The sequence below is a fragment of the Phenylobacterium sp. GW821-FHT12F10 genome (assembly GCF_058806695.1).
In genome coordinates, this window is record NZ_JBXAPY010000002.1 from 440,689 (window position 1) to 665,514 (window position 224,826).

General features: G+C 70.0%; 200 protein-coding genes, 3 tRNA genes and 1 riboswitch (2 of these 204 cut by a window edge). Of the genes, 113 read left to right on the forward strand and 90 right to left on the reverse strand.

Annotated elements, in window-relative coordinates; genetic code table 11:
• Window positions 1-1,941 carry the 5' portion of a TonB-dependent receptor gene (locus AC1RN5_RS14610; RefSeq protein ID WP_493041876.1) on the reverse strand. The gene continues 321 nt to the left of window position 1, outside the view, so the window shows 1,941 of its 2,262 coding nt (coding positions 1-1,941); it begins with the start codon at window positions 1,939-1,941; its stop codon lies off the left edge, out of view.
• A 245-nt stretch (window positions 1,942-2,186) separates the two neighbouring features.
• On the opposite strand from AC1RN5_RS14610, the gene AC1RN5_RS14615 reads away from it, so the two are divergent.
• Together AC1RN5_RS14615 and AC1RN5_RS14620 are read left to right on the forward strand one after the other, a co-directional pair.
• Window positions 2,187-4,196, forward strand: coding sequence for an alpha-glucosidase (locus tag AC1RN5_RS14615; RefSeq protein WP_493041877.1), 2,010 nt, complete (start codon window positions 2,187-2,189; stop codon window positions 4,194-4,196).
• A 3-nt stretch (window positions 4,197-4,199) separates the two neighbouring features.
• On the forward strand, window positions 4,200-5,105 hold the full coding sequence (locus AC1RN5_RS14620) for an alpha/beta hydrolase (RefSeq protein WP_493041878.1): 906 nt from the start codon (window positions 4,200-4,202) through the stop codon (window positions 5,103-5,105).
• A 17-nt stretch (window positions 5,106-5,122) separates the two neighbouring features.
• On the opposite strand, the gene AC1RN5_RS14625 is transcribed toward AC1RN5_RS14620, so the two are convergent.
• Window positions 5,123-6,859 carry an N-acyl-D-amino-acid deacylase family protein gene (locus AC1RN5_RS14625; RefSeq protein WP_493041879.1) on the reverse strand — a complete coding sequence of 579 codons (1,737 nt, stop codon included), beginning with the start codon at window positions 6,857-6,859 and terminating at the stop codon, window positions 5,123-5,125.
• A gap of 109 nt (window positions 6,860-6,968) precedes the next feature.
• Window positions 6,969-7,364, reverse strand: coding sequence for an SRPBCC family protein (locus AC1RN5_RS14630; protein WP_493041880.1), 396 nt, complete (start codon window positions 7,362-7,364; stop codon window positions 6,969-6,971).
• 167 nt (window positions 7,365-7,531) lie between these two features.
• On the opposite strand from AC1RN5_RS14630, the gene AC1RN5_RS14635 reads away from it, so the two are divergent.
• Window positions 7,532-7,894, forward strand: a complete 363-nt coding sequence (locus AC1RN5_RS14635; RefSeq protein WP_493041881.1) for a hypothetical protein — start codon at window positions 7,532-7,534, stop codon at window positions 7,892-7,894.
• A 1-nt stretch (window position 7,895) separates the two neighbouring features.
• On the opposite strand, the gene trhA is transcribed toward AC1RN5_RS14635, so the two are convergent.
• Entirely contained in the window at window positions 7,896-8,582 is a 687-nt protein-coding gene (gene trhA / locus AC1RN5_RS14640; protein WP_421934838.1) for a PAQR family membrane homeostasis protein TrhA, read from the reverse strand.
• A 135-nt stretch (window positions 8,583-8,717) separates the two neighbouring features.
• On the opposite strand from trhA, the gene AC1RN5_RS14645 reads away from it, so the two are divergent.
• The 6 genes from AC1RN5_RS14645 to ypfJ all read left to right on the forward strand — a co-directional run bounded on the left by AC1RN5_RS14645 (window position 8,718) and on the right by ypfJ (window position 14,695).
• Complete coding sequence (locus tag AC1RN5_RS14645) at window positions 8,718-9,677, forward strand: hypothetical protein (RefSeq protein ID WP_493041882.1); 960 nt, start codon at window positions 8,718-8,720, stop codon at window positions 9,675-9,677.
• 72 nt (window positions 9,678-9,749) lie between these two features.
• Window positions 9,750-10,652, forward strand: coding sequence for a DMT family transporter (locus AC1RN5_RS14650; protein ID WP_493041883.1), 903 nt, complete (start codon window positions 9,750-9,752; stop codon window positions 10,650-10,652).
• A 122-nt stretch (window positions 10,653-10,774) separates the two neighbouring features.
• Window positions 10,775-11,329, forward strand: a complete 555-nt coding sequence (locus tag AC1RN5_RS14655; RefSeq protein ID WP_493041884.1) for a tetratricopeptide repeat protein — start codon at window positions 10,775-10,777, stop codon at window positions 11,327-11,329.
• A 40-nt stretch (window positions 11,330-11,369) separates the two neighbouring features.
• On the forward strand, window positions 11,370-11,714 hold the full coding sequence (locus AC1RN5_RS14660; protein WP_493041885.1) for a hypothetical protein: 345 nt from the start codon (window positions 11,370-11,372) through the stop codon (window positions 11,712-11,714).
• A 106-nt stretch (window positions 11,715-11,820) separates the two neighbouring features.
• The gene (locus AC1RN5_RS14665) at window positions 11,821-13,767 is read left to right on the forward strand and encodes an alpha/beta hydrolase family protein (protein WP_493041886.1); all 1,947 of its coding nucleotides are present in this window, start codon (window positions 11,821-11,823) and stop codon (window positions 13,765-13,767) included.
• 76 nt (window positions 13,768-13,843) lie between these two features.
• The gene (ypfJ, locus tag AC1RN5_RS14670) at window positions 13,844-14,695 is read left to right on the forward strand and encodes a KPN_02809 family neutral zinc metallopeptidase (RefSeq protein WP_493041887.1); all 852 of its coding nucleotides are present in this window, start codon (window positions 13,844-13,846) and stop codon (window positions 14,693-14,695) included.
• Here ypfJ and cuyB read toward each other — a convergent pair.
• Genes cuyB through AC1RN5_RS14685 form a run of 3 tightly spaced genes read right to left on the reverse strand, consistent with a single transcriptional unit; the run spans window position 14,684 to window position 16,818 of the window.
• Entirely contained in the window at window positions 14,684-15,379 is a 696-nt protein-coding gene (gene cuyB / locus AC1RN5_RS14675) for a cysteate racemase (protein ID WP_493041888.1), read from the reverse strand. The genes ypfJ and cuyB overlap by 12 nt on opposite strands.
• Window positions 15,376-16,380 carry a D-cysteate sulfo-lyase gene (cuyA, locus tag AC1RN5_RS14680; RefSeq protein WP_493041889.1) on the reverse strand — a complete coding sequence of 335 codons (1,005 nt, stop codon included), beginning with the start codon at window positions 16,378-16,380 and terminating at the stop codon, window positions 15,376-15,378. The genes cuyB and cuyA overlap by 4 nt, the downstream gene beginning before the upstream one ends.
• 54 nt (window positions 16,381-16,434) lie before the next feature.
• Window positions 16,435-16,818 (reverse strand): DUF6491 family protein, encoded by a 384-nt coding sequence (locus tag AC1RN5_RS14685; RefSeq protein ID WP_493041890.1) that lies wholly within the window; start codon window positions 16,816-16,818, stop codon window positions 16,435-16,437.
• 72 nt (window positions 16,819-16,890) lie between these two features.
• Window positions 16,891-16,998: riboswitch (TPP riboswitch) on the forward strand.
• A gap of 55 nt (window positions 16,999-17,053) precedes the next feature.
• Here AC1RN5_RS14685 and thiC point away from each other — a divergent pair.
• The gene (gene thiC, locus AC1RN5_RS14690) at window positions 17,054-18,877 is read left to right on the forward strand and encodes a phosphomethylpyrimidine synthase ThiC (RefSeq protein WP_493041891.1); all 1,824 of its coding nucleotides are present in this window, start codon (window positions 17,054-17,056) and stop codon (window positions 18,875-18,877) included.
• Between the two features lie 30 nt (window positions 18,878-18,907).
• Complete coding sequence (locus tag AC1RN5_RS14695; protein ID WP_493041892.1) at window positions 18,908-19,633, forward strand: pentapeptide repeat-containing protein; 726 nt, start codon at window positions 18,908-18,910, stop codon at window positions 19,631-19,633.
• Here AC1RN5_RS14695 and AC1RN5_RS14700 read toward each other — a convergent pair.
• The 4 genes from AC1RN5_RS14700 to coaD form a co-directional block, all read right to left on the reverse strand.
• Window positions 19,630-19,860, reverse strand: a complete 231-nt coding sequence (locus AC1RN5_RS14700; protein ID WP_493041893.1) for a hypothetical protein — start codon at window positions 19,858-19,860, stop codon at window positions 19,630-19,632. The two genes, AC1RN5_RS14695 and AC1RN5_RS14700, sit on opposite strands and share 4 nt — an antisense overlap.
• A gap of 130 nt (window positions 19,861-19,990) precedes the next feature.
• Complete coding sequence (locus AC1RN5_RS14705) at window positions 19,991-20,245, reverse strand: hypothetical protein (protein WP_493041894.1); 255 nt, start codon at window positions 20,243-20,245, stop codon at window positions 19,991-19,993.
• 92 nt (window positions 20,246-20,337) lie between these two features.
• Window positions 20,338-20,814, reverse strand: a complete 477-nt coding sequence (locus AC1RN5_RS14710) for an HtaA domain-containing protein (RefSeq protein ID WP_493041895.1) — start codon at window positions 20,812-20,814, stop codon at window positions 20,338-20,340.
• An 11-nt stretch (window positions 20,815-20,825) separates the two neighbouring features.
• A complete protein-coding gene (coaD, locus tag AC1RN5_RS14715; protein WP_493041896.1) occupies window positions 20,826-21,368 on the reverse strand; it encodes a pantetheine-phosphate adenylyltransferase in 543 nt (180 codons plus the stop codon).
• Between the two features lie 101 nt (window positions 21,369-21,469).
• Here coaD and AC1RN5_RS14720 point away from each other — a divergent pair, with 101 nt between their 5' ends.
• From AC1RN5_RS14720 to AC1RN5_RS14735, 4 genes are all read left to right on the forward strand, one after another.
• Window positions 21,470-21,997 (forward strand): phosphoglycerate mutase family protein, encoded by a 528-nt coding sequence (locus AC1RN5_RS14720; protein ID WP_493041897.1) that lies wholly within the window; start codon window positions 21,470-21,472, stop codon window positions 21,995-21,997.
• Between the two features lie 259 nt (window positions 21,998-22,256).
• The gene (locus tag AC1RN5_RS14725; protein WP_493041899.1) at window positions 22,257-23,462 is read left to right on the forward strand and encodes a saccharopine dehydrogenase family protein; all 1,206 of its coding nucleotides are present in this window, start codon (window positions 22,257-22,259) and stop codon (window positions 23,460-23,462) included.
• 5 nt (window positions 23,463-23,467) lie between these two features.
• Window positions 23,468-24,640: a carboxynorspermidine decarboxylase gene (locus tag AC1RN5_RS14730; RefSeq protein WP_493041900.1), complete on the forward strand. Its 1,173-nt coding sequence runs from the start codon at window positions 23,468-23,470 to the stop codon at window positions 24,638-24,640.
• A 76-nt stretch (window positions 24,641-24,716) separates the two neighbouring features.
• Window positions 24,717-24,866 (forward strand): lmo0937 family membrane protein, encoded by a 150-nt coding sequence (locus AC1RN5_RS14735; RefSeq protein WP_493041901.1) that lies wholly within the window; start codon window positions 24,717-24,719, stop codon window positions 24,864-24,866.
• A gap of 16 nt (window positions 24,867-24,882) precedes the next feature.
• Here the strand turns inward: AC1RN5_RS14735 and AC1RN5_RS14740 are convergent, their stop codons facing one another.
• The 7 genes from AC1RN5_RS14740 to AC1RN5_RS14770 all read right to left on the reverse strand — a co-directional run bounded on the left by AC1RN5_RS14740 (window position 24,883) and on the right by AC1RN5_RS14770 (window position 32,884).
• Window positions 24,883-26,781, reverse strand: a complete 1,899-nt coding sequence (locus tag AC1RN5_RS14740; protein ID WP_493041902.1) for a methyl-accepting chemotaxis protein — start codon at window positions 26,779-26,781, stop codon at window positions 24,883-24,885.
• Window positions 26,782-26,920: 139 nt separating this feature from the next.
• Window positions 26,921-28,597, reverse strand: coding sequence for a patatin-like phospholipase family protein (locus tag AC1RN5_RS14745; RefSeq protein WP_493041903.1), 1,677 nt, complete (start codon window positions 28,595-28,597; stop codon window positions 26,921-26,923).
• A 92-nt stretch (window positions 28,598-28,689) separates the two neighbouring features.
• Window positions 28,690-30,516, reverse strand: coding sequence for a DUF885 domain-containing protein (locus AC1RN5_RS14750; RefSeq protein WP_493041904.1), 1,827 nt, complete (start codon window positions 30,514-30,516; stop codon window positions 28,690-28,692).
• A 95-nt stretch (window positions 30,517-30,611) separates the two neighbouring features.
• A complete protein-coding gene (locus AC1RN5_RS14755) occupies window positions 30,612-30,827 on the reverse strand; it encodes a hypothetical protein (RefSeq protein ID WP_493041906.1) in 216 nt (71 codons plus the stop codon).
• A gap of 147 nt (window positions 30,828-30,974) precedes the next feature.
• Window positions 30,975-31,136: a hypothetical protein gene (locus AC1RN5_RS14760; protein WP_421934865.1), complete on the reverse strand. Its 162-nt coding sequence runs from the start codon at window positions 31,134-31,136 to the stop codon at window positions 30,975-30,977.
• Window positions 31,137-31,260: 124 nt separating this feature from the next.
• Window positions 31,261-31,908 (reverse strand): hypothetical protein, encoded by a 648-nt coding sequence (locus AC1RN5_RS14765; RefSeq protein WP_493041907.1) that lies wholly within the window; start codon window positions 31,906-31,908, stop codon window positions 31,261-31,263.
• A 244-nt stretch (window positions 31,909-32,152) separates the two neighbouring features.
• Window positions 32,153-32,884, reverse strand: coding sequence for an HAD family hydrolase (locus AC1RN5_RS14770; RefSeq protein ID WP_493041908.1), 732 nt, complete (start codon window positions 32,882-32,884; stop codon window positions 32,153-32,155).
• A gap of 154 nt (window positions 32,885-33,038) precedes the next feature.
• Between AC1RN5_RS14770 and AC1RN5_RS14775 the strand changes: the two genes are divergently transcribed.
• Both AC1RN5_RS14775 and AC1RN5_RS14780 read left to right on the forward strand, forming a co-directional pair.
• Window positions 33,039-34,829 carry a long-chain-acyl-CoA synthetase gene (locus AC1RN5_RS14775; RefSeq protein ID WP_493041909.1) on the forward strand — a complete coding sequence of 597 codons (1,791 nt, stop codon included), beginning with the start codon at window positions 33,039-33,041 and terminating at the stop codon, window positions 34,827-34,829.
• Between the two features lie 410 nt (window positions 34,830-35,239).
• A complete protein-coding gene (locus tag AC1RN5_RS14780) occupies window positions 35,240-36,112 on the forward strand; it encodes an NAD-dependent epimerase/dehydratase family protein (protein WP_493041910.1) in 873 nt (290 codons plus the stop codon).
• On the opposite strand, the gene AC1RN5_RS14785 is transcribed toward AC1RN5_RS14780, so the two are convergent.
• A complete protein-coding gene (locus AC1RN5_RS14785) occupies window positions 36,109-37,605 on the reverse strand; it encodes a sensor histidine kinase (RefSeq protein ID WP_493041911.1) in 1,497 nt (498 codons plus the stop codon). The two genes, AC1RN5_RS14780 and AC1RN5_RS14785, sit on opposite strands and share 4 nt — an antisense overlap.
• Before the next feature lie 113 nt (window positions 37,606-37,718).
• On the opposite strand from AC1RN5_RS14785, the gene uvrC reads away from it, so the two are divergent.
• Window positions 37,719-39,587 carry an excinuclease ABC subunit UvrC gene (uvrC, locus tag AC1RN5_RS14790; RefSeq protein WP_493041913.1) on the forward strand — a complete coding sequence of 623 codons (1,869 nt, stop codon included), beginning with the start codon at window positions 37,719-37,721 and terminating at the stop codon, window positions 39,585-39,587.
• 35 nt (window positions 39,588-39,622) lie between these two features.
• The gene (pgsA, locus tag AC1RN5_RS14795; RefSeq protein ID WP_493042144.1) at window positions 39,623-40,243 is read left to right on the forward strand and encodes a CDP-diacylglycerol--glycerol-3-phosphate 3-phosphatidyltransferase; all 621 of its coding nucleotides are present in this window, start codon (window positions 39,623-39,625) and stop codon (window positions 40,241-40,243) included.
• Here the strand turns inward: pgsA and AC1RN5_RS14800 are convergent.
• A complete protein-coding gene (locus AC1RN5_RS14800) occupies window positions 40,240-41,130 on the reverse strand; it encodes a pirin family protein (protein ID WP_493041914.1) in 891 nt (296 codons plus the stop codon). The two genes, pgsA and AC1RN5_RS14800, sit on opposite strands and share 4 nt — an antisense overlap.
• 10 nt (window positions 41,131-41,140) lie before the next feature.
• Entirely contained in the window at window positions 41,141-41,638 is a 498-nt protein-coding gene (locus tag AC1RN5_RS14805) for an Lrp/AsnC family transcriptional regulator (RefSeq protein WP_421934876.1), read from the reverse strand.
• Window positions 41,639-41,779: 141 nt separating this feature from the next.
• Between AC1RN5_RS14805 and AC1RN5_RS14810 the strand changes: the two genes are divergently transcribed.
• Window positions 41,780-45,190: an indolepyruvate ferredoxin oxidoreductase family protein gene (locus tag AC1RN5_RS14810; protein ID WP_493041915.1), complete on the forward strand. Its 3,411-nt coding sequence runs from the start codon at window positions 41,780-41,782 to the stop codon at window positions 45,188-45,190.
• 37 nt (window positions 45,191-45,227) lie between these two features.
• Here AC1RN5_RS14810 and AC1RN5_RS14815 read toward each other — a convergent pair whose 3' ends face one another.
• Entirely contained in the window at window positions 45,228-46,538 is a 1,311-nt protein-coding gene (locus AC1RN5_RS14815; protein ID WP_493041917.1) for a tetratricopeptide repeat protein, read from the reverse strand.
• A 143-nt stretch (window positions 46,539-46,681) separates the two neighbouring features.
• Here AC1RN5_RS14815 and AC1RN5_RS14820 point away from each other — a divergent pair, with 143 nt between their 5' ends.
• The 3 genes from AC1RN5_RS14820 to AC1RN5_RS14830 all read left to right on the forward strand — a co-directional run bounded on the left by AC1RN5_RS14820 (window position 46,682) and on the right by AC1RN5_RS14830 (window position 49,566).
• On the forward strand, window positions 46,682-47,344 hold the full coding sequence (locus AC1RN5_RS14820) for a TetR/AcrR family transcriptional regulator (protein ID WP_493041919.1): 663 nt from the start codon (window positions 46,682-46,684) through the stop codon (window positions 47,342-47,344).
• A 76-nt stretch (window positions 47,345-47,420) separates the two neighbouring features.
• Window positions 47,421-48,533 carry an NAD(P)/FAD-dependent oxidoreductase gene (locus AC1RN5_RS14825; protein WP_493041921.1) on the forward strand — a complete coding sequence of 371 codons (1,113 nt, stop codon included), beginning with the start codon at window positions 47,421-47,423 and terminating at the stop codon, window positions 48,531-48,533.
• A gap of 31 nt (window positions 48,534-48,564) precedes the next feature.
• Window positions 48,565-49,566, forward strand: coding sequence for an LLM class flavin-dependent oxidoreductase (locus AC1RN5_RS14830; RefSeq protein WP_493041922.1), 1,002 nt, complete (start codon window positions 48,565-48,567; stop codon window positions 49,564-49,566).
• A gap of 151 nt (window positions 49,567-49,717) precedes the next feature.
• Here the strand turns inward: AC1RN5_RS14830 and AC1RN5_RS14835 are convergent, their stop codons facing one another.
• From AC1RN5_RS14835 to AC1RN5_RS14845, 3 genes are read right to left on the reverse strand one after another with little or no spacing between them, the layout of a single operon-like run.
• The gene (locus tag AC1RN5_RS14835) at window positions 49,718-50,932 is read right to left on the reverse strand and encodes a PQQ-dependent sugar dehydrogenase (protein ID WP_493041923.1); all 1,215 of its coding nucleotides are present in this window, start codon (window positions 50,930-50,932) and stop codon (window positions 49,718-49,720) included.
• Window positions 50,933-50,955: 23 nt separating this feature from the next.
• Complete coding sequence (gene asnB, locus AC1RN5_RS14840) at window positions 50,956-52,644, reverse strand: asparagine synthase (glutamine-hydrolyzing) (RefSeq protein ID WP_493041924.1); 1,689 nt, start codon at window positions 52,642-52,644, stop codon at window positions 50,956-50,958.
• Window positions 52,644-53,672 carry a glycosyltransferase gene (locus tag AC1RN5_RS14845; protein ID WP_493041926.1) on the reverse strand — a complete coding sequence of 343 codons (1,029 nt, stop codon included), beginning with the start codon at window positions 53,670-53,672 and terminating at the stop codon, window positions 52,644-52,646. The genes asnB and AC1RN5_RS14845 overlap by 1 nt, the downstream gene beginning before the upstream one ends.
• Window positions 53,673-53,768: 96 nt before the next feature.
• Between AC1RN5_RS14845 and AC1RN5_RS14850 the strand changes: the two genes are divergently transcribed.
• From AC1RN5_RS14850 to AC1RN5_RS14860, 3 genes are all read left to right on the forward strand, one after another.
• Window positions 53,769-53,845: transfer RNA gene (locus AC1RN5_RS14850), tRNA-Met, on the forward strand.
• Window positions 53,846-53,975: 130 nt separating this feature from the next.
• Window positions 53,976-54,419 (forward strand): hypothetical protein, encoded by a 444-nt coding sequence (locus tag AC1RN5_RS14855; protein ID WP_421934886.1) that lies wholly within the window; start codon window positions 53,976-53,978, stop codon window positions 54,417-54,419.
• Window positions 54,420-54,501: 82 nt separating this feature from the next.
• Window positions 54,502-54,996: a hypothetical protein gene (locus AC1RN5_RS14860; protein WP_493041927.1), complete on the forward strand. Its 495-nt coding sequence runs from the start codon at window positions 54,502-54,504 to the stop codon at window positions 54,994-54,996.
• Here AC1RN5_RS14860 and AC1RN5_RS14865 read toward each other — a convergent pair.
• The 4 genes from AC1RN5_RS14865 to AC1RN5_RS14880 all read right to left on the reverse strand — a co-directional run bounded on the left by AC1RN5_RS14865 (window position 54,963) and on the right by AC1RN5_RS14880 (window position 59,400).
• A complete protein-coding gene (locus AC1RN5_RS14865; RefSeq protein WP_493041928.1) occupies window positions 54,963-55,475 on the reverse strand; it encodes a GNAT family N-acetyltransferase in 513 nt (170 codons plus the stop codon). The genes AC1RN5_RS14860 and AC1RN5_RS14865 overlap by 34 nt on opposite strands.
• Complete coding sequence (locus tag AC1RN5_RS14870) at window positions 55,475-57,067, reverse strand: matrixin family metalloprotease (protein ID WP_493041930.1); 1,593 nt, start codon at window positions 57,065-57,067, stop codon at window positions 55,475-55,477. Before AC1RN5_RS14870 ends, AC1RN5_RS14865 begins: the two co-directional genes overlap by 1 nt.
• 88 nt (window positions 57,068-57,155) lie before the next feature.
• A complete protein-coding gene (locus AC1RN5_RS14875; RefSeq protein ID WP_493041931.1) occupies window positions 57,156-57,779 on the reverse strand; it encodes a class I SAM-dependent methyltransferase in 624 nt (207 codons plus the stop codon).
• A 52-nt stretch (window positions 57,780-57,831) separates the two neighbouring features.
• Window positions 57,832-59,400, reverse strand: a complete 1,569-nt coding sequence (locus tag AC1RN5_RS14880) for a DHA2 family efflux MFS transporter permease subunit (protein WP_493041932.1) — start codon at window positions 59,398-59,400, stop codon at window positions 57,832-57,834.
• Between the two features lie 64 nt (window positions 59,401-59,464).
• On the opposite strand from AC1RN5_RS14880, the gene AC1RN5_RS14885 reads away from it, so the two are divergent.
• From AC1RN5_RS14885 to AC1RN5_RS14895, 3 genes are read left to right on the forward strand one after another with little or no spacing between them, the layout of a single operon-like run.
• On the forward strand, window positions 59,465-60,079 hold the full coding sequence (locus AC1RN5_RS14885; protein ID WP_493041935.1) for a TetR/AcrR family transcriptional regulator: 615 nt from the start codon (window positions 59,465-59,467) through the stop codon (window positions 60,077-60,079).
• Entirely contained in the window at window positions 60,076-60,528 is a 453-nt protein-coding gene (locus AC1RN5_RS14890; RefSeq protein ID WP_493041936.1) for a PaaI family thioesterase, read from the forward strand. Before AC1RN5_RS14885 ends, AC1RN5_RS14890 begins: the two co-directional genes overlap by 4 nt.
• Window positions 60,525-61,643, forward strand: coding sequence for an HlyD family secretion protein (locus AC1RN5_RS14895; protein ID WP_493041937.1), 1,119 nt, complete (start codon window positions 60,525-60,527; stop codon window positions 61,641-61,643). Before AC1RN5_RS14890 ends, AC1RN5_RS14895 begins: the two co-directional genes overlap by 4 nt.
• A 3-nt stretch (window positions 61,644-61,646) precedes the next feature.
• On the opposite strand, the gene AC1RN5_RS14900 is transcribed toward AC1RN5_RS14895, so the two are convergent.
• From AC1RN5_RS14900 to AC1RN5_RS14910, 3 genes are all read right to left on the reverse strand, one after another.
• Entirely contained in the window at window positions 61,647-62,765 is a 1,119-nt protein-coding gene (locus AC1RN5_RS14900; RefSeq protein WP_493041939.1) for a response regulator, read from the reverse strand.
• A gap of 199 nt (window positions 62,766-62,964) precedes the next feature.
• Window positions 62,965-65,460, reverse strand: a complete 2,496-nt coding sequence (locus tag AC1RN5_RS14905) for a TonB-dependent receptor (RefSeq protein WP_493041941.1) — start codon at window positions 65,458-65,460, stop codon at window positions 62,965-62,967.
• 403 nt (window positions 65,461-65,863) lie between these two features.
• On the reverse strand, window positions 65,864-68,698 hold the full coding sequence (locus AC1RN5_RS14910; protein WP_493041942.1) for a TonB-dependent receptor: 2,835 nt from the start codon (window positions 68,696-68,698) through the stop codon (window positions 65,864-65,866).
• Between the two features lie 413 nt (window positions 68,699-69,111).
• On the opposite strand from AC1RN5_RS14910, the gene queC reads away from it, so the two are divergent.
• From queC to AC1RN5_RS14930, 4 genes are all read left to right on the forward strand, one after another.
• On the forward strand, window positions 69,112-69,834 hold the full coding sequence (gene queC, locus AC1RN5_RS14915; RefSeq protein ID WP_493041943.1) for a 7-cyano-7-deazaguanine synthase QueC: 723 nt from the start codon (window positions 69,112-69,114) through the stop codon (window positions 69,832-69,834).
• A complete protein-coding gene (gene queE, locus AC1RN5_RS14920) occupies window positions 69,831-70,463 on the forward strand; it encodes a 7-carboxy-7-deazaguanine synthase (protein WP_493041944.1) in 633 nt (210 codons plus the stop codon). The genes queC and queE overlap by 4 nt, the downstream gene beginning before the upstream one ends.
• Before the next feature lie 35 nt (window positions 70,464-70,498).
• Window positions 70,499-70,870 (forward strand): 6-carboxytetrahydropterin synthase, encoded by a 372-nt coding sequence (locus AC1RN5_RS14925; protein ID WP_421934900.1) that lies wholly within the window; start codon window positions 70,499-70,501, stop codon window positions 70,868-70,870.
• A 101-nt stretch (window positions 70,871-70,971) separates the two neighbouring features.
• Window positions 70,972-73,356: a TonB-dependent receptor plug domain-containing protein gene (locus AC1RN5_RS14930; protein WP_493041945.1), complete on the forward strand. Its 2,385-nt coding sequence runs from the start codon at window positions 70,972-70,974 to the stop codon at window positions 73,354-73,356.
• A 15-nt stretch (window positions 73,357-73,371) separates the two neighbouring features.
• Here AC1RN5_RS14930 and AC1RN5_RS14935 read toward each other — a convergent pair whose 3' ends face one another.
• The 4 genes from AC1RN5_RS14935 to AC1RN5_RS14950 all read right to left on the reverse strand — a co-directional run bounded on the left by AC1RN5_RS14935 (window position 73,372) and on the right by AC1RN5_RS14950 (window position 76,215).
• Window positions 73,372-73,596, reverse strand: a complete 225-nt coding sequence (locus AC1RN5_RS14935) for a hypothetical protein (RefSeq protein ID WP_493041946.1) — start codon at window positions 73,594-73,596, stop codon at window positions 73,372-73,374.
• A 70-nt stretch (window positions 73,597-73,666) separates the two neighbouring features.
• Window positions 73,667-74,188, reverse strand: a complete 522-nt coding sequence (locus tag AC1RN5_RS14940) for a response regulator (protein WP_493041947.1) — start codon at window positions 74,186-74,188, stop codon at window positions 73,667-73,669.
• A 185-nt stretch (window positions 74,189-74,373) separates the two neighbouring features.
• The gene (aroC, locus tag AC1RN5_RS14945; RefSeq protein ID WP_493041948.1) at window positions 74,374-75,495 is read right to left on the reverse strand and encodes a chorismate synthase; all 1,122 of its coding nucleotides are present in this window, start codon (window positions 75,493-75,495) and stop codon (window positions 74,374-74,376) included.
• A 33-nt stretch (window positions 75,496-75,528) separates the two neighbouring features.
• Window positions 75,529-76,215, reverse strand: coding sequence for a J domain-containing protein (locus AC1RN5_RS14950; RefSeq protein WP_493041949.1), 687 nt, complete (start codon window positions 76,213-76,215; stop codon window positions 75,529-75,531).
• A gap of 103 nt (window positions 76,216-76,318) precedes the next feature.
• On the opposite strand from AC1RN5_RS14950, the gene pdxH reads away from it, so the two are divergent.
• From pdxH to AC1RN5_RS14980, 6 genes are all read left to right on the forward strand, one after another.
• Window positions 76,319-76,984, forward strand: a complete 666-nt coding sequence (pdxH, locus tag AC1RN5_RS14955) for a pyridoxamine 5'-phosphate oxidase (RefSeq protein ID WP_493041950.1) — start codon at window positions 76,319-76,321, stop codon at window positions 76,982-76,984.
• Window positions 76,981-78,471 (forward strand): bifunctional aminoglycoside phosphotransferase/ATP-binding protein, encoded by a 1,491-nt coding sequence (locus AC1RN5_RS14960; protein ID WP_493041951.1) that lies wholly within the window; start codon window positions 76,981-76,983, stop codon window positions 78,469-78,471. The genes pdxH and AC1RN5_RS14960 overlap by 4 nt, the downstream gene beginning before the upstream one ends.
• Before the next feature lie 118 nt (window positions 78,472-78,589).
• Window positions 78,590-78,982 carry a DUF8776 family protein gene (locus tag AC1RN5_RS14965; protein ID WP_493041952.1) on the forward strand — a complete coding sequence of 131 codons (393 nt, stop codon included), beginning with the start codon at window positions 78,590-78,592 and terminating at the stop codon, window positions 78,980-78,982.
• Window positions 78,983-79,024: 42 nt separating this feature from the next.
• Window positions 79,025-79,435 (forward strand): response regulator, encoded by a 411-nt coding sequence (locus AC1RN5_RS14970; RefSeq protein ID WP_493041953.1) that lies wholly within the window; start codon window positions 79,025-79,027, stop codon window positions 79,433-79,435.
• Window positions 79,436-79,475: 40 nt separating this feature from the next.
• Window positions 79,476-80,915 (forward strand): sulfatase-like hydrolase/transferase, encoded by a 1,440-nt coding sequence (locus AC1RN5_RS14975; RefSeq protein ID WP_493041954.1) that lies wholly within the window; start codon window positions 79,476-79,478, stop codon window positions 80,913-80,915.
• A 113-nt stretch (window positions 80,916-81,028) separates the two neighbouring features.
• Window positions 81,029-83,809, forward strand: coding sequence for a long-chain-fatty-acid--CoA ligase (locus tag AC1RN5_RS14980; protein WP_493041955.1), 2,781 nt, complete (start codon window positions 81,029-81,031; stop codon window positions 83,807-83,809).
• On the opposite strand, the gene AC1RN5_RS14985 is transcribed toward AC1RN5_RS14980, so the two are convergent.
• Complete coding sequence (locus tag AC1RN5_RS14985) at window positions 83,806-84,714, reverse strand: MBL fold metallo-hydrolase (RefSeq protein ID WP_493041956.1); 909 nt, start codon at window positions 84,712-84,714, stop codon at window positions 83,806-83,808. The two genes, AC1RN5_RS14980 and AC1RN5_RS14985, sit on opposite strands and share 4 nt — an antisense overlap.
• 281 nt (window positions 84,715-84,995) lie before the next feature.
• Window positions 84,996-85,409 (reverse strand): protein tyrosine phosphatase family protein, encoded by a 414-nt coding sequence (locus tag AC1RN5_RS14990; RefSeq protein ID WP_493041957.1) that lies wholly within the window; start codon window positions 85,407-85,409, stop codon window positions 84,996-84,998.
• A 112-nt stretch (window positions 85,410-85,521) separates the two neighbouring features.
• Between AC1RN5_RS14990 and oppB the strand changes: the two genes are divergently transcribed.
• Together oppB and AC1RN5_RS15000 are read left to right on the forward strand one after the other, a co-directional pair.
• Complete coding sequence (gene oppB, locus AC1RN5_RS14995) at window positions 85,522-86,445, forward strand: oligopeptide ABC transporter permease OppB (RefSeq protein WP_421934914.1); 924 nt, start codon at window positions 85,522-85,524, stop codon at window positions 86,443-86,445.
• Window positions 86,442-87,350, forward strand: coding sequence for an ABC transporter permease (locus tag AC1RN5_RS15000; protein ID WP_493041958.1), 909 nt, complete (start codon window positions 86,442-86,444; stop codon window positions 87,348-87,350). The genes oppB and AC1RN5_RS15000 overlap by 4 nt, the downstream gene beginning before the upstream one ends.
• Before the next feature lie 9 nt (window positions 87,351-87,359).
• Here AC1RN5_RS15000 and AC1RN5_RS15005 read toward each other — a convergent pair whose 3' ends face one another.
• Window positions 87,360-87,899 (reverse strand): hypothetical protein, encoded by a 540-nt coding sequence (locus AC1RN5_RS15005; protein ID WP_493041959.1) that lies wholly within the window; start codon window positions 87,897-87,899, stop codon window positions 87,360-87,362.
• A 10-nt stretch (window positions 87,900-87,909) separates the two neighbouring features.
• Here AC1RN5_RS15005 and AC1RN5_RS15010 point away from each other — a divergent pair, with 10 nt between their 5' ends.
• From AC1RN5_RS15010 to AC1RN5_RS15025, 4 genes are all read left to right on the forward strand, one after another.
• Complete coding sequence (locus AC1RN5_RS15010; protein WP_493041960.1) at window positions 87,910-89,568, forward strand: peptide ABC transporter substrate-binding protein; 1,659 nt, start codon at window positions 87,910-87,912, stop codon at window positions 89,566-89,568.
• Window positions 89,569-89,976: 408 nt separating this feature from the next.
• Complete coding sequence (locus AC1RN5_RS15015; protein ID WP_493041962.1) at window positions 89,977-93,054, forward strand: TonB-dependent receptor domain-containing protein; 3,078 nt, start codon at window positions 89,977-89,979, stop codon at window positions 93,052-93,054.
• 217 nt (window positions 93,055-93,271) lie between these two features.
• Complete coding sequence (locus AC1RN5_RS15020) at window positions 93,272-93,829, forward strand: hypothetical protein (protein ID WP_493041963.1); 558 nt, start codon at window positions 93,272-93,274, stop codon at window positions 93,827-93,829.
• Window positions 93,830-94,240: 411 nt separating this feature from the next.
• A complete protein-coding gene (locus tag AC1RN5_RS15025; RefSeq protein ID WP_493041964.1) occupies window positions 94,241-97,318 on the forward strand; it encodes a TonB-dependent receptor domain-containing protein in 3,078 nt (1,025 codons plus the stop codon).
• A gap of 296 nt (window positions 97,319-97,614) precedes the next feature.
• Here AC1RN5_RS15025 and AC1RN5_RS15030 read toward each other — a convergent pair whose 3' ends face one another.
• Complete coding sequence (locus AC1RN5_RS15030) at window positions 97,615-98,412, reverse strand: hypothetical protein (protein ID WP_493041965.1); 798 nt, start codon at window positions 98,410-98,412, stop codon at window positions 97,615-97,617.
• Window positions 98,413-98,541: 129 nt separating this feature from the next.
• On the opposite strand from AC1RN5_RS15030, the gene AC1RN5_RS15035 reads away from it, so the two are divergent.
• Entirely contained in the window at window positions 98,542-99,609 is a 1,068-nt protein-coding gene (locus AC1RN5_RS15035; RefSeq protein WP_493041966.1) for a retroviral-like aspartic protease family protein, read from the forward strand.
• On the opposite strand, the gene sppA is transcribed toward AC1RN5_RS15035, so the two are convergent.
• From sppA to AC1RN5_RS15055, 4 genes are all read right to left on the reverse strand, one after another.
• Window positions 99,606-101,381, reverse strand: a complete 1,776-nt coding sequence (gene sppA, locus AC1RN5_RS15040) for a signal peptide peptidase SppA (RefSeq protein ID WP_493041967.1) — start codon at window positions 101,379-101,381, stop codon at window positions 99,606-99,608. The genes AC1RN5_RS15035 and sppA overlap by 4 nt on opposite strands.
• 108 nt (window positions 101,382-101,489) lie before the next feature.
• A complete protein-coding gene (locus AC1RN5_RS15045; RefSeq protein ID WP_493041968.1) occupies window positions 101,490-101,954 on the reverse strand; it encodes a chemotaxis protein CheW in 465 nt (154 codons plus the stop codon).
• Between the two features lie 158 nt (window positions 101,955-102,112).
• Entirely contained in the window at window positions 102,113-102,634 is a 522-nt protein-coding gene (locus AC1RN5_RS15050; protein WP_493041969.1) for a protoglobin domain-containing protein, read from the reverse strand.
• A 174-nt stretch (window positions 102,635-102,808) separates the two neighbouring features.
• A tRNA-Pro gene (locus AC1RN5_RS15055) sits at window positions 102,809-102,885 on the reverse strand.
• Between the two features lie 127 nt (window positions 102,886-103,012).
• Between AC1RN5_RS15055 and AC1RN5_RS15060 the strand changes: the two genes are divergently transcribed.
• A tRNA-Gln gene (locus tag AC1RN5_RS15060) sits at window positions 103,013-103,086 on the forward strand.
• Between the two features lie 108 nt (window positions 103,087-103,194).
• Entirely contained in the window at window positions 103,195-103,374 is a 180-nt protein-coding gene (locus AC1RN5_RS15065) for a hypothetical protein (protein WP_493041970.1), read from the forward strand.
• Here AC1RN5_RS15065 and AC1RN5_RS15070 read toward each other — a convergent pair.
• Entirely contained in the window at window positions 103,371-104,084 is a 714-nt protein-coding gene (locus AC1RN5_RS15070) for a 3'-5' exonuclease family protein (protein ID WP_493041971.1), read from the reverse strand. The genes AC1RN5_RS15065 and AC1RN5_RS15070 overlap by 4 nt on opposite strands.
• Here AC1RN5_RS15070 and AC1RN5_RS15075 point away from each other — a divergent pair.
• Window positions 104,083-104,856 carry a hypothetical protein gene (locus AC1RN5_RS15075; protein ID WP_493041972.1) on the forward strand — a complete coding sequence of 258 codons (774 nt, stop codon included), beginning with the start codon at window positions 104,083-104,085 and terminating at the stop codon, window positions 104,854-104,856. The two genes, AC1RN5_RS15070 and AC1RN5_RS15075, sit on opposite strands and share 2 nt — an antisense overlap.
• An 18-nt stretch (window positions 104,857-104,874) precedes the next feature.
• On the opposite strand, the gene AC1RN5_RS15080 is transcribed toward AC1RN5_RS15075, so the two are convergent.
• Complete coding sequence (locus AC1RN5_RS15080; RefSeq protein ID WP_493041974.1) at window positions 104,875-105,399, reverse strand: glycine cleavage system transcriptional repressor; 525 nt, start codon at window positions 105,397-105,399, stop codon at window positions 104,875-104,877.
• Window positions 105,400-105,620: 221 nt separating this feature from the next.
• Here AC1RN5_RS15080 and AC1RN5_RS15085 point away from each other — a divergent pair, with 221 nt between their 5' ends.
• A complete protein-coding gene (locus tag AC1RN5_RS15085) occupies window positions 105,621-106,127 on the forward strand; it encodes an RpiB/LacA/LacB family sugar-phosphate isomerase (RefSeq protein ID WP_493041975.1) in 507 nt (168 codons plus the stop codon).
• 118 nt (window positions 106,128-106,245) lie between these two features.
• Window positions 106,246-107,283 (forward strand): calcium-binding protein, encoded by a 1,038-nt coding sequence (locus tag AC1RN5_RS15090; protein ID WP_493041976.1) that lies wholly within the window; start codon window positions 106,246-106,248, stop codon window positions 107,281-107,283.
• Here the strand turns inward: AC1RN5_RS15090 and AC1RN5_RS15095 are convergent.
• A complete protein-coding gene (locus tag AC1RN5_RS15095; protein WP_493041977.1) occupies window positions 107,270-107,701 on the reverse strand; it encodes a winged helix-turn-helix transcriptional regulator in 432 nt (143 codons plus the stop codon). The genes AC1RN5_RS15090 and AC1RN5_RS15095 overlap by 14 nt on opposite strands.
• A gap of 84 nt (window positions 107,702-107,785) precedes the next feature.
• Between AC1RN5_RS15095 and AC1RN5_RS15100 the strand changes: the two genes are divergently transcribed.
• Complete coding sequence (locus AC1RN5_RS15100; protein WP_493041978.1) at window positions 107,786-108,520, forward strand: SDR family NAD(P)-dependent oxidoreductase; 735 nt, start codon at window positions 107,786-107,788, stop codon at window positions 108,518-108,520.
• A gap of 192 nt (window positions 108,521-108,712) precedes the next feature.
• On the opposite strand, the gene AC1RN5_RS15105 is transcribed toward AC1RN5_RS15100, so the two are convergent.
• Window positions 108,713-109,855: a hypothetical protein gene (locus AC1RN5_RS15105; RefSeq protein WP_493041979.1), complete on the reverse strand. Its 1,143-nt coding sequence runs from the start codon at window positions 109,853-109,855 to the stop codon at window positions 108,713-108,715.
• Between the two features lie 353 nt (window positions 109,856-110,208).
• Between AC1RN5_RS15105 and AC1RN5_RS15110 the strand changes: the two genes are divergently transcribed.
• On the forward strand, window positions 110,209-111,870 hold the full coding sequence (locus tag AC1RN5_RS15110) for a calcium-binding protein (RefSeq protein WP_493041980.1): 1,662 nt from the start codon (window positions 110,209-110,211) through the stop codon (window positions 111,868-111,870).
• Window positions 111,871-112,007: 137 nt separating this feature from the next.
• On the opposite strand, the gene AC1RN5_RS15115 is transcribed toward AC1RN5_RS15110, so the two are convergent.
• Complete coding sequence (locus tag AC1RN5_RS15115) at window positions 112,008-113,414, reverse strand: hypothetical protein (protein WP_493041981.1); 1,407 nt, start codon at window positions 113,412-113,414, stop codon at window positions 112,008-112,010.
• Window positions 113,415-113,431: 17 nt separating this feature from the next.
• Window positions 113,432-113,707: a metal-sensitive transcriptional regulator gene (locus tag AC1RN5_RS15120; protein ID WP_493041982.1), complete on the reverse strand. Its 276-nt coding sequence runs from the start codon at window positions 113,705-113,707 to the stop codon at window positions 113,432-113,434.
• Between the two features lie 92 nt (window positions 113,708-113,799).
• Between AC1RN5_RS15120 and AC1RN5_RS15125 the strand changes: the two genes are divergently transcribed.
• Window positions 113,800-116,091: a heavy metal translocating P-type ATPase gene (locus AC1RN5_RS15125; RefSeq protein WP_493041983.1), complete on the forward strand. Its 2,292-nt coding sequence runs from the start codon at window positions 113,800-113,802 to the stop codon at window positions 116,089-116,091.
• Here the strand turns inward: AC1RN5_RS15125 and AC1RN5_RS15130 are convergent.
• A complete protein-coding gene (locus AC1RN5_RS15130; RefSeq protein WP_493041984.1) occupies window positions 116,088-116,633 on the reverse strand; it encodes a GNAT family N-acetyltransferase in 546 nt (181 codons plus the stop codon). The genes AC1RN5_RS15125 and AC1RN5_RS15130 overlap by 4 nt on opposite strands.
• Window positions 116,630-118,720, reverse strand: a complete 2,091-nt coding sequence (locus AC1RN5_RS15135) for a S9 family peptidase (protein WP_493041985.1) — start codon at window positions 118,718-118,720, stop codon at window positions 116,630-116,632. The genes AC1RN5_RS15130 and AC1RN5_RS15135 overlap by 4 nt, the downstream gene beginning before the upstream one ends.
• Before the next feature lie 225 nt (window positions 118,721-118,945).
• Here AC1RN5_RS15135 and AC1RN5_RS15140 point away from each other — a divergent pair, with 225 nt between their 5' ends.
• Window positions 118,946-119,719 carry a trypsin-like serine peptidase gene (locus AC1RN5_RS15140; RefSeq protein ID WP_493041986.1) on the forward strand — a complete coding sequence of 258 codons (774 nt, stop codon included), beginning with the start codon at window positions 118,946-118,948 and terminating at the stop codon, window positions 119,717-119,719.
• Between the two features lie 34 nt (window positions 119,720-119,753).
• Here the strand turns inward: AC1RN5_RS15140 and AC1RN5_RS15145 are convergent, their stop codons facing one another.
• From AC1RN5_RS15145 to AC1RN5_RS15155, 3 genes are all read right to left on the reverse strand, one after another.
• Window positions 119,754-120,203 (reverse strand): MaoC family dehydratase, encoded by a 450-nt coding sequence (locus tag AC1RN5_RS15145; protein WP_421934941.1) that lies wholly within the window; start codon window positions 120,201-120,203, stop codon window positions 119,754-119,756.
• A 69-nt stretch (window positions 120,204-120,272) separates the two neighbouring features.
• On the reverse strand, window positions 120,273-120,962 hold the full coding sequence (locus AC1RN5_RS15150) for a class I SAM-dependent methyltransferase (protein WP_493041987.1): 690 nt from the start codon (window positions 120,960-120,962) through the stop codon (window positions 120,273-120,275).
• Between the two features lie 193 nt (window positions 120,963-121,155).
• Entirely contained in the window at window positions 121,156-122,694 is a 1,539-nt protein-coding gene (locus AC1RN5_RS15155) for an acyl-CoA synthetase (protein WP_493041988.1), read from the reverse strand.
• Between the two features lie 141 nt (window positions 122,695-122,835).
• On the opposite strand from AC1RN5_RS15155, the gene AC1RN5_RS15160 reads away from it, so the two are divergent.
• The 4 genes from AC1RN5_RS15160 to mopJ all read left to right on the forward strand — a co-directional run bounded on the left by AC1RN5_RS15160 (window position 122,836) and on the right by mopJ (window position 126,362).
• Window positions 122,836-123,720 (forward strand): crotonase/enoyl-CoA hydratase family protein, encoded by an 885-nt coding sequence (locus AC1RN5_RS15160; RefSeq protein ID WP_493041989.1) that lies wholly within the window; start codon window positions 122,836-122,838, stop codon window positions 123,718-123,720.
• Between the two features lie 51 nt (window positions 123,721-123,771).
• Window positions 123,772-124,977 (forward strand): DUF2336 domain-containing protein, encoded by a 1,206-nt coding sequence (locus tag AC1RN5_RS15165; protein WP_493041990.1) that lies wholly within the window; start codon window positions 123,772-123,774, stop codon window positions 124,975-124,977.
• A 289-nt stretch (window positions 124,978-125,266) separates the two neighbouring features.
• The gene (locus AC1RN5_RS15170; RefSeq protein WP_293495336.1) at window positions 125,267-125,686 is read left to right on the forward strand and encodes a Ros/MucR family transcriptional regulator; all 420 of its coding nucleotides are present in this window, start codon (window positions 125,267-125,269) and stop codon (window positions 125,684-125,686) included.
• Window positions 125,687-125,867: 181 nt separating this feature from the next.
• Window positions 125,868-126,362 (forward strand): motility/cell cycle regulatory protein MopJ, encoded by a 495-nt coding sequence (gene mopJ, locus AC1RN5_RS15175; protein ID WP_493041991.1) that lies wholly within the window; start codon window positions 125,868-125,870, stop codon window positions 126,360-126,362.
• A 4-nt stretch (window positions 126,363-126,366) separates the two neighbouring features.
• Here mopJ and AC1RN5_RS15180 read toward each other — a convergent pair whose 3' ends face one another.
• Window positions 126,367-126,786, reverse strand: coding sequence for a SufE family protein (locus AC1RN5_RS15180; RefSeq protein WP_493041992.1), 420 nt, complete (start codon window positions 126,784-126,786; stop codon window positions 126,367-126,369).
• A 61-nt stretch (window positions 126,787-126,847) separates the two neighbouring features.
• Window positions 126,848-127,633: a sensor histidine kinase gene (locus AC1RN5_RS15185; RefSeq protein WP_493041993.1), complete on the reverse strand. Its 786-nt coding sequence runs from the start codon at window positions 127,631-127,633 to the stop codon at window positions 126,848-126,850.
• 194 nt (window positions 127,634-127,827) lie between these two features.
• On the opposite strand from AC1RN5_RS15185, the gene AC1RN5_RS15190 reads away from it, so the two are divergent.
• On the forward strand, window positions 127,828-129,495 hold the full coding sequence (locus AC1RN5_RS15190; RefSeq protein WP_493041994.1) for a sensor histidine kinase: 1,668 nt from the start codon (window positions 127,828-127,830) through the stop codon (window positions 129,493-129,495).
• A 3-nt stretch (window positions 129,496-129,498) separates the two neighbouring features.
• Here AC1RN5_RS15190 and AC1RN5_RS15195 read toward each other — a convergent pair whose 3' ends face one another.
• The gene (locus AC1RN5_RS15195) at window positions 129,499-130,305 is read right to left on the reverse strand and encodes a hypothetical protein (RefSeq protein WP_493041995.1); all 807 of its coding nucleotides are present in this window, start codon (window positions 130,303-130,305) and stop codon (window positions 129,499-129,501) included.
• Window positions 130,306-130,497: 192 nt separating this feature from the next.
• Here AC1RN5_RS15195 and AC1RN5_RS15200 point away from each other — a divergent pair, with 192 nt between their 5' ends.
• From AC1RN5_RS15200 to AC1RN5_RS15230, 7 genes are all read left to right on the forward strand, one after another.
• On the forward strand, window positions 130,498-130,830 hold the full coding sequence (locus AC1RN5_RS15200; protein ID WP_304701944.1) for a DUF1491 family protein: 333 nt from the start codon (window positions 130,498-130,500) through the stop codon (window positions 130,828-130,830).
• A gap of 17 nt (window positions 130,831-130,847) precedes the next feature.
• Entirely contained in the window at window positions 130,848-131,303 is a 456-nt protein-coding gene (locus AC1RN5_RS15205) for a hypothetical protein (protein ID WP_493041996.1), read from the forward strand.
• 43 nt (window positions 131,304-131,346) lie between these two features.
• Window positions 131,347-132,948 carry a peptide chain release factor 3 gene (locus AC1RN5_RS15210; protein WP_493041997.1) on the forward strand — a complete coding sequence of 534 codons (1,602 nt, stop codon included), beginning with the start codon at window positions 131,347-131,349 and terminating at the stop codon, window positions 132,946-132,948.
• Window positions 132,949-132,952: 4 nt separating this feature from the next.
• Entirely contained in the window at window positions 132,953-133,849 is an 897-nt protein-coding gene (locus AC1RN5_RS15215; RefSeq protein WP_493041998.1) for a class I SAM-dependent methyltransferase, read from the forward strand.
• Window positions 133,846-134,580, forward strand: coding sequence for a pseudouridine synthase (locus AC1RN5_RS15220; RefSeq protein WP_493041999.1), 735 nt, complete (start codon window positions 133,846-133,848; stop codon window positions 134,578-134,580). The genes AC1RN5_RS15215 and AC1RN5_RS15220 overlap by 4 nt, the downstream gene beginning before the upstream one ends.
• Before the next feature lie 158 nt (window positions 134,581-134,738).
• On the forward strand, window positions 134,739-136,112 hold the full coding sequence (locus AC1RN5_RS15225) for a hypothetical protein (RefSeq protein WP_493042000.1): 1,374 nt from the start codon (window positions 134,739-134,741) through the stop codon (window positions 136,110-136,112).
• A 73-nt stretch (window positions 136,113-136,185) separates the two neighbouring features.
• Window positions 136,186-137,241: a TonB family protein gene (locus AC1RN5_RS15230; RefSeq protein ID WP_493042001.1), complete on the forward strand. Its 1,056-nt coding sequence runs from the start codon at window positions 136,186-136,188 to the stop codon at window positions 137,239-137,241.
• Here the strand turns inward: AC1RN5_RS15230 and AC1RN5_RS15235 are convergent.
• The 8 genes from AC1RN5_RS15235 to pbpC all read right to left on the reverse strand — a co-directional run bounded on the left by AC1RN5_RS15235 (window position 137,238) and on the right by pbpC (window position 148,690).
• Window positions 137,238-138,335 (reverse strand): DUF2336 domain-containing protein, encoded by a 1,098-nt coding sequence (locus AC1RN5_RS15235; protein WP_493042002.1) that lies wholly within the window; start codon window positions 138,333-138,335, stop codon window positions 137,238-137,240. The genes AC1RN5_RS15230 and AC1RN5_RS15235 overlap by 4 nt on opposite strands.
• A gap of 8 nt (window positions 138,336-138,343) precedes the next feature.
• Complete coding sequence (locus tag AC1RN5_RS15240) at window positions 138,344-139,027, reverse strand: hypothetical protein (RefSeq protein WP_493042003.1); 684 nt, start codon at window positions 139,025-139,027, stop codon at window positions 138,344-138,346.
• A gap of 74 nt (window positions 139,028-139,101) precedes the next feature.
• Complete coding sequence (locus AC1RN5_RS15245; protein WP_493042145.1) at window positions 139,102-139,860, reverse strand: ABC transporter permease; 759 nt, start codon at window positions 139,858-139,860, stop codon at window positions 139,102-139,104.
• Between the two features lie 5 nt (window positions 139,861-139,865).
• Window positions 139,866-140,615 carry an ABC transporter ATP-binding protein gene (locus tag AC1RN5_RS15250; RefSeq protein WP_493042004.1) on the reverse strand — a complete coding sequence of 250 codons (750 nt, stop codon included), beginning with the start codon at window positions 140,613-140,615 and terminating at the stop codon, window positions 139,866-139,868.
• A gap of 10 nt (window positions 140,616-140,625) precedes the next feature.
• Window positions 140,626-141,642, reverse strand: a complete 1,017-nt coding sequence (locus AC1RN5_RS15255) for an ABC transporter substrate-binding protein (protein WP_493042005.1) — start codon at window positions 141,640-141,642, stop codon at window positions 140,626-140,628.
• A 75-nt stretch (window positions 141,643-141,717) separates the two neighbouring features.
• Window positions 141,718-143,787, reverse strand: a complete 2,070-nt coding sequence (locus tag AC1RN5_RS15260) for an ATP-binding protein (protein WP_493042006.1) — start codon at window positions 143,785-143,787, stop codon at window positions 141,718-141,720.
• 716 nt (window positions 143,788-144,503) lie between these two features.
• Window positions 144,504-146,306: an ABC-F family ATP-binding cassette domain-containing protein gene (locus AC1RN5_RS15265; RefSeq protein WP_493042007.1), complete on the reverse strand. Its 1,803-nt coding sequence runs from the start codon at window positions 146,304-146,306 to the stop codon at window positions 144,504-144,506.
• Between the two features lie 179 nt (window positions 146,307-146,485).
• Window positions 146,486-148,690: a multimodular transpeptidase-transglycosylase PbpC gene (gene pbpC / locus AC1RN5_RS15270; RefSeq protein WP_493042008.1), complete on the reverse strand. Its 2,205-nt coding sequence runs from the start codon at window positions 148,688-148,690 to the stop codon at window positions 146,486-146,488.
• A 54-nt stretch (window positions 148,691-148,744) separates the two neighbouring features.
• Here pbpC and AC1RN5_RS15275 point away from each other — a divergent pair, with 54 nt between their 5' ends.
• The gene (locus tag AC1RN5_RS15275; RefSeq protein WP_493042009.1) at window positions 148,745-149,209 is read left to right on the forward strand and encodes a YcgN family cysteine cluster protein; all 465 of its coding nucleotides are present in this window, start codon (window positions 148,745-148,747) and stop codon (window positions 149,207-149,209) included.
• Window positions 149,210-149,212: 3 nt separating this feature from the next.
• On the opposite strand, the gene AC1RN5_RS15280 is transcribed toward AC1RN5_RS15275, so the two are convergent.
• Entirely contained in the window at window positions 149,213-149,623 is a 411-nt protein-coding gene (locus AC1RN5_RS15280; RefSeq protein WP_493042010.1) for a hypothetical protein, read from the reverse strand.
• Window positions 149,624-149,780: 157 nt separating this feature from the next.
• Here AC1RN5_RS15280 and AC1RN5_RS15285 point away from each other — a divergent pair, with 157 nt between their 5' ends.
• The 14 genes from AC1RN5_RS15285 (at window position 149,781) to AC1RN5_RS15350 (ending at window position 163,597) form a co-directional block, all read left to right on the forward strand.
• The gene (locus AC1RN5_RS15285; RefSeq protein ID WP_493042011.1) at window positions 149,781-150,704 is read left to right on the forward strand and encodes a DnaJ C-terminal domain-containing protein; all 924 of its coding nucleotides are present in this window, start codon (window positions 149,781-149,783) and stop codon (window positions 150,702-150,704) included.
• 87 nt (window positions 150,705-150,791) lie between these two features.
• Window positions 150,792-151,163: a VOC family protein gene (locus tag AC1RN5_RS15290; protein ID WP_493042012.1), complete on the forward strand. Its 372-nt coding sequence runs from the start codon at window positions 150,792-150,794 to the stop codon at window positions 151,161-151,163.
• A 10-nt stretch (window positions 151,164-151,173) separates the two neighbouring features.
• Window positions 151,174-151,539 (forward strand): MmcQ/YjbR family DNA-binding protein, encoded by a 366-nt coding sequence (locus tag AC1RN5_RS15295; protein WP_493042013.1) that lies wholly within the window; start codon window positions 151,174-151,176, stop codon window positions 151,537-151,539.
• Between the two features lie 119 nt (window positions 151,540-151,658).
• A complete protein-coding gene (locus AC1RN5_RS15300) occupies window positions 151,659-151,991 on the forward strand; it encodes a PepSY domain-containing protein (RefSeq protein WP_493042014.1) in 333 nt (110 codons plus the stop codon).
• Between the two features lie 10 nt (window positions 151,992-152,001).
• A complete protein-coding gene (locus tag AC1RN5_RS15305) occupies window positions 152,002-152,694 on the forward strand; it encodes a response regulator transcription factor (protein WP_421934974.1) in 693 nt (230 codons plus the stop codon).
• Window positions 152,691-154,076, forward strand: a complete 1,386-nt coding sequence (locus AC1RN5_RS15310; RefSeq protein WP_493042015.1) for an ATP-binding protein — start codon at window positions 152,691-152,693, stop codon at window positions 154,074-154,076. Before AC1RN5_RS15305 ends, AC1RN5_RS15310 begins: the two co-directional genes overlap by 4 nt.
• Before the next feature lie 86 nt (window positions 154,077-154,162).
• Window positions 154,163-155,545, forward strand: a complete 1,383-nt coding sequence (locus AC1RN5_RS15315) for a hypothetical protein (RefSeq protein ID WP_493042016.1) — start codon at window positions 154,163-154,165, stop codon at window positions 155,543-155,545.
• A gap of 49 nt (window positions 155,546-155,594) precedes the next feature.
• A complete protein-coding gene (gene ccmI / locus AC1RN5_RS15320; protein ID WP_493042017.1) occupies window positions 155,595-156,674 on the forward strand; it encodes a c-type cytochrome biogenesis protein CcmI in 1,080 nt (359 codons plus the stop codon).
• On the forward strand, window positions 156,671-157,171 hold the full coding sequence (gene ccmE, locus AC1RN5_RS15325) for a cytochrome c maturation protein CcmE (RefSeq protein WP_493042018.1): 501 nt from the start codon (window positions 156,671-156,673) through the stop codon (window positions 157,169-157,171). The genes ccmI and ccmE overlap by 4 nt, the downstream gene beginning before the upstream one ends.
• Window positions 157,168-159,129 (forward strand): heme lyase CcmF/NrfE family subunit, encoded by a 1,962-nt coding sequence (locus tag AC1RN5_RS15330; protein WP_493042019.1) that lies wholly within the window; start codon window positions 157,168-157,170, stop codon window positions 159,127-159,129. Before ccmE ends, AC1RN5_RS15330 begins: the two co-directional genes overlap by 4 nt.
• Window positions 159,126-159,572: a cytochrome c-type biogenesis protein gene (locus AC1RN5_RS15335; RefSeq protein ID WP_493042020.1), complete on the forward strand. Its 447-nt coding sequence runs from the start codon at window positions 159,126-159,128 to the stop codon at window positions 159,570-159,572. The genes AC1RN5_RS15330 and AC1RN5_RS15335 overlap by 4 nt, the downstream gene beginning before the upstream one ends.
• Window positions 159,573-159,707: 135 nt before the next feature.
• The gene (locus AC1RN5_RS15340) at window positions 159,708-161,264 is read left to right on the forward strand and encodes a Do family serine endopeptidase (RefSeq protein WP_493042021.1); all 1,557 of its coding nucleotides are present in this window, start codon (window positions 159,708-159,710) and stop codon (window positions 161,262-161,264) included.
• A gap of 28 nt (window positions 161,265-161,292) precedes the next feature.
• The gene (locus AC1RN5_RS15345) at window positions 161,293-161,964 is read left to right on the forward strand and encodes a response regulator transcription factor (protein WP_421934982.1); all 672 of its coding nucleotides are present in this window, start codon (window positions 161,293-161,295) and stop codon (window positions 161,962-161,964) included.
• Between the two features lie 229 nt (window positions 161,965-162,193).
• Window positions 162,194-163,597, forward strand: a complete 1,404-nt coding sequence (locus tag AC1RN5_RS15350; RefSeq protein ID WP_493042146.1) for a sensor histidine kinase — start codon at window positions 162,194-162,196, stop codon at window positions 163,595-163,597.
• Window positions 163,598-163,781: 184 nt separating this feature from the next.
• Here the strand turns inward: AC1RN5_RS15350 and AC1RN5_RS15355 are convergent, their stop codons facing one another.
• From AC1RN5_RS15355 to AC1RN5_RS15370, 4 genes are all read right to left on the reverse strand, one after another.
• Window positions 163,782-164,633 (reverse strand): hypothetical protein, encoded by an 852-nt coding sequence (locus AC1RN5_RS15355; protein ID WP_493042022.1) that lies wholly within the window; start codon window positions 164,631-164,633, stop codon window positions 163,782-163,784.
• A 196-nt stretch (window positions 164,634-164,829) separates the two neighbouring features.
• Window positions 164,830-165,084 (reverse strand): hypothetical protein, encoded by a 255-nt coding sequence (locus AC1RN5_RS15360; protein WP_493042023.1) that lies wholly within the window; start codon window positions 165,082-165,084, stop codon window positions 164,830-164,832.
• A gap of 4 nt (window positions 165,085-165,088) precedes the next feature.
• The gene (locus AC1RN5_RS15365; protein WP_493042024.1) at window positions 165,089-165,418 is read right to left on the reverse strand and encodes an ArsR/SmtB family transcription factor; all 330 of its coding nucleotides are present in this window, start codon (window positions 165,416-165,418) and stop codon (window positions 165,089-165,091) included.
• Window positions 165,419-165,525: 107 nt separating this feature from the next.
• A complete protein-coding gene (locus AC1RN5_RS15370) occupies window positions 165,526-166,506 on the reverse strand; it encodes a lysylphosphatidylglycerol synthase transmembrane domain-containing protein (protein ID WP_493042025.1) in 981 nt (326 codons plus the stop codon).
• A 246-nt stretch (window positions 166,507-166,752) separates the two neighbouring features.
• Here AC1RN5_RS15370 and AC1RN5_RS15375 point away from each other — a divergent pair, with 246 nt between their 5' ends.
• From AC1RN5_RS15375 to AC1RN5_RS15405, 7 genes are all read left to right on the forward strand, one after another.
• On the forward strand, window positions 166,753-168,057 hold the full coding sequence (locus tag AC1RN5_RS15375) for a nucleotide disphospho-sugar-binding domain-containing protein (RefSeq protein ID WP_493042026.1): 1,305 nt from the start codon (window positions 166,753-166,755) through the stop codon (window positions 168,055-168,057).
• Complete coding sequence (locus AC1RN5_RS15380) at window positions 168,050-168,808, forward strand: polysaccharide deacetylase family protein (protein ID WP_493042027.1); 759 nt, start codon at window positions 168,050-168,052, stop codon at window positions 168,806-168,808. Before AC1RN5_RS15375 ends, AC1RN5_RS15380 begins: the two co-directional genes overlap by 8 nt.
• A gap of 137 nt (window positions 168,809-168,945) precedes the next feature.
• Window positions 168,946-171,843: a bifunctional [glutamine synthetase] adenylyltransferase/[glutamine synthetase]-adenylyl-L-tyrosine phosphorylase gene (locus tag AC1RN5_RS15385; RefSeq protein WP_493042028.1), complete on the forward strand. Its 2,898-nt coding sequence runs from the start codon at window positions 168,946-168,948 to the stop codon at window positions 171,841-171,843.
• A 74-nt stretch (window positions 171,844-171,917) separates the two neighbouring features.
• Window positions 171,918-172,337, forward strand: a complete 420-nt coding sequence (locus AC1RN5_RS15390; protein WP_493042029.1) for an EF-hand domain-containing protein — start codon at window positions 171,918-171,920, stop codon at window positions 172,335-172,337.
• Between the two features lie 32 nt (window positions 172,338-172,369).
• Entirely contained in the window at window positions 172,370-172,915 is a 546-nt protein-coding gene (locus AC1RN5_RS15395) for an RNA polymerase sigma factor (RefSeq protein WP_493042030.1), read from the forward strand.
• 10 nt (window positions 172,916-172,925) lie between these two features.
• Complete coding sequence (locus tag AC1RN5_RS15400; protein ID WP_493042031.1) at window positions 172,926-173,348, forward strand: hypothetical protein; 423 nt, start codon at window positions 172,926-172,928, stop codon at window positions 173,346-173,348.
• A 1-nt stretch (window position 173,349) separates the two neighbouring features.
• A complete protein-coding gene (locus tag AC1RN5_RS15405) occupies window positions 173,350-173,835 on the forward strand; it encodes a periplasmic heavy metal sensor (protein ID WP_493042032.1) in 486 nt (161 codons plus the stop codon).
• On the opposite strand, the gene AC1RN5_RS15410 is transcribed toward AC1RN5_RS15405, so the two are convergent.
• The 3 genes from AC1RN5_RS15410 to pepN form a co-directional block, all read right to left on the reverse strand.
• Window positions 173,832-176,363 carry a PAS domain-containing sensor histidine kinase gene (locus AC1RN5_RS15410; RefSeq protein WP_493042033.1) on the reverse strand — a complete coding sequence of 844 codons (2,532 nt, stop codon included), beginning with the start codon at window positions 176,361-176,363 and terminating at the stop codon, window positions 173,832-173,834. The genes AC1RN5_RS15405 and AC1RN5_RS15410 overlap by 4 nt on opposite strands.
• 106 nt (window positions 176,364-176,469) lie before the next feature.
• Window positions 176,470-176,988, reverse strand: coding sequence for a response regulator (locus tag AC1RN5_RS15415; protein WP_421934996.1), 519 nt, complete (start codon window positions 176,986-176,988; stop codon window positions 176,470-176,472).
• A gap of 221 nt (window positions 176,989-177,209) precedes the next feature.
• Complete coding sequence (gene pepN, locus AC1RN5_RS15420) at window positions 177,210-179,825, reverse strand: aminopeptidase N (RefSeq protein WP_493042034.1); 2,616 nt, start codon at window positions 179,823-179,825, stop codon at window positions 177,210-177,212.
• A 195-nt stretch (window positions 179,826-180,020) separates the two neighbouring features.
• Here pepN and AC1RN5_RS15425 point away from each other — a divergent pair, with 195 nt between their 5' ends.
• Window positions 180,021-180,668 (forward strand): OmpW/AlkL family protein, encoded by a 648-nt coding sequence (locus AC1RN5_RS15425; RefSeq protein WP_493042035.1) that lies wholly within the window; start codon window positions 180,021-180,023, stop codon window positions 180,666-180,668.
• 6 nt (window positions 180,669-180,674) lie between these two features.
• Here AC1RN5_RS15425 and AC1RN5_RS15430 read toward each other — a convergent pair whose 3' ends face one another.
• Entirely contained in the window at window positions 180,675-181,250 is a 576-nt protein-coding gene (locus AC1RN5_RS15430) for a hypothetical protein (protein ID WP_493042036.1), read from the reverse strand.
• A gap of 141 nt (window positions 181,251-181,391) precedes the next feature.
• On the opposite strand from AC1RN5_RS15430, the gene AC1RN5_RS15435 reads away from it, so the two are divergent.
• Both AC1RN5_RS15435 and AC1RN5_RS15440 read left to right on the forward strand, forming a co-directional pair.
• The gene (locus AC1RN5_RS15435) at window positions 181,392-182,513 is read left to right on the forward strand and encodes an acyl-CoA dehydrogenase family protein (protein ID WP_493042037.1); all 1,122 of its coding nucleotides are present in this window, start codon (window positions 181,392-181,394) and stop codon (window positions 182,511-182,513) included.
• A gap of 12 nt (window positions 182,514-182,525) precedes the next feature.
• Window positions 182,526-183,752 (forward strand): acyl-CoA dehydrogenase family protein, encoded by a 1,227-nt coding sequence (locus AC1RN5_RS15440; RefSeq protein WP_493042038.1) that lies wholly within the window; start codon window positions 182,526-182,528, stop codon window positions 183,750-183,752.
• Between the two features lie 6 nt (window positions 183,753-183,758).
• Here the strand turns inward: AC1RN5_RS15440 and AC1RN5_RS15445 are convergent, their stop codons facing one another.
• Together AC1RN5_RS15445 and AC1RN5_RS15450 are read right to left on the reverse strand one after the other, a co-directional pair.
• Window positions 183,759-184,979, reverse strand: a complete 1,221-nt coding sequence (locus AC1RN5_RS15445) for a glycosyltransferase (protein ID WP_493042039.1) — start codon at window positions 184,977-184,979, stop codon at window positions 183,759-183,761.
• A gap of 105 nt (window positions 184,980-185,084) precedes the next feature.
• Window positions 185,085-186,794: a vWA domain-containing protein gene (locus AC1RN5_RS15450; protein WP_493042040.1), complete on the reverse strand. Its 1,710-nt coding sequence runs from the start codon at window positions 186,792-186,794 to the stop codon at window positions 185,085-185,087.
• A 358-nt stretch (window positions 186,795-187,152) separates the two neighbouring features.
• On the opposite strand from AC1RN5_RS15450, the gene AC1RN5_RS15455 reads away from it, so the two are divergent.
• The gene (locus AC1RN5_RS15455) at window positions 187,153-188,550 is read left to right on the forward strand and encodes a tetratricopeptide repeat protein (protein WP_493042041.1); all 1,398 of its coding nucleotides are present in this window, start codon (window positions 187,153-187,155) and stop codon (window positions 188,548-188,550) included.
• Window positions 188,547-190,022: a right-handed parallel beta-helix repeat-containing protein gene (locus AC1RN5_RS15460; RefSeq protein ID WP_493042042.1), complete on the forward strand. Its 1,476-nt coding sequence runs from the start codon at window positions 188,547-188,549 to the stop codon at window positions 190,020-190,022. Before AC1RN5_RS15455 ends, AC1RN5_RS15460 begins: the two co-directional genes overlap by 4 nt.
• Here the strand turns inward: AC1RN5_RS15460 and AC1RN5_RS15465 are convergent.
• From AC1RN5_RS15465 to AC1RN5_RS15475, 3 genes are all read right to left on the reverse strand, one after another.
• A complete protein-coding gene (locus AC1RN5_RS15465) occupies window positions 190,019-191,596 on the reverse strand; it encodes an amidase (protein WP_493042043.1) in 1,578 nt (525 codons plus the stop codon). The genes AC1RN5_RS15460 and AC1RN5_RS15465 overlap by 4 nt on opposite strands.
• A gap of 156 nt (window positions 191,597-191,752) precedes the next feature.
• The gene (locus AC1RN5_RS15470) at window positions 191,753-191,935 is read right to left on the reverse strand and encodes a CsbD family protein (protein WP_493042044.1); all 183 of its coding nucleotides are present in this window, start codon (window positions 191,933-191,935) and stop codon (window positions 191,753-191,755) included.
• A 79-nt stretch (window positions 191,936-192,014) separates the two neighbouring features.
• Entirely contained in the window at window positions 192,015-192,602 is a 588-nt protein-coding gene (locus tag AC1RN5_RS15475) for a TetR/AcrR family transcriptional regulator (protein ID WP_493042045.1), read from the reverse strand.
• 104 nt (window positions 192,603-192,706) lie between these two features.
• On the opposite strand from AC1RN5_RS15475, the gene AC1RN5_RS15480 reads away from it, so the two are divergent.
• The 3 genes from AC1RN5_RS15480 (at window position 192,707) to AC1RN5_RS15490 (ending at window position 196,730) form a co-directional block, all read left to right on the forward strand.
• A complete protein-coding gene (locus AC1RN5_RS15480; RefSeq protein WP_421935008.1) occupies window positions 192,707-193,030 on the forward strand; it encodes a DUF8200 family protein in 324 nt (107 codons plus the stop codon).
• 175 nt (window positions 193,031-193,205) lie between these two features.
• Window positions 193,206-194,873 carry an energy-dependent translational throttle protein EttA gene (gene ettA, locus AC1RN5_RS15485; RefSeq protein WP_493042046.1) on the forward strand — a complete coding sequence of 556 codons (1,668 nt, stop codon included), beginning with the start codon at window positions 193,206-193,208 and terminating at the stop codon, window positions 194,871-194,873.
• An 87-nt stretch (window positions 194,874-194,960) separates the two neighbouring features.
• Window positions 194,961-196,730, forward strand: coding sequence for a calcium-binding protein (locus tag AC1RN5_RS15490; RefSeq protein ID WP_493042047.1), 1,770 nt, complete (start codon window positions 194,961-194,963; stop codon window positions 196,728-196,730).
• Here AC1RN5_RS15490 and ygiD read toward each other — a convergent pair.
• From ygiD to AC1RN5_RS15505, 3 genes are all read right to left on the reverse strand, one after another.
• Window positions 196,727-197,500, reverse strand: coding sequence for a 4,5-DOPA-extradiol-dioxygenase (gene ygiD / locus AC1RN5_RS15495; protein ID WP_493042048.1), 774 nt, complete (start codon window positions 197,498-197,500; stop codon window positions 196,727-196,729). The two genes, AC1RN5_RS15490 and ygiD, sit on opposite strands and share 4 nt — an antisense overlap.
• Before the next feature lie 75 nt (window positions 197,501-197,575).
• Entirely contained in the window at window positions 197,576-199,099 is a 1,524-nt protein-coding gene (gene amaB, locus AC1RN5_RS15500; protein ID WP_493042049.1) for an L-piperidine-6-carboxylate dehydrogenase, read from the reverse strand.
• Window positions 199,100-199,109: 10 nt separating this feature from the next.
• Entirely contained in the window at window positions 199,110-200,228 is a 1,119-nt protein-coding gene (locus AC1RN5_RS15505; protein WP_493042050.1) for a saccharopine dehydrogenase family protein, read from the reverse strand.
• Window positions 200,229-200,342: 114 nt separating this feature from the next.
• On the opposite strand from AC1RN5_RS15505, the gene AC1RN5_RS15510 reads away from it, so the two are divergent.
• The 4 genes from AC1RN5_RS15510 (at window position 200,343) to AC1RN5_RS15525 (ending at window position 203,623) form a co-directional block, all read left to right on the forward strand.
• Window positions 200,343-200,774, forward strand: coding sequence for an Lrp/AsnC family transcriptional regulator (locus AC1RN5_RS15510; protein ID WP_421935014.1), 432 nt, complete (start codon window positions 200,343-200,345; stop codon window positions 200,772-200,774).
• Between the two features lie 78 nt (window positions 200,775-200,852).
• Window positions 200,853-202,196: a cytochrome P450 gene (locus AC1RN5_RS15515; protein WP_292100075.1), complete on the forward strand. Its 1,344-nt coding sequence runs from the start codon at window positions 200,853-200,855 to the stop codon at window positions 202,194-202,196.
• A 325-nt stretch (window positions 202,197-202,521) separates the two neighbouring features.
• Entirely contained in the window at window positions 202,522-203,139 is a 618-nt protein-coding gene (locus AC1RN5_RS15520; protein ID WP_493042051.1) for a TetR/AcrR family transcriptional regulator, read from the forward strand.
• 10 nt (window positions 203,140-203,149) lie between these two features.
• Window positions 203,150-203,623 (forward strand): hypothetical protein, encoded by a 474-nt coding sequence (locus AC1RN5_RS15525; RefSeq protein WP_493042052.1) that lies wholly within the window; start codon window positions 203,150-203,152, stop codon window positions 203,621-203,623.
• Window positions 203,624-203,802: 179 nt separating this feature from the next.
• Here AC1RN5_RS15525 and AC1RN5_RS15530 read toward each other — a convergent pair whose 3' ends face one another.
• Complete coding sequence (locus AC1RN5_RS15530; RefSeq protein WP_493042053.1) at window positions 203,803-203,979, reverse strand: hypothetical protein; 177 nt, start codon at window positions 203,977-203,979, stop codon at window positions 203,803-203,805.
• A 90-nt stretch (window positions 203,980-204,069) separates the two neighbouring features.
• Between AC1RN5_RS15530 and AC1RN5_RS15535 the strand changes: the two genes are divergently transcribed.
• Both AC1RN5_RS15535 and AC1RN5_RS15540 read left to right on the forward strand, forming a co-directional pair.
• The gene (locus AC1RN5_RS15535) at window positions 204,070-204,342 is read left to right on the forward strand and encodes a hypothetical protein (protein WP_493042054.1); all 273 of its coding nucleotides are present in this window, start codon (window positions 204,070-204,072) and stop codon (window positions 204,340-204,342) included.
• 447 nt (window positions 204,343-204,789) lie between these two features.
• A complete protein-coding gene (locus tag AC1RN5_RS15540) occupies window positions 204,790-207,783 on the forward strand; it encodes a beta strand repeat-containing protein (protein ID WP_493042055.1) in 2,994 nt (997 codons plus the stop codon).
• A 155-nt stretch (window positions 207,784-207,938) separates the two neighbouring features.
• On the opposite strand, the gene AC1RN5_RS15545 is transcribed toward AC1RN5_RS15540, so the two are convergent.
• On the reverse strand, window positions 207,939-209,186 hold the full coding sequence (locus tag AC1RN5_RS15545; RefSeq protein WP_493042056.1) for an MFS transporter: 1,248 nt from the start codon (window positions 209,184-209,186) through the stop codon (window positions 207,939-207,941).
• A gap of 210 nt (window positions 209,187-209,396) precedes the next feature.
• Between AC1RN5_RS15545 and AC1RN5_RS15550 the strand changes: the two genes are divergently transcribed.
• The gene (locus AC1RN5_RS15550) at window positions 209,397-209,933 is read left to right on the forward strand and encodes an AprI/Inh family metalloprotease inhibitor (protein ID WP_493042057.1); all 537 of its coding nucleotides are present in this window, start codon (window positions 209,397-209,399) and stop codon (window positions 209,931-209,933) included.
• Window positions 209,934-210,075: 142 nt separating this feature from the next.
• On the opposite strand, the gene AC1RN5_RS15555 is transcribed toward AC1RN5_RS15550, so the two are convergent.
• From AC1RN5_RS15555 to AC1RN5_RS15570, 4 genes are all read right to left on the reverse strand, one after another.
• A complete protein-coding gene (locus AC1RN5_RS15555; protein WP_493042058.1) occupies window positions 210,076-210,810 on the reverse strand; it encodes a hypothetical protein in 735 nt (244 codons plus the stop codon).
• Window positions 210,811-210,832: 22 nt separating this feature from the next.
• Window positions 210,833-211,222: a hypothetical protein gene (locus tag AC1RN5_RS15560; protein WP_493042059.1), complete on the reverse strand. Its 390-nt coding sequence runs from the start codon at window positions 211,220-211,222 to the stop codon at window positions 210,833-210,835.
• A gap of 102 nt (window positions 211,223-211,324) precedes the next feature.
• Window positions 211,325-212,119: an HAD family hydrolase gene (locus AC1RN5_RS15565; protein ID WP_493042060.1), complete on the reverse strand. Its 795-nt coding sequence runs from the start codon at window positions 212,117-212,119 to the stop codon at window positions 211,325-211,327.
• 30 nt (window positions 212,120-212,149) lie between these two features.
• The gene (locus AC1RN5_RS15570; RefSeq protein WP_493042061.1) at window positions 212,150-212,944 is read right to left on the reverse strand and encodes a class I SAM-dependent methyltransferase; all 795 of its coding nucleotides are present in this window, start codon (window positions 212,942-212,944) and stop codon (window positions 212,150-212,152) included.
• A gap of 192 nt (window positions 212,945-213,136) precedes the next feature.
• On the opposite strand from AC1RN5_RS15570, the gene AC1RN5_RS15575 reads away from it, so the two are divergent.
• Window positions 213,137-214,402 (forward strand): peptidase C69 family protein, encoded by a 1,266-nt coding sequence (locus tag AC1RN5_RS15575; RefSeq protein ID WP_493042062.1) that lies wholly within the window; start codon window positions 213,137-213,139, stop codon window positions 214,400-214,402.
• Window positions 214,403-214,569: 167 nt separating this feature from the next.
• On the opposite strand, the gene AC1RN5_RS15580 is transcribed toward AC1RN5_RS15575, so the two are convergent.
• Complete coding sequence (locus AC1RN5_RS15580) at window positions 214,570-215,586, reverse strand: aldo/keto reductase (protein ID WP_493042063.1); 1,017 nt, start codon at window positions 215,584-215,586, stop codon at window positions 214,570-214,572.
• A 144-nt stretch (window positions 215,587-215,730) separates the two neighbouring features.
• Between AC1RN5_RS15580 and aptA the strand changes: the two genes are divergently transcribed.
• From aptA to AC1RN5_RS15620, 8 genes are all read left to right on the forward strand, one after another.
• On the forward strand, window positions 215,731-217,053 hold the full coding sequence (aptA, locus tag AC1RN5_RS15585) for an omega-aminotransferase AptA (protein WP_493042064.1): 1,323 nt from the start codon (window positions 215,731-215,733) through the stop codon (window positions 217,051-217,053).
• Window positions 217,054-217,089: 36 nt separating this feature from the next.
• Window positions 217,090-218,016 (forward strand): 2-hydroxyacid dehydrogenase, encoded by a 927-nt coding sequence (locus tag AC1RN5_RS15590; protein WP_493042065.1) that lies wholly within the window; start codon window positions 217,090-217,092, stop codon window positions 218,014-218,016.
• An 18-nt stretch (window positions 218,017-218,034) separates the two neighbouring features.
• Window positions 218,035-218,412 carry a VOC family protein gene (locus AC1RN5_RS15595; RefSeq protein ID WP_493042066.1) on the forward strand — a complete coding sequence of 126 codons (378 nt, stop codon included), beginning with the start codon at window positions 218,035-218,037 and terminating at the stop codon, window positions 218,410-218,412.
• Window positions 218,413-218,443: 31 nt separating this feature from the next.
• Window positions 218,444-219,415 (forward strand): ArsR/SmtB family transcription factor, encoded by a 972-nt coding sequence (locus AC1RN5_RS15600; RefSeq protein ID WP_493042147.1) that lies wholly within the window; start codon window positions 218,444-218,446, stop codon window positions 219,413-219,415.
• The gene (metF, locus tag AC1RN5_RS15605; protein WP_493042067.1) at window positions 219,412-220,332 is read left to right on the forward strand and encodes a methylenetetrahydrofolate reductase [NAD(P)H]; all 921 of its coding nucleotides are present in this window, start codon (window positions 219,412-219,414) and stop codon (window positions 220,330-220,332) included. Before AC1RN5_RS15600 ends, metF begins: the two co-directional genes overlap by 4 nt.
• A complete protein-coding gene (locus AC1RN5_RS15610) occupies window positions 220,329-221,393 on the forward strand; it encodes a homocysteine S-methyltransferase family protein (RefSeq protein WP_493042068.1) in 1,065 nt (354 codons plus the stop codon). Before metF ends, AC1RN5_RS15610 begins: the two co-directional genes overlap by 4 nt.
• Entirely contained in the window at window positions 221,393-224,038 is a 2,646-nt protein-coding gene (gene metH / locus AC1RN5_RS15615) for a methionine synthase (RefSeq protein WP_493042069.1), read from the forward strand. The genes AC1RN5_RS15610 and metH overlap by 1 nt, the downstream gene beginning before the upstream one ends.
• Before the next feature lie 148 nt (window positions 224,039-224,186).
• Window positions 224,187-224,826, forward strand: the 5' portion of a protein-coding gene (locus AC1RN5_RS15620; protein ID WP_493042070.1) for a M24 family metallopeptidase. It continues 50 nt past the right edge of the window; only the first 640 of its 690 coding nucleotides appear in the window; it begins with the start codon at window positions 224,187-224,189; its stop codon lies off the right edge, out of view.

Below are 224,826 nucleotides of genomic sequence, written 5' to 3' on the forward strand. Positions count from 1 at the left end.
GCTCCACTTGCCCTTCGGCGCGCCGAGCGGCTGGCCGTTGACCGCCGAGCAGGAGGCCGGCGAGCCGGGCGGGCAGTAGAACTTCTCGATCTTGGCGTCGGTGTAGCTGCCGCCCCCTGACAGGGTCAGGTTGGCGGTGGGCCGGGCCGTGAAGTCGGCCTCGACGCCCTTGGTGGAGACCTCGCCCGCATTCACCAGGCGGCTGACGATGGTGCCGGCGACGGTGTCGAAGTTGGTGGTCTGGAACCCCGAATACTTGGTGTCGAAGGCCGCCAGGTTGAGGATTAGGCGACGGTCGAACAGGGCCGTCTTCAGGCCGATTTCATAGGCGTCCGACGTTTCCGCCTCGAGCGGAATGGTGTCGAAGCTCTGCATGTTGAAGAAGACGTTGATCGCCGGGCCCTTGTAGCCGCGGGCGTAGTTCACATAGCCGGAGATGGCGTCGGTGAAGGCGTACTGCAGGCCGATGCGGCCCGACGTGCCGCGCGTGGTGGTGGAGCCGGTGGCCGCGAAGCTCGGGCGGACCCCGGCAGTGGCGGTCGGGAAGGCCGAGACGCGGGCGAAGTTGAAGTTGATCTCGTCGCGCGACGACCGCAGGCCGACGATGCCGGTCAGCTTGTCGTTGAAGTGCAGGTTGGCCTGGCCGAAGATCGCCGAGTTCTGCAGGCTGGTGGTGAAGTTGGCCGTGCCGTTCGAAGTCACCGCATAGGTCGAGGACCCGGGGGCGCAGGCGCCGCCGGCCAGGGTGGTGGCGGTGCAGCCGACGTTGAAGCGGTTGAAGTAATTGTCCTGGTCGGTCTTGTAGTAGTAGGCGCCGACCACATAGTCGACCAGGCCGCCGATGGGCGAGGCCAGGCGGACTTCCTGGGTGAACTGGTTGAAGTCCAGCACGCCGGTGTCGCGCGAGGACGAGGTGCCGACGCGCCGGCCTTGCACCGCGGTGTAGTCGCCGTCGCGGTACTCGGTGTTGCCCCAGCCGCGCCAGGCGGTGATGGAGGTGAAGGTGTAGTCGCCGAGCCTGTAATCGACCTGGCCGGAATAGCCCCAGCTGCTGTCCTTGGTGACCGGATCCAGGTCGTTGTTGATGTCGCGGTTGGTGGGGCCCACCACCAGCGGAGCTTCCTGGCCGATGATGGGATCGCCCGGGGTCGCGTAGCCGATGACGTCGGCCGAGGCGTTGTCCACCGCGTTGGTCCAGTCGGCGATCAGGTTGACGGTCAGGTCCTCGTTGGGGGTCCATTCCAGCTTGCCGCGGACGCCGAAACGCTCGTAGCCGTTCACGGTCTCGCCATTGAACACGTTCTTGGCGTTGCCGTCATAGTGGCCGTAGACGCCGGTGACGCCGAAGCGCGTGGTGTCGCTGATGGGGCCGGAGTAGCCGGCGCGCAGGCGGTACTCGTTGCCGTCGAAATAGGAGGCCTCCACGAAGCTCTTCGGCGTGGCCGAGGGCTTGCGGGTGATGATGGAGACCACACCGGCTGAGGCGTTCTTGCCAAACAGGGTGCCCTGAGGGCCGCGCAGGACTTCGATGCGCTCGACGTCGAAGAGATCGAAGAAGGCCTGGCCCGAACGGGCGAAGACCACGCCGTCGATCACCGTCGAGACGGCCGGTTCCGAACCGGAGGAGAAGGAGGTGGTGCCGATGCCGCGGATGTTCAGCGACGAGTTCACGTTCGTCGTGCCCTTGCGGAAGGTCAGCGAGGGGACCTGTTCCACCAACTGCTCGGTGCTGAAGGTCTGGCGGGCCTCAAGCTGTTCGCCGCTGACGACGCTGACGGCGACGGGAACCTTTTGCAGGCTCTCCGACCGGCGCTGGGCGGTGACGACGACTTCTTCGACCTGGACGTCGCTGGCCTGGGCGAAGGCGAAGGCCGGGATGGCGGCGGTCGCCATAAGGGCGGCCAGGGCGACGCCGGAGCGCCTTTGAATTGAAATGCTCATGGTGAAATCCCCCGATTCAGCGGCGCGTAATTCACGCTCCTGGCTGTTTCCCAGCCAGGGGCGGCATACCTGCACAAAGGGCTGGCAAAGCCAACACACTTATATGACTATATGATATATTGCTTGACGGGGCTGACCCAAAGATCACAGCCCCCGCCGAGGCCGGGTTCTAGCCGAGACGCCTTGGCCGATCGCATTAGAATTGTACGCGCGCACCCCCAGGGTTTCTGGGCACAGGAGTCTGCATGCAGGTAGTCGAGCGCCCCTCGGGCTTTGACGTCGTCGAGGCCGGGCGGGTGATCCTGCGCCATGACGCCGAAGCGCCCTGCCTCTTCGTCGGGCGCGGGGAGCCGGAGGTCGCCATGCTGCGGGGCAACTTCAAGATCTCCGACTACCTGGTGGAGCGGATCGGCCTGAGGGTGGCGGCCGTCACCCGAGTTGGCGACACGGTGACCATCGCCTTCGCGCCCCACGCCGGCGAGGCGGCCGTGCTGACCATGACGGTGGACGGCGGCGTGATGGCGGTCAGCGCCGCCGATCCCAGCCTGAACCGCTTCTGGATTCGCCTGGCCGCCGAGGCCGGTGAGCACGTCTGGGGCGGGGGCGAGCAGATGTCCTATTTCGATCTGCGCGGCCGACGCTTTCCGCTCTGGACCTCCGAGCCCGGAGTGGGGCGCGACAAGACCCGGATGATCACCCTGCAGGCGGATCTCGCCGGCGCGGGCGGGGACTATTTCAACACCAACTATCCGCAGCCCACCTATGTCTCGTCGCGGCGGTACGCCCTGCACGTTGACACCACGGCCTACAGCGTCTTCGACTTCCGCCACGACGGCTTCCACGAGATCGAGGTCTGGGAGATCCCCGCCAAGATCGAGGTCTGGGCGCGCGACAGCTTCGTCGAGATCGTCGGCGTCCTGTCCGAGCGTTTCGGCCGCCAGCCGCAGCTTCCGGCCTGGGTGCTGGAGGGCGCCATCGTCGGCCTCAAGCAGGGGGCGGAAAGCTTCGACCGCCTGCAGACCTTCCTGGACGCCGGGGTCGCCGTCTCGGGCCTCTGGTGCGAGGACTGGGTGGGCCTGCGCGTCACCTCCTTCGGCAAGCGCCTGTTCTGGGACTGGAAGTGGAACCCCAAGCGCTATCCCAACCTCGACACCCAGATCGGCGAGCTGCGGGCCAAGGGCATCCGGTTCCTGGGCTATGTGAACCCCTATCTGGCGGTGGACGGCAGCTTCTATGAGGTGGCCAAGGCGAAGGGCTATCTCGCGCTCACCCTCGACGGCGCCGGCCCCTACATCGTCGACTTCGGCGAGTTCGACTGCGGCGTGGTGGACTTCACGATCCCCGAGGCCTGCGACTGGTTCGAAGACGAGATCATCGGCCGCCAGATGCTGGACTTCGGCCTCTCGGGCTGGATGGCCGACTTCGGCGAGTACCTGCCCACCGACGTCAAGCTGGCCAACGGCGTCGACGGCATGCTGATGCACAACGCCTGGCCGACCCTGTGGGCGGAGGTCAATGCGCGCGCCGTCGCCAAACGCGGCCAGACCGGCGAGGCCCTGTTCTTCCTGCGGGCCGGCTACACCGGGGTCCAGGCCCATTGTCCCCTGCTGTGGGCCGGCGACCAGTGCGTGGACTTCAGCCGCCATGACGGCCTCGGCACGGTCATCTGCGGGGCCCTGTCCTCGGGCCTGCTGGGCAACGCCTATCACCACAGCGACATCGGCGGTTACACGAGCCTGTTCGGGAATGTGCGGACCGCCGAACTGCTGATGCGCTGGTCGGAGATGGCGGCCTTCACCCCGGTGATGCGCTCCCACGAGGGCAACCGCCCCGACGAGAACCTGCAGCTGGACGGCGATCCCCAGGTCCTGGCCCACTTCGCGCGGATGACCCGGATATATCGTCACCTGGCCCCCTATGTGGCGCGCCTGTCGGCGCAGGCGGCGGCCACCGGCCTGCCGCTGCAACGGCCGATGTTCCTGCACTTCCAGGACGATCCCGCGACCTATGCCGACCAGACCCAGTACCTCTACGGCGCCGACCTGCTGGTGGCGCCGGTGATCGAGGAGGGGAAGACCGAGCGGAGCGTTCACCTGCCGGCCGGCCCCGACTGGGTGAATGTGTGGACCGGCGAGACCCTGGCTGGCGGCGGCGATGTCGCGGTCGCCGCCGAGCTGGGCTATCCGCCGGTCTTCTATCGCGCCGGCTCGGCGGACGCCGCGCTCTTCGCCGGCCTTGGCCAGATCCAGGAGTAATCGATGACCGACACTGATCGACGTGGCCTGCTGGCCGCGGGCCTGCTGACCTCTGCCCTGATGAGCGCCGCCTCGGCCAAGGCCGCCACCAAGCCCAGCGAGGGCCAGATGATCGAGCTGTGGCCGAACGGCGCGCCGGGCGGATCGAAGGTCACTGTGACGGAGAAGGCGACGGAGGTGGTCGACAAGGGCCAGACCGGGCGCGACATCTCCGGGATCACCAGGCCGCGATTCAGCCTGCACCGTCCAAAGACCAAGACCGACACCGCCATGCTGGTGATCGCCGGCGGCGCCTTCAACCGGGTGGTGTTCGACAAGGAGGGCGAGGAGGTCTGCCGCTGGCTGGCCGAAAATGGGATCGCCGCCGGCGCCTTGCTGTACCGCCTGCCGGGCGACGGCTGGGAGGCGGGCCAGGACGCCCCGGTGCAGGACGCCCAGCGCGCCCTGCGCCTGCTGGTCCAGGCGACCGGCGCCAAGCGGGTGGGGATCATGGGCTTCTCGGCCGGCGGCACCATCGCCGCGGCCCTGGCGACCCGGTCGACCGAGGCGCTCTACCCGCCGGTGGACGCCGCCGACAAGCTGGACGCGACCCCCGGCTTCATGTGCCTGGGCTATGCCTACATGAACGTCCCCAAGGGTCCGCGGGAGAACATGTTCAAGGGCCTGACCAAGGCCACCCCGCCGACCTTCTTCTTCCACGCCGCCGATGATCAGCGCGTGCCGATGGCCAACAGTATCGAGCCGTTCCAGGAGCTGCGCGCTTTCGGCGTGCCCGCCGCCCTGCACGTCTTCGAGAGCGGCGCCCATGGTTTCGGCCTGCGGGCGCCCGAGGGGTCATCCGCCGCGCGTTGGCCGGACCTGTTCCTCACCTGGGCCCGGGCCGGAGGCCATCTCGGCGCGAGCCTGTAGGCGGCCCCTCGCCGGGACTACTCCGCGGCCTGGGCCATCGGTGCGTGTTGCGGGCCGCGTATCAGCTTGCCGGGCATCTCGCCGGTGGCCTCGCCGTTCTCGAAGGTGACCACGCCGTCCACGATGGTGGCGACATAGCCCTGGGCCCGCTGGATCAGGCGGCGGCCCTCGGCGGGCAGGTCGAAGGCCATCTCCGGCGCCAGGATCGCCAGCTTCTCGAAATCGATCAGGTTGAGGTCGGCCTTCATGCCGGGCGCGAGCGTGCCGCGGTCGTGCAGGCCGTAGAGCCTCGCGGTGTCGCGGGTCTGCATGGAGACCACCTTCTCCAGGGAGAGACGCTCGCCGCGCGAGCGGTCGCGGACCCAGTGGGTCAGCATGTAGGTGGGGAAGCTGGCGTCGCAGATCACCCCGCAATGGGCGCCGCCGTCCGACAGGCTGAGCACCGTGTTGGGGTGGTTCATCATCTCGTGGATGTGGTCGAAGTTGAACTCAGCATAGTTCAGCAGCGGCAGGTAGATGTAGCCGCGGCCGTCCTTCTCCATGAGCATGTCGTAGACGATGGCGTCGGGCGCCTGGCCGGTGGTCTTGGCCAGGTGGGCGATGGAATCCTCGGCGCGGGGCTCGTAGTCCAGGCCGCTCGCGTGCTCCAGGCGGAACATGCGGTCGAAGCCCTGGGTCAGGATCATGCCGATGGCGCCCATGGGCCGCGACGGCTCGGCCAGGATCCTGGCCCGCACCTCCGGGTCGCGCAGGTGGACGATGCGCTCGGCGAAAGGCAGGGCGGCCAGCTGGCGATAGGTGTCGCGGCCGATGAAGGGATGGACCGTGCTCTGCCAGCCCAGCACCATTCCGGTGGGTCGGCAGGCGATCTGGGCGGTGATCTGGGCGCCCTCGGCGCGGGCCTCTTCCGTCAACTGCAGCAGCCTGCGCCAGCCGTCGGCCTTCACCGGCGACTGCAGCAGGCCGTAGGTGACGGGGACGCCGGTCTCGGCCGAGAGCGACCGCATCCAGTTGAACTCGTCCTCGGCCGGCGCCATGTCCGAGGCCATCTCGAACACCCCGTGGCCGGCCTGGCCCATGGCCCGGCCGATGCCCAGCAGCTCGTCCTCGGCGGCGAAGGTGCCGGGCACCGGTTCGCCGTCCTTGGCCAGGTGCAGCATGGTGCGCGAGGTGGAGAAGCCCAGGGCTCCGGCGGCGACGCCCTCACCGACGATGCGCGACATCTCGGCGATGTCCTCGGCGGTGGCGGGTTCGTTGCGCGCGCCGCGCTCGCCCATGACATAGGCCCGCACCGCGCCGTGCGGCACCTGGGTCGCCACATCGATCACCCGGGGCTGGCCCTCCAGGCTGTTCAGGTATTCGGGGAAGGTCTCCCAGGTCCAGTTGATGCCTTCGGACAGCGCCGCGCCGGGGATGTCCTCGACGCCCTCCATCAGCTCGATCAGCCAGGCGTGGCGGTCGGGTCGGACCGGGGCGAAGCCGACGCCGCAATTGCCCATCACCGCCGTGGTCACCCCGTGCCAGCTGGAAGGCGCGAGATAGGGGTCCCAGGTCACCTGGCCGTCATAGTGGGTGTGGATATCGACCCAGCCCGGCGTGACGATCAGGCCGCCGGCGTCGATCTCCCGACGTCCTGGCTGGGTGATCTTCCCAACGGCGGTGATCCTGCCGTTGTCGATGGCGATGTCGGCCAGGAAGGCCGGGGTCTCGGCGCCGTCCACCACGCGCCCGTTTCGGATCACCAGATCATGCATCGTCCGCCCTCGGTCGAGGTTCTACGCAGACGTCATTCCGGCCGCGCCTGCGGACCCAACTCCAGGGAGCATGAACCCAAGTCTCGCGGCCGGAAAGTGTGACCCGACGTCAGGCCGCCTCCATCGTCCTCTTCAGGATCTCGGCGCCCTGGGCCATCATCGGACCCATGGTGTCGGCCGCCGCATGGGGCAGGACATCGGCGATCCAGACGAAGCGGCAGCGGCCCTCGCCGGCCGGGAACACCTGGTTGGAGGCGCTGTGCTGGGTGAGCCGGGGACTGGCGACGCTGTAGGCGAAGCGGCGCTCGGCATGGTCGATGTCGATGATGGTCTCCTGCGCGGTCATGCCGTTGCCGAAGGTGACGGTGCGGACCTCGCCCTCCAACACGGTGTCCACGACGAAGCCGGGCACCAGGCGCGTGTGCAGGGCGCCGACGTCGGCGATGGCGTCCCAGACCTTGTCGGCGGGGGCGTTGATGATGACTTCCTTGTGGACGGTGGCCATGGCTGGAGCTCTCGATCGGGGTTGAAGACCAGGCCGGACCATGGGACGGGGCGCTCCGCGCGTCTGGCCGATTTCGGACACGGTCGCCTGGGCGGGGGAACCAGCGTCACGGCGGGGTATTTTCCGCTCGCCGCCCTTCCGCCGGCTTTTGCTGTTCAGACGCCCCGATGAAACCCTTGATCGCCCTTACCGCCCTTTGCCTGGTGGCCGCCCCCGCGGCCGCCGTCGCCGCCGAGTCCACGCCCCTTGCGCGGGCCTTCGGCAATACGGTGGTGTCCACCTACCCGGACGGCCGCACGGGTCTGCTGTGGCTCAAGAGGGATGGGACCTACGACGCCAAGGGTCGCCACCGCACGCCGTCCAGCGGCAAGTGGACCCTGAGGGGAGATCGGGTGTGCCTGAAGCAGGCCAAGCCCCGCGCCGTGCCCTTCTCCTACTGCACCGCCCTGCCGTCCGGCGAGAGCTGGCGGGCCAAGGCGGTGACCGGCGAGCCGATCACCGTGCGGATCGTGAAGGGCGTCGCGTCCTAGCCTAGTGCTGGGCCAGGACCACGCCCATCAGCACGGCGACGTACTGCAGCACCGCCCCGCCCACCACGTGGCCGTGCCAGATGGCGCGGCGGAACTTCAGCCGCTCCAGCAGGTAGAAGACCGCGCCGGTGGAATAGATGGCGCCCCCCAGGGCCAGCAGCAGCAGGGCCACCCAGGACAGCCCGTCCACCATCGGCTTGATGGCCACCAGCACCAGCCAGCCGAGCGCCAGGTAGAGCCCGACCCAGAAGCGGCGGCCCAGGCCCGGCAGGAACAGCTTCCCGACGATGCCGAGGGTGGCGAGGCTCCAGACCGCCGTGGTCATGGCGATGGACCAGGCGCCCGTCAGGTTCTGGGTGGTGAAGGGGGTGTAGGAGCCGGCGATCATCAGGAAGATGCCGGCGTGATCGAAGCGGCGCAGCAGGGGCCGCCAGGTGGGCTTGGCGAAGTTGTAGGCCGTGGACAGGGCCAGCATCGCCACCATGGCCAGGCTGTAGACCGCCACCGCGGCCACCTGGCCCAGCGTGCCGATCTTGACCGAGAGTCCCAGCAGGATGCCGCCGCCGATGAGGGCGAAGGTCAGGCCGGCGACGTGCACGACCAGGTCGGCGCACTTGGCGGCGGGCGTGGGATAGTGTCGCGGCGGGAACATGAAAGTCACCATAGCGCCGGCGTGTGGCGGACGCATGACCAATCTTCCCAGGCGGGGCGCCGGTTTATTTCGTTGTCAAAGCGTGGCATTTGCATCTGGTGGCGTAGGTGGTCCGTACCGTGAGGAATGTCGCATCCTTGGTTCGCGGACCAAGGCCCAATCAGGATCTCGATGCCCGAAACGGAGGCCCCCGCCGTTCCCAATGACGTCAGCCGCCACGTGATGCGCCTCGGCGGCGATTTCTTCCTGTCCGCCAGCCAGATCATCACCACCTCCATCGACGCCGATCTGGTGACCGGGGTGATCTTCCTGGCCACCGTGAGGGCCAATGTTCGGCACCTGCTCGGGGAGCCCGACCTGGCCGCGGCCTATTTCGAGCCCGGCGATCTGCCGCCCGACGCGCTGCGACGGCCGGTGAGCGTCTACGCCCTCGCCCGCGAGCTGCACCTGCCCTACGAGACCGCGCGGCGCCACATCGGCAAGCTGTTGGCGGCCGGCCTTTGCGTCCGCGGCGGCGACGGCGGGGTCGTCGTCCCGGCCGAGGTGAACGACCGCGAGAACGTCCGCGCCGCGGTGCGGAAGAATTTCGAGGCGACGGCGCGCTTCGTCCAGGCCCTGGCCGACACGGGCATCACGCCCACCTGCGGACCCGCCCCCGGGGCCGCCGAGAAGACGGCCTACCTTCCGCGTGAGGTGGTGAGGCTGTCGAGCGGCTATTTCCTCGACGCCGTCGAACTGCTGATGACCAACATGGACCTGCAGCTGGTGGAGGGCCTGATGTTCCTGGCCATCGTGCGGGCCAACACCCTGCATGTGACCCTCGACCCGGACCTGGCCGCGACCTTCAGCGGCGTCGACGAGATTCCCCCCGACGAGCTGAGGAAGACCGTCAGCATCAACAACCTGGCGCGCGAGCTGACCCTGCCCTACGAGACCGCCCGCCGCCACGCGCACAAGCTGATCGACGCCGGGATCTGCCGGCGAAGCCCCGACCGCGGCCTGGTGGTGCCCGCCGAGGTCCATGCCCGCGAGGACTTCAAGCGCGGCGTGATCCAGACCTTCGAGATGACCCAGGCCTTCGTGAACGACCTGGCGGCGGCGGGCCTTATCCTTCGCCCCACCGGAAGCTGACATCGCCGCGGACGGGCGTCCTGTCGCCGCACGGGATGGCGCGGCCGGACCGAACCGCCTAAGCCCTCACTCATGACCGCCAGCCCCCCGCCCGCGCACCTGACCGTCCAGCGCAACGGCCTGGGGATCGCCCTGCGGGTGGCGGCCATGGTCTGCATGGCGGGCCTGGCGGCGCTGGTGAAGTGGTGCTCCAGCCGCGGCGTGCCGGTCCTGGAGATCATCTTCTTCCGCAACGCCTTCGCCTTCGTTCCTGTCCTGCTCTACATCTCCCGCACCAGCGGCTTCTCGGTGCTGAGGACCAAGCGGCCGCTGGGCCACCTGATGCGCTCCACCGTCGGCCTGACCGGCATGGTCTGCGGGTTCACCGCCGTCAGCCTGTTGCCGCTGACGGAATCCACCGCGCTCTCCTTTTCCGCCCCCCTGTTCATGACCGCCATGTCGGCGGTGATCCTGAAGGAGGCCGTGGGGCTGCACCGCTGGGGCGCCGTCGTCGTCGGCCTGGTCGGCGTGCTGATCATGATCCATCCCGATCCGGCCCACATGGCGGTGAAGGGCACGATCTTCGCCCTGGTGGCCGCCGTCGGCTCGGCGGGCGCCATGATCGCCATCCGCGAGATCGGCCGCACCGAGCCGGGCGCGACGATCGTCTTCTACTTCACCCTGGCGGGCATGGTTCTGGGGCTGGCGAGCCTGCCCTTCGGCTGGGTGATCCCGGACCTGCCGACCCTGGGCCTGCTGATCCTGGCCGGCCTGCTGGGCGGGGTGGGGCAGCTCTTCCTGACCGAGGCGATCCGGCGGGCGCCGGTGGCCGTGGTGGCGCCCTTCGACTACACCCAGCTGGTCTGGGCCAGCCTCATCGGCTTTCTGGTCTGGGGCGAGACCCCCAGGCTCGCGACCCTGGCCGGCGCCCTGGTGGTGGCCGGCAGCAGCGTCTACATCCTGCTGCGCGAGACCCGCCGCTTCCGTCGCACCTGACCGCCAGCGCTTGCAGAAAGCCTGCGTTGACAGACCCTTGTTACGGGATGAGTCTCGCGTGAAGTCGGGTTCCGCGAGGGCCTCGCGCGCTCCGGGCCGGCTCCAGGCGAGGGAGGCCGGGCATGTTCAGGACAGTATCGATGGCGGGCGCCCTGGCGCTGGCCTGCGCGGCGGGCTCGGCCCAGGCCGCGGTCACCGTGATCGGCGGAGGTCTGGCCCAGGCCTGCTCCCAGGCCGCGGTCGGCGGGGAGAGCGACGTCAAGTTCCAGCAGCTCTGCACCGACGCCCTGGACACCGAGTTCATGAACGCCCGCGACCGGGCCGGGACCCTGGTCAACCGCGGCGTCCTCAAGCTGCGGCGCGGCGCCTATCCCGAGGCCACCCGCGACTTCGACCAGGCGGTGAAGCTCAAGGCCGACATGGGCGAGGCCTATGTGAACCGCGGCGCGGCCGCCATCGGCCAGCGGCGCTACGCCGAGAGCTTGCCCGACCTCAACAAGGGGCTGGAGCTGGGGGTGCAGGAGCCGGCCAAGGCCTATTACAATCGCGCCCTGGCCTATGAGGGGCTGGATGACGCCAAGTCGGCCTATTTCGACTACCAGAAGGCCCTGGAGATGCAGCCCGAATGGGCCGCCCCGCGGGAGCAACTCACCCGCTTCAGCGTCTCACGGCGATAGGGGCGGGGACCTCGCCAGGGCCCCACGCGTTCTGATCGGCATGCGCCTCCTGCTTTCAGCTCTCGCCCTCTTCGCCGCCCTCGCCACGGGCGCGTCGGCGCAGGACACCGGCTGGGCCGCCCGGGACTTCGATCTCTGGCAGCAGCAGCAGCTGGCCAATCAGCGGGCGGTGGCGCTGGAGAACCAGCTCAACGCCCTGGAGGCCCGCCAGCAGACCGAGGCGCGTCTGCGCGAGCTGGAAACCCAGCGCGCCACGATCCGCCTGCCGGCCGACGACGCCCGGCCGGCGCCCGACCCGTCGGCCAGCCTGCTGCCCTCCAACATCGACGCCTGGATGGCCGCCTCCAACGCCCGGGTTCGCGCCGCGGCTGAAAACCGTCGGTAGAGTCCGCAAGCTTCGCAATTGAGACTTGCTCGGTGGGCGTGCGCCGGGAATAAGACATGACCACCTGGGGTCGTTGGTGGCGTTTCGGTTCCGGGGGGAACTCTCAATGTCTCGAATGATCGTGGCCGCGCTGTGTGCGGTCCTGTTCGCCTTGCCCGCCGCCGCGGCCCCGCCGCTGGAGGTCTTTGGCCGCCTCCCCACCCTGGAGCAGGTGGAGGTCTCGCCCGACGGGACGAAGCTCGCCTATGTCCGCCCCGAGGGCGAGAGCCGCAAGATCATGGTGCAGAGCCTGGCGGACGGGAAGATGCTGGCCGGCGTCGGCGTGGGCGCCGAGAAGCTGCGGGACCTGTTCTGGGTCGGGAATGGCCGCATCGCCTTCTCGACCTCCACGACCTCGCGGATTCGCAGCAACAGTTCCTCGGTGGAATTCACCGGCCGCAGCGAGATCTGGCAGACCCGGGTCTACGACCTCGAGGCCAGGACCTTCCAGCTGGTGCTCGACAAGACCCCCGGCGTCGGCAACTTCACCAATGGCGGTGTCGATGTCGGCGTGGCGGACGGCGTGCCCAGCATCTACGCGGTCGGCCTGAGGCTAAGCGGCGTGGACAGCCTTCAGAGCCTCTACCGGGTGGACGTGGCGGGCGGCCCCACGCGCCTGCTGGATTCGGGACCGAGCATTGGGGACATCTCCACCGACTGGGTGCTGGACGGCTCCGGCGCGGCGATCGCCAAGACCGAGTACGACCGCAAGGATGGCGACTGGCGGCTGCTGGTCCGGGTCGGGGCCAAATGGTATCCGGTGCTCGCCGAGACCGCGCCCCTGGATGAGCCCATGGTGGTCGGTCTTGGGCCCGCGCCCGACACCCTGCTGCTGGCCCGCCTCGAGGATGGCCACCAGGTCTTCAAGCCCGTCTCCCTCAAGACCGGGAAGCTCGGGGAGCCCCTGGAGCTGAAGAACGGGGTGCTGGAGTTCCTGTTCGACGGGGTGACCCGACGGATCATCGGCGTGGTGGAGAACGACGACGCCCACACGATGACCTTCTTCGCCCCCGAGGATCAGGCCGGCTGGAACAAGATCAAGCGCGCCTTCCCCGGCGAGCGGGTGACCCTGGAGAGCTGGTCCGACAACCGCAAGCAGGTGGTGGTCAAGGTGCAGGGGCCCAAGACCGGGGCGGCCTACATGTTCGTCGACCTCGCCGCCGGCCGCGCCTCCATGGTGGACGACATCCAGGCCGGCCTGGGGCCGGACGAGATCTCCACCGCCACCATGATCACCTACAAGGCCGCCGACGGATTGGAGATCCCCGCGGTCCTGACCCTGCCCAAGGGGCGGGACCCGAAGGACCTGCCCCTGGTGGTCATGCCGCACGGCGGTCCGGTGTCCTTCGACACCCTCGATTTCGATTGGTGGAGTCAGGCGCTCGCGTCCCGCGGCTACGCGGTGCTGCAGCCCAACTTCCGCGGCTCCGACGGCTACGGCCCGGCCTTCACCGCCGCCGGCTACGGCGAGTGGGGCCGCAAGATGCAGACCGACCTCTCCGACGGGGTGAAGCACCTCGCCGGCCAGGGGATCGTCGATCCGAAGCGGGTCTGCATCGCGGGCGGAAGCTACGGCGGCTACGCGGCCCTCGCGGGAGTCGCCCTGCAGCCGGGGGTCTACCGCTGCGCCGTGGCGGTCTCCGGTATCTCCGACCTCCATCGTTTCCTGATGTGGAAGCGGGGAAATCTCGGCGGCGGCCGGAACGACACCCTGCGCTTCTGGCGCCGCTTCATGGGCGTGGAGGGCGAGGACGAGAGCGGGCTCGGCGCCTACTCTCCCGCGCTCCAGGCCGCGGCGGTCAAGGCGCCGGTCCTGCTGATTCACGGCAAGGACGACCTGGTGGTGCCCTATGAGCAGACCCAGTTGATGGCCGACGCCCTCACCGCGGCCGCCAAGCCGGTCGAGCTGGTGACCCTCAAGGCCGAGGATCACTGGCTGTCGCGCGGCGCGACCCGCACCCAGATGCTGCAAGCGACCGTCGACTTCCTGGAGAAGAACAATCCTCCCCGATAAATGACATCGGCGCGGTTCGGCCGCATCTTCGCGACCGTTGGCGCGTTGAGGTCGCCAGGGCTTTCAGGAGACGGCTATGCGTTGGCAAGGCGGACGGCGCGGCGGGAACATCGAGGATCGCCGGGGCCTCGGCCCTGTGGCGGTCGGCGGGGTCGGGATCGGCGGGTTGGTCCTGGCGGCCATCGGCTATTTCGTCTTTGGCATCGATCCCTCGACGACCCTCAGCGTGGTCAACCAGGCGGGCGGCGAAGCGCAGCAGCAGGAGGGGGTGCGCGGCACGCCCAAGGACGCCGACGCCCAGTTCGTCGACGTCATCGAGACCTCCACCAGCGACGTCTGGGGCCAGGTCTTCAAGGCCTCCAATCGCAGCTACGATCCGCCGGCCGGGGTGGTGATCTATGACCGCGCCACCGGCACCGGCTGCGGCATGGGCCAGTCGGCCATGGGGCCGTTCTATTGTCCGCAGGACCGCAAGGTCTATCTCGACCTGGCCTTCTGGCAGGAGCTTTCGGGCCGCTTCGGCGCCCAGGGCGACGCGGCGCGGGCCTATGTGATCGCCCACGAGATCGGCCACCACGTCCAGAACCTCACCGGCCAGATGGAGCGCTCCAAGCAGTACGGCGCGCGGGGTGAGGACTCCGGCTCGGTGCGGCTGGAATTGCAGGCCGACTGCTATGCCGGGGTCTGGGCGGCGCGGGCCTCCGAGGCCTCCGGCGGCCAGGTGGCCCTCGATCCCAAGGACGTGGAGGATGGCCTGCGCGCCGCCGCCGCCGTGGGGGACGACACCCTGCAGAAGCAATCCCAGGGTCGGGTCATGCCCGACGCCTTCACCCACGGCACCAGCGAGCAGCGGATGCGCTGGTTCCGGGCCGGCGTGCAGAACGGCGACCCGGCGTCCTGCGACACCTTCAGCGCATCACGACTCTAGAAGCGGGACGGGCTCGTAGCCCAGGCAGACCTCCACGCAGCGTTTGGCGAGCAGTTCGCCGGCGTCCAGCAGCGGCTTGCGCACATCCTTGGGGGACAGCACCAGGGGGACCTCGGTGCAGCCGGCGATGACGGCTTCGGCGCCTTCGGCCACCAGGATCTCGGCCAGGTCGGCCATGGCCTGGCGCACTTCCGGACCGAGGTCGCCGGTCTTGATCTTGGCCAGCAGGGTCATGAACCCCTCCTGGGCCTCGGCCGGCAGGGTCACCAGGCCCATGCCCTGGGCGGCGAGATATTCGCGATAGAGCCGGATGGCCTGCTTGGTGCCCAGCACCCCGGCCCGCCGCGCGCCGGTGTCGCGGGCGGCATGCGACGCCGTCTGGATCATGTCGATCAGCGGCAGGCCCGAGGCCCGTGTGATCAGGTCGGCGTGGGCGTGGGCGGTGTTGCAGGCGATGGCCAGAACCTCGGCCCCGGCCCCGTGCAGGGCGCCGGCCATCTCGGCCAGGACCGGTCCGGGCTTGGCGAAGGGATCGTTGCGGTCGGGCACCTGGGGGTTGATGTCGACGATGACCCGGATGTGATCCTTCTCCGACTTCACCGGGGTGAAGGCCTGGAGCTTGGCGAGGAAGTCGAGGGTGGCGGCCGGACCCATGCCGCCGAGGACGCCGAGGACGAGGCTCATTCCAGGTTTCCTTCCAGTTCCGAGGCGTAGCCGAACAGGCCCTGGGCGCCGCCGGTGTGCAGGAAGACCACCGTCTCGTCCCGGAAGGCGCCGGCCTTGCTGAGCGCGATCAGGCCCTTCATGGCCTTGCCGGTATAGACCGGGTCCAGCAGCAGGGCCTCGGTGCGGGCCACCAGCTTCAGGCCCTCGATCACCGCCTCGTCGATCAGGCCGTAGCCTGCGCCGACATAGTCGCAGTTGGCCACCGTCATCTCGCGGGTGACTCGGTCGGGGTGGCCCAGCAGGGTCGCGGTCTCCACGGCCAGCTTGTGGACATTGGCCTCCTGCACGTCCCGGGGGGCGCGGACCCCGACGCCCAGAATCGGAATATCGGCGCCCATCAGGGCCAGGCCCGCCACCAGTCCGGCATGGGTGCCGGCGCTGCCGGTGGCGGTGACTATGCGGTCGATGACGATCCCCTGCTCGTCGGCCTGGCGCACTAGCTCGATGGCGCAGTCCACATAGCCCAGGGCGCCGATGGCGTTGGAGCCGCCGCCCGGGATCACATAGGGGATCCCGCCGCGGGCGCGGACCTCCTCGGCGACCTCGGCCAGGGCGGCGGTCATGTCGGTTCCGGCCGGGACCCTTCGCAACTGGCCCCCCAACAGGCGGTCCAGCAGGACATTGCCCGAGGTGTTGTAGTCGAGGGCCTTCGAGCCGGTGCGTTCCTCCAGGATGATCTCGCAGGCCAGGCCGAAATGGGCGGCGGCGGCCGCGGTCTGGCGCACGTGGTTGGACTGCACGGCGCCCTGGGTCACCAGGGTGTCGCAGCCCTGGTCCAGGGCGTCGCCGAGCAGGAATTCCAGCTTGCGGGTCTTGTTGCCGCCCCCGGCCAGACCCGTGCAGTCGTCGCGCTTGACCCACAGCTCGGGGCCGCCCAGGGCCGCGCTCAGGCGGGGCATGGGCTCCAGCGGCGTGGGCAGGTGCGCGAAACGGGCGCGGGGAAAGCGGGCCAGGTGCATGGAGGTCTCCTCGATCCCCTGCCTAGCACGGCCGGCGCGGGGTTCGCGAGACGCTTAGGGCTTCAGCTTGGGGGGCAGGGCGGCGATCTGGGCCGGGGTCAGCTTGGTGATCTTGTTGACGATGCAGGGCGACAGGCCGATGGCGCCGGCGACCTTCAGGTCCAGGTCGATGGGCTGGCAGATGAAGTCGTTGCCGCGGCTCTCGATCACCAGGGGATCGCCAAAATTGGCCCCGGCCAGGCAGGCCCCGGCCATGTCGATCCGGTAGACGTCCTTGCGGGCCACCCCGACATAGAGGGTCTTGGGGTCGCCGACCGTGTGGCCGTTCATCTGGCTGACGCGGAAGCATTGCCGGGCCGGGGCGGGATCGGCGGCCAGGGCCGGGGCGGCGGCGCTCAGGGTCGCGGCGGCCAGCAGAAGGGGGAGGAGGCGGGTCATGGGGGTGATCCTTGCGGGTGACGGAAGATCAGCGCCCCAGGATGGCATTTGTCGGGCGCCTCAGCTAGCGTGAGGGCTTCTCCGGGGAGTCGCCGCAGCGGCTGAGAGGCGGGTTCGTCCCCGCGACCCGCCGAACCTGATCCGGGTCATGCCGGCGAAGGGAGGGAACGCGGGCGACCGCACGACCACTCTGCGCGACACGTCCGGGTCTCCTTACCAAGGCAGGAGCCCGCGCATGAACATCCAGACCCCCGTCCCCAGCAATGGCGCCATCCCCACCGGGGAGCGGCCCGGTTCGCGCAAGGTCTATCAGGCCGGCGTGCTGTGGCCCGACATCCGGGTCCCCTTCCGCGAGGTGGCGGTCCACCCCAGCGCCAACGAGCCGCCGGTGACAATCTACGACCCGTCCGGGCCCTATACCGACCCGGCCGCCAGCATCGATATCGACAAGGGGCTGCCGAAGACCCGCGAGCCCTGGGTGGTCTCCCGGGGCGACGTGGAGGTGGTGGCCGAGCCACGGGCGGTGAAGCCCGAGGACAATGGCGGCGCGGCGGGCGCCCACCTGGCGCCGGCCTTCACCGCCCCCCGCCGGGTCTACCGCGCCAAGGGCGCCGGCTCCGTCACCCAGATGGACTATGCGCGGCGCGGGATCATCACCCCGGAGATGGAGTACGTGTCCATCCGCGAGAACCTGCGCCGCGGCGAGGGCGACGGCTTCCTCCGCGACGGCGAGGACTTCGGGGCCGAGATTCCGGACGTCTGCACCCCGGAATTCGTGCGCTCCGAGGTCGCTCGAGGCCGGGCGATCATCCCGGCCAACATCAACCATACCGAGCTGGAGCCGATGGCTATCGGCCGCAATTTCCTGGTGAAGATCAACGCCAATATCGGCAACTCCGCGGTGCTCTCCACCGTGGCCGACGAGGTGGACAAGATGGTCTGGGCCATCCGCTGGGGGGCCGACACGGTGATGGACCTGTCCACCGGCCGCAACATCCACAACATCCGCGACTGGATCATCAGGAACAGTCCCGTGCCGATCGGGACGGTGCCGATCTACCAGGCCCTGGAGAAGGTGGACGGCGTCGCCGAGGACCTGACCTGGGAGGTGTTCCGCGACACCCTGATCGAGCAGGCCGAGCAGGGGGTGGACTACTTCACCATCCACGCTGGGGTGCGGCTGGCCTATGTGCCGCTGACCGCCAGGCGGGTGACGGGGATCGTCTCCCGCGGCGGGTCGATCATGGCCAAGTGGTGCCTGGCCCACCACAAGGAGAACTTCCTCTACGAGCACTTCGAGGACATTTGCCAGATCATGCGGGCCTACGACGTGTCCTTCAGCCTGGGCGACGGGCTGCGGCCAGGCTCCATCGCCGACGCCAATGACGCCGCCCAGTTCGCCGAGCTGGAGACCCTGGGCGAGCTGACCCAGGTGGCCTGGAAGCACGGGGTCCAGACCATGATCGAGGGCCCCGGCCATGTGCCGATGCACAAGATCAAGGCCAACATGGACAAGCAGCTGAAGGTCTGCGGCGAGGCGCCCTTCTACACCCTCGGCCCGCTCACCACCGACATCGCGCCGGGCTACGACCACATCACCAGCGGCATCGGGGCGGCCATGATCGGCTGGTTCGGGACGGCCATGCTCTGCTACGTGACCCCCAAGGAGCACCTGGGCCTGCCCGACCGCGAGGACGTCAAGCAAGGCGTGATCACCTACAAGATCGCCGCCCACGCCGCCGACCTGGCCAAGGGCCATCCGACGGCGCGCGCCTGGGACGACGCCCTGTCCCGGGCCCGGTTCGAGTTCCGCTGGGAGGACCAGTTCAACCTGGGCCTCGATCCGGAGACGGCGCGGGAATACCACGACGAAAGCCTGCCCAAGGAGGCCTTCAAGACCGCGCACTTCTGCTCCATGTGCGGGCCCAAGTTCTGCTCCATGAAGATCAGCCAGGAGATCCGCGAGACCGCGGCGCGGCAGAACGACGTGGCGGAGGGCATGGCGGAGATGAGCGCCAAATTCCGGGCGGCGGGGGGCGAGATTCAGGTCAAGCTCTGAACACCTGTCGGTCGTCGCGGATGGAAGAAAATGGCTTTTGCAGGCGGGGCGACCGACGAAGACCTGTCGAACGCCGACTGGACCGACGCGGACTGCACCGATGCGGTGTTCGTGGGCTGCACGATCGAGGGGGCGCAGTTCTCGGGGACAGTGCTGGAAGGCAGTCAATTCAAGGGCTGCCGCATCCTGGGCGCCCGGTTCGCCAGCGCCAACCTGCGCGACGCGCACTTCGAGGCCTGCGTGTTCGCGCAGGGCCAACATGGGCCGACATTTGCCCATTGCGGTCTCGATGAGGTGCGCTTCACGCGGTGTGACCTGTCCTTCGCGCGGTTCGAGAGGTCGAGCCTGTATGGCGCGCAGTTCGAGACCTGCAACCTGCGGGGCGCGGCCTTCGTGGGGGCGGACTTCAGCCGCGCCTTCGGGCGCAAGGTGATCCGCACCCAGGTGTCGTTCTCGGGCTGCAGCCTGGAGCTGGCCGACCTCGCCCAAGCGCGGCTGTCCGGCGCCGACCTGACCAATGTCTCGCTGCGCGAGACCGACCTGCGGGAGGCCGACCTGACCGGGGCGGACATGCGCAACTGCGATCTTTTTCAGGCTTTGACAGGGGGCGCCAGGATGGCCGATGCAGACCTGCGCGGCGCGGAGGTCAGCGGCCTGAACCTGTCAGGCCTGGCCAGCTGCGGGGGCATGAAGATCGATGTGGGCCAGCAATATCGGCTGCTGACCGCCCTCGGCCTGGACGTCTACGCCGACTAGCGGCGGTCGTCGTCCTGACGGGCCTTGACCTTGACCCGCTCGGGCTTGGGCCAGGAGCGGAGCATCACCACCAGCATGGAGGAGCCGAGGATCGCCGCCAGGCCTGACAGGCCCTGGGCCGTGTCCATGCCGATCGCGGCTTGGCGGCCCACCAGGGCGCTGGCCAGGATCACGAAGGCCATGGCGGCGCGTTCGGCGGAAAGGCGGGCGGCGATCGATCTGAGCATGGGTTCTCCTATGCCCTCCAGTTGACGTACGCTGTCAGGGTCGTCCGTCACGGTAAATATGGAATGTGGTCGGCCTGCGGCGAGTGGTCACGCTTGAGGCGGCCGGGAGACCCGATCGCCGGGTTTCGCGTCAGTCGTCCTGACGGGCCGTGACCTTGGCGGCGACCGGGGCGATCCGCACCCAGACGGCCACGGTCACCGAGCCCAGCACCGCCGTGGCCGCGCCGGCCCACTGGATCGCGTCCATGCCCTGGGCGGCGTAGCGGCCGGCCAGCAGGCTGACCACGAAGACCAGGATGGCGGAGCTCCATTCGGCTCCGGTGCGCGAAAACAGCGTGTTCAGCATGGGGGTCCCTTGGCGGCCCGGATGTCGGTAGGCGCTCATAGGGTCATATCTGTAAGGGATTCGCGATGCGGCATGGCCGCGCATCGGCAATCCGCAAAGGGAAGAAGGACAGGGTCGGCGCCGCCGGGGTGCTACCCCCCCACCGTCAGCCGCACCGGATCCAGCGGCGCGCCGGCCGGGTAGTGGTCGCCGAGCCATTGGCTGCCGAACATCATCAGGGCGGCCGGGAGGATGAGGCCGCCGGTGGGATCGAGGGCCGGGGCGGCGAGGTCGAGTTTCGCGGCCTCCAGGCGCCAGGTGCGGGTGGGGTGGTCGGCGACGGTGAGGATGGCCCCGGCCTCGCCGATCTCCAGGATGGGGTCGACCAGGGAAATCTTGAGCATGCCGCCATGGGCGGTGAACTGAACCTCGCCCAGGAAGAGGCCGCGCCCCGCCAAGCGCCCCTCGGGGTCCAGGGTCAGGCTGCTGTCCGGTGCGGCGGCGAAGGTGAAGCCGCCGTCGGCCGCGCGGGCGGCGCCGGCTCCGGCCTCGATGGTCCCGCCCGCGCCCTCGACATAGGCGCGGAAGCTCTGTTTCACGCCCCAGGTCAGGGCCGTCACGGTGCGCATGGCTGGGCTCCTCAACTCAACAATTCGCGCCGCGCGGCGAAGGCCGCTTCGACGCAGGGCATGACCAGCCAGCCGATGCTCTCGCCCACGGAGTCCAGCTCCTTGGCGGTGCTGGAGGAGACGTGGAGGAACTGGGATTCGCAGATGAAGTGAACCATCAGCACCCTGGGGTCGATGCGGCCGGCGACGCCGTGCAGGTTGAACTCGTCGTTGAAGTCGCTGGCCTCGCGCAGGCCGCGCACGATGTGGGTGGCGCCGATCTGGTGGGCGTAGGCGATCAGGCTGCGGTCGGTGTATTCGCTGACCTCCAGGGCGCCGCCGAACAGGTTCCCGGGTCCCGTGGCGGCCTCCGGCCACAGCTCGGTGATGGAATCGACGATCAGGCGCTCGCTCTCCTCGACCCCGAAGGTACGCACCTTCCTGACATTGAAGCCGATGGCGACGTGGACGGCGTCGAAGGTCATCAGGGCCTTGCCGATGATGTCGAGGTGGCCGCGGGTGACGGGGTCGAAGGAGCCCGCATAGAGCGCCTTGGTGGCGCCGGACTTACGCATGTGAGGACCTCGAACCCTTGCCTGAGGCGGGGAGAGTTCCGCGATGCGGACCGATTGCGCAAGCCTGGGCGCGTTCGCGGACTTCACGGTAAGGTCAGGCCATGATTCATCGCCTCCTGCTCGCGGCCCTGGCGGCCGCCGTCGTCGCCCTGCCGGCCCAGGCCCAGACGGTGGTTCTGGTGCGCCATGCGGAGAAGGCCGGCCCCACCGGCGACGTCGATCTGTCGGCGGCGGGCCAGGCCCGGGCCCAGGCCCTGGCGGGCGCCCTGTCCGGCGCCAAGGTCTCCCTGGTGATCGCCACGCCCCTGAAGCGCACGGCCCAGACCGCCCAGCCGGCGGCGCAGGCGGCGGGGGTGGAGATCACCGCCATCGACTTTGCGGGCGGGGACGCCGCGCACGCCCGGCGGGTCGCCGAGCGGGCCCGCCAGGCGCCGGCCGGGGCGACGGTGCTGATCGTGGCCCACAGCAACACCCTGACCGAGATCGCCCGCGCCCTCGGCGACCCGGCGCCCCTGGTGCTCACCGACTGCGACTACGACACCCTGACGGTGCTGGAGCTGGGCGGGGCCGCGACCCGCGCCCTGCACACGCGCTACGGCGCGCCGACCCAGAGCTGTCCCACCCCCTAGGCCGCACCGGGTCCGGCCTGGGCGCGATCCCATGGGGCGGTTCGGGGGAAGGGGCGAGCGGCCCATTCTGAGGAGAGGTGAGCGTATTCCGCCGTCCGCCCGAGCCGGCGAGCGATTCGCGAGGCGGCCCGGGACCCGAAACAGAGCTGGGCCGTTTCAGGTGGTTAGCGGTCGCGTCGCCGTCGTGATACTCCCCCCGCCAACGCCGCCGTCGGGCGGCCAATTTCCACAAGCTTGTTCCGCGTCAGAAGGGGCACAGATGAGTAGGGTGCTTGTTATCGGCGCTGGCGGCGTGGGTTCCGTGGCCGTCCACAAGATGGCCATGAACCCCGATGTGTTCTCGCACATCACCCTGGCCAGCCGCCGCCGCGAGAAGTGCGACGACATCGCCGCCTCGGTGAAGGCGCGCACCGGCGTCGCCATCGAGACCGCGCAGCTGGACGCCGACGACATCGCCGCCACCACGGCGCTGATCAAGGCCGTGAAGCCCGCCGTGGTGGTGAACCTGGCCCTGCCCTATCAGGACCTGGCGATCATGGAGGCCTGCCTGGCGGCGGGGGTGAACTATCTCGACACCGCCAACTACGAGCCGCGCGACGAGGCCAAGTTCGAATACCGCTGGCAGTGGGCCTATCAGGAGCGGTTCAAGGCCGCCGGCCTGATGGCCCTGCTGGGCTGCGGCTTCGATCCGGGCGTGACCTCGGTCTTCACCACCTATGTCGCCAAGCACCTGCTGGACGGGATCGAGACCCTGGACATCCTGGACTGCAACGGCGGCGACCACGGCCACCCGTTCGCCACCAACTTCAATCCCGAGATCAATATCCGCGAGGTCACCGCGCCGTCCCGGCACTGGGAGAACGGGGCCTGGGTGGAGGGGCCGGCGCTGGCCCAGAAGCAGGTCTTCGATTTCGACCAGGTGGGCCCGCGCAACATGTACCTGATGTACCACGAGGAGCTGGAGTCGCTGGCCCGGTTCTATCCGGAGATCAAGCGCATCCGCTTCTGGATGACCTTCGGGGACTCATACCTGAAGCACCTGGAGGTGCTGACCAATATCGGCATGACGCGGATCGACCCGGTGATGTTCGAGGGCCGCGAGATCGTGCCCCTGCAGTTCCTCAAGGCGCTGCTGCCGGAGCCCTCGTCCCTGGGGCCGGTGACCAAGGGCAAGACCAATATCGGGGTCATCGCCACCGGCGCGAAGGATGGGGCGAAGAAGACCGTCTACATCCTCAACATCTGCGACCACGAGGCGGCCTATGCCGAGACCGGCAGCCAGGCGGTGAGCTACACCACCGGGGTTCCGGCCATGATCGGGGCGGCCCTGATGCTGACCGGACAGTGGAAGGGCGAGGGCGTGTTCAACATGGAGCAGCTGGATCCCGACCCCTTCATGGACCTGCTGAACCGGCAGGGGCTGCCCTGGCAGGTCAAGGACCTGCCGGCCCCTCTGGCCTTCTGACCGGCATGGAGACCCAGGCCGGCGGTCCGGGCGCCTTCGCGCGGTTCGATCTTTCCCGCACGCCCTCGCCCTGCTTCGTGGTGGATGAGGCCGCCGTGGCGCGGAACCTGGCGGTCCTGAAGGACGTGGGCGCGCGGGGCGGGGCCAGGGTGCTGCTGGCCCTGAAGGCCTTTTCCATGTGGGCCCTGGCCGACCTGGTGGGGGATTATCTGGACGGGGTCTGCGCCTCGGGCCTGTGGGAGGCGAGGCTGGCCCGTGAGCACTATCGCGGGGAGCTGACCACCTATGCGCCGGCCTACAAGGCGGCCGACCTGCCCGAGATCCTCAAGCTGTCGGACACGGTAATCTTCAATTCGCCCGACCAGATCGCGCGGTTCGCCCCGCTGATCGCCAGCGCGCGGGCTGCCGGCGAGGTGTTCGAGATCGGCCTGAGGCTGAACCCCGAGCACAGCGAGGCCGAGGTGGCGAAGTACGATCCCTGCCAGGCCGGATCACGGTTGGGCTTCCCGGTCTCGCAGCTGCGGCCCGAGCACCTGGAGGGGGTGGACGGTCTGCACCTCCACGCCCTGTGCGAGCAGGGGTTTCCGCCCCTGGCGCGGATCTGGGCGTCCCTGGAGCCGAAGCTGGCGGGGATGCTGCCCGGGCTGAAGTGGCTGAACCTCGGCGGCGGCCACCACGTCACCCGGAGCGACTACGACATCGAGGGGCTGGTCGCCTTCCTGCGCGCGATCACCGCGCGGCACGGGGTGGAGGTCTATCTGGAGCCCGGCGAGGCCATCGCGCTCGACGCCGGCATCCTGGTGGGGGAGGTGCTGGACAGCTTCGACAACGGCATGGCCGTGGCGATCACCGACATCTCCGCCACCTGCCACATGCCCGACGTCATCGAGGCGCCGTACCGGCCGGCCCTGCTGGGGGAGGTCGAGCAGGGCGTGAGCGTGCGGCTGGGCGGGCCGTCGTGCCTGGCCGGCGACATCATCGGCGACTATCTGTTCGCCAACCCGCCCCAGCCGGGAGAGCGGATCGCCTTCCTCGACCAGGCGCACTATTCGATGGTCAAGACCAACACCTTCAACGGGGTGCCCCTGCCGGCCATCGCGCTCTGGAACAGCGACACCGACGCCCTGCGGCTGGTGCGCCAGTTCGACTACGCCGAGTTCCGCGACCGGCTGTCCTGAGGGCTGGAACCTCCGCCCCGGTCAGGCTTTGCCCCCTGGACCTCGCCGGTTATCGGCGACCCAAGGGATCGCCGCCATGCTCGCAACCATCGCCATCGTGCTTCTCGTCCTGTGGCTGCTCGGCTTCTTCGCGTTCCACGTGACGACGGCGGCGATCCACGTCCTGCTGCTGATCGCCCTGGTGATGGTGGTCCTGCACTTCTTCCGCGGCCGCCGATCGCTCTGAGGGCGGCCCCCGAGGCCTAGAACTCTTCCCAGCCCTCGGCCTGCGGACGGCGCACGGCGCCGCCGGCGCGGCTGACGGTCTTCATCGCCATCGCGGCGGGCTTGCGCGCGGGCGCCGTGTCGAGCGCCACACCGGTGTTGAAGCGGCTGATGGAGCCGGCCAGGACGTCGGCCTCGTTGCGCAGGGCGTGGCTGGCCGCCGTGCTCTCCTCCACCATGGCGGCGTTCTGCTGGGTGAGCTGGTCCATCTGGTTCACCGCGGTGCTGACCTGCGCCAGGCCCGTGGCCTGCTCCTGGGCGCCGGCGGCCATCTCGGTGACCAGGCTGTCGATGTCGGCCACTTTCTCGATGATCCGCTGCAGGCTCTCGCCGGTCTGGCCCACCAGGCGCACGCCGGTCTCCACCTGACGCGAGGAGGCGCCGATCAGGGCCTTGATCTCCTTGGCGGCGTCGGCCGAGCGCTGGGCGAGCGCCCGGACCTCGGAGGCGACCACGGCGAAGCCCTTGCCGGACTCCCCGGCCCGGGCGGCCTCGACCCCGGCGTTGAGGGCCAGCAGGTTGGTCTGGAAGGCGATCTCGTCGATGACGCCGATGATGGCGCTGATCTCGCGGGCCGAGCCCTCGATGGCGCTCATGGCCTCGACGGCCTGGCGGACCACGTCGCCGCTGGTCTGGGCGTCGCCGCGGGCGGCCTGGACCACCTGGGCGCAGGAGATGGCGCCGCTGGCCGAGCGCTGGACGGTGGAGGTGATCTGCTCCAGGGCCGCGGCGGTCTCCTCGAGACTGGCGGCCTGCTGCTCGGTGCGGCGCGACAGGTGGTCGGTGGCGACGGTGATCTCGCCCGAGCCGTTGCGGATGCCGCGGACATTGCCCACCACGATGGTCATCGCCTCCTGCAGCTGGCCGATGGCGGCGTTGAAGTCGCTCTTCAGCTTGGCGTAGTCCTCGGGGAAGGCCTCGGCGATGCGGTGGGTGAGGTCGCCGCGGCTGAGGTGCTCCAGGCCGCCGGCCAGGGACGCCACGACGGCGGCCTGCTCGGCGGCGGCGCGGGCCTTGGCCGCCTCGGTGGCGGCGCGCGCCTCCTCGGCGGCGCGGCGCTGCTCGGCGCTCATGCCCTCCAGGCGCAGCTTCTCGACGCCCGCCTCCTTGAAGACGGCCACGGCCTCGGCCATCAGGCCCACCTCGTCGCGGCGGCCCTGGGCGGGGATCTCGACGGTGAAGTCGCCGGAGGCCAGCCGGCGCATGGCGCTGGTCATGGCGGTGACGGGGCCGGCGATGGCGCGGGTGAGCCAGAGGCCCACCGTCACGGCGATCAGCAGGCCGAGGGCCAGACCGGCGGCCAGGCTGAGATAGGCGTTGCGGGTGGTGGCGGCCTGGGAGGTCGCCAGGCCCGCCAGGCGCTGGGTCTCGGCGTCGAAGATGGCCTCGATGCCGTCCTCGGCCGGGGCGATGAGGCCGTCGGCCGCGCCGTCGGGGGAGATCATGTCCACCGCCTGCTGGCGGGTGGCGGGATCGGCGGCCAGGGCCTGGCCGGCCTCGACGATCTCGCTGTGCCAGCGGTCGGCGGCCGCCCCGATGGCGCCCAGGGTCTCAAGCTCCTTGGGGGTGTCGGCCAGCAGGGGCGCGGCGGCGTCCAGGCGCTTCTTGAAGTTGGCTCGGTGCTTGGCGATGCGCTCGACATAGTAGGGGTTCGCCGAGAGCAGGAAGCCGCGATAGCTGTTCTCCTGGCGGGCCAGGTAGAACTTCGCCTCGTTGAGGATCTGGATGGTCTGGCGGCTCTCGTCGGTCTCCCGGCGGGCCGTCTCCAGGGACTGGAAGGACAGGAAGGTGGCCGCGCCCATCCCGGCCATGGTCAGGGTGACGGCGGCGAAGCCTGCGGTGAGCTTGCGGGAAATCTTGAGGTTGTTGAACGACATGGGAGTTCCCGCCTTGCGGCCGGCGTCGCGACGGCCTCGTCCTTGGCAATCTCGCGTTTACCTTGACGAGGCTGACGGAAAGGTTACCCACCGGCGCCTGGGCCGGGCCTGCGACAGCGCGCCACAGGCGGCGCGGGGTTCAGCGCCGCAGGCCTGACAGATGGTCGGCGGCGGCCATGGCGGCGCGGTAGCCGGCGTCCACGGCCAGGTCGTAGGCCTTCCAGTCCTGCAGCCCGACCCCCGTGACCCGGGGGGTGATCCGCACCACGTCGTCGCGCACCAGGGCCGTGGCGGTGACGCTGGGCATGGTGGCCGAGCGGATCAGCACCGAGACGATCGGCGGCCCCCGCAGCCAGGCGCCGGAGGCGAGCCAGCGCCAGCCGGAGGGCTTGAGCAACAGGTCGTCGGGCTTCAGGCCGTCGGCGCTGGAGACGTCGACCCCGATGGTCACCCCGTCGTGCTGCTCGCGCACCAGGTCCACCGGCAGGTTGCGCACCAGGGAGCCGTCCACCAGCACGTGACCGTCCTCCACCACCGGCGGCAGGACCCCCGGCAGGGACAGGGAGGCGCGCAGGGCCCGGCGCAACAGGCCCCGGCGGTGGACCCGCATGCCGCCGACGGTGAGGTCGGTGGAGACGCAGGTGAAGGGCCGCCACAGGTCGCCGATCTGGACCTCGCCGAAGTGGGTCTCCAGGCGGTGGTCCACCATGCGGCCCCGGGTCATGGCCAGGATGGGGAAGGCGATGTCCGACAGGGGGCTGGAGTCCACGAAGGCCTCGTGGATGCGGCGCTCCATCTCCGCGTTCTCCCAGCCCATGGTCAGGCCCGCGCCGATGACCGATCCCATGGAGGTGCCGGCCACGAAGTCGATGGGGACGCCCAGCTCGGCCAGGGCGCGCGCCACCCCCACATGGGCGTAGGCCCGGGCGCCGCCGCCCGAGAGCGCCAGGCCCACCGAGTTGCCGGTGTAGATGCGCGCCAGGCGGGCGAGGTCGGGCCCGTCGCCCTGGCGGATCTGGAACAGGCGCGAGGCCGGGACGGCGTCCAGCCAGGGCTCGGAATCGCGGGGCCGTCCGGTCCCGGCGGGGTGGACGCGGATGACGTCCAGCAGGCGCTGGTTGCGGATCGCCGGGGTGGCGAAGCCGATGGGGCCGGCGGGCGGCGGCGTCCGGGCGTCGGTCACCAGGATCAGGCGGTCGATCTGGCGGCCGCAATAGGTGGCGAAGTCGACCTCCCGGCGCTCGGCGGCCATCAGGACGAAATCGTGCTCCACCTCCAGGGCGTGGAGATAGGCCGGGGAGCTGTCGTCGGCCTCGGCGCCCACCACCGCGACCTCGGCGCCCAGGGCGCGCATGGCGAGCGCCAGGCGTTCCACCAGGTCGCGTAGGGCCAGTCCCTCGCTGATGGCCACGAACCCCAGGATCGCGCTCTTGCGCGGCTGGGCCGAGGGCGTGGCGCTCAGCCGCGCCAGGGCGGCCCGGGCCACGGCGGCCAGCAGGTCGGGGCGCTGCCCCAGCAGGGCGGCGGCGCGGGCGGCGGGGATCGCCTGCAGCTCGGAATCCCGCAGGGCGGTGATGGTGGTGCGGTGCAGGCCATCGCCCAGCAGCTGGGCCCCGCCGATCAGGGCGCCGGGCCGATGCACCGTCAGCAGCCGCCCGCCGCCCTCCACCGCCGGCTCCACCTCGGCCAGGCGTCCGGCGGTCAGCCGGTAGAGGGCCGCGACCGCCTCGCCGGCGTCCGCCAGCAGCGCCCCGCCCGGCAACAGCAGGGGTGAGCCCTCCGCGGCGAAGGCGTCGTCGAGGGCCTGGTTCGGCATGGGCCGGGACATCCGTAGGGTTGAGGCGCGGGCGGCCCGATCATCCCATCATTGCCACGGTGAAGCTATGGCGGCGGTCCTCGGCCCCGGGCCTATTTCTTCCGGGCGATATAGGCGTCGACCTGGGCCTCCAGGACGTCCAGGGGCAGGGCGCCGTTGGAGAGCACCACCTCGTGGTAGTCCTTGAGGTCGAACTTCGGGCCCAGGGCGGCCTCGGCCTTGGCGCGCAGCTGGGAGATCTTCAGCTGGCCGGTCTTGTAGCTGGTGGCCTGGCCGGGATTGGTGAAGTAGCGGTCGACCTCCGAGGCGATGTCGCGCTCGGAGTTCAGGGTGTTGTCGCGCATGTAGGCGATGGTCTGGTCGCGGGTCCAATGCTTGGCGTGGATGCCGGTGTCCACCACCAGGCGGGCGGCGCGCCAAAGCTCCAGGGACAGCCGGCCGAAGTCATTATAGGGGTCCTGGTAGAAGCCGGCCTCCTTGCCGAGCTTCTCGGCGTAGAGGCCCCAGCCCTCGATATAGGCGCCCTGGTAGGCGAAGCGGCGGAACATCGGCAGCTCGGCCTGCTCCATGGAGCGGGCGATCTGGAAGTGGTGGCCCGGCGCGCCCTCGTGATAGGCGATGGCCTCGATCTGGGGCTTCAGCACCTGGGTCATGTCCGACAGGTTGACGTAGAAGATGCCCGGCCGCGAGCCGTCGGGGGTCCCCGGATTGTAGAAGGCCACCGAGGCGGTCTTCTCGCGGAAGGGCTCGACGGCGCGGACCTCCAGGGCCTGCTTGGGCAGGTGGGAGAACTGCCGGGGCGCCACGGCCATGTAGTTGGCGATCAGCGCCTTGGCGTCGGCGAGGTACTGCTGCTTGCCGGCCGGGGTGTTGGGATAGTGGAACCTCGGGTCGGTCTTCACATAGGCGAAGAACTCGGCCAGCGAGCCCTTGAAGCCCACCTTGGTCTTGATGGCCTCCATCTCGCCGCGGATGCGGGCGACCTCCGACAGCCCCGTCTGGTGAATCTGGTCGGGGGTGAGGGTGGTGGTGGTGAAGAAGGCCACCATGTCGGCATAGTAGGCGTCGCCCTGGGGCATGGCCCAGACGCCGTTGACGCTGGTCGCCTTGGCCGACATGGCGCCGAGCGCGGCCAGGTAGCGCCGGTAGCCGCGCCGCCATTGCCCCTTCAGCGCCGCCTCGCCGTCGGCCAGCAGCCGGGCCTTGGTGGCTTCGTCGGTCTTGAGCGCGGCGACCTTGGTCTTGAAGTCGGCCCAGATGGCGTGGTCGGGGCCGGTGTCGAAGGGGGCGCCCTTGATCTGGTTCTGGGCGTCGGGGATGACGCGGCCGAAGACGAAGGCCGGGGGCAGGTAGCCCTTGGCGGTGCGCTCGTCGAGGTCGGCGGAGACCTCGCCGGCCACCCGCTCCACCGCCCGCAGGCGGGCGACATAGGCCTCGGCGTCGGCGACGGTGTCGACCCGGTGGTTGTTGATCAGCATGACCGGCAGGGCGTCCAGGGCGCCGCCGGTGGAGGAGACCGCATAGGTTTGCCAGTACCACTTGGTCAGGGTGGCCTGGGTGGCCACCGACTTGGCGAAGAGGTCGTAGGAGAGCTGGGACTCCGGGCTGAGCCGCGCGCGATCGAAGGTCTTCGTCATGCGGGCGAGCTGGGCCTGCGCCACCGCCAGGGCCTTGTCCTGGCCGGCCTTGGTGTAGTCGCCGAGTTCGCCGTAGCGCTCCTTCATGCCCAGCTGGGTGAGGGTCTCGGGGCTGAGGCGAGCGCTCTCCAGGAAGGCCTCCTGGAAGAAGGCCGCCAGGCGGGCGTCCTCCGAGACGGCCGGCGCCGCCGCGGCCGGCGCGGCGGCGGGCGTCTGGGCGTAGGCGGGCGCGCCGGCCAGGGCCGCGGTCAGGGCGAGGACGGAAAAGGCGGTGCGTAACATGAGGCCCCCAAGGTCACTTTGGCCGTGACCATAGGCGCCGAGGGAGGGACCGGAAGTGAAATTTCGGACAGCTTTCGCGTGTCCGGTCGTCGGATTCAGCCCGGGTCGATATCGGCCGGGGGCGGGGCGTCGCGCGCCAGCAGGGCGGTCCCCTCCGGCGTGATGTCCCAGCCCTCCTGGCTGCGGTGGGCCAGGCCCAGCTCGGTGAGGGCGCGGGCGTCGGCGATGTTGACGAAGCCCACGGCCTCGCCGGTCTTCTTGCGGGCCAGATCACGCAGGGTCTCGACCTGGCCGCTCGTGAGATCGTCCATCGGAAAGCCGTTCACTGACAGGAAAGCGCGCCGACGGGCCGGCACGCTCGGAGCCTAGCGGCGAGCCCCGCCAGGATCAATCGCGCGGACTCGGCTCGACGCGGGGTCGAGCGCCTGAACCGGCGCCCGCCTCATGGGGTCGCGCGTCTAGAACAGGCCGGCGCGTTGGCCGATCACCGCGATGGCGATGACGATCAGCACCACCTGGATGATCCAGTTGAGGGGCGAGGGGATGGGCATCTTCTGGACGGCGAACAGGGCCAGGGCCAGGAGAACCACGACGACGAGGATGACGATCAGGATGGACATGGACCTCTAACCTCCACCGTGCGGGAAGGTTCCGGGTGACGAAAAAGGGCGGCGCCCGGAGGCGCCGCCCAGTTTGTCGGGGCTGGTGAGAGGGGAGGCTCCAACCCCGGAGATCAGTGACCCTTTACGGGGTCGGAACGGTGGCCGCCTCGGGCTGGACCGAGTCCGGGGTGGCTTCGGCCGGGGCCGGATTGACCGGCGCGGGGGCCGCCGTCACCGGCGGAACCACGATGGCGGTCGGGGCTGAGGCCGACGTCTGGGCCGAGCCCGAATAGGTCATCGGGGCCGACGGCAGGGTGGCGCTGGCGTCCTGACCCGCGGCCTCGGCGCTGGGCGCCGCGGCGGGGCGGGCGCGGGCCACGCGGGTGGGCGTGGCGGCGACCCGAGCCGTGGCCCTGGGCGTTTCGATCCGAGCCGGGGCGATGCGCGGCGTCTCCGGAGCCATGGCGGCCGGGGCCTCAAGGGCCGCGGTCTGAGCCGGAGCGGGCGCCAGCATCGGAGCCGGGGCCACGGTGGCCGCGGCGCTCGGAGGCGGAGCCTCGTCACGGGGCGCGCCCATCAACATGACGGCGGCGCCGAGGGCGAGGGCCACGGTGGGCACGGCGATGAGGGCCGCCGGATGGATGCCGCCCTTGGCCTTGCGGCTCTTGGGACGGGCGTAGATCGGGGTCTCGGCGAACATCGGCGTGTCGCCGGCCAGGGCCGGCTCGTCGCGCTCGAAGTCGGCGGCGGTGAAGGTGGGCTTAGCGAAGGGGCTATATTCGACAGTCATGTTTCAGACCTCCCAGTGTTGTTCGGGAGATTAACGAAGCGGCTCCTCACACGTTCCGTGATTTCGAGCCGGAACCCCGGCGCGACGGGGTCCGAAGCGCCGCTATTGCCTATGGAATACCGGTTTGCGGTGATTCAATTTTTCTTCGATAACTTGAGTTTTCGACTGGTTGTTGGTCAATATCCGTCCATCATCATGCCGAATTCTCTCAAATTCGTACCGCAATCGCGCCTTAATTGACGGCTCAGCTCAAATCGGCGGTCAGTTCGGCGATGGAGCGCACGATGCGGTCGGGGATGACGGGGCTGTCCTCGGGCAGGCCCGTCCCCAGGTGGTCGTGCCAGATGGCGTAGATTCCCAGGCGCTGGGGGGCGGCGACCTCCCATTCCAGATTGTCCCCCACCATCCAGGTCTCCGCCGCGGTGACGCCGAGCGTGGCCATGGCGTGGAGGTAGGCCATCTCCTCAGGCTTGCCGAAGCCGGCCTCGCCTTCGATCTGGATATGGTCGAAGCGGTGGGCCAGGTCGAAGCGCTCGATCTTCTGCCGCTGGACGGCGGCCGCGCCGTTGGTCACCAGGGCCAGCTTCACGCCACGGCGCTTCAGCTCGTCGATGGCCTCCAGGGCGCCGGGGAAGAAGCGGATCTGTTCCTCGCGATAGGCGTCGAAGCGCGCGGCGAAGGCCCGGGCGACCTCCGGGGTCAGGCCTGGCGCGTGGGGGCGCAGGTGGGCGAAGGTCTCCTGGACGATGCCCAGGCGGGCGGCGGTCAGATCCATGCGGCCCGCCCGGTGGCGCTCGGGATCGGCCCAGTAGGCGTGGAAGGCGCGCTCCAGAGCCTCGGTCACCTCCGCAGGGCCGGGGGGCGTGAGGTCGGCGGCGAACGCCTCGGCCACCTCGGCCAGCAGTTGCGGGCGGCGGCCCAGGGAGATGAGGGTGTCGTCCAGGTCGAACAGGATGGCGCGGGGCAGGGCTGTCATGGAACCAGACTAACCGAGAGGCCGGGCGCCGGACTGAGTCCTTTGCGCCACGGTCGGGTTCGCCTGACGCGGGTGTGACGTCAGGTATCCAAGGCCCCGCTTGACCCGGCGCGCGCCGCCCCGCCAAGGTGTCTTCGACGTCGGAGGGGTATGCATGAGTTTTAAGGCCCGGCTCGAACGTGAGTGGCGGTTCGTACGCGGCCTTAACCGCACCCTGAAGCGGGTGAAGACCATTGCGCCCACCTCGCCCAACCTGATCTGCGACGATCTGCAGGTCGCCGTCGACCAGTGGCGTGACCGCAGGGCCCTGACCTTCGAGGGCAAGACGCTGACCTATGGCGAGATGGACGCCATCGCCAACCGCTACGCCCACTGGGCCAAGACCAACAACCTGCGGCGCGGCCAGACCGTGGCGCTGTTCATGCCCAACCGGCTGGAATATTTCCCCATCTGGTACGGCCTGACCAAGGTGGGCGTGGTCACCGCCCTGATCAACAACCAGCTCTCGGGCCTGGCCCTGGCCCACTGCCTGAACATCTCCGGCGCCGGCCACGCCATCGTCGACGGCGAAACCTCCCCCGTCTTCGAGCAGGCCCGCGGCCTGCTGGAGCGGCCCATGCAGCAGTGGGTGCTGGGCCACGCCGTCGGCGACCAGCGCGACCTCTCCCAGGCGCTGAAGAGCTGCAGCTCCCTGCCGCCGGACCGGATGGTGCGCGAGGGCATGACGGCGCACGACACCGCGCTCCTGATCTACACCTCCGGCACCACCGGCCTGCCCAAGGCCGCCAGGATCACCCACGTGCGGGCCCAGCTGTTCATGCGCGGCTTCGCCGGTGCGACGGGGGCCACCGAGAAGGACCGGGTCTACAACCCCCTGCCGCTCTATCACTCCACCGGCGGCCTCTGCGGCCTGGGCGCGGCCCTGCTGAACGGCGGGTCGGTGGTGCTGAAGAAGAAGTTCTCCGCCTCCCACTTCTGGTCGGACGTCGCGAGCGAGGAGGCGACCCTGTTCGTCTATATCGGCGAGCTGTGCCGCTACCTGGTGAACCAGCCCCCCGGCGAGGACGACACCCGCCACCGGCTGCGCATGGCCTTCGGCAACGGCCTGCGCCCCGACGTCTGGGCCGAGATGAAGGCGCGCTTCCGCATCCCGGAGATCCTGGAGTTCTACGGCTCCACCGAGGGCAATGTGTCGATGTTCAACTTCGATGGCCGCACCGGCGCCATCGGCCGCGCGCCCAAGTGGCTGCGCAACAAGTTCAACATCCGCCTGGTGCAGTACGACGTGGAGGCCGAGGCGCCGATCCGCGGGACCGACGGCTTCTGCATCGAGTGCGGGGCCGGCCAGGTGGGGGAGTGCATCGGCAAGATCAACGCCGGCGACGCCCGCAGCGAATATACCGGCTATGTCGACAAGGCCGCCTCGGACAAGAAGATCCTGCGCGACGTCTTCGAGAAGGGCGACGCCTGGTTCCGCACCGGCGACCTGATGAAGCAGGACGCCGACGGCTACTTCTATTTCGTCGACCGGATCGGCGACACCTTCCGCTGGAAGGGCGAGAACGTCTCCACCGGCGAGGTGGCCGAGCGGCTGGAGGCCATCCCCGGCGTCACCGAGGCCAATGTCTACGGGGTGCAGGTTCCGGGCGCCGACGGCCGGGCCGGCATGGCGGGCCTGGTGGTGGACGGCAGCTTCGACATCAAGACTTTCGGTGAGCAGGTGGGCCGCGAACTGCCCCCCTACGCCCAGCCCGTCTTCGTGCGCCTGCTGCCGGCCATCGAGGTCACCGGCACCTTCAAGCACCGCAAGGTGGACCTGGTGGCCGAGGGCTTCGACCCCGGCAAGGTGAAGGGGCCGATGTTCTACAAGGACGGCGCCAAGGGCTATGTGAAGCTCACCAAGGCCGGTTTCGCCAAGCTGGAGGCCGGCGGGGTGAAGCTTTAGTCAGATCCTCCCCCAGGCGCGTAACGCCGATGTGGGGGAGGTGGCAGGCGGCGAAGCCGACTGCCGGAGGGGGATGGACGTAGTCCACACTCTGTTGAACAAGAGTCAAAGTCCCCCTCAGGCGCTTCGCGCCAGCTCCCCCAGAGGGGGAGCATCTTGTTGCGCAAGCTCGAGGCGGGTGGGGTGAAGCTCTAGAATTCCATGATCGTCATCCTCGGGCTTGTCCCTAGGATCCATAGACGCCGCGGTGAAGGCGATCCCCGGCGGCGAGGTTCGCGCCCTCTGTGTCGAGGCGGAGATCATGGATCCTCGGGACGAGCCCGAGGATGACGTTCTGAGGGTGGGGTGTTCACCGCCAAAACCGCAGCGGCTAAAGACCGCCTTAAATCCTCCGGGGCCATCCTCTCCCCATGTCCAAGCTCATTCTCGTCACCGGCGGCGCCGGGTTCATCGGTTCGTCGCTGTGCGCGCGCCTGGCGGCCGACGGCCACCGGGTGATCTCGATCGACAACTATTTCGCGGGAACCAAGGACGCCCACGTCGACGGGGTCGACTATCGCGAGGGGCACACCAAGGACATCGCGGCCCTGGTTCCGGAGACGCCGGACCTGGTCTTCCACCTGGGGGAATATTCCCGGGTCGAGAAGAGCCTGAAGGAGCCGGAGGTGGTGTGGGACCTGAACAAGGTCGGCACCTTCGGGGTGCTGGAGTTCTGCCGGGAGAAGGGCTGCAAGCTGCTCTACGCCGGGTCCTCCACCAAGTTCGGGGACGGCGGGCTGGGGCGCGACCAGAGCCCCTATGCCTGGACCAAGGCCACCAACACCGAGCTCGTGCGCAACTATGGCGACTGGTACGGGCTGAACTACGCCATCACCTACTTCTACAACGTCTATGGGCCGGGTGAGCGGGCCGGGGCCTATGGCACCCTGATCGAGATCTTCCGCCAGCGCCGGCTGGCCGGCGAGCCCCTGCGAGTCAACGCCCCGGGCACCCAGAAGCGCAACTTCACCCATATCGACGACATCGTCGAAGGCCTGGTCCTGGTGGGGGAACACGGCGAGGGTGACGACTTCGGCCTGGGCGACAGCCGCGCCTATTCCATCCTGGAGGTGGCCGAGATGTTCGGCGGCGAGATCGTCATGGGGTCGGAAGTGGCCGGCAACCGGATGAGCGCGGACATCGACACCAGCAAGACCCGCCTTCTGGGCTGGGCGCCGAGCCGCGCCCTGATCGACTATATCGGCCAGACGCCGGGCGCCCGGACCCAGCCCCGCCGCGCCTAGCCGGCGCGATCCAGGGGCAAGATGACCTGGCAGTGGAGGCCGTCCTCGCGATAGTCGAGGGTGGCCTCGCCGCCGAGCTCGCCCTTGAGGCTGCGCTCGATCAGGCGTGAGCCGAAGCCCTTGCGGGTGGGGGCGGTGACCTTGGGGCCCTTCTCCTCGGTCCAGCTGATCACCAGGCGCCGGTCGGTCACCGTCCAGCGCACCTTCACGCAGCCCTCAGGACTGGAGAGCGCGCCGTACTTGGCGGCGTTGGTGGCCAGCTCGTGGAACAGCAGGCCGAGCGCCAGGGCCTGGGCCGGAGAGAGGCCGAGGTCGGGACCCTCCAGCTTGTAGCGCTCGACGCCATGGGGCCGGAACTCGGCGCCCAGGATGTCGCGCAGGTCGGCGCCGCGCCAACTGGAGGCGGTGAGCAGGTCGTGGGTGGAGGAGAGCGCCATCAGCCGGGACTCGAAGGCCGCCTTGAAGGCCTGGGGGTCGGGGCTGGTGCGCAGGGTCTGGGCGGCGATGGACTGGACGGTGGCCAGCGTGTTCTTCACCCGGTGGTTCAGCTCGTCCAGCAGCAGCTTCTGCTGCTCCTCGGCGCGCACCCGGTCGGTGACGTCGCTGCCCTCCACGAAGACGCCGGCCGCCTGGCCGTCGGCGCCGAGGATCGGCTGGTAGATGAAGTCCAGGAAGCGTTCCTGGGGCGGCCCGTCGGGGGTGCGCTGCAGAAGGACGCTGATCGAGCGGCCGATGAAGGGCTCGCGGCTGGCCATCACCCCCTCGAGCAGCTGGATGAATCCCTGGCCGCGTACCTCGGGCAAGGCGGCGGCCACCGGCCGGCCGATCACCGGACGATGGCCGATGAGCTGGTTGTAGGCGTCGTTGGCGAGGGTGAAGGTGAGGTCCGGTCCGGTGAGCACGGCCATGAAGCCGGGCGCCTGGCGGAAGATGTCGCGCAGCTCGCCGGTCTCCTGCAGCAGGGAGAGGTTGGCCTCCTGCACCTCCTGCACCCGTTGGAGCAGGCTGGTCTCGCCGGGCCCGGGGGCCAGGGCGCCGGGACCGTGGGCCATCTCCTTCAAGGTCTGGAGCTCGGTGACATCGACGGTGTTCTGGACGATGAAGGCCACCTCGCCGTCGTCTCCCAGCAGGGGGGTATGGACCGCCGACCAGTAGCGCAGCTCCATCCCGCCGCCACGCGCGGCCGGCCGTTCGATGGCGTAGGAGATCAGCGCCATGCTGTCGGCGTGACGGGTCTCGATCACCCGCTCGAAGGAGGCCCGCAGCAGGCGGCCGCTTTCGCCGGGGTCGGGGAACAGGTCGAAGATATTGTGGCCCAGCAGCTCCTCGCGCGACCGCCCGACCACCTGGACATAGGCCTGGTTGGCGGCGACGTACCGCAGCGCCCGGTCCAGGACCATGTAGGGGCTGGGCAGGACGTCGAAGAGGGCCTGGTAGTCGATCTGCTGCAACACGTCGTCCCGCAAAGCCTTGAAGCCCGCGGGGGCGCTCAAGCGAGGTCTCTCTTAGCGAACCTGGTACATAGACGCACCGCGCGGAAAACCGAAGCCTGACGAAAGGTCGCGCCGCCGCTGCGCAATCGCCCGGACTCGCCTATATCTGCGCCATGCCCACGGACGTGACCCTGGCGCCCCTGAAGGGCGCGGCCCTGATCAAGGATGAGGTGCGACGCCTGCCGGATGCGCCGGGGGTCTATCGCATGATGGGGGAGGACGGCGAGGTCCTCTATGTGGGCAAGGCCAAGTCCCTGAAGAAGCGGGTGCTGCAGTACGCGCAAGGGCGCTTCCACACCCAGCGCATCGCCCTGATGGTGGACCTGACGAGGTCCATGGAGTTCGTCACGGTCCGCACCGAGACCGACGCCCTGTTCCTCGAGATCAACCTGATCAAGCAGCTGAAGCCGCGCTTCAACGTGCTGCTGCGGGACGACAAGAGCTTCCCCGAGATCGTCATCCGCCGGGAGCACCCGGCCGCCCAGCTGCGCAAGCATCGCGGGGCGCACACCATCAAGGGCGACTATTTCGGGCCCTTCGCCAGCGCCTGGGCGGTGAATCGCACGCTGAACACCCTGCAGAAGGCCTTCCTGCTGCGGTCATGTTCGGACAGCGTCTATGAGAGCCGCACCCGGCCCTGCATGCTGCACCAGATCAAGCGCTGCGCCGCCCCCTGCACGGGGCTGGTGAGCCTGGAGGACTATGCGGCCCTGGTGGAGCAGGCCGAGGACTTCCTGCGCGGCAAGAGCCGGGCGGTGATCTCCAAGATGTCGGGCGAGATGCAGGCCGCCTCCGACGACATGGAGTTCGAGCGCGCCGCCCGCCTGCGCGACCGCATCCGGGCGCTCGCCTCCGTCGCCCAGGAGCAGCAGATCAATCCGGAGACCCTGGAGGAGGCCGACGTCTTCGCCCTGTTCGCCGAGGGCGGGCAGGCCTGCGTGCAGGTGTTCTTCTTCCGGGCGGGCCAGAATTGGGGGAACCGGGCCTATTTCCCCCGGGTCGACAAGTCCGACGAGGACGTCGACATCATGGGCGCCTTCCTGGGCCAGTTCTATGACGACAAGCCGATCCCGCGCCTGATCCTCACCAATGTGGAGCCCGCCGAGCGCGAGCTGCTGAACGAGGCCTTCACCCTCAAGGCCGGCCGCAAGGTGGAGATCAGCCGGCCGCAGAAGGGCGAGAAGAAGGGGCTGGTGGACCACGCGCTCACCAACGCCCGCGAGGCCCTGGGGCGGAAGATGAGCGAGAGCTCGGCCCAGGGGAAGTTGCTGGCCGGGGTGGCCGAGGCCTTCGGCCTGGAGGCGCCGCCCGAGCGGATCGAGGTCTACGACAACAGCCACATCATGGGCACCAACGCGGTCGGCGGCATGATCGTGGCCGGGCCCGACGGCTTCCAGAAGAACCAGTACCGCAAGTTCAACATCAAGGGGACCGAGCTCACCCCCGGCGACGACTTCGGGATGATGAAGGAGGTCCTGCGCCGGCGCTTCGGCCGCATGGTCAAGGAGGAGGAGTCCGGCGAGGCCTCCAGCCCCCGCCCCGACCTGGTGCTGATCGACGGCGGCGCGGGGCAGATCTCGGCGGTGATGGAGGTGATGGCCGACCTGGGGGTGGACGACATCCCGGTGGTGGGGGTGGCCAAGGGCCCCGACCGCGACGCCGGGCTGGAGCGCTTCCACGTGGCCGGCAAGCCGCAGTTCATGCTCGAGCCGAAGTCGCCGGTTCTCTATTATCTGCAGCGGCTGCGGGACGAGGCCCACCGCTTCGCCATCGGCACCCACCGCATCAAGCGGTCCATCGACATGAAGAAGAATCCCCTCGACGAGATCGAGGGCGTGGGCCCGGGCCGCAAGCGCGCCCTGCTGCACGCCTTCGGCTCGGCCCGCGGGGTCTCCCGGGCCTCGGTGGAGGACATCATGAAGGTGGAGGGGGTCAGCGAACCCCTGGCCCAGCGGATCTTCGACTTCTTCCGCAAGAGCTAGCGACGGAAGCTGGGCTGGAGCGTTAGACTGCCATGATGAAGTCCCTGCCCAATATCCTGTCCGCCGGCCGCCTGGTCCTCACCGTCCTGATGTTCGTGGCCCTGGCCGCGGCGGCGGGGGGGGTGCCCTATGTCAGCGAACGCCTGACGCCCGAGACGCAGTTCGCCCTGCAGCGCTTCGCCTTCTGGGCCTTCGTGATCGCGGCGGTCACCGACTATTTCGACGGCTGGCTGGCCCGCAAGCTGGACGCCGTGACGGTCTGGGGGGCGATCCTCGACCCCATCGGCGACAAGGTGCTGGTGGCCGGCGCGGTGCTGGGCCTGATGGCGCTCGGCGCCCAGCCGGCGGTTGTGCTGCCGGTGGGCCTGATCCTGTTCCGCGAATTCACCGTCAGCGCCCTGCGCGAGGTGGGCGCCGGCAAGGGGATCAAGCTGCCGGTGACCCTGCTGGCCAAGTGGAAGACCACCCTGCAACTGGTGGGCCTGGGCGCCGAACTGCTGGTGGCCTCCTGGGGCGCCTTCCAGCTCCCGGCCGATCCGGCCATCCGTGAGCCGGTGACCCTGTTCGCCCATACGACCCTGTGGGTTGCGGCCCTCGTGACCCTGATCACCGGCTGGCAGTACTGGAACCAGACGCGGAAGGCGCTGGCCGCCTAGCTCATCGGATTCGCCGGCGGGCTCGGCTCGGGCAGGGGGATGAACTCCTGGTCGTCGGCGTCGGGCAGCTTCATGCGGCCGGCGCGCCAGTCGGCCTTGGCCTGCTCGATGCGCGCCTTCGACGAGGAGACGAAGTTCCACTCGATGAAGCGCGGCCCCACCGGCTCGCCCCCCAGCAGCATGACGATCGCCGGCGTCACGGCGGTGAACAGCACCGGCTCGCCGGGCTTGAAGACGATCATCTGGCCTTCGCCGAAGGTCTGGCCCTCCACCTCGACGGAGCCCTGGGCCACATAGGCGGCGCGCTCGGGATATTCGGCGGGCAGCTGCGCCTTGGCCCCGGCCTGCAGGGCCCAGTGGACATAGAACATCGGCGAGTGGGTCTTGACCTTCGCCTCCGCGCCGAAGGCCTTGCCGACGATCAGCCGGGCCCACAGGCCGTCCACCTCATAGGTCGGCAGGTCGGCGGCGTCGTGGTGGTGGAAGGCCGGGTCGATCTCCTCCTGGCCATCGGGCAGGGCGACCCAGGTCTGGATGCCGTGCAGGCGGCCGCCGTGGGCGCGCAGGGTCTCGAAGCGCTCGGAGTGGGTGATGCCGCGGCCGGCGGTCATCCAGTTGACCTCGCCGGGCTTCACCGCCTGGACCGCGCCCACGGAGTCCCGGTGGGTCATCTCGCCCTCGAACAGGTAGCTCACCGTCGAGAGGCCGATATGGGGATGGGGGCGGACGTCGACGTCGCGGGCGAAGCCGGCCGCGAACTGGGCCGGCCCCATGTGGTCGAAGAAGATGAAGGGCCCGACCATCCGGTGCGCGTGGAAGGGCAGGACGCGGCCGACCTCGAACCCACCAAGGTCCTTGCGGCGTTGTTCGATGACCAGATCGATCACGGGAGAACTCTTAGCTGTGGGCGCTCACATAGGGACTGACGAGGCCGAGCGGGGCGGCGGTGGTGTTCTTCACCGAGCGGATGACGATCCGGCTCTCGATATTGGAGACCAATCCCAGGGACAGGATCTTGTCACGCAGGAAGTCGTCGAAGGCGTGCATGTCCCGGGTCACGATGCGCAGTTCGTAGTCGGCCGAGCCGGTGACGGTGGCGCATTGCACCACCTCGGCCAGCTTGGTGATGGCCTGCTCGAAGTCGTTGAGGTTGTCCTTGGTGGGCAGGCTGAGCTTGACGGTGCAGTAGACTTCGAAGCCCAGGCCCAGCAGTTCGCGGTCCAGGATGGTCACCCGGCGCTGGATGATGCCCGAATCCTCCAGGCGCTTGATGCGGCGCCAGCAAGGGCTGGAGGACAATCCGACCCGCTCGGCGATCTCGGCGACGGACAATCCGGCGTCGTGTTGGATGAGATCCAGAATCTTAGCATCGACGGCGTCGAGGGCCTCGGACAAGTTTTCCTCCCACACTTGGCGCTTATGGGCCTCATTCGTGCCCCGGAACCGCTTGCGAGGGGCACGCCTTTAGCAAGCAATTGCGGCGCACTTATATGATCTTCTAACCTGATTAGGGAACCCAAAAGGAAAGAAATTGCGATGCGGCACCAGGATGTGACGCTCGACGACAAATTTCTGCTCAGCCAAGGCCGTGTGTTCATCACCGGCGTGCAGGCCTTGTTGCGAGTCCTGATGGATCAAAGGCGCCTGGACCAGCAGGCGGGCCTCAACACGGCGGGATTCCTGTCGGGCTATCGCGGCTCTCCCCTGGGCGGTCTCGACCAGCAGGCCACGCGGGCGAGGAAACACCTGGAAGCCTGCGAGGTGGTCTTCAAGGAGGGCCTCAATGAGGACCTGGCGGCCACCGCCGTCTGGGGCAGCCAGCAGGCCAACCTGTTCCCCGGCGCCAGGTTCGATGGGGTGTACGGCATGTGGTACGGCAAGGCGCCCGGCGTCGACCGCACCGGCGACGCCTTCAAGCACGCCAATTTCGCCGGCACCTTCCCCAAGGGCGGGGTCCTGGCCGTGGCCGGGGACGACCACACCTGCAAGTCCTCGACCCTGCCGTCGCAGTCGGAGTTCGCCTTCCAGGACTTCGAGATGCCGGTGCTGTCGCCGGCCGATGTGCAGGAGGTGCTGGACTACGGGCTGCTGGGCTACGCCATGTCGCGCTATTCCGGCCTCTGGGTGGGCCTGATCGCGCTCGCCGACACCATGGATAGCGGCGTCACCATCGACGTCGACCTGGCGCGCCACAGGTTCGTCCTGCCCACCAACTTCGCCCTGCCCCCCGGCGGGCTGGGCATCCGGCTGAAGGACCAGCCCCTGGACAAGGAGCGCCGGCTCCGCACCCAGAAGCTCCCCGCCGCCCTGGCCTTCGCCCGCGCCAACAGGATCGACCGCGTGGTGCTGCCGGCCGCCCGGCCGCGCCTGGGCATCGTCTGTTCGGGCCAGGCCTACAAGGACGTCATCGAGGCCTTCGCGGCCATGCGCATCAGCCTCGAGGAGGCCGCGGCCCTCGGCGTCTCCATATACAAGGTCGGCATGCCCTGGCCCCTGGAGCCGCAGGGGCTGAAGGCCTTCGCCGCCGGCCTCGAGACCCTGATGGTCATCGAGCACAAGCGCCCGCTGATCGAGGTCCAGGCCCGCGCCGCCCTCTATGACCTGCCCGCCCACGCCCGGCCCAGGATCATCGGCAAGACCGACGAGGTGGGCCATCCCCTGCTGTCGGAACTGGGATCGCTGTCGGTGGCCGAGGTGGCGCTCGCCATCGCCGACCGCCTGCCGCCGGGGCCGCACATGGACCGGGTGCACGACTATCTCTCCCGGGTGTCGGCCGCCTCCATGGCCGCCGTGACGCTCGCGGCCGAACAGCAGCGCAAGCCGTTCTTCTGCTCGGGCTGCCCGCACAACACCTCGACGCGACTTCCCGAGGGGTCGCGAGCCCTGGCCGGCATCGGCTGCCACTACATGGCCAGCTTCTCCGATCCCCAGACCGACCTGAACAGCCACATGGGCGGGGAGGGGCTGACCTGGGTGGGGGCGTCGCCCTTCACCACCGAGAGCCACGTCTTCGCCAACCTGGGCGATGGGACCTATAACCACTCCGGATCCCTGGCGATCCGCGCCTCGATCGCCGCCAAGTCGCACATCACCTACAAGCTGCTGTTCAACGACGCCGTGGCCATGACGGGCGGGCAGGCCGCCGAGAGTGGCTTCACCCCGGCCCAGATCACCCGGCAGCTGGCCTCCGAAGGCATTTCCAAGACCGTCATCGTGGCCGACGACGTCGATCGCTACGCCAAGGTCACCGACCTGGCGCCGGGGGTGGAGGTCAAGCCGCGCAGCGAGCTGATGGCCGTGCAGCGGATGCTGCGGGAGACGCCCGGCACCACGGTCCTGCTCTACGACCAGGTCTGCGCCACCGAGAAGCGCCGCCGCCGCAAGCGCGGGGCCATGGAGACCGCCACCAAGCGGGTCTTCATCAACCCCCTAGTCTGCGAGGGCTGCGGCGACTGCTCCAAGGTCTCCAACTGCGTGTCCGTCGAACCTCTGAACACCGAGTTCGGCCGCAAGCGGAAGATCAACCAGTCGAGCTGCAACACCGACTATTCCTGCCTCGGAGGCTTCTGCCCCTCCTTCGTCACCATCGAAGGCGGCGAGAACGCCCAGGCCAAGGCCCTGCCGGCGCTGACGGCCGAGTCCACGCCCCTGCCCACCTTCGCGCCCCTGGAGGGGGTGAAGAACATCGTCTTCACCGGCATCGGCGGCACCGGGGTGACCACCGTCGCCTCGATCCTGGCCATGGCCGCCCACGTGGACGGCCGCGCCGCCTCGGTGGTGGACATGACGGGCCTGGCCCAGAAGGGCGGGGCGGTCTTCTCCCATGTCCGCATCGGCGAGCTGGAGGACACCGTGGTCGGCGGCCGCGTGCCCGCCGCCTCGGCCCATGTGCTGATCGCCTGCGACATCCTCTCGGCCGCGGGGCCGGACGCGCTGTCGCTCTACGCCAAGGACCGCACCGTGGCCTGCGGCAACGAGGACTTCGCTCCCACCGCCGACTTCGTCACCGACCGCGACGTGCGCTTCGACGCCGGCAGCATGGCCCGCCGGATCGCGGCGGCCACCCAGTCCTATGACGAGTGCCCGGCCCACCACCTGGCCGAGACCCACTTCGGCGACGCCATCTACGCCAACATGATCATGGTGGGCTTCGCCTGGCAGAAGGGGCTGATCCCGATCTCCAGCCGGGCGGTCTATCGCGCCATCCGGCTGAACGGGGTGCAGGCCGAGGCCAATCTGCAGGCCTTCGAACTGGGCCGCCGGGTGGCCCACGATCCGAGCCAGCGGGGCAAGGCCGAAGCCGATGTGCCGACGCCGGAGACCATGCCGCTGGCCGAGCTGATCGCCCATCGGGCCAAGGAACTGACCGCCTACCAGAACGCCGCCTACGCCAAGCGCTATCTCGACCGCGTGGACCAGGTGGCCAAGGCCGAGGCCATCTTCGGCTCCGAGGTCCTGACCCGCTCGGTGGCGGTGAACCTCTACAAGCTGATGGCCTACAAGGACGAGTACGAGGTGGCCCGCCTCTATTCCGACGGCCGCTTCGAGGCCGAGAAGAACGGGACCTTCAAGGGCGGCAAGGCCAAGGTCTGGCTCGCCCCGCCGATCATCGCGCCGAAGGATTCCGAGGGCCGGCCCAAGAAGATCGCCTTCGGCGGCTGGATGCTGGACTACGGCTTCCCGGTGCTGGCCAGGCTGAAGGGCCTGCGCGGCACCCGCCTGGACCTCTTCGGCTATAGCGAGGAGCGGAAGATGGAGCGCCGGCTGATCGCGGAGTACGAGGCGGGCCTCGACAAGCTGCTCGCCGGCCTGACGGCGGAGAAAGCGCCTCTGGCCGCCCAGATCGCCCAGATCCCGCAGCAGATCCGCGGCTATGGCCACATCAAGGAGGCCTCGGTGACGACGGCCAAGGCGCAGGAAGCGGCGCTGTGGGGGCAGTGGGGCTAGGCCCTCTCCCGGGGGAGGGCGCCTAGCCCCGAGCCTCCTAGGCCGCCCGGCCCAGGGCGCCGGCCTTCTCGCCCGCGGGGAGGGCCACGGCGCGCTCGGCGATCAGGGCGCGCCGAAGGTCGTGGTCCTTGTTGCGGGTGGCCGCCTCGATCAGGGTCAGGTCGATGAGGTCGCGCTGGGCGTGGCTGCCGCCGAACCGCGCCGAGCGGTTGCGGACCTCCCGCAGGCGCTCCACGGCCCGGCCATAGTCCCCGGCCCCGAAGGCGACCAGACCCTCCATCACCGGCAGACCGACCTCGCCGGCGAAGCTGGCGTTGTCGCCGCCGCCCTTGAGGGCCGCCTGCTGAATCGCCAGCAGGTCCCGGGCGGCGTCGGCGCGTCCGGCACCCACGAAGGCCAGCATGGCGTGGGTGTCGTCGAAGGCGTAGGCGCCCAGGCTGCCGGCGCGGGCCTCGTAGACGTCGGCCAGCTCGTCCCAGCGGTTCCCGAGATCGATGCCGCGCAGGGACAGCCGCCACAGCAGGGCCGAGGCGTCCACCATGTCGAAGGACATGTCGGACTTCGCGCCCCAGATCGGGCCGTCATAGAGCTTCAGCACCTCGTCCACCTCGCCCAGGCCCAGGTGGAAGAGGGCCAGGTGCCACCAGTTGTGGACGGCGAAGAAGCTCTCGCGGGTCCAGGCGTCGATGTCGGCGCGCATCCAGATCACCCCGTCGGCGCGGCGGTCCTGCATCTCCAGGACGTGGGCCACGGCGTGCTGGGCCCAGCCGTTGCGGGACTGCAGCGCCACGGCCTGGCGGCCGGCGGCCTCGGCGCGGTCATAGTGGCCGGTCTCCTCCAGGCCGAAGGCGAGCATGCCCAGGACGGCGTGATAGTCGGGCCGGCCCTGGTCCCACTGGGGGGCCGCGCGGCCGATGCGGTCGCGCAGCATCCGAGAGTCGCCGGTGAGGAAGTCCGTCAGCTGGCCCACCTGGAGGCCCAGGGCGTCCTTCGGATGGGCGATGGTCAGGTCCTCGAAGATGCGGCCGGCGGCCCGGTACTCCCCCGTCAGCATCTTGCCCAGACCGGCCAGGTGACCCTGCTCGCGGTCGTTGGCCGGGAGGGCGAGGGCCGTGGTCGCCGCCTCGACGCCGACGGCCACCGCGGCGGCGTTGGAGCCCACCAGGTGCAGGTAGGCCTTCAGCACATGGGCCATGGTGAAGGCCGGGCTGTCGGCGATGGCGGCCTCCAGCAGGCCGCCGGCGTCGCCGGCGAAGCAATGATAGGCCTCGACGGCCGCCAGGTATTTCTCCGCCGCCGCGCTGCTGGCGCCCGACAGGGTCGAGCCGGATAAGTCACGGTGTTGCATATGTTTTCTCCTAACATGTTGGGCGGAGAGGGTTAGTTTTTCCGGTCGCCGGCCTCTAGCGGATGCGCGGTTGGTTTTGCCGGGAGTTGGATTTCCCTGTTATCTGAGCCGGTTATCCGGGGTTTGGCGAGCGGAAGAAGGCCATGAACGCCGAGGTTGGCGGAAAAACTGCACCGACGGTGCAGTCCGGACCGATGTCGAAGGGCGAGCGCACGCGCAATCGCCTGCTGGACGTCGCCTATCAGGCGGTGATCCGGAAGGGATTCGCGGCCACCTCGATCGAGGAACTGGTGGAGGCCGCGGGCATCACCAAGAGCGGGTTCTTCTACCATTTCCGCGACAAGAACGATCTCGCCCGCCAGATCCTGGGGCGCTACCAGGCCGAGAACGACCACTTCCAGGCCGCCCTGGCCGCCCGGGCGCGGGAGTTGTCGGACGACCCGCTGCACGCCTTCCTGATCTTCCTCAAGCTCTTCGCCGAGGCGATGGAAGGGATGCTGGAGGCCCATCCCGGCTGCATCGTCGCCACCATCACCTACCAGGACCAGGCCTTCGACCGGGAGGTTCGGCAGCGCAACACCGACGGGCTGCTGGCCTGGCGCGGCCTGTTCCTGCCCTGGCTGCAGGAGATCGCGGCGGTCTATCCGCCCCATGCCGAGGTGGACCTGACCGCCCTGGCCGACGGGGTGTTCGTCGTCGCCTCATCAGGCCTGATGCTCACCAAGGCCCTGGACGATCCCAAGGCCATCGCCGGCCAGGTCCTGCTCTATCGCGAGAGCATCCGGATGATCTTCGCGCCCCGCTAGGGCAGGGCGTCTTTCATCATATTAATTGCGCCGGGCTTGGCTTGGCCTGGCGCGCGCCATCGGCTACCCACGGCTGATGGCGGATTTCGATTTCGATGCGGTGGTGGTGGGCGCGGGCGCCGTGGGCCTGGCCTGCGGATATGGGCTCTCCAAGCGCGGCCTGACGGTCGCCGTGCTGGAGGCCGGACCGATCATCGGCGAGGGGGTCTCGGCGCGCAATTCCGAGGTCATCCACGGCGGGCTCTATTATCCGACCGGGTCCCTGAAGGCGAAACTCTGCGTCCAGGGCCGGCGGGCGCTCTACGCCTTCTGCGACAGCCACAAGGTCGCCTATGACCGCTGCGGCAAGCTGGTGGTGGCGACGGTTCCCGAGGAGGTCGGCCGGCTGGAGGGCATCCTGGCCCAGGCCCAGGCCAACGACGTCGAGGGCATGGCGCGGCTCTCCAAGGCCCAGGTGGCGGCCCTGGAGCCCGAGCTAAAGTGCGAGGAGGCCCTGGTCTCCCCCCAGAGCGGGGTGTTCGACAGCCACGGCTACATGCTGGCCCTGGAGGGGGAGATCGAGGCGGCCGGCGGGGCGGTGGTGACCTCCACCCCCTTCGAGGGCGCGAGCCCGCTGGCCGGCGGCGGCTGGTCGGTCCGCGCCGGCGGCGCCGAGCCCACGACGCTGACCTGCCGCCTGCTGGTGACCGCCCCGGGCCTGTCGGCCCAGGCGGTGGCGGCGCAGATCGAGGGCTTCCCGAAGGCGACCATCCCCGAGGGCCACTACGGCAAGGGGGTCTATTTCCGGCTGACCGGCAAGGCGCCCTTCGCCCGGCTGATCTATCCGCCGCCGATCCCCGGGGCGCTCGGCACCCACTACCGCCGCGACCTCGGTGGGCAGGCGGTGTTCGGTCCGGACCTGCAGTTCGTCGAGGCCCTGGACTACAGCGTCGATCCGGCCCGGGCCGGCGAATTCTACGCCTATATCCGCAAGTTCTGGCCGGGCCTGCCGGACGGGGCGCTGAGCCCCGACTATGCCGGCATCCGTCCCAAGCTGCACGGCCCCGGCGAGCCGCAGCCGGACTTCCGCATCGACGGGCCGGAAAAGCACGGCATGGCGGGTCTGGTCACCCTGTTCGGCATCGAGAGCCCGGGCCTGACCAGTTCCCTGGCCATCGGCGAAGAGGTGGCCGCGCGCCTGGGCCTCTAACACTGGCGGCCCGCCTTCCCATATGGGCCCCATGACCCCGCTTTCCGTTCTCGACCTTTCGCCGATCCTGCAGGGGAGCGACGCCGGCCAGTCCCTGCGCAACACGCTGGACCTGGCCCGCCACGCCGAGGCCCTGGGCTACAACCGCTATTGGCTGGCCGAGCATCACAACATGCGCGGGGTGGCCAGCGCCGCGACCTCGGTGGTGATCGCCCACGTGGCGGCAGGCACCCAGGCCATCCGGGTCGGGGCCGGCGGCGTCATGCTGCCCAACCACGCGCCCCTGGTGATCGCCGAGCAGTTCGGGACCCTGGCGGCGCTGCATCCCGGGCGCATCGACCTGGGGGTCGGCCGCGCGCCGGGGACCGACCAGCTCACCGCGCGGGCCCTGCGCCGGACGCTCACCGGCGACGTCGACCAGTTCCCGCAGGACGTCCTGGAGCTGCTGCACTATTTCGAGCCGGCCCAGCCCAACCAGGCGGTTCGCGCCGTGCCCGGCGAGGGGACCCGCGTGCCGGTCTGGATCCTGGGGTCGAGCCTGTTCGGCGCCCAGCTGGCCGCGGCGCTGGGCCTGCCCTTCGCCTTCGCCAGCCATTTCGCCCCGGCCCAGATGATGCAGGCGATCAGTCTCTACCGCGCCCAGTTCCGGCCCTCGGCCTATGCCGAGGCGCCCTATGTGATGCTGGGTCTGAACATCGTGGCCGCGCCCACCGACGAAGAGGCGCGGTTCCTGTTCACCTCCCTGCAGCAGGCCTTCGTCAACCTGCGCACCGGCCAGCCCGGCCCCCTGCCGCCGCCGGTGGAGGGCTATGGCGAGCGCCTCGACCCCATGGCCCAGGCGGGCCTCGCCTCGGCCCTGTCCCAGGCCATCATCGGCTCGCCCGACACGGTGCGGATGGGCCTGGCGGAGTTCGTGGGGCGCACCGGGGCCGACGAGCTGATGGTCACCTCGCAGATCTTCGACCATGGCGCCCGCCTGCGCTCCTTCCAGATCGCCGCCGAGGCGCGGGATGATCTGGCGCGGGCGGCTTAGCGACCGCCCACCCCGCTCATCCCGGCGAAGGCCGGGACCCAGGTGAAACCCACTCCCATCTGCGAAGGGGCGCAGGCTCCGTCTCGGATCTTCTTCGCTCACCCCGGATGAATCTGGGTCCCGGCCTTCGCTGGGATGAGCGGCGTTGGGATCAGCCCTTCGGGACCAGCTTCAGGATCCGGCCCTCGGCGTTGTCGGTGGCCAGGTAGAGGGCGCCGTCGGGGCCGACCACCACGTCGCGGATGCGCTCCTTCAGGTCGGTGAGCAGGCGTTCCTCGCCCACCACCTTGTCGCCGTCGAGGGTCAGGCGGGTGACCGAGGTGCTGGCCAGGCCGCCGATGAACAGGCTGCCCTTCCACTTGGGGAACAGGGCGGCGTTGTAGAAGGCCAGGCCCGAGGGGGCGATCACCGGGTCCCAGTAATAGACCGGCTGCTCCAGGCCTTCCTTGGCCGAGATGCCGGCGCCGATGGGGCCACCTTGATACTCGATGCCGTAGGTGATGGTGGGCCAGCCGTAGTCCTTGCCGGCCTGCGGGATGTTCAGCTCATCGCCGCCGCGGGCGCCGTGCTCGATGGTCCAGAGCTTGCCGGTGGCCGGGTTCAGCGCCGCGCCCTGGACGTTGCGGTGGCCGATGGACCAGATCTCGGGCCGGGCGCCGGGGGTCTTCACGAAGGGATTGTCCTTGGGGACGCTGCCGTCGGAATTCAGCCGCACCACCTTGCCCAGCAGGCCGTCCAGCCGCTCGGCCTGGACCCGGCCTGGCAGGATGGAGCGCTCGCCGAGCGTGATGAACAGCTTGCCGTCCGGCGCGAACACCAGACGGCCGCCATAGTGCAGGGTGGATTCCATCGACGGCGCCTGGTGGAAGATCACCTGGGCGTTCTCGATGGCGCCCTGGCCGTCGGCGCCGATGGTGAGCTTGCCGCGCGCCACGGCGGTGTTGGTGAACTTGCCCTCGGGGTTCTCGGCGTAGCTCCAGTAGACTAGGCCGTTCTTGGCGTAGGCCGGGTCGATGGCCAGGCCCAGCAGGCCGCCCTGGCCCTTGGCGTAGACGGCGGGCAGGCCGGTGACCGGCTCGCTCAGCTTGCCGTCGGGGGTGACGATGCGCAGGCGGCCCGGCCGCTCGGTCACCAGCATCTTGCCGTCCGGCAGGAAGGCGATGGCCCAGGGATTGGCGAGGCCTTCGGCGACAGTCTTCACCTCGAACTCGACGCCGGCCTTGACCTCCGGCGCGCGGGTCTGGTTCGGGAAGGCCGGCGTCAGGTTGGGGGCGTTGGGCGGACGGGTCTCCACCGGGGCGGCCTGGGTCGGGCCGCAGGCGGAGGCGAGGACCGCGACGGCGGCGGTGAAGAGAAGGCGGCGCATATGAAGCTCCTTGAAATCCATAATCAAATTGTTCCGGCGACCTGGCGCAGGGCCTCGTCCGGCGCGGCGCCTTCCAGGTGGATCAGCGACCAGACGGCGAAGAACAGCAGCGGCCAGCGCTCGGCGCCGCCCTGCGCGAAGGTCGCGCGCACCTCGTCCGGTGTCCGCACGCGGCGCACGGCCTCCAGCTTGCCGATCCGCTCGGCGAGGTCGGCGGCGCGGGGCGCGATCCAGGCGTCGACCGGAACGGTGAAGCCCTGCTTGCGGGCCCAGGGATCGGCGGCGGGGCAGACGCGCTCCAGCCACTTGCGGACCAGCCACTTGCCGTAGCGCCCGCGCACCTTGAACCGGTCGGGCAGGGGGAAGGCGAAGTCGGCGACGCGCGGGTCGAGGAACGGCGTGCGCCCCTCCAGGCCGTGAGCCATCAGGCAGCGGTCCAGCTTCAGCAGCAGGTCGTTCGGCAGCCAGGTGGCGATGTCGGCCCACTGGGCCTGCTGCAGGCGGGTGAGGCCGGCGGGCGGCTTGGCCTGGGTCCGCCAGCGCGAGAGCGCCTGGGCGTCGTCGGGGCGCGGCTCGGCCGCGCGGCCCCCCAGCCAGGCCGGGCGCAGGGCCTTGCGATAGCGGCCATAGCCGCCGAATAGCTCGTCGCCCCCCTCGCCGGTGAGCACCACGGTGAGCGTCCCCTTGGCGGCCTCGGCCAGCTTGTAGGTGGGCAGGGTGGCGTAGTCGGCGGTGGGATCGTCCAGGGCCCAGGCGACCTGGGGCAGGATCCGCCAGAAGTCGGCCTCGTCGAAGGTGGTCTCGCGCCAGTCCAGGTTCAGGGCTTTCGCCACCCGCTCGGCCTGGGCCCGCTCGTCCTTGGCGCCCGGCGCCTCGAAGCCGCAGGTGAAGGCGGTGACCGGCCGGGCGTTCAGCCGCGACATCAGGGCGCCGATCGCCGCGCTGTCGATGCCGCCCGACAGGAACAGGCCGTAGGGCACGTCGGAGCGCTGATGGACGCGGACGCTGTCCTCCAGCACGGTGTCGAGCTGGCCGATCAGCGCCGCCTCATCGCCCGCGGTGGGGGCGGGTGGGACGGAGAGGAAGGGCCGCCGCGTCGAGGGTTGCAGCTTGCCGTCGATCACCTCGACGATTTCGCCGGGCGCCAGGCGCCTCAGGCCCTTGAAGATGGTCGCCTCGCCGAGGGCGTAGTTGAAGGCCAGGAGTTCGCGGGCGTGGTCCTCGCTGAGCTCCGACGGCAGCAGGCTGGCCAGGGCGCGGGGTTCGGAGGCGAAATAGACCGCCCCGTCCTGCTCGAGCACATAGAGCGGCTTGATGCCGAACGGGTCGCGCACCAGCCAGGTGCGGCCGTCGGCGCCGATCAGGCAGAAGGCGTACATGCCCCGCAGCCGCTGAAAGGCGGCGGGCCCCTCCTGAGCGTAGAGGTGCAGCAGGGGCTCGAAGTCCGAGCCGGTGGCGAGCTCGCCCGCCAGGCCGAACTCGGCGGTCAGTTCCAGATAGTTGTAGATCTCGCCATTGCCGATGACCGTGCAGCCGGCCGCATGCAAGGGCTGCCAGCCACCCTCCAGGTCGATGATGGAGAGGCGGGCATGGGCCACCGAGCCGCCGCGCACCTGCTCGGTGCGCACCCCGTTGGGGCCGCGGTGGGTCAGGGTCTCGATCATGGGACGCGCGGAGGCCGTCCCGTGCAGCACCCCGGCGATGCCGCACATCAGGCGGCTCCGTAGTCGGAAAACAGCGACCGCCACTGGGCGACGACGGCGGCCTCGGAGAACTCGGCCTCCACGCGGTCCGAGCCGTTCTGCACCAGGCGGATGCGCAGCATGGGGTCGGCCAGCAGGCGAGCGACCGCGGCGGCGAGCGCCTCGGCCTCGTCGACGGGGACCAGCAGGCCGTCCTGCCCGTCGGCGATCAGGGCGGCTGGGCCCTGGCTGGCGGCGGCCACCACCGGCAAGCCGTGGGCCCAGGCCTGGATCACCACATTGCCCAGGGGCTCGTAGCGGGAGGGGAAGACGCAGACATCGGCGGCGCGATAGAGGGCCGAGGCGTCGGTGCGCCAGCCCAGGAACCGCACCCGGTCGGCGACGCCCAGGGCCGCGGCCATGGCCTTCAGCTTGGCCTCCTGCGGCCCCACGCCGGCGATCCACAGGAAGGCGTCGGGAATCTCGGTCAGGGCCTGGAGGGTGATGTCGTGGGCCTTGGCCTCGTGCAGCCGGCCCATGGAGAGCAGCAGGGGGGCGTCGGCGGGGGTGGCGAGGCTGGCGCGGTCGGCGGCGGGCGCCTCCGCCGGCGTGGCGGCGAAGTTGGGGATGCAGCGCACCTTGCCCGGCGGCCAGCCCTGGCCGACGATCCATTCGGCGATGTCCTCGGTATTGGCCACCAGCTCGTCGAAGCCGCGATAATATTTGAGATTGTAGTAGCCGCCGAGCCGGCCGATCCGCGCCCAGGGCCCCTTGGGCGTGTGGCGGGCGGCGCGGTTCATCCAGGCGAGCGCCAGCTTGGCGCCCTGCCGCCGGGCGAAGCCGGCGACCTTGGGCTTGGTCAGCAGGTCGATGGGGCCGCCGAATCGGAAGGTCTCGACGGGGACGCCGGCGGCGGCCAGGCGGGCCTGGCGATTGGCGTTGGGACGGATGGCGGCGGCCTGGGCGACGCCCGCGCGGGACAGGCCTGAGACCAGGTCGACGAAGTACGTCTCCGCGCCGCCTTCGCCGGCCGTTCCAAGGAGGTGGAGCACGCTCATATGAGCCGCAACTCTAGCCGGGCTTTGCGCCGCACCCAAGCCGCTTGAAGCGACGAACATCCCACCCTATAACCCGCGCCTCCGCGGGTGGCTCATGGCTGGGTAGCTCAGTTGGTTAGAGCGGTGGATTCATAACCCACAGGTCGGCGGTTCGAGCCCGCCTCCAGCTACCACCCGCGGACAATTCCTCGCCAAGTGGCGCCATCCCGACATCGCACCCTAGGTTTAGTTTGCAACCTATGGCACAGCTTGGCGGAACGCTGTGATCTCAAATGAGACTCGCGACAGCGGCGGGAGGACGACATGACCGACAGACGGGTGCACATCGTGGCCTATGAGACCTCGGGCCAGCCGACCGAGATGGTGGTGGGCGCCACCGACTACACCATCCATCTCGACCAGAGGCCGGTGCTCCGGCCGAAGAACCATCGTGCCGGGACCGTCTTCGTCATGGAGGACGCGCATGACGACGGCGCCTACTATTTCCGCCACGAGGCCAGCGGGTTGTATCTGGCCCACTGGCACCTGCAATTGGCCTTGACCCAGAAGAGCGGCGGCCCGCGCGAGCTGTTGCTGTTCCAGTGCAAGATGGACGGGCTGGATCCCGCGCCCTGGGTGGCGATCAACAACAACGACAAGAAGCAGGTGATCGATATCGACCACGGGGTCATGGAGGACGGCCGCACGATCCTGTCCTTCCCCTGGAACGGCGGCAAGAACCAGTGGTGGCGGCTCGAGGACGCCTGAGCCGCAGGCGCCCGAGCCGAGCGCGATCCCGTCGGGCGTGCAGGACGTCGCCGCGCCGCGCGGCTGTGCTAGGACTGCGGCCATGCGTCTCCTCGCCTCGCTTTCCGTCCTGACCTTGCTGGCCCTGGCCGCCTGCGGCCCCGCCGCGCCGCCGGCCGGACCCCCGGCCGTCCCGTCGCGCTGGTCGACCATTGTCACCGGCGCGGGGATGGCCCTGGCCTACGCGCCGGAAAGCGCGAGCGTCCAGACCCCGCCGATCCGGCTGAGCTGCGCCCGCGATCCGGCCGAGTTCCGGGTGGCGGTGGAGAAGATCATCCCCATCGGCAGCGAGGACCGGCTGTCGGTGGGGTTCGGCGGCGAACCCTTCGCCCTGGTGGTGACGGCGGAGTCGCTGACGGCGCCGGAGGGGGTGGAGGCCACGGGCCCCATCACCCAGGACCTGCTGATCGTCCTGCAGACCGCCACCAAGATTCAGGGCGTCTACGGCGCGAGCCAGTTCGGCCCCTATGACGCGCCGCCGCCGGCGATGCTGTCGGCCTTCGCTCAGGGCTGCCGGGCGGCGGGGGTCAGCCGGTAGAGGTCCTGGACCTGGCCATTGTCTTCGTACTGGCCGGCCGGTTCGAAGCCGAGCTTGGCGAGCACGCCCTTCGACCCGCGGTTTTCCGGACGGGTCCAGGCGACGAGGCTGGGAAGTCCCAGGATCTCCAGGCCGTGCGCCACCAGGCGCGCTCCGGCCTCGGTGGCGATACCGTCGCCCCAGGCTGAGCGCTTCAGACGGTAGGCGATCTGGATCTCGTCGGTCCCCTCCAGGGGGACCAGCCCCACCCAGCCCAGCATCTCGTCGGGCGCGGCCCTGCGGAAGATCGCCCAGTAGCCGAGGCCCGGCCCCCAATCGGTGGAGAACTGGCGGGTCAGGTGAGCTCGCTGCTGGGCTGGCGGCCAGACCGGACCCAGATGGCGCATCACCTCCGGGTCGCTGTTGATGGCGACACAGGCCTCCAGGTGCTCGGGTCCGCGGGGGCGCAGGACTAGGCGCGGAGTCTCGAAGACGCTCATCAGCCGGCGAAGATCCAGTCGCCGCCGAGGCTGGCGATATTGACCCCCACCAGGATCATCCGGGCGCCGCCGGTCATGTCGATGACCACATCGGCGCCCACCTGGCTGGCGGTGGCGGCGGTCCCAGCGTCGAGCTGCACCCGGTCGCCCTGGGCGCGGTTGAAGTCGAGGACCCGGTCGATGCCGGCCGCGCCCCAGGTGTGGAAGATGTCGGCGCCGGCCCCGCCGCTGAGGGTGTCGTCGCCGAGGTCGCCGGACATCCAGTCGTCGCCGGCCCCGCCCGCCAGGCTGTCGTCGCCCTGGCCGCCCCGCACCCAGTCGATCCCGTCGCCACCCTCCTGGGTGTCGGCGCCCAGATTGCCGTAGACCACGTCGCCATCGGCGTCGCCGAACAGCATGTCGGAGCCCTGGCCGCCCACCACCCAGTCGGGGCCGTCGCCGCCGCGGACGGTGTCATTGCCCTGGTTGCCGTGGGTGTCGTCGAAGCCGCTCCCCCCGACGATGCTGTCGTCCCCGAGGAAGCCGCGCAGGAAGTCGTTCCCGCCGCCGCCGTTCAGGTAGTTGCCCGCGTCATTGCCCAGGATGGTGTCGGTGGCCGAGCCCCCCAGCACGTTCTCGATCACCGTCCCGTAGGCGATGCCCAGGTTGTTGGACCAGGTGTAGGTCTCCGGATCGATGATGAAGTCGGAGATGGTGGTCCCGGCGTTGGGATAGAGGCCGTTCCAGTAGTTGGCCTGGGCCTGGGCCGAATAGTAGGCGATCGAGGAATAGGCGCCCGGCGTCAGGTCGACGACGGAGGAGCGCGTATGGCCCGACAGGTCGAAGGTGTCGGTCCCGCCGGCGTCGTAGATGGCCTGCATGAACGGCGTGGCCTGGGACCAGGTGTAGGTGGTGTCCCCGGCCGCCGTGGTCGGATCGGCCCCGTACTTGGCCTGCAGGGCGGCGATGTCGAAGACCATGGGGGTGGAGGGGGCCACCGCCCGGCCCACCAGCCGGTTGACCCCGTCCACCGGCTCGATCGTCACATAGAAGGCGTCCTTGTAGAGATCGTACGCCATCACCGTGTAGCGGATGTTGTCGTACTCGGCGGGCAGGACCGCGCCCGGGCCGAAGGGATGCTGCAGGCCCAGGGCATGCCCCAGCTCGTGCAGGACGGTCTCGAAACCCGGGGAGCCGGCGGCGAAGGTGCTGGTCTGCAGGGTCTCGTCCAGCCAGACGTCGCCCTCCCAGGGCGAGGGCTGGTAGCCCGGCGTGGGCGGCCGGTAGGCGTAGGCCTCGGTCTTGTCGCTGCTGGTGAAGTCGTTGACGTCGGTGAAGGCGATGCGGATCTGGCCCGGCGCCGCCAGGTCGTCGGTCTCCACCAGGCTGATGGCGATGGTCTTGTCCCAGGCCTCGAGGGCGGCGCGGAATCGCACGTCCTGGACGTCCGTCGGGGCGGCGTAGTCGGCGTTGGCCTGTTCGTCGTCCACCGCGTAGCCGGGCCACAGGCTGCCGGCGCGGGGGAAGGAGAAGGTGACCTGGCCGCCCGCCCAGACGTTGCCCTCGTCATAGAGGAGGACGGTGGTGATTTCCGCGAGGCTCGGCGCCGCCATACTAGTCCCCCAACTCAGGACGCCCGTGCGCGCCGCGACTTCTCCACCCTAGCTTGAATCCTGGGGGGCGGCGCAAGCGCAAACACCCTCAGGCGGCGACCGCCGTCCCCCACTCGTTCCAGCCGGCGATGCGCGGGGTTCCGGGGATGTACATGGTCTCGACCCCCTGCAGTTTCAGGCCCGCCGCGGCGATGGCGCTGGCCACCGGGCGGATGAGGTGGCAGCCGCCCGCCATGCGGCTCCAGAGCGGGTCCCAGAACCTTTGCCACTTGGCGACGTCCGCATCGGGGGCCAGGCCGTGCTCGCAGAACAGGAAGCGGCCGCCGGGCTTGAGCACCCGACGCGCCTCGGCCAGCGCCGCGGCCGGATTGCGCACCGAGCAGAGGGTGAAGGTGCAGACCACGGTGTCGAAGCTGCCGGACTCGAAGGGCAGGGCCTCGGCGGTCCCATCGTCCACCTCCACCTTCAGCCCCTCGGGGCGCGGGGCGGCCCGGGCGAGGGCCCTCAGCTCGGGGGAGGGGTCGACGCCCACCACGGCGCTGACCTTGGCGGGATCGTAGAAGGCGAGGTTCAGGCCCATGCCGATCCCCAGCTCCAGCACCTTGCCGCCGGCCTGGGGCACGATCTTGGCCCTCTGTTTCATCATCGGCGGCGAGGTGCAGGCGCAGGTCAGCAGGCGCGGCAGGATCTTGCGGTCGTAGAAGGATGTCATGGCGTCTCGCCCCCAGGCTATGGCCCAGCATCCCCCAGGGCGAGACCGCCGGCTAGTGTTCGTTCACCGGCGCGGCGTCGGTGGGGGCGGGCTTGCAGAAGGGGACGATCACTAGGGCCAGGATGAAGACCCAGGCCATCAGCCGGAAGGTGTCGGCGAAGGCCAGGGTCGCGGCCTGGCGCCCGACGATGCGCGCCAGCTGGCTCTGGGCCTGGCCGAGCGCCAGGGCGGCGTCGGGCGTGAAGCGCGAGGCGTAGGCGGTGAGCCCCGCCACCACCCCGCCGGCCTGTTCGGGGCGGGCCGACATGGCCTCCCCCAGGCGCAGGGCGTGGACCCGGCCGAAGTCGGCGATCCAGGTGTTGACCACGGCGATGCCGATGGCCCCGCCCAGGTTGCGCATCAGGTTGAACAGGCCCGACGCATAGCGCAGCTCGGCCGGCGCCACCCCGTTGAGCGCCATGCCCACCGCCGGCACGATGCAGAGCAGCACCGCGAAGCCGCGCACCGCCTGCGGGACCAGCAGCTCGGCGAAGCCCCAGTCGGCGGTGATGTTGGAGAACATCCACAGGCCGAGCGCGAAGAAGCAGAACCCCACCCCGATCACATAGCGCCCGTCGACCCGGGTGGAGAGCCGCGCGGCGATGGGGGCGGCGACGGCCATGGTCAGGCCGGAGACGAAGACCGTCACCCCGATCTGCAGGCTGGTGAAGCCCCGCACCCGCCCCAGGAACACCGGGGTCAGGTAGGTGGCCGAATAGAGTCCGAAGCCGATCACCAGGTTGAGCACGCAGGCCATGGCGAAGGTCGGCCGCCGGAAGGGGGTCAGCTTCAGGACCGGCATGGTGGAGAAGAAGGTGCGCTCGAAGAACACCCCCGCCCCCACCAGGGAGATCCAGGCCGCCGAGGCCACGCCGGGATCGGTGAACCACTCGTGGCGGGGGCCTTCCTCCAGGACGTATTGCAGGCCCCCCAGGAAGACCGCCAGGGACGCGACGTGCAGCCAGTCGATCCTGCGCAGCATGGACGGGTCGGCCTCGTCCACCTTGCCCAGGGCCGGCAGGATCAGGGTGATGGCCAGGCCCGGGATGACGTTCATGAAGAACAGCATCCGCCAGTCGGCGACATCGGTGACCCAGCCGCCGACGCTGGGGCCCAGGGTCGGGGCCAGCGTCGAGACCATGCCCAGGATGGCCGGGATCATCGCCCGCTTGGGGCCGTCGAACATGGCGAAGCCGGTGGCGAACACCGTGGGCACCATGGCCCCGCCGGTGAAGCCCTGGATGGCCCGGAAGACGATCATGGAATCGATGTCCCAGGCCAGGCCGCACATCAGGCTGGACAGGGTGAACAGGGCCGCCGAGGCGGTGAACAGCCAGCGGGTGGAGATGGCCTGGGAGAGGAAGGCCGCCAGCGGGATCATGACGATCTCGGCCATCAGATAGGCGGTCTGCACCCAGGCGATCTCGTCGGGTCCGGCCGAGAGCCCCGCCTGGATCGAGCCCAGGGAGCCGGCGACGATCTGGATGTCCAGCAGGGCCATGAACTGGCCGAACGCCATGACCCCGAAGATCAGCAGCTTGCGGCGGTCGGAGAGGCGTCCCACCGCGGTTTGATCGCTCATGGCATTGCTCTTGCGGACCCGCGCACCATTATATTATGATCATCATATAAAGCGGAGACGCGCAATGCGCTATGGCGAAGATCACAAGGCCGAGACGCGGGCTCGGGTGGTGAAGGCCGCGGCCAGCGCGATGCGGCGCCTGGGGCCTGACCGCGTCAGCGTGGCGGAGATCATGGGGGAGGCGGGCCTCACCCACGGCGGCTTCTACGCCCACTTCACCTCCAAGGACGCCCTGGTGGGGGCCGCCGTACAGGCGGCCTTCGACCAGAGCCGGCGGCGGCTGACCCGCATGGCTAGGGCCGGGGATTCCCAGGCCCTGCTATCGGGCTTCGTCGACTTCTATGTCTCCGCCGAGCACCGCGACCATCCCGAGCGGGGCTGCCCCATCGCCCTCTTGTCATCGGACATTCCGCGTCAGGGCCCTCCGGCGCGAGCGGCCTTCGACTCCGGCGTCGACTCCCTGATCGAGATGATCGCCAGCCGCCTGCAGGTGGGCGCGGCCGACGAGCGCCAGGGCCTGGCCGGCTCCCTGCTGGCCGAGATGGCCGGGGCGGTGGCCCTGTCGCGCGCCGTGTCCGACCGCGCGCTCTCCGACCGGCTGCTGGCCGAGAGCCGCGCCCGCATCAAGGCCCGCATGGGCCTTGCCCCTTCCTCCCCGGAACAAGGCGACCCTTCGTGAGTGACGTCATCGACTTCGCGGCCCTGAGCGGGCTGGAGCAACTGCGGGCGATCTTCATCGACCCCACCGCCCCGCCGGTGGGCATGGGCCACACCATGGGCTTCGATCACGTGGAGATCGACGACGGCCGGGTGGTGTTCGGCGCCACGCCCCACGCCGGGGTCTACAACCCCATCGGCTCGGTGCACGGCGGGTTCGCCGCCACCCTGCTGGACTCCTGCGTCGGCTGCGCGGTCCATTCCAGGCTGAAGCCCGGCCAGGGCTACACCACCCTGGAGCTGAAGGTCGCCTATCACCGGGCCATGACCGAGCACACCGGTCCGGTCCGCGCCGAGGGCAAGGTCATCTCCATCGGCCGGCGCGCCGCCTTCGCCGAGGGCCGGCTGACCGACCTGAACGGCCGCCTCTACGCCACGGCCTCCAGCACGCTCCTGGTGTTCGACCGATGAGCGCGGCGACCTATGAGGAGGGACCCAAGGTCGTGCCCCTGAAGGTCCGCCGCCGACCGCCGACCCGGGCCCTGATCGTGCTCGCCCTGGCCGTGGTCCTGGCGGTCGGCGGGGTGACCTGGCTGCGGGCGCCCAAGGCCACCGTCACCACCGAGAACGCCTATTTGAAGAGCGACCGCACCGTGGTGGCGCCCCGCGTGAAGGGCCTGATCGCCCAGGTCCTGGTGGCCGACAATCAGACCGTGAAGGCCGGCCAGCCCCTGATCGTGCTGGACCCCGAGGAGTACGCCGCCCGCCTGGCCGCCGCCCAGGGCGAGGTGGCCATGACCGCCGCCTCCGTGGCCGCCGCCGAAGGGGCCCTGTCGCGGCTGGGGGCGGAGGAGGCCCTGGCGGCCTCCACCGTGGCCGAGGCCCAGACCGGGATCCGCGCCGCCGACGCCCAGTCGGCCCGGGCCCAGGCCGACTGGGAGCGTTACGAATCGCTGGTGGATTCCGGGACCGTCGCCCGCCGCGACGCCGAGCGGATCCGCGCCGAGGCGGTCAGCGCCAGCGCCGTGGCCGAACGCAGCCGCGCCGCCTACGCCGTCAGCCGCAACCAGGCCGCCGTCACCGGCAGCCGGCGCGGCGAGGCCCTGGCGGCCCTGGACTCCGCCCGCGCCGCCCACGCCAAGGCCATCGCCGCCCTCAGCCTCGCCCAGCAGGACGCCGACCACGCGGTGATCCGCGCCCCCATCGCCGGGACGGTCGGCGACCGCCAGGCCAATCCGGGGGACTATGTGGCGCCGGGCACGCGCCTGCTGACCCTGGTGCCCATGGACACCCTCTATGTCACCGCCAATTTCAAGGAGACCCAGGTCGAGCGCATGCTGCGCGGCCAGGCGGCGACCATCCGCGTCGACGCCCTGCCGGGGGTGAGGTTCAAGGCCCATGTGGACAGCTTCGCGCCGGGATCGGGGTCGGAGTTCGCTCTGCTGCCCTTCGAGCCCGGCTCGGGCAACTTCACCAAGATCGTCCAGCGGGTGCCGGTGCGCCTGAAGCTCGATCCGGGCCAGCCCGAGGTCGCGCGCCTGCGCCCCGGCCTGTCGGCCAAGGTGACGGTGCGGCTGAAGGACTAGGGTCTAGGCCGCCACCGACTCTTCGGCGCGGCCGCCGCCGAGGTTTTCCTGCAGGGCGCGGAGCAGGTTCTCGGGCTTCATGGGCTTTTCCACCACGCCGTTCATGCCGGCCTTGAGGTAGCCCGCGGCGTCCTCGGGGTCGGCGTTGGCGGTGAGCGCGATGATCGGCACCTTGCCGGCCTCGCCCTTCAGGGCGCGGATCGCCTGGGTGGCGGTGACCCCGTCCATGCGGGGCATCTTGATATCCATCAGGATCAGGTCGAAGCGGCCGGTGCGGGCGGCCTCCAGGGCCTCCATGCCGTCGACGGCCGATTCCGAGGTGCAGTCGAACATCTCGCAGAGGGTCTCGGCCACCATGCGGTTGGTGGCGTTGTCGTCCACCACCAGGATGTGGGCGGCGCGATGGGGCGCGTCGGCGTCGTCGGCCGCGGGCTCGTCGCTGGCCTCCACGGCGTGGGGGGCGGTGAATTCGAAGACCAGGGTCTCGCCGGCGCCGGCGTTGGCCTCGGTGCGGACCTCCCCGCCGACCGCCTTGACGATCTGCCGGCCGAGCTCGACCGACAGTGCGGTCTCCAGGCCGAACAGGGCCTCGATCTCCTGAATATCCAAGGGCTTGTCGCCGAGGCTGCGTTCGCCGCCGCCGCGAACCCGGCCCTCCAGCCGCAGCATGTCGCCGGCGGCGTGGGCGCGCAGGGTGGCCTCCACAGCGCCGTGGCGGACCCCGGCAAGGGCCTGAGCGATGAAGCCGTCGAAGGCCTGCATGACCCGGGTCGAATCGATCAGCGCGGTCATCTCCGGCGCGCCGTCATAGGAGACCAGCAGGGTGACGCCGGACTTGGCGGCCCTCTGGCCCCAGCGGGCCTCGATCTCGTCGGCCAGGTCGCGCAGGCGCTTGGGGGCGGGCTCGAAGGCCATGCCGCTGGTGGCGGCGTCCTTCAGGTCGGCGCTGGAGGCCAGGATCTGGCGCACGCAGGCCGCGGCCTCGGCCACCCCGGCCACGCAGGTCTGGGCGTCGGCGCTCAGGGGCTGTCGCGCCAGGCGCTCGGCAAGGGCCAGCACGCCCTCCATCTGCTGATGGATTTCGCTGGTGACCCGTTCGAAGAAGAAGTCAGGAAGGGACATGTATCGCCGGCGCCGGGGAACTTATGCTCAGAATGCGCCTAAGCGCTTGCGGAGACGTTAAATTCCCAAACTGGGGTTGTACGGCGCGAGCTTGGCCGGAATTCCTGGCGCGGCCGACGAAAAGGGGCGGCGGATCGCTCCGCCGCCCCTTGCGTGGCTTGGGGAAAGAGGCCCGCCCCGAGGGACGGGCCGTCTCGCCTTAGAACCGGTATTGCAATTCCAGGCTGTAGGTCCGCGGCGCGATCAGGCCCCGCGTGATGGCGACGCCCGTCTGACGCAGATAGGGCGTGCCGCCAACCACCAGGCCGGGGTTCGGGTTTCCGAAGATCGCGGTGGGGTTGGTGGAGCCCGTGGAGGTGAAGCCCTCCTCGTCGGTCACGTTCTTCACCGAGGCGATGAGCGTGTACTTGTCGTCGGCGTCCTTCCAGATCGCACGCAGATCGCCGGTGCCGTAGGCCGGAACCTCGAACGCCGGGTCCTTGAAGGGCTGGTAGATCGTCGAGTCCGTCCAGGTGTAGGTGCCCGACAGGATCAGCGAGCCCGGGGTGAAGTCGAAGGTGTAGTTGGCGTTGAAGGCGAACTTGTTCTCCGGGGACTGGAAGAGCTGGCTGCCCTTCAGGTCCTGGAAGACCAGCAGCACGCCGTTGGTGGTGGCGGTGCCGCCCTTGGGCTGGGCGCTGGCCAGCAGGGCCGAGGGGTCCGCGGGGTCATAGAAGCAGCAACCGCGGGTGATCTCGGTGTTCAGATAGCCGTAGGAGGCCATCATCTGCAGGGCTTCGGTCGGACGCCATTGGGCTTCCAGCTCCACGCCCCAGGCCTTGGCGTCGACATTGACGAAGTTCGAGGCCGCGGCGGTGCCGGTCGCGTTGAGCTGCGACAGGTTGAGCTGCAGGTCCTTGAAATCGTTGTAGAAGACCGACGAATTCAGGATGAAGCGACCGTTGAAGGTCTTCTTCAGGCCGATTTCGTAGGCGTCGACGCTTTCCTGGTCGGCCTTGGGCTGCGGGGCGAGCGTGCCCAGCAGGAAGCCGCCCGACTTATAGCCACGGCTGTACTTGGCGTAGGCCAGGGTGTCGGTGTCCGGGGTCCAGTCCAGGTTCAGGGTGCCGGTGACGGCGCTCCAGCTGTCGGACATGTTGCGGAAGTTCTGCACGCCCGGGGTGGACGGATCCATGTCGCTGGAGACGTCGAAGGCCGCGGCGCCGCCGGCGATGGAGGGCGACTGGATGATCAGCCGCTGGCTCTCGAAGCCGTCCTTGTCGTCGACCGTGTAGCGCAGGCCGCCGGTGATCGCCCAGCTGTCGCTGAACTTGTAGGTCGACTGGCCGAACACGGCCCAGGCCTTGGACTCCAGCACCGCCTGTTGGTCGGCGAAGTTGCGCAGCGGGTTCGGCGCGGCCGGCGTGCCCAGCAGGGTCAGGGGCTGGGAAAGCTGGGTCTGTTGCGGGGCGCCCAGTTGGATCCGCTGCTTATATTCCTCGTGGTACTGGTAGAGGCCGAGGATCCAGGAGAGCGGGCCGTCACTGTTGGAGGTGAGGTTCAGCTCGTTGGAGAAGTAGCGCTTGTGCTCGTTGAAGTCGGTGGTCTGGTCCGGGTAGTAGGGGACCACCATGCCGGGGATGGTGATGGCCGCGGTGCGGCTGGTGCCGTCATAGTCGCCGCCGGTCTGGTAGTTGTACTGCTGGAAGCCGCCGATGTACTTCAGGTCGGCCCAACCCAGGTCATAGGTGACCTGGGCGGTGAGCAGGTGGTTGCCGCGCAGGTGGCCGTAGCCGTCGCGGTTGGTGTTCTGGGTATAGGGGTCGGTGACGCCCGGATTGGCCACGCCGTAGCCATAGGCCGGGTTGGGCATCAGGCCGCCGATCGGCTGGAAGACGCGGGTGGTGTCGTAGGGCGTCACCAGGTTGGCGAGGCGGTCGCCCACGCCGGTGGTGTCATCCCAGCCGGTCTTGGAATAGCGCAGCCAGGCCTTGGTGTTGTCGCCCAGCTCGGCCTCGGCCTGGAACTCGAAATAGGTGCGCTTGATCGCGCCGCCGTCATTGGCGCCGCCGATGTTCTTGATGAAGCCCTCGCGCTGGAGGTCGTTGCTGCCGCCGATCTTGAAGCGGAGGTGCTCGGCCACCGGGATCGAGACCACGCCCTCGATCTTGGTGTGCTCGTAGTTGCCCACCATCAGGCGGACTTCGCCGCCGAACTCATCGGAGGGGTGCTTGGAGACGGTGTTCACCGCGCCGCCCATGGCGTTGCGGCCATAGAGGGTGCCCTGCGGACCGCGCAGGATCTCGGTGCGCTCGACGAACAGCGGCGACTTGAAAAGTTCCGACGACGAGGCGGAGTAGAAGCCGTCCGAATAGGTGGCCACGCCCGGGTCGTTGCCCACGTAGAAGGTGTTGCGGCCGGCGCCGCGCAGCGACACCCGGTCGGTGCCGGAATAGTTCATCCCCGGCGTGAAGTTCACGAAGTCCTGGATGTTGTTCATGCCCACGACGTCGCGCTGGGCCGAGGTGAAGGCCGAGACGGCGACGGGCACGTCCTGCAGGGCCTGCTCGCGCTTTTCGGCGGTGACCACCAGTTCTTCGATGGTGAAATCGTTGGCGTCCTGGGCGAAAGCCGGAGCCGCGATCGCCGCCAGGGTCAGGGTCGAGACCCCGACGGCCAGGACGGTGCGCAGACGCGTGCGGTTGGTTGGCGACATGTATCCTCCAAGGCGGCGGGACCTGCGTCCGCTTCCGCCTGCATGTACGAATCTAATGAAAACCAGGCGCGGGGAGGCGTCTGGAAGCGCGCTACCTCCGTCGCGCGCCTGGCGACGTCAATGTTACGGCCCGGAAGTGGACGGGAATCGGCGCCGCTTTCGCGCGCCTGTGGCCGAAGTACCGCAGTTTCAAACCGCTGGTACAAAACTGACCCGTGTTCTTTGGTGGCTTTGCTAATCCCAGGGAAAGCTTAGCCATTCGGCGGCTTGGTCGGCCTGGTTCGGCATACCGGGTCGACGAATTGACGCGGGCGTCTCAGATGAGCGGGAATTTGGCGTCAGGCAAGAAAAAGGGGCGGCGGGTTTCCCCGCCGCCCCAAAAGGCGCTCCCGGTTGGGGGAGACTAGAACTTCTTGGTCACGGTCACGCCGTACTGGCGCGGCTCGAGGGTGAAGGTGTTGGTGAACAGGCCCGAGGAGTCGTCGGTCAGGTAGAGGTCGGTGATCGGCTGCTCGTCGGTCAGGTTCTTGCCGTACAGTTGGATGTCGAGGCCCCAGTCGGGGTTGCTCAGCGTCACGGTGGCGTTGATGTTCTGGTAGCCTTCCAGCTTGTCCGTCGTGGAGTTGAAGATCCGCGCGTAGCTGTCGTCTTGGCGATAGTAGTCGGCGCGGGCCGTCAGGCTCATGCTGTCGGAGATGTCCCACTTGTACTGGGCGCCGAACCCGACGGTGAACTTCGGCGAGTTGGGCAGTTCCTTGCCGGTCAGGTTCACCGGGACGCCCTGGCCGATATTGGCCACGCTGTTGGGCAGCGGCGCGTTGTTGACGAAGGCCGGAGCCGTCGCGACGCCCGCGGGGTAGTTGTAGATCCCGATGGCGCCGGCCAGGGCCGAGGGCAGGCCCGAGCAGATGCCCAGGACCGCGGTCGGCGCGATGGTCAGCAGGGTGGCGACGCCGGAGGTGGTGGCGACGCAGTTGGAACCGTCGGTGGCCTTCACCACCACCAGGTTCGGATTGCCCTGGGTGCGGTTCATGGTGTCGATCGAGGAGCCGTTCTGGATCTCGGTGTCCAGCCAGCCGTACTGCAGGTTGAAGCGCAGGTTGTGGATCGGCTCCCAGATGCTCTCGATCTCGACGCCCTTGATCTTGGCGTCGACGTTCTCGTTCTGCGAGGACTTATTCACGATCTTGGAGATCTGATAGCCCTTGTAGTTGTAGTAGAACGCCGTGGCGTTGAAGATCAGGCTGCCGCCAAGCAGGCTGTTCTTGGTGCCGATTTCGAAGGCGTCGAGCTGTTCCGGCGCGAACGAACTGGTCACCGCCGCGCAACCCGGCGTCGTGGCGTCGCAGGGGGTGTTGAAGCCGCCCGCCTTATAGCCGCGCGCGTAGGTGGCGTAGAAGGTCGAGGCTTCGGTGAAGCTGAGCTCCGGCGTCCACTGCAGGTTCAGGCGGCCGGTGGTGGCGGCGTTCTGATAGTCGACCCGCACGGCGGGAGCCGCGCCGCGGCCGCCGGTGAAGTTCGGGTTCGGGATCACGCCGGACGCGGGCGGCGGCGCGACCTTGGTCGGGCCGGCCAGCAGGGTGATCGGGGTGGAGTCCAGCACCTTGTGGTCGTCGGTGTAGCGCAGGCCGGCGGTCAGCTTCAGGGTGTCGTTGAGCGCCCAGTAGACTTCGCCGAACACGGCCTTGGAGGTGGTCGTGTTGTGGCCGCGGGAGTCGTAGTAGTTGCGGCCTTCGTTATCCGACGGCGGGAAGTTGGGGTCGACGTAGAACGGGAAGACGTTGGGGATCCCGCCCAGGTCGTTGAGCTGCGCGAAGGCGGTCAGCGAGTTGGAGAACACGTAGTAGTCGGTGACCGACTGGTACTTGGTGTACAGGCCGCCGACGCTGAAGTTCCAGGCGCCTTCGTTGTTGGAGAACAGCCGCAGTTCCTGGCTGTATTCCTTGCTGTCGGTGCGCCCGAAGTCGAAGGAGCGCAGCTTGTTGTCGCGGCCGACCTGCGGGTCGGTCACGAAGCCGCCGGGCGCCACCAGGTTCATGGCGCCGGCCGGGGTGAACACCCCGGTGCCGACGATGCGGTTGTAGTCGGCGTAGGAGTAGCCTTCGTTGTAGTTCACGCCGGTCAGCGAGGCCAAGGTCAGGCTGTCGGTGAGGGCGACCGAGGCGTCGATCTGGAAGAAGTCTTCCTGCGCCTGGTAGATCGGGTCGGTGACCGACTCGATGTTCAGCAGGTTGTGGTCCTGCACCTTGCCGGCGTTCAGGTTGCCGTTGGACAGGCCGCCCAGCTGGGCCAGCAGGCCGCCGAGGGTGGCGACCGAGTTGACGGCGCCGTAGGCGGCGTCCTGGTAGCGGGTGCCGGGCAGGCAGCCCTGGCTGAAGTAGTTGCGGTTGGCGCCGGTGGCGACGCCGCCGATGGTGGCCGGGCCCGGGTCGGCGATGCAGAGTTGCTTGCCGATACGCGAACGGGAGTCCTTCTCGTTGAAGTGCTCCCACAGGGCGGTGACGTCGAGGACGTCGTTCGGCTTCACGCGGAACTGCAGGCGCGACGAGGTCAGGTCGCGGTCATCGATGTCGTTGTGGGTGTAGGTGTTGTCGCCGTAGCCGTCCCGCTTGATGTAGGAGGCCGACCAGCGCATGGCCATGAAGTCGTTCAGGGGGACGTTGATGGCGCCCTTCACGCGGGTGGTCTTGTAGTTGCCGTACTCGGCGCTCAGCCAGCCGCTCATGTGCTCGTCGCCGACGATCGGCTTGACGGTGATCACGTTGACCACGCCGCCCGTGGCGTTGCGGCCGTACAGGGTGCCCTGCGGTCCGCGCAGCACTTCGACGCGCTCCACGTCGTAGAACTCGGCGTCGGCCAGGTGGTTGGCGGTCTGCGGGGTGTTGTTCTGGTGGAAGCTGACCCCGGCCTCGCCGCTGCCGACGACCTTGGTGCCGATGCCGCGGATGGAGAGGTTGTAGCCCCCGAAGTTGGAACGCGAGAAGTTCACGTTCGGAATGGCCTGGAGCAGGTTCTGCCCGCCGTCGATGCGCTGGACGCGGAGGCTGTCCTCGGAGAAGGCCGAGACGGCGACGGGAACGTCTTGAAGCGACTCTTCGCGCCGCTGAGCGGTGACGACAAGCTCTTCGATGACGTTACTACCGCCCGATTGGGCGAAGGCGGGCGAGCTCATCGCGGTCAGGGCCGCGGCGCTCGCGCCAACGACCAGCAAGCTCCGCAGGTGCAGAGTTTTGGACATTCTACGTTTCCTCCCAGGACAGCCGGACTTTCTACGCCGGTCCGGTCTGTCAGCATTCGCCGCGCAATATTTTCGGCCGGGAACACGCGGCGGCTGCCCCAGCAATCGATACGGTCACGCCGCGAGCTAGAGTCTGTCAACGCACGGCGATAGGTGAACGGCGTTCACTCAGCATCTTTTCGGCCTCATGTGGCGCAAATACCAAGGGTCTTTTAACCTTCCCTAGGGGCAATAAAACCTGAGCGCGCAAGGAACAGGCGATCTCCCGGTCGCCTCGTCGGCGAATGTGCATCACCCCTGTTGTCGCCCCGCCGCGCGATCTTCGCGCGGGGGCGGGCGAGGGGGCGCGCGAAAGGGGATGCGGGGCGCCGCCCAAGCCTTCCGATTTGGCCTCGGCTGCCGCATATGGGGGCATGAGCCAAGCATCGCGCGCCATCGTGCTGTTCTCCGGCGGCCAGGACTCCAGCGTCTGCCTGGCCTGGGCCCTGGAGCGCCATGACCACGTGGAGACCGTCGGCTTCGACTATGGCCAGCGCCACGCCGTGGAGATGGCCCAGCGCCAGGTGGTGCGCGCCGCCATCGCCCAGCGCTTTCCCCGGTGGGCCGGCAAGCTGGGGGAGGACCACGTCCTGGACCTGACCGGCTTCGGGGCGGTGGGGCAGACCGCCATGACCACCGAGCGGGCCTTCGAGATCACCGAGAAGGGCCTGCCCAACACCTTCGTCCCCGGCCGCAACCTGGTGTTCCTCACCTATGCCGCGGCGCTCGCCGACCGCCGCGAAGCCCGCTTCCTGGTGGGGGGCATGTGCGAGACCGACTTCTCCGGCTATCCCGACTGCCGCCGCGACAGCCTCGACGCCCTGCAGACGGCCCTGAACATGGGGATGGCCCAGGACTTCGTCATCGAGACCCCGCTGATGCAGCTGACCAAGGCGGAGACCTGGGCGCTGTCGAAGACCCTCGGCGGCGAGGCCCTGGTGGCGCTGATCGTCGCCGACAGCCACACCTGCTACCGCGGCGAGCGCGGTGACCTGCACCCCTGGGGCCACGGCTGCGGCGACTGCCCGGCCTGCGAGCTGCGCATCAAGGGCTGGAACGAATGGGTGGCCGCCGGCCGCCCGGAGCTTGTCCTGTGAGCTATTCGGTCAAGGAGATCTTCCTGACCCTGCAGGGGGAGGGGGGCCAGGCCGGTCGCCCCGCCGTCTTCTGCCGCTTCGCCGGCTGCAATCTGTGGTCCGGCCGCGAGCAGGACCGCGCCACCGCCGTCTGCACCTTCTGCGACACCGACTTCGTGGGCCTGGACGGCGAGGGCGGCGGCCGGTTCGCCACGCCCGACGCCCTGGCCGACGCCGTGGCCGGCAAGTGGACCGGCGGCCCCGACAACCGCCTGGTGGTCTGCACCGGCGGCGAACCCCTGCTGCAGCTGGACCCACCCCTGATCGCGGCCCTGCACGCGCGCGGCTTCGCCATCGCCCTGGAGACCAACGGCACCCTGGCGGCGCCCGAGGGCGTCGACTGGATCTGCGTCAGCCCCAAGGCCGACGCCGCCGTCGTCCAGCGCTCGGGCCAGGAGCTGAAGCTGGTCTTCCCGCAGCCGGGCGTCGATCCGGCGGCCTTCGAGGGCTGGGATTTCGAGCGCTTCCTGCTGCAGCCGATGGATGGTCCGGCGCGCGTCGAAAACACCCAGGCGGCGATCGCCTATTGCATCGCACACCCCCAGTGGCGTTTAAGCGTCCAAACCCACAAATACCTCGGCATCCCATAGGGCTCACGCGCCCTGCCGGACGCCAAAGACAGCTGATGACCGCCCCGATTTTCGAGATCACCAAGTCCGCGACCTTCGACGCGGCGCACTATTTCGAGGATGGGCCGGAACACCGGCCCTATTCGCGCCTGCACGGCCACTCGTTCAAGGTGGAGGCCACCGTTCGCGGCGCGCCCCAGGAGCCGGTGGGCTGGGTCGCCGACCTGGCCGACCTGGACGCGGCCCTGCGCGGGGTGGCGGCAGAGCTGGACCACGGCCTGCTCAATGAGAAGCCCGGCCTGGAGCGCCCGACCCTCGAACACCTCTGCCTCTATTTCGCCGAGCGGCTGAAGGCCCCGTTCCCGGGCCTGTGCCGCATCGTGGTCTCGCGCCCGACCATCAACGAGAGCTGCGCGCTAAACCTCTAGGCGCCACCGCGGGTTGACGCCGTCGCCGCGCCGCCTCTAATCCGCCGGTAAAGCTTCCGGGGGGAACGGCGATGCGAAAGTGGTTGGGGACGGCGTGCGGCTTGGCTCTCGGCCTTGGCCTGGCAGGTCAGGCCTTCGCGGACCAGGACACCTCCGTCGACGAGCTGATCGTCACCGGCACCCGGGTCACCGGCCTGCGGGCCAGCGACAGCGCCGCGCCGATCCAGGTGGTCGGCCAGGCGGCCCTGGAGCGGAGCGCCTCCACCGACCTCGTCAACACCCTGGCCCTGATGGTCCCGTCCTTCACCGCCCAGGCCGTGGGCGGCGACACGGCCAACGAGACGCTGTCGGCCCGCCTGAGGGGGCTCAGCCCCAACCACGCCCTGGTGCTGATCAACGGCAAGCGGCGGCACGGCACCTCGAACCTGGCGATCCTGTCGAGCGCCTATCAGGGCGGGGCGGCGGCCGACCTCAACTTCATTCCGCCCGCGGCCATCGCCCGCATCGAGGTCCTGCAGGACGGGGCCGCGGCCCAGTACGGCTCGGACGCCATCGCCGGAGTCATCAATGTCATCCTCAAGCAGGACGACGCCGGCGGCTCGGCCGACGTCATGGCCGGCCAGTATTTCGAGGGCGATGGCGACACCGGCGAGGTCTCCCTCAACGCCGGCTTCCGCCCGGCCGACAACGCCTTCGTCAACGTCACCGCCCTCTCGCGCTACCACAGCTATTCCAACCGCGGCGGCCCCGACCAGCGGGTCGAGCAGGCCATCGCATCGGGCGCGCATCCGGAGTGGCGAAACCTGCCGGGCTATCCCTACCTCAACAAGATCTTCGGCGACGCCCGCTACCAGCTGAACCTGGTGACCGTGAACGCCGGCGCCGACCTGGGCGGCGAGACCCGCGCCTACGCCACGGCCACCTACGGCGCCAAGTACGGCGGCGGCTGGGCCAACTTCCGCACCCCCACCCGGCTGCCGGCCCTCTACCCCCAGGGCTTCGATCCCATCGACACCACCAAGGAGCAGGACTACGCCCTCACCGGCGGCGTCGCGGGGGTGGCCGGCGGCTGGACCTGGGACCTGTCGAGCACCTGGGGCCGCGACGACATCGCCGTCAACGTCACCAACTCGGCCAATGTCGATCTCTATAACGACACGGGAAGGACGCCGTCCGACTTCCACGCCGGCGACTTCATCGCCACCCAGTGGACCACCACCCTGGACCTCGCCCGGCCCTTCGACCTGCTGGCGCGCCCGGCCACCTTCGCCGCGGGGATCGAGCGCCGGGAGGAGATCTACGAGATCCGGGCCGGCGACGCGGCCTCCCGCTACAAGGCCGGCTCCCAGTCCTATCCGGGCTTCGCCCTGACCGACGCCGGCAAGCACAGGCGTGACAACTGGGCCCTCTACGCCGACCTCGCCTTCGCGCCCGCGCCGGACACCACCCTCGACATCGCCGTGCGCCACGAGCGGTTCAGCGACTTCGGCGACACCACCGTGGGCAAGCTCACCGGTCGCTGGGACGTGACCCCGGCCTTCGCCATCCGCGGCACCGCCAGCACGGGCTTCCGCGCCCCGACCCTGGCGGAGAGCTACTATTCCGCCACCAACGTCCAGCCCAACTCGGCCTATGTGCAGCTGCCGCCCAACGCGCCGGCCGCCGCCCTGATCGGCATCGACAAGCTGAAGCCCGAGAAGTCGGTGAACTTCAGCGCCGGCGTCCTGGCCCGCCCCGGCGCGGGCGTGGTGATCACCCTCGACGCCTACCAGATCGAGGTCGAGGACAGGGTCGTGGGATCGGGCACCCTCTACGGCTACGCCAACGGCGTGGTCCGCTCGGCGGCGGTCAACGCCGCCATCGCCGCCAACGGCAACGTGCTGGAGCCCGTGCCCTTCAGCGGCGTCAACGTCTTCTCCAACGGCGTCGACACCCGCACCCGGGGCGCGGATCTGGTGGTCACCTGGTCCAACAGCTACGGCGCGCCGGGCCGGATCGATTGGACCCTGGCGGCCAACTACAACCAGACCAAGGTCACCAGCGTGCGGGCCACGCCCGCCCAACTGGCCGCCTCCGGCCAGAGTCTGTTCGACAAGGTGGCGCTGTCCACCCTGGAAACCGCGTCACCGAAGTCAAAACTGGTGGCCGGCGCCCTCTGGCAGGCCGGGCGCTGGAGCGTCGACCTGCGGGAGACCTGGTACGGCCAGGCGTCTCGCTACGCCGATCCCGGCGACGGCCGCTACTATCTCGACAAGGCCGGCGCCAAGCTGATCACCGACCTGGTGGTGGGCTACCGGGTGACGGAGCGGGTCAGCCTCACGCTCGGGGCCAACAACCTCTTCGACGTGCGGCCCAATCGCGTGAACGCCGCGGGTCTCGCCGCCAGCGCCGCGGCCGGCAATCCGGCCGTGGAGGTCTATCCCGCCTTCTCGCCCTTCGGCATCAACGGCGGTTTCTACTACGCCAAGGTCGGCTACCGCTTCTGAGCCGGCGGCGGTCGGCTAGCGCCGCTTGCGGTCGTCACGGGTCTCGTCGTCCTTGCCGTCGCCGGGGATCATCGCCCCCACCACCATGCCCGCGCCCTTGGCGGTCATGCCGACGGCGCTGGCGGTGACGCCCACGGCGGTGCCCACCACGGCGCCGGCGGCCATGGCGATGCAGCCCGACTGGGATAGGCCAAGCGCCAGGAACAGGGCGCCGGTGGCGGCGGTGCGGGCGAGTGTCATGCTGGGGTCCCCGGATGGTCCCGTACGGTTAACCGCCAAACCATACCAAAAGGTGGCGGGCCGCGGCGTCTCAGCGCTTGGGGCTGCGGGGGACCGGGCCGGCGGCGGCGCGGTCGGCGGCGCGGCGGCGGGGGCCGTCATAGTCGGGGTCGACCTTGCGGCGGCGGTCGGGGCCGAAATAGTCGTCGGTGCGGACGAAGGGCCGGGGGTGGTCGATGATCTTCTGCAGCCGGTCCAGCACGCCGCGCGCGGTCAGGGGCTTGGCCAGGAACTCGTTGACCCCGGCGTCGCGGGCCTCGTGGATCCGCCGCAGGGTGGAGTGACCGGTGATCATGATCACCGGCGCCATCTGGTTGGGGCTGTCGGCGGAGTTGCGCAGCAGCCGCACGAAGTCGATGCCGTCCAGGGGCTCCATGGCCAGGTCGGTCATGACGATGTCGATGGCGTGGGCCCGCATGCGCTGCAGGGCCTCGGCGCCGTCGCTGGCCTCATAGATGTTGTTCACGCCCACCGCGCGCAGGATCTCCGACAACAGAACCCGGATGTGGGGGTTGTCGTCGACGAGCAGGATCTTGAGAAGGTCAAGCCGCACGGGGCGTCGCTGCAATCTAACCTAGAAAAATGGACGCCACGGCGGCCGTCGGAATCAAGAGCCGGAAGCGCAGGAGGCGCTCAATAACGGGGCGTAACAAGTTCGGTCAACGCCGAATAGTACTGTTCGATCAATTCGATCCCGCAAGGGCGAAGGCAGGGCGCGGCGCGGGCCTGGGTCCGCGCTCAGTCTTCCGCAACCCTGCCGGGCAAGAAGGCTTCGCCACCCGTTTGGGCCCGGTGCCGCAGGAAGGCGTCGGCCAGGGCGCAGGCGGTCATGGCCTCCACCACCGGCACGGCGCGCAGGCCCACGCAGGGGTCGTGGCGGCCCTTGGTGCGCAGCTCGATCTCCTCGCCGGCCTCGTTGATGGAGCGGCGCAGGGAAAGGATGGAGGAGGTGGGCTTGAAGGCGACGCGCGCCACCACCGATTGACCGGTGGAGATACCCCCCAGGATGCCGCCGGCGCTGTTGGAAAGGAACATCGGCCCCTCATTGCCCATCCGCATCTCGTCGGCGTTCTCCTCGCCGGAGAAGGCGGCCGAGGCGAAGCCCGCGCCGATCTCCACCCCCTTGGCGGCGTTGATGGACATCAGGGCGCCGGCCAGCTCGGCGTCGAGCTTGCCGTAGATCGGCGCGCCCCAGCCGGCGGGCACGCCCATGGCCTCGACCTCGACGATGGCGCCGGTGGAGGAGCCGGCCTTGCGGACCTGTTCCAGGTGCTCTTCCCAGACGCCCACCATCGCGGGATCGGGGCACCAGAAGGGGTTCTGGGTGGTCTGGTCCCAGTCGAAGCGGGCGCGGTCGATGGCGTGGGGCCCGATCTGCACCACCGCGCCGCGGATCGTCACGCCGGCCAGGATCTTGCGGGCCACGGCGCCGGCGGCGACGCGGGCGGCGGTCTCGCGGGCCGAGGCCCGGCCGCCGCCGCGATAGTCGCGCACCCCGTACTTGGCGAAATAGGCGTAGTCGGCGTGGCCGGGGCGGAAGGCCTGGGCGATCTCCCCGTAGTCGCGGCTGCGCTGGTCGACGTTCTCGATGATCATCGAGATCGGCGTGCCGGTGGTGACCTGGCCGTCGGTGCGGTCGTCGGCGAACACCCCCGACAGGATCTTCACCGCGTCCGGCTCCTGGCGCTGGGTGACGAACTTGCCCTGGCCGGGGCGCCGCTTGTCCAGCCACACCTGGATCTCTTCGGCGGTCAGCTTGATGTTGGGCGGGCACCCGTCCACCACGCAGCCCAGCGCCGGCCCATGGCTTTCGCCCCAGGTGGTGACACGGAACAGGTGGCCGAAGGTGTTGTGCGACATGGCGGCGCTTCTAACCGCGCGGGCGGTTTCTGGCTAGGCCGCCCAGGCCGCGGCGAAGCGGCGGAGCTGGGCGCGGGCGGCGGAATCCCCGCTCTGGCTGTCGGCGGCCAGGCGCAGGAACAGGTGCCCCTGGCGGTGGCGGCCGCGCGCCGGCAGGCCCTGGCCCACCAGGCGGATCAGGCCGCGTTCGCAGGCCTTCCGGGTGATCCAGACCACGCGGCGGCCCAGGGGCGTCTCCACCCCGATGCGGCCGCCCTCGGCCAGCAGGCGCGGTTCGATCTTCACGGTGATCCAGAGGTCGTCGCCGCGCACCAGCATCTCGCCGTCGCCGCGGATGACCACGTCCAGCTCGGCCTCGCCGGCGCGGACCGTGTCGCCGGCCCGCAGGCCGGGGGGCAGGTCGATCTTCACCCGGCGGCCGTCGGGCAGCCGATGCTCCACCTTGCCGCCGGCCATGGCCACCAGGGGCGGGACCGACAGGGTGGGGGAGGCGGCGACCGGGCGGCTCACCGTGGCCGGCGGCTGGCCGACCCGGTCGCGCGGCGCCGGCGCGATCTGCAGGATGCGATAGGCCTCCACCACTTCGCGGAAGCGCTCGGCGTCGCCGCCCTTGCGATCGGGGTGGGCGCGCTTGGCGGCCTCGCGGAAGGCGCGGCGCAGCTCGGCGGGGCCGGCGAGGGGGCCCGCGCCCAGTACCTCGCGCGCCCGCTTCACGCTCATCGTGGTTGTGTTCGCCCCGGCCATCCCGCGCAGTCTTAGGAAGACGCGGTCAATGCGGGGTTAAGCCCCTGACGCTGGGCCACGCCTGCGCTATATGCCGAGCATGACCGACAAGCCCGCCATTCCCGCCTCGCCGAGCGAGGACGACTACGTCCGCAGCGTCACGGAGGCCCATCCCCTCCCGCTCCTGACGGAGGAGGACCCCATGGCCCTGTTCAACACCTGGCTGGGCGAAGCCCTGGACAAGGAGCTCAACGACGCCAACGCCATGGCCCTGGCCACCGCCGACACCGATGGCCTGCCCGACGTGCGCATGGTGCTGTTGAAGGAGGCCGACGAGCGGGGCTTCGTCTTCTATTCCAACGAGACCAGCGCCAAGGGCCGCGAACTGGCCGCCAATCCCCAGGCCGCCCTGCTGTTCCACTGGAAGTCCCTGCGCCGCCAGGTGCGGGTCCGCGGGCCGGTCTCCCACGTCACCGACGCCGAGGCCGACGCCTACTGGGCCACCCGCGCCCGGCCCGCCCAGATCGGCGGCTGGGCCTCCCAGCAGTCCCAGGCCCTGCCCGACCGCCTGGCCCTGGAAAAGCGCATCGCCGAGTTCGGCCTGAAGTTCGGCATCTCCAAGGTGCCGCGCCCGCCGCACTGGCGCGGCTTCCGCATCACCCCCCACGTCATCGAGTTCTGGCGCGACCGCCCGTTCCGCCTGCACGAGCGCCTGGTCTTCCAGCGCGAGGGTTCGGGCTGGACCACGACCCGGCTCTATCCTTGACCGACGGCCAGGAAGCCGAGGTGGCGGCCTGGTTCGAGGGCCGCTCCGAGCGCGCCATCGAGACCGCCTGCGCCCGGGTCTATCTGGCCGGCGACCAGGCCTTCAAGGTCAAGCGCCACGTCGATCTCGGCTATCTCGACTACTCCACCCTGGACCTGCGCCACTGGGCTCTGGAGCGGGAGCTCAGCTTCAACCGCGCCGCGGCCTCGGACATCTACCGCGCCGTCCGGCGGGTCAGCCGCGCCGCGGGTGGCGGGCTGGAACTGGACGGCCCCGGCGAGACCGTCGAGTTCGCCCTCGAGATGCGCCGCTTCGACGAGCATGCGGTGCTGTCGGCCCAACCCTGGGCGGTCGACGGTCCCCTGGCCGACGCGCTCGGGCGCACGGTGGCCGGCTTCCACGCCGCGGCCCCGATCCGGCCCAAGGGCGGCGGCGGGGCGGCCCTGAAATACACCATCGATTCCAACGCCCACCTGCTGCGGGGCCTGGCGCCGCGCCTGGGCGCCGCGCGGGTCGAGCGCCTGGTGGCGGCCACTGACGCTGAGTATTTCCGCCAAGAGCCCCTGCTGGACGCCCGCCGCGCCGCCGGCTTCGGCCGCCACTGCCACGGCGACCTGCACCTGGGGAACATCCTGCTGGAGGCCGGCCGGCCGATCCTCTTCGACTGCATCGAGTTCAACGACGTGCTCTCGGAGATCGACGTCCAGTACGACCTGGCCTTCCTGCTGATGGACCTGCAGTTCCGCCGGCGCTCCGACGCCGCGGTCCGCGCCCTGTCGGCCTATCTGGACGAGGCCGCCCGGGTCTGGGGGCGCGAGCTGCGCCAGGGCCTGGCCGCCCTGCCGCTGATGCTGGCGGTGCGCGCCGCGGTCCGCGCCCATGTCTGCGCCAACAGCGGCGACGACCCCGGCGCCCTGGCCTATCTCGACGCCGCCATCGCCCACCTGACCCCCGCGGCCCCCAGCCTGGCGGCCGTCGGCGGCCTGTCGGGGACCGGCAAGTCCACCTTCGCGCGGCTGATCGCGCCGGGCCTCGGCGCCTCGCCGGGCGCGGTGGTGCTGCGCACCGACGAAGTGCGCAAGCGGCTGCTGGGCGCGGCCCACGACCAGCCGCTCTCCAGCGAGGTCTATTCCCAGGCCTATTACGACCAGGTCTACGACACCCTGTTCGCCGACGCCGCCGAGCTGCTGGCGGCCGGCCGGGCGGTGGTGCTGGACGCCACCTTCATCCAGCCGGAGCTGCGGGTCCGGGTCGAGGCCCTGGCGGCGGGGGCCGGGGTCCCCTTCCACGGGGTCTGGCTGGAGGCCGCCCCGGAGATCCTGGCCGGACGCATCCAGGGCCGCACCGGCGACGCCTCCGACGCCACCCTGGCCACCCTGACCATGCAGCTGGCCCGCGACATCGGCCCGGTGGCCTGGACCCGCGTCGACGCCTCGGGGCCGGCCGAGGACTCCGCCGAGGCCTGGTCCACCCGCTACGCCCGCTGACCCGGGTCCCGGACACCCCGTTTTGAGCCTGTGCGGGGACGTCGCAGCCCGGGCCTGATTCATGGTCTGTTAGCCGCGACCGCACAGGGTCTTCCGACACAACTCGGGGATCGGTGTTATGGGCGCGCAGACGCAGACCGCGGACGTCCTGGAGGCCAGCGTCTCCAACATGGTGGGCGTGCTCTCCTGGGAGATCGAGCTGGCCGGCGCCCGCTGCATGAAGCTCGACGTCCTGGTGGCCGAGCTGCTGCACATCCTGCCCCAGGAGCATCGCGAGAAGCTGGTGGAGGGGATGCAGACGGTGGACCTGCTGGGCCAGCAGCTCACCAGCCTGGCCGCCTTCGCCCGTCACCTCAGCGACGAGATCTCCGACGACGTCACCGCCTCGGTGCAGGACGCCCTGGGGGACATGAAGCTCGCGGCCCTGGCCGACCGGATGTTCACCGCCCTGGGCGGCGAGGAAAAAGGTCTCAACGACGGCGACGAGGCGGGCGACCTTGACCTGTTCTGAGCCGACACTCGTCCCCAACCGGTCCGCGCGGAAAGGCTGCCCATGACCCACGAAACCCAAGGCCGCCGGATCGTGATCTGCGATCCCGACCGCACCGTCCTGGAGCTGCTGCAGATCCGGCTGGAACTGGCTGGCTGCGAGACCTTCACCGCCCGCACCGGCGAGGCGGCGCTGGAGACCCTCGAGCAGGTGGCCCCCGACGCCCTGCTGCTGGAGCTGGATCTGCCGGGGATGGATGGGTTCGCGGTCCTGCGCGCCCTCGATCCCGACGGGGAGGGCCTGGCCTTCCCGGTCCTGGTGATGGGCAAGCGACTCAGCGAGGCCGACTTCCAGCGCGCCGTGGGCCTGGGCGCCCGGGCCGGCCTGGTGAAACCCTTCGGCGGCACCGACGTGGTGGAGACCGTCGAGCGCGAACTGCGCGCCGCCGCCCCCGCCCGCCGCGCGGTGGCCTAGGCTCTTTCCTTCCCCGCCGCGCCTCGTCCATGGTGGCGGGGTGAACATCCTCTTCATCACCCTCGACCAGTTCCGCGGCGACGCCCTCTCGGCGGCGGGCCATCCCATCGTGCGCACGCCGAACCTGGACCGGCTGGCGGCGCAGGGCGTGCGGTTCGCGCGCCACTACAGCCAGGCCGCCCCCTGCAGCCCCGGGCGGGCCAGCCTCTACACCGGGACCTACCAGCTCAATCACCGGGTGGTGGCCAACGGCACGCCGCTGGACCGGCGGCTGGACAATGTGGCCAAGGCCGCGCGGCGGGCGGGCTATAGGCCGACCCTCTTCGGCTACACCGACCAGGCGGTCGATCCCCGCGACGCCACCGGCCCCGACGATCCCCGCCTCCGGTCCTGGGAAGGGGTGCTGCCGGGCTTCGAGGTCGGCCTGAACTTCGCCACCCACGATCCCGGCGTCTGGGTCCGCTGGCTGCGCGACCTGGGGCACGAGGTCCCCGACGACTATGAGGGCGCCGTGGGCGGCGAGCCCGGCCGGCCCGCCGAACACAGCCTGTCGGCCTATCACACCGACGTCCTGCTGGACTGGATCGCCGCCCAGGACGGGCCCTGGTTCGCCCACCTGTCCCAGCTTCGCCCCCATCCGCCCTATGGCGCGGCGGGGCATTTCGCGGAGATGTACGATCCGGCCGCCATGGCGCCGCCCATCGCGCCGTCGCAGGACCGCCACCGCCTGCACGACGGCCTGCGCCGCGCCATCGGCGCGCCCGAGGATCCCGCCGAGATGGCTCGGCTCCAGGCGCAGTATTTCGGCATGGTCAGTGAGGTCGACCACCAGCTCGGCCGCCTGTGGGCCGCCCTGGAGGCGTCGGGCCAGTGGGAGGACACCTTCATCGTCGTCACCGCCGACCACGGCGAGCAACTCGGCGACCACGGCCTGATCCAGAAGTCGGGCTTCTTCGAGGAGAGCTATCATATCCTCAATGTCGTCCGGGACCCGCGCCGGACCCGGGCCCACGGCAGCGTGGTCGACCGCTTCACCGAGAACGTCGACATCCTGCCCACCCTCTGCGAGGCCATGGGGATTCCCGTGCCCGACCAGTGCGACGGCCTGCCGCTGACGCCCTTCCTCGCGGGCGAGGACCCGCCCCATTGGCGCGCCGCCGCCCACTGGGAGTTCGACTGGCGCGGCTCCAACATACCGAAAGGTCCGCAGGCCTGGCCCTGGGACCGGCGGATGGAGCGCCAGAACCTGGCGGTGCTGCGCTCCGAGACCGCCGCCTATGTCCAGTTCGGCGACGGGGACTGGCTCTGCTTCGACCTGGCCGCCGATCCCACCTGGCGCACGCCGGTCACCGACACCGGCGTGATCCTGGCCCACGCCCAGGCCATGCTGACCTGGCGCGCCCAGCACGCCGACCGCACCCTCACCGGCCTGTTGATCGACAATGGCGGGACGGGGCGCTGGCCGGTCGCGCACGCCTGACGCAAATGCTAACCAAACCCCTCGCGTCACGGGGGCGCGGCGTTGCGCCCCGGCGCGTGCGAAACTAGCTTGTCGCGCGCCCGTTCAGAGGCCGAAGTTGGAGGACGCTTTCGATGCAAGGCAGGATGCAGGACTGGCCGCTAACGGTCGACCGCATACTCGACCACGCCAAGTCCTGGCACGGGGACCGCGAGATCGTCTCGCGCTCCGTCGAGGGCCCGATCGTCCGCACCACCTATGCTGAGGTCCACGCGCGGGCCAAGCGGGTCTCCAACGTCCTGCGGGGCCTGAACATCCAGCCCGGCGACCGGGTCGCGACCCTGGCCTGGAACACCGCCCGCCACATCGAGGCCTGGTACGGGATCATGGGGATGGGGGCGGTCTGCCACACCCTCAACCCGCGCCTGTTCTCCGAGCAGCTCGTCTACATCATCAACCATGCCGAAGATAAGGTCATCTTCACCGACCTGACCTTCCTGCCCATCCTGGCCTCTATCCGCGACCAGATCCCCACCGTTCAGCACATCATCGTCTTCACCGACGACGGCCACATGACCGCCGACCTGCCCGGCGCCCATTCCTATGAGAGCCTGCTGTCCCAGGTCTCCGAGGACGCCGTCTGGGGCGGCTTCGACGAGAATTCCCCGGCCGGCCTCTGCTACACCTCCGGCACCACGGGCAACCCGAAGGGGGTGCTCTACTCGCACCGCTCCAACTTCCTGCACACCCTGGTGACCATGGGCGCCGACGTGCTCGGCATCGGGGCCCTCGACACCGTCCTGCCGGTGGTGCCGATGTTCCACGCCAACGCCTGGGGCGTGGCCTTCTCCGCGCCCGCCGTGGGCGCCAAGCTGGTGATGCCCGGCGCCAAGCTGGACGGCGCCTCGATCCACGAGTTGCTGGAGAGCGAGCAGGTCACCTTCTCCGCCGCCGTACCCACGGTCTGGCAGATGCTGCTGACCCACCTGCGCGAGACCAACGGGACCCTGAACAGCCTCAAGCGCGTGGTCATCGGCGGCTCGGCCGTGCCCGAGGCCATCGTGCGCGCCTTCCGCGACGACTACGGCGTGGCCGTCACCCACGCCTGGGGCATGACCGAGACCTCGCCGCTGGGCACCCAGGCCACCCCGAACCACAAGATCGCGGCCATGGACGACGAGGCCCAGCTTCGCTTCCAGCTCAAGCAGGGCCGGCCGCCGCTGGGCATCGACCTGCGGCTCACCGACGACGCGGGCCACGACCTGCCCCGCGACGGCCACACCTTCGGCAAGCTCCTGGTGAAGGGCCCGTTCGTGGTGGGCGAGTACTTCAAGGGCGATGGCGGCGACATCCTCGACGACCAGGGCTTCTTCGACACCGGCGACGTCGCCACCCTCGACGAGCACGGCTTCATGCAGATCACCGACCGCGCCAAGGACGTCATCAAGTCCGGCGGCGAGTGGATCAGCACCATCGAGATCGAGAACATCGCCGCCGGCCACCCCAAGGCCGAGCTGGCCGCCGTGATCGGCATGCCGCACCCCAAGTGGGACGAGCGGCCCCTGCTGCTGGTCAAGCTGCGCCCCGGCCAGACCGCCACCAAGGAGGAGTTCCTCGCCTTCCTCGAGGGCAAGATCGCCAAGTGGTGGATGCCCGACGACGTGGTCTTCGTCGACGACATCCCGCTCGGCGCCACCGGCAAGATCGACAAGAAGCTGATCCGCACCCGGATGGCCGACTATGTCCTGCCCACCGCCGTCGCCGCCACGGCGGCCGGCGCGGCCCTGGCCGCCCCGCCGGAGCCCAAGATCTACGCCCCGGAGCCGGAGACCCACGCCGAGGCGCACCCGGCCCCGCCGCCCGAGCCGCCCACCGCCGACCACACCGCCTGGTCCCCGGCCGCCAAGCCGGTGCAGGAGGAGGCCTATTCCGGCCTGACCGTGGTGACGCCGACCCTGGCCTCGTTCCCCGCCCCCGACGCCGCCGACGCGCCGGAGGCCACGGCGGAGGCCGGCGCCCCTTTTCCCGCTGAGCCGCGGGCCGACGCCGCGGCGCACGCCGATCTTCCCCGGCCCGAGGCCGCCCCGGAGGCGCCCCTGGCCATGCCCCTGCCGCACGAGCGCCGCAAGCCGCGCAAGCGGAGCGGGGGCTTCGCCGGCTTCTACCTGAACCTCGCCACCCTGGTGGCCCTCGCCCCGGCCCTGATGGTGGGCGCTGGTATGCTGGGCACCCGCTCGGGCCTGATGGACTGGAAGACCGGCCTCGGCGTCATCGCCCTGGAATGGGCGCCCAAGGTGGCCCTGGTGGCGGTGGCCGCCGGCCTCCTGGGGGTGATCATCGCCCTGTTCTCGGGCTTCGGCCGCTTCTGGGCCCGCGCCCTGCTGGTCCTGGCGATCTGCGGCGCCACCTTCGGGGCCTATGTCTGGGCCCGGCAGGCCCAGGTGACCAACCCGCCGATCAACGACGTCTCCACCGACTGGAGCATGCCGCTGACCTTCTCCCAGAAGATGATGCGCGAGCGCGGTCCCGAGGCGATCATGGTGGAGGCCGATCCCGTGCGGCCGCTGGATTCCGCCGCCTATGCCGGCCGCCGGGTCGCCGAGATCAACGCCGAGACCTGCGCCCAGGCTCGGCCCCTGCTGCTGTCGGCCGCCCCCGGCGCCGCCTACGCCAAGGCCAAGGCCGCGGTGGAGCAGGCGGGCCTGGCCCTGGTCACCGACGATCCCGCCAGCGGCCGCATCGAGGCCACCGGCCGCAGCCCCGCCTTCGGCCTGAAGAACGACGTGGTGGTCCGCGTCCTGCCGGCCCCCCAGGGCGCCCGCATCGATGTCCGCGCCATCGGCCGCGTCCCCGTCCCCGACTTCGGCGCCAACTGCGCCCGGGTGACCGAGCTGATCGGCGCGATGCGGAGCTAGGCCCTCTCCACCGCCCGGTACTCGCTGTCGGGCCCCGGCGTCCCGTCCGTGGTCACCAGCCCCCGCCGCACCAGGTCGATCATGTGGCCCAGCACCGAGCGGGCCGCCGCCGGATGCAGGCGCGGATCGACGTCGGCATAGAGCACCGGGACCATGTCGCGGATCCTGCCGTGGCCCTCGGTGACCGCCTTCAGCACCTGGGCCTCGCGGGCGCGGCGGTGGGCGATATAGCCCTCGATGAAGGGGGTGACCTCGGTGATCGGCGGGCCGTGGGTCGGCCACAGGACCGAGAACTCGCGGGCCTTCACCTTGTCCAGGCTCTCCATGTAGTCGGTCATGTCGCCGTCCGGCGGGGTGATCACCGTCGTCGACCAGCCCATGATGTGGTCGCCGGAGAACAGGGCGTTCTCCTCGCGCAGGGCGTAGCAGATGTGGTTGGAGGTGTGGCCCGGGGTGGCGATGGCCTCGATCGTCCAGCCCGGCCCCTCGAGCACCTGGCCGCCGCCGCAGAGGCTGACATCGGGGGCGAAGTCGTGGTCGTGACCGGCCTCCATGCGCACGCCGCTGTCGTCGGTCGGCGCGTGGGCCACCGCGCAGCCATAGATCGGCGCGCCCGTCCGCGCCTTCAGCGGCCCGGCCAGGGGCGAGTGGTCGGTGTGGTGGTGGGTGATCAGGATGTGGCTGACCGTCTCGCCGGGCTCCAGGGCGGCCAGGATCGCCTCCAGGTGGTCGTCCATGTCGGGGCCGGGATCGATCACCGCCACCTGGCCGCGGCCGACGATGTAGGTGCCGGTGCCCAGATAGGTGAAGGGCCCCGGATTGTTGGCCACCACCCGCCGGATCAGGGGGGAGACCTGGTCGACCTTGCCGTAGTCGAACTTGATCTCGCGGACATAGGGAATCATCGAAGGTGTCCTTTCGGCGGCGCCGAGTTTGCGCTGTGAGCCTCAATTCCAGTGATGTGAGGCGGTTATGGCGGCGCAGGCGGCGATGTTTGTTTCAAAACGGCTTCAGCGGGTGGTCTTCGCCCTGATGTGTCTCATGACGGCCCAACTGGTCCTGACCATGGCCAGCTGCGAGCCCGACGAACCGGCCCTGCTGGGCGCGGTCCGCGTGCCCATCTCGATGCCGGGCTAAGCGCGATAGCCGAAAGTGGATACCGGGTTCGGCGACCATCGCGCGTTCTTCAAGAAGTCGGAAGCACCCCGTTCAGGTCGTAGCCGGCCTGTTCCCCCAGCTTCACCAGCTCGTCGCGCGAGCGCGCGCCGTCCATGGCCTCGCCCAGCGACCAGGTGATGATCGAGCGCGTGCCCGACCGGCAGAAGGCCAGGACCGGGCCCTCGGAGTTCTCCAGGATCGAGCGCTCCTCGGCCACCTGCTCCTGGGTCGGCCCGCCCCGCACCGGGATATAGGCGTAGGCCAGGCCCGCGGCCTTGGCCGCGGCCTCGACGGCGGCGCTCGACGGCTGGGCCGGATCCTCTCCGTCTGGGCGATTGTTGATCACCAGCTTGAACCCCATCGCCGCGGCGCGGGGCAGGTCTTCCAGGCTGATCTGGGGGCTCACGGAGAGCTGGTCGGTGACGCGTCGAAATTCGGTCATGGTCTGACTTCACTAAGCTGGGGAGAGGCCCTTCGTTGACATCATCAAGGGCCAGTGAAACTTTCGCAACGCCCGGCCGTCAAAAGGCCTCCACGTCGAGCTCCCAAAACCCATGTTGCGTTTCATAGGCCGCCGACTTCTCGTGGCCATTCCGACGCTGTTCCTCGTCGTGACCCTGGCCTTCTTCATGATGCGGGCCGCCCCAGGCAGCCCCTTCGACATGGACCGCAAGCTCTCGCCAGAGATCGAGCGCAACGTCATGGCCAAGTACGGCATGGATAAGCCGCTCGGCGCCCAGTACGCCGACTACCTGACCGGCGTGCTGCACGGCGATTTCGGCCCGTCCCTGAAATACAAGGACAAGACCGTCCTGCAGATCCTGCAGGAGAACTACAAGGTCAGCCTCACCCTGGGCCTCTCGGCCATAACCCTCGCCGGCGCCATCGGCGTCACCCTGGGGGTCCTGGCGGCCCTGAGGCAGAACGGCTGGGTCGACTACGGCGTCATGGGGGTGGCCATCATCGGGGTCTGCATCCCCACCTTCGTCACCGCGCCCCTGCTGGTCCTGCTGTTCGGCTCGATCTTGCAGTGGCTGCCCAACGGAGGATGGAACGACGGGGCGCTCGCCAACCTGGTCCTGCCCATCACCGTGCTGGCCCTGCCGCAGATCGCCATCATCTCGCGCCTGACCCGGGCCGGCATGATCGAGGTGCTGCAGTCCAACTATGTGCGCACGGCCCGCGCCAAGGGCCTGCCGGCCCACCGGGTGGTGTTCAAGCACGCCCTGCGCGCGGCCATCCTGCCCCTGGTCAGCTATCTCGGCCCCGCCTGCGCGGGCCTGCTCACCGGCTCCCTGGTGGTGGAGAAGATCTTCAACCTGCCGGGCCTGGGGAAGTTCTTCGTCATCAGCGCCCTGCAGCGCGACTACACCGTCGTCATGGGCATGGTGATCTTCTACGCCGCCCTGATCCTGTTCCTGAACCTGGTCGCCGACCTGCTCTATGCGGTCCTCGATCCCCGCGTGAGGCTGTCGTGAGCACTCCGATTCTCGCTCCCGGCTCGCGCGAAGGCGCGGCCCTCATGGAGACCGCCGTCCGCGGCCGCAGCCTGTGGGACGACGCTCGCCGTCGCCTGCTGCGCAACGGTGGCGCCGTCGGCGGCATGGTCATGCTGGCCCTGCTGGTCCTGGTGGCGGTGATCGGCCCCCACGTGGTCCCCTTCGCCTACGACCAGATCAACAAGAACGACGTCTGGGCGCCGCCGCTCACGGCCGGCCACCTGCTGGGCGCCGATTCGCTGGGCCGCGACCTGCTGGCCCGGCTGCTGATGGGCCTGCGGGTGTCCCTGGCCATCGGCCTGATCGCCACCCTGGTCTCCCTGGTTATCGGGGTCGCCTGGGGCGCGGTGGCCGGATTCGTGGGCGGGGTCGTCGACGAGGTGATGATGCGCATCGTCGACGTGCTCTATTCCCTGCCCTTCATCTTCTTCGTCATCCTGCTGATGGTGACCTTCGGCTCCAACATCATCCTGATCTTCATCGCCATCGGGGCGGTGGAGTGGCTGACCATGAGCCGGATCGTGCGCGGCCAGACCCTGTCCCTGAAGCACAAGGAATTCGTCGAGGCCGCCCGCGCCGCGGGCCTGACCCAGGGGTCGATCATCGCCAAGCACATCGTCCCCAACCTGCTGGGGCCGGTGGTGGTCTATGTGACCCTGACCATCCCCGCCGTGATCCTGGCCGAGAGCTTCCTCAGCTTCCTGGGCCTGGGGGTCCAGCCCCCCATGGCCTCGCTCGGCACCCTGATCGCCGGCGGCGCCCAGGACATGGAGCTGGCCTGGTGGCTGCTGGTCTTCCCGTCGCTGACCATGGTGGTCACCCTGATGAGCTTCAACTTCATCGGCGACGGCCTGCGCGACGCCATCGACCCGAAGGACCGGTGAGGGGAGGGGCTACTTCACCCGCCGCGCCCGCACCGCCCGCTGGCCGTCCAGGTTCATGAAGTAGCCCATGGAGGCCTTGCGGATCTCGGCCTTGGAGCCGGCCTTCGGCGCGCGGGCCAGGATCTCGCTGTCGTTCTGCGCCCAGACGGCTCCGCCCTCCAACTCCACGACCCACTTCCGGTCGCCGCCCTGATAGGCCTTGGTGACATTGCTGCTCACCCGGTCCAGGTCCTCGGGCTTCTCGCCGCGCTCGAACATGGCCAGCGAAGGCATGGAGAAGCCGAAGGCCTGCTTGCGGGCGGCGCGGGCCTGGTCGCGGTCCACCACCACGATGTCGCCCTTCTTCTCGGCGACATCCAGGCTGGCGACGGCGGCGTCGTAGCAGGCCAGCCGCTCGGCCGCCTCAGTCTTGCCCTTGCAGTCCATCAGGTTCTGGAAAACCGCCGTCCGCGCCTCGGTCTTGGGTTCGGCGGCGTTCGCCGCGCCGGCGAAGGCCAGGGCGGTCAGGCCAAGGCTGGCCAGCTTTAAGCGCTTAGGAAACTGTGTCATCCGTGACCCCATGATCTCATTGTCCCGCATTGATAAGGCCGCGCCCGGCCGCGGCAAGACGCTGCTCGCAGGCCTGGCCGCCTTTTCGCTCCTGGCCCTGGCGCTCGCCGGCTGCACCCAGAAGGCCTCGCGGCCGCCCTGTCCGGCCGGCCAGGTCTGCCTGCAGATGGGCAACGGCTCCGAGCCGGCCTCCCTCGACCCGCACAAGATCACCGGCACCTGGGAGGACCGGATCGTCTCGGACCTGATGGTGGGGCTGACCACCGACGACAAGGACGGCAAGTCCGTGCCCGGCATGGCCGAGCGCTGGACCACCAGCCCCGACGGCAACACCTGGACCTTCTACCTGCGCGACGCGGTGTGGTCCGACGGGGTGCCGGTCACCGCCGACGACTTTGTCTTCGCCCTGCAGCGGATCATGGATCCCAAGACGGCGTCGGAATACGCCTCGCTGCTCTATTTCATCAGGAACGCCCAGCCGGTGAACGAGGGCAAGGCCGCCAAGGACGCCCTCGGGGTCCGCGCCCTGTCCCCCAAGGTGCTGGAGATCACCCTCGAGCACCCGGCCCCCTATCTCCCCGAGCTGGCCAAGCACCAGACCATGCTGCCGGTGCCCAAGCATGTGGTGGAGAAGTGGGGCGACGCCTGGAGCCAGCCGGCCCACTACGTCTCCAACGGACCCTATCTGCTGAAGAGCTGGTCCCTCGGCGACCACGTGGCCGCGGTGAAGAACCCGCGCTTCTATGACGCCAAGAATGTCTGCGTCGACCAGGTGAACTACTACCCCACCAACGACGCCATCGGCGCCGAGCGCCGCGTGCGACGCGGCGAGCTGGACGCCAACGCCGACATCCAGTCCAACCGCATCGCCTTCCTGCGCGAGCGGATGCCGGACTATGTCCACACCTACACCTATCTCGGGGTGGCCTATCTGGCCTTCAATTCCGCGGTGCCGGCCTTCAAGGACAAGCGGGTGCGCATGGCTCTCGACATGGCCATCGACCGGGAGTTCATCACCGGCAAGCTGCTGCGCGGCGGCCAGAAGCCGGCCTACACCTTCGTGCCGCCCGGCGTGGCCAACTACACCCAGGCCGCGGCGCCGGCCTGGGCCGCCTGGCCGCTCGCCAAGCGCCAGGCCGAGGCGCGGCGTCTGCTGGCCGCGGCGGGCTACGGCCCGAACAATCCCCTGAAAATCGAGATCAAGCACCGCAACACGCCCGATCCCATGCTGTTCATGCCCGCCGTCCAGGCCGACTGGAAAGAGGTGGGGGTGGAGACGGCGCTGGTTCAGAACGAGACCCAGATCGCCTACGCCGCCTACCGCTCGCGGGACTTCCAGGTGGCCGACGCCGCCTGGATCGCCGACTACAACGACGCCATGAGCTTCCTCTATCTGCAGCAGTCCTCCACCGGCTCGCAGAACTACGGGGACTACAAGAACCCGATCTTCGACGATCTCCTGGCGCGGGCCGACAACGAGCCCGACGCCAAGGTCCGCGCCGCCTATCTGGCCCAGGCCGAGAAGATCATGCTCGATGACGCCGCGGTGGCCCCGGTCTTCTTCTATGTGAACAAGAACCTGGTCTCGCCGAAGATCACCGGCTGGGCCGACAACATCGTCGACCATCACCGCACCCGTTACCTCTGCGTGGGCAAGCCGCGACCCTGACCCCACGCTCGCGCTTGGCGCGATTTCCGGGGACGAATACGACCACAATCGGGCCGGGCCGGCGGGATTCGGCCCGGTGACCGAGGTCGATTGAGGCGTCCTGTGCCCCGTTTCGCCACAATCCGCCGAGGCTTCAGGTAAAAATCCCGCGAAAAGGCGACGATGCAGGCAAGATAGTGCGTCGAGCCGTGGGCGACCCGTAATCTGTGACCAGAATGCGACAGGTCGGCGCCCTTCACATTGCCTATCCGTAATGGGCGTTGACCGTTACGCGGTAACCTTCGTAACTCCCCGGTAACCGGGTCCGCATGCGGCCCTGGGACCGAGTCCATTTGTGGGGAGCAGGTCTCGCCCGATCCTGACGATCGAACGAGCCGCTGGAGGATCTAGACCTTGAAAACCAATTCCATGCGATCGCGCCTTCTGGCGTCTTCGATGATCTGCGGCGCCGCCATCACGGCCTTCTCGGCCTCCGCGGCCTACGCCCAGGACAGCGAAGTCACCGAAGTCGTCGTCACCGGTTCGCGCATCGTCCGTCAGGACTACGTGGCCAACAGCCCGATCTCGACGGTGACCGGCGAGCAGACGGTGGCGAATGCGGACATCACCCTCGACACCTATCTGAACACCCTGCCGCAGGTGAACCCGTCCGGGACCACCACCTCCAACAACCCCGGCAACGGCGGTCAGTCCAACATCGACCTTCGCGGTCTGGGCTCGAACCGTAACGTGGTGCTGGTGGACGGCCGCCGTCCGATGGTCTCGGCCAACAACCTCACGGTCGACCTGAACACCATTCCCCAGGCCCTCATCGAGAGCATCGAAGTCATCACCGGCGGCGCCGGTGCGGCCTACGGCGCCGACGCCATCTCCGGCGCGGTCAACGTCAAGCTGAAGCGCAACTTCGAAGGCGTCGACATCCGCGCCAACTACTCCAACAGCACCGAATATTGGGACGCTGAAGAGTACCAACTGTCGGCCGCCATCGGCGGCAACTTCGCCGACGGCAAGGGCAACGCGGTGTTCGGCTTCGACCGATCCTATCGCGAAGCGATGATCAAGTCGCAGCGTCCCTTCTCTCAGAACGCCACCTCGACCACCTCCTTCCTGCCGGAAGGCGCCCTGTTCTGGGCCAACACCAACGCCCCCACCAAGGCGGCCCTCGATGCCGTCTTCGGAACCTACGGCGTTGCACCCACGGCCATCTCCCTGACCTCGGGGACCATCGGCTTCAACATGGACGGCTCGCTGTTCTACAAGGGCGTGTTCAACAACCCGCTCAACGTTCAGCACTTCACCTATCCGATCGACGGCGCGGTGAACCAGAGCCTGTACCCCGACCTGTACAGCTACAACTTCGACTATGTGAACATCCTGACCCTGCCGCTCGACCGGTACTCCTTCATGACGAAGGTGAACTACGAGCTGGACAACGGCATCGAGTTCTTCGCCTCGGCCGGCTGGACGGAATACAACGCCGCCACCGCCCTGGCGCCGACCCCGTTCCCGACCGTCAACACCCGCAACCCGAGCACCGCCCGGACGCAGGACGTGATCTCCAACCTGGTGACCCCGGGCCAGCAGGTCGCCCAGCAGCTGGTGATCCCGGTCACCAACCCCTTCATCCCCGCCGACCTGCGCGCCCTGCTGAACTCGCGGACGGGTGATGACCCGGTCCTGGTGGGCGCCGGCGCCACCGAGCCCTTCCGGATGCGTCAGCGCACCCTGGATCTCGGCCTGCGCCAGTCGAACTACGAGAACACCGTCGTCCAGTTCATGGCCGGCGTGAAAGGCCCGATCGCCGACACCGGCTTCAACTTCGAAGTCTCGGTCAGCGAAGGCCGCACCGAAATCGACCAGACGCAGACCGGGAACCTCAACACCCAGCGCCTGCAGACCCTGATCGAAGCGGCCGACGGCGGCGCCAGCATCTGCGCCGGCGGCTTCAACATCTTCGGCCGTCAGCCGATCTCGGCCGCCTGCCGCACCTACCTGGCCTCCGCCACCACCCTGTCCACGGCGATGACCACCCAGATCGCCCAGGGCTTCGTGACCGGCAAGGTCGCCGAACTGCCGGCCGGTGACGTCGCCATCGTGCTCGGCGCCGAATATCGCGGCTTCGAATACAACTTCGATCCGGGTTCGGCCTCGGGCCCCATCTCGGGCTTCAACACCCAGAACCCGGACAAGGGCACCAACTCGTTCAAGGACTACTTCGGCGAAATCGCCATCCCGCTGATCAAGGATCAGGCCTTCATCAAGAGCCTGGAACTCGACCTCGGCGCCCGCTACTCCAAGAACGAATTCGCCGACAAGATCGCCGGCGACAAGGTCGAGCTGGACGGCGTCTGGGCCTACAAGGCCGAGCTGAACTGGGAGATCAACGACCTCCTGCGCGCTCGTGCTTCGTACCAGCGCTCGGTCCGCGCCCCGAACTTCTCGGAACTGTTCTCCGGCGGCGGCTCCTCGCCCCAGTACTTCGACCCCTGCTCGGTCACCAGCCAGGCCCGCAAGGGCGCCAATGCGGCCCAGGTCACGGCGCTCTGCCAGACCGCCGGCTTCAACGGCGGCGTCTCCGGCTCGGCCATCGGCAGCTTCGTGCAGACCCCGGGTTCGCAGATCGGCGTCGACCTGCTGGGCAACAAGGCCCTGAAGCCGGAAGAAGGCACCACCTTCACCGCCGGCGTCGTCTGGAAGTCCCCGTGGGAAAACCAGTGGCTGTCGCGTCTGCAGGGTTCGGTGGACTACTACAACATCAAGATCACTGACGCGATCCTGACCCCGACCCCGAACCAGATCGTGGCCGCCTGCTACAACTACTACGGCACCAACCCGACCTACAGCCCGACCAACACCAACTGCGACGGCATCCTGCGGACCGGTGGCGACATCCTCTGGGTCTACAACCCCAACAACAACTACGAAGAGTTCACCGCCTCCAACGGTGGCCATCAGAAGACCTCCGGCATCGACATCCAGTTCGACTGGGGCTTCGATCTGGAATGGCTCGGGGCGCCCCCGACCTGGGGTTCGGTCCGGACCAATGTCGTGCTGACCCACGTGATCGAGTTCAAGCAGCAGGATCCGATCTCCGGCGTGCCGGAACTCGACTTCGCGGGCACCGTCTCCTACTTCGGCGCCGGCCTCGGCACGAGCTTCCCGGACTGGAAGGCCACCATCAACACCAACTGGACCGTTGGTGACTTCAAGTTCGACGCCCGCGCCCGCTACATCAGCGCCATGGAAAACCGTCTGAACATCGAGTTCCCGGGTGAAACCGAGTTCACGGGTCCGGACGCCGTCTGGTACCTCGACCTGGCCGGCACCTGGGCGATGACGGACAATGTCGAGTTCAAGCTCGGCGTGAACAACGTCTTCAACAAGGAAGCCGAGACCTACGCGCCGAACGTGCAGTCCGGCACCGATCCCTCCACCTACGACGTCGTGGGTCGCCGGGTGTTCGGTGGCGTGAAGCTGCGCTTCTAAGCCTGGTCTGAACTTACGAAATGGGGGCGGCGGACTTCGGTCCGCCGCCCTTTTTCGTGCGCGGTTGGCCGGGGCCAGCGCGACAAGATTAAAAAAAGTTCAGAATCCCACTGCGGGGGGCGGTATCGCGCGGCGTCTAGCTCACGGGCGGGCGACCTGAATATCTGCAAATCCAGATGTCGGGCGCCTGAGGGGTTGAACAGGCGAGATCCAGGCGATGTCCGCAATCGAGTCCGCTGAGCACGCCACCAAGCTGCTCAAGGTCTATGACCTGTTCCTGGGTCTGTGGGAATCGGAGCACGGGCCCGACCCGCGGGGCCTGGCGCGCCAGATCGCCGTGGTGGCCCTGGTCACCCGCCGGCAGCTCGGCCTCAACGCCTATGACGCTCTGCCGCTCTCCGTCCTGGCCTTCCGCGGCTCGGTGAAGGTCACGGCCGGCGCCTTCCGCAAGTCTCACTCCCACGCCCGCGCCCTGCTGGACTATGGGGCGATCAAGGGGGTTCCGCTCTGGGACGCCGTCATGGCCATCGACGCCGAGGGCGACGAGCTCCTGGCCAGGGTGGACGCCCTGGTGCAGCAGCTCAACCTGCCCCAGGCCCTGGCGGCCCGGGCCGAGCACTTCGGCGGCGCCCGCGGAGGCCGTCCCACCGCCCGGGTGCGTCCCCAGGTGCTGGAGGCGGTGGCGGGCCTGATGGCCAAGGCGGGGCGGGGCGACACCGCCGCGACCCAGGAGATCGCCGCCATCGTCGAGCTGATCGGCCAGAGGGCCGGCTGAACCGTCCAGGCGAGGGCAGGCCGCTTCCGGCGTTACCGCCCCCAGTAACATTACACAGGTAACGCGCGTCCGACCGCAGGCTTTCTGCGCCGCGCCGACCGTTTACATGATGTATCGAGCCGGTAACGCGCGTCCGATTTCAGGCATTCGTGGGGGAGGCGCCGAGTCGAAAACAGCCCCAATTCCGGCAAGTTCCCGTCCCCGCATTGCGTAAACCTGGTCGATGCGTGGCGATAATGTGACAGATCGGGGCAAACGCGCTTTCCGAGGCTGTTACAGAATTGACCCCGTAACATCTGCGACGCCTATGTCCGCCACGGGGTTCTTCGGAATCCGAATCTGGGGAGCGAGTGTCGCAGGCCGCTTGGGCCCGGCGAGCCGCTGGAGGAATAGACCTTGAAAACAAAATCCATGCGATCGCGCCTTCTGGCGTCTTCGATGATCTGCGGCGCGGCCGTCACGGCCTTCTCGGCCTCGGCCGCCTACGCCCAGGGCAGCGAAGTCACCGAAGTCGTCGTCACCGGTTCGCGCATCGTCCGTCAGGACTACGTGGCCAACAGCCCGATCTCGACGGTGACCGGCGAGCAGACGGTCCAGAACGCCGACATCACCCTCGACACCTATCTGAACACCCTGCCGCAGGTGAACCCGTCCGGGACCACCACCTCCAACAACCCCGGCAACGGCGGCCAGTCCAACATCGACCTTCGCGGTCTGGGCGCGAACCGTAACGTGGTTCTGGTCGACGGCCGTCGTCCGATGGTCTCGGCCAACAACCTCACGGTCGACCTCAACACCATTCCCCAGGCCCTGATCGAGAGCATCGAAGTCATCACCGGCGGCGCCGGTGCGGCCTACGGCGCCGACGCCATCGCCGGCGCGGTCAACGTCAAGCTGAAGCGCAACTTCGAAGGCGTCGACATCCGCGCCAACTACTCGAACTCCACCGAGTTCTGGGATGCCGAAGAGTACCAACTGTCGGCCGCCATCGGTGGCAACTTCGCCGACGGCAAGGGCAACGCGGTGTTCGGCTTCGACCGCTCCTATCGCGAGCCGATGATCAAGTCGCAGCGCGCCTTCTCGCAGAACGCCACCTCCACCACCTCCTTCCTGCCGGAAGGCGCCCTGTTCTGGGCCAACACCAACGCCCCGACCAAGGCCGCTCTCGACGCCGTCTTCGGGACCTATGGCGTGACCCCGGCCCAGATCTCCCTGACCTCGGGGACCCTCGGCTTCAACATGAACGGCTCGCTGTTCTACAAGGGCGTGTTCAACAACCCCTTGAACGTGCAGCACTACACCGGCCCGATCGACGGCACGGTGAACCAGAGCCTGTACCCCGACCTGTACAGCTACAACTTCGACTATGTGAACATCCTGACCCTGCCGCTCGACCGGTACTCCTTCATGACGAAGGTGAACTACGAGATGGACAACGGGATCGAGTTCTTCGCCTCGGCCGGCTGGACGGAATACAACGCCGCCACCGCCCTGGCCCCGACCCCGTTCCCGACCGTCAACACCCGCAACCCGAGCACCGCTCGGACGCAGGACGTGATCTCCAACCTGGTGACCCCGGGCCAGCAGGTCGCCCAGCAGCTGGTGATCCCGGTCACCAACCCCTTCATCTCGGCGGACCTGCGCGCCCTGCTCAACAGCCGCACCGGTGATGACCCGGTCCTGGTGGGCGCCGGCGCCACCGAGCCCTTCCGGATGCGTCAGCGCACCCTGGATCTCGGCCTGCGCCAGTCGAACTACGAAAACACCGTCGTCCAGTTCCTGGCCGGCGTGAAAGGCCCGATCGCCGACACCGGCTTCAACTTCGAAGTCTCGGTCAGCGAAGGCCGCACCGAGATCGACCAGACGCAGACCGGGAACCTCAACACCCAGCGTATGCAGACCCTGATCGAAGCGGCCGACGGCGGCGCCAGCATCTGCGCCGGCGGCTTCAACATCTTCGGCCGTCAGCCGATCTCGGCCGCCTGCCGCACCTACCTGGCCTCGGCCACCACCCTGTCGACCTCGATGACCACGCAAATCGCGCAGGGCTTCGTGACCGGCAAGGTCGCCGAACTGCCGGCCGGTGACGTCTCCATCGTGCTCGGCGCCGAATATCGCGGCTTCGAATACAACTTCGATCCGGGTTCGGCCTCGGGCCCCATCTCGGGCTTCTCGACCCAGAACCCCGACCGCGGCACCAACTCGTTCAAGGACTACTTCGGCGAAATCGCCATCCCGCTGATCAAGGACCAGGCCTTCATCAAGAGCCTGGAACTCGACCTCGGCGCCCGCTACTCCAAGAACGAATTCGCCGACAAGATCGCCGGCGACAAGGTCGAACTGGACGGCGTCTGGGCCTACAAGGCCGAGCTGAACTGGGAGATCAACGACCTCCTGCGCGCTCGGGCTTCCTACCAGCGCTCGGTCCGCGCCCCGAACTTCTCGGAACTGTTCTCCGGCGGTGGCTCGGCTCCCCAGTACTTCGACCCCTGCTCGGTCACCAGCCAGGCCCGCAAGGGCGCCAATGCGGCCCAGGTCACGGCGCTCTGCCAGACCGCCGGCTTCAACGGCGGCATCTCCGGTTCGGCCATCGGCAGCTTCGTGCAGACCCCGGGTTCGCAGATCGGCGTCGACCTGCTGGGCAACAAGGCCCTGAAGCCGGAAGAAGGCTCCACCTTCACCGCCGGCCTCGTCTGGAAGTCCCCGTGGGAAAACCAGTGGCTGTCGCGTCTGCAAGGTTCGGTGGACTACTACAACATCAAGATCACTGACGCGATCCTGACCCCGACCCCGAACCAGATCGTGGCCGCCTGCTACAACTACTACGGCACCAACCCGACCTACAGCCCTGCCAACACCAACTGCGACGGCATCCTGCGGACCGGTGGCGACATCCTCTGGGTCTACAACCCCAACAACAACTACGAAGAGTTCACCGCCTCCAACGGCGGCCACCAGAAGACGAGCGGTATCGACATCCAGTTCGATTACGGCTTCGACCTCGAGTGGCTGGGCGCTCCGTCGACCTGGGGTTCGGTCCGTATGAACGCGGTCCTGACGCACGTCATCGAGTTCAAGCAACAGGATCCGATCTCCGGCGTGCCGGAACTCGACTTCGCGGGCACCGTCTCCTACTTCGGCGCTGGCCTCGGCACGAGCTTCCCGGACTGGAAGGCCACCATCAACACCAACTGGTCTGTCGGTGACTTCAAGTTCGACGCCCGCGCCCGCTACATCGCGGCCATGGAAAACCGTCTGAACATCGAGTTCCCGGGCGAGACCCAGTTCACGGGTCCGGACGCCGTCTGGTACCTCGACCTGGCCGGCACCTGGGCGATGACGGACAATGTCGAGTTCAAGCTCGGCGTGAACAACGTCTTCAACAAGGAAGCCGAGACCTACGCGCCGAACGTGCAGTCCGGCACCGATCCGTCCACCTACGACGTCGTGGGTCGCCGGGTGTTCGGTGGCGTGAAGCTGCGCTTCTAAGCCTGGTCTGAACCAACGAAATGGGGGCGGCGGACTTCGGTCCGCCGCCCTTTTTCGTGGGCGACGCATCCTGGGCGGCTGTGCGGAGCAGTTTGGGGGCGATGGACCTCTCCCCCTTCCGCTCATCCCGGCGAAGGCCGGGACGCAGGTGAAGCCCCCGCCGACCTCCCGTGAGATCACAAGGCAGACGCGGATCATCCTCGCGGTTGGGGATGAATCTGGGTCCCGGCCTTCGCCGGGATGAGCGGAGTTTATCCTGAGCAGGGACCTTCCCTCTCAGGAGGATCGGGTCGCCCTCAGGCGTAGCCGAGCAGGTCCCTGAGACCGGGCGCCATGAAGTCCACCAGGCGCTTCTGGGTGTCGGGCAGGACGTCGGGCAGGGCCTGACCCCCCGACAGCTTCTCGCGCGACGTGGCGCTGTGCTCGCGGGCCGAGCCCACCTTGACCCGCTCGCGCCAGTCGTGGGGCAGGGCGATACCGAACTTGCCCAGCAGGTCCTCGAAGAACGCCTTGGCCGCCGGGGCCTCCAGGTCCTTCAGGTGGGCGATGATGTCCTCGTAGCGGACCAGTTCCACCCCCGTGCCCAACCAGGCCACGGCGTGGAAGGTGAAGACCTCCCGCAGGGCCGGGCCCTTGCCGGGAATGCCGAAGATCATCAGGTTCAGCATCTGCTCGACGCTGACGGCCCCGTTCTTCAGGGGGTTGAGCTCGGGATGATCGAGCTGATCCGACAGGCTGAATCGCGCCCGGGCCAGGACATAGTCATAGGGGTCGCGCACCAGCACCACCTGGCGCGCGTGCTTCAGCGCCATCAGGGAGATGTCGGCGAACACCAGGTGGCCGACGCTGAACTGCGGCCGCCCCGGGTTCAGCGCCCCGATGTGCTGCTGCAGGTTCTGCACCTGGATGAACTCGCGGTCGTAGTGCTGCTCGGTGGGCACGAACATGCGCACGATGTTGCGCAACAGGTGGGTGCCGCACTTGGGCACGCTGTTGAGGAAGGCCGTCTGCCGCAGCGGCGCCTGGGCGAACTTGCGCACCTCCGGCCCCAGGGTGTCGGGCTTGCTGCGGATGATGGCGACCGGTTGAGCCATGAGGACGCTCCTGGAGACAAGACCTATCGCTAGGCGCCGCGTCGCCCCGGCGCAACCGAAAATAAGACGCGCCAAGCCCCAGGAATCCACTAGCTTCGCAGGTGGGGAGGCGACGCATCGTGTTGATTCATGTCTAGTTTCATCCTGACGCGCCGGACGCTGGTGACCGGCCTGACCGCCGCGGTTCCCCTGGCGGGCTGCGCCGCCGTCCCGACCGCGGCGCGGCGGATGATCCAGGTCAATCTCACCGAGACCCCCCTGCCGCCGGTCAGCGCGCCGAACCCGCCGCCGCCCAGCGATGACGCCGTGCTGCAGGCCGGCTTCGATCCCGTTCAGCGGATGACCGTGCCGGTGCTGGTGGACGGGGCGGGGCCGTTCACCTTCGTGGTCGACACCGGGGCCAATCACTCGGTCCTGGCCATCGAGACCGCGCTTGGCCTGGGCCTGCCCAGCGCCGGGACCGCCCAGATCCACGGCATCGCCGGGGTGGAGCCGGCCGAGACCGTCTCGGTGCGGCGCATGACCATCGGCAGCGTGGTCACCGGCCGCGTCCGCATGCCGCTGATCCCCCGCCGCGACCTGGGGGCCGATGGCCTGCTGGGGGTCGATGTCCTGACCCGCCGCGACGTGCTGCTGGATTTCGAGCGCAACCGTTTCAACATCGCGCCGTCGGACTCCAGCTTCCGCAAGCGCGCCGGCGCCGGGGGCACGGGGCGACTGGCGCCGCCGGTCTTCGATCCCAACATCGTGGTGGTGCCGGCCCGCTACCGGTTCGGCCAGCTCACCATCATCGACGCCGAGGTCGGCGTCGGCCTGCCGATCACCGCCTTCCTGGACTCCGGGGCCCAGTCGACGGTGGGCAACCTGGCCCTGCGCAACGCCGCCTTCCTGCAGGAGCCGGGCCTGGCCCTGCGCACCCAGAGGGTCCAGCTGGTGAGCGCCACCGGTCAGACGGTCTCCGGCGACCTGGCCCGCCTGCCGGGCCTGCGCCTGGGGGGGCTGCGCATCGGCAACCTCTCCTGCGTCTTCGCCGACCTGCACACCTTCAAGATCTGGGACCTCGTGGACCGGCCTGCCATCCTCATCGGCATGGACGTCATGCGTCACTTCCGCTCGATCGAGCTGGATTTCGGCCGCCGCGAGGTGGTGTTCCAGACCGGCAAGTCGCCCGACCCGCCGGTCTTTCCCCCCAACTAGAACTCGCGCGGGGCCATGACGCTGGTGTGGCTCTGGCCGCGCAGGCGCTCGTCGGCCAGGTCGTCCAGCACGCTCTGGGCGCGCGGGTCGCCCAGAATCCAGGCCGCCGCCGCCAGGGTCCGCACCGAGGTCGCCGAGACCCCCAGGGCCCCTTCCAGGGCCTCGAAGGGCGAGGTCTGGCGGGTCATGCGCTTCAGGCGCACGTCGCCCTTCAGGTCAGCCAGGGCCTTGGCCTTGTCCACCGCCTGGTAGAAGCCGCCGATCTCGTCGACCAGGCCGAGCTGGCGGGCCTGGGCGCCGGTCCACACCCGGCCCTTGGCGATCTCGCGCACGCGGGCCTCGGGCAGGTGTCGGCCGCTGGCGACGCGGGCGATGAAGTTGCCGTAGATCTGGTCCATCCAGCCGGCGAAGTGGGCGCGGTCGCTGGCGGAGAACTCCTGGCCCATGCCGAAGGCGCCGGCATAGGGCGCGCCCACGCTGGTCTCGCGCACGTCGACGCCCTGCTTGGCGAGGGCGGGGCCCAGCGCGAACTTGCCGCCATAGACGCCGATGGAGCCGGTGAGCGTCGTGGGCTGGGCCACGATCGCCGAGGCCTGGGAGGAGATCCAGTAGCCGCCGGAGGCCGCATAGGTGCCCATGGAGATCACCACCGGCTTCTTGGCCGCCTTGGCCGCCCGGATCGCCGCCAGGATCTGTTCCGAGGCCGTGTCGGACCCGCCCGGCGAGTTCAGCCGGAAGACGATGGCCTTGACGTTTTTGTCCTCGACGGCGGCGTAGATGGCCTCCGACAGGTCGTCGGAATAGATGGTCGATCCGCCGGAGAAGGGGTTCTTCACCCCGTCATGGCCGGTGATGATCGGGCCCTCGCCCTCCACCACCGCGATGGCCGGCCCCGAGCCGGCGCCGCGGTCGCGCACGGCGTGCATGTAGTCGTCGAAATCCACCAGCTTGGCGCCGTCCCCGGCCTTGGTCAGCAGGGCGGTCTGGGCCTCCTTCACCTGGCCCACCTTGTCGATCAGGCCCAGCTTGGCGGCGCTCTCGGCCAGATAGGGACCTGCCTCCATCGTCGCCTGCAGTGCGGCGGGGTTCTTCTTGCGGTCCAGGGCCGCCGTGGTCAGGCTGGTGCGATAGACCGAGCCCATCCAGGACAGGGTCGATTCCTTGTGGGCCGGCGTATAGTCGTCGTGCAGGTAGGGATTGACCGCGTTCTTGTACTCGTAGCGCTGCTCGTAGTCGGCCTTGACCCCGTACTTGTCGAACAGCCGCTTGAAGAACACGTCCTCGCTGGCCAGGCCGGTGACCTGGAAGGAGGCGCCCGGCTGCATCCACAGGTCGCCGCTTGAGGCGCCCACCAGATAGGTCGAGGTGACGATCCCGGAGGGATAGAGCCCCTGGCTGTGGGCCAGGACGGGCTTGCCGCTGGCCCGGAAGTGCTTGATGGCCAGCCGCAGCTCGTCGGCGGCGGCCGGCTCCATGCCGCCCTCGGGCAGGCGGATCAGCAGGCTCTTGATCTTGTTGTCGTTCTCGGCCCGCCTCAGGGTCTCGATCACCGACATCACCGACATCGAGCGCCGTCCGAAGGCCGCCAGGGGGTTGTTGGGGGCCTGGTCGGTCAGGCCGTCGCGCAGGTCCAGGTTCAGGACCGCGCGGGCGGGCGTGGCCTCGGGCCGGGCCGAGGCCGCCGCCAGGGAGATCAGCAGGAAGGGAACCCCCACCAGGAAAAGCACCAGGCCCGCGAAGACGCCGGCCGCGGTGATGAGAAACTGCTTCATGGAAATCCTGCGGGGAGAAGGCGCCCACAGGCTATATGGTTGTGCGTCTCGATCAAATGAAGACGCCGCAATCTCGGCGGGAGTTTCGCCGCAGGTGCGCGGACTAGCCTAGGCCGCGAGCGCCAGGCTCTTGGGCAGGACGTTGTCCAGGGACAGCAGGCTGACGATGCCCTCGTCGGTGGACATCACCGCGTCGACGAATTCCCGCACCTGGTCGGCGCCGACGTCCGGCGGCTCGTGCAGCATGTTCTCGGTGACGGTGAGGATGTCGCAGACCGCGTCCACCAGCAGGCCGACCTCGCGGTCGTGGATCTGGGTCACCACCACCACGGAAGACTGGTTGGGCGAGGCCATCCCCAGGCCCAGGCGCGAGGCCAGGTCCACCACCGGCAGGATCGAGCCGCGCAGGTTGATCATCCCCAGCACGTGGGCGGGGGCGTGGGGCAGGGGCGTGGACGCCGTCCAGCCGCGGATTTCCCGCACCGACATGATGTCTATGGCGAACTGCTGGCCGCCGGCCATGATCGAGATCAGCTCGGCGCCGACAAGCGGCAGACCCCCGGACGCTGGCATAGGACTTCCTCGCTGCGGATGATCGTCAGACAAGCGACTCACGACCTGTCCTCAGGTGTGGGGCGTGACGGTTAATGTTTCGGAAATCGCGCGCCGAACACCGCGCGGCGGGCCGCGGCGCTTTGTCGCTTGGGGAGCGACGGCCCTTCGCGCCGGGATCACGGCTTCATCGACACCGCGTCCAGGATGTAGGCGTTCAGGGCGATGGACATGTCCAGCATGATGACCTTGCCGATGGAGATGGACAGGGCCTCCACCTCGGCGGGGGTGTGCAGCTTGATGGCGGCCCGCAACAACTCGGCCTGAAAGAAGCTGTAGGCGGCGATGTAGGTGTGAGGCGCGACGCGCGCCTGATAGTGCGCCAGGCCGACCATCAGGCAGCTGTGCACGTACCGCTGGTCGAAGTCGCAGCTGAACAGGTGGGTCCAGTGGTCCTTCTGGCGGTGGCGAAGCCGGTCCTCGTCGTGTCCCTTCAGCAGGGCCTGGGTCTCGGGAAACCGCCGCAGATAGTCGTAGAAGTGGGCGATGATGGTCTCCAGCCCGCCGTTCCGCAGCACCTTGAGCTGGCCAAGGTTGGTCCGGGTCGATCCGTCGATCTGGAAGCGCGCCAGGCGGCTCTCGAGATCGACACGCTGGGCGAGCTTCATCGCCCGATCGGTCATGCGGGCCGCGCCATCCATCTTGAAACTCCCCAGCGCTTCCGATTCGGAAAGTCTCGCAGCCCCGCCCGCTACGGCCAAGCTTCCAGGCGGGGCGACGGGCGCGCGAATCCGCGCAGGCGCGGCCGGGGCGGGCCGTTGAAATGGGGGTTGTTCGCGGGGAAGATCTGCCCCTCGCCGGCGCGAGGGAAGAATTGGTCGGAGTGGCAGGATTCGAACCTGCGACCCCCGCGTCCCGAACGCGGTGCTCTACCAGACTGAGCCACACTCCGACTTGGGAGGGCGCCTTATAGAGGAGCGCTTTCCACGCCGCAAGCGACCCTTAGGGGCGTTGCATCCGGGGAAGGCTTGCGCTATCTCCACGCCCTCGCGCGGGCCCCGGCCCAGCGCCGTTCCTGCTGGGGAATGGTGTAATGGTAACACAGCGGTTTTTGGTACCGTCGTTCTAGGTTCGAGTCCTAGTTCCCCAGCCAGTCTCTCCCGACATCTCCCCACGACAAAATCGCCGCTTCGGGAGTCCCGGCGCGGAACAGATTGCGCGGGCGCCTGTTAGAGGGGCTCCTGCAACCGGGTCACCGAACATGGCCTCTCGCCCGCCCCTTGGACTCTGGCTCGCCGGCCTGGCCCTCGCCCTCTGCGCCGGGGCGGCCAGCGGCGCGGCCCTGCGGCCCGGCCCGGCGGAGACCTCCGAGCCCCCGGCGCCCCAGATCCTGGCCCTGTCCCAGACCGACATGACCCGCTTCGACCCGCGCGCGCCCTAGGCGCGTCCCGCCCGCGCCATCCCCATCAGCACGCCCAGCAGGTGGGCGTAGCCGCGGGCGTCGTCCATGGCCTTGTGGCTGTGCGCGTGGTTCCCCAGCCACTGCGGCGGCATCTGCGCCGGCCCGCAGGCCCAGGGATCGCGCCCCAGCACCCCGGCGGCGTAGGACCTCAGGCACAGGCCCGGCCCGTCGAACAGCCGGTCGGTGGCGTAGTGGCCCTCCACCAGACCAAAGGGCGTGAAGCGCCGCAGATAGTGGTCGATCCACACCCCGTCGAAGGCCAGGGGATTGGCGGCGAACACCCGGCCCATCGGGAAGCCGCGCACCCAGTCGGCATAGTCGGCCATCACCGCGGCCGGGTCGCGCGGATCGGTCGTCGCCGCCGCCCAGGCCTCCGGCTGGGTCTGGAACCAGGCCAGGGTGTCGGGATCGCCCCGCGCGCCGGGCAGGGGCGCCAGCACCGCCTCGAACGTCCCCCGTACCGCGCCCTCGGCGGTGACCGCCACCGAGGCGAAGGCGATCATCGAATTGGCCCCCGGCGTCGGCCCGTCGCACTCGATGTCGGTGACGATATAGACCGGGTCGTCCATGGGGCGGGCGGTGATCACGGCGGGCTCCTGCGGCGGCGCGGCGGCAGTCTGGCCCGCCGCCGCGATCGGGGAAAGGCGGCCATTGACCTGGCCCCGCCGCTGCTCTGTCATCCCAGCCATGGACGGGCCGATCGATGAGCGGGGCCAACAGGCCAGGCGGCTGCGGGACTATTTCGAGGTCCAGCTGCTGTTCGCCGAGGCGATGGCGGCGCGGACCGCGCGGCCCCTGTCGGAGGCCTGCCTGACCTTCACCAACCTGCACCGGCGGTTTGGCCTGGGCCGCCCCGACGGCGGCGCGCCCTCGGCGGAATGGCGGCGCTACGCCGCCGGCCTCGAGGCCCGCGCCCGCCACGCCGAGCGCCTGGACTGGACGGTGGCCGTCTTCGCCGCCGCCGCGCCCGAGGCCAGCGCCACGCGCCGATTCGGCTGCTTCAGCTACGAGCTGCTGAGTCCCGAGCCCGTGGTGCGCATCCACTTCAGCAACCGCGACAGCGAGGACGGCGTCGGCCCCCTGGCCCGCGCCAAGGCCGAGCGCCGCCGGGCCGAGCTGCGGGCGATGTTCGCCCATATCGGCGCCCACCATCCCGACGCGCGGAGCGTTCGGGGCGGCTCCTGGCTCTACAATCTGGAGGCCTACCGCCGGCTCTTCCCGCCCGACTACGCGGCCTCGGCCTACGAGCCCGAGCGGGTGCGCCTGGACGGAACCTCCAGCTGGGGCCAGCTGCTGGATTTCCGGGAGGCCGTGAAGCCCGCCGTCCGCCGGGCCCTGCTGGACAAGCTGGCGACCCTGGACCCCGCCGCGCCGTGGAAGGCCTTCCCCCTGCGCGCCCTGGGCGCCTGGGCCCCCATCGAGTCCTTCCACCGGTTCTACGGCGAGGCGGTCCCCGGGTGACCCCGCGCGGCGCCGACCTCAGCCCGCCTTGGCGGGGGCCAGGGAGATGTCGACCATGATCTCGCCGGAGATGGCTTCCAGGGCGTCCTGGACCGCCCGCGCCGTCACCTCCGGCGGCAGGCGCAGGCGCGCCTCCAGGTGGAACAGCGGTGCGCCGGAATGGGGTTCGGCGCTGATCCGGGTGCTGAAGGATTCTATATTGACCCCCAGGCCGCTGAGGATCGCGGTCACCTGGGCCACGATGCCCAGCCGGTCCTGGCCCACCAGGCTGAACAGCAGCGCCTCGCCGTCCGCGCCCGGGGCCCCGGCCTCCACCGTGGGGGCGATGCGCACCTCCAGGCCGTGGGCGTCCACCGCCTGGACGGCGGCGCGCAGGGCCTCGACGTCGCCGGCCTCCACCAGCACCGAGCCCACATAAAGCCCGCCCAGCCGGCTGAGATGGCTCTCCAGCCAGTTGCCCCCGGCCGACAGCACCGCGGCCGCCAGCGCCTGGGTGAGTCCGGGCCGGTCACTGCCGACGACGCTGAGGATCATGCTGGCCATGGCCGACGGTTTCAGGCGCGCGGCGGCCGGCGTCAAGACCGGCGTGCGGGGCGGGCGACCTCCGGCGGCGCGCACCTTGACCGCGCCCCCTCCGCCCCCGCCGGCGATCCGGGCCGTGGATGCGCGCGCGGCGGCGACCTATAAGGGCCGCGGGGGCCGGCGCTCCGGCGACCTGGAAACCGCCCCCCCACCCGTGAAACCCCGGCGCGAAGGTGACGGCCATGAAAGTGTATTTCGCCTCCGACCACGCCGGGTTCGAGACCAAGAACCGGCTCGTCGACTATGTCCGCGATCACCTCAAGCTGGAGGTCGAGGACTGCGGCGCCCTGGTCGACGATCCGCAGGACGACTATCCCGAGATCATCGCGCGCGCCGCCCGCAAGCTCTCGCAGGACGTCGCGGCGGGCCGGGACAGCCGCGCCATCGTCGCCGGGGGATCCGGACAGGGGGAGGCCATCGTCGCCAACCGCTTCAAGGGCGTCCGCTGCGCCCTCTATTATGGCGACCCGGGCAACGCCCAGGTGGACGCCTCGGGACGGCGCCTGGATATCCTCACCTCGACCCGCGAGCACAACGACGCCAACGCCCTGTCCCTCGGCCTGCGGTTCCTGACCCTCGACCAGGCCAAGGACGCCGTCGCCCGCTGGCTCGCCGCCCCCTTCCCCGGCGACGCGCGCCACGCCCGCCGCATCGCGCAGATCGACCGGGTGTCCTCGCCGGCCCCGTGAACCTGCGGAGGGACGCAAGAACCCCCCGCCCTGCGAGCAGGCCGCAAAAACAATCGCTAAGGTCTAGCCTGCCGCCGATTTCGACGTCATCGTCAAAAACCTGGCGCGGGAGGGCTTCATGGCGCGGGTGCAGTTGTTCGACGGCTATGACGCCGACGCCTACCGTCACAGCGACCTGGTGGGCTCCACTGTGGCCATGCTCAATTCCGGCGGCGAGATCTTCCGCTGGAACGCCGACCGCTACTACATGGCCCTGACCGGGACGGGCCTGACCTATGGCGGCCCGAACGGGGTGCTGCTGACCGGCGGGGTGGTCACCGGCTTCAGCCTGGCGGCGTCCTACGGCCGGATCGCCATCACCGGCGCCCACGCCGACGCCGCGGTCCTGGGCCTGGCCTACAGCGTCGGCGACGACAGCCTGGGGGCCTCCACCCTGCTGGCCGGGGACGACGTCATCGAGGAGGTGGTGGGCGCCCCGCCCACCTCCACCCCCAACGCCGACGAGGTCTATCTGGCCCGCGCCTGGGGCGGGAACGACCTGATGCTGGGGGGCGGGACGCGTTCCAGCTTCTTCGGCGGCGACGGGAACGACACCCTCGACGCCCGGGCCGGGGAGGGCAACTACCTGCGCGGCGAGGCGGGCGACGACTCCCTGCTGGGGGCCGGCGGCTTCGACGACATCAACGGCAATATGGGCCGCGACACCGCCCACGGCGGCGAGGGCGGCGACTGGGTGGTGGGGGGCAAGGACAACGACCTGCTGTTCGGGGACGCCGGGGGCGACGTGGTGGACGGCAACCTCGGAAACGACACCCTCAGCGGCGGCGACGGCGCCGACATCGTGCGCGGCGGCCAGGGCGACGACGTGGTCTCCGGCGGGACCGGCGACGACTACCTCTCCGGCGACCGCGGCGACGACACGCTCACCGGCGGGGCCGGCGCCGACACCTTCCACGGGACGGCCTTCGGCGGCCTCGACCGGGTGCTGGACTTCCGCCTGTCGGAGGGCGACCGCGTCCTCCTCGACCCGGGCACGAGCTTCCAGCTGAGCCAGGCGGGCGCCGACACCGTGATCGACATGGGCGGCGGCAACCAGATGATCCTGGTGGGCGTCTCCCTGGCCAGCCTGACCCCGGGCTGGATCACCCTGGGCTAGCCACCGTCCCCGGCCGCGCCGCCGCCCGCTCCGCGAACACCCGCGTCACCTCGGCCATGTTCTCCGTGCCCCAGGCGCAGAGCGGAACCAGGGCCTGGGCCAGGCTGTGGCCCAGGGGGGTGAGGCTATAGTCCACTCGCGGCGGGACCTCCTTGTAATCGGTCCGCTTCACCAACCCGTCGGCCTCCAGCTCTTTCAACTGCTGGATCAGCATCTTGTCGCTGACATCGCGGATGGCGCGCCGCAGGGCGCCGTAGCGGGTCGGGCCGTCCTGGGCCACGAAGTAGAGGATCAGCGGCTTCCACTTGCCGGCGATGACGCGGAGCGTCGCGTCCAGCCCGCAGGTGAACCCGGGCAGGGTGGGGGTGCAGGCGGCGGCGGCCGCCGGCGGGAGGGTGTCTGACAGGTCGTTCGACATTTTTGGGTACTTACCAAAAGGTGCATACTTGTCGATAGGTGGGTGGCCCCACAGCTCAGTGCAACCTCAAACCAGGAACACATCATGAGCAGACTTTCGGGCAAGACCGCGGTCATCACCGGCGGCGCCACCGGCATCGGCCTCGGCGCCGCCAGGCGCTTCATCGAGGAGGGCGCCTTCATCTACCTCTTCGGCCGCCGCCAGGCGCAGCTGGACGCCGCCGTCGCCGAGCTTGGACCCCAGGCCCGCGCCGTCCGGGGTTCGGTCACCGAGCCCGCCGACCTCGACCGGCTGTACGCGGCGGTGAAGGCCGAGCGCGGCGGCCTCGACATCGTCTTCGCCAACGCCGGGACCGGCGCCTTCGCCCCCCTGGGCGAGATCACGGGCGAGCACTACGACGCCATCTTCGACGTCAATGTGAAGGGCCTGATCTTCACCGTGCAGAAGGCCCTGCCGCTGATGAGCGCCGGCGGCTCCATCATCCTGACGGGCTCCAGCACGGGCGTCATGGGCACGCCGGCGTTCAGCGTCTACAGCGCCACCAAGGCCGCCGTCCGCAACCTGGCCCGCAGCTGGGCCCTGGACCTCAAGGGCACGGGCATCCGCGTCAACGTCCTCTCGCCCGGCCCCACCACCACCGACCTGGTCCTCGAGGTCGTGGGCGAAGCCGCCCTGGCCGATCTCGGCGCCTCCACCCCCCTCGGCCGCATGGGCGACACCTCGGAAACCGGCGCGGTAGCCGCCTTCCTGGCCTCGTCCGACTCGAGCTTCATGACCGGCGGCGAGGTGTTCGTGGACGGGGGGCTGGCGCAGGTGTGACGCGGGGCGCAGGCGGCCCACCCCCTCTCCCCCACGGGGGAGAGGGTAGGGTGAGGGGGCGCGCAGCACAGCTGCGCGTCTCGGCGACGAAGCAATAACGACCCTTCAGAAAGCCCACCCTCTCCCGGACGCGGGGGAGGTGCATCCTGGCGCCTGGAAAGTCTATGGAACTCGATGAGGTTGAGGACCAACCTATCGGGCCAGGGCGACGCTGCCCCCGTCATAGGCTGGATCAAAGGGCAGGCCCGGAAACTCGAGGCCATAGGTGACCCCGAAGCCCTTGCAGGTCTGCGAGGCTCCATTCGTGTAGATCGCGGGCTCAATGCGGTCGGCCAGAGGTCCGGCCAGATACTGACGCGCCGGCGCCAGGTCCAGGTCGGGGCCTAGGACCGGCCCCTCGAGGTGGAAGGTTCCGGCATAGACCACGGCGCCGGCCCTGGTCTCGAAGGACGGCGCGCCCAGGCAGTAGTCGAGGACGCCCGATCCCGCGATGTGCCAGCGCCCCGGCGGGACCGCCAGGATGAACCAGTTGCCTTCGGGCTTGGCGAACAGATAGCCGATCGAGGCCGAGACGGTATCGGGGCCGCCATCCGATCGGGAGGGTGGCGCGCCGTCCGGGGCGGGGAGGCGCGAGAACCCGACCCCCGTGCCGTAATGGTTGCTGATGCCGGTCACGCGCACGAGGACGAGGGCCGCGCCAGGCGGCGCGGTCGACACGGCCTCGAGTTTGATGGGCCGGACGGGCCAGGCCGGGTTCACGGGCGCCGGCGCCTCGGCCTGCGCCGACCCGGTCGGATAGACGCCCCCCCTCAGGTGATAGAGCTTCAGGCTCAGCTGATCCCGCGTCGGCGGTTTGGGGCGCGAGGCGGTGTGATACGCCCCGGGCCGAAGCGCCTCGTTGGCGAAGACGCGCACGATCTCACCGGACGGCGTTTCCGCGCCCACCAGGGCGGCCATGGCGGCTCCGAAATCCTGCGGCGCCATGGCGTCCAGTTTCGCCACCTCGGCCTGCGGCGCACGCACCGCGCGCCAACCGTGCAGCAGCATGCAGTTCTCCACCCTGGCCGCCCGAAGACCGGCGATGGGCCCCGACCAGATCAGGTTGAAGATGAAGGTGGTGTCGTAGGTCACCCGGGTGTTGACGTCGGTCGTGAGCATCCGCGCCTGGGTCGTCGGGAGCGGCGCCGTCTTCATGCACGCCGCCAAGGCCGCGTCGTGCTGGGCTAGGCTTGCGTGCGGCCGGTTATAGTAGACGGCCCCCTGGGCCACCTGCCCGATCTCCACCGGCTCGGCGGCGGCGCGGGACCCCGCCGCCACCAGCACTGTCGCTGCCAAAAGGCCTGCAAAAACGCCCGTCATGCCGTGTCCCTCAATGGGCCTCACATGAGGCCGTTGGGCTTCATCGGCAATTTTCGTGACACTGGCGCATGGATCGGAATTGCGGCGACAGCACACCCAAAATCCCGGCCTCAGGGGGAGGACGCGAGGCAGCTGACTTCTGTGCACTGTCACTGTAATTGTCACCGTAATTCCTCTGCTCTTTGGGAGGGGGTGAGGCGCGCGCAGCAGGCGCCGCGCTTCCGGCGGCCTGAGACATCCAGGGTCGAATTCCCCAGCCGCAATACACCTTAAGGTTAAGTCGCCCCTTGTAGGCGATGCGAGTTGCGCCTGTGCGTACCAGCCATAGGTTGCGGCCGAGCCAGACGCATCATGCGGAGGTTGGAGGGGTCATGTTTCTCAACGGCGGCAACGGCAAGGACACTCTGACCGGCGGGTCCGGCGCGGACACGCTCTATGGCAATGGCGGGGACGACAAGGCTTCCGGCGGCGGCGGCGACGATGTCGTTTGCGGCAACGCCGGCAATGACACCGTCTCGGGCGGGATCGGCGACGACTACCTCATGGGCGACGCCGGCAACGACTCGCTGGACGGTGGCGCGGGCCTCGACTGGGCGGGCTACGAGAGCGCCACCTCCGCCGTGAAGGTCGACCTGTCCCTGACCACGGCCCAGAACACCCTCGGCGGCGGGACCGACCGGCTCATCGGTATCGAGAACCTCTACGGTTCGGCCTATGCCGACACCCTCACGGGCGACGCCGGCGCCAACATGCTGTTCGGCGACGCGGGCGGCGACCTGCTCGTTGGCGGCCAGGGTGACGACTTCATCGTCGGCGGCGCGGGCGACGACGTGATCGACGGTGGCCTTGGCTCCGACACGGCCAGCTTCGACGACGGCGACCCCGCCGATGTCGCGGTCAACCTAGTGACCCAGACCGCTGTGGGCCACGGGGCCGACACGCTGGTGTCCATCGAAAGCGTCTATTCCGGCGCCGGCAATGACACCCTGACCGGCGACGCCCAGGATAACTATCTCGGCGGCGGGGCCGGAAACGACGCCATCAACGGCGGCGGCGGTAGCGACTACATCGATGGCGGCAGCGGCGACGACCTGATCTCGGTGACGTCCGGCGTCGATATCGTGGCCAACGGCGGCGACGGGAACGACAACATCTCCATCAGCGCCCAGACCGTCTCAATCGACGCCGGTGCGGGGAACGACATCATCATCGTTCAGAACCGCGATTCTATCTACATCGATGCCGGATCGGGTGACGACAACGTGGCCCTCTGGTCGGGCGGCGCGGGCCCGGCCACGATTTTGGGCGGCGAGGGGAACGACAACATCTCGGCTGCCGCCTCCTACCGCGTCTACATCACCGGGGACGCAGGAAATGACGCCATTGTGGGCGGCATGGGCGCCGGCACGCTCAACGGCGGCGATGGCGACGACTATATTCGCGGCCTCATGTCCGCGGACATCATCAATGGCGACGCGGGCTCCGATGTCCTCTACGGCGCGTCCGACGCCGACACCATCAGTGGGGGCGCCGATGACGATTACATCCAGGGCTTCGGTGGCGCCGACATCCTCTCCGGCGACGCTGGGGCCGACACCATCGGCGGATTCACAGACGCTCAGACCCTGAACGGCGGCATGGGACGGGACCTGCTGACCGGCGGCGGCGGCGCGGACGTCTTCGTGTTCGGCTCCGGGGACTCGGGCCTGATCTACGGCCTGGCTGATCAGATCACCGACTGGAGTTCCGATGACCAGCTCGACCTGGCCGTGGCGGGCACGGCGACCAACTATGTCGAGGCCGCCGCGGCCGACTTCGCCTCTGCCCAGGCGCTCGCCCAGTCCCTGATCGGCGCGACCGTGAAGTCCGCCGCGATCCAGGTCGGCGCCGACGTCGTGCTGTTTACCGCCGCCTCCGGCGCCACGCCGACCGACGCGATTATCCTGACCGGCGCGACCCTGAACGACATCAGCTACGCGAACATCATCTAGGTCCCGCAGCCACCCCTCGGGGCCGTCCACGAAGGCGGCCCCGAAGCTCTTCCCCTTGGGGAGAGGGTGATGGGGACTTGCAGTGACGATTCATGAAATAGCCTCTCGGTCAGCAACCCTGGGCCGCCACCCGCCCCTCACCCCACCTTCAACCGCACAAACACCATCCCCGCCGACGGCTCCCCGTAGCTCGTCCCCAGGGCGCCGGGGATGTCGAAGGCCGACACCAGTCCCCCGAGCCCCAGCTTCACCCCCGGCCGGATCGTCCAGTCGTGGATGGCCCCCACCGAGAGCTTGGCCACCGTCACCGCCGGCGCCCCGTGGACGCCGGAGAGTTCGTCGGCGTCCACCTGCTCGGCGCGGCCGAACAGGGTCCAGGCGTCGTTGGGCATGTAGGCGGCCTCGGCCAGGTAGCCCCACAGCACCGGGCCCGGCGACTTGTCCTTGCGGGCCGCGGCCAGGGTGGCGGCGATCCTGCCGCCGCCCGCCAGGGGTTTCACATAGGCCAGGCTGGCGGAGACGCGGGCCTCGTCGTGGTCGGGCTCCAGGGCCTCGGGGCTCTTGATGTCGGCCCAGCTGACCTGGGCGGCCCAGTTGGCGGTCGGGTTCCAGGAGATGCGGGCGGCGGTGGAGTCCAGCGCGCCGGTCTCGATGTCGTAGCGCTTCTCGTCGGGCTCGCGGCCGCGGAAGCGCGAGGCCTCCACCTTCCAGTCCCCCTGGACATAACCCGCCGTCAGCACCCCGAAGGTGATGTGGGTGCTGTCGAGCCAGTGGTGGCTGATGGGCGCCTCGGGGCTGTCCAGGGCCGAGAGCCGGTGCATGAAGCTGGGGGGGCCGAAGGCCGGCTCGCCGGGCAGGCCGCCATAGAGGAAGACGCTGCCGCGCTCGCCCACCGGCAGGCTGTAGCTGGCCGACAGCTCCATGAAGAGGTCGTGCGGGTGCTGGCGGTCGATGATCGGGGTCTTGCCGTCGGCGCTCTCGCCGGCCGCCAGCAGCAGGGGATAGCCCTTGGCGCCCATGAAGGGGTCGGGGCTGAGCATGGCGCGCAGGCCGAGCGTGCCCTGTCCCAGGGGCCGCTGGGCCATGGCCATCACCATGCCGGCCAGGAAGGCCTTGTCGCCGCCGCGCGGGCCGCCCTGGTCGGAATAGACCACGTTGATCAGGGCGTGGCTCATGGTCATCCAGTCGCCGTGGTGGCCCATGCCGCCCATGTGCGGACTGGCGTCGGGCTGCCAGGCGGTGCCCGAGCCGTCGCGGGTCATGGGGAAGGGGCCGAGCGCGCTGGTCATGGCGTGGTCCATGGCCGCCATGTCGTGCTCCGGCGGCGCGGCGTCGTCGGTGGCGGTGGCCGTGGCGTGGCCCATGCCGCCCATGCCGGACATGTCGTGGCCGGCGTGGGGATCGGTGGGACCTTGAGGGTCACCTGTCGGCGCCTGTCGGCCGGCCGGCGGCATGTCCATGCCGGGCATGGAGGACATGTCCTGGGCGTGCGCCTGGGTGGCCAGGGCGGCGAGGGCGGCGGCGGCGAGGAGGGGGAGCTTCATGGGGGAGGTCGCTTCGTCTAGTGGGTGCTGCGTTCCAGCAGGGTGATGAGTTCATTGACCTTTTGGCGCTGCTCGTCGGCGTCGCCGCTGACGATGGCGCTCTCGATGCAGTGGCTCAGATGGTCGCGCAGCATCTCGGTCTCCACCTTGGCCAGGGCGGCGCGGACCGCCTGCAGCTGGGTGAGGATGTCGATGCAGTAGCGGTCTTCGTCGACCATCCGCGCGATCCCGCGCACCTGGCCCTCGATGCGGCTCAGGCGCGTGAGAAGCTTGGGTTTGTTCTCGCGTTTCATGCCGCCCTTATATACCCCCCTAGGGTAATTGCAATATGCCCCCAGGGGGTATATCTGCGGGGGACCGTTTTCTTCCATCCACGGCGACCGACATGTCCGAACAAGCCCCCCTCATCGACCCCGTCTGCGGCATGACCGTGAAGACCGACGCCCACCGCCACTTGCACGAGGGGGTGGAGTTCGGCTTCTGCTCGGCCGGCTGCAAGACCAAGTTCGCCGCCGACCCGGGCAAGTACCTGGGCGAGCGCGAGCCCGAGCCGCCGCCCCCGCCCGGCACGATCTACACCTGCCCCATGCACCCGGAGATCCGCCAGGAGGGGCCGGGCTCCTGCCCCATCTGCGGCATGGCCCTGGAGCCGGAGCTGGTGAGCCTGGACGCCGGCCCCAACCCCGAGCTGACAGACTTCACCCGCCGCTTCTGGATCGGCCTGGCCCTGACCGCCCCGGTGTTCCTCCTGGAGATGGGGGGCCACGCGCTGGGCATGCGCACCCCCTGGCCCATGGCCTGGAACCCCTGGATCCAGCTCCTCCTGGCCACCCCGGTGGTGCTGTGGGCGGGCTGGCCGTTCTTCGAGCGGGGCTGGGCGAGCCTGGTCAGCCGCAACCTCAACATGTTCACCCTGATCGCCCTGGGGGCCGGGACGGCCTGGCTCTACTCCACCTTCGCCACCCTGTTCCCCGCCGCGATCCCCAATGATTTCAAGACCCCCGGCGGCCAGGTCCCGATCTATTTCGAGGCCGCCGCGGTGATCGTGGTCCTGGTCCTGCTGGGCCAGATGCTGGAGCTGCGGGCCCGGGAGGCCACCTCCGGCGCCATCAAGGCCCTGCTGCACCTGGCTCCCAAGACCGCCCGCCGCATCGCCCCCGACGGGACCGACCATGAGGTCGCCATCGACCAGATCGCCGTCGGCGACCGCCTCCGGGTCCGCCCGGGCGAGAAGGTCCCGGTCGACGGCGAGGTGCTGGAGGGCGCCGGCGCCGTGGACGAGAGCCTGGTCACCGGCGAGTCCATGCCGGTGGAGAAGGCCCAGGGCGCCCGCCTGGTGGCCGGGGCCATCAACCGGACGGGCTCCTTCATCCTGCGGGCCGACAAGGTCGGCGCCGACACCCTGCTCTCCCAGATCGTCCAGATGGTGGCCCAGGCCCAGCGCAGCCGCGCCCCCATCCAGCGTCTGGCCGACCGGGTCTCGGCCTGGTTCGTGCCGGCCGTCATCGCCTCGGCCGTGCTGGCCTTCGCCGCCTGGTGGTTCCTGGGCCCCGACCCCAAGCTCGCCCACGCCCTGGTGGCGGCGGTCTCGGTGCTGATCATCGCCTGCCCCTGCGCTCTGGGCCTGGCCACGCCCATGTCGATCATGGTGGGGGTCGGGCGCGGCGCCCAGGCCGGGGTGCTGATCAAGAACGCCGAGGCCCTGGAACGGCTGGAGAAGGTCGACACCCTGGTGGTCGACAAGACCGGCACCCTCACCGAGGGCCGCCCCGCCGTCACGGAGATCCATGCCGCGCAAGGCTTTGCGGAGGCCGACCTGCTGCGCCTGGCCGCCAGCCTGGAGCGGGGCAGCGAGCATCCCCTGGCCGAGGCCGTGGTCCGCGCGGCCCTCGATCGCGGCCTCGTCCTGGCCGAGCCGCAGGACTTCGACTCCCCGGTGGGCAAGGGGGTCACCGGGTCCGTCGACGGCCGCAAGCTGGCCATCGGCAGCGACCGCTTCCTCACCGAGGCGGGGATCGACATCGGCCCCCTGAAGGCCGCCGCCGAGGCCCTGCGCGGCCACGGCGCCACGGGGATCTTCGTCGCCGTCGACGGCGCCCTGGCCGGCCTGTTCGGCATCGCCGACCCGATCAAGGCCGACGCCGCCGAGGTGGTGGCCGAGCTGCGCGGCGCCGGGGTGCGGGTGGTCATGCTCACCGGCGACAACCGCGTCACCGCCCAGGCCGTGGCCGCCCGCCTGGGGATCGCCGAGGTGGAGGCCGAGGTCCTGCCCCAGGACAAGGCCGCCGTGGTGGCCCGCCTGAGGTCGCAGGGTCGCATCGTCGCCATGGCGGGGGACGGGGTGAACGACGCCCCGGCGCTGGCCGCCGCCGAGGTGGGGATCGCCATGGGCGCCGGCTCCGACGTCGCCATCGAGAGCGCCGGGATCACCCTGCTGCAGGGCGACCTGCGGGCCCTGCTGCGGGCCCGCCGGCTGTCGCGGGCGGTGATGGGCAACATCCGCCAGAACCTGGTCCTGGCCTTCGTCTACAACGTCCTGGGCGTGCCCATCGCCGCGGGCGTGCTCTATCCGGCCTTCGGCCTGCTGCTGACCCCGGCCATCGCCGCGGCGGCCATGTCGCTGTCCTCGGTGAGCGTCATCTCAAACGCCCTGCGCCTGAGGCTGACCCGGCTCTAGTGGCCGGTCAGGATCAGGCCGCCGGCGTCGGGCAGGGTGGAGTCGCCGCCGTTCAGCGGCTTCTGCATCCAGACGGTGTCGACCCAGCGCCCGTGCTTGAAGCCGACGCTGCGGCAGACCCCGGCATGCTCGAAGCCGAGGGACCGGTGCAGGCCGATGGAGCCGGCGTTGCCGCTGTCGCCGATCACCGCCATCACCTGGCGCAGGCCCAGCGCCTCGCAGGCCGCCAGGACCTCGGTGAGAACAGCCTTGCCCACGCCGCGCCCCTTGGCGTCGGGGGCCACATAGACGCTGTCCTCGACGGTGAACCGGTAGGCCGCGCGGGGCCGGAACAGGCCGGCATAGGCGAAGCCCAGCACCCGGCCGTCGGCCTCGGCCACCAGGTGCGGCAGGCCCCGCTCCACGATGGCCAGGCGCCGCGCGGCCATCTCCTCAGGCGAAGGCGGGACCTCCTCGAAGGTCCCGAAACCGTGCAGCACGTCGTGGCCGTAGATGGCCGCCAGGGCCGGTGCGTCGCTCTCCAGCGAAGCTCTGACGATCATAGCTTCTCCCACCCCTTGTCCATCGCCCAGATGGCGAAGGCATAGTCCAGGGCGATCTCCTTGAGGAAGTCGAACCGCCCCGAGGCGCCGCCGTGGCCGGCCTCCATGTTGATCTTGAGCAGGATCGGAGCATCCGATGTCGAGAACTGCCGCAGCTTGGCCACCCACTTCTCCGGCTCCCAATAGGTGACGCGCGGATCCGACAGGCCCCCGGTCGCCAGGATCGGCGGATAGGGCAGGGCGGCCACCTGGTCGTAGGGGCTGTAGGCGGCGATGGTGTCGTAGGCGGCCGCGTCCTCCAGCGGATTGCCCCATTCGGGCCACTCCGGCGGGGTGAGCGGCAGGGTCGTGTCGCTCATGGTGTTGAGCACGTCGACGAAGGGCACCGCAGCGATGATCCCGGCCCAGAGGTCGGGGCGCAGGTTGGCCACCGCCCCCATCAGCATGCCGCCGGCCGAGCCGCCATAGGCCACCATCCTGCCCGCCTTGCCGTAACCGTTGGCCGACAGATGCTCGGCGCAGGCGATGAAGTCGGTGAAGGAGTTGATCTTCTTCTCCTTGCGGCCGTCCAGGAACCAACCCCAGCCCTTGTCGGACCCGCCGCGCACGTGGGCCACGGCCCAGATCCAGCCGCGGTCCACCAGGCTGAGGCTGCGGATCGAGAAGCTGGGCTCCATGGCGTGGCCATAGGCGCCGTAGCCGTAGAGCAGCAGGGGCGCCGAGCCGTCGAGGGGGGTGTCCTTCAGCATCAGGACGGTGATCGGCACCTCGGCGCCGTCGGCCGCCCTGGCCATCAGGCGCCGCGCCACATAGCGGGCCGGATCGTGGCCGGAGGGGATTTCCTGGGTCTTGCGCAGGGTCCGCTCACGGGTGGCCATGTCGTAGTCGAACCACTGCCGGGGCGTGGTCGGGGACTGGTAGACGAAACGGGTCAGCGGCGTGTCGTACTCGTAGCCGCCGGTGAGGGAGAGGGCGTAGGTCTCCTCGTCGAAGGCCACCCCGTGCTCGCCGCCGGCCCGGTCCATCACCACGATGCGGTCGCTGGCGTCGACCCGCTCCAGCCGCACCAGGTGGCCGGCATAGGCCGAGAAGCCGGTGATGTAGCGCCCGGGCTTGTGGGGCACGAAGTCGGTCCAGGTGAACTTGGCGGGAATCTCCGCGGTGCTGGTCACCAGCTTGAAGTCGATGGCCCCGTCGTCATTGGTGCGGATCACCCAACGGTCGCCCCAGTGGTCCAGCTCGTACTTGATCCCGACCCGGCGCGGCTCGGAGACGAAGGGCGGGCGGGTCGGATCGGCGGCCGGGATCAGCCAGATCTCGGTGGTCTCCTGGTTGCCCACATGGATGGCGATGTGGCTGTCGTCGGCCGTGGTCCCGACGCCGAGGAACATGCCCTCGTCGGCCTCCTCATAGACCAGGGTGTCCTCGCCGCCGCGGGCGGGACGGCGGAAGACCTTGGAGGGCCGGGCGTTCTCGTCGCGCCAGATCCAGAACAGCCACTGGCTGTCGGGCGAGAAGGTGAAGTCGCCGTAGGCGCTCTCGATCTCCACCGGCAGGGCCTCGCCGGTGGCCAGGTCCTTGATCCGGATCGTGTAGTACTCCGACCCCTGCTCGTCGGCGGCCCAGGCATAGAGCCGGTGATCGGGGCTGTGATGGGCCGCGCCCACCTGGAAGAAGGGCTTGCCCTTGGAGAGGGCTTCCTCGTCCAGCAGCACCACCTCGCCGTCGTTGCGGCCCCGCGGCCGGCGGCCATGCACCGGATGCTCGGCGCCGATCTCGTAGCGGACATAGTAGTCCCAGGCGCCGTCGGAGGCCGGGACCGACGAATCGTCCTCCTTGATCCGCCCCTTCATCTCGGCGAACAGGGCGTCCTGCAAGGCCTGGGTCGGGGTCTCGAGCAGGGCCTTGGTGTAGGCGTTCTCGGCCTCCAGGTGTTCGCGGATGTCGGCGCGCAGCACCTTGGGATCGCGCAGCACCTCCTTCCAATTGTCGTCCTTCATCCAGGCGTAGTCGTCGACCCGCGTGCGGCCGAGCTGGGTGAAGGTTTTCGGCTGGCGCCGGGCGGTGGGCGGTGTGGGACGGGTCATGCCCGTTAGATGCGCCAGGCCTGAGGCGCTCTCAAGGCCCTGAGGCGTTTCCGACGCGGCAATCGGGCGCACGGGTCGCAGGCCATATCGGCCTTTGCGTTAACCCTGATCTTAAGGAACTATCTGCTTTAGTCGGGTGCGTGAGTTGCGACTTTTTCGGGGGCGTCGATGGTCTATGACCTTTCCGTGGAATTGATCCACGCGACGGTGCAGCTAGAGCAGCCGTTGGGCGATGGAACGCGCACCGTCGGCACCGGGTTCCTGATCCAATCGATCAGCCCCGACGGCCAACCGCACACCGTCCTTGTCACCGCCAACCACGTGCTCTCCAAGATGCCCGGCGCCGAGGCGCGCATCGGCTACCGGATCGAGAATCCCGATGGCTCCTGGACCTATTCGCCCCAGACCCTGAAGATCCGCGACAGCGCCGGCCACGAGCTGTGGACGCACCACCCGTCCCGCGACGTGGCCGCCATCTCCATCACCGCGCCCGAAGAGTTCGCCAAGGCCGCCATCCCCCTGAACTGGCTGGCCGACGACCAGACCTTCGCCAGCCTGCAGGTGGGCGCCGGCGACGAGATGATGGCGCTGGGCTTCCCCCGCGGCCTGGCCGCCAACCGCGCCGGCTTCCCGATCCTGCGGGCCGGCCGCGTGGCCTCCTATCCCATCGCCCCGGCCAAGGTCTTCCCGACCTTCCTGCTGGATTTCAGCGTCTTCCCGGGCAATTCGGGCGGGCCGGTGTTCATGGCCGACAATTCGCGCCGCCGCGTCGGCGCCACCGAGGCCCAGCCGGCGCAGTTCATCGCGGGTCTGCTGACCCAGCAGGTGGAGCTGAACAATGAGCGCCTGGAAATCGGGATCGTCACCCAGGCCAAGTACATCCGCGAGACCATCGGTCTGGTGGAGAATCCCTACGCCCCGGTGACCACGGCCTCGAACGAGGTGGTCACGGGCGCCAAGGCGGCCTCGGCCGAAGAGGCCATCTCGCCCGACTGGTAGTTCCCCGCCCCGAAGGGCAGGGAACGCGCAGGTCTTACGCCCCGTACAGCAGGGACAGGGTCTCGGCGATGCAGGCGGGCTTGTCCTCGCCTTCGATCTCGATGGTGCATTCGTTGCGGATCTGCACGCCGCCGGCCTTGGGCTCGACGCCGATCAGCTTCTGGCGCAGGCGCACGCGCTTGCCGACCCGGACCATGTTCACGAAGCGAACCTTGTCGGAGCCGTAGTTGATGCCGCGGGTCACGCCCTTCACCGGCAGCAGGCCACCGCCCAGGAAGGGCAGCAGGGACAGGGTCAGGTAGCCGTGGGCGATGGGGCCGCCCATCTCGCGGTTGGCGCGCTCGACGTCGACGTGGATCCACTGGTGGTCCCCGGTGGCCTCGGCGAACTTGTTGACGCGGTCCTGGGTGATCTCCAGCCAGTCCGACACGCCGGTCTCCTGGCCCACCAGGCCGGGCAGATCCTTGAATTCCACGGGGTTCATACTTCTCTCCGTCGTCTTTGAAACAGGTGTTCGACCTCTAGCACCTGAGGGGCTCGGAGCAAGGGCGCATCAGGCGACGGCCTCGGCCACATAGGTCCCGTAGACCCCGTCATGGACACGGCTCAGCAGGCGGAAGCCGGCCTCGGTGATCATGCGGGCCAGGATCCAGCCGAAGGTCGTGTGCTCCTCGCGCACGTGGCAGGCGACGTCCTCGCGGCTGTAGCCGGTCTCCCGCGTCATCCAGCCGATCCAGCTCTCCACCGTGCGCGGGATGGCGTCCGGGGCGCAGTTGAAGACCACGTCACGGATATAGAGCCGGCCGCCCGGCCTCAGGGCGTCGCGCATGCGGGTCAGCGCCACGGCCTTCCACATGTCGGGCAGGTGATGCAGGGCGTTCTTGGTGACGATGAGGTCGAGGTCGCCGCTGGCCGGGAAGGTGAGGAAGCCGCCGCGCTCGAAGACGATGTTGCTCAGGCCCTGGTCGCGGGCCCGGGCCTGGGCGGTGCGCAGCATGGCGCCCGAGACGTCGATGGCCCGGACCGAGCGGGCCATGCCGGCGGCCGCGCAGGCCAGGATGCCGGTGCCGCAGCCGATGTCGGCCAGGGCGGTGTCGCGTGTCACCCCCAGGCCCGAGAGCAGGGCGCGGTCGGCGGCGGCGTCGCCCCCCTGGCGGGCGTCGTAGGTCGCCACCTGGCCCTCGTCCTCGAAGTCGAGGCCGACCTGCCTGAGATCGTCGTACCACCAGTCGGGTTGGGTCATGTCTGTCTCCATCTGTGACGCGGATGGAGAGGGTCTGTCCGATCCATCCGCAGGCTTGCGGGGGATCGGTTCGCGGTGAGGTCTGGCTAGACTCGCGCGCGTCCAATCCCCGGGAGGGGATTGGCTACTTTCTGGGCGAGGCGGGTCTGCGGGCTCATGCTGGAGAGGAGCCTACACCGAATACGCGATTGCGCTAGACGATCCTGGAGCCTTCCTTGCCCCAGTAGGCGTCGCGGATCAGGCGCTTGTAGAGCTTGCCGGTGGGGTGGCGCGGCAGTTCCTGCATGAACTCCAGCATGCGCGGCGACTTGATGTGGGAGAGGTTGGCCCGGCAATAGGCCATCAGCTCGTTGCGCAGGTCATCGCCGGCGTCGGCCCAGTCGGCGGGTTGGATCACGGCCACCACCTTCTCGCCCATCTCCTCGTCGGGCGCGCCCACAACCGCCACGTCGGCGACGCGGGGGTGGGTCACCAGCAGGTTCTCGATCTCCTGCGGATAGATGTTCACCCCGCCGGAGATGATCATGAAGCTCTTGCGGTCGGTGAGGTAGAGGAAGCCCTCCTCGTCCACCCAGCCCACGTCGCCCAGCGTGGTCCAGCCGTGCTTGTTGGTGTTCTCGGCGATCTTGTCGGGGGCGTTGTGATAGGTCAGCGGCGCGCCGTTGGCGAAGTAGACGACGCCTTCGCTGCGGGGCGGCAGGGGCTCGCCCTCGTCGTCGCAGATCTTGACCTCGGCGGTGGTGCCCTTGCCCACCGAGCCCTTGTGGGCCAGCCAGTCCTCCGGACCGATGTAGCAGAAGCCGTTGCCCTCGCTGCCGGCGTAGTACTCGTGGATCACCGGACCCCACCAGCTCATCATCTGCTCCTTCACCGGGATGGGGCAGGGGGCGGCGGCGTGGACCGCCGAGCGCATGGAGGAGACGTCGTAGCGGTCGCGGACCTCCTGGGGCAGCTTCAGCATGCGCACGAAGTGGGTGGGCACGAACTGGCCGACGTCGACCTTGTGCTTCTCGATCAGCCGCAGGGCGTCCTCGGGATCGAACTTCTCCATCACCACCACGGTGCCGCCCAGGCGCTGGACGCTCATGCACCAGCGCAGGGGCGCGGCGTGATAGAGCGGCGCGGGCGACAGGTAGACGCTGTCGGGCCGGAAGCCGAACAGGCCCTGGGCCATCATGGCCAGCGGGTTGGGGGCGTCGATGGGCGAGCCGGTCAGGGCCGGCTTGATCCCCTTGGGACGGCCGGTGGTGCCCGAGGAATAGAGCATGTCGGCGCCGGCGCTCTCGTCGGCCACCGGGGTGGCGGGCATCTTGTCCCGCGCGGCCTCGAAGCTCTCGTAGGGGGCGCGGGCCTCGCCCACCATGTAGAGCTTCACGCCCGGCAGCAGGGCCGGAAGCTCGTCGATCACTGGGCCGACCCCCGCCGAGGTGATCAGCAGCTTGGCCGCGCAATCCTTCATGATGTAGTCGATTTCGCCCGCCTGCAGCTTGGACGAGATGCAGGCGTAGTAGAGGCCGCAGCGCTGCGCCGCCCAGGCGATCTCGAAGAAGCGCGGGCTGTTGTCCATCAGGATGGCGATGACGTCGCCGGTGTTCAGGCCCAGGGACCGGAACAGCTGGGCGCCCTGGTTGGAGCGCTCGTCGAGCTGCTTGTAGGTCACAGTCTCGCCAGAGCCCGACATGATGTAGGCGGCGCGGTCGGGATGGGTCGTGGCGTGGGTGGCCGGATGCATGGCGGGTCCTAAAACTGGGCCAGGCCGCCGCTTTGGCGCTCCTGGCTCCTCCCAAACTTATCGTTGTTAATGAGCATATGCGGTGCTTGACGGACCGTCCGTCAAGCGGCGCGAACTGAAGAAAATCATGGGAGGAAGACGATGGCTTCGCAGACTTTCGAGACGCTCGCCTACGCTGTCGAGGACGGGATCGCCACGATCACCCTCAATCGGCCCGACAAGCTCAACGCCTTCAACACCCAGATGATGAAGGACATGATCGCCGCCTTCGACGTCACCGACGCCGACGATGCGGTGAAGGTGGTGATCGTCACCGGTGCCGGCCGCGGCTTCTGCGCCGGGGCCGATCTGTCGGGCGGCGCCCAGACCTTCGACTACGACGCCCGCGGCGGCGAGGACAAGGAAGCCCGCACCCGCGAGGGCGTGCAGCGCGACGGCGGCGGCCTGCTGACCCTGCGCATCTATGACAGCCTCAAGCCGGTGATCGCCGCGGTGAACGGCCCCGCCGTGGGCGTCGGCGTCACCATGCAGCTGCCCATGGACATCCGGATGGCGTCCACCGAGGCGCGGTTCGGCCTGGTGTTCGCCCGTCGCGGCCTCAATCCCGAGGCGGCCTCCTCCTGGTTCCTGCCCAGGCTGGTGGGGGTCCAGACGGCCCTGGAGTGGTGCTATACCGGCCGCATCTTCTCGGCCCAGGAAGCGCTGGAGAAGGGGCTGGTCCGCTCGCTGCACGCGCCGGACGACCTGCTGCCGGCCGCCCGCAAGCTGGCCCGCGAGATCGCCGACAACACCGCGCCCGTCTCCCTGGCCATCACCCGCCAGCTGATCTGGCGGATGGCCGGCGCCTCGCATCCGATGGAGGCCCACCGCGCCGACAGCCGCGGCATCCAGAAGCGCGGCGCCATGGCCGACGCCCGCGAGGGGGTGATGAGCTTCCTGGAGAAGCGCCCGCCGGCCTTCACCGACAAGGTCTCCACCGACGTGCCCGACATCTGGGAGCAGTGGAGCGCCCCCACGTTCAAGTGACATGAATACGTCCGGTTAAGGCCGGTATGATGGAGTCAGCGTGGATCCATCATGAATCAAGCCACGACCCCCACCGACCAGATCCCCGTCTTCCGCGCGCGGACCGCGTTGCTGAAGCGGATGGCCGACGTCGTGTGCCTGCCGTCCTCGCGGGTGAACGCCTTCGAGCGGGCCATGACCGCCGACCTGCTGGTGGACATGCTCCGCGAGGCCGAGCCGGAAGACAGGCTGAAGGTGGCGCGGCGCCTGGCCAACCTGACGGAGATTCCGGCCAGCCTGGTGCGGCTGCTGCTGCGCGACCACGTGGACATCGCCGAGGCCCTGCTCAGCAACTGCGCCTCGCTCAGCGACAGCGACCTGCTGGACTGCGCGCGCTCGACTGGCCTGGAGCATCGCCGGCTGATCGCCCTGCGCCGCGGGGTCAGCGAGGTGGTCTGCGAGGTGCTGGTGGAGTTCGGCGAGGCCCTGGTCATCGAGTGCCTGCTGAAGAACGAGCTGGCCAAGCTGTCCAACGCCTGTGTCGAGGCCATCGTCGCCTCCACCCGGGGCGACGCGCGCACGGCGCCGACCCTGCTGAAGCGCCCCGAACTGCGCCCGGCCCACGCCTATGTGCTGTTCTGGTGGGCCGACTCCGAGGCCCGGCGCACCATCCTCCAGCGGTTCGCCGTCTCCCGCGAGGTGCTGCAGGAGGCCACCGGCGACATCTTCCCCATGGCCGCGGCGGAGAACTGGCAGGACCCGCTGGCGCGCAAGGCGCTGCAGTTCATCGAACGCCGCCAGCGCAACCGGGCGGCGATTGAAAAGTCCCCCTTCGACAGCCTGGAGGCCGCCGTGGCGGCCGCCCAGAGCGGCCTGACCCGCGAAACGGCCGAGGAGATCTCCTACCTCTCGGGCCTCAAACCCATGACCGGCGCCAAGATCTTCACCGATCCGGGCGGCGAGCCCCTGGCCATCCTGTGCAAGGCCACCGGCCTGCCCAAGCAGGCCGTGCGGGCCCTGTGGCGCGGCCTGCGGCGGCCGGAAACCGAGGCCGACGGCAGCCCCAATCCGAACCTGGAACGGGTGCTGGTGACCTATGACATGGTGGCGGTCGATCGCGCGCAAACCGTTCTGCGTTACTGGAACTGGTCCCTGTCCTCGGCCCTGACCCCGGCGTTGCTGAAGGCCATTCGCGATGGCGATGAGGACGGCGCCGATGAATACTCTGTGCCCCAGCGCGCAGCGATGCTTGCGCTCTCCAAGGAATTCGGGCGTTAGGCTCGGTTCGAGCAAAAGCCGCCTTTAAAGTCGCCCCGGACTAGCTGCTGTTGATCGGCGCTTCCGCACACTGTTGCAGTGCAGAATATCGTATTTGGCTACTGGGGTCGTGGCGCCACCTTCCGGTGCATTACGCCAGCTTGTCTTTGTATCGAACGTGTTCGGCCAAGATGTCGCGGATTATCGCCGCTTGTGCTGGTCCTGAGTCCCCTATATTGACGCCATAACTGATGTCGTGAATCAGTCATCCCCCCAACTTGGGTAGTTACCCAGCACGGAATCGAGAATTATGGACGAAAAGTCGGAAGTCATTGAGATGACGGCGGATATTGTCTCCGCCTACGTCGGTAACAATTCGGTCGCAGCGTCGGATCTCCCCGCCCTCATTCAGAGCATCCACCGCGCTCTGTCCGGAATTTCGCAGGGCTCCGACGTCCAAGAGGCCGCGCCGAAGGAACCTGCGGTTCCCGTGCGCCGCTCCATCACTCCGGACCACCTGGTCTGCTTGGAGGATGGCCGCAAGTTCAAGTCTCTGAAGCGCCACCTGCGCACCAAGTACAATATGAGCCCCGAGGAATACCGGGCCAAGTGGAGCCTGCCGAAGGACTATCCGATGGTCGCGCCGAACTACGCCAAGGCGCGCTCGGATCTCGCCAAGCAGATGGGCCTTGGCCAGGGCGGCCGTCAGGCGCCGCGCAAGCGCAAGTAGGCTCTCCACGATTTCATCGTGACGACGGAACGCCCGCCCACCCGGCGGGCGTTTTGTTGTCTGGACCCTGCGGCAAAAGCGGTTTTCTGCGCCCAGGCCATGATTTCGCCTTGCCGCCGATTCGCGGCTCAGGCCATAAGTGATTCGTCGTGATTCCAAGGGGTTGTTAAGGAATCTGAATATGGCGGCACAGATCGGATCTTCGGCGGCGGCCGCCCGCGCGCATGAGGAGCTCTACGCCTACTGGGCGGGACTCCGGCATGGGCCGCGGCTGCCTGGCCGTGGCGACATCAAGCCCGAGGACTTCAAGCGCCTGCTGCCCACGGTCAGCCTGATCGACGTGCGCCGCGATCCCCTGGACTTCCGCCTGCGCCTGGCCGGCACCGGCCTCTACAGCGTCTATGGCCGCGAGATCACCGGCCGCGGGCTGGACGACGTCTACAACTCCGCCGCCGCCGACTACTGGCGGGTGGAGCTCTCCAAGATCGTCGAGGAGCGCCGTCCGGCGGTCGGCGTCCACAGCCTCTCCTGGCGCGGCGCCTCCCACATGTCGATCCTGTGGCTGCGCCTGCCGCTGGCCACCAATGGCGTCGATGTGGACATGATCCTCGGCTACGACGCGGTGGTCGGCATCCAGGGCCAGAGCCTGTCCAGCAGCGGCATCCGCGCCGCCTGAGATCCTAGGTCAGCGCCCCGGCGTCGCGGCGGATGCGGGCGACCATCGAGGCCAGGCCGTTGGAGCGCTGGGCCGAGAGATGGCCGCTCAGCCCCAGCTGGTCGAAGGCCTCCTTGGCGTCGAAGTCGAGAATCGCCTTGGCGGGCTTGCCCGAATAGAGCCGCAGCACCACCGCGATCAGGCCGCGCACGATATGGGCGTCGGAATCCCCCCGGAAGGTGACGGTCCCGTCGGCATGGGGCTCGGTCACCAGCCAGACCTGGCTGGCGCAGCCGCGGACCTTGTTGGCCTCGCTGCGCTCGGCGTCGCTCAGGGGGGCCAGTTCCCGGCCCAGGTCGATCACGTAGCGATAGCGTTCCTCCCAGTCTCCCAGGAGGTCGAACTCCGAGACCAGGTCGGCGAGGTCGTCTTGGATGGTGCGCATGCTGTCGGCGACTTAAGCGCCTGACCCCGCCGGCGCAACCGCGGGGTCGCAATCGGCCGGTTCAGGCCGCGGGGAGCCGGACCTGCGCGGTGAGCCCGCCCGCGGCGCCCGGGATCAGCTTCAGGCGGCCGCCCATGGCCTGGCACAGCAGGTTGACGATGGGCAGGCCCAGCCCCGCCCCCTCGCTGCGGCGGGTCAGCGCGCTGTCCCCCTGCTCGAAGGGCCGCAGCAGTCGCGGGATGTCTGCGACCTCCAGGCCCGGGCCCTGGTCGGCGATGCAGATCTCGATGTCGCCGCCGTCGCGCCGCGCCATCACCTCGATGGCCGAGCCCTCGGGCGAGAACACCACGGCGTTGTGCAGCAGGTTGGTGAGGATGGTGCGCAGGCCGCGCGGGTCGGCCTTCACCCGGGGCAGGGCGCCTTCGTCGCGGACGATGATCACCGTGTTGCGGTGGGCGATCTCCTCGCGCAGGCCGTCGAGGACGTCGTCCAGGGCGTGATCCAGCGGCTCGTCGCGCAGGTCCATGTCCATGGCCCGGCCCTCCAGCCGCGCGATCTCCAGGATCTGGTTGACCAGGTTCAGAAGGCGCTGGCCGCTGGCCCGGATGATGCCGGCATATTCCTTGTACTGCGGCGCGCCGAGCGGGCCGTAGAGCTCCTGGGAGATGATCTCCGAGAAGCCGAGGATGGAGTTCAGCGGCGTGCGCAGCTCGTGACTGACCATGCGCAGGAACGAGCGCTGGGTCTCGTCGAGGGCCGCTTCCCGCCGCGCGCGCGCGTCCCGCCGCCGCGAGCGGGCCGGAGGCGTGGTGTCGTCGAAGTCCGGAAGGGGAGCCGGTTGAGCCATGAAGGAGGGATCGCGCCTCTGGTGTTGGTCCCCAACTTGGGCTCGCGCCGCTTACGATTTCGTTTCCTGCTGGAACTTCATGCACTTGGACTTCATCGCGCGGGACGCGAGCAGCCTCGCAGGGACTCACCTGCGACGGTAAGGTTCCGCGCTGGCGCCGTGCGTGCGCCCTGCTGGAGGTCCAGAGACAGATCGTGGTCGAGAACGCGTCCACCAGACCCATGGGGACCTCCGGCGGCCAGGCGCCGCGGGAGCTCCTGTGGTGGCACGCGATCTGGCTTGCGGTCCTGGCCCTGGGGACGGGCGTCCTGTTGTTTTCGCCCGTCATACAGACCCCGGCCTCGATGACGGCCCTGGCCCTGGGGGCCGCCCCGGCCCTGGCCGGCCTGCTGCTGGCGCGCTCGCGCCACATCGCCGCCCACAGCCTGATCCTGTTCAACTGGGGCGCCGCCGGCGTGCTGGCCGCCCTGCTTACCGGCGGCGTCGCCGGGCCGATGGCGGTCTGGCACCTGGCCCCCCTGGCGGCGGCGGCGGCCATGGCGCGGATCGACCGCCTGGCCCTGGGCGCGGCCATCAGCCTGGCGGCCATCTGCCTGTCCCTGCTCACCGGCTACACCCTCAGCCTGCCCGCGCCGCCGCCCCCCAACCTGGCGGCCGGCCTCGGGGCCGTGGCGGTCATCACCATCTCCCTCTGCCTGGGCCTGGCCCTGATCGTCCTGCAGCGCCGGGTGATCCTCGACACCCGCCGCCGGGCCCTCATCGAGGCCCGCCTGCGCGAAGCCCTGGGGGACCAGCCCCACCTGCTGATCTCCATCCATCCCGGCGGCAAGCTGGCGGCGGCCTGGGGCCCGGCGCCCCGCGGCCTCAAGGGGCAGATCCTGGTGGGCCGCTCCCTGTCGCAGCTGGCCACGCCGGCCGATCGGCCGCGGATCGACGAGGCCCTGCGCACCGCCATCGTCGAGGGCCAGGCCCAGGTGGGGTTCGCCCCCGCCGGCGCGCCGGCCCTGTGGCACGAGCTGACCCTGCGCCGGGTGAACCCCACCCGGATGACCGGCTCGATCCGCGACGCCGGCGCCCAGCGGGCCCGCGAGGCCGCCCTGGACCAGGCCCGGATCGACGCCGAGACCGCCAACGCCGGCAAGTCCCGCTTCCTGGCCAATATGAGCCACGAGCTGCGCACGCCCCTGAACGCCATCATGGGCTTCTCCGACATCATGCGGCAGTCGCTGTTCGGGCCGATGCCGGAGAAGTACGCCGAGTATTCGGCCCTGATCCACGAGTCCGGCGAGCACCTGCTGGAGCTGATCAACGACGTCCTGGACATGTCGAAGATCGAGGCCGAGCGCTTCGAGCTGCACCGCGAGGAGTTCGACGCCCGCGACGCCATCTCGGCGGTGATGCGGCTCATGCGCGGCCAGGCCGACCGCGCGGGGGTCAACCTGCGCGGCCTGTTGCCCAAGGATCCCCTGGAGGTGACCGCCGACCGGCGCGCCCTCAAGCAGATCGCCCTGAACCTGATCTCCAACGCGCTCAAGTTCACCCCCAAGGGCGGGGCCGTGACGGTCACCGCCCACGCCGAGGGACCGGTTCTGGAGCTGATCGTGGCCGACACCGGCACCGGCATCAGCGCCACGGACCTGCAGCGCCTGGGCCGGCCCTTCGAACAGGCCGGCGGCGCCGATCAGCGGGCGGCCGGCACGGGTCTGGGCCTGTCCCTGGTGCGGGCCTTCGCCGAGCTGCACGGCGGCGAGATGGCCATCGAAAGCCAGTTGGGGGAGGGGACCACGGTCAGCGTGCGCCTGCCGGTGATGGAGCTCGAACCCATGCCCGCGGCCCCGGCGACGGAAGAGACCACCAGCTAGGGCCTAGCGATTGGCGACCTGAAGGAAGGCCCGGCCGGCGGCGAAGTCGCCCACCTCCACATAGGCCCGCCGCGGCGCCCGGCCCTCGAACAGGAACTCCACCATCACCGCCTCGCGGGGATCGAGCCCGGCCAGGGTGCGGGCGGCCTGGGCCGGGAAGCGGAAGGCCCAGCCGCTCTTGAGGTCCTTGGGCAGCAGGTCCAGTCCGGCCCGGCTGCGCGCCTCCGCGGCGTAGGCGGTCTGGGCGGCCACCGGCGGCAGGCGACGGGCCAGGGCCATGCGTTCCAGGCTGTCGCCGCGGGCGTCGAGATAGGGGCCCAGGGTCAGGTCGACGTCGCGCAGCACCAGGCGAGCGGCGTAGGGCGCCGCCCCGTCCTCGAAATTGGCGACCGCCATCAGGCGGTTGGCGCCGATGCGGCCGGCCAGGCCGAACACCATGGTCCCGCCGTCGAAGGCCGTGTCCTGGGCCAGGCGCCAGCGGGCCGCGGTGGCCGTGGAGCTGCGATCGGCGCGCCATTGGGAGACGTCGCCGGGATAGTCCATCTTGATGAGCTTGGCGTAGCCCTCGAAGGCGGTGCGCACGCGGGAGGCGGCGAGGTTCAGGTCGGGGGAGTCGCAGGCCGCCCCGGCGGCCTTCCGCGAGGCGCGGCGTTCCACGGCGCTCAGGGTGGCGCGATCGGCGCCGGCGCGCAGGGCCGCGCCCCGGGCCTGGGCCCGCGCCGCCGCCAGGGCCGAGCCCACCGAGGCGTCGAACAGGCCGCATCGGGCGTCGGCCGCGGTCATCACGGTGCGTTCGTAGAAGAGGTCCACGCTGCTCGCGCTAGCAAGCCCCGGCGCGGCGCAGATCGCCGCGGTCAGACTGAGCCCCACCCACCAACACGCCGCGCGCCGCGCAGTTGTGCGCGTTGTGCTCGTCATGCTCTCTGCCAGTCCCGTATGCTCGGGACATTGGACGGCAACCTAAGCCGTTCGCCCTTTCCGTTCCGTTACGAGAGCCGCGTCATGATTCTGTCCACGGACATCTGGGTCGCCGCCCTGATCCGCCGCGCCGAGCTGGCCGGCGGCTTCGGCGTCGTGGCGCGCAAGGGCGACGCCCGGGCCGGCAGCGTCCTGGTCCGGGTGCTGAACCTGGAGGACAAGACGACCCGGCTCTATTCGGAGGCCACCCGCGGCGACGGCGAGCGCATCTGGATGCGGCCCCAGCTGTTCGACAACGAGGCCGACATCGACCGCTACATCCAGCGCGCCCTGCGCATCGACCCCGACCTCTGGGTGGTGGACATCGAGGACAAGCAGGGCCGCCACTTCCTCACCGAGCCTGTGGAAGAGGGTTAGCCGGGGATTCACCGCCTTTGTGCACCGGCCTGAAAGTCGGCGGCGCCAAGGTGTTCAGGCGCTCCCCCAAGCCCAGCAGTGACCAGGCCCGCATGCTCTTCCTGATGAACGACGTGGTCCTCAACCTCGCCGGCATGCGGCTGGCGCCGAAGCTTTCGGGGCGCCGGTTCAGGGCCCTGTCCTTCAACGCCGTCAGCCGGCTGGGGCAGGAGCTCTATGCCGAGGACCCGCTGCTGCACCTGCGCCGGCCCGAGCGGGCCAAGCGGCTGGCCACCCTGATCATGGCCAAGGCGCCGGCCATCAACGCCGCCCTGTTCACCGCCCCGGGCTTCGGCTGCGATCCGGGCGAGGTCTCGATGCGCTACCTGAACCTCGATTTCGAGATCATGGCCCGGCTCAGCAAGCGCCAGGACGATGGCGAACTGGACACCATCTGGACCGATCGCCAGGTCTGGAGACGTCTGGCGGCCTGACCGCCGGCTGGCGTTAGGCGGCCGGCTGCGCTAGTCCCCGCCCATGAGCAACTCTCCCGCCGCCGAGGCCGCGCGCCGGCGCACCTTCGCCATCATCTCCCATCCGGACGCCGGCAAGACGACCCTGACCGAGAACCTGCTGCTGGCGGGCGGCGCGATCCGCGCGGCCGGCGCGGTGCGGGCCCGCGGCGAGAACCGCCGGACGCGGTCGGACTGGATGAAGATCGAGCGCGAGCGGGGCATCTCCGTCTCGGCCAGCGTCATGACCTTCGACCACGACGGCCTGATGTTCAACCTGCTGGACACCCCGGGCCACGAGGACTTCTCGGAGGACACCTACCGGACGCTCACGGCCGCCGACGCCGCGGTCATGGTGCTGGACGCCGCCAAGGGGATCGAGCCCCAGACCCTGAAGCTGTTCGAGGTCTGCCGCCTGCGCGACATCCCCATCGTCACCTTCATCAACAAGATGGACCGCGAGGCCCAGGACCCCATCGAGCTGCTGGACGAGATCGCGTCGAAGCTGGCCCTCGACCCCGCGCCGCTCTACTGGCCGGCGGGCTCCGGCGGGCGGTTCAAGGGCATGCTGGACCTGCGCACCCAGCAGTTCCTGCCCTTCGCCAAGAAGACCGCCGACAACAAGGACGAGGGTCACCCCGCCGCCGTCGCCTTCAAGGGCAATGCGATGGTCAGCTATCTCGACCCCGAGGAGCAGGCCGAGCTGGAGGAGACCTCCATGCTGGTGGGGGAGGCCTCCAAGCCCTTCGACCCCAAGGCCTTCCTGGAGGGCCACATGACCCCGGTCTTCTTCGGCTCGGCCCTGCGCCACTTCGGCATCGACCAGCTGCTGGCGGGCCTGGGCGCCTACGCCCCCCCGCCCAAGGCGGTGGCCGCCACCAAGGGCGGCGACGCCACCCACATCGCCCCGGGCGATCCGGAGGTCACCGGCTTCGTCTTCAAGGTCCAGGCGAACATGGACCCCAACCACCGCGACCGCATCGCCTTCCTGCGGCTCTGCTCGGGCAAGTTCGCCCGCGGCATGAAGCTGAAGGTGCAGAACACCGGCCGTCAGCTGTCGGTCAACGCGCCGATCATGTTCTTCGCCTCCGACCGCGAACTGGCCGAGGAGGCCTTCGCCGGCGACGTCATCGGCATCCCCAACCACGGGGTGCTGCGGGTGGGCGACAGCCTGTCGGAGACCGGGACCATCCGCTTCGCCGGCCTGCCCAACTTCGCCCCGGAAATCCTGCAGCGCGTCCGGGTCAAGGACCCCCTCAAGGCCAAGCACCTGAAGAGGGCGCTGGAGGGCCTGGCCGAAGAGGGCGTGACCCAGCTCTTCCGGCCCCAGTTCGGCGCGGACTTCATCGTCGGCGCGGTCGGGCAGCTGCAGTTCGAGGTGATGGCCGACCGCCTGGCCAATGAATACCAGCTCGAGGTCCAGTTCGAGGCCAGCCCCTTCGCCGAGGCCCGCTGGGTCACGGCCGCCAAGGCCGAGCTGGAGGACTTCGTCACCAAGCACAAGACCGCCATGGCCACCGACATCGACGACCAGCCGGTCTTCCTGGCCAAGTCGGCCTGGGAGCTGGGCTACGTGATCGAGCGCTATCCGCAGGTGGCCTTCCATCGCACCCGCGAGCGGGGCTAGCCCCGTGGCCGGCGCGATCGTCTACGGGACCCCGCCCTACGGCCTGGTGGAGGTTCCGGCCGGCGCGGTCCAGGTCTCGCCGATCCTGGCGGGCTCCACGGCCCTGGAGAGCCTGGCCGACGCCAGCCTCGACGAGGCCGTGATCGCCGCCCCGCCGGGCACGGCTGAACGCGACTATGCCCTGGCCCAGGCCCTGAGGGCCCTGAAGCCCGGCGGCCGCCTCACCGCCTTCGCGCCCAAGGACAAGGGCGGCTCGCGCCTGAAGAAGTCCCTGGAGGCCTTCGGCTGCGAGGTCTTCGAGGAGTCCCGCAAGCACAACCGCATCTGCACGGTGGAGCGCCCCGACCAACCCACCGGCCTGGAGGCCGCCATCGCCAAGGGCGCGCCGCGCGCCGTCGGCGAGTTCTGGACCCAGCCCGGGGTGTTCAGCTGGGACCGGGTCGATCCGGGCAGCGCCCTGCTGCTGAAGAGCCTGCCGCCCCTGAAGGGCAAGGGCGCGGACTTCGGCTGCGGCATCGGCATCCTGGCCCTGCAGGTCCTGGCGGCCCCGGAGGTCACGGCCCTCACCCTGGTGGACATCGACCGCCGGGCCATCGAGGCCGCGCGCCGCAATGTCGACGACTCCCGGGCCGCCATCGTCTGGGGCGACGTGCGGCAGGCCGGCCTGACCGATCTCGACTTCGTGGTGATGAACCCGCCCTTCCACGACGGCGGCTCGGAGGACCGGGCGCTAGGGGTGGCCTTCATCGAGACCGCCGCCAAGGCCCTGCGCAAGGGCGGGACCTGCTGGCTCACCGCCAACCGTCACCTGCCCTATGAGCGGCCCCTGGCCGCGGCCTTCTCCAAGGTGGAGCTGAAGGCCGAGGCCGGCGGCTACAAGATCTACGAGGCCCGCAAGTGAGCAAGCCGCCGATGGCCCGGCTCGATCGGCTCTTGGCCAATCTGGGCTACGGCTCCCGGCGCGAGGTCAACGCCCTGGTCCGGGCCGGCGGTGTGATCCTGGACGGGGTGACCCTGAAGGACGCCGGGGCCAAGGTCCCCATCGTCCGCGACCTGCCCGCCCGCATGACCATCTCCGGCGCCCCGGTGGACCCGCCCGCGCCGCTCACCCTGATCATGCACAAGCCGCTCGGCGTGGTCTGCTCGCACCGCGAGCCGGGGCGCAGCATCTATGAGCTGCTGCCCACCCGCTGGCGCGCCCGCATGCCGGGACTCTCCAGCATCGGCCGCCTGGACAAGGAGACCTCGGGCCTGCTGCTGATCACCGACGACGGGGACCTGCTGCACCGCGTGATCTCGCCGCGCCACCACGTGGCCAAGCGCTACCTCGCCACCCTGGACCGGCCGATGAGCGGGGAGGAGGCGGCGATCTTCGCCGCCGGGACCCTGATGCTGGAGGGGGAGGACAGCCCGCTCGCGCCGGCCGAACTCGAAGTTCTGTCTCCCAACCAGGCCGCCCTGACCATCACCGAGGGCCGCTACCATCAGGTGCGCCGGATGTTCGCCGCCGTCGGCAACCACGTCACCGCCCTGCACCGCGACCGCATCGGCGGCCTGCCCCTGCCGGCGGACCTGGCCCCCGGCGCGTGGCGGGTGCTGGACGAGGCCGGCGAGGCGGCGATCTTCGGATAGGCGCCACATTTCGCCTCAAACGCGAAAATTCGTATTCCGTTAACCATAAACCACTGATTAACCACTTGTTTACGATCTCGGACCCGGCTTTGCTCCTTCCGGTCTGAACCCAGGTCAGGCGTCCCGTGTTGAGACGCCAGGGTGATCGGAGCCGCGACATGTTCGAGTTCGGTCGAGAATTGAAGCGCCTGTTCGGCGCCGAGGGCCTGAACACCCCGCGCGACGGCCTGACCGGCGGGGACTCCTCCCTGCTGGAGCTGCTGGACCTGGAGCTGCTGAAAGTCGAAGCCAAGGCCGCCGACGTGGCCGCCGGCCGCATCGGCGCCACCGACCGCGCCCAGCGCAAGCTCGAAGCCGCCATCGTCTGGCGCGAGGTCGCCCGCCGCTCCGGCGACGCCGTGGCCCTGCGCAAGGCCGCCGCCACCGCCGAGGCCGCCGCCGACCTCTTCGACCGCAACCGCCGCCCCGACGGCTGGGCCCGCGCCCGCTGCGAACAGGCCTTCTGCGCCATGCTGGGCGCCGAGCTGTTCGGCGACGAGGGCCTCAACGCCGCCGCCGACCTGGCCTTCCGCGAGGCCCGTGCCGCCGCCCGCGGGGGCCTGGCCCTGCCGCTGGCCGATGTCGGCATCGCCGCCCTGGAAGGCCGCGCCCGCATGGCCGCCGGCGACGCCCAGGCCGCCCGCGTCGTGGCCGCCCGCTTCACCATCCCGATCCAGGGCCTCACCGTCCTGACCAAGCGCTGCCGAGCCGCCCGCCTGCTGGCTGTCGAGGCCCGCCTGGTGCGCGCCGACCTGCTGCTGGGCTGGGGCGCGCGGCTGAAGGACAGCGGCCTGCTGCAACAGGCCCTGGACGACGCCGAGGCCGCCATCACCGGCATGGACCCCGCCTACGAGCCCCTGAGCTGGGCCCGCGCCGCGGCCCTGCGCGGCCAGGCCATGGCCCTGCTGGGGGACGCCGCCGGCCAGATCGAGAGCGTGGCCGCCGCCATCAACCAGCTCGCCGACGTGCTCAACGACCTGTCGCGGGAGCACAGCCCCCTGGACTGGGCCCGCATCCAGACCTCCCTGGCCGAGAGCCTGCAGGCGCTCGGCGAGGCCGGCGCCAGCGAGCGCGCCTACGAACAGGCCGTCACCTGCTACGACCGCGCCGCCATGGTGCTCAAGGAGATCCCGGCGCTCGCCCTGCGCGCCTCGGCCGCCTCCAACCGCGCGCTTTGCCTGGCCCGCTCGGCCGAGCTCTCCGGCGACCTCAATGTGCTGGACGCCGCCGAGACCGCCTTCCGCATCGAACTGACCGCCATGTCGCCCGGCCGCGATCCCACCGCCTGGGCCCTGCTGCAGGTGAACCTGGCCCGTCTCTACGAAGCCCGCCTGGACATCACCGGCCGCGACCGGGGCGAGCGCGCCGCCGCCGCCCACGCCCTGAACGCCGCCCTCGACGTCTTCGCCGAACAGGGCCTGCGCTCTCTGAGCATCATCGCCTCCGACGCCCTCAGCCGCCTGACCCACGGCTCCCCGCGGCCCGCCTTCTAGGGCGCGCGATTTAGACTCCTCAACTCCTGGGTGCGCATGGCAAGCTGCGCCTTGGGTTGGGGGAGCGCCTGCGATGTGTTGGAATGTTCTGGGTCCCGTGCTGCTCGGCGCGGCGACAATGGCCTCATCGGCCCTGGCCGCCGACACGGTCGTCCACGCCACCTGGCTCACCCGTCCGAGGGCGGAGGATCTCCTGGGGGTCTGGCCTGCCGAGGCGCTGAAGCGGGGACTGGGGGGACGCGCGGTCCTGTCCTGTACGGTCACCACCACCGGCGCTCTCGTCGAGTGTCAGGTCGCCAGTGAGAGTCCGCCGGGCGCCGACTTCGGACAGGCCGCGATCGCCCTAACCCCCCAATTGCTGATGTCGCCGGCGACTCGCAACGGCGCCCCGTTCACCGAGGCCGGGGTCAAGGTCTCCATAAACTTCACCGGCGCCGGACCCGAGACCGGTTCCCGCATCGGCGGCCAGATGAGCCTGGCCCCCATCCCGGTCAGGGCTATCTCCGACGTCCCCTGGATCGACGCGCCCACCTACGACCAAGTGGTGGCCGCCTATCCGCAGAAGGCCCGGGACAAGGGGGTCGCCGGCCACGTCGTCCTGAGTTGCACCTTCAAGTCCGACGGCCGCTTGACCGGATGCTCGACCGTGCGCGAGGAGCCGGACGGCTACGGCTTCTCCGGCGCCGCTCGCAGCCTGGTGGGCGCCTTCGCCGCGCCCACGGTGATCGATGGTCGGCCGGTCAGGGCCGCCACCCTGCAACTGCCGGTCTCCTTCGAGCCCAAGATGCTGGACCCCAATCACCCCACCGTCGGCAAGCCGCAATGGACGGTGCTGCCGGAGGCGTCCGACTTCCAGGCGGGCTACCCGAAGGCCGCCCTCGCCGCGGGTGTTCTCAAGGGCCGCGCGGTGGTCAGCTGCGTGGTCGCGCCCGAGGGCAAGCTGGCCGACTGCGCGGTGGCGAGTGAAGAGCCCTCGGGCCTCGGCTTCGGCGCCGCGGCCTCCGCCATCGCGCCGCAATTCCATATGGGAATCTGGACCCCCGACGGCCTGCCGACCGTGGGCGCGCGCATCAAGGCCCCGATCCGCTATGAGCGGCCAGAGGCGGACGCCCCGCCCGCCAAGCCCTAGGCGGCGGCGACGTCGCCGGTCTGGCGGCGCATGCGCCAGAAGCGGATGGTGCGCTGGGCGGCTTCCAGGGGCAGGGACTCGTAGAGCTGGCCGTATTCGCGGGCCCGGCCCATGGCGTTGGAGTCCCGGTCCAGGATCAGCACGGCGAAGGTCAGGTACAGGGAGCGGTCGAAGCCCGCCGCCTTGCAGACGATGGAGAGCGCGTCGAGCTCGCGGCGCTCCAGGATGCGCCGGGCGGTGTGGAAGTCGATGTCGGCCAGTTCGCACAGGGCCACCAGGAACTTGGTGGTCTCGCGGTTGCGCAGGAAGCCGGCCAGGACCGGCGGAGTGATGGCGCCGCGCAGGCGCAGGATGCGGATCGCCTTCTCGGCCTCGGCATAGTCGCCGGGCAGGGCGCCGTCGCGGGCGGCCAGGCGCTTGCGGCCGGCGGCCAGGGCCTGGTCCAGGGCCTCGGGGTCGACCTCGGAATTGCGCTCCAGGATCTGGTCGCGCAGCCGGGCCTCCACCACGAAATACATCTCGTTGAGCAGGTCGACGGGCAGGGCTTTGCGCGCCACCACGGCCTGGTGCAGGGCCGGATTGTCCAGGGCGCGGTCCACCACCATCTCGTGGGTCTCGCGCGACATCTCGGCCCCCGAATTGGCCAGCAGGGCCCCGACCGTCTCGTCGTCGCCGCGCTCCACGATGGCCTCGGAGACCGCCATCGGCACCACCGGGCGCTGGGAGATGGCGCGCAGGTGGTCCTGGCCGCGCGTGCGGGCCACCGACAGCAGGTCGTCCTCGGTCAGAGCGGTGGAGCCCTCCAGCAGGGGACGGGCCACCTCGATGGAGGCGTCGCGGGCCAGGGCCCGGATCAGGCCCGCCGGCGCGGGATCGGCGCCGGACATGCGCTGGGCGAGCTCGGCGCGGACGGCCTCTTCCATGTCCCCGGCCAGCTGGGTCAGGACATCGTCGAACAGGGCCATCTCGCCGGGCGCGCGGGGATCGTCGGTGGTGAAGAACAGGTCGGTGACGCCGCGCAGCAGCTCGCGCCGGCGGTCGCTGGAGGGCTCCTGGGCCAGTTCGATCAGGTCGTGGAGCTTGGTGCGCGTCATCTGGGCTCTCAGAACGGGCGGCCGTCGCCGCCGTCGGACTCGTCGCGGCTGTCGTCGTCGGTCGTCTTGGCCTTGGGCGCGTCGGGGGGACCGATGAGGACATAGCGGTCGCCGGCCGGCGGCTCAGGGATCAGGTCGGGCTCCAGGCCATAGGCGCGGTGCACGGAATAGAGCTTGGAGGAGCCGCCCACCCTGCGGGCTGTCGCCGAGGCGTCGGCCAGGTGTTGCGGGGCGGCGACCGCGGCCTGCTCGGGGATCGGCGGCGGGCCGCCGTACAGGCTCGAGGGCAGGGGCGCGTAGACCGGCGGCGAGGACGGCGACTGCAGGGACGGGGCCGGCGGCGCGGCGCGCGGGGCCTGGTACGGCGTCTGCGGGGTGAAGGGCTGGTAGGCGGGCGGCCGGTAGGTGGTCACCTGCCGCTCGCCGGGCGGCGGGGCCAGCTCCGCCGGGGGCGGGGCCTCCTGGCGGCCGCGGGCGAACTGGCCGGCCAGGGCCATGGGCTCGGGTCGCGCATAGGGGCTCGGCTGGCCCGACGGGGTGGCGTAGGCGCGCTTGTTGGACCAGTTCAGCATCGGGCCGGCCGGCGCCGACGCCTCGACGGGCGCGCGCGCCTCGTAGCGGGGGCGATCGTCCTCCTCGGAGGCCGGATGGGCCGCGCGGAGCATGGCGGCGATGGCGAGACCTAGGCGCATGATCGGCGAAAGCTAGCCGCCGCCGCTTAACCCTGAGCTAACAGCCGTCTTTAACCCTGGCCTAACGGGCGCTCTTAACGGCCGCGCCACCAGGCCAGTCCGGCCCGCTCCGCCCGCTCCAGCAGGGCGTGCAGGACCACCCCCATCAGCCCCAGGACCACCAGGGCCGCGATCATGCGGGCCGTCTGCAGCTTGTTGCCCGCGTCCAGGATCCGCCAGGCCAGGCCGCGCACCCCGCCCGACCCCGCGCCGAACTCGGCCACCACCGCCCCGATCACCGCCAGGCCGGCCGCAACCTTATGACCTTCCAGCAGAAACGGGACGGCCGAGGGCAGGCGCAGGCGCAGGACCCGCTGCAGGCGGCTGGCGCCATAGAGATCGAACAGCCGCTCCAGGTCCGGGTCGGCGGCCTTCAGGCCGGTGACCGCCCCGGAGAAGATCGGGAAGAAGGCCACCAGCACCGCCAGGGCCACGATGGCCCGCTCGGGATGGTCGATGCCCGCCCAGATCAGCACCAGAGGGGCGATGGCCACCACCGGGGTCACCTGCAGCACCGAGGCCAAAGGCCGCACCGCGCGGTCGGCCAGGGGGCTCAGGCCCACCAGCAGGGCGATGGCCTGGGCCGCGACGCTGGCGATCACCAGGGCGATCAGGGCCACCGACAGGGTGTTCCAGGCCGCCTGCATCAGGCTCGTCGTGTCGGTGGCCAGCGCCACGGCGACGTCGGAGGGGGCGGGAAGGAAGTAGGCCGGCACGCCGGTGACCCGGCAGGCGATCTCCCATCCGGCCAGCAGCAGGGCGATCAGGGCGAAGGGCGCCAGCAGGTCCAGCAGCTTGCTCACGCCGCGGCCTCCGAGCCTTTCACCAGCAGGTCCGACACCGCCTCGGCGGCGTGGCGGAACTCCGGGGTGGTGCGGAAACCGATCAGCCGGGGCAGGTGGCCCGCCACCTCGATCTCCCCGGCGATGCGGCCTGGTCCGCGGGTCATCACCGCCACGCGGCTGGCCATGTAGGCGGCTTCCTCGACATTGTGGGTGACGAAGACGATGGCCGGCCTGGTCTCACGCCACAGCTTCAGTACGTCGTCGGCCAGGGACCGGCGGGTGATCTCGTCGAGGGCCGCGAAGGGTTCGTCCAGCAGCAGCAGGCGCGGCTCGGTGACCAGGGCCCGGGCCAGGGAGGCGCGCATGGCCATGCCGCCGGAGAGCTGGGCGGGGCGGGCCTGCTCGGCGCCGGCCAGGCCGACCCGGGCGAGCGCCGCGGCCGCCAGGTCGCGGGCGCCCTTGCGCGAGGCGCCGGCCAGCTCCAGGGGCAGGGCGACATTGGCCTGGGCGGTCATCCAGGGGGCCAGCGTCGGGGCCTGGAAGACCACCGAGGTCTCCCCGCGGCCGGCGGTCCGGGTCACCGTGCCCCGGGTCGGCTGCTCCAGGCCGGCCAGCAGGCGCAGCGCCGTCGACTTGCCGCAGCCCGACGGCCCCACCAGGGCGACGATCTCGCCGGGCGCCACGCTCAGGGTGAACGGCCCCAGGGCGCGGCCGCGCTTGGGGTAATCGACTTCAACGGCCTCGAGGGCGACGACGGGTGGCATCAGCGGCGGGCTACTTCGCCGCCGGCGGCGCCACGAACTGCAGGGTGTAGGCCTTCTTGTAGTCCAGGGTCTTGGGATAGACGCCCTGGTCCGAGGCGAGCTTGAAGAACTCGGCCCAGCGGGCGTCGCTCATCGTGCCGATGCCGGCGGTCTTGGCCTCGCCGCCGTCGACGATGCCGTAGGACTTCATCTTCTCCCGGGCCTGGTCGAGGACGTCCTGGGCCATCTCCGGATTGTCCTTGCGGATCAGGGCGTCGGCCGGCTTGGGATCGCCGTAGAGATAGTCGTGCCAGCCCTTGGCCGAGGCCTCCACGAAGGCCTTCACCGCCGCCGGATTGGAGTCGATCAGGCTCTGCGGGACCATGATCATGGTGGCGTAGCTGGGATAGCCGTTGTCGGCCAGGAGGAAGACCTTGGGCTTCATCTTGGCCTCTTTCTCCAGGGTGTAGGGCTCGCTGGTGACGTAGCCCTGCTGGGCCACGCGCTTGTCGGCCAGGAAGGGGGCGGAGTTGAAGGTGTACTTGCGGATCTGGTCGTCGGTGAAGCCGTACTTGGACTTCAGCCAGACCCAGAAGGCGGTGACCGAGGCGTCCGACAGCAGGATGGGATGGCCCTTCAGGTCGCCGATGCTCTCGATCCCCTGGTCGGGGTGGGCGATCAGGACCTGGGGGTCCTTCTGCATCATGGCCGCGACGGCCTTCACCGGCACGCCCTCCTGGGCCATGTTCAGGGCGATGAAGCTGTTGGAGCCCATGCCGGCCTGGACCGCGCCCGAGGCCAGCAGTTGCGGCACGTTCACGCCGGGCCCGCCCTGGACGATCTGCACGTCCAGGCCGCGCTTGGCGTATTCGCCGTTGGCCAGCGCCTCATAGAAGCCGCCGTGCTCGGCCTGGGCCCGCCAGTCGGTGGCGAACTTGATGACCGTGGGCTGGCCGGCGGCCGGGGCGGTATCGGCCTTCTTGGCCGGGGAACAGGCGACGGCGAGGACCGCGAGGGCGGCGACGGCGATGGCGCGCAAGGCGTTCATGATCTCTCCCCAACTTGGATCGCCCTTAAGCCTAGGGCGTGACGGCCCCGCTTCCAAGATGGGTTGGCCAGGTTTCTAGGCCGCGTTGTCCCGGGCGCGCGCCTCGTCGAGCCACCGGGCCAGGACGCCGTGCAGGGCTTCGATCTGGATCGGCTTGCCCACGGCGTCGTTCATGCCGGCCTTGAGGCAGCGGGCCTCCATCTCGGGCATGACGTCGGCGCTCATGGCGATGATCGGCAGGGTGGCGCAGCGGCCCCCCAGCCCCCGGATCAGGCGGGTGGCCTCCAGGCCGTCCATGCGGGGCATGTGGACGTCCATCAGGATCAGGTCGACGCCGCCGTCGCGGGCGGCGGCCACCGCGTCCTCGCCGTTCTCGGCCAGCACCACCTCGCAGCCCAGCAGGGTCAGGACCGTGGCGCCCAGCTCGCGGTTCACCGGGTGATCGTCCACCAGCAGCACGCGCGCGCCCAGGTCGCCGATCTTGCGCATGCCCGAGGCCGGCTGGGTCACGCTCTCGGCCAGGGGCGCCTCGATCTCGAACCAGAAGACCGAGCCGAAGCCCTCGGCGCTGTCGAGGCCGATGCGGCCGCCCATCAGCTCGGTGAGGCCCTTGCAGATGGCCAGGCCCAGGCCCGTGCCGCCGTGCTCGCGGGTGACCGTGGCGTCGGCCTGGCTGAACCGCTTGAACAGCCGGGTCGCCTGTTCGGTCGGGATGCCGATCCCGGTGTCGGTGACCACGAAGCGCAGGGTGGCGGCGTCGCCGGCCAGCGTCACCTCCAGGTCCAGGCGGACCCGGCCGCGCTCGGTGAACTTGATGGCGTTGGACAGCAGGTTCAGCAGGATCTGCCGCAGCCGCAGGTCGTCCATCATCACCGGGCGATCGACCTCGCCGGTGGCGGAGAACTGCAGGTCCAGGCCCTTGCGGCGGGCCGCCTCGGCGACGATGGCCAGGGTCTCCTGGGCCATGGCCCGAGGCTCGACGGCCCGGGGCGACAGCTCCACCTCGCCGGACTCCATCTTGGAGAAGTCCAGCACGTCGTTGACGACGTTGAGCAGGGAGGAGCCCGCGCGGTCGATCAGGGTCAGCTGGCGGTGGGCGGCCTCGGGCAGGTCGCCGCGCTTCATCAGCACCTCGGTGAAGCCGATGATGCTGTTCATGGGGGTGCGGATCTCGTGGCTCATATTGGCCAGGAACTCCGACTTGGCGCGGCCGGCGGCCAGGGCGCGGGCCTGGGCGGCGCGGGCCACCCGGGTGCGGCTGGCCCACAGGCGCTTCAGGCGCTTCTGGTCGGCGATGGCGAGCGCGGTGGCGAGCGCGGTGAAGAAGCTGATCCCGATCAGGAACTGCACGCCGCGGGTCTTCTGCAGCATCGTCCAGGTGGCGCCGGTGTGGGTCTCCTGGCTCCCCAGGACCAGGCTGGTGGACACCGAGGCCAGCATCATCGCCGCCACCGCCGCGCCGCGCGGGCCCAGGCGGAAGGCGATGAGGGTCATCAGGGGGAAGATGATGATCGGGGTTGGGAAGCGCACCGGCGTGAAGGCCAGCACGCTGCCGGCCGCCATCAGGCAGTAGAGGCCGAACTGCTCGGGCCAGTCGCGGTGGAAGTCGCGCACCGCGTCGGACCGGGCGATCAGCAGGATGGCGGGCAGGGCGATCGCCATCCCCAGGCCGTGGGCGTAGAACCAGGTGCTCAGCACGGAATCGAAGCTGCGGCCGAACAGGGTCAGGACGTCGGCGGCCACCACCGAGCTGGCGGCCGTCGCCGGCGCCACCGCGAACAGCAGCAGCTTGGCCACCCGCTTGAGGCTGGTGAGCCGCATGGTCTGGCCGCAGGCCTTGCGCGCCAGCCAGGCCGTGGCGAAGGCCTCGGCGAAGTTGAGCACCGGGAAGGCGAAGCCGATCCCCATGGAATTGCCCAGCAGCAGGCCGGCGCCCCAGTTGAACAGGAAGCAGAGGACCGCCGCCGGGACGCTCCAGCGCCAGGGCAGCAGCAGGAAGGACGCCGCCAGGATTCCGTTGGACAGCCAGATCGCCGCCACCCCGGTCTCGCCCTTCGACAGGCCCAGGCTGAACAGCACGCTGGCCGTGAAGGCCAGGGTCAGGCTGACGGTCAGGATCAGGTTGCGCGATGGCTTGGACAGCATCGAGGGTCCTTAAGAGGCCGCGCGATGATGACTCATTCTGATGGCGAAAGGCTTAAGCTGTGCCAAGTCGGGACATATTGTCGCAACGAACCGGGTAGCGCCCATAGCAAGAGGGCGGCGCAACGGTTTCCCGTCGCGTCGCCCTCTCATCCAGATCCGTTGGGGGATCTGCGTCTCAAGGTCGGATGCGACTTCGAACGCGGGGTTACCCGCAGGTTTCCATCGCCGCCGGTGTCCTTTGGTGGTTCCGGTCCCGACTTGCGCCGCTTCCAGTTCCCCAGAGAACCTCCTGCTCGCATCGTCGAACCCGTTTCCGTGTCCGTCAGCGCCGCAGTCCCTCTCGACCCCTTGATCTTTCCCCCGAACCCTCTATCAAGCAAGCGCCCCGACTCGCCCCGATGTGGGCGAAGGCCCGAATCCCGGTGGACATCCTGTGGATGTTTTGGGGATTTTCCGGGAATTTCCCTTAAAAATCAGCGTCGAAATTTATCCACAGCATTCCTGCTGCCGTCGCGAATCAGGGCTGCCAACCCCCTGACCGTCATCCTCGGGCTTATCCCGAGGATTCATGGACTCCGCGGCGCAGGAGCCCCTGGGCGGCGACGCGCGTGCTCGCGACCGAAAGACCGAGATCATGGATCCTCGGGACAAGCCCGAGGATGACGAAATCGGATGCGAAGGGAGCCATGACCCCGCGAGGAGAGGCCGTGGCGTCCCTAGCGCCCGCCCTCCAGGGCCTCGCGCATCTCCTCCAGGGTCATCCAGTCCTCCTCGGCCTTGGCCAGTTCGGCCTGGGCGGCGGCGTGGGCCTTGGTCAGGCGGTCGAAGCCGGCCGGATCGCGGGTGTAAAGGGCCGGATCGGCCATGTCGGCCTCCAGCTTGGCGATCTTGGCCGGCAGGCTGGCCATCAGGCCCTCGGCCTCCTTCAGCCGGTGCTGGTCCTTGAAGGAGAGCTTGGTGGCCTTCTTCGGCTCGGCGGGCTTCGCCGCCGCCTTGGGGGCGCTGCCCGGGGCCGGCGCCTCGCCGATAGCGCGGAAGTAGCCGGGGTTCTGGCGCAGGAAGTCCTGCCAGCCGCCCGGCGTCTCCACCACGTCGCCACGGCCGTTCAGGGCGATGGTCGAGGTGGCCAGCCGGTCGATGAAGTCGCGGTCGTGGCTCACCAGGATCAGGGTACCCTCGAAGTCGGCCAGCAGGTCCTCGAGCAGGTCGAGGGTGTCCATGTCCAGGTCGTTGGTGGGCTCGTCCAGGATCAGCAGGTTGGCGGGCGTGGCGAGCGCGCGGGCCAGCAGCAGGCGGTTGCGCTCGCCGCCGGACAGGCTGCGCACCGGCTGGCGGATCTGGGCGTCGGTGAACAGGAAGTCCTTGGCGTAGGCGTTCACGTGCTTGGGCTGGCCGCGCACCATCACCTGGTCGCCGCCGAGTGGAGTCAGGACGTCGCGCAGCATCATGTCGGGCTTCAGGTCGGCCCGGGCCTGGTCGATATAGGCGGTCTCCAGATTGGCCCCCAGCTTCACCGAGCCGGTGTCGGGGGCGATCTCGCCCAGCAGCATCTTCACCAGGGTGGTCTTGCCCGCCCCGTTGGGGCCGACGATCGCCACCCGGTCGCCGCGCAGGATGCGGGTCGAGAAGCTCTTGAGCAGGGTGCGGTCGCCGAAGGCCTTGGAGATCCCCTTGGCCTCGATCACCCGCTGGCCCGACAGGCCGGAGGAGGCGATGCCCATGTTCATCTCGCCGCGGGTCTCGCGCAGGCGCTCGACCTTGACCTGGCGCAGCTCCATCAGGGCTCGCCTACGGCCCTCGTTGCGGGCGCGCCGGCCGGTGACCCCGCGCTGCAGCCAGTACTCTTCCTGCTCCAGCTTCTTGTCGATCCGGCGGCTCTCCTCGACCTCGGCGGCCAGGATCTGCTCCACCCAGGCGTCGAAGGCGGCGAACCCCCGGTCGAGGCGGCGCACCTTGCGGTGCTCCAGCCAGAAGCAGCGCTGGGTGGTGCGTTCCAGGAAGGCGCGGTCGTGGCTGACGATGACCATGGCCGCGCGGCTGCGGGTCAGCTCCGCCTCCAGGGTCTCGATGGCCAGGATGTCCAGGTGGTTGGTGGGCTCGTCCAGCAGCAGCAGGTCCGGGTCCTCGGCGAAGGCGCGGGCGAGCGCCACGCGGCGGATCTCGCCTCCCGACAGCCCGGCCGTCGATTTGGCCGGGTCGATGCCGAAGATGGCGAGCGCCGCCTCGGCCTCGTGCTCGGCCGCGCCGCCGGCGGTGACGTGCTCCAGCAGGGTGGCGCCGACGATCTCCGGCTCCTGGGGAACATAGGCGATCCGCGTGGCCGGCTGCACGGCGCGCTCGCCGTCGTCGGGCTGGATCTGGCCGGCCAGCACCTTCAGCAGGGTGGTCTTGCCCGCCCCGTTGCGCCCCACCAGGCAGGCGCGCGAGCGCGGCTCCACCGACAGGTCGACGCCGTCGAACAGCATTTTCGGTCCGTCGGCGAGGCGGACGTTCTTGAGGGCGAGGATGGGTGGCTTCATGCGGCGTCCGACATAGCGGGGCGCTGGCGCGAAGCAAGCGTTAGAACCCAAACCGCTCATCCCGGCGAAGGCCGGGATCCAGATACATCCTCCGCATTCCGGATTGCAGGCTCAGGCTGTGACCCACGATCTGGATCCCGGCCTTCGCCGGGACGAGCGGGGAAGGGGAGGTCCCTTCCCTAGAACGGGATCTCCTCGACCGGCGGCTTGTCGACGGCCTCCGGCTTGGGCTCGGCGGGTTCGGGCGGGATCGCGGCCTCGGCCTCGCGGGCGGCGGCGGAGAACTCGTCGGCCAGGCCCTCGTAGAAGTCGTTGCGCGGATCGGCCTCCAGCTCGGGCTCCGGATCGGGCAGCAGCCAGTCGAAGTCGCGGGCCGGCAGCTTCTCGTGGGCCACCACCATGAACTGACGCCAGATCGCCGCCGACATGACGCCGCCGGTGATGCGGTTCATCGGCTTGTCGTCGTCGTTGCCGACCCAGACGCCCGCCACATAGTCCGGCGTGAAGCCCACGAACCAGGCGTCGCGCCAGTTCTGGCTGGTGCCGGTCTTGCCCGCCGCCGGGCGGCCGAAATTGGCCCGGGTGCCGGTGCCCGAGGTGATCACCTTCTTCATCATCTTCACCATCATGCTGGCGCGGGCGATGTCGTAGGCGGGCACGGGCGACGAGGTCTGGTGCAGGAACACCGGCTGGCCGCCGATCGTCTTGATCTCGTCGACCATGTAGGGCGTGATCCGGTTGCCCCCGGTCTGGAAGACCTGGAAGCCGGAGACCATCTCGATCAGCGGCACCTCGTAGGAGCCGAGCGCCACCGACAGGTTCGGATTGGCCGGGATGGTGGTGAGGCCGAACCGCCGGGTCAGCTCGCTGATGGCCGGGCCGCCGACCTCCTGGGCCAGCTTCACCGCCACGGTGTTGATGGAGTGGGCGAGCGCCGTCTCCACGGTCACCGCCCCGCGATAGCCGCCGCCATAGTTCTCCGGCCGCCAGTCGCCGAACTTCACCGGGCCGTCGATGCGCACGTCGGTGGGCATGACCCCCTTCTCCAGGGCCGCGGCGTAGACGAAGGGCTTGAAGGACGAGCCGGGCTGGCGCCGGGCCTGGACCGCGCGGTTGAAGACGCTGGCGTTGTAGTCGAGGCCGCCGACCATGGTGCGGATCGCGCCCTCGGCGGAGATGGCCACCATGCTGGCCTGGGAGGCGCCGGCCGCCTTGCCCTCGGTGGCGATCACCTGGCGCAGGATATTGGCGCCGGTGGCCTGCAGCTTGGGATCGATGGTCAGGCGCACCATCAGGTCCGGCGAATTGGGCCCCACCAGCTTGAGCACCTCGTTGGTGGCGTAGTCCAGGGCGTAGCCCATGTCCCCGTCATTGGCCAAGGCGGTGGGGCTGATGCGGGGCGTCGCGGCCTCGGCGGCCTGGGCGTCCTCGGCGGTGATCCAGCCCTCGCCGGCCATGCGCTCCAGCACCAGGCGCTGGCGCTCCAGGGCCCCGGCCATGTTGCGGTTCAGCGCCATGCGCGAGGGCGCCTTGGGCAGGCTGGCCAGCAGGGCCGCCTCCGAAAGGGTGAGCTGGCTGGCGGGCTTGCCGAAATAGGTGCGGCTGGCGCCGTCGATGCCGAAGGTGTTGGCCCCGAAATAGATGCGGTTGAGATAGAGTTCGAGAACCTCGTCCTTGCTCAGCATCTTCTCCAGGCGCTGGGCCATGACGGCCTCCTGGATCTTCCGCTTCATCGTCTGGTCGGGCGTCAGGAACAGGCCCTTGGCCAGTTGCTGCGACAGGGTCGAGCCGCCCTCCACCACCCGGCCGGCGGCGTAGTTGGCCCGCGCCGCGCGCACGATGGCCCAGGGGTCGACCGCCCCGTGCTGGTAGAAGCGCCGGTCCTCCGCCGCCAGGAAGGCGCGCGGCACATAGGCCGGAAGCTGGCCCAGCGTCACCCGGTCCCCGTACTTCGGCCCCCGCGAGGCGATCAGCACCCCGGTCTTGTCGAAGAACTTGATCGCCGGCGCCCGGTTGATCGCATAGAGCGCCTCGCGCTCGGGCAGGGCCGGGATGTCCTTCAGATAGACCTGCTGGACGTAGACCGCCGCCCCCAGCACCGCCAAGGCCAGGACCGCGGCGGCCACCACCAGGGTGGTCCACAGCCAGCGCAGGTCGCGCCGTCCGCGCGGAGTCCCGCCGAAGTCGCCGCCGCGACCACCGCCGCCCTTGGCCTTGGGCGGTTTGGGGGGCTTGGGCGGCTTGCCCGCCTTGGCCTTGCGCGGCTTGGGCAGGTCGGCCCGGAAGGGTTCCTCGGTCACGGCTTCAGGCGCCGGCGCGTCGGGCGCCCGCGGGCTCGGATGCGAGTCCGGAAACTTGTACGGATCGAGGTTCCAGTCGGTCACTTGGTCAAACTAAGGAGGGCGGCGGGGAGGCTTTTGGTTTAGGACGCCATCACCATGGCGACGAGACCTTACTGGGAAACGAAATCACTCCGCCAGATGACGGCGGTCGAGTGGGAGAGCCTATGCGACGGCTGCGGGCTTTGCTGTCTGGTTCGCTTCGAGGATGAGGACACCGGCGAGATCATCCCCACCCGCGTGCATTGTCGCCTCCTGGACGCCAAGACCTGCGCCTGCAGTAACTATGCCGGGCGAAAGAAATATGTCCCCGACTGCATCAAGCTGACGCCGCAGAATGTCGACACCCTGGAATGGATGCCGCTCTCCTGCGCCTATCGCCGCATCAACGAGGGCCGCGGCCTGGCCGACTGGCACCCCCTGATCTCCGGCGATCCCGAGAGCGTCCACCGCGCCGGGGTCTCGGTCCGCGGCCAGACCGTCAGCGAGAACACGCTGGCGCGTTCCGAGGACGCCCTGGAGTTCATCGCCTACGACCTGATGGAGGAACGCGGCGGCGACTGAGGGTCAGGCCTTGGCCCGCGCCGTCCCGATCCAGACGGTCGCGCCGGCGAAGATCAGCAGCCCGGCCAGGGGCCCGAAGACCCCGATCATCGTGGTCGGCGCCGGGGCCCGCCCGTCCAGCGCCCCCACCAGGAAGGCGGTCGAGGCCAGGCCCAGGATCAGGGCCGCGGCGGGGATCGCCGCCAGCAGGCGCGAACGCCCGACGTCCTCCAGCCGCTTGGCCGCCAGGCAGAGCCAGACATAGAGACCGGCCAGGGCCAGGTAGAACCTCACCTCCAGCGGATGGAACAGGCCCGCCAGATAGAGCCCGAGGTCGATGGCGAAGGCCGCCAGCGCCGCCATCAGCAGGGCGCGCCAGAAGCCGGCCCGCGACAGGCGGCCCCGGGGCCAGAGGAAGAGTTTGACGATGGTCATGGCGCCCCGGGCTTCAGGGGCGCAGGCTAGCGGTTCGTCGGGCGGGACAGTATGTGGTATTTTTACCACATCAGCCCTTGCGCGCGGTGGAGAACAGCCTAATTGAAGGCCACGCGTTCCCCACATCTGTCGAACAACCACCGAAGGTCTTTGTCTCTTGGCTGGCGATCCCTATCAGGAACTTGGCGTGGCCCGCGGCGCGAGCGCCGATGAGGTCCGCAAGGCGTTCCGCAAGCTGGCCAAGAAGCACCACCCCGACACCAATCCCGGGGACAAGGCCTCGGAGGAGAAGTTCAAGCGCGTCAGCGCCGCCTTCGACATCATCGGCGACCCCGACAAGCGCAAGAAGTTCGACGCCGGCGAGATCGACGCCGACGGCCGCGAGACCATGCGCGGCTTCGGCGGCGGCAGTCCCTTCGGCCAGCAGGGCGGCGGCGGCTGGAGCCCCCGGGGCCAGGCCGAGGGCCCGGAGATCGACCTCAGCGAGCTGTTCGGCGACATCCTGGGCCGCGGCCGCCCCGGCGGCGGCGGGCAGGGCGGCGGCTTCGGCGGCTTCTCCCAGCGCGGCGCCGACGTCCGCGCCCGGCTCGAGATCGACCTGGAGGACACCATCCACGGCGCCAAGAAGCGCATCGCCTTCTCTGACGGCCGCACCATCGACGTCTCCATCCCCAAGGGGGCGGAGGAGGGCCAGACCCTGCGCCTGAAGGGCCAGGGCTCGCCCGGCCGCTCCGGCCCCGGCGACGCCTTCATCGAGATGACCATTCGACCCCACGCCATCTTCCGGCGCGAGGGCGACAGCCTGGTGATGGACCTGCCGGTCTCGATCCCCGACGCGGTCCTGGGCGGCAAGGTCCAGGCGCCCACCCCCGACGGGGCGGTCAATGTCAGCGTGCCCAAGGGCGCCAACACCGGAACCTCCCTGCGCCTGAAGGGCCGCGGCCTGTCGGACGCCAAGGGCAAGCGCGGCGACCTGCTGGCCCGCATCGTCCTGATGCTGCCCGAGACCGTCGACCCGGACCTGGAGGCCTTCGCCGAAAAATGGCGCGCCGAACGGCCCTACACGCCGCGCCGTCGCTGACTCCGGTCTAGTCTCATCGCAGACCCGTGTTATTCTTACGCCTCGTGAAGGGGGCGCCGGAACGCGCGCCCACGCGACGGAGGCTCCATGCTCAGCGAGCGCCCCATCCAGCCGATGCTGGCCATCACCGATCCGCAGGCCGCAAAGCGATTCTACGGCGACCTGCTTGGTCTTCGCCTCCTGGAGGAGGACCCCTTCGCGCTCACCTATGACGGCGCAAATGTTCCGCTGCGCCTGAACAAGGCGCCCGCCTTCACGCCCCAGCCCTTCACCGCCCTCGGCTGGCGGGTCCCCGATGTCCGCGCCGCCGCCCGCGACCTGGCGGCCAAGGGCGTGGTGTTCGAACGGTTCGAGGGCATGGAGCAGGACGACCTGGGTGTCTGGACCCCGCCCGGCGGCGCGGGCGGCGTCTGCTGGTTCAAGGACCCGGACGGCAACCTGCTGTCCCTCTCCCACTAGGCCGCGCGCGATGAGCTTGTCGGCCGCGGCCCTGCAGACGGTCCTCGACGCCCTGCCAGGCGCCGTGGGATCGCCGCTGCCCTCGGCCAAGGGCGTGACCCTCTACAAGGTCATGGACAAGATGTTCGCCATCCTGAACGTCCGGGGCGAACCCTCCGTGATCGTCAAGTGCGACCCCCACCTCGTGGAGATCCTGAAGGAGACCTACGAAGGCGTCGGCCACCGCAGCCACCTGGACCGCCGCTTCTGGATCTGCGTGACCCTGGACTCCGACGTGCCTCCCGATGAGATCGAGCGGCTGGTGGGCGGCTCCTATGACCTGATCCGCTCGGGCCTGACCCGCAAGCAGAGGGCCGAGCTGGAGGCCCTGGTCTGAGAGGCCACGCCGCGCGCGCCATCCCCTCCCGCGCGCCTGCCGCGTGACAGACCGCCGCACCACCTGCATAAACCCCTTATTCAGGCTGGGTTCAGTCGCGGGTCTCTAAACCATCGGGCATGAAGCGTTCATTCGCCATAGCCGCTCTGCTCCTGGCGCTCACTCCGGTGGCGTCCCAGGCCCAGGGCTATCCGGACTACGGGCGGCCGTCCTACGGCGCCCGTGGGGACCAGGACCAGGCCCGCGACGCCGTGCGCGGCGGCCGCCAGGTGTCCCTGTCCCAGGTCATCGCCCGCATCGCCTCGCGCACCCCCGGCCGCCAGCTCAACACCACCATGGGCGACTATTCCGGCCGCCCCGCCTATTTCGTGCAGTGGCAGACCCCCGACGGCCGCGTGATGATCTTCATCGTCGACGCCGAGAGCGGCCAGATCCTGTCGCGCGAAGGCTGAAGAGGACACGATGCGTATTCTTCTGGTCGAAGACGATCCGGACCTGTCGCGCCAGCTGAAGGCCGCCCTGGGCGACGCCGGCTACGCTGTGGACCATGCCCCCGACGGCGAGGAGGCCCAGTTCCTGGGCGAGACCGAGCCCTATGACGCGGTGATCCTCGACCTAGGCCTGCCCAAGGTGGACGGGGTCTCGGTCCTGGAGCGCTGGCGGCGCGGGAACATGGCCGTCCCGGTGCTGATCCTGACCGCCCGCGGCGCCTGGAGCGAGAAGGTGGCCGGCTTCGACGCCGGGGCCGACGACTACCTCACCAAGCCCTTCCACACCGAGGAGCTGCTGGCCCGCCTGCGCGCCCTGCTGCGCCGCTCGGCCGGCCACGCCGCGCCCAGCCTGTCGGTGGGCGGCCTGCGCCTGGATCCCCGCGCCGCCCGGGCCACGGTCAATGGCGAGCCCCTTCGGCTCACCTCCCTCGAATACCGCCTGCTGCACTATCTGATGATGCACCAGGGCCGGGTCATCAGCCGCACCGAGCTGGTGGAGCACCTCTACGATCAGGACTTCGACCGCGACTCCAACACCATCGAGGTCTTCATCGGCCGGGTGCGCAAGAAGATCGGCGCCGACCGGATCGACACCGTCCGCGGCCTCGGCTACCGCCTGACCGCGCCCGCCGACGAACTTGGAGGCGAGGCGGCCGGCTCGTGAAATTCGAGGTCCTGAGCCGACCCTCCCTCGTCCGCCGCCTGGTGATCCTGGCGGCGGGCTGGTCCCTGGCGGTCCTGGTGGTCACCGCCATCGTGCTCGCCCTGCTGTTCCAGCAGGCGGCCCTGCGGCGGTTCGACCAGGGCCTGGCCGAGCTGATCGACAACCTCACCGCCGGAACCACCATCAATGACGCGGGCGAGGTCCTGGCCCCGGCCCTGACCGACCTGCGGGCCCTGCGCGCCTATTCCGGCAAGTACTGGCAGATCAGCGTCCCGGTGAACGGGGTGCTCAAGCCCCGGGTCCGCTCCCGCTCCCTGTGGGACAGCGAGCTCAAGACCCCGCCGGACCTGGCCCTGCGCCTGGCCGCCGACCCCGGCAAGCCGATCGTCTACGACACCCGCGGCCCCCTGAATGAACCCCTGCGCGCCATGGCCACCCGGGCCGAGCTGCCCGGCGGCACGGCTCCGGTGGTGTTCATGGCCGCCGAGGACCGCAGCCCCGTCGACCGTGACATCCGCAACTTCGTCACCGCCACCGCCGTGGCCTTCCTGCTGCTGGGGGTCGGCATGACGGCCGCCGTGGTCATCCAGGTCCGGGTGGGCCTGACCCCGCTGTTCGCCCTGCGCCACGAGGTGGCCTATGTCCGGCGCGGCAAGCGCGAGCGGATCGAGGGGACCTATCCCACAGAACTGAAGCCCCTGGCCGACGAGCTCAACGCCCTGATGGCCCACAACCAGGAGGTCGTGGAGCGCCAGCGCACCCACGTCGGCAACCTGGCCCACGCCCTGAAGACCCCGCTCTCGGTCATGCTGGCCGAATCACAGGCCCAGCCCGGCCCCCTGGCCGAGGTGGTCACCCGCCAGTCGGAGGCCATGCGTCAGCAGGTCGACCATCACCTGCGCCGCGCCCGCGCCGCGGCCCGCACCCAGGGATCGGGGGAACGGACCTCGGTCGCCGACGTGCTGGACGAATTGTCGCGGACCCTGGAACGCATCTTCCAGGACAAGGGCGTCACCATCGACTGGGACGCCGCCGACGACCTCTATTTCCTCGGCGAGCGCCAGGACCTGCTGGAGCTGGCGGGCAACGCCATGGAGAACGCAGCCAAGTGGTGCGCGGGCAAGGTCCGCGTCCGCGCCGAGGCCATTTCCCCCGAGCGGTTCAGGCTTTCCATCGAGGACGACGGGCCGGGCCTGTCGCCCCAGGAGCGCGAGGCCGCCGTCCGGCGCGGCGCCCGGCTGGACGAGAGCGCTCCCGGATCGGGCCTGGGCCTCAACATCATCGACGAGCTGGCCCGCGCCTATGGCGGGGCCATGACCCTGTCGGACGCACGCCTGGGTGGATTGGCCGTGGTTTTGGAGCTGCCGCGGGCCGAGGCGTGATTTCCTTAGCCTTTGGAAAGCCTTAACCCGCGCGGAACCATGTTCTCCGCTGACGCGTGTCCCCCGAGCGCGTCAGGAGCGTACTCATGTCCGGTCTGTCCGACCGCAAGATCGAAATCGTCCGCCATCTCGTCGAATCGGCGCCCGACAAGGTCGTGGGCGGATTGCAGAACGCGCTGGCCGCCGCCTCCGGGGATTCGGTCCTGGCCGGAGTCCGCCGCCTGGTGGAGGGCGAGGTCGCCGACCGCCGGCTGCGCAACGCGGTCCTGTCCCCCGTGGCCCCCCTGTTCATCGGCGACGGCTCCGACCCCGAGCGCCTGGTCTTCCCCTCCCGCGTCCTGGCCCTGATCTGGCGCGCCCTGAAGGCTACCGCCCCCGACGAGGTGCTCAAGGCCGAGCGCACCCTGGTGGACTATCGGGCCGACGAGACCTCCACCGAACCCTTCGACGTCCTGGTCGTGCTCGCCGCCGATGGCCTGCGCGAACGCGAGCAGCGCGATTTCGCCGCCGCCGCCGAACTCGCCGACCAGTGCCGCACGGGCGGGGCCGAACTGCTGCTCTCCTGCCTGGCCCTGTCCCCCATCGTGCGCGAGGCCACCCTGCGCCTGCCCGAATGGATCAGCCGCACCACCGATGAGCGGGCCGCCGCCGCCCGGGTGGCCTACAAGGACGCCGTGGCCATCTCCGACGATGCCGGGCCCCGCTTCTTCGACATGCTCGCCGCCCAGCTGGCCGAGCGCTGGACCATCCTGCGCATCGTCTCGGCGGTGATGGACCGTCCGACGGAACACTACCTGGCCGCCTCGGAGCTCTCGGTCTTCGCCACCCGGGTGATGGACGAGATCGACAAGAACCTGCTGAAGGTCGTCCACCTGGACCTCGACGGCGGGCCGCAGGCGGGCCGCGACGCCGGCGCCACCGTCGAACTCATCACCCTGCAGATCGCCGAGATGGAGAACGCCATCGACCTGGGCCGCGAGGGCGGCTGGGGCGGGCGGGTCCAGAAGCAGAAGAAGGGCCTGGCCTCGGTGGTCGAGGGCCGCCTGAGGGAGTGCGAGAAGGTCATCGGCGCCGCTCTGCCGTCCCAGACCGTTCGCGTGGCCCGCATGATGAAGAGCCTGCCGCGCCTCACCGGCGAGCCCGACGCCAAGGCCGTGGGCCGCGCCATGACCCTGCTCACCTTCATCGAGTCGGTGCGCACCAGCGCCAACTACGGCGGCTTCGCCTCGACCCGCGCCAAGGTGGTGGAGAAGATCGGCGAGACCATCGACGACTATGTGGAGGAGGCCCTCGCCCTCATCCGCGAGGGCGTCGTGGAGGACCCCGAATCGGGGCGCGCCCACCTGATGGTGGCCGCCGACTGCGCCGCCCTGCTGCGGGAGCCCCGCGCCGGCGACGTGATCCGCCGCCGCGCCACCGCCGCCCTGGGGGCGGTCAAGGCCGAGAGCCCGGCCGCCGCGGCGGAGTAACCCCCGCAAGGGCCTCGCGCTCGCCTGCGGTTTCGGCTACACGCCGCTCATGTTCGCCTTTTGGGTGGTCGCCGGCCTGATCTCCGCCGCCGCGGCTTTCCTCGTCCTGCACACAGCCGCGCGCGCGGCGGTCAACGCCGGGTCGGAAGACCCGACGCTCGCCCTCTATCGCCGCCAGCTCGGCGAGATCGACGACCTCGCCGACCGGGGCCTGATCGCCCAGACCGAGCGCAAGGGCGCCCACGCCGAGGCCGCCCGCCGACTCCTCACCGCCGCCGACGCCGGGGCCGCCCCCTGGCGGGTCGACTCCGGCATGCGCCGCGTCCTGCTGCTGGTGGCTGGCCTGGCGCCGGTCCTGGCGCTCGGCCTCTATCTGGCCGTGGGCTCGCCGGGCTATCCCGACCAGGGCTTCAAGTCGCGCCTGGCGGCCTGGCGCGCCGCCGAGCCCTCCAGCCTCTCGCCTCCGGAAATGGCCGCCGTCCTCGAGGCCATGACCCTGGAGCGGCCCAAGGACCCGGAAGCCTTCCGCTACCTGGCCATGGCCCAGGCCGCCTCCGACAACCCCTCCGGCGCCGCCCGCGCCCTGCGCCGCGCCATCACCCTCTCGCCCCGCCAGGCCGATCTGTGGGAGCTGCTGGGGGAGGCCCTGGTGGCCCAGGCCGGCGGCGAGGCGACTCCGGAATCCTCGCGCGCCTTCGCCCAGGCCGTGAAGCTCGATCCCAAGACCGTCAACGCCCGCTTCTATCTGGGCCGCGCCCGGATCGCCGCCGGCGACAAGGCCGGCGGGATCGCCGCCTGGCGCGCCCTGCAGGCCGAGCTGGCGCCCGCCGATCCGCGCCGCGCGGCGCTGGGCCAGGCCATCGCCGAGGCCGAGCGCGGCCCGTCGCCGGCCGCGCCCCTGGCCGGTCAGATGGGCGCCATCCGCGGTATGGTGGCGGGTCTCGCCGCCAAGCTGGAGGCTGATCCCAGCGACCCCGAGGGCTGGACCCGACTGGTGCGCTCCTACGCCGTCCTGGGGGAGACCGAAAAGCGTGACGCCGCCCTGGCGACGGCGCGCAAGCGGTTCGCCGCCGATCCCGACGTGCTGAAGGCCCTCGACCTGGCCGCCAAGACGGAGCCCATGCGATGAGCGGCTGGTTGCCGAAATCCCCCAAGGCGCGGCGTCGCCTGACCCTGCTGGCGGCTATCGCCCCGGTGCTGGCCCTGGCCGTCGGCCTGACCCTGTGGGGCCTCTCGGACTCCATCTCCTTCTTCTACACCCCCTCCCAGGCCGACGCCGCCAAGCCGCCCCCGGGCCGCTCGATCCAGCTCGGCGGCCTGGTGGAGACCGGCAGCGTCGTGAAGCATCCCGACGGCCGGGTGGAGTTCACCGTCCGGGACTCGCGGGCCGCCGACAAGGTGGTGTTCCAGGGCGACCTGCCCGACCTGTTCCGCGAGGGGCAGGGGATCGTGGCCACCGGCTCCTATCGCGAGGACGGGGTCTTCCAGGCCAAGCAGGTCCTGGCCAAGCACGACGAACGCTACATGCCGCGCGAGGTCTCCAAGGCCTTGAAGGAACAGGGCGAATGGCGCGGCGACGGCGCCAAGCCCGCCTACGCCGTCCCCGGGAAGTCCCCCGTCACATGATCGCGGAGATCGGCGCCTTCGCCCTCGTCCTGGCCCTGGTCCTGTCCCTGGCCCAGGTCGGCCTGTCCGTGGCCGGCCGCTGGCGGCGCTCTGCCGTGCTGGCCGGCGCCGGCGCGGGCGCGGGTCTGGCGGCCTTCCTGGGGGTGGCCATCGCCTTCGCCGCCCTGATGCACGCCTTCGTCACCTCCGACTTCTCGGTGGCCAATGTCGCGGCCAACTCCCACACCGAAAAGCCCATGCTCTACAAGGTGGCCGGAACCTGGGGCAGCCACGAGGGCTCCATGCTGCTCTGGTGCCTGGCCCTCACCGGCTTCGGCGCCGCCGTGGCCGGCTTCCGCCGCGGCCTGCCGGCGGGCCTCAAGGCCGTGACGGTGGCGACCCAGGGCGCCCTGGGCACGGTCTTCCTGGCCTACACCGTCTTCGCGTCGAACCCCTTCGAGCGGCTGGTGCGCATCCCCATCGAGGGCCGCTCCCTCAACCCCCTGCTGCAGGACCCGGCGCTCGCCTTCCACCCGCCCTTCCTCTACGCCGGCTATGTCGGCATGTCGGTGGTCTTCTCGCTGGCCGTCGCCGCCCTGGTGGAGGGCCGCGCCGACGCCGCCTGGGCCCGCTGGGTGCGGCCCTGGACCCTGATGGCCTGGAGCCTGCTCACCGTCGGCATCACGCTCGGCGCCTTCTGGGCCTATTACGAGCTGGGCTGGGGCGGCTGGTGGTTCTGGGACCCCGTGGAGAACGCCAGCTTCATGCCCTGGCTGATCGCCACGGCCCTGCTGCACTCGGCCATCGTCACCGAGAAGCGCGGGGCGCTGGCCGGGTGGACGGTGTTCCTGGCCATGGGCGCCTTCACCTTCTCCATGCTGGGCGCCTTCCTGGTGCGCTCGGGCGTGCTCACCAGCGTCCACGCCTTCGCCGTCGACCCCACCCGCGGCGTCCTGCTGCTGATGATCCTGGGCGTCACGGCGGGGCTCGGCTTCGCCCTCTTCGCCTGGCGCGCCCCGGCGCTCAGCCCCGGCGGCGTCTTCGCCCCGGTCAGCCGCGAGAGCGCGCTGGTGCTCAACAACATCCTGCTGGCGGCGGCCACGGTCACCGTCCTGCTGGGCACCCTCTATCCCCTGATCCGCGAGGCCGCGACGGGGGAGGCGATCTCGGTGGGCCCGCCCTTCTTCAACCTCACCTTCACCCCGCTGATGGCGGCCCTGCTGATCCTGCTGCCGGCCGGACCCCTGCTGGCCTGGAAGCGGGCCGACGCCCTCGGCGTCGCCCAGCGCCTGTGGGTCGCGGCCCTGATCGCGGCCGGCTGCGGCCTGCTGGCCTTCGCCCTGGTCAGCCCCCGCAAGGCGCTGGCCAGCGCCGGCCTGGCGCTCGGCGCCTGGCTGATCCTCGGCGCCCTGGTGGAGCTGGCCGAGCGCACCCGGGCCTTCCGCGGCCCGGCCGCCGAGACCTGGCGGAGGCTCACCGGCCTGCCGCGCGGCGCCTGGGGCATGACGCTCGCCCACGCCGGCCTGGGGATCTTCGTGCTCGGCGCCTGTTTCGAGACCGGCTGGAAGGCCGAGGCCGCCGAGACCCTCGCCATCGGCGGACACCTGAGCGTCGGCGCCTACGAGCTGACCCTGGACGCCATCCAGGGGGTCGACGGCCCCAACTATGACGCCGAGCGCGCGATGATCTCGGCCCGCAAGGACGGCGCCTTGATCTGCGCGCCGCGCCCCGAGCGGCGCTTCTATCCCGCCGGCGGCCAGACCACCTCGGAGGTGGCCATCTGCACCCTGGGCGCCAGCCACCTCTATGTGGTGCTGGGGGAACGCCGGCCGGGCGAGGTCTGGCTGGTGCGCGCCTACTGGAACCCCTGGGCCCTGCTGATCTTCGGCGGCCCCGGCGTCATGGCGCTCGGCGGCCTGATCTCGCTCTCCGACCGCCGGCTGCGCCTGGCCGTCGGCCGCCGGGCGGCGGCGTCGTGAGGAAGCTGCTGGCCATACTGGCGGCGGTCTTCTGCCTGGCCGCGGCCTCGGATCCGTCGGAGCGTCTGGCCGATCCCGCCCAGGAGGCCCGCGCCCGGGCCATCTTCGCGGAAGTCCGCTGCCTGGTCTGCCAGAACGAGTCCATCGACGACTCCCAGGCCGAGCTGGCCTCCGACCTGCGCCGCCTGGTCCGCGACCAGATCAAGGCCGGCAAGTCCGACAGCCAGGTGAAGGCCTATCTCACCGACCGCTACGGCGAGTTCGTCCTGCTCAAGCCCAGCTTCTCCTGGGGCAACGCGGCCCTGTGGGGGGCGCCGTTCCTGGTGGTGGGGCTGGGCGTCTGGCTGCTGGCGCGGAACCTTCGCACCCCGCGCCCGTCCGCCGAACTGTCGGAGGAGGAGGCCGCCCGCCTGGCCGATCTCGCCGACGATGATCAGACGTGACACGATTGCGCCCAATATCGGTCGCCTTGCTGCGCGCAGCGTGACCTAAACGTAACTTGCAGGGCCAATGCGCTGTAAGGCATCGAACCTAGGTTGTTGGCGCCCCCTAAGGGCCCACAGGGAAATTGAAGGCATATGACCTCGAAGAAGAACGGTTATCTCTGGGGCGCCCTGGCCGGCGTCAGCATCGCGACCGCGGCCGTGGCCGGCGCCAGCGTCGGCAAGCCCCCCGCCGACCGCGTCGACTCGTCGATGCTCATCCGGGCCTCGACCGCGCCGATCTTCGCCCCGCCCCCCGGCGCGCCGCTCTCCTTCGCCGACATCTTCGAGAAGGTCGCCCCCGCGGTGGTCTCCATCAACGTCACCTCCAAGGTCGACGCCGCGGCCCTGCGCCGCCAGATCCCGGGCCTGCCCTTCGACATCGTGCCCCGCGCCGCGCCGGACGGCGAGGACGGCGACCAGGGCGGAACCACCCAGCAGGGCCAGCCGCGCCTGCCCACCCAGCAGTCCTCCGGCTCGGGCTTCTTCATCTCGTCGGACGGCTACATCGTCACCAACAACCACGTCGTGGAGAACGCCGACGAGATCAAGGTCGTGCTCAAGGACGAGCGCGAGCTGGACGCCGTCGTGGTGGGCCGCGACGAGGGCACCGACCTGGCGGTCCTCAAGGTCAAGGGCTCCGACTTCGCCTTCGTCAACTTCGAGAACTCCGCCAAGCCCCGGGTGGGCGACTGGGTGATCACCGTCGGCAATCCCTTCGGCCTGGGCGGCACCGCCACGGCCGGCATCATCTCGGCCTATGGCCGTGACATCGGCGAGACCTTCGTCGACTACATCCAGATCGACGCCCCCATCAACCGCGGCAATTCCGGCGGCCCGACCTTCGACATCTATGGCCGGGTGATCGGGGTCAACACCGCGATCTTCTCGCCCTCGGGCGGCTCGGTGGGCATCGGCTTCGCCATCCCCGCCGACGTGGCCGACGCCATCACCAAGCAGCTGATCGCCGGGGGCAAGATCACCCGGGGCTATATCGGCGCCTCGATCCAGAACTTCACCTCCGAGATGGCCGAGGCCAACGGCATGGCCGGCCAGAAGGGCGCCATCGTCGCCGACCTGGTCCCCGGCGGCCCCTCGGCCAAGGCCGGCCTGGTCCCCGGCGACGTGGTGGTGGCCGTCAACGGCGTCACCGTCCGCACCTCCTCGGAGCTCACCCGCGAGGTGGCCAAGGCCCGCGCCGGCGACACCCTGCACGTCGAGGTGCTGCGCGACGGCAAGCGCAAGACCGTCGACATCCGCTCGGGCGTCCGCCCGACGGAGAAGGAGCTGGCCGCCAACGACAATTCCGGCTCGCCCCGCACCCCCGGCGCCGAGGGCGGCCCCGCCGTCCAGCTCCCGGCGGTTCTCGGGCTGAAGCTCGCCCCCCTGGACGACGCCGCCCGTCGCCGCCTGAACATCGATGGCCCCGTCCGCGGCGTCGTGGTGGACAGCGTCGACCAGTCGTCGGACGCCGCCCAGCGCGGCCTGCGCAAGGGCGACATCATCACCCAGGCCGGCGGCCGGCCGGTGACCAGCGCCTCGGAGTTCGCCGCCGCCGTGGACGTCGCCAAGAAGGGCGGCCGTCCCAGCATCCTGGTGGGCGTCCTGCGCGCCGGCCGGACCACCTTCCTGCCGATCAAGGTTTCCGGCTAATCTCCGGAAACTGATTTGGGGGTACGGCATGCGCATTCTGATCGTTGAGGACGACCTCGAGGCGGCCGAGGCCATGGACCGCGGCCTCACCGAGGGCGGCCACGCCTGCGTCCGCGCCGCCGACGGGGAGGAGGGCCTCAAGGCCGCCCGCGAGGGCGAGTTCGACGTGATGATCGTCGACCGCATGATGCCCAAGATGGACGGGGTCACCCTGGTGGAGACCATCCGGCGCGAGGGCGACCAGACCCCGGTGCTGTTCCTCTCGGCGCTGGGCGAGATCAACGACCGCGTCGCCGGCCTCCAGGCCGGCGGCGACGACTACCTGGTCAAACCCTACGCCTTCGCCGAGCTCAGCGCCCGGGTCCAGGCCCTGTCGCGCCGCCGCGAGACCGGCTCGGTCCAGACCCTGCTGCGGGTCGGCGAGCTGGAGATGGACCTGATCGGCCGCTCCGTGCACCGCCAGGGCAAGGAGATCGACCTCCAGCCCCGCGAGTTCCAGCTGCTGGAATTCCTGATGCGCCACGCCGGCCAGTCGGTGACCCGGACCATGCTGCTGGAGAAGGTCTGGGAATACCACTTCGACCCCCAGACCAACGTCATCGACGTCCACGTCTCGCGCCTGCGTTCCAAGATCGACAAGGGCTTCGACCGCGCCATGCTGCAGACCGTCCGCGGGGCGGGCTACCGCCTGGAGCCGTAGGGCTCCCTCGGTTGGACGTCGTGGCCACGCCCATCCCACCTTCAAGATCGTCATCCTCGGGCCTGTCCCGAGGATCCATGGACTCCGTGGTCGGGAAGGCCCTCGGCGGCGACGTCCGCGCCCCCTGCGGCCAGGCGGAGATTATGGATCCTCGGGACAGGCCCGAGGATGACGGTCAAGGAATGGGGCAGGCGCCGCGCCCCCAGAGGCCCGCCTGATGTCCCCCGGGCTGCGCCTTCCGCGGATGTTCCGCACGACGCCCTTCCGGCTGACCCTGCTGTTCCTGGCCCTGTTCGGGGCCGCGGCCAGCGCCTTCCTGGCCTATATCTATGTCGCCACCGCCGGGGAGGCGACGCGGCGCACCGACCAGGACATCACCCGCGAGATGAACTCCCTCGTCGCCGCCTATGACCGGGCCGGCGTCGACGCGGTCAACCAGTCCCTGATCGAGCGCGCCGCCAGCGAGCGGCCCTTCCTCTACCTGCTGATGAAGCCCGACGGCACGCGCATCTCCGGCTCCATCGCCGAGTCGCCCCTGGAGGACATCAACGCCGTCCCGGCCCGCGCCAGCTTCTCGGTCACCGACTTCGACGCCCAGGGCCGCCCGATCAAGCACCCGGCCCGCGGCTTCCAGGAGCACCTGAGGGGTGGGGAGATCCTCTTCGTCGGCGCCGACATCAGCGAAGACCAGGCCTATGTGGGCAAGATCGTCAACGCCCTGCGCGGCGCGGGCACCCTGGTGGTGGTCCTGGGCCTGCTGGGGGGCGTCCTGGTCAGCCGCAATGTCAGCCGCAGCATGGCCGGCCTCACCGACGTGGTCACCGCCGTGCGCAACGGGGATCTTGCCGCCCGCGCCCCGGTGCGCGGCACCCGCGACGAGTTCGACGAACTGGCCGCCGGCCTCAACGAGATGCTCGACCGGCTGGAGCGCTCCATGGCCGGCCACCGCCACGCCGGCGACGCCATCGCCCACGACCTGCGCTCGCCGCTTACCCGCCTGCGCGCCCGGCTGGAGGTGGCCTATCTCGACGTCGAGGCCGGCAAGGGCGATCCGGAACAGGCGCTGGCCCAGGCCCTGGAGGACACCGACGGGGTGCTGAAGACCTTCGGCGCGGTCCTGGCCATCGCCCGCCTGCAGGCCGCCGGCCAGGCCCCCGACCAGATCCTCTTCGACCCGGCCCAGCTCGCCGCCGACATCGCCGAGCTCTACGAACCCCTGTGCGAGGACAAGGGCCTCGACTTCCAGGCCGAGATGGCCGACGGCCTCCAGGCCCGCGGCAATCAGGAGTTCCTGGCCCAGGCTCTGGCCAACCTGCTCGACAACGCCGTGAAATACACCCCGGCCGGCGGCGCCATCATGCTGCGCGTGCGCCGCCGCTCCTCCGGCGAGATCGAGTTCTCCGTCACCGACACCGGGCCCGGCGTGCCGGAGGAGGACCGCCCCCGGGTGATCGAGCGCTTCGTGCGCCTGGAAAACAGCCGCAGCGAACCCGGCGCCGGCCTCGGCCTCTCCCTCGTCGGCGCCGTCGCCGAAGCCCACGGCGGCCGCCTCGAACTGGCCGAAGGCCCCGGCAAGGTCGGCGAGATCGGCCCGGGCCTGCGCGTGGCGCTCATCCTGCCGCGGGCGGGGTAGGGCCTGCGCTATCGCACCCCCCCCGCTCATCCCGGCGAAGGCCGGGACCCAGATTCATCCTGAGCGGTCTGAAGTGGTCCTAAGCCAAGCGCTGAAACAGGCCATCGCCCGCAAGCTCGCCTGAGGCGGGAGCCAACTCAACTATGCCTTGTCCCCATTTTCCGAGTCGCTCGGTCGCCGCGCACTAGCAGATGGAGTCCCGATAGATGTCTATTGCGAGCAGGTCCCCATCCGTCGCTGCGGTCTTTCCGAACACTTGATTGACCGTCAGGTCGTACGTCAGCGCCTCCCATTTCCCGCATGAGTGAACGACTGATCCCACGTCGATCTGGGCTGAGTCCCTGTAAATCTGGCTGGTTCGAGGGGAGGCGTAGATGTCGTCGGTCCCTCGGGAGAGGTTCCGAACGTGCCGCACATCATGCGCCGTGGTGTCGCGCAGCAGGGCGACGCCATCGCAGGGGATCTGCGTGTCGGGCTGACGCCGGTCCAAGCACGTCACCTTGAAGCTGACCCGACCGGTCTGCGCCTCCCGGCTCGCCCGGGTCAATACGTTGACGACGCGACTGATCGAGATGCCATCCTCTCCCGATATCACGTGTTCAAAATCCCGATACTTGGCGCACGCCTGATCGTCGTCGGCCCCTGTTGCGCGAGCTGAGCCGGGCTCGGCCCAGACGCCATAGACGTCCTCGACAATGAGCTTCTCAAAGGGGTAGTCCCTTCGCGTGAAGGGCAGCCCCGCGGCGATCGCATGCCCAAAAGCGTAGCGCCGAATCCGACACAGCCCATCCCCGTAGGCGAGCGGGATGTCATAGAAGACTTGGCTCCCGTCGAGGGTGCGGCTCGGAGGCGTATCGGCGACAAAATCCCGTCCGATGCGACCCATCAGATCACGGGCGACAAGTTCCCGGTTCGCCTTTTCCAAGACCTCCGGGGTTGCGGGCTCAATGCGAGGGATCAGCAGGGCCGGGAGCACGACGACCACGCCAAGGGCCGCGCCGAGAATTAGCGCGAGCATCCATCTCCAGGTCGCCATCGGCGGATGCCTCCACTGCTTATACCATCCAAGGTGACAAATGCGACTTAAAGGCGAGTGAAGGAGATGTCGTAGAAAACGGACCGTTACAGTTAAATTTGATCGCCAGCACGGTAGATGCGGCCAGGGGGCGCAAATGCTGCCGCTTTGGCGCTGCCCCGGAGGGTTGCGGTAACGGGCTTTTGCGCCTGCCCCCCTAGACCTCCTTCAGCACCTTCTCCACCGCCATCAGCCGGCTGCGGACGTCGGCCAGCGTCGTCTCCAGGCCGGCCAGCGCCGTGGCCGTCTGGGCCTGGGCCTTGACCGCCGTCTCCGACAGCTGGCGATAGGCCTCGTCGCTGGCGAGCTTCGCCTTGGCCTGGGTGATGGCCGCGTAATAGCGCATGGCGAAGACGGCCAGGATCGTCGCCAGGACGAGGCCGATGCTCAGGAAATAAACGGGTTCGGACATGGGATCAGGTCTCGGTCTTGGGGGTCAGGGACGCCGCCGCCTGGGCGATGGCGGCCGGGGTGAGGTCGAGGGCGAAGTCGGCGGCCTCGAAATAGTTGAGCGCCTTGCCGTCGGCGGAGAGCTCCATCTGGCTGGTCACCAGGCCGGCCTCCTCGAGCTTCTGCAGGTGCAGGTGCAGCAGGGGCCGGCTGATGCCGATCTCGCGGGCGAGCTGGCTGATGTAGCGGCGCCCCCCCGTGGTCAGGGCCGCGATGATCCGCAGGCGGTGCGGATTGGCGAGCGCCGCCAGCATGGCCAGCAGCTGGTCTCCCGTCGGCGGTGGGCGCGTCTTCATGCGTCAGAAATATCTGACACATGATAGGGTGTCCAGCGGAAATGCGCGGCGGCTGGAGGGCGGCTCAGAGGGGGAGCATCTGACCCAACGGCGCCAGACCCCCGACCTCAGCCGGCAGGCGCGGGCGCCGGCCGGCGCAGGGCCTGGTGGACCCCCACGGCGACGGCGGCGATCAGCAGGGGCGCGGCGGCGTGGACCAGCCGGTAGAGCAGCAGGCCGGCGGCCATCTGCTGCGGGGTGGCGAACCGCCCGCCCAGGGTCAGGACCACGGCGTCCAGCACCCCGAGCCCGCCGGGGAGGCCGGCGGTCAGGCCGGCCAGGGCGCCGAGCACGAAGATGGCGATGAAGGGCACGAAGTGGGCGAGGCTGGGGTCCGGCAGCAGCAGGAAGAGGACCAGTCCCGAGAAGACCCAGTCCAGGACGCCCGCCCCCAGGGCCAGCAGGCTCGAAGGCCAGGGCGGCCGGCTCAGCCGCACCGCGCGCCAGCCCGGCGCCAGGTCCTGCCAGGGGACGAACCAGAAGGCGATGGGGGTCAGCAGCAGCAGGCCGAGGCCTCGGTGGAGCAGCGCCAGTCCCGGCGACAGCAGCAGGGCCAGGCCGGCGGCCACGCCCCCCGCGCACAGGGCCGCGATCCCGGCCAGCAGGATCACCATCCCGGTCTCGGCCGTGCTCAGCCCCCAGGCGCGATAGAAGCGCAGCCGCGCCGCGCCCCCCGTGGCGGCGCTGAACCCCAGGCCATTGGCCAGGGCGCAGGCGACGAAGGTCGCCAGGAAGATCCGCCAGGCCGCCAGCCGCTTGCCCACCGTGGAGAGCGCCCACCAGTCCGACCCCGTCGCCGAGGCGTAGCTCAGGGCCGAGGCGCAGGCCGCCGCCACCAGGGCCCAGGGCGGGACCGCCCCCAGGGCCTGGCCGATCTCGGCCGCCGTCACGCCGCGGAACTCCCGGTGCAGGACCCAGGCGGCGGCGGCCAGCATGGCGACGGCGAACAGGGGCTGGAAGGCGCGGGCGCCCAGGCGCCGCAGCCTGGCCGTGCGGCCGCCCGGCGAAGGCGGCGGGCTCGGCTCGGGGGCGTCTTCGGGCAGGGCCAAGCGCTCATCCTTCTGGCCGGCCGCGGGGCCCGGCGGGATTGAAGTCGTCGCCAAGGCCAAGCTTCCGGTCAAGGGCGGAGCGCGACAGCCCGAAATGGAAACCGCTTCTGGCGTGCGCAGCGCCACTAGGGGTTGCCAGTCCGCCTCCGAGTCGCAAATGATTTCGGTCAATGTCCCTGGCTCGTGGGCATGGCTTGTGATCTGCGGGACGCGTTTCTCCCGCTGTCGCCCTCGGGGGAGGCGTGCATGAAGATCGTATTGGGCGCCGCCGGCACCGCGGGCGACCTGAATCCCTTCATCGCCCTGGCCCTGGAGCTCAGACGCCGGGGGCACGTCCCGGTGATCGCCACCCAGGACGACTTCCGCCAGAGCATCGAGGACGAGGGGCTGGGCTTCCATCCGGTGCGGCCCAGCGTCGCCGAGGTCATGGCCGAGCTGGGTCTGGACGCCCCCGATATCGTCCGCAAGGCGTCGCGGGGCAGCAGCGGGCTGGAGTTCGCCGTGCGCAGCATCGCCATGCGCTTCCTGCGGCGCGCCTATGGCGACATGCGCCGCGCCACCGCCGACGCCGACCTGGTGATCACCCACACCTCGGCCTTCGCCGCCCGGCTCGCGGCCGAGACCCGGGGCCTGCCGTGGATCTCGACGGCCCTGTCGCCCTTCACCTTCATGTCGGCCCATGAGCCGCCGGTGCTCAGCGGCCTGGCCATCGCGCGGCGGCTGAGGGACCTCACCCAGGGCCGGTCGGACGCCGTCATCGTCAAGCTCGCCCGCGGCCTGACCGGGGCCTGGACGCGGGAGTTCCAGCGGCTGCGCCGGGAGCTGGGCCTGCCGCCCTGTCCCAACCCGCTGTTCGACGGCCAGTTCTCGCCCTACGGAACCCTGGGGCTGTTCTCACCGCGCTTCGGGGCGATGCAGCCCGACTTCCCCCAGCCCTGCGCCCTGACCGGGTTCTGCTTCTACGACCATCGGCACGGGGCTCCGGCCACCCTGTCGGAGGACATGGCCGCCTTCCTGCGGGCCGGGGAGGCCCCGATCGTCTTCACCCTGGGCTCCACCCTGGTGATGAAGCCGGGACATTTCTACGAGGTCGGGCTCGCCGCCGCCCACCAGCTCGGCCGGCGCGCCATCCTGCTCACCGGCCCCGACAGCGACCTGCTGGCGCGGCCGCCGACGCCGAACGTCCTGGTGGCCGACTACGCCCCGCACTCCGAGCTGTTTCCCCACGCCCTGGCCATCGTCCACCACGGCGGGGTGGGGACCACGGCCCAGGCCCTGCGCGCCGGAAAGCCCCAGCTCATCGTCCCCTTCTCCGCCGACCAGCCCGACAATGGCGAGCGGGTCGCGCGGCTCGGCCTCGGCCGCGCCGTCGCGCACCGCCGGCTTGGCGTCCAGACGATGCGCCGCGAGCTGACGGCGCTGCTGGCCGGCGACGCCGCCGCCGCCGCCGGCCGCTTCGCCGCGGCGATCGCCGGGGAGGACGGGCCCGCCGCCGCCGCCGACGTCATCGAGACCGCCCTGGCCGGCGACGCCCTCCGCCGCCATGCCTGAACAGGCCTGGCGAAGCCTGGCGCGGGAACTGGACCGGTGGGAGGCCCTGGGGCGCGCCTGCCGTCTCTGGTGGCGCGACGACGACGCCACCGAGGTGACGCCCCAACTGCGACGCCTCGTCGACCTGAGCCGAGCGGCCGCGGCGCCCCTGCTGCTCTCGGTCGTCCCGTCGCCCACCGCCGCCGGGATATTTCCCCTGATCGCCGGGGCGCCGATCGGCGTGGCCCAGCACGGGGTCGATCACCACAACCGCCTGCGGCTGCCGCGGCACGCCCAGTTCCGGGCTCGGGAGCCGGCCGTCTGGGTGGCGGGCGAGCTGCTGCGCGCCGCCGCCGACCTGCGGGGCCGTCCGCGGGTCCTGCCCATCTATGTCGCCCCCTGGAACCGGCTCTCCGCCAACCTGCTGGAGGCCTTGCCCGTCGCCGGCTTCGAGGCGGTCTCGGCCTTCGGCGGGCCCCTGCGCGCCTATCGGGGCCTGGTGCGGATCGACACCCATGTCGATCTGTTCCGCTGGGCGCCGGTCCCGGCCTTTCGCGGCGTGGTCCTCTGCGTCCTTAGCCTGAGGCTGGCCCTGCGCCGCCGCCGCCTGGCCCGGACCTGGTCCGAGCCGGTGGGCCTCCTCACCCATCACCTGCGCCTGGACGCCGAGGCCTGGCGCTTCCTGGAGACCCTGCTCCCGCGCCTTTCGGCCGCGCCGGCCGTGAGCTGGCTGCGGCCGGAGGAGCTGCCGGGGCTGTCGCCGCCCACCTGACGGGACCCTGACGGTCACTTGTCGGCCTTCGCAGGCCGGCCGTGACGGCCGCAATCCCTTGCCCCTCAAGACCTCGCGGCGCACCGTCGGCTGGTAAACGGCCTTGTCTTCCATCCACGGCGACCGACAATGTGCCGATGACTCGACTGATCGACGGCCTGAAGCCCTGCGGACCCGTCGCCGACGCCAAGGCCGCCGAGCGCGCCCGCACCGTCTTCGCCGCCGCCGCGCAGGAGGCCGGCTGGGGCGACCTGCTGGAGGCTGCCTGGCCCGCCCTGGCCCCGGTCTTCGGCGCCTCCCCCTACCTCACCAGCCTGGCCCGCCGCGACCTGGCCCGCCTGAAGGTCCTGCTGGAGGCCGAACCCCAGGCCCGCTTCGAGGACCTGCTGGTCCGCACCGCGGCCCTCTCCGACGCCCCCTGGGACGCCGCCAAGGTGGGCCTGCGCACCCTCAAGGCCGAGGCCCACCTGCTGATCGCCCTGGCCGACCTGGGGGGCGTCTGGGACCTGGACGCCGTCACCGGGGCGCTCGCCCGCTTCGCCGACGCCGCCCTGACCGCGGCCCTCACCGTGGCCGCCCGCTCCGAGGTCGAGGCCGGCCGCCAGAGCGCCCTGGGGACCGGTCCCGCCGGCCCGGTTCCCGGCTATTTCTGCATCGCCATGGGCAAGCACGGCGCCTACGAACTCAACTATTCCAGCGACATAGACATCTCGGTCTTCTACGAGCCCGAGCTCCTGCCGCTGGCCGACGGCCACGAGACCCAGGGCTTCGCCGTCCGCCTGACCAACAAGCTTTCGGAGCTGATGCAGGACAAGACCGGCGACGGCTACGTCTTCCGCGTCGACCTGCGCCTGCGCCCCGACCCCTCCTCGACGCCCCTGGCCGTGCCGGTCGCCGCGGCCATGGACTACTACGAGAGCGTCGGCCAGAACTGGGAGCGGGCGGCCTTCATCAAGGCCCGCGCCTGCGCCGGCGACATCCCCCGCGGCGAGGCCTTCCTCGCCGAGCTGACCCCCTTCGTCTGGCGCAAGAACCTCGACTTCGCCGCCATCGCCGACATCCACTCCATCAAGCGCCAGATCCACGTCCACAAGGTCGACGACCGCCTGACCGCCAAGGGGATGGACCTCAAGCTGGGGCGCGGCGGGATCCGGGAGATCGAGTTCTACGTCCAGACCCAGCAGCTGATCCTGGGGGGCCGCCACCCCGACCTGCGCTCGCGGCGCACCCTCGACGCCCTGCGCGCCCTCCATGAGGCCGGCCACGTCGGGGCCAAGGCCTGCGAGGAGATGACCGAGGGCTACCACACGCTCCGCGCCGTGGAGCACCGCATCCAGATGCTGGCCGACGAGCAGACCCACAAGCTCCCGGAGTCCGATGCCGACCGCCAGCGGGTCGGAGCCCTGACCGGCTACGCCAAGCTGCGGGCCTTCGACACCGCCATCGAGAAGACCCTCAAGACCGTCAACCGCCGCTACGGCGAGCTTTTCCCCGACGAGGAGCAGCTCTCGTCCCGCTTCGGCAGCCTGATCTTCACCGGCGTGGACGACGATCCGGAGACCCTGGCGACCCTGTCGCGCATGGGCTTTTCCCAGCCGGCGCGGGTCTCCCAGACCATTCGCAGCTGGCACCACGGCCACATCTCGGCCACCCGCACCGAGCGGGGCCGCGAGCTCTTCACCCGCCTGGCCCCGCGCCTGCTGGAGGCGGCCAACGCCACCGGCGCGCCGGACATGGCCTTCAACCGGTTCAGCGACTTCTTCGGCAAGCTGTCCTCCGGCGTCCAGCTCCAGTCCCTGTTCCTGGCCCAGCCACAACTCTTCGAGCTGATCGTCCAGGTGATGGCCTACGCCCCGCGCCTGGCCACCACCCTGGCCCGCCGGCCCGCCGCCCTGGACGCCATGCTGGACGGGGACTTCTTCTCCGACATCGCCATCGAGGAGGACCGCCGGGTGATGGCCGCCGCCGTGGCCCAGTCCCAGGGCTTCGAGGGCGCCATGGACGCCGTGCGCCGGGTGCATCGGGAGCAGGCCTTCCGCATCGGGGTCCAGGTGATGAGCGGCTCGGCCAGCGCCGAGATCGCCGGCCACGCCTTCGCCGACCTGGCCGACCTCTGCATCGACACCCTTGCCCCGGTGTCCCTCGCCGAGGCCGAGCGCCTGGGCGGGGCCTTCCCCGGCCAGGTGGCGGTGGTGGCCCTGGGCAAGTGCGGCTCCCGCGAGATGAGCGCGGGCTCCGACCTGGACCTGATGACCCTTTACCGCGCCGACGCCGAGGGCGCCGCCTCGGCGGTCAAGGAGTGGAGCGCCGACGTCTTCTACGGCCGCTTCACCCAGCGCCTGATCGCCGCCCTGTCGACCCCCACGGGGGAGGGGGAGCTCTACGAGGTGGACATGCAACTGCGCCCGTCGGGCACCAAGGGGCCGGTGGCCGTCAGCTTCGCCGCCTTCCAGGACTATTACGACCGCGAGGCCGAGACCTGGGAGCTGTTGGCCTTGACCCGCGCCCGGGTGGTGTGGGCCAGTTCGCCCGCCTTCGCCGCGGCCGCCGCGGCCGCCATCGAGGCCGCCCTGCGCCGGCCCCGCGACGCGAAGAAGACGTCCGCCGACGTCCGCGAGATGCGCCAGCTCCTGGAGCAGGAACGGCCGCCCAAGGGCCCCTGGGACCTCAAGCTTTCCCCCGGCGGCCTGGTGGACATCGAGTTCGCCGCCCAGTTCCTGCAACTGGTTCACGCCGGTTTCGGCGGGCCCCTGTCCCCCAATACGGCCGAGGCGCTGGAAGCCTGTCTGGCGGCCGAGCTGGCGCCGAAGGGGGCGCTGGCCGATCTCCAGGCCGCCTGGCGCCTGCAGCAGAACCTGACCCAGCTCCTGAAGGTGGCCCTGGCCGATGGGGAGGATCCCAGCGAGGAACCGAAGGCCTTCAAGGCCCTGCTGGCGCGGGCCGGCGGCGCGCGGGACTTCCGCGCCCTGAAGACCCGCCTCGACAAGGCGCGGATCGCCGCGCGGCGCGCCTACGACATCATTGTGCAAACTTGAGCGACGGAAATGGGCGCGGGGCCCGTGGAACGGTTGACGGTCCGCGCCCCGGTCGATCGTCGAAAGGACCCTCCATGAAGCGCCTTGTCATCAGCGCCGCCTTCCTCGCCATGGCCGGCTCGGCCCACGCCCAAATGGGCCGCGGCCCCAGTCCCGACCTGGACCGCGACGGCAAGGTCACCTTCGCCGAGTTCAAGAGCGCCCAGGCCGACCGGATGATGGCGCGGCTGGACGCCAACAAGGACGGCAAGATCAGCAAGGCCGAGAGCAAGGTCATGGAGGACATGGCCCAGCGCTTCGGGGGCGCCGACGCGGCGGCGCGCATCGCCCAGATGTGGACGCTCGGCGACACCAACCGCGACAGCCAGCTGTCGCGCGCCGAGCTCGAGGTCGGCTCCAAGCGCCGCTTCGACGCGGCCGACAGCAATCATGACGGCTGGCTCAGCAAGGGTGAACTGCTCACGATGCGCCAGAACCGGGGCCGTGACGGATAGGGCGCGCAGGCCGCCGCCGGGCGAGGTGAGGCTTGGACTCCGATCCGGACGAGGCGTTGTTGGCGGCCGTCGCCCAGGGCGATCCGGCGGCGGTGCGGGCGCTCGCGGCCCGCAAGCTGCCGCGCCTGCTGGCCCTGGCCGGCCGGATGCTCGGGGAGGCGGCCGAGGCCGAGGACGTGGCCCAGGAGGCCATGATCCGCGCCTGGCGTCAGGCGCCGAGCTGGAAGCCGGGCGTCGCCCGCTTCGACACCTGGCTGCATCGGGTGACGCTGAACCTCTGCTACGACCGCCTGCGCCGTCGTCGCGAGATCGCCACCGACAATCCCCCGGAACAGACCGACGACGGCCCGGCGCCCGACCGGGGGCTGGAGGCCGCCGATGTGGGCCGCCGGGTGGCCGCGGCCATGGGCGGGTTGCCCGATCGCCAGCGGGAGGCCGTGGCCCTGTGCCACTATCAGGACCTGACCAATATCGACGCCGCCGCGATCATGGGGGTCAGCGTCGAGGCCCTGGAGAGCCTGCTCTCGCGGGGCCGACGGGCCTTGCGCGCGGCGCTTTCGGATATGATGACGCCATGAGAGGACGGCCATGACCCGCGAACGGTTCCTGGAGCTTGCGGACGCCCACGGCGGCGCGGTCGCCCGCTGGCCAGCCGAGGCGCGCGAGGCGGCCGCGGCCCTGATGGCGGCGGAGCCCGACTTCGCGCGCCGGGCCCTGGAAGAGGCCGACCGCCTCGACGCGATCCTCGACGCCTGGGTCCCCTTGAGCGTTTCGCACGGCCTGAGTGAGGCGGTGATCGCCGCCGCGCCGTCGCCCCGGCGCAGGGGCGGCTTGAGGGCCTGGCTTCTGGGCGCCGGGGTCGGGGCGGGCTTGGCGGGCGCCTGCGCCGCGGGCCTGGCCCTAGGGGTGGCGCTGTCGGGAAACCTGGCGGCCGCGACCGACGCCCCTGAGGCGGTCAGCGCGGCGATGAACGCCTATGACGACCTCGCCGACAGCAGTGAAGGCGCTTGAGGTGAGCCCGCGCGCCCTGACCCTGGCCCTGATCGCCTCGGTGGCCCTGAACCTCTTCGTGATCGGAGCGGTGGTGGGCGGCGTGGTGGTGGGGCACCGGTTGCGGGAGGCCGCCCCGGCGTCCGCCCGTCCGCGCCAGCCGCTATGGGCCGCCGCCGACGCCCTCCCGGCCGAGCATCGGCGCGCCTATCGCCAGATGCTGCGAGGCGAGGCCATGGGGGTGGGCGACCAGCTTCGGCAGGCCCGCCGCGCCCGCCGCGAGGCCTGGATCCAACTGGGGGCGGACCCTCTGGACCGCCCCGCCGTGGCGCGGCGGCTGTCGGAGGCCCGAGCCCTGGAGATGACCGCTCGGGGCGGGGTGGAGGACCGGATCGTCGATTTCGCCGCCGACCTGCCGCCCGCGGAACGGGCGGCCTTGACCCAGGGCCTGGCCCGCAGCGGGCCGGCCGGCGGACAGCGGGCCCTGCGCCCGCCGGGACAGCCCTAGGCGACGGCGAGCCCGGCGAGGGCCGCGCCGGTCTGGCGGATCGGCAGGGAGAAGCTGACCATGGTGCCCTCGCCGGGCGCGCTCTGCATGTCCAGCGAACCGCCATGCATCTCCACCAGGGACTTGGTGAGCGCCAGGCCGAGGCCGGTCCCTTGCGTGGTCTTGGAGTGCTGGTTCTCCACCTGCTCGAAGGGCCGGGCCAGACGGGCCAGGTCGTCCTCGGCGATGCCGATGCCGGTGTCCTGCACGCTGATGCGGATGCGCTCGCCCAGGGGATCGTGGCGGCCCTCGGCGCGCACCGTGACCCGGCCGCCGCGCGGGGTGAACTTGATGGCGTTGGAGAGCAGATTCAGCAGGATCTGCTTGACCGCGCGATAGTCGGCCTCGATCTCGGGCAGGTGTTGCGGGAAGTCGATGCTCAGCGTCAGGCCGGTGGCCTCGGCGCGGTTGCGGACCAGGCGGACGGCGTCCTCGGCCACCTCCTCCAGGGCGATGGGCTCGAACTTCAGGCTCATCTTGCCGGCCTCGATCTTCGACATGTCGAGGATGTCGTTGATCAGCGCCAGCAGGTGCTGGCCCGACGACAGGATGTCCTGGGAGTAGCCCTTGTAGCGGGCGTCCCCCAGGGGTCCGAACATCTCCTGGGTCATGATCTCGGAGAAGCCGTTGATGGCGTTCAGCGGGGTGCGCAGCTCGTGGCTCATATTGGCCAGGAACTCGCTCTTGGCCTTGTTGGCCCCCTCGGCGCGGACCTTCTCCATCTCGTACTTGCGGGCCAGTTCGGAGAGCTGCTCCTGGCTGCGTTCCAGGCCCACCACGGCCTTCTGCAGCTGCTCCTCGTTGAGGCGGCGGGCCTCCTCCTGGGTCTTGATGGCGGTGATGTCGGCGGCGCTCATGACCAGGCCGCCCTCGGCGGTGCGGCGCTCGGAGATCTGGATCCAGCGGCCGTCATTGAGCTCGGCCTCGCGCACGCCCTTGCGGCCGTCGGAGCTCTCCATCTCCTGCTTGATGGCCAGCTGGGCGAAGCGGTTGACCTGCTCGCGCGAGGCGCCCGGCTTCAGCAGCCGGGGTTCGAGGGAGAAGAACGCCCGATAGTTCTTGTTGCACATCAGCAGCCGGCCGTTGCGGTCCCAGAGGACGAAGGCTTCCGACACGCTCTCGATGGCGTCGCGCAGGCGGTTCTCGGCGGCCTGGGCCCGGGCCTGGGCCATGCGCTCCTCGGTGACGTCCAGCGCCACCCCGATGATCCGCGAATAGCCGTCGCCGTCCTTGCCGCCGAAGGCCTGGCCGCGGGCGTCGATCCAGGTGGGCCGCCCGCCCTGCATCGAGGGCACGCGGAAGGAGACGTCGAAGCCGCCATAGACGGCGGCGGTGGAGAGCGCCTGGCGCAGCCGGTCGCGGTGGTCGGCGGAGACCCGCTCCAGCACTTGCTGACCCTCGACGATGCCGCCGCCGCCCCAGCCGAAGATGGCGCCGGTGACGTCGGACATGAACATCTTGTCGTTGGCCAGGTCCCACTCCCAGATGCCGCAGCGGGCGGCCTCGACGGCCAGGCGGAAGCGCTGTTCGGAATCGACGAAGGCCTTCTGGGCGTTCTCCACCTTGTTGCTCTGGTTGAGCAGCAGCAGGCCCAGCAGGAAGGCCGCGGCCAGGGGGGTCAGCAGCCAGGCCAGCTGCTCGGTGGAGGTCTGGACCTCCAGGGGCGCCGAGCTGGCCCCGGCCAGGGCGTAGAGGGCGCCGCTGAGCGCCGGCCGCGCGGCCAGGTCGAGGGCCGCGCCGTCCGGACCCTGGGCGCGGCTCAGGCCGCCGTCCAGTTTCAGTTCCTCCGGCGAGATCGCGAAGGCGGCGTTGACCGTGTCGGCGGCGGCGACGCCGTGGGCCGGGCTGGCGGCCAGGACCCGTCCGTCCGGGGTCGCGATCAGCTCGGGCTTGGACTTGGAGAGCCACGCGCCCAGCCGGGCCGGGTCGCCGGCCACCACGACCCAGCGCGGGCCCTTGCTGGTGGAGGCGAGCGCCGCGGCGGCGAGGGCCGGGGTGGTCTGGCTGGTGACGCCCAGCCAGATGTCGCGCTTGGAGGCCTCAGCGCCCTTGGCCAGTTCCAGCCAATCCAGGCCGCCGGCGGGGCCCGACACGGCCACGACCCCCTCGTCGGAGACCACCGCCACGGCCAGGGCCGCGCCGGAGGCGGCGCGCAGGCCACTCTCGGCCGCGGCCATGGGCTCGTCGCCCTCCCGCTGCAGCGCCTCGCGGGCCGCCAGCAGGCCGCCGCGCAGGGTGGCGGCTTCTCCGTCCAGGTGGGCGGCGATGGCCTCGGCCCGGCTGGGCAGGGCGGCGTTGGCGACGGTGGTGATCTGCGGCTCGCGCTGAATCCTGGCGACGGCGAAGGCGGTGTAGACCGCCAGCAGCAGCAGGGTGGCGAGGATGGCGATGCGCGCGAAGGTTTGGGTCGGCAGCGGCCGGACGCCGGGCGCGGCGTCGCGCTCCTGAGGCCGACTGGCCTCGGTGTCCTCACCCCCGCGTCTGGCCAACGCCCGCCGCTCCTTCACGCTGAACCGAGTCACCCAAGGTCAGAGTCTAGGCGAGCCCGTCCCGCGCGTCACGAGAGTCATAGGGTCACAGAGGCCCGGGCGGACTCTATTTCCGGCGGCGGTCCTTGCGGCGCTCCGGCCCCTTGTATTTCGGGTCGTCCACGCGCCGTCGGTCGGGGCCGAAATAGCCGGAGCTGGAGCGCACGAAGGCCCGGGGATGGTCGATCACCGCCATGATTCGCTTCATCAGGTCGGCCGGCGTGAAGGGCTTGACGCAGAACTCGTTCACCCCGGCGTCGCGCGCGGCGTAGACCCGCTGACGGTCGGCGTGGCCGGTCAACATGATGATCGGGATGTAGGGCGCCGGGCTGGCCTCGTGGGTGCGCAGCCAGCGGGCCAGGGTCACCCCTTCCTCCTCACCCATCATGTAGTCGAGGATGATGATGTCGATCACCGCCGCGCCGGGCAGGGTGCTGGCCTTCAGCTTGGCCTTGGCCTCGGCGATGGTCTTGGCTTCCACCACCGCGTCGACGCCGAAGCCGCGCAGCATGGTCTTGACCAGGTCGATCGCGTGGATGTTGTCATCCACCACCATGAAGTTGATGCGGCTCAGCGAAATGGACATGCAGTGGCGACTTCCCTTGAGCCTGTTCGCTTCAGATGGACCCATCCGAGACGGATAAGCAGGCTCGTTCTCATACGTTTAGAGCGTGACGGGCGCCTGAACCTGTATCCATTTCAGGCGGTCACGCTCCAGGCCAAATCCGTGGGCGCCGGTCTGCGCCAACATATCCACGGGTCTGATTTTCAATAAGATTCGGCTCAGCGGCAATCGCCGATCTCGGCTTAGTCCGCCAGGGCCTTGGTCGCCAGTTCGTACACATTCTTCGACAGGCCCTCGGTCGCGGCGATCCGCTCGAGCTGCGCCTTCATCAGGTTTCCCAGCTCGGGCTTGTAGCGACGCCAGCCGCCCAGGGGCTCCACCAGCCGCGCCGCCGTCATCGGGTTGAACCCGTCGACCGCCAGGATGGTGTCGGCCAGGAAGCGATAGCCCGCGCCGCTGGGATCGTGGAACTGGGCCTGATTGGCCGCGAAGCTCGAGATCAGGGCGCGCAGGCGGTTGGGGTTCTTCTGGTCGAAGGCGGGGTGGGCGGTCAGGCCCATCACCCGGCCCAGGGCGCCGGCGGTGGGATCGCGTCCCTGCAGGGCGAACCACTTGTCGATCACCAGGGGCTCGGACTTCCAGCGGTCGTAGAAGTCAGCGAGGGCGGCCTCGAAGGCTTCGCCGCCCACCAGCATCAGGGCGTTCAGGCCGCCGATGGCGTCGGTCATGTTGATGGCCGCCCGATAGTGGCCGTCGGCCAGGGTGGCGATCTCGGCCCGGGGATTGGCGGCCAGCAGTTCCAGGGTGGCGTTGCGCAGGGCCCGGCGGCCGGCGCTGGCGGCGTCCGGGGAGAATTCGCCCAGTTCCTGCAGGCCGATGTGCAGGCGCTTCAGGTCGTCCTCCAGGTGGAGGGCGAGGCGGGTGCGCAGGGCCTCGCGAGCCGCGTGGATGGCGGCGGGATCGGCGGGCCGCATGGCCAGGGCCAGGTCGGCCTCCGAGGGCAGGGCCAGCATCAGGGCCTTGAAGGCCGGATCGGCGGCCTGGTCGGCCAGGCCGCGGCCCAGGGCCTCGGCGTAGCGTTCCTCGCCCACCTCGTCGGGCTTGCCGGCCGCGCGGCTGGTGATCAGGGCCCGCGCCAGGTCCTGGCCGGCCTCCCAGCGGTTGAACAGGTCCGGGTCGCCGGCCAGCTGGACATAGCGATCCTTGGGCTGGGCGTCGGTCTCCAGGGTGACGGGGGCGGAGAAGCCGCGCAGGGCCGAGACGACGGGCGCGGAGTCCACGCCGGTCAGGGTCACGCTGGTGGCGGCGCCGTTCAGCACCACGACGGTTTCGTCCAGGGCGGTCCCGTCGCGCAGGAAGGCCTGGGTGCGGCCGTCGCCGTCCAGCAGGCCCACGCGCACCGGGATCGGCAGGGGTCGCTTGGTGGGCTGGCCGGGGGTCGGGGCCGTCTCCTGGGTGAGGTCGAGCCTCAGGGTCCGGGCGTCAGGGTCGTAGCTGTGGCTGAGGGTCACCTTGGGGGTGCCGGCCTGCTCGTACCAGGCGAAGAAGTCGGTCAGGTCCTGGCCGGTGACGTCGGCGAAGCAGCGGATGAACTCCTCGACCGTGGTGGCGTGGCCGTCCCAGCGGTCGAAATAGAGGTCCATGCCCTCCCGGAACTTCTCGTCCCCGATCAGGGTCTTGAGCATCCGGATGACCTCGGCGCCCTTCTCGTAGATGGTCGCGGTGTAGAAGTTGTCGATCTTCAGATAGCTCCCCGGACGCACGGGGTGGGCGAGGGGCCCCTGGTCCTCGGAGAACTGGCGGGCGCGCAGGGTCTTCACGTCCTTGATCCGCTGGACGGCCGCGCCGCGCATGTCGGCGGAGAAGCTCTGGTCGCGGAAGACCGTCAGGCCCTCCTTCAGGCAGAGCTGGAACCAGTCGCGGCAGGTGATGCGGTCGCCGGTCCAGTTGTGGAAGTACTCGTGGGCCACCACGCTCTCGATGCGCTCATAGTCCAGGTCGGTGGCGGTCTTCTCGTCGGCCAGCAGCAGGGACGAGTTGAAGATGTTCAGCCCCTTGTTCTCCATGGCCCCGAAGTTGAAGTCGCGCACGGCGACGATCATGAACAGGTCCAGGTCGTACTCGCGGCCGAAGACCTCCTCGTCCCACTTCATGGCCCGCTTCAGGGAATCCATGGCGTAGGCGGCGCGGTCGGACATGCCGGGATCGACATAGATCTTCAGATCCACGGTGCGGCCGCTCATGGTCACCAGCTTGTCGGCCAGTTCGTCCAGCTCGCCCGCCACCAGGGCGAACAGATAGGCGGGCTTGGGGAAGGGGTCGTTCCAGACGGCGTAGTGGCGGCCGCCGGTCAAGGTCCCGGACTCCATCAGGTTGCCGTTGGAGAGCAGGCGATGGAAGGCCTTGTCGGCCTCGATGCACACGGTGAAGCGCGACAGCACGTCGGGCCGGTCGGGGAACCAGGTGATCTTGCGGAAGCCCTCGGCCTCGCACTGGGTGCAGAACCGGCCGCCGGACATGTAGAGGCCGTCGAGGGCCTTGTTGGCCTCCGGGTCGATCTCGACCTCGGTCTCCAGGACGAAGCTGTCGGTGACGTTGGGCACCGTCAGGTGCTCGGCGTCGATGGTGCGCTCGGCCGCGTCCAGGACCCTGCCGTCCACGGCCACCGAGATCGGCTTCAGCCGCTCGCCGTTCAGCACCAGCGGCTCGGCGTGCTGGCCGTTGCGGGTGATGGACAGGCGCGCCTTCACCCGCGTGGCGTTGGGGGCCAGGTCGAAGACCAGCTCGGTCGTGTCGATCCGGAAGGCGGGCGGGCGGTAATCGGTGAGCCGGATGGGCTGGGGAGTCTCTGTGCGCATCTGGAAGGATTTAGGCCATCCCGGCCGCCAGGGCGAGCGCTGCGGCTGCGAAAGTCGCGGCGGCCACCGTGTCGCCCGCGCCACGCGCAACCGACGTCAAACAGTTGTTTGAGTTTTGTCAAAGCTGAGCTTGTCGGTTGGCGCGATGTCCCCGCCAGCACGGCGCTCCCTCCGTGCCTTGAGGGGAAAAAGAAGATGAAAGTTTCCACCTACGCCCTGGCCCTTGGCGCGGCGCTCGCCTTGGCCGGGACCGCCCAGGCCCAGGACTTCCAGGTCAAGGAAAAGGGCCTGCTGATGCTGAACGTCCGGGCCACGGACGTCTCGCCCACCGCCGACGACGCGATCACCACCGCGGGCGGCGTGGCCACCGGCCTGCACGTCGACGTCAAGGACGACATCAAGCCGACCATCGGCCTGAGCTACTTCCTCACCGATCACGTGGCCGTCGAGGTCATCGCCGGCACGACCCAGCACGCCATCAAGGCCCAGGGCACGGGCGTGGACGTCACCGTCCACAAGACCTGGGTCCTGCCGCCCATCGTCTCGCTGCAGTACCACTTCGCGCCGACCTCCAAGGTCAGCCCCTATGTGGGCGCCGGCGTGAACTACATGCTGTTCTACAACGGCAAGGATCAGAACGGCTTCAACGTGAAGCTGAAGGACGGCTTCGGCTACGCCCTGCAGGCCGGCGTGGATGTCGCGGTCAAGGGGCCGTGGAGCGCCAACCTCGACGTCAAGAAGGTGTTCTTCGAGACCGACGCCAAGATCAATGGCGGCGCCCTGAAGTCCAAGGTCAAGCTCGACCCGTGGGTGGTCTCGGCCGGCTTCGGCTACAAGTTCTAGGCGCGCCTATTCCGCGGCGTGGGTGGCCGGTTCAGCCATCGGCTCATCCACGCTGGCGGGGACTTCCTTCAGGTACTGATCCACCTTCAGGGCCTGTTCGGCCAGGCGCTGCAGTTCCGGCGGCGCGCCTGGCGACTCCTCGATCATCGCCATCAGACTCCGCGCGATGGACAGCAGGCGCGGGGCCGAGGTGATGAGTCTCGCCTGGAACTCGATCTTGTGCGGATCGCGGTCGTATTCCGCGCCGGGGGTGCGCCAGCCGCCCCAGTCGTTGGCGTCGGTGACCACCACCGGGTAGCTGCCCGGATAGGGATGGTGCCGGCAATTGTCGGGCGTCTGCCATTTGTTGCGCGCACGCAGCAGCCGCCAGTGGGCGCCGTCCTCGGCCAGGATATCGTCGCTCTCCTGCTCGGGCCTCAGCTCATGGGCCTGGAACTCGCGGCCCAGGCCGACGTCATAGCTCACCCGAACAGGCTCGTCGAAGCCGCGGGCCCAGACCGGCACCAGCTTCTCGATCACCGCCCAGGCGCCGACGCTCTCGACCCAAACACGCTGGTTCTTCTGAAATATCGCCTTGGCCATGACGCGCCCTTCGGACCTGCTCGCAGGCGCGCATAAGAGCCTGAAATCCTTGACGCGAGGTCAATCTTTCCTCTGGGCGAGAGGCGCGTATGTTGACGCGCGAGGAAACTTCAACCGGCCAAAATTGGCGGATGGGCGAATATGAATTTCGATTTTTCGGACGACCAAAAGTTCCTGAAGGGCGAGGCGCGCAAGTTCCTCGAGGCCAACTGTCCCACCAGCCGCGCCCGGGGTGTGCTGGAGGACGCCGCCCAGGGCTACGACCAGGCGCTGTGGAAATCCGTCGCCGGCCAGGGCTGGCTGGGCGCGGCGATCCCCGAGGCGTTTGGCGGCCTGGGCCTGGGTCACCTTGAGCTCTGCGTGATCGCCGAGGAGCTGGGTCGCGCCGTCGCGCCGATCCCCTTCGCCTCGACGGTCTATTTCCTGGCCGAGGCCATCATGCTGGCGGGCGACGAGGCCCAGAAGGCCGAATTGCTGCCGAAGATCGCCGCCGGCGAGATCATCGGCGCCATCGCCACCTCCGAGGGTCCCGGCGCCACCACCGCGGCGACCCTGCAGTCCACCGTCACCGACGGCAAGCTGACGGGGGTGAAGATCCCGGTCACCGACGGCGACATCGCCGATGTGGCCCTGGTCCTGGCCAAGGAGGGCGGCAAGCCCGGCCTCTTCCTGGTGGACCTCAAGGGGGCGGGCGTCACCCGCGAGGCGGTCAAGACCCTCGATCCCACCCGCGACGCCGCCAAGCTCACCTTCAAGGACGCGCCGGCCCGCCGGGTCGGCAAGGCCGGCGAAGGCGTCGAGCTGGTGGAGCAGATCTTCGATCGCGCCGCGGTGCTGCTGGCCTTCGAACAGTGCGGCGGCGCCGACCGCTGCCTGGAGATGGCCAAGGAATATGCGCTGGAGCGCTACGCCTTCGGCCGCGTCATCGCCTCCTACCAGGCGATCAAGCACAAGCTGGCCGACATGTACGTCAAGAACGAGTTGGCCCGCTCCAACGCCTATTACGGGGCCTGGGCGCTCAATACGAACGCGCCGGAGCTGCCGGTGGCCGCCAGCGCCGCCCGTATCGCCGCGTCGGAGGCCTACTGGTTCGCGTCCAAGGAAAACATCCAGACCCACGGAGGCATCGGCTTCACCTGGGAGATGGATTGCCACCTGTTCTACCGCCGCTCGCGCCAACTCAGCCTGGTGGCCGGCGCGCCCCGGGTCTGGAAGGAACGTCTCGTCAGCCACCTCGAACGCCGCAACGCGGCGGCCGCCTAAGGGAATTTGGTCATGGATTTCAACGACAGCCCCGAAGAAGCCGCCTACCGCCAGCAGGTCCGCGAGTGGCTCGAAGCCAACGCCCCCAGGACCCGCGTCGGCGGGGACCCCGAGGGTGGCGACGGCATGGCCGCCTCCAAGGCCTGGCAGGCCAAGAAGGCCGCCGCCGGCTACGCCTGCATCACCTGGCCCAAGGAATGGGGCGGCCAGGGCGGCACCCCCGTGCAGAACGTTATCTTCAGCCAGGAGGAGGCGAAGTATCCGATCCCTGGCAACCCCTTCCAGATCGGTCTGGGGATGTGCGTCCCCACGGTGATGACCTTCGCCGACGAGGAGACCAAGAAGCGCTTCGTCGGCCCGGCCCTGCGCGGCGAGGAGATCTGGAGCCAGCTGTTCTCCGAACCCTCCGGCGGTTCGGACGTGGCCGCCTCCCGCACCAAGGCCGAGCGCGCGCCGGACGGCTCGGGCGACTGGATCATTAACGGCCAAAAGGTGTGGACGACGGGGGCCCAGTTCTCGGACTTCGGGATCGTCATTACACGGACCAGTCCGGACAAGCCCAAGCACAAGGGCCTGACCATGTTCTGGGTGGATATGAAGGATCCGGGCGTCGAGGTGAAGCCGATCCATCAGATGTCCGGCGGCTCGGGGTTCAACGAGGTGTTCTTCACCGACGTGCGGGTCAAGGACAGCCAGAGGCTCGGCGCGGTGGACGAGGGCTGGAAGGTCAGCCTGGTGACCCTGATGAACGAGCGGCTGGCGGTGGGCGGCCAGACCGGCGCCGGCTGGCAGCAGTTCCTGGAGGCGGCCCGCAAGACCCCCGGCCTCGACGGCGGCTCGGCCCTGAAGGACGGGGCCCTGCGCGAGAAGCTGGCGGACTGGTACGTCCAGGCCGAGGGCCTGAAACATACCCGCAATCGGACGATGACAGCGCTTTCACGCGGTCAGACCCCGGGGCCGGAAAGCTCGATCGGCAAGATCATCTCGGCGGTGCAGATGCAGGAGCTGGGCAATACGGCCATCGAGATGCTGGACCAGTACGGGATCATCGACGATCCGGAGCTGGCCTCGCTGAACGGGGCCTTCCACTTCTCGCTGATGTTCGGCCCGGGCCTGCGGATCGCCGGCGGCACCGACGAGATCCTGCGCAACATCATCGCCGAGCGGGTCCTGGGCCTGCCGGGCGACATCCGGGTCGACAAGGACGTGCCCTTCAAGGACATGCCCACCGGCCGCTAGCCGGGGCTAGGCGCGCCAGGCCATCGGCTGAGGCGCGACCGAGCTCATCACCAGTTCGCCATAGAGGCGGGTCAGGCCCTCGAAGGTCCGGTCCCAGCTATGGCGAAGCTCGGCCCGGGCGCGGGCGGCGGCCGACAGGGCGCCGAGATCGCGGGCGAACAGGGCCTCGATAGCCTCGGCCAGGCCGCCGGGATCGACGTTGTGCGCCAGCTGCCCGACCTCGTTGTCGATCAGCTCGGAGACCCCGCCGCGGGAGGGCCCCACCACCGGCAGGCCGGCGGCCAGGGCCTCCAGCACCACCAGGCCGAAGGGCTCGTTCTCGTTGGCGTGGACGCAGGCGTCGCAGCTGGCGATCAGGGTCGCCAGGGCGACGGGATCGGACTCATAGTCCAGGGCGATCACGCGGGGCGAGATGCGCACATCCTTGCCCGCCCCCACCAGGACCAGGTGATAGGGCTCGCCCAGGCGCTCCACGGCGCAGACGATGGAATCGATGTTCTTTTCCCGCGCCGGCCGCCCGGCGAAGACCAGGATGCGGGCGTTCCAGGGCAGGCCCAGGCGCTTGCGCAGGGCGGAGGGGTCGGCGCGGCTGGGGTGGAAGAGGGTCGTATCGACCCCCAGCATCTGCACGGTGACCTTCTCGACCCCGGCCTCGGCCAGGCGCAGGGCCATGTGACGGCTGGGCGCCACCACACGGTCGAAGCGGTGATAGACGTCGGCCCAGCGCTTCTTGGCCGGCGCCTCGGCCCATTCGCCGAAGTGCAGGGCCGCCAGGGCCGCGGCGTCGGTATGGCAGAAGCCCACGACCGGGACCCCCAGCAGCTCGCCGGTGTCCAGGGCCGCGTGGCCGGGCACGAAGATGTCGCCGGCCTCGATGATGTCGGGCTCCAGCATGCGCAGCACCGTCTCCCACTTGTCGGCGCGGGCCGGCATCCGGTAGCCGTCGCCGAAGGGCAGGCGCGCGGCGGCCACGGTCACCACGCCGGGCTCGGAGAGCCCGGTGGTGGGACCCGGCGTCACAAGGGTGTGGCGGATGTCGGGCCGCCGTCTCGCCAGCCAGGCCTGCTTGGCGTTGAGGTAACGCTTCACCCCGCCGGAACGCGGCGCATACATCATGGTGGTGTCGATCAGGTGGAAACCCACCCGCCCCGGCGCGCCGAAGTAGGGGGCTTCCGCCGGATCGAGGCGGATCAGGTTGTCCTGGTCCGAAGCGGTGACGTCGTACACGCGAGGGCCTTCCCGGTGATGGGGGTTCTGGTCAGGCAACGAACGGCGTGGCCGTTTCGTTGCGGTCATGCTGAGCCTCCCGCGCACAACGGAAATGATCGCGGTCTAGTTTCGCGATTCGTTGACAGTTCTTGTCTCGCCTGCCGATCGGGCGAGCTGGACGAACTCCGCCCTCAGGCCGAAGGGATCGGCGCCGCGCGCGCCCTGGGCCAGGTCGGTCACGGCCTTCCAGCCGAAGGCCGGCGAGATCCAGGGATCGCCCCGCAGCTTCTGGCCGAACCCGGCCACCGCCAGGGCCCAGCGGGTGGCCTCCGGCGCTTGGTCGACCCGGCCATAGGTGTCGGCGGGCCCGATGGGCCGCTCGATCAGCCGGGAGGTCTGGCCGCCCGGCAGCTTGTAGCGGACCTTCAGGAAGGCCAGCTCGCCGCTGACGCCGGGCGCGCGGGCGGCCGGCGCGCCGTAGCGCAGGGGATCGCTGGAGGGCCGCGCGCCCACCGGGGTCACCTCATAGAGGGCGGTGACCGAGGTTCCCGAGCCCACCTCGCCCGCGTCGACCCGGTCATTGTTGAAGTCCTCGCGGTTCAGCAGGCGGGTCTCGTAGCCGATCAGCCGGTACTCGCTGACCGTCCTGGGATTGAACTCCACCTGGATCTTCACGTCGTCGGCGATGGGGAAGAGGGAGCCGGAGAAGTCGTCGCGGAAGGTCTTCCGAGCCTCGTTCAGGGTGTCGATATAGCCCGCCGTCCCGTTGCCGTTCTGGGCCAAGGCCTGCATCAGGGTGTCGTTGTAGTTGCCCTCTCCGAGCCCATAGACCGAGAGATAGACCCCGGTCTTGCGCTTGTCGGCCACGAAGTCGGTGAGCTTGGCGGGGTCGGCGACGCCGACATTGAAGTCGCCGTCGGTCATCAGGATCACCCGGTTGACCGCCTTGGGATCGAAGTTCTGCACCGCCAGGTCGTAGGCCAGCGCCAGGCCCTGGCCGCCGGCGGTGGAGCCGCCGGATTCCAGAGCGCCGAGGGCGCAGCGCATCTTCAGCTTGTCGCGCCCGCTGGTGGGGGCCAGCACCGCGCCGGCCGACCCGGCATAGGCCACCATGGCCACCCGGTCCTGGGGCCGCAGCTGGTCCACCAGTAGGTTCAGGGCCTTGCGGGCCAGGGGCAGCTTGTTCTCGTCGGACATCGAGCCGGAGGTGTCGATGAGGAACACCAGGTTGAGCGGTGGCTGCTGGCCGCGGGGGATGTCGTAGCCCTGCAGGCCGATGTGGACGATCTGCCGGTCGGAGGACCAGGGCGAGGGGGTCACCGCCACGAAGGGCCTGAAGGGGACCTGGGGGTCGGTGGGCCGGGCGTAGCCGTAGTCGAAATAGTTGATCAGCTCCTCGACCCTCACCGCGTCGCGGGGCGGGCTCTGCCCGTCGGTCAGGAAGCGCCGGACATTGGCGTAGGCGGCGGTGTCGACGTCCACCGCGAAGGTGGAGACCGGTTCCTGGGCCGTCTGCTTGATCGGATTGGCCTGGGCGTGGGGGTAGCGCTCGGTGTTCACGTCGCCGGGCATGGGACCGGGGCGGTAGGAACCGGTGACCACCATCTCCTGCATCGGCCCCGGCGCCGCCTTGGCGGCGGGAGCGTAGGGCTGGACCGAGGGCATTGGCGGCGGCGGGGCGGGCGGCGGCGGACCGGCCATGGACGGGGCGTACATCATCCGGCCGCCGCGGCCGCGGCCATAGACGTCCCGGCGATCGTCGCTCCGGAGGAAGCCCAGGGCCTCGCAGGCCGCGGGCGTCGGGGACCCGTCCCGAATCGCCGGGGCGGCCATGGGCGCCGCCGGCGCGGAGCCGGCTGCCACAACTGTAAGCAAGCATAGGGAGACGTGACTTAAGTTCCGTACAGCGGCCATCGTTCTCAGCGCTCCGAATAAGTCCCTCAAAGCGAAGCTTGGCGCGCCATCTGAGGCGAAAACGCGTCGAACAAGGGGCTTGGGCGCGGCGCCGTTGCTCACTCGCCTGATAGGTGAATCTGACGTGTCCTAATCTTCACCGTCCCAAGCTTGACAGGGGGGAGGGGCAAGACGCTAGTGGGCGGTTCAAGTATGGTTAACGCTTAAGGGGGAGCGCATGGCCATTTTCCATGAAGCAGCCCTCGGCGTGCGTGACATTGCGCGGAGAGGCCTGACCTTGGCGGTTCTGGCCGCCATCATTCCGCTGACCGGCGGCTGCGAGCCCAAGGGGGGTCCCGGCGGCTCCGCCGGGCGCATCGCCGTGGGTGGCCCGGCCTGTCCCCGCCCTCAGGCGGCGATCGGCGTGCAGCCGCAGTTCAACGCCCAGGAGCAGGAAATCCGCGCCCTGAGGCGCCAGGGCTTCCAGGGCGATTTCTTCGCCCAGATCGACCTGGCCCGGCGCTATTCCGGCCGCGACGCCCAGGAGAAGAACCTAGCCGATCCGGTGGAGTCGGCGGTCTGGTACGAACTGGCCCTGTCCAATCCCGACGGCTACGCCCCCATCGTCGCGGGGAGCGATCCGAAGCGGGGCAACCGGGGCGGACCCGGCTCCAAGCTCAACGACTGCCGCGCGGCCGAACGGCGCGGCGCCTATCTCTCCCTGGACCGCCTGCTGGACCGCATGAGCTCCGACGAGCGCCAGCAGGTGCGCGACCGGGTGATCTATGTGTTGTCCAGCCAGGGGGCCCCGGGCTTCCGCACCCTGGCGCGGCTGCACGACGTGTCCTTCGGACCGTTCGGCGATCCCGCCGACGGCTCCCCCATCGACCCGCGCGACCTGGCCAAGGTCAAGCCGCCGGCGGCGGCCACCCTGTTCACCCGCAACGACGTCGACGTCTATCTCTACAACTACCTGGCCGCCCAGGGCGGCGACGTCGCCGGATACGTCATGTTGAAGGACTTCGAGCGGTCGTCTCCGGAGCGGGCCTCCCTGGGGTCCGACGCCGAGGCCAAGGCCCGCCGCTGGGTGCCGCCCTACGAGTTCTATCCGCCCCAGGCGCCCGATTCCGGCGTGCCCCATTCCGACGAGACCGCGACGCTCGGTGAGGCCGAGGGCCTGGCCGTCAGCCGCATCGACGAGCTGCCCTTCCAGCACATCGCCGCGGCCCTGGCCTATCTGCGGGTGATTCCGCAGCCGGTGTCGGCCCAGAGCCAGCTCTCGCCCGGCGACATCCAGACCTTCCAGGCCATGATCGGCCGGCCCGCCACCGGGGTGTTCACGCCGCTGGAGAAGGTGCGCGCCATCCAGTACGCGGCGGTGAACGGCTCGTCCCGGTCCCAGCTTGCCCTGGCGGTGATGTACGCCGAGGGCGTGGGCGTGCCGCGGGACTATGCCCGGGCCTTCCACTGGTTCGCCGAGGCCGACAAGCAGGGCAGCCCCGAGGCCAAGTACGCCATGTCCACCTACTTCTCGCTGGGGGTCTCCGGCGTCGCCGACCAGGACAAGGCCTCGGCCGTCGTCTACCAGATCGATGGGGCGCTCTCGGGCTTCAAGCCGTCGGCCCAGCGCCTGCGCGAGGTCCTGGCCCAGGTGGCCCGCGCCCCCAGCCGACCCACAGAAGGAAGCTACCGGTGATCGCACACGCCCTGCGCCGGCTGGCGGGCCTTGGCGCCGCCGTGGCCGGAGCCGTCCTGTCCCTGAGCGTGGCGGGCCAGGCCCAGGCCATGCCCGACGCCAAGGTGGATCAGCAGATCCGTCCGAACTTCGGCATCCTGCTGGCGCCGCCCCTGCGCCATCCCTACCGGCCGGCGGCCTGGAAGCCGCGGCGCGGCGGGCCGGGCTACGACTACTACGGACCCCGCGGCCAGCGGCGGCCGCTCTATCTGGACTCCATCACCGTCGACTGCGGCGACGCCCGGTCGGGCGGCGCGCCTCTGGCCGACGCCATCTACAACCTGGCCGACAACGGCGTGCTCTACATCCGTTCGCGTGGCGGGGTCTGCCGCGAGACCCTGGAGATCGACCACCCGGTGATCATCGCCGGGGAGGGCGCCCCGGCCTTCGGCGGCGCGGGCTCCGGCGTCGCCAAGCTGAGCCCGCCGGACGGCATGCCCTGCATCCGCATCGCGCCCGGCGTGAAGGGCGTGGAGATCCGCGACCTGGTGATCGAGGCCGGCCAGGGCGGGCGCAGCGCCTGCATCGAGGCTCAGGACGCCGACGTGGCCCTGATCCGGTCCTCCCTGCGCTACCAGGGGGACGCCTCGGCGATCTTCGTCCAGGGCGGCAGCCTGATCGTCCGCAACAGCATCATCGACGCCCGCACCAATGACGCCGCGGTGGTGGCCGACGGGGCCCTGGTGGACATCCAGCAGTCCAGGGTCACCGCCGACGTGCGCGGTCTCGACATCACCCCCGCCCCCGGCCAGAGCCGGCTGGTCCAGGTGGGGATCATCGCGCCGGGCCCCGGCCTGCCGGGCTCCACGGCGGTCACCGTGCGCGACCAGCGCAGCGGCGCCGGCAGCCTTCTGATCGCCAACAGCGTCATCAAGAACTGGATCACCGGGGTCTATGTCGACCGCGGCGCCCAGGTGGAGCTGGTCCACAACCGCATCCTGAAGGTCCGCCGCGGCGTGCTCTCGGACTACGGCCAGGTCCGGGTGCGCCAGAACGCCATCGCCGCCGACGACTACGGCGCCTACTTCGCCGGCGGCCGTCCGGAGGTGGCCTATAACCGCTTCATCGGCGCGGGCATGGACTATGAGCGCGGGGTCGATCCGATCACCGAGCCCAACTATGTCTATTCCCCCCAGGGCTGCGGCTACCGCATGCCCCCCGGAAGCTATTGCCGGCCGATGTCGGAAATGCCCAAGGCGATCATGGACGAGAGCGGCTTCGACTCCTCGGGCCGCTACGGCTGGGAAGTGGACGGCTATGAGCGCGGCTACCAGCGCGACGGCGCGCCCCTGCCGCGGGCCTACGTGCCGCCCCCGCCGCCGCGCCGCCCGATCTTCGGACGCCGGCCGCCGCCGCCGCCGCCGGCCTATCCGCAAGGGTCGGGGAGCTATTCCGGCGGCCCCCCGCCCATGGTCGGCGCGCCGAACTATTAGGGCCTGTCGAAGGCCGGTGAACCGTTGACCGTGGCCGGGAAGGTCGGCGGGCGGCGGACCTTGGCGGCCTGTTCGTAGGCGTAGCCCAGGGACAGCAGACGGGCCTCCGACCAGGCCGCGCCGATGAAGGACAGCCCCACCGGCAGGCCCTCGACATAGCCCATGGGCACGGTGAGGTGGGGATAGCCCGCCACCGCCGGCAGCTCCGACGGCGAGCCCAGCCAGCGACCGCCGTTCACGCGGTCCACCACCGAGGCCGGCCCGCCGCTCTCGGCCACCAGGACCTCCACCTTGGCGTCGGCCAGCATGCGGTCGATCCCCTCGGGCCCCGCCAGCCGGCGGGCCGAGGCCCTCGCCGTGAGATAGGCCGGGTCGTCCAGACCGGGGGCGGCCTGGGCCTCCTTGAAGGTCTCCTGGCCGAACAGGACGGTCTCCCGCGGCTCCAGGTCGTTGAAGGCGATGAGGTCGGCCAGGGTGCGGGTCTTCACCTGGTCGGGGGCGGTGGAGGCCAGGTAGGCGTTGATCCCGGCCTTGAACTCCACCCGCAGGATCAGGTCCTCCAGAGCGCCCACCTGGCTGGTGTCGGGGGGCGTCACCTCCACCAGGGTCGCGCCGGCGGCCTTCAGGGCGGCCAGGGCCTGGTCGAACACGGCGTCGGTCTGCGGCGAGCGGCCGGCGGTGACCCGCAGCACCCCGATGCGGGCGCCCTTCAGGGCGGCGGGGTCCAGGACCTTCAGGTAGTCGGTCCTGTGGCGGTCGGCCTCGAGGGTGGCCGGATCGGCGGGGTCGGACCCGGCCAGGGCGGTGAGCAGGGCCGCGGCGTCGGCGACGTTGCGCGCCATCGGCCCGGCGGTGTCCTGGCTGGCGGAGATCGGCACGATGTGGGTGCGGGAGACCAGGCCCACCGTGGGCTTGAGGCCGACGATCCCGTTCATGGCCGCCGGACAGGTGATGGAGCCGTCGGTCTCGGTGCCGATGGCCGCGACGGCGAGCCCCGCGGCCACGGCGGCGCCCGATCCGGCGCTGGAGCCGCAGGCGCTGCGGTCCAGGGCGTAGGGATTGCGCACCAGGCCGCCCACGGCGCTCCAGCCGCTGATGGACCGGGAGGATCGGTAGTTGGCCCATTCCGACAGGTTGGCCTTGCCGAGGATCACCGCCCCGGCCTCGGTCAGCCGGCGCACCAGGGGCGCGTCGCGGCCGGTGATGTTGTCCTTCAGGGCCAGGGAGCCGGCGGTGGTGGCCGTGCCGTCGGCGGACTCGATATTGTCCTTCAGCAGGATCGGCAGGCCGTGCAGCGGCCCGCGGACCTTGCCGGCCCTTCGCTCGGCGTCGAGCCGGCGCGCGTCGTCCAGGGCGTGCGGGTTGAGGACGATGATGCTGTTGAGCTTGGGGCCTCTCTCGTCGAGGGCGGCGATGCGGGCGAGGTAGGTCAGGGTGAGGCCCTCGGAGGTCGCCTGGCCCTTGGTCATGGCCTGGCCCAGCTCCGTGACGCTCCCGAAGGCCAGGGGCTCGGCCGCCAGGGCCGGTCCCGCACCGAGCGCCAGGCCCGCCATCACCCCTGCCATCCGTCGCATGACTGCTTCCCCCGCACGCGGTCATTGGAGGGCGCCCGCAACGCCTTGACCAGACATGACGAGGGCCGCGCTCCACGGGAGCGCGGCCCTGCCTATTTGTTCCACCCACTGGGGGGAGGGGAGGGTGGAACCTGACCGTTCAGGTAGGAAACCTGTTTAGTTCTTCAAGGCGTTGCGGGCGGCGTCCTTCAGGTCGCCAACGCCCTTCTGCACCTTGCCGACGGTCTTTTCCGCCACGCCTTCGGCTTCCAGGCGCTCATTGCCGGTCAGCTTGCCGGCGGCTTCCTTGATGGAGCCCGAGGCGTCCTTGGCGGCGCCCTTGATGGTGTCCTTGTGCATGACCGTCTCCTTGAGAAGGGGGGCGAGGGGAGGCTCGCCCTTCGCCCTTCTCTACGCGCGAGGAAGCGTCTTCGTTCCGTCAGGCCCCGCCGGTTCGGTCCAGCAGGGACTCGAAGGCCGCGCGGGCCGCGGCGCGGGCTCCGGTGTCGTCCAGCAGGCGGCGCATCTCGTTGTGGCCGAGGATGAAGCTCTTCATCTGGAAGACCGCGCCCTGGGCCTCGGCGTCGGTGATCGGCGGCTCGCGCAGGGCCTTCATCTCGCGGGCCAGGGTCTGGCGCCAGCGGCGCACCCGGGTCTGCAGCAGATCGCGCATGGGGCCGGGCTGATCGTCCAGCTCGGTGCTGGCGGCCATGATCAGGCAGCCGCCGGCGGCGTTCTCCACCTCGCTCCAGTCCAGCCACCGCTCGAACACGCTCTCCAGCCGTGCGCGGCCGGGGGGAAGGCTCTCGGCCGGTTCCCAGACGAAGGCGACGAAGCGGTCGAACCCCCTGTCCAGGGCCGCCAGCTCCATGGCCTCCTTGGACTCGAAATGCTTGAACAGGCCGCTCTTGGACAGGCCGACGGCCTCGGCCACGTCGTTCAGGCTGACGGCGCCGAACCCCTTGATCGCGGCCTGACGGCCGGTCTCCTCGATGATCCGCGCCCGGGTCGCCTCGCCCTTTTTCAACGTCCAGCCCTCACGGCCAAGCCCCCGCTTGACAAAAAGTGACCGATCGTGCCTTTTCCAAGCCAGTGACCGATCGTGCCCTTTTCTATCGCATGGAGCGAATTATGCAAACCAAGGTTCTCTCAGCCGCCGTCCTGGCGCTCGCCCTCCTGGCCGCCAACGGCGCCAGCGCCGCCGAGGGCTTCCGCGCCCAGGCCAAGCTGCTCACCCCCGTGGCGGCGCCCACCACCACGGTGGTCAGCAATGTCGAGTGGAAGTGCGACGGCGACGCCTGCCTGGGGGTCTCCAAGTACGCGCCGGGCCTCGACAGCTTCATGAAGCAGTGCCGCAAGGTGCGCGCCGCGCTGGGGCCGCTGGCCGCCTATTCGAGCCGGGGCGTGAAGATGAGCGACGCCGACGTCGCCAACTGCAACGCCGGTCCGCGCTAGAGCCTTCCCCCTCCGGCGCGCCGGCCGCCGAAGGGCCGCGGGCGGCGCGCCGACTTTTTGAGCCGCCTGGAGCCGCTGAGGCGGCGCCGCGCCGCGCCGACATTGCGCAAGACGCCCCCGACCGCTATCTCCGCACCCGAATTCCCCTCTTTCGAAGAGCGAGCGCGGACGCCCCATGGCGCAGCAGTACATTTATCAGATGCAGGGCCTGACCAAGGCCTTCCCCGGTGGCAAGAAGGTGTTCGAGAACATCTGGCTGTCGTTCTACTCCGACGCCAAGATCGGCGTGGTGGGGGTCAACGGTTCGGGCAAGTCCACCCTGCTGAAGATCATCGCCGGGGTGGACAAGGAGTTCAACGGCGAGGCCAAGGCCGCCGACGGCGTCAAGATGGGCTACCTGGAGCAGGAGCCGCACCTGGACGACCAGCTCAACGTCTGGGGCAACATCATCTCCTGGTGCGAAGAGAAGAAGATCTTCGACCGCTACAACGAGGTCGCCGCCAAGCTGGGCGAGGACTACACCGACGAACTCATGGAGGAGATGACCGCCCTCCAGGAGAAGATCGACGCCGCCGACATGTGGGACATCGACTCCCGCATCGAGATGGCCGCCGACGCCCTGCGCTGCCCGCCCAACGACTGGCCGGTGGACAACCTGTCCGGCGGCGAGAAGCGCCGCATCGCGCTGGCCCGCCTGCTGCTGTCCAAGCCCGACATGCTGCTGCTGGACGAGCCCACCAACCACCTGGACGCCGAGTCCGTGGCCTGGCTGCAGCACCACCTGGAAGCCTTCCCGGGCTGCGTCATCCTGGTGACCCACGACCGCTATTTCCTGGACCAGGTCACCAAGTGGACCCTGGAGCTCGATCGCGGCAAGGGCATCCCCTACGAGGGCAACTATTCCGGCTGGCTGGAACAGAAGACCAAGCGGATCGTCCAGGAGCAGTCGGAGTCCGAGGCCCGCCAGCGCGCCATGACCCGCGAGCTGGAATGGGTGCGCTCAGGCGCCAAGGCCCGTCAGGCCAAGTCCAAGGCCCGTCTGGCCGCCTATGACGAGATGGTCCGCGAGCAGGAGACTTCCCGCCTCGCCCAGACCACCGCCACCATCCAGATCCCTCCCGGCCCGCGCCTGGGCAATGTGGTGCTCGAGGTCGAGAACCTGGAGAAGGCCTATGGCGACAAGGTCCTGTTCAAGGACCTCTCCTTCAAGCTGCCCCCCAACGGCATCGTCGGCGTGATCGGCCCCAACGGGGCGGGCAAGTCGACCCTGTTCAAGCTGATCACCGGCCAGGAGACCCCGGACGCCGGGACCTTCCGGGTCGGCGAGACCGTAAAGCTGGCCTATGTCGACCAGAGCCGCGACGCGCTGGATCCCACCAAGACCGTCTGGCAGGAGATCTCCGGCGGCCTGGACGTGCTGGCGGTGGGCAAGCGGGAGATCAACACCCGCTCCTATGTCGGCTCGTTCAACTTCCGCGGCGGCGACCAGCAGAAGAAGGTCGGCCAACTCTCGGGCGGGGAGCGCAACCGCGTCCACCTGGCCAAGACGCTCACCACCGGCGGCAATCTGATCCTGCTCGACGAACCGACCAACGACCTGGACATCGAGACCCTGCAGAACCTGGAAGAGGCCCTGGAGGAGTTCGCCGGCTGCGCCGTGATCATCTCCCACGACCGCTGGTTCCTGGACCGCCTGGCCACCCACATCCTGGCCTTTGAGGGCGACAGCCACGTGGAATGGTTCGAGGGCAACTTCGAGGCCTATGAGGAAGACAAGAAGCGCCGCCTGGGCGCCGACAGCCTCATCCCCCACCGGCTGAAGTTCCAGAAGTTCGCGCGGTAGCCGAGCGGGGCCCGCCTATCCCGCTATCCGGGTTGCGGCCCGGCGAGAGCAGAAGCTAGGATGCCACCCTGAGTTGGGAGGGCGCCTATGCCGATCGTCGGGACCGCGAATGCGGACAACCTCAGCAACTCCGACCCCTACAGCCGTGGCGAGACGATCCAGGGCCTGGCGGGGGACGACACGATCACGGCTGGCAGTTCCGGCAATGATGTCCTGGAGGGCGGGACCGGCGACGACCGGCTGATCGGTACGGCCACGGCCTCGTACGAGCACGCCGCGGGCGGCGTCAGCGTCAGCCTGAGGCTCGCGGGCGCGCAGGCCGTCGGCGGCGGAGAGGGGACCGACACCCTCATCAATATCCGGGCGGTGATCGGCGGGGGCTTCGCCGACACCCTGGTGACGGCGGACGGGGTCTACTTCCAGGAACTGACCGGCGGCGCGGGGGCCGACAGCCTGCTGGGCGGGACCGCCACCGACAAGCTCACCGGCGGCGACGGGAACGACACCCTCGATGCGGGCAATGCTGGCGTGGCGCTGAGCGGCGGCTGGCAGCATGACCTGCTGTACGGGGACGGCGGCGACGACCTCCTGCGCGGTGGGTCCGATGTGGTCTCCGACGGGGGCGCCGGCGACGACCAGATCCTGGGGGCCAGCGAGGCGCACGGCGGCTCCGGCCATGACACGATCGTCGGGGCCGAGCGCAGCAACGCCTTCTTCGGCGCCGACCTGCACGGCGGATCCGAGAACGACAGCATCGTCGGGACCGGCCAGGACGACATGCTCTACCCTGGCGGAGGGGCCAATACGGTCGCCGCCGGGGCCGGAAACGATCAGATATTCATGCTCGACGGGTCCGACACGGACCTCGGCATCGGCAATGATGTCATCGACGGCGGCACAGGGATCGACACCGTCAACTTCGGCGTCGGCTATGCGCAGTGGAACACCTCCTATTCGCCGGTCTCGGTCGACCTGACGACGGGGGTGGCCAACACCACGGGCGTCTACGTCAACATCGGCACGATGCGGGACGTCAGCCACAGCACCCTGACGAATGTCGAGAACATCGTCGGCAGCCAGGGAAATGACACCATCCTGGGCTCGGAGGGCGACAACCGCCTGACGGGTCAGCTCGGCGCCGACACCATCCTGGGCCGGGGCGGAGCCGACACGATCGACGGCAACCAGAGCCCCTTGGGCGGCAAGGACGGCGCCAACTATCTGAGCGGCGACGCCGGCAACGACTCGGTCCAGGGCGGAACCGGGATCGACACCGTCATGGGCGGCGAGGGGAACGACACCCTGCACGACTGGGGCGGCTCCAACTACATGCGCGGCGAGGACGGCGCCGACGTCATGGAGGGCGGCTCCGACTTCGACGACATGCTGGGCAATATGGGCGACGATACCCTGCGTGGCGGCTACGGCGACGACTGGGTCGTCGGCGGCAAGGACAACGACCTGCTCTATGGCGAGGCCGGCGGCGACATCGTCTATGGCAACCTGGGCGCCGACACCTGCTTCGGGGGGGACGGCTTCGACTGGGTGCGCGGTGGCCAGGCCAACGATGTGGTCGACGGCGGGGCCGGGGACGACTGGCTGTGGGGCGACCGGGGCGACGACACGGTGACCGGCGGGGCCGGGGCCGACATGTTCCACATCTTCTCGGGCGCGGGCCTCGATCGGGTGACCGATTTCAACTACGCCCAGGGCGACCGGGTGATCATCGACTACGGGACCTACACGGTCACCCAGGTCGGGTCCGACACCGTGATCGATCTCGGGGGCGGCGACAGCATGGTGCTGGTGGGCGTCACCGCCTCGAGCCTGCCCGTGGGCTGGATCACCACCCTCTAGCCGATCCGCGCGCCCAGCATGCTGATGCTGCCCAGGTCGACATAGTCGTTGAACAGGCTGACCGGCTCGCCGGGCGCGCTGGCGCCCAGGACGTAGAGCAGGGGCAGGTAGTGCTCATCGACGGCCATGCCGGCCTCGGGGCCGAGGCCGCCGGGATCGACCAGGGCCGTGTGGTCGCCGGCGACCAGGCGGTCGCGCACGGCCTCATGGAAAAGCTGAGCCCAGGCCAGGGGCTGGGCGTCCTGCGCGCGCACGGCGGCGCGCAGGTTGTGGACCACGTCGCCTGAGCCGAGGATCAGCACGCCCTCGTCGCGCAGGGACGCCAGCCGGCGGCCGATATCGTAGTGGGCGGGCATAGGCTGGCTGAGGTCCATGGCCAGCTGCACCACCGGCACGTCGGCGTCGGGATACATGTGGGCCAGGACCGACCAGGTCCCGTGGTCGAGGCCCCAGTCCTGGTCGGCGCGCACCGCCATCGGCGCCAGCAGCTCGGCGGCGCGGGCCGCCAGCGCCGCCGAGCCCGGGGCGGGGTACTGCATGTCGAACAGCGGCTGCGGGAAGCCGCCGAAGTCGTGAATGGTCTTGGGCGCCGCCATGGCGGTCACCGCCGTCTCGTTGAGGCACCAGTGGGCGGAGATGGCCAGGATCGCCTTGGGGCGCGGCAGCCCGGCGGCCACCTGGCGCCAGACCTCGGCGGTGGGGCCGCCCAGGGCGTTCATGGGGCTGCCGTGGCCGACGAAGACGACGGGCATGCGGGAGGGCGTGTTCATGCCTCCCATATGGCGCCGCCGGCTTGCGGCCCCAAGCGCGGTTCCTGAAACGCTGCGTCGCTCCGGTGGCAACGCCTAGAGGTCGAAGGTCACGCCCTGGGCCAGGGGCAGGTCGCGGGAATAGTTCAGGGTGTTGGTGGCCCGGCGCATATAGGCCCTCCAGCTGTCGGAGCCCGCCTCGCGGCCGCCGCCGGTCTCCTTCTCGCCGCCGAAGGCCCCGCCGATCTCGGCGCCCGAGGGGCCGATATTGACGTTGGCGATGCCGCAGTCGGAGCCCAGGTCGCTGATGAACAGCTCGGTCTCGCGCACGTCGTTGGAGAAGATCGACGACGCCAGGCCCGCCGCCGTGGCGTTCTGCAGGGCGATGGCCTCGGCCAGGTCGCGGTAGCGGACGACATAGAGGATGGGGGCGAAGGTCTCGCGCAGCATGGGGCCGGTCTGGCGGGGCATCTCCACCAGGGCGGGGCGGACATAGACGCCGGGGCGGTCGACCCGTGCGCCGCCATGGACGGTCCCGCCGCAGGCCCTGGCCTCGGCGAGCGCCGCCTGCATGCCGTCATAGGCCGCCTCGTCGATCAGCGGGCCCAGCAGGGTTCCGGCTTCGCGGGGATCGCCCACGGGAACCGAGGCGTAGACGGTCTTCAGGCGGCCGATCAGGGCGTCGGCGACGTCCTCGTGGACGAACAGGCGGCGCAGGGTGGTGCAGCGCTGGCCCGCCGTGCCCATGGCCGAGAAGGCGACGCCCCGCAGGGCCAGCTCCAGGTCGGCGGAGGGGGCGACGATGGCGGCGTTGTTGCCCCCAAGCTCAAGGATGGCGCGGGCGAAGCGGGCGGCCAGGACCGGGGCCACGGCGCGGCCCATGGCCGTGGAGCCGGTGGCCGAGAGGATCGGGACCTTGGGGTGGGCCACCAGGGCCGCGCCGACCTGGGCGCCGCCCTGGATCACCTGGGAGAGGTGGGCGGGGGCCTCACCGAAGCGGGCGGCGGCCTTGAGGAAGATGGCCTGCACCGCCTCGGCGGTGAGGGGGGTCTTCTCCGAGGGCTTCCAGACCACGGGATCGCCGCAGACCAGGGCCAGCGCCGCGTTCCAGCACCAGACGGCGACGGGGAAGTTGAACGCGGAGATGACGCCGCAGACCCCCAGGGGGTGCCAGGTCTCCATCATCCGATGGCCGGGCCGCTCGGTGGCGATGGTCAGGCCGTGCAGCTGGCGCGAAAGACCTGTGGCGAAGTCGCAGATGTCGATCATCTCCTGGACCTCGCCCAGGCCCTCGGAGGTGACCTTGCCAGCCTCCAGGGCGACCAGGCGGCCGAGGTGGTCCTTGGCCAGGCGCAGCTCCTCGCCGAACAGCCGGACCAGCTCGCCGCGGCGGGGGGCGGGGACCTTGCGCCAGTCGAGGAATGCGGCGTGGGCGCGCTCGACGGCGGCGTCCACCTCGGACGGGGTGTGGGCGCGAAGGGTGGCGAGGACCGCGCCGTTGATGGGGGAGCGGGCCGGGAGATCGGCGCCTTCCAGGGCGGCGAGGTCGACGCCCAGGGCGTCCAGGGTGGCCATCAGGTCGTCGCGGACGGCGGGGAGGGGGCGGACGTGGACGTTCATTTCAGGCTCCTCAGGCGACCGCGGCGACCGGGGCGTCAGCCACGTGGTCGCCGGGCTGGCGGTAGGCCTTGCCGAAGCGGTTGGAGAGGAAGTCGGGCAGGGCGATCTCCTCCTGGCGGACATAGCCCTGCTGCGGCAGGCGGCCGGTGGCCAGCAGGTCCAGCACGGTGCAGATGCCCGCCGCCGTGGTGACCTGGATGGCGCTCCAGAAGCCGGCGCCATGGTGCTCGCCCATGACCTTGCCGGCGTAGCTCTCCTGCATCAGGCGGCCGCCGCGCCAGCCGGAGGCGGTGACGAAGAAGACCACCACGTCCTGCTCGGTGCCGGGAACCGCGCCCTCCAGCACGTCCTTCAGCAGATCGCGGCGGTGGCGGAGGTTGAGGTCGTTGAGCAGGGTGCGCATCAGGGCGCAGTGGCCGGGATAGCGGACCGATTTGTAGTTCAGATTCCGCGCCTTGCCGGCCAGAACCTCAGCCAGGGAGCCGAGGCCGCCGGAGGTGTTGAAGGCCTCGTAGGTGACCCCGTCGAGGCTGAAGGTCTCCAGGCCCTCCAGGGCCGGAACCTCCCGCAGCTCGCCCTCCACCAGGGCCTCGCAGGGTTCGCAGTACTCGTTGATCACGCCCTCGGTGGACCAGGTGAGATTGTAGCCGAGGCTGTTGGAGGGATAGCGGGGCAGGGCGCCGACCCGCAGGCGCAGCTCCTCGACCCGGTCGAAGCCGCGGGCGAGCTCGGCGCCGGCGATGGAGATGAAGCCGGGCGCCAGGCCGCACTGGGGGATGAAGGCGCTGCTGGCGTCCTGCGCCAGGGCCTTGACCATGCGGGTGGTGGCGACGTCCTCGGTGAGGTCGAGATAGTGGCAGCCGACCCGGGCGGCGGCCTGGGCGACGGCGCCGGTGAGGTGGAAGGGGGCGGCGGAGAGGACGGCGAAGGCGCCCGAGAGCGCCGCGTCCAGGGCCGGGGCGTCGGTGACGTCCAGCACACATGTCGACAGCCGTGGATGGAGGATAACCGCCTGCAGGGTCGCCGACGAGCGGTCGACGAGGGTCACGGCGTAGTCCCCACTCTCCACCAGCATCTGGGCGATGATGGACCCGATCTTGCCGCCGCCGATGACCACGATCCTGCGCATGACGTCTCTCCCCTTGCCAAGGCTTGACGGTGGGCCGGTTTCGGGTCGATTTGAACAGACAGAGCGTGGGAAGCGCGCAGTCAGGCCGACGATATGCCAAGTTCCGCCGACGATATGAAATTGGATGCCCGGGACCTGGCCCTGGTCCGGCTGCTGGAGACCGACTCGCGGCTGCCGGCCTCGACGCTGGCCAAGCGGCTCGGCGTGTCGCGCACGACGGTGCAGACCCGCATTGACCGACTTGTGGCCGATGGAGTCATCGCGGGGTTCACGGTCCGGCTGGGAAACCCCTTGGAATCCAGGATCGTACGCGGACATGTTCTGGTGACCGCCGCGCCCAAGGCCGCCCGACATATAGAGGCGACGCTGCGCGCCATGCCCCAGGTGGAGGCCCTGCACTCGGTCTCGGGCCCCTTCGACCTGATCGTCATGGTGGCCGCGGCCTCCATCGAGGAGCTGGACCGGGTGCTGGACGACATCGGCCTGATCGAGGGGGTGGAGCGGACCACCTCGTCCATCATCCTGTCCACGCGCATCCGCCGTTGACCTAGGGTCGCGATTTGCCTTGCCCTACGTCACTCCCTTAGGCCCGATTCAAAGGTTCAACCGACGGAGACCGACCCCATGCTTCTGATCAGCGACACCGTGGAAGTGGGCGGCCCCAAGGGACCCGCGCATCCTCCGAAATATCCGGTGAGCCCGGTGGAGCTGTGGAACCCCGAGGCCTTCACCAAGGGCCCGCCGATGAGCGCCTTCGCCGCCATGCGCCAGGCCTCCCCCATCGCCTGGACCCCGGAACCCGAGGACCGGCCCGGCTTCTGGGCGGTGACCCGCTACGACGACGTCATGCGGGTCAACAGCGACTACGAGACCTTCTCCTCGCAGCGCGGCGGCATCCTGATGAGCCACCAGCGCTCGGACATGCAGCTGGCCCGCGCCAGCCTGGACGCCATGATCAACATGGACGCGCCGGCCCATATGCAGCTGCGCCGCGAGCACATGCCCTATTTCACGCCGTCCTATCTGCGCGGCCTCACCGACCGGGTGGAGGGCGAGGTGACCCGCCTGCTGGACGCCATGGCCAAGCAGGGCCGCGCCGACCTGGTGCAGAGCCTGTCGGCCCAGCTGCCGCTGTTCACCCTGTGCGAGATCCTCGGCGTGCCGCCAGAAGATCGCCCCAAGTTCCTGACCTGGATGCATTATCTGGAACTGGCCAACTCCTTCGCCGCCGAGCGCGCCGGGGGCGGCGGCGGGCTGGAGGCGGCCGCGGCCGAGGTGCCGCCGGAGATGAAGGCCTTCCTCGACGCCTTCACCAACGCCATCCAGGAGATGTTCGACTACGGCCGGCACATGCTGCACAAGCGCCGCCTGGACCCCCAGGCCGACCTGATGAGCGCCATCGCCAAGGCCCAGGTGGACGGCGACCTGCTGGCCGACGAGTACCTGGACGGCTCCTGGCTGCTGATCGTCTTCGCCGGCAACGACACCACCCGCAACACCATCTCCGGCTCGATGCAGCTGCTCAGCGACTTCCCCGAGGAGAAGGCCAAGCTGATCGCCCGGCCCGAACTGATGCCCGGCGCGGTCAACGAGTTCATCCGCATGATCAGCCCGGTGATCTACATGCGCCGCACCGCCACCCGCGACGTCGAGGTGGCCGGCCAGCAGATCGCCGAGGGCGAGAAGGTGATCATGTACTACGGCTCGGCCAACCGCGACGCTTCGGTGTTCGCCGATCCCGACCGCCTGGACGTGACCCGCGCCAACGCCGACAAGCACATCGCCTTCGGCTACGGCCCCCACACCTGCATCGGCAAGCGGGTGGCCCAGCTGCAGCTGGAGGCGGTCTACCGCCAGATGCTGGCGAGGTTCCCCGACATCCACCAGTCGGGCCCGATGGACGTGGCGCCCAACAACTTCGTCTATGCGATCCGCTCGATGCCGGTGGCGTTCACGCCGGAGGGGTAGCCTCCTCCTCGCCCCAAGGGGGGAGGGCCTCCGCGCAGCGGAGGTCTTCCTGCGCCGCGCGAGCGTCGCGGCCCAAAGACCTGGAGCCACGAACGCCACGAACGGTTGCGGACGCCGGGGCTCGCCCATTTCAGGCCGTGTCGCCGGCGTTCGGAAGGCTCAGGCGCGCCAGATCCGGAACGGGTTCAAAGACGACGCTGGGAACGTCCGCCAGCGGGACATTCCCAATGCCGAGCGGCGTCCGCGCTCCTCCGGCCTCTGGCGTCGAGCCGCCCGTTCGCCGCCCGTGTTGCACGGTCCGTGCATTCATGTCATCATGCGTGACATGAATGAGACGACCCCCTATGTCAGCCCCCTGCGCCGGGAACAGTCGGATCAGACCCGGTCGCGGATCGTCGACGCAGCGCTCGACCTGATCGTCGGCGGCGTCGAGGGGCTGACGATGCAGGAGGTGGCGAAGGCGGCAGGGGTCGCGCTGCGCACCGTGTTCCGGCATTTCCCGACCCGCGACGACCTGCTGGACGCCACCTGGCAGGCCATGCAGATTCGGATGGGCGAAACCCCCGAGCTTGAGACCCTGGACGAGCTGACCGGCTTCCTGCCGGAGCTGTTCGGACGCTATGGCGCCATGGAAGACCAGATCCGCGGCGCGATGTTCGCCCAGACCTTCGTATCCAGCCGCCAGCGGCTCGGCTCGGACCGCGCGAGGAAGGTGCGCCGGGCGGTGGCCGCGCAGTTCACGGGTGGCGACGAGCGCAGCCGCGCCATGGCCGCGTCCGCCGCCTACACCCTGACCGTTCCCCTGGTCTCGATCGTGCTGAAGGAGGCGTTCGGCCTGTCCTCGTCCGAGGCGGCCCGCGCGTCCGCCTGGGCGATCCGCGCCCTGGCGGCGGCCTACGCCGAAGATCCAGAAGCCCTGAATTCCGAAACCTTGAAGCCCTGAAGTAAGACCGATGATCCGACACGTTTCGATTCCCGCGCGCGATCCGCATCACGTGGCGACCGTCCTGGCCGAGCTGATGCAAGGCCGCGTCTACCCGTTCCCGGGTCCGGTCCCGGGCGCGTTCATGGCCACCGCCCGCGACGCCCACGGCACTCAGATCGAGGTCTACCCCGAACAGGTCGCGGCCGCGCCGGGCGAGGACGGCGCGCCGGGGACCTTCGAGGCCAATCCCGCGCCGCCCCAGTATTGGCCCTTCCACCTGTTGCTCTCCGTCCAGCTGGACGAGGCGGCGATCCAGGCGATCGGCGACCGGGAAGGCTGGCGCACGCGGCGGTTCCACCGCGGTCCGCCGGGCCAACCGCTGTTCGACGTCATCGAGTTCTGGGTCGAGAACCGCTTCCTGATCGAACTGTCGACGCCCGACATGGACCCCGCCTACCTGCGGACCTACGACGGTCTCGAAGCGATGGTGGCGCGCGCCTAGGCTCGGTCAATCTCACCGGGCGCGCGGATTTGCGGGCAAGGCCGACCCTGAACCCAAGGACCGCTATTGGCGCACCTCGGAAGCGCCCAAGGGCGGTCAGTCCCGGCCCAGGTACGCCTCGACCTGCTCGGGCCAGGGTTCGCCTCGGAGCCAGGCCGCGGCGCTGTAGGTGTGGGCGATCAGGAGCTTTCGAGGCGGCGCGCGCGACACGCCATACCAGCGGCCGTCGTCAATTCGATCGACATCGCCCTGGAGAAATCATCCAGGTTCTGGGTCACCAGCAGGTCGGCTTCGCCCGCCAAGGCGGTTTCCAGGACGTGGCGGTCTTCCTCGGCGTACAGCGGAAGGACGCCCACGCCGCCGAGGGTCCGGGACGCCAGCGCCCGGGGACCTTGCCCATCGCAGCTCACCGCCTCATCTTTCCCTCTGCACGGAGGAGGCAGGCCATGAGCGAGGCGGTGGGTCCTGGGGACCTGGTGATCTGCGTCAATGTCGCCCCCAACCATGCCACGGGACGGCCGGTGCCCCTGGTCGCCGGGGAGAGCTACCGCGTCCTCGCGGTCATGGAATTCGCCTGCCCCTGCGGACGCTCCGACGCCCTGCTGGATGTCGGGGTCGACTTCGCCTGGTGCCAGACGCGCTTCCGCCTGCTGCCCAAGCCCAAGGCCCAGACCCGGACGCGGCGCGTCTCGGCGCCCCGGGAGATGGAGCCGGTCTGACGGCCCGCCGGCCACGCCGCCTCGGGCCCGAGCCGCGCCGTCCTGCGGTGGACGGTGCGCGTGGCGGACGCATGACGCGTTCGGCATATCGACGTTCTTCAGAACATCCGAAGTATAAAATGACCATTCCGACATCTAGGCGAATTATATTTCGCTCGGAGGATGAATTGTCTGTGTCGGGTTGGCGACGTTTGCCGACATAACCAAAATGGGTTTTCAGATATAGTCAAAATATCTGTCGATATCCGGTCGGTTGGCGCGAATTTTACGCACTAACCATAGATAACGCGGCAATTCGGCGCGAAGTCTATTTACATAGTGTCCGGAACGTCTGATGACGCTCGCCACTTTGTGGGGTTTGGCCGCGGGGAGTTGCGGCCCGGCCGCGTCCGGGGACATCGCGCCTGCTTGCGCGATCGGGCCGCGTCCGCCCGAAGAGTTCCCAGTATGTCCGTTCCCAGCCAAACCTATTATTTCGAGACCATCACGCCCGCCCAGCAGGCGGCGTTCAATGGCTCCGATGTGCTGGTCTTCCCCAGCACGGCGACGGCGACCCAGGTGGGCGTGGCCTATGTGGCGGCGGCGGGGGCGAGCCCGGCGCGGATCGACGTCAGCCTGGGCGGCCGGACCGTCTCGTTCGACCCCAATGTGCTGACCACCGGCGATGGCCGCGCCATCTTCGGCGACGGCTCCAAGCTCTTCATCGGCAGCAACACCGCCGATAGCGGCACGGGTGGCGGCGGCAACGACCTGCTGTTCGGCGGCGAGAACAGCGACACCCTGGACGGCGGCGCGGGCGCCAACATCCTGCAGGGCAACCAGGGCGCCGACAGCCTGGTGGCCGGAACCGGCGCCGACCTGCTGCTGGGGGGCCAGGGCGACGACACGCTCAGCGCCGGGGACGGCGCCAACACCGTCTATGGCAATCTGGGGAACGACGTCCTCTCGGCCGGGACCGGCGCGGACCTGCTGCGGGGCGGGCAGGGCGACGACCTCATGGCCGGCGGCGGCGGCAATGACCTGATGTTCGGCGACCTGGGCGCCGACAGCCTGGTCTCCGGGGCCGGATCGTCCTCGCTGATCGGCGGCGACGGCGCCGACACCCTGGACGCCAGCGCCGGCGGCGCGGCCTCCCTCGACGGCGGGATCGGGAACGACGTGCTGGCCGGCGGCGGCGGAAACGACATCCTCTTCGCCGGTGAGGGCGACGACACCGTCGCCGCGGGCGAGGGCGCCAACTATGTCCAGGCCAACCAGGGCCAGGACAGCGTCACCGCCGGGAGCGGCGCCGACACCCTGCTGGGCGGCCAGGGCGGCGACACCCTCTCGGCCGGAGACGGCGCCAACTACGTCCACGGCAATCTGGGGGACGACAGCCTGCTGGGCGGCGGCGGCGCCGAGACCCTGCTGGGCGGCCAGGGGAGCGACACCATCGACTCCGACCAGTCGGGGGCCGACGGAAACGACCTGGTCTTCGGCGACCTGGGCGACGACAGCCTGTGGGCCGGGTCGGGGAACGACACCCTGTCCGGGGGCGACGGCGCCGACGCGATCCATGACGCCGGCGGCGCCAACCTGGTGGACGCCGGGGCCGGCGCAGACCGGGTGCTGACGGGCGTGGGCGCCGACACGGTGAGCGGCGGCGACGGCGACGACTATGTCGCCGCCTCCGACGGCGCCAACTCGGTCTCCGGCGGGGCGGGCAACGACTCGATCACCGCCGGCTCGGGCAATGACAGCCTCGACGGCGGGGTGGGCAACGACAGCCTGAGCCTCGGCGACGGGGCGATCAACACCGGCGCGGGCGGGGCGGGGAACGACTCGATCCTGTCGGGAACGGGCGCCGACACCCTGACCGGCGGAGAGGGCGACGACACCCTGGACGCCGGATCGGGCCTGAACCTGCAGGATGGCGGGATCGGCAATGACAGGATCACCGGCGCCGGCGGCACGATGCTGGGCGGCGACGGGAACGACACGATCAGCAGCAGCGGGGCCGGCGTCATCGACGGCGGGGCCGGCGCGGACTCCATCACCTCCAGCGCCAACGGGGCGGCGACGATCAACGGCGGCGACGGCGCCGACACGATCACCGACACCGGGGCCAGCGGCAGCCGCAGCCTGACCGGCGGGGCGGGCGCCGACCTGCTCACCGGCGGGGCGAGCGGCGACACCCTCTTCGGCGGCGGCGGCGGCGACACCCTGACCGGCGGGGCCGGCGACGACAGCTTCGTGATCGCCGCGGGCGACTCCGGGACGGCCTACGCCACCCTGGACGTGATCGACGGTTTCGCGCCGGGCCGCGACAGCCTCAATCTCGGCCTCGGCGTCACCGCCAGCAACTTCGCGGCCTATACGACGACTTCCAGCTACGCCCAGGCCTTGAGCGAGGCCCAGAGCCTGATCGCCAGCGGCAGCCGCGACGTGGTGTCCATCCAGGTGGCCTCCGGCGCCGAGGCCGGGACCTATGTCTTCGTCGACGGCCTCTCGAACAACAGCGTCAGCGACGCCGTGAAGCTGACGGGCCAGATCGCCCTGACGCCGCGCAACCTGGACGGCTTCACCTCGACGCCGCGCACCGACACCCTCATCAGCGGCACCACCGGACCCGACAGCCTGGTGGGCGGCGAACAGGCCGACACCATCCTGGGCCTGGACGGCGCCGACACCATCTCGGCCCGCGGCGGCGCCGACTCCGTCGACGCCGGGTCCGGCAATGACGTGATCGACGCCGGCGCCGGCGCCGACACCGTGTTCGGCGGCCAGGGCGACGACTACATCACCCTGGGCGACGGCAGCGAAACCACCGGCAACTTCGCCTTTGGCGACGACGGCGGCGACAGCCTGTTCGGCGGGGCGGGCGCCGACACCCTCGACGCCGGCGACGGCTCCGAACAGTCCCTCGGCGGCAATGATGGGTCCGACAGTCTCGTCGGGGGCTCGGGAACCGATTACCTCGACGGCGGCGATGGCGGCGACACCCTGGCCGGCGGCGGCAGCGAGGACGTGCTCTGGGGCGACGGCGGCGCCGACAGCCTCTCGGGCGGCGACGGCAACGACGTCATCGTCGGGCACACGGGCCTCGACACCCTGACAGGTGGCGGCGGCGACGACCGCTTCAAGTTCTACACCGGCGACAGCAGCAGCGCGCAGGTCGACGTGATCACCGACTTCACATCCGGCCAAGACCTGCTGGACCTGGGCGACGTGGGCGATGCCTCACAGTGGGGCTTCGGCACCGCCTCCAGCTTCGACGAAGCCGCCACGGCCGCGGCCGTGTATCTCCAGTCCGACACATTCAATGTCCTCGCCTACGCCGTGGGCGGCGACATCTATGTCTTCGGCGACACCGCCGGGAACAACACCGTCGGCAACGCGATCAAGCTGACCGGTATGACGGGTCTGTCGAGCTCCGACATCCTCGCCTACTCCAGCAGCTAACGCCCCTCTCCAGGCGTCCCGCCGATCATCGCCCGGCGGGACGGGCGGCGTCGTCGGGGCGATCTCGGCTCTGCGCCGGTCACGCTCAAGGGCCGGGTCCATCCTTCGCGGGATGGGCCCGGCCTTTTGGCGTGCGGCCGCTCGCCGCGGGCTGGTCAGGCCTCCAGCTCGATCACCCTCACGCCCCGCAACGCCGGGGAGGTCAGGGCGATCAAGGGGCCCAGGGCCAGGCCCGCGGCGGCGATGAACAGGGTCTCGCGGACGCCGATCAGGCCGCCGAGGCCGCCGCCGACCAGGGCGCCGATCAGCATGGTTCCGCCGCTGGCGGCCTGGAAGGCGCCGGCGGCGCGGCCCAGGGTGTCCTGGGGCAGGACGGTCTGGCGCAGGCTGGCCGAGAGCACGCCGTAGGCCACGCCGGTGGAATCCCCCAGCAGCTGGGAGGCGATCAGCATCGCCATGCCCGCGACCGGGGCGGCCGGCGAGAGCGGGATCAGCATCGCCGAACCCGCCGCGGCCAGGCCCATGGCCAGGATGGCGGGGCCCGCCCCCAGGCGTCGGGCCAGGGGGGCGGCGAGCCCCGCCCCCATCAGGGCCCCGATCCCGCCGCAGGCCACGGTGAGCCCCAGCATGGCGGGGCTGAGGCCCAGGGTGCGCAGGGCGAACACCAGGTAGAGGGCCGCGAAGCCGCCGCCGAACAGGCCGTTGCACAGGGCCACCACCAGCAGGGGCCGCACCCGGGGCTCGGCCCAGGCGGCGCGGAAGCCCTGGGTCAGGTCGCGCGCCCAGTGCTGGGGCGGGTCGGGCTCCGGGTCGGGCTCGACCTGGCGGATGCTGGAGAGGAAGAGGGCCGAGACCAGGTAGGTGGCGGCGTTGACGGCGATGGCGAAGGGGGCGCTGAGCCACTGGAACAGGAAGCCCGCCAGGGCCGGTCCCCCCATCTCGGCGACGGACTCGGTGGCCGAGAGCCTGGAATTGCCGTCCACCAACCGCTCGGTCCCGACCAGGCCGGGGAGGTAGGCGTGGTCGGCCATGTCGAACAGCACGCTGGCGCCCCCCACCAGGGCGGCGGCGGCGAAGATCTGCCAGAGGCTCAGAAGGTGGAGCCAGGCGGCGATGGGGATGGTGATGAGCACCCCGGCGCGGACCAGGTCGGCGCCGATCAGGATCGGGCGGCGATGGCGGCGGTCGACGAAGCCGCCGCCGGCCAGGCCCACGAAGAAGGCCGGGCCGTAGGAGAGGGCGGCCAGGACTCCGAGGACGGCGGGGCCGGCGCCCAGGGCCAGGACCGCCGTCATGGGCAGGCCCTCGCGGGTGATGCGGGCGCCGAAGCTGGAGACGGCCTGGGCCGCCCACAGCTTCATGAAGTCGGGTTCGCCGGTGAGGGCGCCGGGCTTGCGGGTCATGGAAAAGAGGTCCGTCGAGGAGGCTCGGCCGCGCGGGGCCGTGATCCCGCGGGGTGGCGCGGGCGCTTGGGGGGAGCGTGATATTTGTAAGCCGCCTCGGTCGCTCGCCTGCGCGTGAGGTTGGACGGGCGGGGGCGTGAGGTCAAGCTTGGCGCCAGGGCCACGCTTCAAGCTAGGATGGACGGTCACGACAATCATCCCCGGAACACCATGCGCCAGCGTCTCGTCTCCCTCGCCGCCGTCCTCGTCCTGTTGAGCGCCGGCTCGGCCCAGGCCCAGTCGAGCCAGACCACGCGGTCCACCACCACCACCACGACCTCGCCGGACGGGCGCACCACCACGACGGTGACCAAGAGCACCTCGGTGGGGACCAGCGTCTCGGTGGACGAGGAGAAGCTGGGGGCGGCCCTGGCCGGCGCCCTGATCGACCGGATGGACCCGGAGGAGGCGCGGCTGAAGCGGCTGGCCGAGCCGGCGCGGACGCAGGACGCCTTCGGAGCCTGGCGGGTGCGCGACGGCGGGCGCGACGCCCAGGACTGCCGCTTCGAGATGGGGGAGAAGGCGGGCTTCCTGGGGGTGCGGCCGGCGACCGCCACCGGCTGCCCGCGGCGGCTGGCGGCGCTCGCCAAGTGGCGGGTGCAGACCGGCGAGCTGGTCTTCTACAGCGCCGCCGGCCAGGAGCTGAAGCGCCTGCGCTATGTCGAGGGTCGCTTCATCGGCGGCGGGGTGGAGATGCTGCGGGACTAGGTCTCGGCGGATCGGACGCGGGGCGATCGGCCTCCCGAGCACGGACTTGTTGTCGCTCGACCCGACACGCCAAAAGGCCCCCCGGGGTGAGCCGGGGGGCCTGGCGGTTCTTGGCGCCGTGGGCTTTGGCGGCGCGTCTGACCTAGATGTCCGTGCCGGGGATCGGCGCGGAGACGCCCGGGCCGCCGGGGCGGCGGTCGCGGTCGGCCTCGAGGCTGTCGTCGCGGCCGTCCTGGTTCAGGAAGGAGCGGCTCTCGCCGTAGCGCTGGCGTTCGCGCAGGACCTCGTCGGCGGTGTAGGGGGCGGCCGCCTGGTCGAAGCTGTTCCAGCCGGCGGCGCGATAGTCCTGGCCGCGGGTCAGGGCGTCGACGCCCTGGTGATGCTGCAGGATCTGTTCGATCCGCGCGGCTTCCTCGTCCTTGGCCTTGACGCTGACCAGGGTCCCGCCGCGGCGGACGCCCTCGGCGTAGACCTGGGCCTCCTCGTCGGAATGACCGGCGTCCTTCAGGGCGCCAAGCACCCCGCCGGCGGCCGCGCCGGTCGCGGCGCCGGCGGCGGCGCCGACCACGGTGGCCACCAGCCAGCCGGCGGCGACCACGGGGCCGAGGCCGGGAATGGCCAGCATGCCCAGGCCGGCCAGCAGGCCGCCGCCCGCGCCGATCAGGCCGCCGGTGGTGGCGCCCTGGGCCGCGCCCTCAGCGGTCTCATTGTCGCCTTCCAGGTGGGCGGTGTCGTGGCGATGGCCCTCGTGCCAGTTGTCGGCGTTGCTGGCCACCAGGCTGATGTCGTGGTGGGACACGCCCGCCTGCTCCAGCTCGGAGACGGCGGTCATGGCTTCAGTGTGGGTGTTGAACAGGCGAGATACGGTGCGGGTCATGATAAGCTCCTGACTCTAAAAATTATTTGGCGGTGACGGCGCCCTTGAAGTCGAGCGAGACGTCCATGGTCTTGCCGTCCTTCTTGGCCTTGGCGGTCCAGATGCCGTCGGCGCTCTTGGCCAGGCCGGTGACGTCGGTGTAGCCGGCGTTCTCGATGTGGCCCTTGGCCTGGTCTTCGGTGAAGGAGTTGGAGGCCGCCTCGGGCATGGCGTCGGAGGCCGTGGCGCCGGTGTCGACCGCGTCATTGGCGGTGGGCGGGGAGACCGCGCCGCCGGGGGCCGCGGCGCTGGCGCTGGCGTCGGCCGCGGCGTTGCTGGTGTCGGCGGCGGTTTCAGAGGCCGGCTTGGAGCAGGCCCCCAGCAGGGCCAGGGTGAGGGCGGCGCCGGTCAGGGCGCCCAGGGCGGTTCGCATCGTCGTTCTCCGGAGATTGAGGCCTGACCAGCGCCCCGCACCCGGCATTCGTTCCGACAGCCCAGCTTAGAAAATCCCGAACCCGGGCCGGGCGGCGTCGTCTCACCCCAGCAGGGTCTCGATCACCCGGGCCACACCGTCCTCCTCGTTGGCGCCGGTGGTCTCGCGGACGGCGGCCAGGACGTGCGGGTGGGCGTTGGCGACGGCGACCCCGCGGCCGGCCATGGTGAGCATGGGGATGTCGTTGGGCATGTCGCCAAAGGCGATGATCTCGTGCGCCTCGACCCCCAGGTCCGCGCTCAGATGCAGCAGGCCGCTGGCCTTGGAGACTCCCAGGGCCCCGAACTCCACGAAGGGGGCGCCGGAGTGGGTGACGGCGACCCGGTCGCCCGCCAGGGAGCGGATCAGGGCGTGGAGATCGTCGATCTCGTGGGCCGGATGGTGGACCAGGATCTTGATGAGGTCCTCGTCGCAGAGGCTGTGGACGGGGTCCACCCGAGGCTCGTGGTGGTGGACGAAGCCCTCGAACATGGCGTCCGGGAAGGCGTGCTCGCGGCCGACCTTGTGGCCGTGCTCGGTGGCGAAGCTGAAGTCGGGATCGGACCGGCGCAACTCGCCGATCAGCTCCAGGGCCACGGCGGTGGGCAGGGTCTCCTGGCGCATCACCCGATCCTCCCCCACGTCGTAGAGCAGGGCGCCGTTGGAGCAGACGGCCAGGCCGGTGATCCCCAGGTCGTGGGCGATGGCGCGGAGGTCCCGCGGCGGCCGGGCGGTGACGAAGACCACCGGCAGGCCGGCCGCCCGGGCGTCGCCCAGGGCCTTGCGGGTGCGGGGGGAAATCGAGCCGTCCCGGCGCAGCAGGGTGCCGTCGAGGTCGGTGGCGATGAGGCGGATCATGGGCGAGTGTCGGCGCGGGGCCGGAGTCGGTCAAGCGGGGCGGGGCGTTGACCTCGGTCGGCCCCACCACAGGGTCGAGCTGATCTCGAAGTCCACCTCGCCGTCCCGGGCGTGGGGGGCGACGACGGCCCGCAGGTCGGCGTCGAAGGCCGGGGCGAGGGCCCCCAGCTTGGCCCGCGACCAGGTGGCGCGGGAGTGTTCGGCCTCGATGAGGTCGTCCACCGACTGGGTCATCGGCGCGGTGAAGGTCTCGGTGGCGGCCAGGTCGAACCAGGGCTGGTGGCCGGTGAGGCGGGCCTGGTGGGCGCCGGCGTTCCACTGGCCGCCCAGCTTGCCGACCCAGGCCTTGATCACCGCGTGCCAGGCCGCGATCCAGGGCGCCTGGGCCGGGCCATCGCCGCCGAGGATGGCCATGACGCCGTCGGGGGCGACCGCGGCGGCGAGCCTCGGGAAGAGGCGCGGGGCGTCCATCCAGTGGATGCTGGCGCCGGCCGTGATCAGGTCGATCTGGGCGGGGAGGGGGACGTCCTCGGCGAAGCCTTCCGTCCAGGCGATGTGCGGGTTGGCGCCGGCGTCCAGGTCGCGGGCCAGGCGCAGCATGGCGGCGGAGGGATCGACAGCCAGGACCTCGCCGAAGTGAGGCGCCAGCGTGCGGGTCAGCTTGCCGGGGCCGCAGCCGAGATCCAGCAGGCGCGCGCGGCCGGGGGTGAGCTGGAGCAGGCGGTCGAACAGGGCGGGGGGATAGGGGGTGCGATGGACATAGGCCGCCACCACGCCCTCGTCCTCGAACTCCGCGCCGGTGTTGTCGGCGGCTGTCGCGGGCATGTGAGCCTCCCCTGGCTTTGGGGAGAGATTGGACGCTCAGGTGAAGGTGGCAAGGGGCATTCCATCCCGTCATCCCGGCCGTCGCAAAACGGAGAGCCGGGACCCAGGGGCGGTGCGCTAGGCCCCTGGGTCCCGGATCGCCTATCGGCGTCCGGGATGACGGGGAAGGGAAAGCGCGGGTAAGCTCTGCCCATGTGCGACACCCTGGTAGCCCTGGCCTCCGAGACCCCGCGCGGGGCGCTGCTGTTCGGCAAGAACAGCGACCGGGAGCGCAACGAGGCCCAGGTGCTGGAGATGCATCCCCGGCGGCGGGGTGTCGGGGATCTGAAGCTCACCTACATCACCATCCCGGAGGTCGCCGAGACCCACGCCACCCTGATCAGCCGGCCCTGCTGGATGTGGGGCGCCGAGATGGGCGCCAACGAGCACGGGGTGGTGATCGGCAACGAGGCGCTTCACGCCAGGGTTCCGGCCCAGAGGCGGCGCGCCCTGACCGGGATGGACCTGGTGCGGCTGGGGCTGGAACGGGGGGCCACGGCGGCCCAGGCTCTGGCGGTGATCATCGCCCTGCTGGAGCGGCACGGCCAGGGGGGCGACTGCGGCCACCTGGGGCGGTTCTACTATCACAACGGCTTCATCATCGCCGACCGCCACGAGGCCTATGTGCTGGAGACGGTGGGGCGCGACTGGGTGGTGGAGGCGGTGGCGGGACGCCGGGCGCTCTCCAACGCCTACTCCATTGGGACGGGCTATTCGGCCATTAGCCCGGGGCTGGGGGCGCAGGGGGCCGGGCGCTTCGACGTGGCCGCCCACCTCATCGACGAGGCCCGCGACGCCATAAGCTTCGGGCGCGGGCGCTGCGCGCGGGGGCAGGCGCTGCTGGAGCGGGCCGACGATGCGCTCACCCCCGCCGCCATGATGGCCATCCTGCGCGACCATGGGGAGGCGGCCGACTGGAGCCCGGCCAACACCGTGGGCCGGACCATCTGCATGCACGCCGCGCAAGGCGCGCGCCGCAGCCAGTCGGTGGCCTCCATGGTGTCGGAGGTGGGGGCCGACCGGGCGGTGCATTGGGTGACCGCCACCTCGGCGCCCTGCACCAGCCTGTTCAAGCCGGTGCTGTTCGAGGCGGGACCGCCGCCGGTGGGGCCGGCGCCCAGCGACACCTATGACGGCGAGAGCCTGTGGTGGCGGCACGAGCGGCTGCACCGGGCGATGCTGGCCGACCACGCGGCGGGGATGGCCCTGATCGCGGCGGAGCGGGACGCCCTGGAGGCGGGGTTCCAGGCGCGGATTGACGGGGCCGACGATGTGAAGGCCGCGGTGGCCGACTGCTGGCGGCAGGCGGCGGAGGCCGAGGCGCGATGGGCGCGGGCCCTGCGGCCCGCCCGACCCGGGGGCTCGGCCTACGCCCGCAGCTGGGCGCGGCTGAACGGGGTGGCGGGGTTGGCGCGGTAGGTCCCCGAAAGACCGTCATCCTCGGGCTTGTCCCGAGGATCCATCAACGCAGAGGGCGAGACCGACCCGCCGGCGGCGACGCCCGTGCCTGCTGCGGAGAAACGGAGATCATGGATCCTCGGGACAAGCCCGAGGATGACGATCGGGGATGGAGGCGTGATCGCATCTCACCCCATCGGGTAGGGGATTTCCTTGGAAATGGCGTCGATCTTCGACAGCACCTCTTTCGACAGCGTCACCTCGGCGGCGGCGAAGATGTCGGGGAGCTGCTCCTCCTTCGAGACGCCGACGATGGTGGAGGCGACGAAGTCGTGCTGCTTGCTCCAGGCGGTGGCCAGGGTGACCGGCGACAGGCCCGCCTCGGCGGCGACCGCGGCGAAGCGCTCGGTGGAGGCCAGAGACTTCTCGTTGACGAAGCGCTGGGCCATCACCGCCTGGCGGCCGCCGAGCGCGAGGTAGCGGGAGAAGCGCGCGCCCTCGGGCGTCGCCCCGCCCTGATACTTGCCCGAGAGTACGCCGCCGGCCAGGGGCGAGAAGGGGATCAGGCTGACGCCCTCCTGCCGGCAGGCCTGGGCCAGTTCGTCCTCGAAGCGGCGGTTGTTGAGGCTGAAATTGTTCTGGATGGTCTGGTAGCGGGCCAGGCCGAGGCGCTCCGAGGCGGCCAGGCTCTTCATCAGCCCCCAGGTGGTCTCGTTGCTGCAGCCGAGGATGCGGACCTTGCCGGCGCGGACCAGCTCATCGAGGGTCTCCATCGTCTCGTCATAGGAGGTCCCGTGGTCGGGCCAGTGGGTCTGGTAGAGGTCGATATAGTCGGTTCCCAGGCGCTTGAGGCTGGCCTCGACCGCGCGGGTGATGTTGTGGCGGTCCAGGGCGGTCATGCCGGCCCGCTGGGCGCCCTTGATCCAGCCGTGGCTGGGGCCGCAGACCTTGGTGGCGATGATCACCTCGTCCCGGCGCTTGGTCTTCAGCCAGCGCCCCACGATCTCCTCGGTGCGGCCGGCCCAGTCCTCCGCCGGCGGCACCGGATAGTTCTCGGCGGTGTCGAAGAAGTTGATCCCGGCCTCCAGCGACTTGTCGAGGATGCGGTGGGACTCCGCCTCGTCGACCTGGGAGCCGAAGGTCATGGTCCCCATGCAGATCTTGGAGACAACGATGGCGCTCTTGCCGAGGCGATGGGTCTGCATGAAGGAGGTCCCTGAAATGCGGCGGCGGCCAAAGGCCGCGCTTCAATGGCCTGGCAGATATGCCCAGGCCCGGGCCGGCGCAAGCGCGCGGCTGGCGGTCCCTGCCCGAACATGATTGCCTGTCGCGGTGAGGAGACCGCGAGCATGAGCGCCGACTTCGGAGACAACCGCCCCGACCTGGCGGCCTACTGGATGCCGTTCACGGCCAACCGGCAGTTCAAGGCCGATCCGCGGCTGCTGAGCCAGGCCAGCGGCATGTACTACCGCACGCCGGAGGGCCAGGCGGTGCTGGACGGGACCTCGGGCCTGTGGTGCGTCAACGCCGGTCACGGGCGGGCCGAGATCGCCGAGGCGGTCCACCGGCAGCTGATGACCCTCGACTACGCGCCCTCCTTCCAGATGGGCCACCCGATCGCCTTCGAGTTCGCCCAGGCCCTCACCGCCCTGGCGCCGCCGGGGCTGGACCGGGTGTTCTTCACCAACTCCGGATCGGAGTCCGTCGACACGGCCCTGAAGATGGCCATGGCCTATCACCGGGCGCGGGGGGAGGGGCAGAGGACCCGGCTGGTGGGCCGGGAGAAGGGCTATCACGGGGTGGGGTTCGGCGGGATTTCCGTGGGTGGGCTGGTGAACAACCGCCGCACCTTCACGACCCTGCCGGCCGACCACCTGCCCCATACCCAGGACCTGGCGCGCAACGCCTTCTCCCGTGGCCTGCCGGCCCACGGGGTGGAGCTGGCCGACGAGCTGGAGCGCATCGTCGCCCTGCACGGAGCCGAGACCCTGGCGGCGGTGATCGTCGAGCCGGTGGCGGGGTCGGCCGGGGTGCTGCCGCCGCCGGTGGGGTATCTGCAGCGGCTGCGGTCGATCTGCGACAAGCACGGCATCCTGCTGATCTTCGACGAGGTGATCACCGGCTTCGGGCGGGTCGGCGCGCCCTTCGCGGCCCAGGCCTTCGGGGTGACGCCGGACATCATGACCACGGCCAAGGGGCTGACCAACGGGGTCCTGCCCATGGGGGCGGTGTTCGCCAGCCGGGCGGTGCACGACGCGGTGGTGGCGGGGCCGCCGGGCGCCATCGAGTTCTTCCACGGCTACACCTATTCCGGCCATCCCGTGGCCTGCGCCGCGGGCCTGGCGGTGCTGGAGATCTATGCCCGCGAGGACCTGTTCGCGCGCACGGCGCGGATCGCCCCGCTGTGGGAGGCGGCCGTCCATGGCCTGGCGTCCTGCCCCCACGTCATCGACATCCGCAATATCGGTCTGATGGCGGCCATCGAGCTGGCCCCTCGCGACGGAGCGCCGGGGGCGCGGGGCTATGAGGTGCTGGTCCGGGCCCTGGAGGCCGGCCTGCTGGTCCGCGCCACGGCCGACACCATCGCCCTGTCGCCGCCGCTGATCATCAACGAGGCGGAGATCGGCAAGCTGACGGAGATCCTGGGCGGGGTGCTGGCCGGGATCGACTGAGGGCGGCTATAGAGAACGACCCTTCCGGAGCGCCCCATGCCGCACACCCTGCTGATCTCCCACCCGATGCTGTCGCCGATGCGGGCGGGGCTGGAGGCCCAGGGCTACAGGGTCGTGCGGCGCTGGGAGATGGCCGACGGGGACGCGGCCGCCGTGGAGGCCATCGTCCATGCCGGCGAGATCGTGCTGACGCCGGAGTTCCTGGAGAGCCTGCCGAGCCTGAAGCTGATCGCCAATGTCAGCGTCGGCTATGACGGGGTCGACGTGGCCTGGTGCCGGGCGCGGGGGATCGAGGTCAGCCACGCCGACGGGCTGAACGCCGAGGACGTGGCCGACCATGCGCTCGGCCTGCTGATCGGCGGCTGGCGCAACATCGTGGCCGGCGACCGCATGGTCCGGGCCGGCGGCTGGAACCATGATCGCATGGAGGTCGGCCCCGGCCTGAAGGGCCAGCGCGTGGGGATCATGGGGCTGGGCCATATCGGCGTGGCCGTCGCCAGGCGGGTGGAGGCCTTCGGGATGACGGTGGGCTGGTGGGGCCCGAACCCCAAGCCCGACGCGCCCTGGCCGCGGGCGGAGAGCCTGCTGGCCCTGGCGGCCGGCAGCGACATCCTGGTGGTGGCCTGCCGCGCCGATGTCTCCAACCGTCAGGCGGTGAACGCCGCGGTGATCGAGGCGGTCGGGCCCAACGGGATGATCGTCAACGTGTCGCGCGGTTCGGTGATCGACGAGGACGCCCTGATCGCGGCGCTGAAGGACGGGCGCCTGGGCCGCGCGGGGCTGGACGTGTTCGCCGAGGAGCCGACGCCGACGGCCCGCTGGGAGGGCGTGCCCGGCACGGTGCTGACCCCGCACAGCGCGGGGGGCACGGTGGACTCCCTGCCCAACATGATCGCCCAGACCTTCGAGAACCTGCGCCGTCACTTCGCCGGCGAGGCCTTGCTGAGCCCGGTCGCGGCCTAGAACCAGGAGATCAGGACCATGGCCAAAGTGCTTGGAATCGGTGGTGTTTTCTTCAAGACCTCAGACCCGGCGGCCCTGGCCGCCTGGTACGACCGCGTCCTGGGGTTCGGCGGCGGCGACTGGTCCGGCGCGATGTGGCCGCACGGGGATCGGGGATACACCCTCTGGTCGCCGTTCAAGGCCGACACCACATATTTCGAGCCCTCGGCCTCGCCGTTCATGATCAATTTCATTGTCGATGATCTTGATGGGGTGCTGGCCCGGGCGGCCGCCGAGGGCGTCCAACCCACCGGCCGCGATGACTCCGACGAGAACGGGCGCTTCGCCTGGCTGATGGATCCGGCGGGCTTGAAGATCGAACTCTGGGAGCCCAAGGAGACCCCTCCCGAGGCTTGACATAAAGACATAAAGATATCTTTATGTGCCCATGAGTCTCTCGGCGATCCAGGCTGTGGAAGTGCTGCGCGCGGCGGGCGAACCGACGCGCCTGCGTATCCTCGCCCTGCTGTCCCACGAGGAACTGGCGGTGCTGGAACTCTGCAAGGTTCTGGACCAGAGCCAGCCGCGTGTCTCCCGCCATCTGAAATTGCTGGCCGAGGCCGGCCTGGTGGAGCGGTTCCCTGACGGGGCCTGGGTCTTCTACCGGCTGGTGGCCGGTGGCCTGGCCCGGCGGCTTGCCGACGAGACCCTGGCCAGCGTCGACCCCGCCGACCCGATCCTGCTGCGCGACGCCGAGCGGCTGCAGGCGGTGCGCGCCGAGCGTTCGGCCGAGGCCGGGGAGTACTTCGCCCGCAACGCCGCCCGCTGGGACGAGATCCGCTCGCTCTATGTCTCCGAGACCGCCGTCGAGGCCGCGGTGCTGAAGGTGGCCGGTCCCGGACCCTTCAAGCGGCTTGTGGACCTGGGCAGCGGCACGGGCCGCATGCTGACCCTGCTGGGCCCCCACGCCGAGGCGGCCGTGGGGCTCGATCTCTCCCAGCAGATGCTGAACATCGCCCGCCGGCACGTGGCCGACGCCGGGCTGGAGCGCTGCGAGCTACGCCACGGCGACATCTTCGGCACCCGCCTGCCCGGCCAGAGCGCCGACCTGGTGGTGGTCCACCAGGTGCTGCACTATCTGGGGGACCCCGCCGCGGCGGTGCGCGAGGCCGCGCGCCTGGTGGCCGAGGGCGGCCGGCTGATCATCGTCGACTTCGCGCCCCACACGCTCGAGTTCCTGCGCGAGCAGCATCAGCACCGCCGCCTGGGCTTCGCCGAGGCCGAGATGGAGCGCTGGCTGAACGAGGCGGGCCTGAGCAAGGTCCGCGCCTCCGCCCTGCCGCCCGTCCGGGGCGAGGGGCTCACCGTCAAGATCTGGACCGCCGAGCGCGTCCGCCAAGCCGAGAGGACCGCCGCATGAGCCCGCTAGAGACCGCGCTGGGTCCCATCGCCCGCGCCGGGGCGGGCCTGGCCAAGCGGCCCTCCGTCTCCTTCGAGTTCTCGCCGCCCAAGACGCCGGAGGCCGAGGAGAGCCTGTGGGAGGCGATCCGCCGGCTGGAGCCCCTGAATCCGTCCTTCGTCTCGGTGACCTATGGCGCCGGCGGCTCGACCCGGGACCGCACCCACCGCACCGTGGTGCGGATCCTCAACGAGACCGGCCTGAAGCCCGCCGCCCACCTGACCTGCGTGGAGGCCAGCCGCGAGGAGGTGGATGAGGTGGTGCAGGGCTACTGGGACGCCGGCATCCGCCACATCGTGGCCATCCGCGGCGACCCGCCCGGCAAGATCGGCGGGGTCTATGTCCCCCGCGCCGACGGCTACGCCAACGCCACCGAACTGACCGCCGGCATCCGCAGGATCGGTGACTTCGAGGTCAGCGTCAGCGTCTATCCGCAGGGCTATCCCGGCAACACGATCGACCACGACATCGACGTCCTGAAGGCCAAGATCGACGCCGGGGCGACCCGGGCCATCTCGCAGTTCTTCTACGACATCGACGGCTATCTGCGGTTCATGGACAAGGTCCGCGCGGCCGGCGTGACCATCCCGATCTCGCCCGGGATCATGCCGGTGAGCAGCTTCAAGGGCCTGAAGAAGATGGCCGGGCCGGTGGGGATCACGCTTCCCGACTGGCTGGGCAACCTGTTCGAAGGGCTGGATGACGACCCGGAGACGCGCAAGCTGATCTCGGCCTCGGTGGCCGCGGAGATGTGCGCGCGGCTGACCGAGGAGGGCTACTCGGACTTCCAGTTCTACACCCTGAACCGTCCGGACCTCGTCTACGCGATCTGTCGCGTGCTGGGGATCCGGGAAGAGCCGAAGGAGATCGCCGCATGAGCGCGCGCTCGGAACGTATTGAGAAACTGAAGCAAATCTCGCGCGAGCGGGTGCTGATCCTGGACGGCTCCTGGGGGGTGATGTTCCAGAAGCGCGGGCTTGACGAGGCCGACTACCGCGGCGAGCGGTTCAAGGACCACCCGGGCCAGCTGAAGGGCAACAACGACATCCTGTGCCTGACCCGGCCCGACATCGTCGGCGACCTGCACGACCAGTACTACGCCGCCGGCGCCGACATCAGCGAGACCAACACCTTCTCGGCCACCACCATCGCCCAGGCCGACTATCACCTGGAGAGCGCGGTCCGGGACATCAATTTCGAGGGCGCCCGCATCGCCCGGGCCCGGGCCGATGCCTGGACCGCCAGGGAGCCGCACAAGCCCCGCTTCGTGGCGGGCTCCGTGGGGCCGCTGAACAAGATGCTGTCGATGTCCTCGGACGTGAACGATCCGGGCGCGCGGCTGGTGACCTTCGACGAGGTCTATCAGGCCTATCGCGAGCAGATGATCGCCCTGCACGAGGGCGGGGTGGACCTGTTCCTCATCGAGACCATCACCGACACGCTCAACTGCAAGGCCGCCATCAAGGTGATCCTGGACATGGAGGACGAGGGCTACGAGCCCCTGCCGATCTGGATCTCCGGGACCATCACCGACCGCTCGGGGCGGACCCTGTCGGGCCAGACGGTGGAGGCCTTCTGGAACTCGGTGAAGCACGCCAAGCCCTTCGCCATCGGGCTGAACTGCGCCCTGGGCGCCGACCTGATGCGGCCGCACATCGCCGAGCTGTCGCGGGTGGCCGACACCCTGGTGAGCGCCTATCCCAACGCCGGCCTGCCCAACGCCTTCGGGGAGTACGACGAGGAGGCCCACCAGACGGCGCACGAGCTGCACGAGTGGGCGGCGCGCGGCCTGGTGAACATCATCGGCGGCTGCTGCGGCACCACCCCCGATCACATTCGCCACGTGGCCGACGCCGTGAAGGGTGTTAAGCCGCGAGCCATTCCCGAACGCCCGAAGGCCATGCGCCTGGCGGGCCTGGAGCCTTTTGAACTCGCCTGATGCGCCCTGTATTTATCAATGTCGGCGAGCGGACCAATGTCACCGGCTCGGCCAAGTTCCGTAAGCTCGTCGCCGAGGGGGACTACCCCGCCGCGCTCAGCGTCGCCCGTCAGCAGGTGGACGCTGGCGCCTCGGTGATCGACGTCAACATGGACGAGGGGCTGCTGGACAGCGTCGCGGCCATGAAGACCTTCCTCAACCTGATCGCCGCCGAGCCGGACATCGCCCGGGTGCCGATCATGATCGACAGCTCCAAGTGGGAGGTGATCGAGGCCGGTCTGAAGTGCGTCCAGGGCAAGGGGATCGTGAACTCGATCTCCATGAAGGAGGGCGAGGACAAGTTCCGCGAACAGGCCAAGGCCTGCCTGCGCTATGGCGCGGCCGTGGTGGTGATGGCCTTCGACGAGCAGGGCCAGGCCGACACCTGCGCCCGCAAGGTGGAGATCTGCACCCGGGCCTATCGCATCCTCGTCGACGAGGTGGGCTTCCCCGCCGAGGACATCATCTTCGACCCCAACATCTTCGCCGTGGCCACGGGGATCGACGAGCACAACAACTACGCCGTCGACTTCATCGAGGCGACGCGGATCATCAAGCAGACCCTGCCGCTGGCCCGGGTGTCGGGCGGGGTGTCCAACGTCTCGTTCAGCTTCCGCGGCAACGAGCCGGTGCGCCGCGCCATCCACGGGGTGTTCCTCTATCACGCCATCGCCGCGGGCATGGACATGGGCATCGTCAACGCCGGCGACCTGCCGGTCTATGACGACATCCCCGAGGAGCTGCGCGAGGCCGTGGAGGACGTGATCCTCAACCGGCCGCAGCGGACCAACATCTCCAACACCGAGCGGCTGGTGGAGCTGGCGCCGAAGTACAAGGGCGGCAAGTCCGAGGCCAAGGGGCCCGACCTCGCCTGGCGCGAACTGCCGGTGGCCAAGCGCCTGGCCCACGCCCTGGTCCACGGCCTGACCGACTATATCGAGGCCGACACCGAGGAGGTCCGCCAGTCGGTGGAGCGCCCGCTGCACGTCATCGAAGGTCCGCTGATGGACGGGATGAACGTGGTGGGCGACCTGTTCGGCTCGGGGAAGATGTTCCTGCCGCAGGTGGTGAAGTCGGCCCGGGTGATGAAGCAGGCCGTGGCCTATCTGATGCCCTTCATGGAGGCCGAGAAGGAGGGCAAGCCCCGCGAGAACGCCGGCAAGATCCTGATGGCCACCGTCAAGGGCGACGTCCACGACATCGGCAAGAACATCGTCGGCGTGGTCCTGCAGTGCAACAATTACGAGGTCATCGACCTGGGCGTCATGGTCCCGGCCGACCGCATCCTGGACGAGGCCATCGCCCAGAATGTGGACATCGTGGGCCTCTCGGGCCTGATCACGCCCAGCCTGGACGAGATGGTCTATGTCGCCTCCGAGATGGAGCGGCGCGGGTTCACGATTCCCCTGCTGATCGGCGGGGCCACCACCTCAAAGACCCACACGGCGGTGAAGATCGAGCCCGGCTACCAGGGCGGCTCCACCACCTATGTGCTGGACGCCAGCCGCGCCGTCGGCGTGGTCTCGGGCCTGCTGTCGAAGGACGAGCGCGACCGCATCCAGGCCGAGACCCGGGCCGACTACGCCAAGGTCCGCGAGCAGTTCGCCCGCGGCAACACCAACCGCGCCCGCGCCACCCTGGCCGACGCCCGGGCCAACCGCTTCAAGGTGAGCGAATGGCAGGCCACGCCCCCCAGCTTCTTAGGCACGCGCACCTTCACCGCCTATGACCTGGGGGACCTGGCCCAATATATCGACTGGACGCCGTTCTTCGCGTCCTGGGAACTGGTGGGCCACTATCCGCAGATCCTGGAGGACGACGTGGTGGGCAAGGCCGCCACCGACCTCTTCAAGGACGCCCAGGCGATGCTGAAGACCCTGGTGGCCGAGAAATGGTTCGAGGCCCGCGGGGTGGTGGGCTTCTGGCCGGCCAATTCCGACGGCGACGACATCGTGGTCTGGACCGACGAGAGCCGCACGACCGAGCTCACCCGCCTGCACAGCCTGCGCCAGCAGATGTCCAAGGGGGAGGGCGGCCGGGCCAATGTGGCGCTCGCCGACTTCGTGGCCCCCATCGGCCAGCCCGACTGGATCGGCGGCTTCGCCGTCACCGCCGGCCATGGCGAGCCCGAGATCGCCAAGGCCTTCAAGGACAAGGGCGACGACTATTCGGCCATCCTGGCCGCGGCCCTGGCCGACCGCCTGGCGGAGGCCTTCGCGGAAGCCATGCACCGCAAGGTGCGCACCGAGCTGTGGGGCTACGCCCCCGACGAACCCTTCGATATCGAGGCCCTGATCGGCGAGAAGTACCGCGGCATCCGCCCGGCCGCGGGCTATCCGGCCCAGCCCGACCACACCGAGAAGGCCGAGCTGTTCCGCATCCTGGACGCGCCCGCCCAGACCGGCATGGCGCTCACCGAGAGCTTCGCCATGACCCCGCCGGCCTCGGTGTCGGGGCTCTATTTCGCCCATCCCGAGGCCCACTATTTCGGCGTGGGGCGGATCGAGAAGGACCAGGTGGAGGACTATGCCCGCCGCAAGGGATGGGACCTGAAGACCGCCGAACGCTGGCTGGCGCCGATCCTGAACTACGAGCGGGGGAAGTAGGGGGCGCCACCCCGGTGTCATCCCGCATGGAGCGCCGCAGGCGCGGAAGTGCGGGATCCAGACGCGCGGGGCCTTCAGGAGAAATCGGTGTCTATGGGTCCCGGTCTTCCGCTGCGCGGAAACCGGGATGACACCTTAGGAGCGTGTCATGACCTTCGACGAACCCGCCCGGCTGGCCAGCCTGCAGGCCGCCCAGGCCCGCGCCGAGGCCCTGTTCGCGGCCATCGAGGCCCAGGGCCTGGTGCGCGCCGGCCTGCTGGAGAGCGAGCTCTCCGACGAGATCCATGCGCTCGCCGCCCAGCAGTTCGGGGTCGAGGCGCACTGGCACCGCAAGATCGTGCGCACCGGCGCCAACACCGTGGCCACCTTCCACGACCCGACCCCGGACCTGCGGATCGCGGCCGACGACATCCTGTTCCTCGACTTCGGCCCGGTCTTCGACGACTGGGAGGCCGACTATGGGCGCACCTTCGTCCTGGGGGACGATCCGGTGAAGCAGGCCCTGCGCCGCGACCTCGCCGTGGTGTGGGAGGAGCTGCGGGGCGTCTACGAGGCACACCCCGACATCACCGGCGCGGCGCTCTATGCGCAGGCCCACGAGGCGGCGGCGCGGCGGGGCTGGAAATTCGGCGGCCAGATCGCCGGCCACCTGGTGGGGGAGTTCCCGCACACGGCCTTCCCGGGCGAGCGCGCGGTGTCGCTGGTGGCGCCGGGCAACGACCTGCGGATGCGCGCGCCCGACGCCGACGGGCGGGAACGCTACTGGATCCTCGAGGTCCACCTGGTGG

Coding starts and splice junctions, on each gene's coding strand:
- AC1RN5_RS14615 (WP_493041877.1), top strand. CDS start 2,187: ATGCAGGTAGTCGAGCGCCCCTCGGGCTTTGACGTCGTCGAGGCCGGG.
- AC1RN5_RS14620 (WP_493041878.1), top strand. CDS start 4,200: ATGACCGACACTGATCGACGTGGCCTGCTGGCCGCGGGCCTGCTGACC.
- AC1RN5_RS14625 (WP_493041879.1), bottom strand. CDS start 6,859: ATGCATGATCTGGTGATCCGAAACGGGCGCGTGGTGGACGGCGCCGAG.
- AC1RN5_RS14630 (WP_493041880.1), bottom strand. CDS start 7,364: ATGGCCACCGTCCACAAGGAAGTCATCATCAACGCCCCCGCCGACAAG.
- AC1RN5_RS14635 (WP_493041881.1), top strand. CDS start 7,532: ATGAAACCCTTGATCGCCCTTACCGCCCTTTGCCTGGTGGCCGCCCCC.
- trhA (WP_421934838.1), bottom strand. CDS start 8,582: ATGCGTCCGCCACACGCCGGCGCTATGGTGACTTTCATGTTCCCGCCG.
- AC1RN5_RS14645 (WP_493041882.1), top strand. CDS start 8,718: ATGCCCGAAACGGAGGCCCCCGCCGTTCCCAATGACGTCAGCCGCCAC.
- AC1RN5_RS14650 (WP_493041883.1), top strand. CDS start 9,750: ATGACCGCCAGCCCCCCGCCCGCGCACCTGACCGTCCAGCGCAACGGC.
- AC1RN5_RS14655 (WP_493041884.1), top strand. CDS start 10,775: ATGTTCAGGACAGTATCGATGGCGGGCGCCCTGGCGCTGGCCTGCGCG.
- AC1RN5_RS14660 (WP_493041885.1), top strand. CDS start 11,370: ATGCGCCTCCTGCTTTCAGCTCTCGCCCTCTTCGCCGCCCTCGCCACG.
- AC1RN5_RS14665 (WP_493041886.1), top strand. CDS start 11,821: ATGTCTCGAATGATCGTGGCCGCGCTGTGTGCGGTCCTGTTCGCCTTG.
- ypfJ (WP_493041887.1), top strand. CDS start 13,844: ATGCGTTGGCAAGGCGGACGGCGCGGCGGGAACATCGAGGATCGCCGG.
- cuyB (WP_493041888.1), bottom strand. CDS start 15,379: ATGAGCCTCGTCCTCGGCGTCCTCGGCGGCATGGGTCCGGCCGCCACC.
- cuyA (WP_493041889.1), bottom strand. CDS start 16,380: ATGCACCTGGCCCGCTTTCCCCGCGCCCGTTTCGCGCACCTGCCCACG.
- AC1RN5_RS14685 (WP_493041890.1), bottom strand. CDS start 16,818: ATGACCCGCCTCCTCCCCCTTCTGCTGGCCGCCGCGACCCTGAGCGCC.
- thiC (WP_493041891.1), top strand. CDS start 17,054: ATGAACATCCAGACCCCCGTCCCCAGCAATGGCGCCATCCCCACCGGG.
- AC1RN5_RS14695 (WP_493041892.1), top strand. CDS start 18,908: ATGGCTTTTGCAGGCGGGGCGACCGACGAAGACCTGTCGAACGCCGAC.
- AC1RN5_RS14700 (WP_493041893.1), bottom strand. CDS start 19,860: ATGCTCAGATCGATCGCCGCCCGCCTTTCCGCCGAACGCGCCGCCATG.
- AC1RN5_RS14705 (WP_493041894.1), bottom strand. CDS start 20,245: ATGAGCGCCTACCGACATCCGGGCCGCCAAGGGACCCCCATGCTGAAC.
- AC1RN5_RS14710 (WP_493041895.1), bottom strand. CDS start 20,814: ATGCGCACCGTGACGGCCCTGACCTGGGGCGTGAAACAGAGCTTCCGC.
- coaD (WP_493041896.1), bottom strand. CDS start 21,368: ATGCGTAAGTCCGGCGCCACCAAGGCGCTCTATGCGGGCTCCTTCGAC.
- AC1RN5_RS14720 (WP_493041897.1), top strand. CDS start 21,470: ATGATTCATCGCCTCCTGCTCGCGGCCCTGGCGGCCGCCGTCGTCGCC.
- AC1RN5_RS14725 (WP_493041899.1), top strand. CDS start 22,257: ATGAGTAGGGTGCTTGTTATCGGCGCTGGCGGCGTGGGTTCCGTGGCC.
- AC1RN5_RS14730 (WP_493041900.1), top strand. CDS start 23,468: ATGGAGACCCAGGCCGGCGGTCCGGGCGCCTTCGCGCGGTTCGATCTT.
- AC1RN5_RS14735 (WP_493041901.1), top strand. CDS start 24,717: ATGCTCGCAACCATCGCCATCGTGCTTCTCGTCCTGTGGCTGCTCGGC.
- AC1RN5_RS14740 (WP_493041902.1), bottom strand. CDS start 26,781: ATGTCGTTCAACAACCTCAAGATTTCCCGCAAGCTCACCGCAGGCTTC.
- AC1RN5_RS14745 (WP_493041903.1), bottom strand. CDS start 28,597: ATGCCGAACCAGGCCCTCGACGACGCCTTCGCCGCGGAGGGCTCACCC.
- AC1RN5_RS14750 (WP_493041904.1), bottom strand. CDS start 30,516: ATGTTACGCACCGCCTTTTCCGTCCTCGCCCTGACCGCGGCCCTGGCC.
- AC1RN5_RS14755 (WP_493041906.1), bottom strand. CDS start 30,827: ATGGACGATCTCACGAGCGGCCAGGTCGAGACCCTGCGTGATCTGGCC.
- AC1RN5_RS14760 (WP_421934865.1), bottom strand. CDS start 31,136: ATGTCCATCCTGATCGTCATCCTCGTCGTCGTGGTTCTCCTGGCCCTG.
- AC1RN5_RS14765 (WP_493041907.1), bottom strand. CDS start 31,908: ATGACTGTCGAATATAGCCCCTTCGCTAAGCCCACCTTCACCGCCGCC.
- AC1RN5_RS14770 (WP_493041908.1), bottom strand. CDS start 32,884: ATGACAGCCCTGCCCCGCGCCATCCTGTTCGACCTGGACGACACCCTC.
- AC1RN5_RS14775 (WP_493041909.1), top strand. CDS start 33,039: ATGAGTTTTAAGGCCCGGCTCGAACGTGAGTGGCGGTTCGTACGCGGC.
- AC1RN5_RS14780 (WP_493041910.1), top strand. CDS start 35,240: ATGTCCAAGCTCATTCTCGTCACCGGCGGCGCCGGGTTCATCGGTTCG.
- uvrC (WP_493041913.1), top strand. CDS start 37,719: ATGCCCACGGACGTGACCCTGGCGCCCCTGAAGGGCGCGGCCCTGATC.
- pgsA (WP_493042144.1), top strand. CDS start 39,623: ATGAAGTCCCTGCCCAATATCCTGTCCGCCGGCCGCCTGGTCCTCACC.
- AC1RN5_RS14810 (WP_493041915.1), top strand. CDS start 41,780: ATGCGGCACCAGGATGTGACGCTCGACGACAAATTTCTGCTCAGCCAA.
- AC1RN5_RS14815 (WP_493041917.1), bottom strand. CDS start 46,538: ATGCAACACCGTGACTTATCCGGCTCGACCCTGTCGGGCGCCAGCAGC.
- AC1RN5_RS14820 (WP_493041919.1), top strand. CDS start 46,682: ATGAACGCCGAGGTTGGCGGAAAAACTGCACCGACGGTGCAGTCCGGA.
- AC1RN5_RS14825 (WP_493041921.1), top strand. CDS start 47,421: ATGGCGGATTTCGATTTCGATGCGGTGGTGGTGGGCGCGGGCGCCGTG.
- AC1RN5_RS14830 (WP_493041922.1), top strand. CDS start 48,565: ATGACCCCGCTTTCCGTTCTCGACCTTTCGCCGATCCTGCAGGGGAGC.
- AC1RN5_RS14835 (WP_493041923.1), bottom strand. CDS start 50,932: ATGCGCCGCCTTCTCTTCACCGCCGCCGTCGCGGTCCTCGCCTCCGCC.
- asnB (WP_493041924.1), bottom strand. CDS start 52,644: ATGTGCGGCATCGCCGGGGTGCTGCACGGGACGGCCTCCGCGCGTCCC.
- AC1RN5_RS14845 (WP_493041926.1), bottom strand. CDS start 53,672: ATGAGCGTGCTCCACCTCCTTGGAACGGCCGGCGAAGGCGGCGCGGAG.
- AC1RN5_RS14855 (WP_421934886.1), top strand. CDS start 53,976: ATGACCGACAGACGGGTGCACATCGTGGCCTATGAGACCTCGGGCCAG.
- AC1RN5_RS14860 (WP_493041927.1), top strand. CDS start 54,502: ATGCGTCTCCTCGCCTCGCTTTCCGTCCTGACCTTGCTGGCCCTGGCC.
- AC1RN5_RS14865 (WP_493041928.1), bottom strand. CDS start 55,475: ATGAGCGTCTTCGAGACTCCGCGCCTAGTCCTGCGCCCCCGCGGACCC.
- AC1RN5_RS14870 (WP_493041930.1), bottom strand. CDS start 57,067: ATGGCGGCGCCGAGCCTCGCGGAAATCACCACCGTCCTCCTCTATGAC.
- AC1RN5_RS14875 (WP_493041931.1), bottom strand. CDS start 57,779: ATGACATCCTTCTACGACCGCAAGATCCTGCCGCGCCTGCTGACCTGC.
- AC1RN5_RS14880 (WP_493041932.1), bottom strand. CDS start 59,400: ATGAGCGATCAAACCGCGGTGGGACGCCTCTCCGACCGCCGCAAGCTG.
- AC1RN5_RS14885 (WP_493041935.1), top strand. CDS start 59,465: ATGCGCTATGGCGAAGATCACAAGGCCGAGACGCGGGCTCGGGTGGTG.
- AC1RN5_RS14895 (WP_493041937.1), top strand. CDS start 60,525: ATGAGCGCGGCGACCTATGAGGAGGGACCCAAGGTCGTGCCCCTGAAG.
- AC1RN5_RS14900 (WP_493041939.1), bottom strand. CDS start 62,765: ATGTCCCTTCCTGACTTCTTCTTCGAACGGGTCACCAGCGAAATCCAT.
- AC1RN5_RS14905 (WP_493041941.1), bottom strand. CDS start 65,460: ATGTCGCCAACCAACCGCACGCGTCTGCGCACCGTCCTGGCCGTCGGG.
- AC1RN5_RS14910 (WP_493041942.1), bottom strand. CDS start 68,698: ATGTCCAAAACTCTGCACCTGCGGAGCTTGCTGGTCGTTGGCGCGAGC.
- queC (WP_493041943.1), top strand. CDS start 69,112: ATGAGCCAAGCATCGCGCGCCATCGTGCTGTTCTCCGGCGGCCAGGAC.
- AC1RN5_RS14925 (WP_421934900.1), top strand. CDS start 70,499: ATGACCGCCCCGATTTTCGAGATCACCAAGTCCGCGACCTTCGACGCG.
- AC1RN5_RS14935 (WP_493041946.1), bottom strand. CDS start 73,596: ATGACACTCGCCCGCACCGCCGCCACCGGCGCCCTGTTCCTGGCGCTT.
- aroC (WP_493041948.1), bottom strand. CDS start 75,495: ATGTCGCACAACACCTTCGGCCACCTGTTCCGTGTCACCACCTGGGGC.
- AC1RN5_RS14950 (WP_493041949.1), bottom strand. CDS start 76,215: ATGAGCGTGAAGCGGGCGCGCGAGGTACTGGGCGCGGGCCCCCTCGCC.
- pdxH (WP_493041950.1), top strand. CDS start 76,319: ATGACCGACAAGCCCGCCATTCCCGCCTCGCCGAGCGAGGACGACTAC.
- AC1RN5_RS14965 (WP_493041952.1), top strand. CDS start 78,590: ATGGGCGCGCAGACGCAGACCGCGGACGTCCTGGAGGCCAGCGTCTCC.
- AC1RN5_RS14970 (WP_493041953.1), top strand. CDS start 79,025: ATGACCCACGAAACCCAAGGCCGCCGGATCGTGATCTGCGATCCCGAC.
- AC1RN5_RS14980 (WP_493041955.1), top strand. CDS start 81,029: ATGCAAGGCAGGATGCAGGACTGGCCGCTAACGGTCGACCGCATACTC.
- AC1RN5_RS14985 (WP_493041956.1), bottom strand. CDS start 84,714: ATGATTCCCTATGTCCGCGAGATCAAGTTCGACTACGGCAAGGTCGAC.
- AC1RN5_RS14990 (WP_493041957.1), bottom strand. CDS start 85,409: ATGACCGAATTTCGACGCGTCACCGACCAGCTCTCCGTGAGCCCCCAG.
- oppB (WP_421934914.1), top strand. CDS start 85,522: ATGTTGCGTTTCATAGGCCGCCGACTTCTCGTGGCCATTCCGACGCTG.
- AC1RN5_RS15005 (WP_493041959.1), bottom strand. CDS start 87,899: ATGACACAGTTTCCTAAGCGCTTAAAGCTGGCCAGCCTTGGCCTGACC.
- AC1RN5_RS15010 (WP_493041960.1), top strand. CDS start 87,910: ATGATCTCATTGTCCCGCATTGATAAGGCCGCGCCCGGCCGCGGCAAG.
- AC1RN5_RS15015 (WP_493041962.1), top strand. CDS start 89,977: ATGCGATCGCGCCTTCTGGCGTCTTCGATGATCTGCGGCGCCGCCATC.
- AC1RN5_RS15020 (WP_493041963.1), top strand. CDS start 93,272: ATGTCCGCAATCGAGTCCGCTGAGCACGCCACCAAGCTGCTCAAGGTC.
- AC1RN5_RS15025 (WP_493041964.1), top strand. CDS start 94,241: ATGCGATCGCGCCTTCTGGCGTCTTCGATGATCTGCGGCGCGGCCGTC.
- AC1RN5_RS15030 (WP_493041965.1), bottom strand. CDS start 98,412: ATGGCTCAACCGGTCGCCATCATCCGCAGCAAGCCCGACACCCTGGGG.
- AC1RN5_RS15035 (WP_493041966.1), top strand. CDS start 98,542: ATGTCTAGTTTCATCCTGACGCGCCGGACGCTGGTGACCGGCCTGACC.
- sppA (WP_493041967.1), bottom strand. CDS start 101,381: ATGAAGCAGTTTCTCATCACCGCGGCCGGCGTCTTCGCGGGCCTGGTG.
- AC1RN5_RS15045 (WP_493041968.1), bottom strand. CDS start 101,954: ATGCCAGCGTCCGGGGGTCTGCCGCTTGTCGGCGCCGAGCTGATCTCG.
- AC1RN5_RS15050 (WP_493041969.1), bottom strand. CDS start 102,634: ATGGATGGCGCGGCCCGCATGACCGATCGGGCGATGAAGCTCGCCCAG.
- AC1RN5_RS15065 (WP_493041970.1), top strand. CDS start 103,195: ATGGCCTCTCGCCCGCCCCTTGGACTCTGGCTCGCCGGCCTGGCCCTC.
- AC1RN5_RS15075 (WP_493041972.1), top strand. CDS start 104,083: ATGGACGGGCCGATCGATGAGCGGGGCCAACAGGCCAGGCGGCTGCGG.
- AC1RN5_RS15070 (WP_493041971.1), bottom strand. CDS start 104,084: ATGGCTGGGATGACAGAGCAGCGGCGGGGCCAGGTCAATGGCCGCCTT.
- AC1RN5_RS15080 (WP_493041974.1), bottom strand. CDS start 105,399: ATGGCCAGCATGATCCTCAGCGTCGTCGGCAGTGACCGGCCCGGACTC.
- AC1RN5_RS15085 (WP_493041975.1), top strand. CDS start 105,621: ATGAAAGTGTATTTCGCCTCCGACCACGCCGGGTTCGAGACCAAGAAC.
- AC1RN5_RS15090 (WP_493041976.1), top strand. CDS start 106,246: ATGGCGCGGGTGCAGTTGTTCGACGGCTATGACGCCGACGCCTACCGT.
- AC1RN5_RS15095 (WP_493041977.1), bottom strand. CDS start 107,701: ATGTCGAACGACCTGTCAGACACCCTCCCGCCGGCGGCCGCCGCCGCC.
- AC1RN5_RS15100 (WP_493041978.1), top strand. CDS start 107,786: ATGAGCAGACTTTCGGGCAAGACCGCGGTCATCACCGGCGGCGCCACC.
- AC1RN5_RS15115 (WP_493041981.1), bottom strand. CDS start 113,414: ATGAAGCTCCCCCTCCTCGCCGCCGCCGCCCTCGCCGCCCTGGCCACC.
- AC1RN5_RS15120 (WP_493041982.1), bottom strand. CDS start 113,707: ATGAAACGCGAGAACAAACCCAAGCTTCTCACGCGCCTGAGCCGCATC.
- AC1RN5_RS15125 (WP_493041983.1), top strand. CDS start 113,800: ATGTCCGAACAAGCCCCCCTCATCGACCCCGTCTGCGGCATGACCGTG.
- AC1RN5_RS15130 (WP_493041984.1), bottom strand. CDS start 116,633: ATGATCGTCAGAGCTTCGCTGGAGAGCGACGCACCGGCCCTGGCGGCC.
- AC1RN5_RS15135 (WP_493041985.1), bottom strand. CDS start 118,720: ATGACCCGTCCCACACCGCCCACCGCCCGGCGCCAGCCGAAAACCTTC.
- AC1RN5_RS15145 (WP_421934941.1), bottom strand. CDS start 120,203: ATGAACCCCGTGGAATTCAAGGATCTGCCCGGCCTGGTGGGCCAGGAG.
- AC1RN5_RS15150 (WP_493041987.1), bottom strand. CDS start 120,962: ATGACCCAACCCGACTGGTGGTACGACGATCTCAGGCAGGTCGGCCTC.
- AC1RN5_RS15155 (WP_493041988.1), bottom strand. CDS start 122,694: ATGCATCCGGCCACCCACGCCACGACCCATCCCGACCGCGCCGCCTAC.
- AC1RN5_RS15160 (WP_493041989.1), top strand. CDS start 122,836: ATGGCTTCGCAGACTTTCGAGACGCTCGCCTACGCTGTCGAGGACGGG.
- AC1RN5_RS15165 (WP_493041990.1), top strand. CDS start 123,772: ATGAATCAAGCCACGACCCCCACCGACCAGATCCCCGTCTTCCGCGCG.
- AC1RN5_RS15170 (WP_293495336.1), top strand. CDS start 125,267: ATGGACGAAAAGTCGGAAGTCATTGAGATGACGGCGGATATTGTCTCC.
- mopJ (WP_493041991.1), top strand. CDS start 125,868: ATGGCGGCACAGATCGGATCTTCGGCGGCGGCCGCCCGCGCGCATGAG.
- AC1RN5_RS15180 (WP_493041992.1), bottom strand. CDS start 126,786: ATGCGCACCATCCAAGACGACCTCGCCGACCTGGTCTCGGAGTTCGAC.
- AC1RN5_RS15185 (WP_493041993.1), bottom strand. CDS start 127,633: ATGGCTCAACCGGCTCCCCTTCCGGACTTCGACGACACCACGCCTCCG.
- AC1RN5_RS15200 (WP_304701944.1), top strand. CDS start 130,498: ATGATTCTGTCCACGGACATCTGGGTCGCCGCCCTGATCCGCCGCGCC.
- AC1RN5_RS15210 (WP_493041997.1), top strand. CDS start 131,347: ATGAGCAACTCTCCCGCCGCCGAGGCCGCGCGCCGGCGCACCTTCGCC.
- AC1RN5_RS15225 (WP_493042000.1), top strand. CDS start 134,739: ATGTTCGAGTTCGGTCGAGAATTGAAGCGCCTGTTCGGCGCCGAGGGC.
- AC1RN5_RS15230 (WP_493042001.1), top strand. CDS start 136,186: ATGTGTTGGAATGTTCTGGGTCCCGTGCTGCTCGGCGCGGCGACAATG.
- AC1RN5_RS15235 (WP_493042002.1), bottom strand. CDS start 138,335: ATGACGCGCACCAAGCTCCACGACCTGATCGAACTGGCCCAGGAGCCC.
- AC1RN5_RS15240 (WP_493042003.1), bottom strand. CDS start 139,027: ATGCGCCTAGGTCTCGCCATCGCCGCCATGCTCCGCGCGGCCCATCCG.
- AC1RN5_RS15250 (WP_493042004.1), bottom strand. CDS start 140,615: ATGCCACCCGTCGTCGCCCTCGAGGCCGTTGAAGTCGATTACCCCAAG.
- AC1RN5_RS15255 (WP_493042005.1), bottom strand. CDS start 141,642: ATGAACGCCTTGCGCGCCATCGCCGTCGCCGCCCTCGCGGTCCTCGCC.
- AC1RN5_RS15260 (WP_493042006.1), bottom strand. CDS start 143,787: ATGCTGTCCAAGCCATCGCGCAACCTGATCCTGACCGTCAGCCTGACC.
- AC1RN5_RS15265 (WP_493042007.1), bottom strand. CDS start 146,306: ATGAAGCCACCCATCCTCGCCCTCAAGAACGTCCGCCTCGCCGACGGA.
- AC1RN5_RS15275 (WP_493042009.1), top strand. CDS start 148,745: ATGGCGACGAGACCTTACTGGGAAACGAAATCACTCCGCCAGATGACG.
- AC1RN5_RS15280 (WP_493042010.1), bottom strand. CDS start 149,623: ATGACCATCGTCAAACTCTTCCTCTGGCCCCGGGGCCGCCTGTCGCGG.
- AC1RN5_RS15290 (WP_493042012.1), top strand. CDS start 150,792: ATGCTCAGCGAGCGCCCCATCCAGCCGATGCTGGCCATCACCGATCCG.
- AC1RN5_RS15295 (WP_493042013.1), top strand. CDS start 151,174: ATGAGCTTGTCGGCCGCGGCCCTGCAGACGGTCCTCGACGCCCTGCCA.
- AC1RN5_RS15300 (WP_493042014.1), top strand. CDS start 151,659: ATGAAGCGTTCATTCGCCATAGCCGCTCTGCTCCTGGCGCTCACTCCG.
- AC1RN5_RS15305 (WP_421934974.1), top strand. CDS start 152,002: ATGCGTATTCTTCTGGTCGAAGACGATCCGGACCTGTCGCGCCAGCTG.
- AC1RN5_RS15315 (WP_493042016.1), top strand. CDS start 154,163: ATGTCCGGTCTGTCCGACCGCAAGATCGAAATCGTCCGCCATCTCGTC.
- ccmI (WP_493042017.1), top strand. CDS start 155,595: ATGTTCGCCTTTTGGGTGGTCGCCGGCCTGATCTCCGCCGCCGCGGCT.
- ccmE (WP_493042018.1), top strand. CDS start 156,671: ATGAGCGGCTGGTTGCCGAAATCCCCCAAGGCGCGGCGTCGCCTGACC.
- AC1RN5_RS15330 (WP_493042019.1), top strand. CDS start 157,168: ATGATCGCGGAGATCGGCGCCTTCGCCCTCGTCCTGGCCCTGGTCCTG.
- AC1RN5_RS15340 (WP_493042021.1), top strand. CDS start 159,708: ATGACCTCGAAGAAGAACGGTTATCTCTGGGGCGCCCTGGCCGGCGTC.
- AC1RN5_RS15345 (WP_421934982.1), top strand. CDS start 161,293: ATGCGCATTCTGATCGTTGAGGACGACCTCGAGGCGGCCGAGGCCATG.
- AC1RN5_RS15355 (WP_493042022.1), bottom strand. CDS start 164,633: ATGGCGACCTGGAGATGGATGCTCGCGCTAATTCTCGGCGCGGCCCTT.
- AC1RN5_RS15360 (WP_493042023.1), bottom strand. CDS start 165,084: ATGTCCGAACCCGTTTATTTCCTGAGCATCGGCCTCGTCCTGGCGACG.
- AC1RN5_RS15365 (WP_493042024.1), bottom strand. CDS start 165,418: ATGAAGACGCGCCCACCGCCGACGGGAGACCAGCTGCTGGCCATGCTG.
- AC1RN5_RS15375 (WP_493042026.1), top strand. CDS start 166,753: ATGAAGATCGTATTGGGCGCCGCCGGCACCGCGGGCGACCTGAATCCC.
- AC1RN5_RS15380 (WP_493042027.1), top strand. CDS start 168,050: ATGCCTGAACAGGCCTGGCGAAGCCTGGCGCGGGAACTGGACCGGTGG.
- AC1RN5_RS15385 (WP_493042028.1), top strand. CDS start 168,946: ATGACTCGACTGATCGACGGCCTGAAGCCCTGCGGACCCGTCGCCGAC.
- AC1RN5_RS15390 (WP_493042029.1), top strand. CDS start 171,918: ATGAAGCGCCTTGTCATCAGCGCCGCCTTCCTCGCCATGGCCGGCTCG.
- AC1RN5_RS15400 (WP_493042031.1), top strand. CDS start 172,926: ATGACCCGCGAACGGTTCCTGGAGCTTGCGGACGCCCACGGCGGCGCG.
- AC1RN5_RS15415 (WP_421934996.1), bottom strand. CDS start 176,988: ATGTCCATTTCGCTGAGCCGCATCAACTTCATGGTGGTGGATGACAAC.
- pepN (WP_493042034.1), bottom strand. CDS start 179,825: ATGCGCACAGAGACTCCCCAGCCCATCCGGCTCACCGATTACCGCCCG.
- AC1RN5_RS15425 (WP_493042035.1), top strand. CDS start 180,021: ATGAAAGTTTCCACCTACGCCCTGGCCCTTGGCGCGGCGCTCGCCTTG.
- AC1RN5_RS15430 (WP_493042036.1), bottom strand. CDS start 181,250: ATGGCCAAGGCGATATTTCAGAAGAACCAGCGTGTTTGGGTCGAGAGC.
- AC1RN5_RS15435 (WP_493042037.1), top strand. CDS start 181,392: ATGAATTTCGATTTTTCGGACGACCAAAAGTTCCTGAAGGGCGAGGCG.
- AC1RN5_RS15440 (WP_493042038.1), top strand. CDS start 182,526: ATGGATTTCAACGACAGCCCCGAAGAAGCCGCCTACCGCCAGCAGGTC.
- AC1RN5_RS15450 (WP_493042040.1), bottom strand. CDS start 186,794: ATGGCCGCCCCGGCGATTCGGGACGGGTCCCCGACGCCCGCGGCCTGC.
- AC1RN5_RS15465 (WP_493042043.1), bottom strand. CDS start 191,596: ATGCGACGGATGGCAGGGGTGATGGCGGGCCTGGCGCTCGGTGCGGGA.
- AC1RN5_RS15470 (WP_493042044.1), bottom strand. CDS start 191,935: ATGCACAAGGACACCATCAAGGGCGCCGCCAAGGACGCCTCGGGCTCC.
- AC1RN5_RS15480 (WP_421935008.1), top strand. CDS start 192,707: ATGCAAACCAAGGTTCTCTCAGCCGCCGTCCTGGCGCTCGCCCTCCTG.
- ettA (WP_493042046.1), top strand. CDS start 193,206: ATGGCGCAGCAGTACATTTATCAGATGCAGGGCCTGACCAAGGCCTTC.
- AC1RN5_RS15490 (WP_493042047.1), top strand. CDS start 194,961: ATGCCGATCGTCGGGACCGCGAATGCGGACAACCTCAGCAACTCCGAC.
- ygiD (WP_493042048.1), bottom strand. CDS start 197,500: ATGAACACGCCCTCCCGCATGCCCGTCGTCTTCGTCGGCCACGGCAGC.
- amaB (WP_493042049.1), bottom strand. CDS start 199,099: ATGAACGTCCACGTCCGCCCCCTCCCCGCCGTCCGCGACGACCTGATG.
- AC1RN5_RS15505 (WP_493042050.1), bottom strand. CDS start 200,228: ATGCGCAGGATCGTGGTCATCGGCGGCGGCAAGATCGGGTCCATCATC.
- AC1RN5_RS15510 (WP_421935014.1), top strand. CDS start 200,343: ATGAAATTGGATGCCCGGGACCTGGCCCTGGTCCGGCTGCTGGAGACC.
- AC1RN5_RS15515 (WP_292100075.1), top strand. CDS start 200,853: ATGCTTCTGATCAGCGACACCGTGGAAGTGGGCGGCCCCAAGGGACCC.
- AC1RN5_RS15520 (WP_493042051.1), top strand. CDS start 202,522: ATGAATGAGACGACCCCCTATGTCAGCCCCCTGCGCCGGGAACAGTCG.
- AC1RN5_RS15525 (WP_493042052.1), top strand. CDS start 203,150: ATGATCCGACACGTTTCGATTCCCGCGCGCGATCCGCATCACGTGGCG.
- AC1RN5_RS15535 (WP_493042054.1), top strand. CDS start 204,070: ATGAGCGAGGCGGTGGGTCCTGGGGACCTGGTGATCTGCGTCAATGTC.
- AC1RN5_RS15540 (WP_493042055.1), top strand. CDS start 204,790: ATGTCCGTTCCCAGCCAAACCTATTATTTCGAGACCATCACGCCCGCC.
- AC1RN5_RS15545 (WP_493042056.1), bottom strand. CDS start 209,186: ATGACCCGCAAGCCCGGCGCCCTCACCGGCGAACCCGACTTCATGAAG.
- AC1RN5_RS15550 (WP_493042057.1), top strand. CDS start 209,397: ATGCGCCAGCGTCTCGTCTCCCTCGCCGCCGTCCTCGTCCTGTTGAGC.
- AC1RN5_RS15555 (WP_493042058.1), bottom strand. CDS start 210,810: ATGACCCGCACCGTATCTCGCCTGTTCAACACCCACACTGAAGCCATG.
- AC1RN5_RS15560 (WP_493042059.1), bottom strand. CDS start 211,222: ATGCGAACCGCCCTGGGCGCCCTGACCGGCGCCGCCCTCACCCTGGCC.
- AC1RN5_RS15565 (WP_493042060.1), bottom strand. CDS start 212,119: ATGATCCGCCTCATCGCCACCGACCTCGACGGCACCCTGCTGCGCCGG.
- AC1RN5_RS15570 (WP_493042061.1), bottom strand. CDS start 212,944: ATGCCCGCGACAGCCGCCGACAACACCGGCGCGGAGTTCGAGGACGAG.
- AC1RN5_RS15575 (WP_493042062.1), top strand. CDS start 213,137: ATGTGCGACACCCTGGTAGCCCTGGCCTCCGAGACCCCGCGCGGGGCG.
- AC1RN5_RS15580 (WP_493042063.1), bottom strand. CDS start 215,586: ATGCAGACCCATCGCCTCGGCAAGAGCGCCATCGTTGTCTCCAAGATC.
- aptA (WP_493042064.1), top strand. CDS start 215,731: ATGAGCGCCGACTTCGGAGACAACCGCCCCGACCTGGCGGCCTACTGG.
- AC1RN5_RS15590 (WP_493042065.1), top strand. CDS start 217,090: ATGCCGCACACCCTGCTGATCTCCCACCCGATGCTGTCGCCGATGCGG.
- AC1RN5_RS15595 (WP_493042066.1), top strand. CDS start 218,035: ATGGCCAAAGTGCTTGGAATCGGTGGTGTTTTCTTCAAGACCTCAGAC.
- AC1RN5_RS15600 (WP_493042147.1), top strand. CDS start 218,444: ATGAGTCTCTCGGCGATCCAGGCTGTGGAAGTGCTGCGCGCGGCGGGC.
- metF (WP_493042067.1), top strand. CDS start 219,412: ATGAGCCCGCTAGAGACCGCGCTGGGTCCCATCGCCCGCGCCGGGGCG.
- AC1RN5_RS15610 (WP_493042068.1), top strand. CDS start 220,329: ATGAGCGCGCGCTCGGAACGTATTGAGAAACTGAAGCAAATCTCGCGC.
- metH (WP_493042069.1), top strand. CDS start 221,393: ATGCGCCCTGTATTTATCAATGTCGGCGAGCGGACCAATGTCACCGGC.